The organism is Pseudobutyrivibrio ruminis HUN009 (assembly GCF_000703005.1).
Lineage (GTDB): Bacteria > Bacillota > Clostridia > Lachnospirales > Lachnospiraceae > Pseudobutyrivibrio > Pseudobutyrivibrio ruminis_A.
In genome coordinates this window covers 27,501-258,186 of record NZ_JNLH01000001.1, presented here as the reverse complement: position 1 = coordinate 258,186, position 230,686 = coordinate 27,501, and the positions used below count along the sequence as shown (strand labels likewise).

Annotated in this window: 205 protein-coding genes, 2 tRNA genes and 2 riboswitches (2 of these 209 only partly in view); of the genes, 158 read left to right on the top strand and 49 right to left on the bottom strand. The window is 38.7% G+C overall.

Annotated features, from left to right (window positions below):
• The 5 genes from BO15_RS0101195 to BO15_RS0101175 form a co-directional block, all read left to right on the top strand.
• Positions 1 to 915, top strand: the 3' portion of a protein-coding gene (locus tag BO15_RS0101195; RefSeq protein ID WP_033151696.1) for an ABC transporter permease. 132 nt of this gene lie to the left of the window's left edge; 915 of the gene's 1,047 nt are visible here — the last part of the coding sequence; its start codon lies beyond the left edge, outside the window; the stop codon is at positions 913 to 915.
• The gene (locus BO15_RS0101190; protein WP_033151695.1) at positions 915 to 1,946 is read left to right on the top strand and encodes an ABC transporter permease subunit; all 1,032 of its coding nucleotides are present in this window, start codon (positions 915 to 917) and stop codon (positions 1,944 to 1,946) included. Before BO15_RS0101195 ends, BO15_RS0101190 begins: the two co-directional genes overlap by 1 nt.
• A 151-nt stretch (positions 1,947 to 2,097) precedes the next feature.
• Positions 2,098 to 3,387 (top strand): diguanylate cyclase domain-containing protein, encoded by a 1,290-nt coding sequence (locus tag BO15_RS12960; protein WP_052169699.1) that lies wholly within the window; start codon positions 2,098 to 2,100, stop codon positions 3,385 to 3,387.
• A gap of 522 nt (positions 3,388 to 3,909) precedes the next feature.
• On the top strand, positions 3,910 to 4,272 hold the full coding sequence (locus BO15_RS0101180; RefSeq protein ID WP_033151694.1) for a VOC family protein: 363 nt from the start codon (positions 3,910 to 3,912) through the stop codon (positions 4,270 to 4,272).
• Positions 4,273 to 4,345: 73 nt separating this feature from the next.
• A complete protein-coding gene (locus BO15_RS0101175) occupies positions 4,346 to 5,881 on the top strand; it encodes an amino acid carrier protein (protein WP_330371992.1) in 1,536 nt (511 codons plus the stop codon).
• 79 nt (positions 5,882 to 5,960) lie between these two features.
• On the opposite strand, the gene BO15_RS0101170 is transcribed toward BO15_RS0101175, so the two are convergent.
• Positions 5,961 to 6,698, bottom strand: coding sequence for a hypothetical protein (locus BO15_RS0101170; RefSeq protein ID WP_242843741.1), 738 nt, complete (start codon positions 6,696 to 6,698; stop codon positions 5,961 to 5,963).
• Positions 6,699 to 6,938: 240 nt separating this feature from the next.
• On the opposite strand from BO15_RS0101170, the gene ispE reads away from it, so the two are divergent.
• Genes ispE through BO15_RS0101155 form a run of 3 tightly spaced genes read left to right on the top strand, consistent with a single transcriptional unit; the run spans position 6,939 to position 8,956 of the window.
• Positions 6,939 to 7,814, top strand: coding sequence for a 4-(cytidine 5'-diphospho)-2-C-methyl-D-erythritol kinase (gene ispE, locus BO15_RS0101165; protein ID WP_033151692.1), 876 nt, complete (start codon positions 6,939 to 6,941; stop codon positions 7,812 to 7,814).
• A 36-nt stretch (positions 7,815 to 7,850) separates the two neighbouring features.
• Entirely contained in the window at positions 7,851 to 8,525 is a 675-nt protein-coding gene (locus BO15_RS0101160; RefSeq protein WP_033151691.1) for a GntR family transcriptional regulator, read from the top strand.
• Positions 8,526 to 8,539: 14 nt separating this feature from the next.
• Positions 8,540 to 8,956, top strand: a complete 417-nt coding sequence (locus tag BO15_RS0101155; RefSeq protein ID WP_033151690.1) for a DUF1934 domain-containing protein — start codon at positions 8,540 to 8,542, stop codon at positions 8,954 to 8,956.
• Positions 8,957 to 8,997: 41 nt separating this feature from the next.
• On the opposite strand, the gene thiT is transcribed toward BO15_RS0101155, so the two are convergent.
• Positions 8,998 to 9,564: an energy-coupled thiamine transporter ThiT gene (gene thiT / locus BO15_RS0101150; RefSeq protein ID WP_033151688.1), complete on the bottom strand. Its 567-nt coding sequence runs from the start codon at positions 9,562 to 9,564 to the stop codon at positions 8,998 to 9,000.
• Positions 9,565 to 9,596: 32 nt separating this feature from the next.
• Positions 9,597 to 9,693: riboswitch (TPP riboswitch) on the bottom strand.
• Between the two features lie 126 nt (positions 9,694 to 9,819).
• On the opposite strand from thiT, the gene hflX reads away from it, so the two are divergent.
• The 4 genes from hflX to BO15_RS0101130 all read left to right on the top strand — a co-directional run bounded on the left by hflX (position 9,820) and on the right by BO15_RS0101130 (position 15,975).
• Positions 9,820 to 11,052 carry a GTPase HflX gene (gene hflX, locus BO15_RS0101145; RefSeq protein ID WP_033151687.1) on the top strand — a complete coding sequence of 411 codons (1,233 nt, stop codon included), beginning with the start codon at positions 9,820 to 9,822 and terminating at the stop codon, positions 11,050 to 11,052.
• Between the two features lie 139 nt (positions 11,053 to 11,191).
• Positions 11,192 to 12,811 (top strand): Na/Pi cotransporter family protein, encoded by a 1,620-nt coding sequence (locus BO15_RS0101140; protein ID WP_033151686.1) that lies wholly within the window; start codon positions 11,192 to 11,194, stop codon positions 12,809 to 12,811.
• Positions 12,812 to 13,319: 508 nt separating this feature from the next.
• A riboswitch (FMN riboswitch) is annotated at positions 13,320 to 13,449 on the top strand.
• A gap of 109 nt (positions 13,450 to 13,558) precedes the next feature.
• On the top strand, positions 13,559 to 14,194 hold the full coding sequence (locus tag BO15_RS0101135; protein WP_242843740.1) for an ECF transporter S component: 636 nt from the start codon (positions 13,559 to 13,561) through the stop codon (positions 14,192 to 14,194).
• A gap of 107 nt (positions 14,195 to 14,301) precedes the next feature.
• Positions 14,302 to 15,975, top strand: a complete 1,674-nt coding sequence (locus BO15_RS0101130) for an SGNH/GDSL hydrolase family protein (protein WP_033151684.1) — start codon at positions 14,302 to 14,304, stop codon at positions 15,973 to 15,975.
• A 6-nt stretch (positions 15,976 to 15,981) separates the two neighbouring features.
• Here BO15_RS0101130 and BO15_RS0101125 read toward each other — a convergent pair whose 3' ends face one another.
• Positions 15,982 to 17,655: a GGDEF domain-containing protein gene (locus tag BO15_RS0101125; protein WP_033151683.1), complete on the bottom strand. Its 1,674-nt coding sequence runs from the start codon at positions 17,653 to 17,655 to the stop codon at positions 15,982 to 15,984.
• Between the two features lie 149 nt (positions 17,656 to 17,804).
• On the opposite strand from BO15_RS0101125, the gene BO15_RS0101120 reads away from it, so the two are divergent.
• The 20 genes from BO15_RS0101120 to BO15_RS0101025 all read left to right on the top strand — a co-directional run bounded on the left by BO15_RS0101120 (position 17,805) and on the right by BO15_RS0101025 (position 38,077).
• Positions 17,805 to 19,496 carry a methyl-accepting chemotaxis protein gene (locus tag BO15_RS0101120; protein WP_052169698.1) on the top strand — a complete coding sequence of 564 codons (1,692 nt, stop codon included), beginning with the start codon at positions 17,805 to 17,807 and terminating at the stop codon, positions 19,494 to 19,496.
• Positions 19,497 to 19,677: 181 nt separating this feature from the next.
• Positions 19,678 to 19,902 (top strand): acyl carrier protein, encoded by a 225-nt coding sequence (locus BO15_RS0101115; RefSeq protein ID WP_330371737.1) that lies wholly within the window; start codon positions 19,678 to 19,680, stop codon positions 19,900 to 19,902.
• A gap of 2 nt (positions 19,903 to 19,904) precedes the next feature.
• Complete coding sequence (accB, locus tag BO15_RS0101110; protein WP_033151681.1) at positions 19,905 to 20,351, top strand: acetyl-CoA carboxylase biotin carboxyl carrier protein; 447 nt, start codon at positions 19,905 to 19,907, stop codon at positions 20,349 to 20,351.
• 2 nt (positions 20,352 to 20,353) lie between these two features.
• Positions 20,354 to 21,745, top strand: a complete 1,392-nt coding sequence (gene accC / locus BO15_RS0101105; protein WP_033151680.1) for an acetyl-CoA carboxylase biotin carboxylase subunit — start codon at positions 20,354 to 20,356, stop codon at positions 21,743 to 21,745.
• A complete protein-coding gene (locus BO15_RS0101100) occupies positions 21,742 to 22,512 on the top strand; it encodes an acetyl-CoA carboxylase carboxyltransferase subunit beta (protein WP_052169697.1) in 771 nt (256 codons plus the stop codon). Before accC ends, BO15_RS0101100 begins: the two co-directional genes overlap by 4 nt.
• Positions 22,513 to 22,523: 11 nt before the next feature.
• Entirely contained in the window at positions 22,524 to 23,375 is an 852-nt protein-coding gene (accA, locus tag BO15_RS0101095) for an acetyl-CoA carboxylase carboxyl transferase subunit alpha (protein ID WP_033151679.1), read from the top strand.
• A complete protein-coding gene (locus BO15_RS0101090) occupies positions 23,376 to 24,305 on the top strand; it encodes a beta-ketoacyl-ACP synthase III (protein WP_033151678.1) in 930 nt (309 codons plus the stop codon).
• Positions 24,306 to 24,307: 2 nt separating this feature from the next.
• Positions 24,308 to 25,243, top strand: coding sequence for a nitronate monooxygenase (locus tag BO15_RS0101085; RefSeq protein WP_033151677.1), 936 nt, complete (start codon positions 24,308 to 24,310; stop codon positions 25,241 to 25,243).
• 152 nt (positions 25,244 to 25,395) lie between these two features.
• Complete coding sequence (fabD, locus tag BO15_RS0101080) at positions 25,396 to 26,349, top strand: ACP S-malonyltransferase (RefSeq protein WP_033151676.1); 954 nt, start codon at positions 25,396 to 25,398, stop codon at positions 26,347 to 26,349.
• Positions 26,346 to 27,071, top strand: coding sequence for a 3-oxoacyl-[acyl-carrier-protein] reductase (gene fabG, locus BO15_RS0101075; protein WP_033151675.1), 726 nt, complete (start codon positions 26,346 to 26,348; stop codon positions 27,069 to 27,071). Before fabD ends, fabG begins: the two co-directional genes overlap by 4 nt.
• Before the next feature lie 3 nt (positions 27,072 to 27,074).
• Positions 27,075 to 28,307: a beta-ketoacyl-ACP synthase II gene (gene fabF / locus BO15_RS0101070; protein WP_033151674.1), complete on the top strand. Its 1,233-nt coding sequence runs from the start codon at positions 27,075 to 27,077 to the stop codon at positions 28,305 to 28,307.
• Positions 28,307 to 28,735, top strand: coding sequence for a 3-hydroxyacyl-ACP dehydratase FabZ (gene fabZ, locus BO15_RS0101065; RefSeq protein WP_033151673.1), 429 nt, complete (start codon positions 28,307 to 28,309; stop codon positions 28,733 to 28,735). The genes fabF and fabZ overlap by 1 nt, the downstream gene beginning before the upstream one ends.
• A gap of 53 nt (positions 28,736 to 28,788) precedes the next feature.
• On the top strand, positions 28,789 to 29,253 hold the full coding sequence (locus BO15_RS0101060; protein WP_033151672.1) for a MarR family winged helix-turn-helix transcriptional regulator: 465 nt from the start codon (positions 28,789 to 28,791) through the stop codon (positions 29,251 to 29,253).
• A gap of 378 nt (positions 29,254 to 29,631) precedes the next feature.
• Positions 29,632 to 30,849, top strand: a complete 1,218-nt coding sequence (locus tag BO15_RS0101055; RefSeq protein WP_033151671.1) for an ROK family transcriptional regulator — start codon at positions 29,632 to 29,634, stop codon at positions 30,847 to 30,849.
• A gap of 27 nt (positions 30,850 to 30,876) precedes the next feature.
• Complete coding sequence (gene mmsA, locus BO15_RS0101050) at positions 30,877 to 32,412, top strand: multiple monosaccharide ABC transporter ATP-binding protein (RefSeq protein ID WP_033151670.1); 1,536 nt, start codon at positions 30,877 to 30,879, stop codon at positions 32,410 to 32,412.
• 32 nt (positions 32,413 to 32,444) lie between these two features.
• Positions 32,445 to 33,665, top strand: coding sequence for a sugar ABC transporter permease (locus tag BO15_RS0101045; protein ID WP_033151669.1), 1,221 nt, complete (start codon positions 32,445 to 32,447; stop codon positions 33,663 to 33,665).
• Positions 33,666 to 33,749: 84 nt separating this feature from the next.
• A complete protein-coding gene (locus tag BO15_RS0101040) occupies positions 33,750 to 34,898 on the top strand; it encodes a sugar-binding protein (protein WP_033151668.1) in 1,149 nt (382 codons plus the stop codon).
• 128 nt (positions 34,899 to 35,026) lie between these two features.
• Entirely contained in the window at positions 35,027 to 36,007 is a 981-nt protein-coding gene (locus tag BO15_RS0101035) for a carbohydrate kinase family protein (RefSeq protein ID WP_033151667.1), read from the top strand.
• A gap of 4 nt (positions 36,008 to 36,011) precedes the next feature.
• Positions 36,012 to 36,815: a Cof-type HAD-IIB family hydrolase gene (locus BO15_RS0101030; RefSeq protein WP_033151666.1), complete on the top strand. Its 804-nt coding sequence runs from the start codon at positions 36,012 to 36,014 to the stop codon at positions 36,813 to 36,815.
• Positions 36,816 to 36,838: 23 nt separating this feature from the next.
• Positions 36,839 to 38,077, top strand: a complete 1,239-nt coding sequence (locus tag BO15_RS0101025) for an AGE family epimerase/isomerase (RefSeq protein WP_033151665.1) — start codon at positions 36,839 to 36,841, stop codon at positions 38,075 to 38,077.
• Between the two features lie 1,450 nt (positions 38,078 to 39,527).
• Here the strand turns inward: BO15_RS0101025 and BO15_RS12955 are convergent.
• Both BO15_RS12955 and BO15_RS0101015 read right to left on the bottom strand, forming a co-directional pair.
• Entirely contained in the window at positions 39,528 to 40,106 is a 579-nt protein-coding gene (locus BO15_RS12955; RefSeq protein WP_052169696.1) for a GDSL-type esterase/lipase family protein, read from the bottom strand.
• Positions 40,103 to 40,585 (bottom strand): GNAT family N-acetyltransferase, encoded by a 483-nt coding sequence (locus BO15_RS0101015; RefSeq protein ID WP_033151664.1) that lies wholly within the window; start codon positions 40,583 to 40,585, stop codon positions 40,103 to 40,105. The genes BO15_RS12955 and BO15_RS0101015 overlap by 4 nt, the downstream gene beginning before the upstream one ends.
• Positions 40,586 to 40,774: 189 nt before the next feature.
• Between BO15_RS0101015 and BO15_RS0101010 the strand changes: the two genes are divergently transcribed.
• Positions 40,775 to 41,110 (top strand): hypothetical protein, encoded by a 336-nt coding sequence (locus BO15_RS0101010; RefSeq protein WP_033151663.1) that lies wholly within the window; start codon positions 40,775 to 40,777, stop codon positions 41,108 to 41,110.
• A 44-nt stretch (positions 41,111 to 41,154) separates the two neighbouring features.
• Here the strand turns inward: BO15_RS0101010 and BO15_RS0101005 are convergent, their stop codons facing one another.
• Positions 41,155 to 43,218: a methyl-accepting chemotaxis protein gene (locus BO15_RS0101005; RefSeq protein ID WP_033151662.1), complete on the bottom strand. Its 2,064-nt coding sequence runs from the start codon at positions 43,216 to 43,218 to the stop codon at positions 41,155 to 41,157.
• A gap of 187 nt (positions 43,219 to 43,405) precedes the next feature.
• Here BO15_RS0101005 and BO15_RS0101000 point away from each other — a divergent pair, with 187 nt between their 5' ends.
• Complete coding sequence (locus tag BO15_RS0101000) at positions 43,406 to 45,811, top strand: glycoside hydrolase family 3 protein (protein ID WP_033151660.1); 2,406 nt, start codon at positions 43,406 to 43,408, stop codon at positions 45,809 to 45,811.
• A 48-nt stretch (positions 45,812 to 45,859) separates the two neighbouring features.
• On the opposite strand, the gene BO15_RS0100995 is transcribed toward BO15_RS0101000, so the two are convergent.
• Positions 45,860 to 46,387 (bottom strand): hypothetical protein, encoded by a 528-nt coding sequence (locus tag BO15_RS0100995; protein ID WP_052169695.1) that lies wholly within the window; start codon positions 46,385 to 46,387, stop codon positions 45,860 to 45,862.
• A gap of 35 nt (positions 46,388 to 46,422) precedes the next feature.
• Positions 46,423 to 47,658, bottom strand: a complete 1,236-nt coding sequence (locus tag BO15_RS0100990; RefSeq protein WP_033151659.1) for an immunoglobulin-like domain-containing protein — start codon at positions 47,656 to 47,658, stop codon at positions 46,423 to 46,425.
• 234 nt (positions 47,659 to 47,892) lie between these two features.
• On the opposite strand from BO15_RS0100990, the gene BO15_RS0100985 reads away from it, so the two are divergent.
• The 3 genes from BO15_RS0100985 to BO15_RS0100975 all read left to right on the top strand — a co-directional run bounded on the left by BO15_RS0100985 (position 47,893) and on the right by BO15_RS0100975 (position 50,543).
• Complete coding sequence (locus BO15_RS0100985; protein ID WP_033151658.1) at positions 47,893 to 48,771, top strand: MetQ/NlpA family ABC transporter substrate-binding protein; 879 nt, start codon at positions 47,893 to 47,895, stop codon at positions 48,769 to 48,771.
• Between the two features lie 100 nt (positions 48,772 to 48,871).
• A complete protein-coding gene (locus BO15_RS0100980; RefSeq protein ID WP_033151657.1) occupies positions 48,872 to 49,891 on the top strand; it encodes a methionine ABC transporter ATP-binding protein in 1,020 nt (339 codons plus the stop codon).
• Entirely contained in the window at positions 49,884 to 50,543 is a 660-nt protein-coding gene (locus BO15_RS0100975) for a methionine ABC transporter permease (RefSeq protein WP_033151656.1), read from the top strand. The genes BO15_RS0100980 and BO15_RS0100975 overlap by 8 nt, the downstream gene beginning before the upstream one ends.
• Before the next feature lie 61 nt (positions 50,544 to 50,604).
• Here the strand turns inward: BO15_RS0100975 and BO15_RS0100970 are convergent, their stop codons facing one another.
• Entirely contained in the window at positions 50,605 to 50,937 is a 333-nt protein-coding gene (locus BO15_RS0100970; RefSeq protein WP_033151655.1) for a winged helix-turn-helix transcriptional regulator, read from the bottom strand.
• A gap of 114 nt (positions 50,938 to 51,051) precedes the next feature.
• Between BO15_RS0100970 and BO15_RS0100965 the strand changes: the two genes are divergently transcribed.
• From BO15_RS0100965 to BO15_RS0100950, 4 genes are all read left to right on the top strand, one after another.
• A complete protein-coding gene (locus BO15_RS0100965; RefSeq protein ID WP_033151654.1) occupies positions 51,052 to 51,258 on the top strand; it encodes a 4Fe-4S binding protein in 207 nt (68 codons plus the stop codon).
• Positions 51,251 to 51,838, top strand: a complete 588-nt coding sequence (locus BO15_RS0100960) for a 4Fe-4S binding protein (RefSeq protein ID WP_033151653.1) — start codon at positions 51,251 to 51,253, stop codon at positions 51,836 to 51,838. Before BO15_RS0100965 ends, BO15_RS0100960 begins: the two co-directional genes overlap by 8 nt.
• On the top strand, positions 51,838 to 52,227 hold the full coding sequence (locus tag BO15_RS0100955; protein ID WP_033151652.1) for a C-GCAxxG-C-C family protein: 390 nt from the start codon (positions 51,838 to 51,840) through the stop codon (positions 52,225 to 52,227). The genes BO15_RS0100960 and BO15_RS0100955 overlap by 1 nt, the downstream gene beginning before the upstream one ends.
• Positions 52,228 to 52,295: 68 nt before the next feature.
• Complete coding sequence (locus tag BO15_RS0100950) at positions 52,296 to 53,510, top strand: DNA polymerase Y family protein (RefSeq protein ID WP_033151651.1); 1,215 nt, start codon at positions 52,296 to 52,298, stop codon at positions 53,508 to 53,510.
• Here BO15_RS0100950 and BO15_RS13445 read toward each other — a convergent pair.
• On the bottom strand, positions 53,491 to 54,180 hold the full coding sequence (locus BO15_RS13445; protein ID WP_167541196.1) for a hypothetical protein: 690 nt from the start codon (positions 54,178 to 54,180) through the stop codon (positions 53,491 to 53,493). The genes BO15_RS0100950 and BO15_RS13445 overlap by 20 nt on opposite strands.
• A 135-nt stretch (positions 54,181 to 54,315) precedes the next feature.
• Here BO15_RS13445 and BO15_RS0100940 point away from each other — a divergent pair.
• A tRNA-Gly gene (locus tag BO15_RS0100940) sits at positions 54,316 to 54,388 on the top strand.
• Between the two features lie 131 nt (positions 54,389 to 54,519).
• Here the strand turns inward: BO15_RS0100940 and BO15_RS0100935 are convergent.
• The 4 genes from BO15_RS0100935 to BO15_RS0100920 form a co-directional block, all read right to left on the bottom strand.
• Positions 54,520 to 55,638, bottom strand: coding sequence for a tyrosine-type recombinase/integrase (locus tag BO15_RS0100935; RefSeq protein WP_207641071.1), 1,119 nt, complete (start codon positions 55,636 to 55,638; stop codon positions 54,520 to 54,522).
• A 283-nt stretch (positions 55,639 to 55,921) separates the two neighbouring features.
• Positions 55,922 to 57,295 carry a DNA primase family protein gene (locus BO15_RS0100930; protein WP_242843739.1) on the bottom strand — a complete coding sequence of 458 codons (1,374 nt, stop codon included), beginning with the start codon at positions 57,293 to 57,295 and terminating at the stop codon, positions 55,922 to 55,924.
• Positions 57,228 to 57,860: a CHC2 zinc finger domain-containing protein gene (locus BO15_RS0100925; RefSeq protein WP_033151647.1), complete on the bottom strand. Its 633-nt coding sequence runs from the start codon at positions 57,858 to 57,860 to the stop codon at positions 57,228 to 57,230. The genes BO15_RS0100930 and BO15_RS0100925 overlap by 68 nt, the downstream gene beginning before the upstream one ends.
• Positions 57,860 to 59,119 carry a plasmid recombination protein gene (locus BO15_RS0100920; protein ID WP_033151646.1) on the bottom strand — a complete coding sequence of 420 codons (1,260 nt, stop codon included), beginning with the start codon at positions 59,117 to 59,119 and terminating at the stop codon, positions 57,860 to 57,862. The genes BO15_RS0100925 and BO15_RS0100920 overlap by 1 nt, the downstream gene beginning before the upstream one ends.
• 744 nt (positions 59,120 to 59,863) lie before the next feature.
• Here BO15_RS0100920 and BO15_RS0100910 point away from each other — a divergent pair.
• Genes BO15_RS0100910 through BO15_RS0100885 form a run of 6 tightly spaced genes read left to right on the top strand, consistent with a single transcriptional unit; the run spans position 59,864 to position 64,374 of the window.
• A complete protein-coding gene (locus BO15_RS0100910) occupies positions 59,864 to 60,688 on the top strand; it encodes a helix-turn-helix domain-containing protein (protein WP_052169694.1) in 825 nt (274 codons plus the stop codon).
• Between the two features lie 56 nt (positions 60,689 to 60,744).
• Positions 60,745 to 61,377, top strand: a complete 633-nt coding sequence (locus BO15_RS0100905) for a hypothetical protein (RefSeq protein WP_033151644.1) — start codon at positions 60,745 to 60,747, stop codon at positions 61,375 to 61,377.
• Between the two features lie 22 nt (positions 61,378 to 61,399).
• Positions 61,400 to 62,479, top strand: coding sequence for a zinc ribbon domain-containing protein (locus BO15_RS0100900; RefSeq protein ID WP_033151643.1), 1,080 nt, complete (start codon positions 61,400 to 61,402; stop codon positions 62,477 to 62,479).
• Positions 62,480 to 62,509: 30 nt separating this feature from the next.
• Positions 62,510 to 63,154 carry a zinc-ribbon domain-containing protein gene (locus tag BO15_RS0100895; protein ID WP_033151642.1) on the top strand — a complete coding sequence of 215 codons (645 nt, stop codon included), beginning with the start codon at positions 62,510 to 62,512 and terminating at the stop codon, positions 63,152 to 63,154.
• A gap of 18 nt (positions 63,155 to 63,172) precedes the next feature.
• The gene (locus BO15_RS0100890) at positions 63,173 to 63,667 is read left to right on the top strand and encodes a zinc ribbon domain-containing protein (protein ID WP_033151641.1); all 495 of its coding nucleotides are present in this window, start codon (positions 63,173 to 63,175) and stop codon (positions 63,665 to 63,667) included.
• A gap of 14 nt (positions 63,668 to 63,681) precedes the next feature.
• Positions 63,682 to 64,374 carry a zinc ribbon domain-containing protein gene (locus BO15_RS0100885; protein WP_033151640.1) on the top strand — a complete coding sequence of 231 codons (693 nt, stop codon included), beginning with the start codon at positions 63,682 to 63,684 and terminating at the stop codon, positions 64,372 to 64,374.
• A 923-nt stretch (positions 64,375 to 65,297) separates the two neighbouring features.
• Here the strand turns inward: BO15_RS0100885 and BO15_RS0100880 are convergent.
• Positions 65,298 to 65,642 carry a helix-turn-helix domain-containing protein gene (locus BO15_RS0100880; protein ID WP_033151639.1) on the bottom strand — a complete coding sequence of 115 codons (345 nt, stop codon included), beginning with the start codon at positions 65,640 to 65,642 and terminating at the stop codon, positions 65,298 to 65,300.
• 82 nt (positions 65,643 to 65,724) lie between these two features.
• Here BO15_RS0100880 and BO15_RS0100875 point away from each other — a divergent pair, with 82 nt between their 5' ends.
• The 3 genes from BO15_RS0100875 (at position 65,725) to BO15_RS12950 (ending at position 68,388) form a co-directional block, all read left to right on the top strand.
• The gene (locus tag BO15_RS0100875) at positions 65,725 to 66,420 is read left to right on the top strand and encodes a hypothetical protein (protein WP_033151638.1); all 696 of its coding nucleotides are present in this window, start codon (positions 65,725 to 65,727) and stop codon (positions 66,418 to 66,420) included.
• Positions 66,421 to 66,500: 80 nt separating this feature from the next.
• The gene (locus tag BO15_RS0100870; protein ID WP_033151637.1) at positions 66,501 to 67,607 is read left to right on the top strand and encodes a PDDEXK nuclease domain-containing protein; all 1,107 of its coding nucleotides are present in this window, start codon (positions 66,501 to 66,503) and stop codon (positions 67,605 to 67,607) included.
• Positions 67,608 to 67,761: 154 nt separating this feature from the next.
• Positions 67,762 to 68,388, top strand: coding sequence for a helix-turn-helix domain-containing protein (locus tag BO15_RS12950; RefSeq protein WP_052169693.1), 627 nt, complete (start codon positions 67,762 to 67,764; stop codon positions 68,386 to 68,388).
• Positions 68,389 to 68,430: 42 nt separating this feature from the next.
• Here the strand turns inward: BO15_RS12950 and BO15_RS0100860 are convergent, their stop codons facing one another.
• From BO15_RS0100860 to BO15_RS0100840, 5 genes are all read right to left on the bottom strand, one after another.
• Positions 68,431 to 68,973 (bottom strand): nitroreductase family protein, encoded by a 543-nt coding sequence (locus tag BO15_RS0100860; RefSeq protein WP_033151636.1) that lies wholly within the window; start codon positions 68,971 to 68,973, stop codon positions 68,431 to 68,433.
• A gap of 93 nt (positions 68,974 to 69,066) precedes the next feature.
• The gene (locus tag BO15_RS0100855) at positions 69,067 to 70,071 is read right to left on the bottom strand and encodes a DUF4179 domain-containing protein (RefSeq protein WP_033151635.1); all 1,005 of its coding nucleotides are present in this window, start codon (positions 70,069 to 70,071) and stop codon (positions 69,067 to 69,069) included.
• A complete protein-coding gene (locus tag BO15_RS0100850) occupies positions 70,068 to 70,631 on the bottom strand; it encodes an RNA polymerase sigma factor (RefSeq protein ID WP_033151633.1) in 564 nt (187 codons plus the stop codon). The genes BO15_RS0100855 and BO15_RS0100850 overlap by 4 nt, the downstream gene beginning before the upstream one ends.
• 91 nt (positions 70,632 to 70,722) lie before the next feature.
• Positions 70,723 to 71,544: a peptidoglycan editing factor PgeF gene (gene pgeF, locus BO15_RS0100845; protein WP_033151632.1), complete on the bottom strand. Its 822-nt coding sequence runs from the start codon at positions 71,542 to 71,544 to the stop codon at positions 70,723 to 70,725.
• 16 nt (positions 71,545 to 71,560) lie between these two features.
• Positions 71,561 to 72,100: a PadR family transcriptional regulator gene (locus BO15_RS0100840; RefSeq protein WP_033151631.1), complete on the bottom strand. Its 540-nt coding sequence runs from the start codon at positions 72,098 to 72,100 to the stop codon at positions 71,561 to 71,563.
• Between the two features lie 157 nt (positions 72,101 to 72,257).
• Between BO15_RS0100840 and BO15_RS0100835 the strand changes: the two genes are divergently transcribed.
• From BO15_RS0100835 to BO15_RS0100825, 3 genes are all read left to right on the top strand, one after another.
• Positions 72,258 to 72,806 (top strand): phenolic acid decarboxylase, encoded by a 549-nt coding sequence (locus tag BO15_RS0100835; RefSeq protein ID WP_033151630.1) that lies wholly within the window; start codon positions 72,258 to 72,260, stop codon positions 72,804 to 72,806.
• A 207-nt stretch (positions 72,807 to 73,013) separates the two neighbouring features.
• Positions 73,014 to 73,086 (top strand) — tRNA-Gly (locus tag BO15_RS0100830).
• 383 nt (positions 73,087 to 73,469) lie between these two features.
• Positions 73,470 to 73,895 carry a hypothetical protein gene (locus tag BO15_RS0100825; RefSeq protein WP_033151629.1) on the top strand — a complete coding sequence of 142 codons (426 nt, stop codon included), beginning with the start codon at positions 73,470 to 73,472 and terminating at the stop codon, positions 73,893 to 73,895.
• Between the two features lie 297 nt (positions 73,896 to 74,192).
• Here the strand turns inward: BO15_RS0100825 and BO15_RS0100820 are convergent, their stop codons facing one another.
• Entirely contained in the window at positions 74,193 to 74,438 is a 246-nt protein-coding gene (locus BO15_RS0100820) for a hypothetical protein (RefSeq protein WP_167541195.1), read from the bottom strand.
• 43 nt (positions 74,439 to 74,481) lie between these two features.
• Here BO15_RS0100820 and BO15_RS0100815 point away from each other — a divergent pair, with 43 nt between their 5' ends.
• Positions 74,482 to 75,009, top strand: a complete 528-nt coding sequence (locus tag BO15_RS0100815; protein WP_167541194.1) for a sigma factor — start codon at positions 74,482 to 74,484, stop codon at positions 75,007 to 75,009.
• Positions 75,010 to 75,077: 68 nt separating this feature from the next.
• On the opposite strand, the gene BO15_RS0100810 is transcribed toward BO15_RS0100815, so the two are convergent.
• Complete coding sequence (locus tag BO15_RS0100810) at positions 75,078 to 75,281, bottom strand: hypothetical protein (RefSeq protein WP_033151626.1); 204 nt, start codon at positions 75,279 to 75,281, stop codon at positions 75,078 to 75,080.
• 81 nt (positions 75,282 to 75,362) lie between these two features.
• Here BO15_RS0100810 and BO15_RS0100805 point away from each other — a divergent pair, with 81 nt between their 5' ends.
• The 3 genes from BO15_RS0100805 to BO15_RS0100795 all read left to right on the top strand — a co-directional run bounded on the left by BO15_RS0100805 (position 75,363) and on the right by BO15_RS0100795 (position 78,843).
• Entirely contained in the window at positions 75,363 to 76,880 is a 1,518-nt protein-coding gene (locus BO15_RS0100805) for an MBOAT family O-acyltransferase (protein WP_081828507.1), read from the top strand.
• 17 nt (positions 76,881 to 76,897) lie between these two features.
• Complete coding sequence (locus BO15_RS0100800; protein ID WP_033151624.1) at positions 76,898 to 78,019, top strand: alginate O-acetyltransferase AlgX-related protein; 1,122 nt, start codon at positions 76,898 to 76,900, stop codon at positions 78,017 to 78,019.
• Positions 78,020 to 78,165: 146 nt separating this feature from the next.
• Positions 78,166 to 78,843, top strand: a complete 678-nt coding sequence (locus BO15_RS0100795) for a DUF3800 domain-containing protein (RefSeq protein ID WP_033151623.1) — start codon at positions 78,166 to 78,168, stop codon at positions 78,841 to 78,843.
• Between the two features lie 165 nt (positions 78,844 to 79,008).
• Here the strand turns inward: BO15_RS0100795 and BO15_RS0100790 are convergent, their stop codons facing one another.
• Genes BO15_RS0100790 through BO15_RS0100780 form a run of 3 tightly spaced genes read right to left on the bottom strand, consistent with a single transcriptional unit; the run spans position 79,009 to position 80,934 of the window.
• On the bottom strand, positions 79,009 to 79,965 hold the full coding sequence (locus BO15_RS0100790) for a YARHG domain-containing protein (protein ID WP_033151622.1): 957 nt from the start codon (positions 79,963 to 79,965) through the stop codon (positions 79,009 to 79,011).
• A gap of 29 nt (positions 79,966 to 79,994) precedes the next feature.
• Positions 79,995 to 80,510, bottom strand: a complete 516-nt coding sequence (locus BO15_RS0100785; protein ID WP_033151621.1) for a hypothetical protein — start codon at positions 80,508 to 80,510, stop codon at positions 79,995 to 79,997.
• 1 nt (position 80,511) lies between these two features.
• The gene (locus BO15_RS0100780) at positions 80,512 to 80,934 is read right to left on the bottom strand and encodes a DUF4430 domain-containing protein (RefSeq protein ID WP_033151620.1); all 423 of its coding nucleotides are present in this window, start codon (positions 80,932 to 80,934) and stop codon (positions 80,512 to 80,514) included.
• Between the two features lie 358 nt (positions 80,935 to 81,292).
• Here BO15_RS0100780 and glmS point away from each other — a divergent pair, with 358 nt between their 5' ends.
• Positions 81,293 to 83,110 carry a glutamine--fructose-6-phosphate transaminase (isomerizing) gene (gene glmS / locus BO15_RS0100775; protein ID WP_033151619.1) on the top strand — a complete coding sequence of 606 codons (1,818 nt, stop codon included), beginning with the start codon at positions 81,293 to 81,295 and terminating at the stop codon, positions 83,108 to 83,110.
• Between the two features lie 94 nt (positions 83,111 to 83,204).
• Here the strand turns inward: glmS and BO15_RS0100770 are convergent, their stop codons facing one another.
• The gene (locus BO15_RS0100770) at positions 83,205 to 83,450 is read right to left on the bottom strand and encodes a hypothetical protein (RefSeq protein WP_033151618.1); all 246 of its coding nucleotides are present in this window, start codon (positions 83,448 to 83,450) and stop codon (positions 83,205 to 83,207) included.
• A 239-nt stretch (positions 83,451 to 83,689) separates the two neighbouring features.
• On the opposite strand from BO15_RS0100770, the gene thyA reads away from it, so the two are divergent.
• The 20 genes from thyA (at position 83,690) to BO15_RS0100670 (ending at position 109,349) form a co-directional block, all read left to right on the top strand.
• Entirely contained in the window at positions 83,690 to 84,541 is an 852-nt protein-coding gene (gene thyA / locus BO15_RS0100765; protein WP_033151617.1) for a thymidylate synthase, read from the top strand.
• 103 nt (positions 84,542 to 84,644) lie between these two features.
• A complete protein-coding gene (locus tag BO15_RS0100760) occupies positions 84,645 to 85,130 on the top strand; it encodes a dihydrofolate reductase (protein WP_033151616.1) in 486 nt (161 codons plus the stop codon).
• Between the two features lie 26 nt (positions 85,131 to 85,156).
• Positions 85,157 to 86,848, top strand: a complete 1,692-nt coding sequence (ilvB, locus tag BO15_RS0100755) for a biosynthetic-type acetolactate synthase large subunit (protein ID WP_033151615.1) — start codon at positions 85,157 to 85,159, stop codon at positions 86,846 to 86,848.
• 19 nt (positions 86,849 to 86,867) lie between these two features.
• On the top strand, positions 86,868 to 87,377 hold the full coding sequence (gene ilvN, locus BO15_RS0100750) for an acetolactate synthase small subunit (RefSeq protein ID WP_033151614.1): 510 nt from the start codon (positions 86,868 to 86,870) through the stop codon (positions 87,375 to 87,377).
• A gap of 21 nt (positions 87,378 to 87,398) precedes the next feature.
• On the top strand, positions 87,399 to 88,622 hold the full coding sequence (locus BO15_RS12945; protein ID WP_052169692.1) for a cell wall hydrolase: 1,224 nt from the start codon (positions 87,399 to 87,401) through the stop codon (positions 88,620 to 88,622).
• A 17-nt stretch (positions 88,623 to 88,639) separates the two neighbouring features.
• Positions 88,640 to 89,356, top strand: coding sequence for a purine-nucleoside phosphorylase (deoD, locus tag BO15_RS0100740; RefSeq protein ID WP_033151613.1), 717 nt, complete (start codon positions 88,640 to 88,642; stop codon positions 89,354 to 89,356).
• Positions 89,357 to 89,428: 72 nt separating this feature from the next.
• Complete coding sequence (locus BO15_RS0100735; protein ID WP_033151612.1) at positions 89,429 to 90,952, top strand: response regulator; 1,524 nt, start codon at positions 89,429 to 89,431, stop codon at positions 90,950 to 90,952.
• Between the two features lie 107 nt (positions 90,953 to 91,059).
• A complete protein-coding gene (locus BO15_RS0100730) occupies positions 91,060 to 91,959 on the top strand; it encodes a carbohydrate ABC transporter permease (RefSeq protein ID WP_033151611.1) in 900 nt (299 codons plus the stop codon).
• Positions 91,959 to 92,807 (top strand): carbohydrate ABC transporter permease, encoded by an 849-nt coding sequence (locus BO15_RS0100725; protein ID WP_033151610.1) that lies wholly within the window; start codon positions 91,959 to 91,961, stop codon positions 92,805 to 92,807. The genes BO15_RS0100730 and BO15_RS0100725 overlap by 1 nt, the downstream gene beginning before the upstream one ends.
• Positions 92,808 to 92,818: 11 nt before the next feature.
• Positions 92,819 to 94,822, top strand: coding sequence for a TIM-barrel domain-containing protein (locus BO15_RS0100720; protein WP_033151609.1), 2,004 nt, complete (start codon positions 92,819 to 92,821; stop codon positions 94,820 to 94,822).
• 74 nt (positions 94,823 to 94,896) lie between these two features.
• Entirely contained in the window at positions 94,897 to 96,654 is a 1,758-nt protein-coding gene (locus BO15_RS0100715) for a cache domain-containing sensor histidine kinase (RefSeq protein ID WP_033151608.1), read from the top strand.
• A 106-nt stretch (positions 96,655 to 96,760) separates the two neighbouring features.
• Positions 96,761 to 98,020, top strand: coding sequence for a sugar ABC transporter substrate-binding protein (locus tag BO15_RS0100710; protein WP_052169691.1), 1,260 nt, complete (start codon positions 96,761 to 96,763; stop codon positions 98,018 to 98,020).
• Positions 98,021 to 98,049: 29 nt separating this feature from the next.
• Positions 98,050 to 99,996 carry a glycoside hydrolase family 127 protein gene (locus tag BO15_RS0100705; RefSeq protein ID WP_033151606.1) on the top strand — a complete coding sequence of 649 codons (1,947 nt, stop codon included), beginning with the start codon at positions 98,050 to 98,052 and terminating at the stop codon, positions 99,994 to 99,996.
• A gap of 381 nt (positions 99,997 to 100,377) precedes the next feature.
• Positions 100,378 to 101,580 (top strand): acetyl-CoA C-acetyltransferase, encoded by a 1,203-nt coding sequence (locus tag BO15_RS0100700; protein ID WP_033151605.1) that lies wholly within the window; start codon positions 100,378 to 100,380, stop codon positions 101,578 to 101,580.
• Positions 101,581 to 101,814: 234 nt separating this feature from the next.
• Positions 101,815 to 102,687, top strand: coding sequence for a 3-hydroxyacyl-CoA dehydrogenase family protein (locus BO15_RS0100695; protein ID WP_033151604.1), 873 nt, complete (start codon positions 101,815 to 101,817; stop codon positions 102,685 to 102,687).
• A 205-nt stretch (positions 102,688 to 102,892) separates the two neighbouring features.
• A complete protein-coding gene (locus tag BO15_RS0100690) occupies positions 102,893 to 104,062 on the top strand; it encodes an acyl-CoA dehydrogenase (RefSeq protein WP_033151603.1) in 1,170 nt (389 codons plus the stop codon).
• Between the two features lie 39 nt (positions 104,063 to 104,101).
• Positions 104,102 to 104,884 carry an electron transfer flavoprotein subunit beta/FixA family protein gene (locus BO15_RS0100685; protein ID WP_033151602.1) on the top strand — a complete coding sequence of 261 codons (783 nt, stop codon included), beginning with the start codon at positions 104,102 to 104,104 and terminating at the stop codon, positions 104,882 to 104,884.
• A gap of 18 nt (positions 104,885 to 104,902) precedes the next feature.
• Positions 104,903 to 105,946 carry an electron transfer flavoprotein subunit alpha/FixB family protein gene (locus BO15_RS0100680; protein WP_033151601.1) on the top strand — a complete coding sequence of 348 codons (1,044 nt, stop codon included), beginning with the start codon at positions 104,903 to 104,905 and terminating at the stop codon, positions 105,944 to 105,946.
• A 137-nt stretch (positions 105,947 to 106,083) separates the two neighbouring features.
• On the top strand, positions 106,084 to 107,448 hold the full coding sequence (locus BO15_RS0100675; protein WP_033151600.1) for an MATE family efflux transporter: 1,365 nt from the start codon (positions 106,084 to 106,086) through the stop codon (positions 107,446 to 107,448).
• 146 nt (positions 107,449 to 107,594) lie between these two features.
• A complete protein-coding gene (locus tag BO15_RS0100670; protein WP_052169690.1) occupies positions 107,595 to 109,349 on the top strand; it encodes a glycoside hydrolase family 2 protein in 1,755 nt (584 codons plus the stop codon).
• On the opposite strand, the gene BO15_RS0100665 is transcribed toward BO15_RS0100670, so the two are convergent.
• Both BO15_RS0100665 and BO15_RS0100660 read right to left on the bottom strand, forming a co-directional pair.
• Positions 109,303 to 109,770, bottom strand: a complete 468-nt coding sequence (locus BO15_RS0100665) for a threonine/serine exporter family protein (RefSeq protein ID WP_033151599.1) — start codon at positions 109,768 to 109,770, stop codon at positions 109,303 to 109,305. The two genes, BO15_RS0100670 and BO15_RS0100665, sit on opposite strands and share 47 nt — an antisense overlap.
• Positions 109,770 to 110,546 carry a threonine/serine ThrE exporter family protein gene (locus BO15_RS0100660; RefSeq protein ID WP_033151598.1) on the bottom strand — a complete coding sequence of 259 codons (777 nt, stop codon included), beginning with the start codon at positions 110,544 to 110,546 and terminating at the stop codon, positions 109,770 to 109,772. The genes BO15_RS0100665 and BO15_RS0100660 overlap by 1 nt, the downstream gene beginning before the upstream one ends.
• Before the next feature lie 402 nt (positions 110,547 to 110,948).
• On the opposite strand from BO15_RS0100660, the gene BO15_RS0100655 reads away from it, so the two are divergent.
• The 3 genes from BO15_RS0100655 (at position 110,949) to BO15_RS0100645 (ending at position 113,356) form a co-directional block, all read left to right on the top strand.
• On the top strand, positions 110,949 to 111,809 hold the full coding sequence (locus BO15_RS0100655; protein ID WP_033151597.1) for an Mrp/NBP35 family ATP-binding protein: 861 nt from the start codon (positions 110,949 to 110,951) through the stop codon (positions 111,807 to 111,809).
• A gap of 179 nt (positions 111,810 to 111,988) precedes the next feature.
• Positions 111,989 to 112,510 (top strand): peptidylprolyl isomerase, encoded by a 522-nt coding sequence (locus tag BO15_RS0100650; RefSeq protein WP_033151596.1) that lies wholly within the window; start codon positions 111,989 to 111,991, stop codon positions 112,508 to 112,510.
• Positions 112,511 to 112,600: 90 nt separating this feature from the next.
• Positions 112,601 to 113,356, top strand: coding sequence for a hypothetical protein (locus BO15_RS0100645; RefSeq protein ID WP_167541193.1), 756 nt, complete (start codon positions 112,601 to 112,603; stop codon positions 113,354 to 113,356).
• On the opposite strand, the gene BO15_RS0100640 is transcribed toward BO15_RS0100645, so the two are convergent.
• Positions 113,319 to 114,593, bottom strand: a complete 1,275-nt coding sequence (locus BO15_RS0100640) for an HlyC/CorC family transporter (RefSeq protein ID WP_033151594.1) — start codon at positions 114,591 to 114,593, stop codon at positions 113,319 to 113,321. The two genes, BO15_RS0100645 and BO15_RS0100640, sit on opposite strands and share 38 nt — an antisense overlap.
• A 124-nt stretch (positions 114,594 to 114,717) precedes the next feature.
• Between BO15_RS0100640 and BO15_RS0100635 the strand changes: the two genes are divergently transcribed.
• The 6 genes from BO15_RS0100635 (at position 114,718) to BO15_RS0100610 (ending at position 124,360) form a co-directional block, all read left to right on the top strand.
• Complete coding sequence (locus tag BO15_RS0100635) at positions 114,718 to 115,671, top strand: tetratricopeptide repeat protein (protein ID WP_033154581.1); 954 nt, start codon at positions 114,718 to 114,720, stop codon at positions 115,669 to 115,671.
• 283 nt (positions 115,672 to 115,954) lie between these two features.
• Complete coding sequence (locus tag BO15_RS0100630; RefSeq protein WP_033151593.1) at positions 115,955 to 118,336, top strand: ribonucleoside triphosphate reductase; 2,382 nt, start codon at positions 115,955 to 115,957, stop codon at positions 118,334 to 118,336.
• A gap of 93 nt (positions 118,337 to 118,429) precedes the next feature.
• Positions 118,430 to 120,406: a beta-galactosidase gene (locus BO15_RS0100625; protein WP_052169688.1), complete on the top strand. Its 1,977-nt coding sequence runs from the start codon at positions 118,430 to 118,432 to the stop codon at positions 120,404 to 120,406.
• 105 nt (positions 120,407 to 120,511) lie between these two features.
• On the top strand, positions 120,512 to 122,137 hold the full coding sequence (locus BO15_RS0100620; RefSeq protein ID WP_033151592.1) for an Mbeg1-like protein: 1,626 nt from the start codon (positions 120,512 to 120,514) through the stop codon (positions 122,135 to 122,137).
• Positions 122,138 to 122,255: 118 nt separating this feature from the next.
• Positions 122,256 to 123,140, top strand: a complete 885-nt coding sequence (locus tag BO15_RS0100615) for a DUF3737 family protein (RefSeq protein WP_033151591.1) — start codon at positions 122,256 to 122,258, stop codon at positions 123,138 to 123,140.
• Between the two features lie 47 nt (positions 123,141 to 123,187).
• On the top strand, positions 123,188 to 124,360 hold the full coding sequence (locus tag BO15_RS0100610) for a MalY/PatB family protein (RefSeq protein ID WP_033154579.1): 1,173 nt from the start codon (positions 123,188 to 123,190) through the stop codon (positions 124,358 to 124,360).
• On the opposite strand, the gene BO15_RS0100605 is transcribed toward BO15_RS0100610, so the two are convergent.
• Complete coding sequence (locus tag BO15_RS0100605; RefSeq protein ID WP_033151590.1) at positions 124,346 to 124,918, bottom strand: AAA family ATPase; 573 nt, start codon at positions 124,916 to 124,918, stop codon at positions 124,346 to 124,348. The genes BO15_RS0100610 and BO15_RS0100605 overlap by 15 nt on opposite strands.
• Before the next feature lie 264 nt (positions 124,919 to 125,182).
• On the opposite strand from BO15_RS0100605, the gene BO15_RS0100600 reads away from it, so the two are divergent.
• From BO15_RS0100600 to BO15_RS13800, 8 genes are all read left to right on the top strand, one after another.
• On the top strand, positions 125,183 to 125,491 hold the full coding sequence (locus BO15_RS0100600; protein ID WP_033151589.1) for a hypothetical protein: 309 nt from the start codon (positions 125,183 to 125,185) through the stop codon (positions 125,489 to 125,491).
• An 81-nt stretch (positions 125,492 to 125,572) separates the two neighbouring features.
• Positions 125,573 to 126,580 (top strand): metal ABC transporter substrate-binding protein, encoded by a 1,008-nt coding sequence (locus BO15_RS0100595; RefSeq protein ID WP_033151588.1) that lies wholly within the window; start codon positions 125,573 to 125,575, stop codon positions 126,578 to 126,580.
• Between the two features lie 8 nt (positions 126,581 to 126,588).
• Entirely contained in the window at positions 126,589 to 127,233 is a 645-nt protein-coding gene (locus BO15_RS0100590; RefSeq protein ID WP_033151587.1) for a metal ABC transporter ATP-binding protein, read from the top strand.
• Positions 127,227 to 128,060 carry a metal ABC transporter permease gene (locus BO15_RS0100585; RefSeq protein ID WP_033151586.1) on the top strand — a complete coding sequence of 278 codons (834 nt, stop codon included), beginning with the start codon at positions 127,227 to 127,229 and terminating at the stop codon, positions 128,058 to 128,060. The genes BO15_RS0100590 and BO15_RS0100585 overlap by 7 nt, the downstream gene beginning before the upstream one ends.
• 64 nt (positions 128,061 to 128,124) lie before the next feature.
• Positions 128,125 to 128,520, top strand: a complete 396-nt coding sequence (locus tag BO15_RS0100580; protein WP_033151585.1) for a hypothetical protein — start codon at positions 128,125 to 128,127, stop codon at positions 128,518 to 128,520.
• 289 nt (positions 128,521 to 128,809) lie between these two features.
• A complete protein-coding gene (locus tag BO15_RS13670) occupies positions 128,810 to 128,959 on the top strand; it encodes a hypothetical protein (RefSeq protein WP_167541192.1) in 150 nt (49 codons plus the stop codon).
• A gap of 321 nt (positions 128,960 to 129,280) precedes the next feature.
• Positions 129,281 to 130,591, top strand: a complete 1,311-nt coding sequence (locus BO15_RS13805; RefSeq protein WP_242843738.1) for a diguanylate cyclase domain-containing protein — start codon at positions 129,281 to 129,283, stop codon at positions 130,589 to 130,591.
• A gap of 28 nt (positions 130,592 to 130,619) precedes the next feature.
• Complete coding sequence (locus BO15_RS13800; RefSeq protein ID WP_242843737.1) at positions 130,620 to 131,513, top strand: EAL domain-containing protein; 894 nt, start codon at positions 130,620 to 130,622, stop codon at positions 131,511 to 131,513.
• A gap of 116 nt (positions 131,514 to 131,629) precedes the next feature.
• Here BO15_RS13800 and BO15_RS0100570 read toward each other — a convergent pair whose 3' ends face one another.
• The 3 genes from BO15_RS0100570 to BO15_RS13435 all read right to left on the bottom strand — a co-directional run bounded on the left by BO15_RS0100570 (position 131,630) and on the right by BO15_RS13435 (position 134,149).
• Entirely contained in the window at positions 131,630 to 132,043 is a 414-nt protein-coding gene (locus BO15_RS0100570; protein ID WP_033151584.1) for a HEPN domain-containing protein, read from the bottom strand.
• Positions 132,033 to 132,584 carry a nucleotidyltransferase domain-containing protein gene (locus BO15_RS0100565; RefSeq protein WP_052169687.1) on the bottom strand — a complete coding sequence of 184 codons (552 nt, stop codon included), beginning with the start codon at positions 132,582 to 132,584 and terminating at the stop codon, positions 132,033 to 132,035. The genes BO15_RS0100570 and BO15_RS0100565 overlap by 11 nt, the downstream gene beginning before the upstream one ends.
• A 185-nt stretch (positions 132,585 to 132,769) precedes the next feature.
• Positions 132,770 to 134,149 (bottom strand): helix-turn-helix domain-containing protein, encoded by a 1,380-nt coding sequence (locus BO15_RS13435; protein ID WP_033151583.1) that lies wholly within the window; start codon positions 134,147 to 134,149, stop codon positions 132,770 to 132,772.
• A 202-nt stretch (positions 134,150 to 134,351) separates the two neighbouring features.
• Between BO15_RS13435 and BO15_RS0100555 the strand changes: the two genes are divergently transcribed.
• Positions 134,352 to 135,524, top strand: coding sequence for a hypothetical protein (locus BO15_RS0100555; RefSeq protein WP_033151582.1), 1,173 nt, complete (start codon positions 134,352 to 134,354; stop codon positions 135,522 to 135,524).
• Positions 135,525 to 135,671: 147 nt separating this feature from the next.
• Here BO15_RS0100555 and BO15_RS0100550 read toward each other — a convergent pair whose 3' ends face one another.
• A complete protein-coding gene (locus tag BO15_RS0100550; protein ID WP_033151581.1) occupies positions 135,672 to 136,166 on the bottom strand; it encodes a DUF2798 domain-containing protein in 495 nt (164 codons plus the stop codon).
• A 168-nt stretch (positions 136,167 to 136,334) separates the two neighbouring features.
• Positions 136,335 to 137,546 carry a 6-phosphofructokinase gene (locus BO15_RS0100545; RefSeq protein ID WP_033151580.1) on the bottom strand — a complete coding sequence of 404 codons (1,212 nt, stop codon included), beginning with the start codon at positions 137,544 to 137,546 and terminating at the stop codon, positions 136,335 to 136,337.
• 69 nt (positions 137,547 to 137,615) lie between these two features.
• On the opposite strand from BO15_RS0100545, the gene BO15_RS0100540 reads away from it, so the two are divergent.
• Complete coding sequence (locus BO15_RS0100540) at positions 137,616 to 138,014, top strand: hypothetical protein (RefSeq protein WP_033151579.1); 399 nt, start codon at positions 137,616 to 137,618, stop codon at positions 138,012 to 138,014.
• Between the two features lie 36 nt (positions 138,015 to 138,050).
• Here the strand turns inward: BO15_RS0100540 and BO15_RS13585 are convergent, their stop codons facing one another.
• Positions 138,051 to 138,335, bottom strand: coding sequence for a hypothetical protein (locus BO15_RS13585; protein ID WP_157752290.1), 285 nt, complete (start codon positions 138,333 to 138,335; stop codon positions 138,051 to 138,053).
• Between the two features lie 12 nt (positions 138,336 to 138,347).
• Entirely contained in the window at positions 138,348 to 138,593 is a 246-nt protein-coding gene (locus tag BO15_RS0100535; RefSeq protein ID WP_033151578.1) for a helix-turn-helix transcriptional regulator, read from the bottom strand.
• A 142-nt stretch (positions 138,594 to 138,735) separates the two neighbouring features.
• On the opposite strand from BO15_RS0100535, the gene BO15_RS0100530 reads away from it, so the two are divergent.
• The 9 genes from BO15_RS0100530 to BO15_RS0100490 all read left to right on the top strand — a co-directional run bounded on the left by BO15_RS0100530 (position 138,736) and on the right by BO15_RS0100490 (position 150,111).
• On the top strand, positions 138,736 to 138,942 hold the full coding sequence (locus tag BO15_RS0100530) for a hypothetical protein (protein WP_033151577.1): 207 nt from the start codon (positions 138,736 to 138,738) through the stop codon (positions 138,940 to 138,942).
• A gap of 21 nt (positions 138,943 to 138,963) precedes the next feature.
• Positions 138,964 to 140,295: a glycoside hydrolase family 5 protein gene (locus BO15_RS0100525; protein WP_052169686.1), complete on the top strand. Its 1,332-nt coding sequence runs from the start codon at positions 138,964 to 138,966 to the stop codon at positions 140,293 to 140,295.
• Positions 140,295 to 142,088, top strand: coding sequence for an aminopeptidase P family protein (locus BO15_RS0100520; protein ID WP_033151576.1), 1,794 nt, complete (start codon positions 140,295 to 140,297; stop codon positions 142,086 to 142,088). The genes BO15_RS0100525 and BO15_RS0100520 overlap by 1 nt, the downstream gene beginning before the upstream one ends.
• A 34-nt stretch (positions 142,089 to 142,122) precedes the next feature.
• Positions 142,123 to 144,825, top strand: a complete 2,703-nt coding sequence (polA, locus tag BO15_RS0100515; RefSeq protein ID WP_033151575.1) for a DNA polymerase I — start codon at positions 142,123 to 142,125, stop codon at positions 144,823 to 144,825.
• A 94-nt stretch (positions 144,826 to 144,919) separates the two neighbouring features.
• Complete coding sequence (coaE, locus tag BO15_RS13545) at positions 144,920 to 145,513, top strand: dephospho-CoA kinase (protein WP_033151574.1); 594 nt, start codon at positions 144,920 to 144,922, stop codon at positions 145,511 to 145,513.
• A gap of 21 nt (positions 145,514 to 145,534) precedes the next feature.
• Positions 145,535 to 147,613 (top strand): cell division FtsA domain-containing protein, encoded by a 2,079-nt coding sequence (locus tag BO15_RS0100505; RefSeq protein WP_033151573.1) that lies wholly within the window; start codon positions 145,535 to 145,537, stop codon positions 147,611 to 147,613.
• Between the two features lie 18 nt (positions 147,614 to 147,631).
• Positions 147,632 to 148,432, top strand: a complete 801-nt coding sequence (locus tag BO15_RS0100500) for an MBL fold metallo-hydrolase (protein WP_033151572.1) — start codon at positions 147,632 to 147,634, stop codon at positions 148,430 to 148,432.
• Positions 148,433 to 148,462: 30 nt separating this feature from the next.
• Positions 148,463 to 148,738, top strand: coding sequence for an ACT domain-containing protein (locus BO15_RS0100495; RefSeq protein WP_033151571.1), 276 nt, complete (start codon positions 148,463 to 148,465; stop codon positions 148,736 to 148,738).
• Between the two features lie 8 nt (positions 148,739 to 148,746).
• The gene (locus BO15_RS0100490; RefSeq protein WP_033151570.1) at positions 148,747 to 150,111 is read left to right on the top strand and encodes a PFL family protein; all 1,365 of its coding nucleotides are present in this window, start codon (positions 148,747 to 148,749) and stop codon (positions 150,109 to 150,111) included.
• A gap of 46 nt (positions 150,112 to 150,157) precedes the next feature.
• Here the strand turns inward: BO15_RS0100490 and BO15_RS0100485 are convergent, their stop codons facing one another.
• The 4 genes from BO15_RS0100485 to BO15_RS0100470 form a co-directional block, all read right to left on the bottom strand.
• On the bottom strand, positions 150,158 to 151,132 hold the full coding sequence (locus BO15_RS0100485) for a glycoside hydrolase family 43 protein (protein WP_033151569.1): 975 nt from the start codon (positions 151,130 to 151,132) through the stop codon (positions 150,158 to 150,160).
• Positions 151,133 to 151,142: 10 nt separating this feature from the next.
• Positions 151,143 to 151,970 (bottom strand): carbohydrate ABC transporter permease, encoded by an 828-nt coding sequence (locus BO15_RS0100480; RefSeq protein WP_033151568.1) that lies wholly within the window; start codon positions 151,968 to 151,970, stop codon positions 151,143 to 151,145.
• A gap of 15 nt (positions 151,971 to 151,985) precedes the next feature.
• Positions 151,986 to 152,870, bottom strand: a complete 885-nt coding sequence (locus BO15_RS0100475; protein ID WP_033151567.1) for a carbohydrate ABC transporter permease — start codon at positions 152,868 to 152,870, stop codon at positions 151,986 to 151,988.
• A gap of 105 nt (positions 152,871 to 152,975) precedes the next feature.
• Positions 152,976 to 154,259, bottom strand: coding sequence for an ABC transporter substrate-binding protein (locus BO15_RS0100470; protein ID WP_033151566.1), 1,284 nt, complete (start codon positions 154,257 to 154,259; stop codon positions 152,976 to 152,978).
• Between the two features lie 329 nt (positions 154,260 to 154,588).
• Between BO15_RS0100470 and BO15_RS0100465 the strand changes: the two genes are divergently transcribed.
• From BO15_RS0100465 to BO15_RS0100415, 11 genes are all read left to right on the top strand, one after another.
• Complete coding sequence (locus BO15_RS0100465; RefSeq protein WP_033151565.1) at positions 154,589 to 155,491, top strand: AraC family transcriptional regulator; 903 nt, start codon at positions 154,589 to 154,591, stop codon at positions 155,489 to 155,491.
• 135 nt (positions 155,492 to 155,626) lie between these two features.
• Complete coding sequence (araA, locus tag BO15_RS0100460; protein ID WP_033151564.1) at positions 155,627 to 157,126, top strand: L-arabinose isomerase; 1,500 nt, start codon at positions 155,627 to 155,629, stop codon at positions 157,124 to 157,126.
• Positions 157,127 to 157,245: 119 nt separating this feature from the next.
• A complete protein-coding gene (fsa, locus tag BO15_RS0100455; RefSeq protein ID WP_033151563.1) occupies positions 157,246 to 157,902 on the top strand; it encodes a fructose-6-phosphate aldolase in 657 nt (218 codons plus the stop codon).
• 73 nt (positions 157,903 to 157,975) lie between these two features.
• Positions 157,976 to 159,571, top strand: a complete 1,596-nt coding sequence (locus BO15_RS0100450) for a xylulokinase (protein WP_033151562.1) — start codon at positions 157,976 to 157,978, stop codon at positions 159,569 to 159,571.
• 123 nt (positions 159,572 to 159,694) lie between these two features.
• The gene (locus BO15_RS0100445) at positions 159,695 to 160,390 is read left to right on the top strand and encodes an L-ribulose-5-phosphate 4-epimerase (RefSeq protein WP_033151561.1); all 696 of its coding nucleotides are present in this window, start codon (positions 159,695 to 159,697) and stop codon (positions 160,388 to 160,390) included.
• A 150-nt stretch (positions 160,391 to 160,540) separates the two neighbouring features.
• The gene (locus BO15_RS0100440; protein WP_207641070.1) at positions 160,541 to 160,870 is read left to right on the top strand and encodes a metal-sensing transcriptional repressor; all 330 of its coding nucleotides are present in this window, start codon (positions 160,541 to 160,543) and stop codon (positions 160,868 to 160,870) included.
• 462 nt (positions 160,871 to 161,332) lie between these two features.
• A complete protein-coding gene (locus BO15_RS0100435) occupies positions 161,333 to 163,897 on the top strand; it encodes a heavy metal translocating P-type ATPase (protein WP_033151560.1) in 2,565 nt (854 codons plus the stop codon).
• Between the two features lie 184 nt (positions 163,898 to 164,081).
• A complete protein-coding gene (locus BO15_RS0100430; protein WP_033151559.1) occupies positions 164,082 to 164,522 on the top strand; it encodes an Hsp20/alpha crystallin family protein in 441 nt (146 codons plus the stop codon).
• A gap of 435 nt (positions 164,523 to 164,957) precedes the next feature.
• Positions 164,958 to 165,698, top strand: a complete 741-nt coding sequence (locus BO15_RS0100425) for a hypothetical protein (protein ID WP_033151558.1) — start codon at positions 164,958 to 164,960, stop codon at positions 165,696 to 165,698.
• Positions 165,699 to 165,813: 115 nt separating this feature from the next.
• Complete coding sequence (gene clpB, locus BO15_RS0100420; RefSeq protein WP_033151557.1) at positions 165,814 to 168,393, top strand: ATP-dependent chaperone ClpB; 2,580 nt, start codon at positions 165,814 to 165,816, stop codon at positions 168,391 to 168,393.
• A gap of 21 nt (positions 168,394 to 168,414) precedes the next feature.
• On the top strand, positions 168,415 to 169,311 hold the full coding sequence (locus BO15_RS0100415) for an alpha/beta hydrolase (protein WP_033151556.1): 897 nt from the start codon (positions 168,415 to 168,417) through the stop codon (positions 169,309 to 169,311).
• A gap of 10 nt (positions 169,312 to 169,321) precedes the next feature.
• Here BO15_RS0100415 and BO15_RS0100410 read toward each other — a convergent pair whose 3' ends face one another.
• The gene (locus tag BO15_RS0100410) at positions 169,322 to 170,377 is read right to left on the bottom strand and encodes a LacI family DNA-binding transcriptional regulator (protein WP_033151555.1); all 1,056 of its coding nucleotides are present in this window, start codon (positions 170,375 to 170,377) and stop codon (positions 169,322 to 169,324) included.
• Between the two features lie 229 nt (positions 170,378 to 170,606).
• Here BO15_RS0100410 and BO15_RS0100405 point away from each other — a divergent pair, with 229 nt between their 5' ends.
• Together BO15_RS0100405 and BO15_RS0100400 are read left to right on the top strand one after the other, a co-directional pair.
• Positions 170,607 to 172,103, top strand: coding sequence for a glycoside hydrolase family 32 protein (locus BO15_RS0100405; RefSeq protein WP_033151554.1), 1,497 nt, complete (start codon positions 170,607 to 170,609; stop codon positions 172,101 to 172,103).
• Positions 172,104 to 172,113: 10 nt separating this feature from the next.
• Positions 172,114 to 176,622 carry a hypothetical protein gene (locus BO15_RS0100400; RefSeq protein ID WP_033151553.1) on the top strand — a complete coding sequence of 1,503 codons (4,509 nt, stop codon included), beginning with the start codon at positions 172,114 to 172,116 and terminating at the stop codon, positions 176,620 to 176,622.
• Here the strand turns inward: BO15_RS0100400 and BO15_RS0100395 are convergent.
• The 3 genes from BO15_RS0100395 to BO15_RS0100385 are packed head-to-tail and all read right to left on the bottom strand — an operon-like array spanning position 176,619 to position 178,929.
• A complete protein-coding gene (locus tag BO15_RS0100395; RefSeq protein ID WP_033151552.1) occupies positions 176,619 to 177,236 on the bottom strand; it encodes a hypothetical protein in 618 nt (205 codons plus the stop codon). The two genes, BO15_RS0100400 and BO15_RS0100395, sit on opposite strands and share 4 nt — an antisense overlap.
• Positions 177,220 to 177,858 (bottom strand): YesL family protein, encoded by a 639-nt coding sequence (locus BO15_RS0100390; RefSeq protein WP_033151551.1) that lies wholly within the window; start codon positions 177,856 to 177,858, stop codon positions 177,220 to 177,222. Before BO15_RS0100390 ends, BO15_RS0100395 begins: the two co-directional genes overlap by 17 nt.
• Before the next feature lie 15 nt (positions 177,859 to 177,873).
• Complete coding sequence (locus BO15_RS0100385) at positions 177,874 to 178,929, bottom strand: LacI family DNA-binding transcriptional regulator (RefSeq protein WP_033151550.1); 1,056 nt, start codon at positions 178,927 to 178,929, stop codon at positions 177,874 to 177,876.
• Positions 178,930 to 179,192: 263 nt separating this feature from the next.
• Here BO15_RS0100385 and BO15_RS0100380 point away from each other — a divergent pair, with 263 nt between their 5' ends.
• From BO15_RS0100380 to BO15_RS0100305, 16 genes are all read left to right on the top strand, one after another.
• Positions 179,193 to 180,104, top strand: a complete 912-nt coding sequence (locus tag BO15_RS0100380; protein WP_033151549.1) for an ABC transporter permease — start codon at positions 179,193 to 179,195, stop codon at positions 180,102 to 180,104.
• A gap of 13 nt (positions 180,105 to 180,117) precedes the next feature.
• Positions 180,118 to 181,029 carry a carbohydrate ABC transporter permease gene (locus BO15_RS0100375; RefSeq protein ID WP_033151548.1) on the top strand — a complete coding sequence of 304 codons (912 nt, stop codon included), beginning with the start codon at positions 180,118 to 180,120 and terminating at the stop codon, positions 181,027 to 181,029.
• Between the two features lie 44 nt (positions 181,030 to 181,073).
• The gene (locus tag BO15_RS0100370) at positions 181,074 to 182,732 is read left to right on the top strand and encodes an ABC transporter substrate-binding protein (RefSeq protein ID WP_033151547.1); all 1,659 of its coding nucleotides are present in this window, start codon (positions 181,074 to 181,076) and stop codon (positions 182,730 to 182,732) included.
• A 32-nt stretch (positions 182,733 to 182,764) separates the two neighbouring features.
• Positions 182,765 to 184,291 (top strand): glycoside hydrolase family 32 protein, encoded by a 1,527-nt coding sequence (locus BO15_RS0100365; protein WP_033151546.1) that lies wholly within the window; start codon positions 182,765 to 182,767, stop codon positions 184,289 to 184,291.
• Positions 184,292 to 184,512: 221 nt separating this feature from the next.
• Positions 184,513 to 185,835 (top strand): replication-associated recombination protein A, encoded by a 1,323-nt coding sequence (locus tag BO15_RS0100360; RefSeq protein ID WP_033151545.1) that lies wholly within the window; start codon positions 184,513 to 184,515, stop codon positions 185,833 to 185,835.
• A 22-nt stretch (positions 185,836 to 185,857) separates the two neighbouring features.
• Positions 185,858 to 187,147, top strand: a complete 1,290-nt coding sequence (locus BO15_RS0100355) for an aminotransferase (protein ID WP_033151544.1) — start codon at positions 185,858 to 185,860, stop codon at positions 187,145 to 187,147.
• An 11-nt stretch (positions 187,148 to 187,158) separates the two neighbouring features.
• Positions 187,159 to 187,953 carry a pyrroline-5-carboxylate reductase gene (gene proC, locus BO15_RS0100350; protein WP_033151543.1) on the top strand — a complete coding sequence of 265 codons (795 nt, stop codon included), beginning with the start codon at positions 187,159 to 187,161 and terminating at the stop codon, positions 187,951 to 187,953.
• A 144-nt stretch (positions 187,954 to 188,097) separates the two neighbouring features.
• Positions 188,098 to 188,748: a YesL family protein gene (locus tag BO15_RS0100345; protein ID WP_052169685.1), complete on the top strand. Its 651-nt coding sequence runs from the start codon at positions 188,098 to 188,100 to the stop codon at positions 188,746 to 188,748.
• The gene (locus BO15_RS0100340; protein WP_033151542.1) at positions 188,720 to 190,861 is read left to right on the top strand and encodes a glycoside hydrolase family 3 C-terminal domain-containing protein; all 2,142 of its coding nucleotides are present in this window, start codon (positions 188,720 to 188,722) and stop codon (positions 190,859 to 190,861) included. The genes BO15_RS0100345 and BO15_RS0100340 overlap by 29 nt, the downstream gene beginning before the upstream one ends.
• Positions 190,862 to 190,885: 24 nt before the next feature.
• Complete coding sequence (locus BO15_RS0100335) at positions 190,886 to 192,439, top strand: glycoside hydrolase family 43 protein (RefSeq protein ID WP_033151541.1); 1,554 nt, start codon at positions 190,886 to 190,888, stop codon at positions 192,437 to 192,439.
• Positions 192,440 to 192,450: 11 nt separating this feature from the next.
• Positions 192,451 to 194,037, top strand: a complete 1,587-nt coding sequence (locus BO15_RS0100330; protein WP_033151540.1) for a sensor histidine kinase — start codon at positions 192,451 to 192,453, stop codon at positions 194,035 to 194,037.
• Positions 194,037 to 195,620, top strand: coding sequence for a response regulator transcription factor (locus tag BO15_RS0100325; protein ID WP_033151539.1), 1,584 nt, complete (start codon positions 194,037 to 194,039; stop codon positions 195,618 to 195,620). The genes BO15_RS0100330 and BO15_RS0100325 overlap by 1 nt, the downstream gene beginning before the upstream one ends.
• Before the next feature lie 131 nt (positions 195,621 to 195,751).
• On the top strand, positions 195,752 to 197,422 hold the full coding sequence (locus BO15_RS0100320) for an extracellular solute-binding protein (protein WP_033151538.1): 1,671 nt from the start codon (positions 195,752 to 195,754) through the stop codon (positions 197,420 to 197,422).
• Positions 197,415 to 198,332 carry an ABC transporter permease gene (locus tag BO15_RS0100315; protein ID WP_044936031.1) on the top strand — a complete coding sequence of 306 codons (918 nt, stop codon included), beginning with the start codon at positions 197,415 to 197,417 and terminating at the stop codon, positions 198,330 to 198,332. The genes BO15_RS0100320 and BO15_RS0100315 overlap by 8 nt, the downstream gene beginning before the upstream one ends.
• Before the next feature lie 12 nt (positions 198,333 to 198,344).
• Positions 198,345 to 199,241: a carbohydrate ABC transporter permease gene (locus tag BO15_RS0100310; RefSeq protein WP_033151536.1), complete on the top strand. Its 897-nt coding sequence runs from the start codon at positions 198,345 to 198,347 to the stop codon at positions 199,239 to 199,241.
• Positions 199,242 to 199,248: 7 nt separating this feature from the next.
• On the top strand, positions 199,249 to 200,376 hold the full coding sequence (locus BO15_RS0100305) for a glycosyl hydrolase family 8 (RefSeq protein WP_033151535.1): 1,128 nt from the start codon (positions 199,249 to 199,251) through the stop codon (positions 200,374 to 200,376).
• Between the two features lie 17 nt (positions 200,377 to 200,393).
• On the opposite strand, the gene BO15_RS0100300 is transcribed toward BO15_RS0100305, so the two are convergent.
• Positions 200,394 to 201,620 (bottom strand): helix-turn-helix transcriptional regulator, encoded by a 1,227-nt coding sequence (locus BO15_RS0100300; protein ID WP_033151534.1) that lies wholly within the window; start codon positions 201,618 to 201,620, stop codon positions 200,394 to 200,396.
• Between the two features lie 113 nt (positions 201,621 to 201,733).
• Here BO15_RS0100300 and BO15_RS0100295 point away from each other — a divergent pair, with 113 nt between their 5' ends.
• The 4 genes from BO15_RS0100295 to BO15_RS0100280 are packed head-to-tail and all read left to right on the top strand — an operon-like array spanning position 201,734 to position 207,585.
• Positions 201,734 to 203,026 carry a glycoside hydrolase family 1 protein gene (locus BO15_RS0100295; protein WP_033151533.1) on the top strand — a complete coding sequence of 431 codons (1,293 nt, stop codon included), beginning with the start codon at positions 201,734 to 201,736 and terminating at the stop codon, positions 203,024 to 203,026.
• Between the two features lie 11 nt (positions 203,027 to 203,037).
• Positions 203,038 to 204,498 carry an MFS transporter gene (locus BO15_RS0100290; RefSeq protein WP_033151532.1) on the top strand — a complete coding sequence of 487 codons (1,461 nt, stop codon included), beginning with the start codon at positions 203,038 to 203,040 and terminating at the stop codon, positions 204,496 to 204,498.
• A gap of 5 nt (positions 204,499 to 204,503) precedes the next feature.
• Positions 204,504 to 205,364, top strand: a complete 861-nt coding sequence (locus BO15_RS0100285) for a sugar phosphate isomerase/epimerase family protein (protein WP_033151531.1) — start codon at positions 204,504 to 204,506, stop codon at positions 205,362 to 205,364.
• Entirely contained in the window at positions 205,354 to 207,585 is a 2,232-nt protein-coding gene (locus BO15_RS0100280) for a family 78 glycoside hydrolase catalytic domain (RefSeq protein WP_033151530.1), read from the top strand. Before BO15_RS0100285 ends, BO15_RS0100280 begins: the two co-directional genes overlap by 11 nt.
• 18 nt (positions 207,586 to 207,603) lie before the next feature.
• On the opposite strand, the gene BO15_RS0100275 is transcribed toward BO15_RS0100280, so the two are convergent.
• Positions 207,604 to 208,569 carry an AraC family transcriptional regulator gene (locus tag BO15_RS0100275; RefSeq protein WP_033151529.1) on the bottom strand — a complete coding sequence of 322 codons (966 nt, stop codon included), beginning with the start codon at positions 208,567 to 208,569 and terminating at the stop codon, positions 207,604 to 207,606.
• Positions 208,570 to 208,678: 109 nt separating this feature from the next.
• On the opposite strand from BO15_RS0100275, the gene BO15_RS0100270 reads away from it, so the two are divergent.
• The 7 genes from BO15_RS0100270 to BO15_RS0100240 all read left to right on the top strand — a co-directional run bounded on the left by BO15_RS0100270 (position 208,679) and on the right by BO15_RS0100240 (position 216,987).
• A complete protein-coding gene (locus tag BO15_RS0100270; protein ID WP_033151528.1) occupies positions 208,679 to 210,100 on the top strand; it encodes an arabinose isomerase in 1,422 nt (473 codons plus the stop codon).
• A 13-nt stretch (positions 210,101 to 210,113) separates the two neighbouring features.
• Entirely contained in the window at positions 210,114 to 210,959 is an 846-nt protein-coding gene (gene rhaD / locus BO15_RS0100265; protein ID WP_033151527.1) for a rhamnulose-1-phosphate aldolase, read from the top strand.
• Complete coding sequence (rhaB, locus tag BO15_RS0100260) at positions 210,959 to 212,332, top strand: rhamnulokinase (RefSeq protein ID WP_033151526.1); 1,374 nt, start codon at positions 210,959 to 210,961, stop codon at positions 212,330 to 212,332. The genes rhaD and rhaB overlap by 1 nt, the downstream gene beginning before the upstream one ends.
• A gap of 59 nt (positions 212,333 to 212,391) precedes the next feature.
• Positions 212,392 to 212,943: a TetR/AcrR family transcriptional regulator gene (locus BO15_RS0100255; RefSeq protein ID WP_033151525.1), complete on the top strand. Its 552-nt coding sequence runs from the start codon at positions 212,392 to 212,394 to the stop codon at positions 212,941 to 212,943.
• 156 nt (positions 212,944 to 213,099) lie between these two features.
• The gene (gene fucO / locus BO15_RS0100250; RefSeq protein WP_033151524.1) at positions 213,100 to 214,248 is read left to right on the top strand and encodes a lactaldehyde reductase; all 1,149 of its coding nucleotides are present in this window, start codon (positions 213,100 to 213,102) and stop codon (positions 214,246 to 214,248) included.
• A gap of 185 nt (positions 214,249 to 214,433) precedes the next feature.
• Positions 214,434 to 215,849, top strand: coding sequence for a pyruvate kinase (gene pyk, locus BO15_RS0100245; protein WP_033151523.1), 1,416 nt, complete (start codon positions 214,434 to 214,436; stop codon positions 215,847 to 215,849).
• A gap of 277 nt (positions 215,850 to 216,126) precedes the next feature.
• A complete protein-coding gene (locus BO15_RS0100240; protein WP_052169684.1) occupies positions 216,127 to 216,987 on the top strand; it encodes a L,D-transpeptidase in 861 nt (286 codons plus the stop codon).
• Between the two features lie 42 nt (positions 216,988 to 217,029).
• Here BO15_RS0100240 and BO15_RS0100235 read toward each other — a convergent pair whose 3' ends face one another.
• Positions 217,030 to 217,662, bottom strand: a complete 633-nt coding sequence (locus BO15_RS0100235; protein WP_033151522.1) for an endonuclease III domain-containing protein — start codon at positions 217,660 to 217,662, stop codon at positions 217,030 to 217,032.
• 97 nt (positions 217,663 to 217,759) lie between these two features.
• Here BO15_RS0100235 and pyrE point away from each other — a divergent pair, with 97 nt between their 5' ends.
• From pyrE to BO15_RS0100185, 10 genes are all read left to right on the top strand, one after another.
• The gene (gene pyrE / locus BO15_RS0100230) at positions 217,760 to 218,446 is read left to right on the top strand and encodes an orotate phosphoribosyltransferase (RefSeq protein WP_033151521.1); all 687 of its coding nucleotides are present in this window, start codon (positions 217,760 to 217,762) and stop codon (positions 218,444 to 218,446) included.
• The gene (locus BO15_RS0100225; RefSeq protein WP_033151520.1) at positions 218,447 to 218,785 is read left to right on the top strand and encodes a hypothetical protein; all 339 of its coding nucleotides are present in this window, start codon (positions 218,447 to 218,449) and stop codon (positions 218,783 to 218,785) included.
• A gap of 3 nt (positions 218,786 to 218,788) precedes the next feature.
• Complete coding sequence (locus tag BO15_RS0100220; protein WP_033151519.1) at positions 218,789 to 220,840, top strand: aminopeptidase; 2,052 nt, start codon at positions 218,789 to 218,791, stop codon at positions 220,838 to 220,840.
• A 116-nt stretch (positions 220,841 to 220,956) separates the two neighbouring features.
• Positions 220,957 to 221,460: a 5-(carboxyamino)imidazole ribonucleotide mutase gene (gene purE, locus BO15_RS0100215; protein ID WP_033151518.1), complete on the top strand. Its 504-nt coding sequence runs from the start codon at positions 220,957 to 220,959 to the stop codon at positions 221,458 to 221,460.
• Positions 221,461 to 221,538: 78 nt separating this feature from the next.
• On the top strand, positions 221,539 to 222,564 hold the full coding sequence (gene purM / locus BO15_RS0100210; protein ID WP_033151517.1) for a phosphoribosylformylglycinamidine cyclo-ligase: 1,026 nt from the start codon (positions 221,539 to 221,541) through the stop codon (positions 222,562 to 222,564).
• The gene (purN, locus tag BO15_RS0100205) at positions 222,564 to 223,190 is read left to right on the top strand and encodes a phosphoribosylglycinamide formyltransferase (RefSeq protein WP_033151516.1); all 627 of its coding nucleotides are present in this window, start codon (positions 222,564 to 222,566) and stop codon (positions 223,188 to 223,190) included. The genes purM and purN overlap by 1 nt, the downstream gene beginning before the upstream one ends.
• Before the next feature lie 47 nt (positions 223,191 to 223,237).
• A complete protein-coding gene (purD, locus tag BO15_RS0100200; protein ID WP_033151515.1) occupies positions 223,238 to 224,506 on the top strand; it encodes a phosphoribosylamine--glycine ligase in 1,269 nt (422 codons plus the stop codon).
• Between the two features lie 241 nt (positions 224,507 to 224,747).
• Positions 224,748 to 225,575, top strand: a complete 828-nt coding sequence (gene licT / locus BO15_RS0100195) for a BglG family transcription antiterminator LicT (protein ID WP_033151514.1) — start codon at positions 224,748 to 224,750, stop codon at positions 225,573 to 225,575.
• Positions 225,576 to 225,732: 157 nt separating this feature from the next.
• Entirely contained in the window at positions 225,733 to 227,601 is a 1,869-nt protein-coding gene (locus BO15_RS0100190) for a beta-glucoside-specific PTS transporter subunit IIABC (protein ID WP_033151513.1), read from the top strand.
• Between the two features lie 71 nt (positions 227,602 to 227,672).
• A complete protein-coding gene (locus tag BO15_RS0100185; RefSeq protein WP_033151512.1) occupies positions 227,673 to 229,109 on the top strand; it encodes a glycoside hydrolase family 1 protein in 1,437 nt (478 codons plus the stop codon).
• Positions 229,110 to 229,159: 50 nt separating this feature from the next.
• On the opposite strand, the gene BO15_RS0100180 is transcribed toward BO15_RS0100185, so the two are convergent.
• Complete coding sequence (locus BO15_RS0100180; RefSeq protein ID WP_033151511.1) at positions 229,160 to 230,197, bottom strand: aldo/keto reductase; 1,038 nt, start codon at positions 230,195 to 230,197, stop codon at positions 229,160 to 229,162.
• 131 nt (positions 230,198 to 230,328) lie between these two features.
• On the opposite strand from BO15_RS0100180, the gene BO15_RS0100175 reads away from it, so the two are divergent.
• On the top strand, positions 230,329 to 230,686 hold the beginning of the coding sequence (locus BO15_RS0100175; RefSeq protein WP_033151510.1) for a YitT family protein. 482 nt of this gene lie beyond the right edge of the window; 358 of the gene's 840 nt are visible here — the first part of the coding sequence; its start codon is at positions 230,329 to 230,331; the stop codon falls past the right edge of the window.

Here is a 230,686-nt window from a genome sequence, read left to right as displayed (position 1 = left end):
GGACGTTTAATTGATATTTTGAATCGTGGTTCAGAAATCGCAATTCTTGCAGTAGGACAGACACTTGTAGTTGCAGTTTCTGCAGGTACTGATATTTCCGTTGGTTCAGTAATGTCATTATCAGCATGTAGCTGCTGTATGTTACTTGCAGGATATGGAAACAACTCAGTAAATGAGCTGATGGTTCCAATGGGAGTCGGAATGCTTTTTGGTGTACTTATGGGTGGTGTCTGCGGTGCAATGAACGGTGCCCTGGTATCCAAACTAAAGATACAACCAATGGTTGCAACATTGATTTTATATACGGCGGCACGAGCAATCGGTTTGTTACTTTGCAACAACCAGATTACGTATATACGATATGAGCCTTACAAATATTTAGGTAACTTCCTTCCGGGATGTCCAATACCTACACCAGTATTTGTGGCAGCTTTAGTAATCTTAATTGTAACTATACTTTTGAAAAAGACAGCACTTGGTCTTTATATCCAGTCAGTTGGTATCAACAGCAGAGCAGCTAGAATTTCTGGTATCAACTCAGATGTAATTTGCTTTATTTGCTACCTTGTTTGTGGTATCTGTGCTGGTATCGCAGGTATTGTAGCTTCATCAAGAATCTACTCAGCAGATTCAAACAACATTGGTCTTAACTACGAATTGGATGCCATCCTTGCAGTAGCACTTGGTGGCAACTCACTTGGCGGTGGTAAATTTAACCTTGCTGGTTCAATCATTGGTGCATACACAATCCAGGCAATCACAACAACACTTCTTGCTATGGGTGTTTCAACTGATAAGGCTCCAGTGTTTAAGGCAATCATCGTTATCATAATCGTAGTAGTGCAGGCTCCTGCATTCAAAGCCTACATGGCAGCAAGGAAGGCCCAGAAGGCTCACATAAAGGAGGCAGCATAATGAAGACGAGAAGAAAATTAGATCCAAATACAGTTTTAATATTTATCACAATCGGCCTCTTCATATTTATGTATATTGTAGGCTGCCTGATTTATCAGGATAAAGGTTTTGGAAACTTACAGACATTCCTAAACATCCTTATCAACAATGCTGGTCTTATCTGCGTAACCTGTGGAATGACATGTGTTATGTTGACAGGTGGAATTGATATTTCAGTTGGTTCAGTTATCGCCATGGACTGTATGCTACTTGTTTATGGTATGACAGAATGGCACATGGGTGCTGTTCCAATGGTAATTCTTGTTCTTGTAATTGGCCTTGTATTTGGCGCAGTTCAGGGATTTTTGGTTGGATATCTAGAGATTCAGCCATTCATTGTAACCATGGCAGGAATGTTCTTTGGAAGAGGTATGACAGCAGTTATCTGCTCAGGCCAGATTTCTATTACAGAGGCTGACAACCCAGTATTCTATGCATGGGCAAACTCAAAAATCAATCTTCCAGAGTTCCTTGGAAAGGTTAATAAACATGGTAAGGTAGTTGTTCCTTACATGAGACCAACAGTTGTTATTGCCCTTGTTGTACTTGTACTTATCTTCTTGATGTTAAAGTACACAAAGTTTGGACGTAATCTTTATGCTGTTGGTGGCAACCAGACATCAGCAACAATGATGGGCTTGAATGTTAAAAAGACAAGAATGCTTTCACACATTCTTTCATCATTCCTTTGCTCGATCGGTGGTATTCTCTACTGCTTGAACACAATGTCAGGTTCAGTTAACCAGGCAAAGGGCCTTGAAATGGATGCTATTGCATCAGCCGTTATTGGTGGAACACTTCTTACAGGTGGTGTAGGAAACGTAATCGGTTCACTCTTCGGTGTTCTCATCAACGGTACAATTACAGTACTAGTTAATACAAACGGAAAGCTCCTTTCTAGCTGGGCAAACATAGCAACGGCAGCACTCCTTTGTATTTTCATAATCCTTCAGTCGGTATTTGCCTTAGTTAAGGCACGCCGCAATAAGTAACTTTCTTTTTCTAACAAAATCCTTCAACATGGAAAAGGCGGGTGCGTTCTGTGCCTGCTTTTTTCATGTTTATTCACTGTAATTTCATATTATTTCTCCTGAAAATGAAGTATTATATATTTGACATTGATGTTTTTTAGAGGAGAAAAACATGGTTAAAAGTGATTTTAAAGATAGTTTAAAAAAGCAGATGCTTACAATGACGCTGGTACCAGTAATCTTGCTTACCGTGGCAATTATTGTGACAAGCGTAAGTATTGTAAGAGCGTCAATCACTAATCAAATTAAAGACGAACTTATTCATGATGCAGAATTGATAGGCTTTGTTTTTGATGAATTTTATGTTGGCGATTATAGAATAGAAGAAACAGGCGAAGAAGGGGAAATAGAGATTTATAAGGGCGAACAAAAGCTCAATGGAGAAGACACTCTTATAGCAACCATGTCTGATTTTCTTGATATCGATGTATCTATTTTTATAGAGGACACTAGAATTCTTACAACGCTTCATGATGATGATGGTAACAGTGCTATGGGCACCAAGGCTGCAGCGGTTGTTAAAAATGAAGTTTTGAAAACTGGTGAAAGTGTATTCTATGATAATGTGGTTGTATATGATAAGAAGAGTTTTGCATACTATACAGCCTTAAAGGATGATAAAAATAAAGTCATTGGTATGATTGCTGTATGTCGTTCAGCGGAAGATGTTCAAGAAGAGGTTTTCAAATACGTTCTTCCTATTATTGGCATATGTATTGTGGTAGCAGTCTTCTTTGGATTCATTATGGTTCATGAAGGCAATAAGCTGGCAGGTAGAATTTTTAAAATGGACAAATACATGAACCGCCTTGCAAGTGGAGAATTTGATTTTGAAATGCCACGAGAACTCATAGCAAAAGATGATGAAATAAAGCATCTTGCCACAGATGGAAAACGCATGGCAGGGGCATTGAAAAAGCTTGTAGAATATGATGCTCTTACCGAGTTAAATAATCGTCGCTCCGCTGATAAGAAGCTTGAGGACATCAGAGTGAAGGCAGTAGAAATGGGAAACAAGTACTGCGTATGTATTTCAGATATAGATTTCTTTAAAAAGGTTAATGACACCTATGGACATGAAATGGGTGATGTGATTCTTAAATCAGTAGCAGACAAACTGAAGGCCGGCATGGTTGGCAAAGGTTTTTCAGCCCGCTGGGGTGGCGAGGAGTTCTTGCTTATTTTTGAAAACCGTGAGTTGGATATAGCAAAAAGAGAGCTTTCTATGATTATGGATGAGGTTCGCACTATTTATATTCCAGACACAGATCGTCAAATCACTATGAGCTTTGGCCTTACCGCCCTTGTCCCAGGTGAAACCACAGATGAAACCTTGAAGCGCGCCGATGACAATCTATATGAAGCCAAGGAAACAGGCCGTAATCAGATTATATGTAGGTAGTGATGGGCCTTGTTTAAGTGTAGAATATTGATTTTGGTTATTCACTTTACAGCTTTGACTCAGCTATGGGAGCTTTAGTGGAGTTTTTGGGGAGCTTTAGTGGAGCTTTGTTAAGTGGGAATTATAAAATCCTGGTTTTCACTTAAAATTGGAGAGGTGTGTTAAGTGAAATACGTAATTTTTGAATTATCACTTAAAAAATCAATGCATTTGTCTCAAAGTATTTAGATAAGTTAAGTGAAATGTGTAATGCTGAAAATAAACTTAACAAAAAGTTAAGTGTGAAATGAGACTTTTATTTTTCACTTAAGTGACTAAAGAATTTTAGACAAAAATATAAGTGAAAATAATATTTTCCAAAATAAACTTAACCGGCAGTTAGAGTTTTAAGTGGAAAAGTTTACTTTTATAAATTCACTTAACAATTTGGGGCCAAGTAGGGAAATCAAGTTAAGTGAAATTTTAAAACAAGAAAATAAACTTAACTGCAATATATTAAATGTAAAAAGGGTGCTAGATATTATGAAATTAAGAAACGTACTCATAGTAGTAAAAGACATAGAAGCTTCAAAGAAGTACTATCATGATTTGTTTGGACTGGATATGCTTCTAGATAATGATGGAAATATGATTCTGACAGAAGGCTTGGTTCTTCAGGATGAGAAGATATGGAACAGTTTTATTAATAAGGACATAGTTCATAGAAACAATTCCTGCGAACTATATTTTGAAGAAAGGGATATTGAGGCTTTTATTGAAAAGCTGGAAAAGTTGTATCCTGATACTATATATGTAAATAAGTTAATGACACATAGTTGGGGACAAAAGGTTGTGCGTTTTTATGATCTAGATGGCAATTTGATTGAGGTTGGCACACCAATGTAGATAATTATATACATAGACTTGACTATTGTTGTATAGAGATAAAAAAGATATTATGTAACTATAGGGAGGATAAATGATGGAAACAATTTTAAATATCATTACCACTGTCTGTGGCAAAATACAGGTAGTGTCCGATTTATTCTGGGATTTCCCAACAAATTTTGAGTGGTATGCAAATATACCTATTCTGGGCAACTTTTCACTGGCAATTATTCTTTTGATTGGTTCAGGAATCTATTTTTCAATCAGACTAAAGTTTATTCAGGTCAGAAAGTTTAAGAGAGGAATAGAAGTTTTAAAGACCAGCAAGGCAAAGACTGGTATTTCACCACTTGCTTCTTTCTTCCTTTCAACTGCTATGCGAGTAGGACCTGGAAATATCCTTGGTGTTACAGGAGCTGTTTCAGTAGGCGGTCCTGGCGCACTTCTTTGGATGTGGATTTCTGCATTCTTTGGAATGTCTACAGCATTTGTAGAGTCTACACTTTCTCAGATTTTTAAAGAGAGAAAAGATGATGAATATGTAGGTGGTATGGCCTTCTATGGACGCAGACTTATAAAGAATTCTGCAATAGTTGGTGTTGTATTATCACTTATGTATATTATTTATGCATTGCTTTGCTTCCCAGCACAGGGATTTAACACAGTCTCTGCAATGGGGCAGATAGCAAGTATCGTTAGCGGACAGGAGCTTCCAACCACACATGCTGTATATTGGATTGGCTTTGTAATCGTTATCATTGCAACTATCTCAGTTTCATTTGGTGGAACAAAAAAGATTTCAAAGGTTACTGATGTACTTGTTCCAATCATGGCAATTGTTTATGTGTTAACTGTTGTAATACTTATTGTCATTAACTTTACAAGAATTCCATGGTTCTTCTACGCAGTATTTACAGAGGCTTTCAAGCCAGAAGCAGTTTTTGGCGGAGCATTTGGAATTGCACTTATGCAGGGTGTAAAGCGTGGACTTATGTCTAATGAGGCAGGTCAAGGTACAATAACAATGCCAGCAGCTGCTTCAGATGCAAAGCATCCATGTGACCAGGGCTGTGTTCAGGCAATAGGAGTTTTCCTTGATACAATTGTTATTTGTACACTCACAGGCTTTGTCGTAATCATGGGTCGTGTATGGCTTACAGATGCAGGTGAAGCATGGTTCGAGCTTGGCAAGCTTCCAAAGTATCTTGCCTCAGCAGCAGAGCTTACACCAGGCACAGCATTCAACGTAGTAGTAACCCTTCTTATTTCACTTTGCTTTGGACTTTTTGCATTCACTTGCTTGTTAGGCTTCATGTCCTTCTCAGAAATCTGTGCAAACAGAATCAGCAGAAGCAAGGTGTTTATAAATGTAATTCGTATACTTGATATTATTGTTATCTGCTTTGGTATGCTTACATCAATCGTAGGAATGGACTTAGGTGCCCTTTGGGATTTATCAGATTTTGCAAACATTCTGATTGCATACTGCAACATTCCACTTTTATACATTGGATTTAAGTATGTAAAAAAAGCCCAGATACATTACGAAAAAGGAGATGGCACACCATTCACATCAGATGTTGTTGGCATTGATGTAAAGGTTTGGGATGAGAGAGCTAAACAATAGAATATAATTTATGTAAAAGGTACATTAAAAAAGGCTGGTCATTTTGACCAGCCTTGATTTATTTAATTTTAAGATTGTTTTAGGTCTCTATATATGTAGATGAGCTTACAGTGGAAATGTTTTCCATATATGTGATGGATGTTCCGCCTGTCGATCCTGAGCCTGAATTCGAAGAATTATTGCCTGATTTGTAGGCGCCATTCTTCCACTGCTCAAATTTATCTAATACAGCATCGTAAGTCTTAGAAGAGATGTCTGGTAAATCCTTGCCCCAAGTTCCAGTTGCCTGCTCGTAGCCCTTCTTGAAAGCATCTAAGAGCATGTCAGCCTTTGATGTATCTCCGCCAGAAAGTGCGATAGCAAAATCTACAATTCTATCAGATGTCTGGTTAACTCCCCAGTATCCATCTTCGGAAATATCTTCCTTTGCCTTTGCAATTGTTTCTTCGTCTGCTGTGAATTTACCTTCTGCAAGGAATTTCCACATATCATCCTGAGTAGCAATAGCAAATGTGCTTCCCTGACCATTAATTGTCTTCATAACAATATCTAAAAGATTGTTAATCATCTTTTCCTGGTCAGCTTTCAACTGCTGAATAAGAGCAGTTCTATCTGTCTTTTTGTAGTTGTCTGTTGTTAGTGATTGTTCATCAGATTTTTCATAAACAGCAGCTTCATCAGAAAACTTTGATGCGCTGACTTCCTGTTTTGATGCATTGAATTCAAGTGTTTCTGTAACCGAACCATCAGAATTTGTAGTCTTAGAATAGGTACCTGCTATATTAGAAGATACGCTGTTTAATGTGCTTAACTCCATAATAATAACCTCCTTGTTACTGTGGCCATGAATAAAAAAAACCATATGGAAATCCTTTTCCTATTCTTATTATCGGATGCTAATTGAGAAATATTTATTATTAGATTGTATTTATTTTAATACAAAATTCTTGTAAAAGTGTGGTATCTTTGTTAAAATTTATTAGGATTGAATACAAAGAACAATCAAGTACAAAATACACACAAGTACAAATTTTAATGGAGTAGTAATTTCTTTTCAATGGACAATATAGATCTTAAAGCATTAGCAAAAATAAATATCGGACTTGATGTTACAGGAATCAGGGACGATGGATATCATGAAGTAAGAATGATTATGCAGACAGTCAATCTTTTTGACAAGGTCAGCATTAAGAAGCAGGAGGGGAATGCTGTTACCATGAGCACCAATCTTCGCTTCCTTCCTGTTAACGATGACAATCTTTGCATTAAGGCAGCAAAGCTTCTAATGGAAGAATTTGATATACACACTGGTGTGCATATCAGCCTGGAAAAGCATATCCCTGTTGCGGCAGGCATGGCAGGCGGTTCCACAGATGCAGCGGCTGTAATGTTTGGAATAAATAAACTATTTGATTTGAATCTCAGCAGAAAAGATTTGATGGAGCGAGGCGTGAAAATCGGAGCCGATGTACCATACTGTGTTATGCGCGGTACAGCTTTGGCAGAGGGAATTGGAGAGGTGCTCACACCACTTTCACCAATGGTGAAGTGCCCAGTGCTTATTGCAAAGCCAGGTATTTCAGTTTCTACAAAGCAGGTATATGAATCTTTGGATTCATGCTTTGACAATGTTAAGCATCCAGACATCGATCAGCTGATTTCAGATATTAAAAATCAGGATTTACATGCCATTTGCAACCACATGGGAAATGTACTTGAAGAGGTTACAATTCCACTACATCCAGTTATTGCTGATATAAAGAAAATCATGCTGGATCATGGAGCAGTTGGCGCAATGATGAGTGGTAGTGGTCCTACTGTATTTGGCTTTTTTGAAGACAACAAAACAGCAAAGGCAGCCAAGGAGGCACTTACTGAGAGCAAGCTAGTAAAGCAGCTTTATCTCACAACACTTTTTAACAACAAGTATTAATTAGTTTCACACATGAAATAAGGAGATTTAAACAGAATGACTGAAAATCTTACACTTCAAATGGATGATTATTTACCACTTCGCGATGTGGTGTTTAACACCCTGCGCGAAGCTATTCTTAAGGGCGAACTAAAGCCAGGTGAGAGGCTAATGGAAATGCATTTAGCCACAAAGCTTGGAGTTAGCCGTACACCTATCAGAGAAGCAATTAGAATGCTTGAGCATGAGGGGCTTGCTGTTACTATTCCTCGCAAGGGCGCCCAGGTTGCTAAAATGACAGAAAAAGATTTACAGGATGTACTTGAAGTAAGAGATGCACTTGATGCTCTTGCTGTGGTATGTGCCTGTGAAAGAATGACAGATGCTCAGTTTGTAGAGCTTAAGGAAGCTATGAAAGCATTTGAGGCAGCTACCAGAACTGACGATGTTCGTAAAATTGTGGAGGCTGATGAGGCATTCCATGATGTGATTTATGCAGCAGCTGCAAATCCAAAGCTTGAAAATATCATCAATTCGGCAAGGGAGCAGATGTACAGATATCGTTACGAGTATGTAAAGAATCCATCTGTTTACGCGCAGCTTATATCTGAACATAAATCTATCATTGACGGTTTCGACAGAAGAGATGTAGATTTCCTGAAGGATATAATGCATGTTCATTTGTCAAATCAGATAAATGCTGTTCGTGAATTAATTAGAGAACAAAAATAGATTGGAAATAAATAATGACAGGAACAAAATGTAATATTAAACTTTGCTCCAAGCAAAAGATGGGCCACGAATCAGAGACTACAAATGAGGAGTATGTGGGTTCATTTATTGATAGAGGTAGTAAGCGATACCTTTCCTATAGCCGAGTTATGCCAGAGGGTCAAAAGGTAGATTGTCTAATAAGCTTTGAACACAACAAGCTTACATTGACTCAAAAAGGAGACATTCAATCAAAGCTTGAGTTTACCCCAGGGGCTCGCACTAGAAATGCTTACAATACACCAATGGGCATGATGACTATTGTGGTTCACACAAAGCGTCTTGTAATCGAGCAAAAGGATACCGAAATCAATCTTTTAATTGATTACGATTTGGAAGCCGGTGGGGAACCTATCAATACAGTAATAGAAATTAAAGCAACGTTAGAATAAAAATGCGCCAGGGATTAACCTTGGCGCATTTGTTTTATATATTATTCAGTAGCCATATTTTTAAGTCTGTTCATAACATCTCTTACTGGTGGAATGAAAAGAATGATGAGTGTTACAGCAGCCTCAGCAAAGATGTAGATTGCGTTGTAAGCAAGTGAGTAAGCTAGTGGATTCCATCCTTCCCAAGCCCATTCACCAAAGAATATCCATCCTGAGATTACCGCAAATACGTAGCGTCCTAAAACAGCTGCGATGTAACCTTTGATAAGACCATATTTAGAATCCTTGAAGAATCCAGATAATCCAAGAGCACCAAAGGCGAGTATGTAATCAACAATAACCTGTGCTGGGAAAAGAATGTAAGGATCAACAATGAGGTTTAGCAATCCATAGGCAACACCTGTGATAATTCCAACAATAGGACCAAACCAAAAACCAGGAAGGCATGCAACGAGCATTGAAAGTAATGTAATTGAGCCGCCAGTTGGGAATTTAAATACCTTAATATTAGACAAAACAAAAGCAAGTGCCATAGAAGCAGCACAAAAAGCAAGTTGCTTTGCAGAAAATGTGATTTTTGTTTTTTCGTTAGACATGTGATTAATCATTAAAAAAATCTCCCTTCATACATCAATGCTAGGAGATTCGTCTATCGCTTCCTTACGCTGGTATTATCCAGTTCAAGTATTAAGGGTCGGTGCAAGCACCTCTCAGCATATGCGCCCCTAGCAAAATATTTAATTCGATATAAAAATATCACTTGCGGGGAATATAGTCAATGAGAAAATAACAATTAAATTGCAGTAAATAAAACAACATTGTAGAATGTAACTATAAGAGATTTTGAAAAGATAGGATTTTAAATGGTAAATACAGAAAAGATTATAGAAAGAGTAATACTTGTATCAGTTAATGAAGGGGACGAGGTAGAGGCTAAGGATTCTCTTCATGAGCTTGCAGAGCTTTGTGAAACCGCCGGTGCTCAGGTTGTGGGCGAAATCATGCAGAATCTGGAGCGTAGAAACCCAGGCACATATGTGGGCTCTGGCAAGGTTGAGGAAATCGCAGATTTAATCTGGGAGACAGAGGCTACAGGTATTGTTTGCGATGATGAATTAACACCAGCACAGATGCGCAATCTTGCTGATGCTTTAGATACAAAGGTCATGGATAGAACACTTATTATCCTTGATATTTTTGCTGCCCGTGCAGGTACAGCAGAGGGAAAGATTCAGGTTGAGCTGGCACAGCTTAGATACGAGATGACTCGATTGACTGGCTTTGGCAAAAACATGTCTCGTGTGGGTGGTACTGCAGCAGGTGGCGGTGGTGCTATCGGAACACGTGGCCCTGGTGAGAAAAAGCTGGAGATGGATAAGCGTCTTATTGCAGGTCGCATTACTCAGCTGAAAAAAGAGTTAAATGATGTGGTAAATCATCGTGAGCTTACACGTTCAAAACGCCAGAGAAATGGCGTGCCTGTAGCGGCTATTGTTGGTTACACAAATGCAGGCAAATCATCACTTTTAAATAAACTTACAGATGCAAACATCCTTGAGTGGGATGCTCTTTTTGCGACCCTTGATCCAACCACTCGTGAGCTCCTTTTGGACAATGATCAAAAGATTCTGCTCACAGATACAGTAGGATTCATCAGAAAGCTTCCTCATCATTTGGTGGATGCTTTCAAGAGTACATTGGAAGAAGCTAAATATGCAGATTTCATAATTCATGTGGTGGATGTTAGCAATCCGCAGATGGACCGTCAGATGGAAATCGTATATGAGACTTTGGACAAATTAGGAGTTAGCGACAAACCTGTTCTTACTATTTTTAATAAAGTAGATAAGCTTGAGGATGAGCTGGATTATCACGATTTAAGAGCAGACTACACAGTACATACTTCAATTAAGACAGGAAAAGGCCTGGATAAAGTAAGAGAAATCCTTGCTACTTTGATGCGTGGAAATAAGGAATATATAGAGCGATTGGTGCCTTACACAGAAGCTGGAAGTATTGCAAAGATTAGAGAGACAGGTGAACTTATTTCCGAGGAATATCGTGAAGACGGTATTTTTATCAAGGCTTATATCTGAATTTACACAAATTTTACTTGTATCATAGAAAATACTTAGACAATGGCATTCTAACATGTTATGATTATCAAGGACTAAAAAAAGAAGGATTAAGGATTTTACTTTTCGTGAAGGAAAAGTACGGTAGAAGGAGAAAATAATGACTTTAGCAGAGATATTATCACTTCTTGGTGGAGTGGGTCTATTTCTTTTCGGAATGTCGATTATGTCTACAGGCTTAAAAAACAGCTGTGGAGATAATCTTCAGGTTATTCTAGAGAAGGCTACTACAAACAAATTTGTAGCAGTCATCGTTGGTATAGCTATGACAGTATTGGTTCAGAGTTCATCTGCAACCGATGTTATGGTTATTGGTTTTGTAAATTCAGGTATGATGGCGCTTTCACAGGCCATCGGCGTTATCTTAGGTGCCAATATCGGTACAACAATCACAGCACAGATTACAGCTTTTAATATTGCTACATTTACACCATTCATTTTGTTTATTGGTGCAGTAATGTATCTTTTCATGAAGAGAGATATTGTTAAGCATTTAGGCTCTTTCTTTATGGGATTCGGTATGCTCTTCCAGGGTATCACAATCATGAAAGCATCCATTGCACCACTTGCAAATTCAGTAATGTTTAAGAACTTCCTTGCTGGATTAACAAATCCATTTGTAGCTCTTGTATTTGGTATTGCATTCACAGCATTACTTCAGAGCTCATCATCTGCAACAGTTATCTTCCAGACATTCGTCGTGCAGGGAATATTGGACTACGATGTAGCAGTTTACTTGATTATTGGTGCAGCCATTGGTTCAGTTACACCAAACCTTTTGGCATCCCTTACAGCCAACAGAAACGGCAAGCGTTCAGCTATTTTGAACCTTTTGTTTAATGTAATAAGAGCAATTGTAATTGTAGTTATTATAAATGTAACACCACTTCTGACATGGATTCAGTCTACATCATCTGATCCAGCCCGTCAGATAGCTAACACACATACAATCTTCGCTATTTTAGCAGTTTGTATTATCTTCCCATTCACTGATTACATTATTAAGCTTACATACATGTTTATTCCAAAGCTTCCAGAGGAGACTCGTGCAGCAGAGGACAGACAGCTTGTATTCATGACTCAGGTTAACAATGTGCCACCAAACATGGCTATTCACCAGGCACAGCTTGAGGCAGCCAGAATGGGTGCTATCGCAGCTGAAAACTTTGAAAAAGCTATCGACTGTTTCTTTGACTACTCACCTGAAAAGGTTGAGGATGTAGAGCAGCGAGAGGAAACAGTTAACATCCTCAACCACGCTATTCAGGATGCAATGGTTAAGCTTCAAACTCTGAACCTTACACCAGCCATGCTTCGCCGTATATCTGCAATCACAATTGCAGTTACAGATATTGAGCGTATTTCTGACCATGCTGAAAACATCATCGAGTATGCAACTCGTATGAAGAATAAAAAGACAAAGCTTTCAAAGAAGGCAGCCAAAGAACTTAAGGAAATGGCTGACAACTCTATGGAAGAGGTTGAGCTTGCCATCGATATTTTCACTTCTGAAAACTACGAGAACCTAGACAAGATTGAAAAGCTTGAAAAGAAAGTAGATAAGCAGGAGAAGCAGCTCATCAACCACCACGTAGAGCGTCTCATGGAGAACAAATGCGAACCTGTTGCCGGTGTAATCTTCTCCGACATGGTTACCGACCTGGAGCGATGTGCCGACCACGCCATCAACATCGCCTACGCACTCAAGGAGCACGCGTAGGAAAGGTATGGGGGAGACGGACAATGGAGTTTACATAATCATCTAGTCTTAACTAGTCTTTGTATTATTACTTTTGCTACTACATTCACTAAGTAAAACTAAAAAAGAGATATTTGTATGTATTGGCACCGTGGCACATTCAACATCGTGTTTCAAGTGACCACTGCTGCCGCCATCCTAGCGGCAGCTGCCAATCCATATCAAATATCTCTTTTTGTTTTACTAAGCTCCTTCCAAAGCAAATAGTAATAAATACAAAGCTAGTTTAAGACAGATGATTACTTAGAATAGTGTTTGTCCGTCTCTCCCATACCTAAAAGCGGTAGGGAAATATCTACACTTTCAGGCCACGGGAGGAGCCAACTTGTAGACAGCAAGCTCTACTAATTCTCAAGCGAATAATATATGAGCGGAGAATTCAGTAGGCTTGTAGGCGTAACAAGTTGGCGGTCCCCAAATAGGGGTTGCACTGCGGGGGAAAGTGTAGTATATTGTACTCAATTAAATAGGAAATCTTCAGGGCAAGGTGCGAAAACGGTGGTTTTCAATTCCTGACCGGCGGTAAAGTCCGCGAGCCTTAGGGCCGAACTGGTGAGATTCCAGTACCGACAGTATAGTCTGGATGAAAGAAGAAACGATATAGTAGTTAAGCCCTGAGAGTAATCTCAGGGCTATTATATTGTGTACAATTAATTTTTGGAGACTTCCTAAATTTTAATAATATTTTATTTTTAGGAGGATTGAATTATGGATTCAACACAAATGACAGGACAAGGAGTAGGTAACAAGGTGCAGAGCAGAGTAAATGTAAGGAATATGACAGTGACAGCAATGCTTTCGGCAGCAGCTTTTGTATTGATGTTTTTAGATACTGCTATTCCTCTTATGCCAAACTTTATTAAGCTTGATTTATCTGAGCTTCCAGCGCTCATTGCTTCTTTTGCATTGGGACCAGTATGGGGCGTTATCGTTTGTCTTATTAAGAATCTGCTTCATTTAACAATGACACAGACTGGTGGTGTAGGCGAACTTTCAAACTTCATTTTGGGAGCAAGCTTTGTGCTTCCAGCAGGTTTGATTTATCACAGAAAAAAGACAAAGGGGCGTGCGATTGTAGGAGCTGTTGTTGGTGCTTTGATTATGGGTGCAATTAGCTTCCCATCAAACCTTTTTATTGTTTATCCAGTGTATTACAACTTTATGTCAAAGGAAGCAATCATCGCAGCATATCAGGTAGTTGCTCCATTTGCAAAGATTAGTTCAATTGAGCAGTGCTTGTTATTCTTCAATGTACCATTTACATTTGTAAAGGGCATGATTTCAGCAATCATTACGATTTTAATCTATCAGCCACTTAGACCACTTCTTAAGGGCAATAATTAATAACTAGAAATAGCAATTTATCCCACATTCATCGCAAATTTTGTGTAGATGATGTGGGATTTTTTTTATACCATAAAATAAAAGTAAGGTAAGGAGAGTGGGGGAATATGGTTAAAGCACCAACAGATCCAGAAAAGAACAGGGGATTTTTCTTCACTATGAAGGAAAAAGAGTTTTATGGAAAGAGAACGGAGCTTTATCAGGATGCATGTAGATTGCCAAATAGTGCGGAAGTGACAGGAAACGTGCATGATAAAGAGATGCTAAAGCTTCTTGAAACAGTAGATGGTTTTAAAAAGCTTGTACATAGTATTGGTGTTTCAATTGAAATGGAGGACAAGAACCAATCTATAGATTTTAGATTTCAATTCTATGGCAAAAAGGACCAGTACGGTGGAGGAGCAAATATTTATGCAACCATTCCAGCTGATGGTTCTGAGCAGAGATTGTACTTAAAGGATGTGGAATGGACTGAGGATGACAATGTGCCAGGTCAGATTATTCTTACATCGGAGGATGAAAAGGCTAGAGGCTTTATTACAATGCGTCTGTATTTAAATGACGGTTTTGAGGCGCCGGAGCAGGAGGAGGAATCTCCTGTAGATGTGGATTCAAAAGAGTATAAGGATATGATTTCAAATTCTCTGATGCAGACTGGAAATACGAAGCGCATTGGGAAACTTATCGAAAAAGCGAAAGCCGGCAAGGATGTGACAATTGCCTATATCGGCGGTTCAATCACACAGGGAGCAGGCGCCACTCCTATAAACACAGAGTGTTATGCTTATAAGTCTTTTGTAGGCTTTAAGAAGCTTCTGGGGGATGGGGATAATATTCATTATGTAAAAGCCGGTGTTGGTGGTACTCCATCTGAGCTTGGTATGTTACGATTTGATAGAGATGTTACCAATGATGGAAAGATAAAGCCGGACCTTGTAATCGTTGAATTTGCTGTAAATGATGAAGGGGATGAGACACAGGGCGACTGCTATGAGAGTCTTGTAAGAAAGATTCTTAAGCTTGATTATGAGCCAGCGGTGATTTTGCTGTTCTCTGTATTTGCAGATGATTTCAATCTTCAGGATAGACTAAAGCCAGTGGGAATTAGATATGAATTGCCTATGGTTAGTATGAAGGATTCTGTGGTTCCTCAGTTTTATGATAGAACTAAGAGAATTATTACAAAGAATCAATTCTTCTATGATATGTTCCACCCAACAAATTTGGGACATACAATTATGGCCGATTGTCTCATAAATCTTATGGAGACTATTATGAAAAAGGCTCCAATAGATAAGGAGTATAATCCTGATTTTGAAGCAAAGCCTGCCATTGGTAATTCATTTGATGATGTGATTTTAGTAGATAAAAAAGATAACACAGATTTGCTTACAATCAATCCAGGCGGATTCGTATATACGGATACAGTCCTTCAGTCCGTTGAGCGTGAACTGGATTTGGAACTGACACCAGAGTTTCCATATAACTGGATGTATGATGGCAGCAAAAATACTGATAACGTATTTACGGTAGATGTGGAATGTAAAGCTCTCGTGGTTATCATGAAGGATACTGGCGAAGTGGATGGTGCTATTGCAAAGGCATATGTGGATGGAGAGTTTGTTAGAGACTTAGATCCATATGTAAACAGATGGTGCCACTGCAATCCATTGATACTGGTAAATCAAAAGACTACAGCGGCACATCATGTTGAGATTCGTGTTGAATCAGATGATATTCGAAATAAATTTACAATCCTTGGATTTGGATTAGTGAAATAGTATCAGTTATTGAGGGGACCGGCGGTCAAAACCGGTTTCCTCATAATATTGCTTTTTATCTTCGTACATTCTTTCATCAGAAAGCTTTGCAAGTGTATCTACAGTTGCATAAGGATCTTCTCGTACAGAGGCATATCCCAAAGAAACCGAAATTCCGTCGATATACTTTCCTCTCCAATGTGAAAGGTAATGTTTTAAATTGAAGAGTCTTCTGTTTAATTCTGTCTCGTTTGCAACTAAAAGAACAGCAAACTCATCGCCGCCCATACGGGCAATAGTACATGTGGAAGAGGTGTTGAAGGCGCGGCGCAAACATTCAGCTGTACCTATTAACAATTCGTCACCGGCATCGTGCCCCAAGGTATCGTTTGTGTATTTTAGTCGGTTTACATCCAATGCCAAATAGGTTAAATCCTTAGGTAGCTTGTGCTTTTCATAATCATCAACTATAGCATAGAAATGGCGGCGATTGCCTAGCTTTGTCATTTCATCGGTGTATGCGTAAACTTTTGCCTGGGCAAATTCTTTTTCTTCACGTACATTCAGTCCAATTCGACGGTAAATCAAGCCAACCTGAACCATAATGAAAATCATTAAATCAATGATAACAACAAGTAAGTAGTTGTAATCGATGTGATTTACATATTGAACCATGGCGATACCGGCAAACAAAAGAAAGATAAAATTAGCAACGGCGATACCGGCACTAACTTGGGCTTTCTTCTCATCCTTTACTGTAGTGAATGAGTAGTAGCCTACCATGCCCATTACAAGCAAATCGATGGCGTGAGCTACATATACAACAGTACCCCATTCAATTGTTCCGATGGTGGCAAGAAAACAGCTTATCACGATAGCAAGGGCGATGATGCCATCTATCATGTTATCCACTTTGCCGATTCGCATGAATAATGATCGGGATAATTCAAAGAACATCATCGGCATTAGAATAAAGGCTATTACATTTAATATTGAAAACCCCGTCATATGGCCCCAAATTACAAATGGAACTCGGGTTTCATTAATAATCCATTGGGCAGATATTATGGAAAAAGCACCGGCGTAGAATAATGCTTCAAATGTAAGCTTTCTAATCAAAGCAGTACGTTTTACTATATAGTATCCGGCAACTATCATTTCTAAAACACCGGTTACCGTAAATACAACAAACAAAATGAGTGAAGGAATGTTTTGCTGCATTTGATGGATGCCATATGAAGAGCGAGTGGTGATAAACCCTTCTGTTAACTGGGAGCCGTAGAGCGAATCCTGCAAATCAATAGTTACAGATATATTGTGCCCGCTATACGAGTATTCCAGTGGTATCCAAATCTCCTTCTGGCCAATATTTGTTTTGTGGCCAAAAAGAAGATTATCTCTGGACTCCAGTATGACATCTCCATCTATAGCTACTTCGAAAGAGTCATAATAAGCTCGCAGAACCAGCATCTGATCCCCATAAACTGTGGGAAGTGTATTGGTTATGGTGAATTCTTCATGATTTCCATAAGGGAATGTAATCACTCTACCATTTACCTTCCAATAATCACTGAAATAAACAGTATTCTCACGATATTCATATTTGACTTCGTTAGAATAGCAAAAACCGAAGCCTATGAATAAAAGAAGAATCAATGTATATATGAATGCTCCAAGTCGTCTAATAAATGATAAATCCATAATTTTCGCTCCTTGTGGAGCATTATATCAACAAAAATAGAACTTTTAATGAACATGTTGTGAAAAATCCCATAATGCAAAATCTTTATTTTATAATAGCGTTAAATGGTAACTGTGTAATATTCTACAGTTCAAAGCGGAGGTAAAAAATGGAGGCTAAAAAAGGATTAAAAAGAGACAAGGCTACAATAGCTGGGCAACTCGGTATTTTCTCAGGATTTACAATCCAAATGTTTTTACTTGTAACTGTTATAATGCTGATATTTTTTGGCTTGGTATTTGCAAATATCTATAGCTTCTATAATGTCCAGTTTGTAACAGAGACATACCAGATGGAAATAAGAAAAGATGTCCAAACAATTAACAAGAGACTTCTTTTTGCACTTGCATCTAGCGATTCTGATGTTACTGCAGCGCAGAAAGAGGACTTGGAGGAAAGATTTCCAAAGATTGAAGGTTATTTCTCAACAATTTCTGCAAATTTGAATAACGAGGAATTGGGAAATCGTCTTACAACAAACTGGAAAGCATTTGAAGATGCATCATATGAGATGCTTGATTTGGTGGAAGCAGGCGATGCCGCTGGTGCATTGGAATATTATAATTCCACATTGAATGAAGTTTCAGAGACTCTTGCTGATTCACTTGATGAAACAGGAACACTTGCGGAAAATGCTGCAGCAGGAAAGTATAAAGCTATTCTGCTCATTATTGTCGCTGGGGTAGTTGTACTTGTAGGTGGACTTATAGTTGTAAGCTCAATCAGCAAGAAGAAGGCTAATACACTTATTAGAACTATCGAAAATGATTTGGCAGTACTTGCGAAGGCTACTGAGGAAATCGCAGAAGGCAATGTACATGTAGAAATTGATTATGAAGCTGATAATGAAATTGGCAAGGTTGTAAATGAATTGAGAACTGCCGTAGACTCATTGTCATTCTATATTGATGAAATCGGAAACAAGATGTCTACAATGGCAAATGGCAATTTCAATATTAGCTTTGAGAAGAATTTTGATGGTGATTTCAGAGCAATTCAGACAGCTATCGAGTCATTCTCTCAGCAGATTTCAGATTCTATGACAGAGATTATGGAAGTATCTGATATGGTATCTGATGGAGCAAATCAGATAGCGGGAGCTGGACAGAACCTTGCAGATACAGTTACATCTCAGGCAAATATCGTAGAAGATTTGTCTGTTACTGTTAACAATATTACAGATCAGATTTCAAGCAATTCAACAGATGCAACACAGATTTCCAAGGAAGTTGAAGTGGTTGCACAGAATATCGTTGAAGGAAACCAGAGAATGCAGGATGTTGTTAATGCTATGGATGCAATTTCAGCATCTTCTCAGGAGATTTCAAAGATTATCGATACTATCAATGCTATTGCTGATCAGACAAACCTTCTTTCTCTTAATGCTTCTATTGAGGCTGCAAGAGCAGGTGAGGCTGGTAAGGGATTTGCAGTAGTTGCTACAGAGGTTTCACAGCTTGCAGGTCAGACTGTAGAAGCTGCACAAAACACAGCAGGTCTTATTAATGCATCACTTCAGAGTGTCCAGGAAGGTATTGCTATTGCCAATGATACAGCTGAGAAGCTTAACGGTATGGTTTCTCAGGTTCAGGGTATTGCAGATAAGGTAAAGACTATTGCAGAGGCATCAAATTCACAGGCTGCTTCTGTAAAGGAAATGTCTGCAAACATTAGTGAAATTTCATCAGTTGGCCAGAACAATGCTGCTACATCTGAAGAATCACTTGCACTTAGCTACGAAATGAATGAACACGCTGATTCATTAAAGGGATTAGTTGAACGCTTTGAACTTAAAAAATAAATAGAAATTTAAATTATCAAGGACGCCTTGTAAAAACAAGGCGTCCTTATTTTTTGAGAAAAATTATCTAAAAGATTTTATAGATTTGTGTTGACTTCTAAATTTTTTTAGATATCATAGGTGGTGGTTAAGATAAAAGATTTTAACTAATTTAATCGAGATAAAAGAAAAGGAGAATATTATGTTTGAAACAGTAAAGGAAGTAATTATTGATACACTTAGCTGCGCAGCAGAGAAAGTTACTATGGAGGCAAATCTATTTGATGATCTTGGTGCTGATTCCCTTGATGCAGTAGAGCTTTCTCTTGCAGTTGAAGAAAAAACAGGTATCACAATTGATGAAGATGCAATGGCTGAAATTAAGACAGTTGCAGATATCGTAAATTACTTAGAGGCACATAAATAATCATGGAATTAAAAGATGTAAAAGAACTTTTGAAGGCATTTGATGAAAGCAATAGTTCTTATCTGTCAGTGGAAATAGACAATACAAAAATAAAGCTGAAAAAGTATTCTGAGCAGAAGGTTATTGTGGAGAATGCCACACAGGTATGTGAACAATTATCACCTGCACATAATAATGATAATGTGGATAACGGCCCAGAAATAGAAATCGATGGTGAACAAGTATTGGCACCTTTGGTAGGAGTTTTTTATGCAGCTCCTTCACCAGAAGAGGATGCTTATGTACAGGTAGGGGATACAGTCAAAAAAGGACAGGTTCTCTGCTTAATTGAAGCCATGAAAATGATGAGTGAAATCACCGCACCAAAGGACGGAGTAATCAAAAAAATCTTTGTAAAGAATCAGGATGTGGTGGAGTTTGAACAGCCACTATTCTTAATAGGAGATTAGTTATGTTTAAGCGTATTTTGATTGCTAATCGTGGTGAGATTGCAGTTCGAATAATCAGAGCTTGTATGGAAATGAATATTGAGTCAGTTGCAGTTTATTCAACTGCTGACAAAGATTCTCTTCATGTGAAGCTTGCTACTAAAAGTATTTGTATTGGTCCAGCCCGAGCAGCAGATAGTTACTTGAATATGGATGCTATTATCACTGCTGCTCAGGTTATGGAATGTGATGCTTTACACCCAGGCTTCGGATTCCTTTCAGAGAATTCTGCATTCGTAAGAAAATGCAACGAGGCTGGAATCACATTTATTGGCCCAACAGCTGATGCAATGGATGCCTTGGGAAATAAGGCAGCAGCACGAAAAATGATGATGAAAGCAGGAGTTCCTGTAGTTCCAGGATCTGATGGTCCAGTTGCGGACTACAGCAAACTAGAAAAAATAGCTAAAAAGATTGGCTATCCTGTTTTGATTAAGGCCAGTGCAGGTGGCGGCGGACGTGGAATGCGTCGTGTCTATAAACCGGAGGATTTGAAAAAGCTTTTCGATGAAGCAAAGGCAGAAACAATGGCTTGCTTCAATGACGATGAAATGTATCTGGAAAAGCTGATTGTAAATCCTAGACACATTGAATTCCAAATTTTAGCAGATGAGCACGGTAATGTGATTCATCTAGGGGAGCGCGACTGTTCAATTCAGCGAAAGAATCAGAAGCTGATTGAAGAAAGTCCATGTATGTATATAAACGAAGACTTACGAAAGTCTATGGGAAAGGCGGCAGTTGCTGCGGCAAAAGCAGCCAACTACACAAATGCTGGTACTGTAGAATTCGTCTTGGATGAAAAGAATCATTACTATTTCATCGAGATGAACACAAGAATTCAAGTGGAACATGGCGTTACCGAAGCCGTTACCGGAATTGACCTTATCAAACAACAGATTAGGATAGCTTTTCATGAGCCATTAAAAATTAGGCAGAAGGATGTAAACATCAAAGGCCACGCCATGGAGTGCAGAATAAATGCAGAAGATCCGGCAAAGAATTTTATGGCTAACACAGGCAAAATTACTTTTTTAAATGTGCCTGGAGGACCTGGAGTCAGAGTGGACACACTTTTGTACAACGGATATGAAACCAGTCCATTTTATGATTCCATGATGGCAAAGATAATTGTTCATGCACCTACGCGACTTGAAACAATCAGACGTATGCGAAGAGCTCTTTTAGAGCTTGTTACAGATGGAATCAAAACAAATGGAGATTTTGATTACCTGTTGTTGCATCACCCTGATTTTATAAAGGGAAATTACAATGTTAGCTTTATCGAGGAGCATTTGGATGAAATCCTATCCTGGGATAAAGCTGCATCAGAATATCCAGAGGATAATGAATGATAAGTGCTGTAGATCAAAGAAAAAACAAATTCAATAGATACAAAGATTTGCGCGAAAACCCAACAGATATGTTGGAGCCAGCCATCAAGCCTGTAAAGGAATATGATGTGTGGGACAGACTTAATGACATTGCAGATGAGGGCACCTTTGAAGAGTTCAAGTTCAGCTTTCCTGAAACAAATCCTCTTGAATTTGAGGGATATGTTGAAAAGAAAGAGGCACTGCGAACAGAGATAAATCTTCATGATGCAATCATCGCAGGTACATGTCAGATTGATGGCTACAAGATTGTGATTGCCATAATGAACAAGAAATTTATGATGGCATCCATGGGAATGGAGCTTGGAGAAATAGTTTGCAGATCTGCTGAATATGCAATGAAAAATAAACTACCACTGATAATATTCACAGCAAGCGGTGGAGCCAGAATGCAGGAAGGAATTCTTAGCCTTATGCAAATGGCGAAAACCAGCGCTGTAATCCAAAAGTTCAAAGAAGCTGGTGGATTATATATTACAGTTCTCACTCATCCAACTACAGGTGGCGTCAGCGCAAGCTTTGCTACTTTAGGAGATATTACTTTAGCTGAACCAGGTGCTCTTATCGGGTTTGCAGGGCCACGAGTTATTGAACAGACAATTGGTCAAAAGCTGCCTGAAGGATTCCAGAGAGCGGAATTTTTGGAAGAGCACGGATTTGTGGATCAGATAGTTAAGCGGGAGGATATGAAAAACACTCTTGGAAAGCTGCTGAAGCTTCACAGTTAAGGAGGAATCAGATGAAGGCTATTGATAGAGTTTTAAACGCACGAGATAAAGACAGACCAAAGATTACAGATTATATAGATAATCTGTTTACGGATTTTTTTGAGCAAAAGGGAGATTTTTTAGGTAAGGAAGATGCCAGTATATATGGTGGAATAGCAATGTTTCACGGCAAGCCTGTGACTGTTCTTGGTCATCGCAAGGGACGCACAGCAGAGGAAAATATGACATGTAATTTTGGAATGCCAGGGCCGGAAGGTTACAGAAAAGCATTGCGATTGATGAAGCAGGCAGAAAAGTTTGGCAGGCCAGTTATTACATTTGTGGATACCCCAGGAGCATATCCGGGACTTGAAGCAGAAATGTATGGACAAGCTCAGGCTATTGCAAACAACCTGGCCCAAATGAGTGATATAAAGGTTCCTATCATTACCATAGTTACAGGTGAGGGAAGCAGTGGTGGAGCTCTAGGAATAGCAGTGGCAAACAAGGTTTATATGCTGGAAAATGCCATTTATTCTGTTCTTTCACCAGAAGGTTTTGCATCCATCCTTTGGCACGATAGTTCAAAGAGGGATGAGGCAGCAGAAGTGATGAAGCTTACAGCAAAGGATCTTTTAGAATTTGGTGTAATAGATGGAATCATTTCTGAACGTGGCACTGGTTTCGAGCTTGTGTCAGAAACAGACAATGTTGATAAATACAGCAGATTATATGGAAGAATCGATAAACAAATTTCTTCGGCATTGAAGGAACTAGAGAATAAAAGTGCAGAACAGTTGATTACTCACAGATATGAAAAGTTCAGATATTTCGACAAGGAATATTTGGAGGAAACAACTTCAGAAAGAATGGAAAATGTGTAAATGACTGGAATAAGGATTTTAGGAACAGGAGCCTATGCTCCAAAGAAGCTTGTTAGTAATGATGATTTGGCAAAAATCGTTGAAACAAGTGATGAGTGGATAAAGCAAAGAACTGGCATGAGCGTAAGACATCATGTCACCGGTGATGAGAATCATACATATCTTGCAGAAATGGCTGCTAAGGAAGCTATCGAAAACGCAGGAATTAATAAAGACGAGATTGGCGTAGTTGTTGTTTGCACGGTGTCAGCTGATTATTTTTCTCCTTCAGCTGCATGTTTAATTCAGGGAAGACTTGGGCTGTCAAATGACATTATCGCTATCGATATTGGAGCTGGATGTTCAGGGTTTATTTTTGGAATGGAGACAATCAGAGCCCTTATGATGGCTAGAGATGCCAAGTATGGTCTTTTGATTGGAGCCGAAGTCCTTTCTAAAAAAATGGACATGACAGACAGAAGCACCTGTGTATTATTCGGAGATGGAGCAGCAGCAGTTGTTGTTGAGCCGGCTGATTCGCTATATACATCAGTTATTGGCGTGGATGGTGATGAGGAAATGATTAACATCAAATCTCCAGATGGTTACATTCACATGGATGGTCAGGGTACATACAAATTTGCAGTGGCAACAGTTCCAAAGGTGATTGAGCAGGCAGTTAATAAAGCGAATTTAACCTACGATGAAATTGATTATTTTGTATTGCATCAGGCAAATCTTAGAATCATAGAGTCCATAGCAAAAAAAGTTAATCAGCCAATGGACAAATTCGTAGTAAACATAGATAAATATGGCAACACCTCTGCAGCCAGCGTAGGCCTGGCATTGGATGAGGCTGTCAAAGGCGGAAAGATTAAAAAAGGAGACAAGGTACTGATGTGCGCCTTCGGCGCCGGCCGAACATGGGGCGCCGTGGTACTGCAGTGGTAGATATGAAACTTAGAGATTTAACAGGTACAAAGTATTCAATTATTCAGGGCGGCATGGCGAATATCGCTACAGGCGAGTTTGCCGCGGCGGTTTCTAATGCTGGCGGACTTGGCTTAGTAGCCAGTGGCGGTATGAATGCTGAAGCCTTGAGAGAACAAATAAGAATTTGCAAAAGCAAAACAGATAAGCCATTTGGTGTGAATTTGATGTTGATGAATCCAGACGTGGATAATATCGCCCAGATGCTTATTGAGGAAAAGGTACAGTTCATTACAACAGGCGCAGGCAATCCTGGTAAGTATATGGCTGGTTGGAAAGCAATGGGAGCAAAGGTATTTCCGGTAGTTGCATCTGTTGCTTTGGCAAAAATTATGGTAAGAGCTGGTGCAGATGCCATTATTGCGGAAGGTGGAGAGTCAGGTGGTCATGTAGGTGACATGACAACAATGACATTGCTTCCACAGGTAGTTGCAGCAGTGGATGTACTAGTAATTGCAGCAGGTGGAATTGCATCAGGGGAGCAGATGGCAGCGGCCATGTTGCTTGGTGCATGTGGTGTGCAGATTGGCACATGTCTTCTTGTTTCAGAGGAGTGCCCAATTCACGACAATTACAAGCAGGCTCTTATTAAGGCAAAGGATAATGCAACAACTGTGACTGGAAGATCACAGGGCGCACCAGTTCGTATCATCAAAAACGAAATGGCAAGAGAGTATTTAAAGCTTGAGGCCGAGGGGGCAGACAGAGAGCGACTGGAACAGATTACCCTTGGTGGCCTTCGCAGAGCTGTAGTTGACGGAGATATCCTTCGTGGTTCAGTGATGGCTGGCCAGGTTTGCGGCCAACTCAAAGAGGTCCGTCCCGTAGCAGAGATTTTGGAGGAACTCAACCGTGGTGCCGTAGAAGCACTACAAAATGCTGCCTCCATCGAGCTTTAGAAACAAAAAAGTAATAATTATACAAACTTCAAAATTTAAATGAGCAGATAGTGAACAAGCTATTATAATTCTCAAGCGAAGCTTTCCATGCTGAGCGGAGAATTCATAATGCTTGTTGACGTAATCTGCGGACTAGAGTTGGGAGGATTTAGATGTTAGGTTTTGTTTATGCAGGTCAAGGTTCTCAAAGAGTGGGGATGGGCCAGGATTTTTATGGCAAATACGATAGTTTTAGGGAGACTATAGATAAAGCAACTGAGGTTGTAAGCAAAGTTACTGATATGGATGTAGCGGAGGTCTCATTTAATGGGCCAATTGAGCAGCTTTCGCAGACTGCATATACTCAGCCTGCCATGGTTGCCTTTGCAATTGGAGTAACTAAGCTTCTTAAGGAAGCAGGTATCAATGCTGATTACACATGTGGACTTAGCCTTGGAGAATACTCAGCTTTATATGAGGCTGGTGTTGTAGATGAAGCAACTATCATGGAGCTGATTGCAAAAAGAGGTAAGTATATGGCAGAGGCTTCGCAAGGGCTTAATGTCAAAATGGCTGCTGTTCTTGGAATGGACCGAGAGACAGTATTAGAATGCTGTGAAAAAGCATGTGAAGCAACAGATGGCGAGCGTGTAGTTCAGGCGGCAAACTTTAATTGCCCAGGTCAGATTGTTATATCTGGACATTCAAGTGCTGTGGATATGGCTAGTGCATTCCTTAAGGAGGCAGGAGCGAAAAGGATTCTTCCATTAAAGGTTAGTGGACCATTCCATACAAAGCTTATGAAGCCTGCAGGAGATAAGCTTGCCCAGGAATTTAAATCAGTGGACTTTAAGGCTGAGAAAACAAAGGTTATTTTCAATTGCCTTGGAAGAGAAAAAAATCAGGATGAAGAGGTTGCTAATCTTCTAGAAAAGCAGGTGCAGTCATCTGTTTATATGGAAGATTCAATTAGATATATGGCGGAAGCCGGTGTGGATACTTTTGTGGAAATCGGACCAGGAAAAGCAATAAGTAAGTTTATAACTAAGACTGTTGATAATGCAAAAGTATATTCAATCGATACAGTTGAGGATTTTGAAAACATTGTAAAGGAGCTTGGAGCATGAGTGTAGCACTAGTTACAGGTGGTAGCAGGGGAATAGGCAGAGTTATTGCTGAGCATTTGGCAAAATCTGGTATTAATGTTGCAATTTGCTATTCAGGAAATGAGAACGCAGCACAGGAAACTATTGAAGCCTGCAAAAAGCATGGCGTTCAGGCTATGTATGTCAAGGCAGATGTAAGTAATGCTGATGACGTTACAGAAATGTTTAATCAAATAAAAGAATTGATGGGACCAGTGGAAATCCTTATTAACAATGCAGGAATTACAAGAGATGGTCTCCTCCTAAGAATGAGTGAGGCAGATTATGATGCAGTTCTTGATACAAACCTTAAGGGAACTTTCCTATGCACAAAGGCTGCTATAAAGGACATGATGAAGGCCAGAAGTGGTCGAATTATCAATATCACTTCTATTGTAGGTGTCCAGGGAAATGCTGGACAGGCAAATTATAGCGCAAGTAAAGCAGGTGTTATCGGATTTACGAAGTCAGTTGCTAGAGAATATGGTTCTAAAGGCATTACCGTAAATGCGGTAGCTCCAGGATTTATTCAGACGGCTATGACAGATCAGCTGCCAGACAATGTAAAGGAAGCTTATTTGAAGCAAATTCCTTTGGCAAGATTTGGAACACCAGAGGATGTAGCAGATGTTGTAGATTTTCTGGCATCAGACAAAGCATCTTATATTACAGGACAGGTAATAGAAGTAACTGGAGGAATGTAAAAAATGAAGCGTAGAGTAGTAATTACTGGAATGGGTACAGTAAACCCCCTTGGCAATTCAGTAGAAGATACATGGAAGGCTGTAAAAGAGGGGAAATGCGGTATTGGCCCTATTACACATTTTGATACATCAGAATTAAAAGTTAAGCTTGCCGGCGAGGTTAAGAATTTTGATGCAGCAGAGATTTTAGGTCCTAAGGAATCTAAGCGTATGGATGTTTACACACAGTATGCTTGCGCTGCGGCAAAGGAAGCATTTGCTGATGCTGGAATTGATGTTGAAAATGAAAACATGGACAGATTTGGATGCATCGTTTCATCAGGTATTGGCGGTCTTTCTACCATAGCTACAGAGCACTCAAAGGGTGAGGAAAAAGGCTACAGTAGAATCTCCCCTTATTTCATTCCTATGTCTATCAGCAATATGGCGGCTGGACAGATAGCCATAATGTATGGACTTAAGGGAATGTGCACATCGGTAGTTACTGCATGTGCCAGCTCAAATAATGCTATTGGTGACGCATTCCACAGAATTCGTGATGGATATGAGGATGCTATGCTGTGCGGAGGTGCGGAAGGGGTTGTTATGCCGCTTGCCATTGGTGGCTTCCAGTCTATGAAGGCCCTCTGTACAAGCGAAAATCCTAACCGTGCTTCTATTCCATTTGATAAGGAGCGTCATGGATTTGTTATGGGCGAAGGTGCAGGTATTCTTGTGCTTGAGGAATTAGAACACGCGCAGGCACGTGGAGCAAAAATATATGCTGAGGTAATTGGCTACGGTTCAAACTGCGATGCTTATCATATCACTGCACCAAATCCAGAAGGAGAGGGCGGTGCAAAATGTATGGCTCTTGCGGTAGCCGATGCTGGAATTGAAATGACTGATGTGGATTATATCAATGCTCATGGAACAAGCACAAGCTTAAATGATGCAGGAGAAACTCTTGCTATTAAAAAGGCTTTTGGGGAGCATGCATATAAGCTTATGGTAAGCTCAACAAAATCTATGACAGGACATTTGCTTGGTGCAGCAGGTGCTGTAGAAGGAATTATCACAGCGTTGGCTTTAAAGGATGGTTTTGTTCCGGCGACAATCAATTATCTTGAAAAGGATGAAGCTTGTGATTTGGATTATGTGCCAAATATCGGAAGAAAAGCAGATATAAATGTAGCATTATCAAATGCTCTAGGTTTTGGTGGGCACAATGCATCAATTGTATTTAGGAGGTTTTAATGGAACTTAGCTGTTCAGAAATTCAGGAAATATTACCACATAGATATCCATTTTTGATGGTGGACAAAATCACAGAATGCGAACCCGGGGTATATGCCAAGGGAATCAAATGCGTATCTGCAAATGAGATGCATTTCATGGGGCATTTCCCAGGACATCCAGTTATGCCAGGAGTTCTTATAATAGAAGCATTGGCACAGGTAGGCGCAGTTGCGCTTTTAACAGAAGAGGAAAATAAGGGGAAGCTTGCATTTTTCGGTGGAATCAAGAATGCAAGGTTTAAGCAACAGGTTGAACCAGGTGATGTTTTACAATTGGAATGTAAGCTAACGTCAAGAAAAGGCCCTGTGGGATTTGGGGAAGCTGTGGCTTATGTGAATGAAAAAATTGCCGCTAAAGCAGAAATTTCCTTTGCGTTAGGTGATTAAATTGAGTATGATATTTCTAGAAGTTTTAGATTAAAGAAAGATAGGAGCTAGAAATGTTAGAAGAAGCACTTACAGAGGTTTACACCAAGTTTAAAGTTCACTTTTACCAGGAGATGTTCAAAAAGCTTCATTCCAGAGAAACATCACTTACAATCGTAGAGCTTTTTTGCGTAGAGATTATCTATGTACTTAGAAATCCAACTGTAAAAGAGTTCGCAGAATTTATTGGTATTTCTTCACCAAATGCTGCATATAAGATTGCTTGCTTAATTGATAAGGGGTACATTGAAAAGGTTCAGTCTGAAAAGGATAGAAGAGAGTTCCATCTTCATGTTACAGACAAATACCTTGAGTATTTAAATCTCTCAGAAGGCTATGTTAAGACAGTAGCTGAAAGAGCAGAAGAGCGTTTCACAGAAGAACGCATTGAAACATTAAATGATATCCTTAACGATATGTCAGATTTCCTTATGAAGGAAGTAGATATTCCAAAGTATCGTAGAAGTGAAGAAGAATAATATAAAATAACAGGTCCTTGGCGAAAGCCAAGGACTTTTTTTGTGCCTAAAAATATGCACAGTTGTCTGACCTGTGTTTTGTATGATATGTAGAATCGTTTGATTGGGTTTGATTGCGAATTATCAAAAGTAATCATTTTTTAATTAATAAAGGGTGCATAAATATGTATTTTTGTGATTAGGTTACTGATTATTTTGCTGAAAAGCCTGTAAATATGGGCTTTTGACGTATTTTACGAAAATGAATATTTGAATTTAAGTAAGTTTCACAAAATTGAAAAAGTGGTCCCTAAATCTATTGACCTTATTATGAAACAGCGTTAATGTGTTAACAGTGTTAAGTGATTAACACTTGAAAGCAATTGCGAGGTAATGTTAATGAAAAAAGTCAAAGAAGTTGCAGGCAATAATACAAGCGATTTAACAGAAATGAATCGTTCGGCTATTGTACGAATCCTTCAGCAACGAGAGGTTTGTACCAGAGCAGAGATTGCTAAGATGATGGGCCTTACACAGGCATCTATCACAAAGCTTGTAGCCTATCTGATAGATATGGGTATCGTATCAGAGGTTGGCATTGTGAAGGGAAATGGAAATAGACGTTCCATTGGCCTTCGATTGAATGCCGAAAAGAATCTGGTACTTGGTGTTAAGTTCTCCAGACATGTATTTGCTATCGGAGTTTTCGATATATCCGGAAAGCTTTACACACAAAGCGAAACAGAGTTCAGCCTGGATGAAAATACAGGCAAGGTTCTGACGGCCATGAAAGACCAGATAAGAAAGCTTCTTGATGAATATGAAAATGTAGTAGCCATTGGTCTTGCTCTTCCAGGTCCATATCTTAGAAAAGAAGGACGAATTGCAATGGTCACACGAATGCCAAGCTGGCACAACATCAACTTCATTGATGAGTTCAAAAATGAATTTGATAAGCCAGTATTCATAGAGCAGGATGCCAATGCGGGAGCGTTAGCAGAGTGGTGGTTCGGTGATCATGGAAGACCACTTAGTTCACTTACTTATTTCTTGGTTGGTGAAGGTGTTGGATCGGGAGTAGTTGATCACGACAGTCTTTTACTTGGATATCAGGGAATTGCCAGTGAGGTTGGTCATATCAGCATCGACTTTAACGGAAGCACTTGTGAGTGTGGAAATAAAGGATGCTTGGAGCTTTATTGCTCAACAATGGCACTTTTGAAAAAAGCTGAAAAGGAATTGCCTGAGCTGTTTAAAGAAAAATATGAGAACAGATCAGAGGCTGTTGCAAGAATAGTTGAAGCAGCAAGAAAGGGCAATGAAAAAGCTATTAGGGTTTTACAGGAAATTGCAACATACATTGGATATGGATGCGTAACATTGATAAACGCATACGATCCAGAAATTATAGTTATTGGTGATAGCGTATCGCAAGGAGATGAATTTCTTTTACCAACAATCAAAAAGATTGTAGAGGAAAGAACAATTCCAGAAGTTAGTAGCAAAGTAAGAATAGAGATATCTAGATTAAAAGTAGATCCTACTCTTTACGGTGCAGCGGCAATTGCTACAGACAGGGTTTTAAGAAAACCAAGCGAGTATTTGGCATCAAATTAGGCATCAAATTAGGGAGGTATTTGATATATGGAAAACAATTCTTTTATCCTGCAAATGCAAGGGATTACAAAAGAATTTCCGGGTGTAAAAGCACTTGATGATGTAAACCTCTCAGTGAAAGAAGGCACAATTCATGCAATCTGCGGTGAGAATGGTGCTGGTAAATCTACACTGATGAAGGTTTTATCGGGGGTTTATCCTTATGGCACATATGATGGCGACATCGTTTATATGGGCCAAGTGATGAAATTCAAAAACATCAAGGAATCAGAAAGCGCTGGAATAGCAATTATTCACCAGGAGCTGACAATGATTCCAGAATTGTCCATTACAGAAAACATCTTTATGGGAAATGAAATCATAAAGAAGGGCATGATTGATTGGGCAGAAGAAAAAAGAAGAACCTACGATATTCTTAAAAAAGTAGGTCTTTCAATTAATCCAGATGTGCTAATTAAACACTTAGGTGTTGGTCAGCAGCAGTTGGTAGAAATTGCAAAGGCACTTTCTAAAAACGTAAAGCTTTTAATCTTGGACGAGCCAACATCAGCATTGAATGAGGCTGATTCAGAAAACTTACTTAACCTTATGATTGACCTTAAGAATAAGGGCATCACATGTATCATGATTTCTCACAAGCTAAACGAAATCGCTGCGGTATCAGATGCTGTTACAGTTATTCGAGATGGTCACACCGTAGAAAGCTACGACGTTGAAGCAGGTAAGGTTGATGAAGATAAAATCATCAAAGCAATGGTTGGTCGTTCGATTGAGAATAGATATCCAGAGCACGAACCAAATATTGGAGAAGTTATCTTCGAAGTAAAGGATTGGTGTGTTGAGGATCCAGATGTTGAAGGCAGAATGGTTTGTAAGAATGCAAGCTTCAATGTAAGAGCCGGTGAAATCGTTGGATTCGCAGGACTTATGGGTGCCGGTAGAACAGAGCTTATGCGCTCACTATTCGGTAGAAATTATGGAATTTATAGAGGCGGTTCAATCAAAATCAAAGGCCGCGAGGTAAAGCTCACATCCGTTGAGTCAGCAATAAAGAATGGACTTGCTTATGTTCCAGAGGATAGAAAAAACTTAGGTTTAAATCTTTTGGATTCAATCAGAAAGACAGTTGTTGCAGCTGATTTGGACAAAATCACAAAGCATGGTCTTCTTGATATAAATGATGAAAAGAAAGCAGCAGAAGAGTATCGTAATTCTCTTAAAATCAAGACATCAAATGTAGATGCTGGAGTAACAACACTTTCAGGTGGTAATCAGCAAAAGGTTGTTTTATCAAAGTGGATGTTTACAGAACCAGATATTTTGATTCTTGATGAACCTACAAGAGGTATTGACGTAGGTGCTAAATACGAAATTTACAAATTGATTCATCAGCTTGCAGATGATGGTAAGGCAGTAATCCTGGTGTCATCTGAATTGCCAGAGCTTCTTGGAATGGCAGATAGAATTTACACAATCTTTGAGGGAACCATCACAGGCGAACTTGATAGCAGTGAAGCTAACCAGGAAGGCTTAATGAAGAGGATGACAATTACTTCAAACTAGTATATGGGAATTATGAAAGGATGGAATAAATTATGAAATACTTAAAACAGGTATTAGGCCAGGATTTGCGCCAATACACAATGGTTGTTGCGTTAGCTGCTTTGATTATTATTTTCAACATTATTTCTGGTGGAAGAATGCTTACTTCTTCAAACTTCCAGAATTTGATTTCAGGTAATGCATACGTACTTATTTTAGCTCTCGGTATGTTAATGGTTATCGTTATCGGTCAGATTGATTTGTCAGTCGGTTCCGTAGCTGGTTTCGCAGGAATGGTTATGGCACTTGTTGCTAAGAACTATAACGTTCCTTGGTGGGCAGCAGTTCTTATCGCAATTGCGATAGGTATCTTAGCTGGTGCATGGCACGGTTTCTTCCTTGCACAGCTTGGTATTCCAGGATTCATCACAACACTTGGTGGCATGATGATTTTCCGTGGTGGTGTTATTTGGATTTCTCATTCAATCTCAGTTCCTGCTCCAGAGCAGTTAAAGTGGTTCGGCGCTGGATACTTACCAGAATGGGGACCTACATTCACAGGCATGAATAACTCAACACTTTTACTTGGAATTATTGGTATTGTTTGCTACATAGTAGCTCAGCTTAGAAAGTATAAGCACTCAGGTGATGGCAATGGCACAAAGGATCCACTTTGGGCTGTAATCGTAAGAATCGCTCTTATGACATTACTTATTGGTTACTTTACATGGTTATTTGGTTCAGGACGTGTTGGTACATCATTCCCTGTTCCAGGACTTATCCTACTTTTACTTACAATTGTTTATCACGTCATTACACAGCGTACAAAGTTTGGTCGTCACGTATATGCAGTAGGTGGTAACAAGGCCGCAGCTGCTCTTTCAGGTGTAAATGTTAAAAAGACATACTTCCTTACAATGGTAAACATGTCACTTTTAGCATCAATTGCAGGTATTCTTTTTGTAGGTCGTTCTACAGCAGCTGGTCCTGCTGATGGAACATCATGGGAAATGGATGCAATCGCTTCAGTATTCATCGGTGGTGCTGCAGTATCAGGTGGTGTTGGTACAATTCTTGCAACAATCGTCGGTGGTCTTGTAATGGCAGTTCTTAACAACGGTCTTATGCTTATGGGTGTTGGTGCCGACAAGACACAGGTTATTAAGGGCTTCGTTCTTTTAGCTGCTGTAGCATTTGATGTTTACAACAAGAAGAGCGGAAAGAGCTCAATCATTGGCAGAGTATTTGGGGGAAATAAAAAAGCTGCCAACTAATTTAAGAAGGCTTGCCTGCAGTAATAAACTGCTGGGCCTTACATATTAAGTGCACAATATGTGATTATTTAAGGAGGATGGAAAATGAAAAAAAGAACATTATTGTCAATGGCAATGGTGGCAACTATGACAGTTGCAACATTCGCAGGCTGTGGGGGAAGTAGAGAGGGAACTACAGAAGAAACAGCTACAACAGAAACAGAGGCAACAACAGAAGAGGCTTCAGCTGATACAGCTGCAACAACTGATATGCCTGGTTTCGAAGAGGGAGCAACAATTGGTATTTCTCTTCCATGGCTTGGAACTCAGAACTGGAAAGAAGCTGAGGAGATGTTTACAACACAGCTTGAAGAAGCTGGTTACACTCCACTTGTACAGGCTGCAGATAACAAGGTTACTCAGCAGCAACAGCAGATTGAGTCTATGATTGAGAATGGTGCAAAGGTTATCGTTGTAGGTCCTGTAGATGGTTCACAGCTTGGTTCAGTACTTGAGCAGGCTAAGGAAGCTGGCGTATACGTAATCGGATATGATCGTCTTCTTGAGAACACAACAGGTGTTGATGGTGTAGTTCAGTTCGGTTCTGTAAAGACTGGTGAGCTTCAGGCTCAGGCTCTTTTACAGGGTCTTGAGGAGCAGAAGGGTGAGGCTCCATACAACATCGAGCTTTTCGGTGGTGGTCCTGCTGATCCTAACGCACCAAACTTCTTCAAGGGTGCTATGTCAGTACTTCAGCCAAAGATTGATGATGGAACACTTGTAGTTGTATCTGGTCAGACAGACTTTACACAGTGTGCAACTGTTGATTGGGACAATGCTAAGGCACAGTCAAGAATGGATTCACTTCTTTCAGGATTCTATTCAGACAAGGAAATCGACGGTGTTCTTTGCCCTAACGATGGTATTGCAAGAGCATGTATCACATCATGCGAGAATGCTGGTCAGGATATCCCAGTAGTATCTGGTCTTGATGCTGAGAACGAGTCAGTTGAGTGGGTATGGCAGGGACGTCAGTACTCTACAGTTGCTAAGCCAACAGAAGATCTTGTTGCTAAGACAATCGAAATCATCGATTCACTTCAGGCTGGTAACGGTATGCCTGCTACAGAAGTAACAGCAGACAATGGTGTAATCGAAGTTCCAGTATATGAGCTTCCACCAGTAGTAGTTACAAAGGACAACGAGAAGGAAGTATTCGCAAATGATCCTTCACGTTTAGAGTTATTAAAGTAATTTCTTCTTCATATTCTTTTTTTGATAATTTGTTTAAAGTATAATTAACTCAGAGGTTGTATTTTAAACACTTATAGGGCAGTGACAATCCACTGCCCTTATTAAATGATATTTTAGGAGGTAGTGTTGTGGAAAAGAAAATTGACGTTGTGGCATTGGGAGAACTCCTTATAGATATGACTAACAACGGAGTATCAGAAAATAATAATGACTTGTTTGAGGCAAATCCAGGAGGAGCACCATGTAACGTACTTGCTATGCTTAAACGATTTGGCCACGAAGTTAATTTTATTGGTAAGGTAGGAGATGACATTTTTGGTAGAAAGCTGAAGGCTACACTTGAGGAAGTTGGTATTGGGACAGATAATCTTTTAATGGATAAGGATGTTCGTACTACACTTGCTTTTGTAGAGACTTTCCCAGATGGAGATAGAGATTTCTCATTCTACAGAAACCCAGGAGCAGATATGATGCTCAGAAAGGACGAAGTAGATACAGAGCTAATCAAGAATACAAAAGTTTTCCATTTTGGAACACTTTCAATGACCCACGAATTGCCAAGAGAGGCTACAATTTTTGCTCTTGAAGAGGCAAAGAAAAATGGTGCCATCATCACATTTGATCCAAACCTAAGAGAACCCCTTTGGAACAGCTTGGATGAGGCAAAAGAGCAGATTTTATGTGGCATGAAATACGCTGATTATCTTAAAATATCAGATAATGAAATCCAGTGGCTTACTGGAGAACAGGATTATACAGCAGGTGTGCACAAAATCAGAGAGCAGTTCAATATCCCGCTTATAACTGTTTCTTTGGGCAAGGAAGGAAGCCGTGCATACTATCAGCCAGAAGGCAAGGATGAAATCATCGTAGAGGTTGATTCATTCTTATCACCAGAAACAATCGAAACAACTGGTGCAGGTGATACATTCTGCGGCTGTATAATTCATTATTTATTGGAGTATGGTATATACGAATTAGATGAAAATAGATTAAAGGAAATGCTTACAGTGGCAAACGCTGCAGCATCTCTGATTACAAGAGTTAAAGGCGCACTTAGGGTAATGCCATCATTAGATAAGGTTAATGAATTGGCTAAATCAAGGTGAGATAATGACTTACAAAATTGTGTTCTGTGATGTGGATGGCACATTACTTAATAAAGAACATAGATTATTGGATAGTACCTTAAAGTCCATAAAAGCTTTACAGGAAAAAAATCTGCCATTTGTAATTGTTACCGCCAGGGGACCTTCTGGTATTTATCCAATATTTAAAAGATACAAGTTTGTATGCCCAATGGTTTGTTTTAGTGGAGGCCTTATCATTGATTACAATGGTCAGGTGCTATACTCAAATGGATTTACAAAGGGCACAGCAAAAAAGCTTATAAACTTCATAGAAAAAGAGAATCTTGGCTGTACATGGAATATCTATTCTATGGACAATTGGATCGTCAAAGACCGTGCTGACGAAAGAGTGGCAAGGGAAGAATCTATAGTTGAGGCACAGGCATCAGAAGGCAATGTGGATAGCTTGCCTGAAGGTGCAGAAATAGGAAAAATCCTATGCATGTGCAACCCCGCTCATACTGTAGAAATTGAAAATAGACTAAAAAAAGAATTCCCATGCCTATCTATAGTTCGTTCGTCAGATATTCTTATTGAAATTATGAATAAAAACATTTCTAAAGGAGAAAGTATTGAATTTCTCTGCAAGAAATGGGATATTGATATTAAGGAAACGGTAGCATTCGGAGATCATTTCAATGACCTTGAAATGCTTGAAAAGGTGGGGAAACCTTTCTTGATGGAGAATGCTCCACAGGAGCTAAAAGAACGAATCGGAAATGTTACTTTTAGCAATGATGCTGATGGAATATATCATGGTTTGAAGCAAATAGGACTAGTTGATTAATCGACTAGAAAGGGGGATTTTGCATGGAACGATACGAACTTGATTCAGCTGAAAACAAAGCCTTTGTCAGAGAGATGAGGAATAGTCTGTTGTCATTTGGACACAGATTTCCTTCTCCTGGCGGAGGCTCTTATTATTTAGGAGATGATGGAACTCCTTGGAAGGACCGTCCAAGAGAAACCTGGATTACTAGCCGAATGTGCCATGTCTATAGTTTGGGGGCTATGCTTGGCCACGAGGGAAGTGAAGCCCTTGCAGATGCGGCGTTAAAGGGATTGGCTGGTGAATTGCATGACGATGAACATGGTGGTTGGTATGCAGGACTGACTGCAGATGGAGAGGTGCTTCCAAACAAGCAGTGCTATGCCCACGGTTTCGTGATACTTGCAGCAAGCAGTGCACTTTTGGCAAAGCGGCCGGGAGCAAAGGAACTTCTAGAGGATGCACTAGCTGTCTATGACAAATTCTTTTGGAATGAGGAATTGGGATTATCTGCAGATACCTGGAATACAGAGTTTACAGTCTGCGATGACTACAGAGGCATCAATGCAAATATGCACACCGTAGAAGCATTTCTTGCAGCAGCTGATGCATTGAAAAATGAGAACTATCGCGTTCGCGCAGGCAGGATTATCAATCATGTTGTGAATTGGGCAAGGGAAAACAACTGGAGAATCCCTGAACATTTTACAAGCGATTGGAAGCCTGATTTGCAGTGCAATAAAGATAAGCCAGATGACCAGTTCAAACCATATGGTGCCACACCAGGCCACGGAATTGAATGGGCTAGGCTTATCACGCAATGGGCAGTTTCTACATATGGTAAATACGATAATGAAAATGCAAAGGACTATATCGTAATTGCAGAGAAGCTTTACAACAGAGCTGTAGAAGATGGATGGAATGCAGACGGCGAACCAGGCATTTGCTACACCACCGATTGGAATGGCAAGCCTGTAGTTCACGACAGAATGCACTGGACGCTGGCAGAAGCAATAAATACATCTGCAGTTTTATATCGCGTCACAGGAAATGAAAAATACAAAGAAGATTACGCTGCTTTCATGGAATATTTGGATGAAAAGGTATACGACAAGGCCACTGGCTCTTGGTTCCACCAGCTCGATGAGCACAACAACGTAATCGGAACAGTATGGCCAGGTAAATCCGACATCTACCACGCATTGCAAGCAACTATGATTCCATACAATGACTTGGTGGGAGTGTCCATTGCCAGCGCAGTAGCTAGAGGCAATAGCTAGAGGCTGTAGCTTGAACTTGTAGCTGTGGATATGGGCCATGGCTATGGGCGATGGACTATGGCTATGATTGGGGATATTTGAATTGGCTGATTACTGCCTAGATTCCGAAAATGAATTTAGGCAGTAGTTTTTTGTGGGGGTACTACTGCCTGAGAGCAGAAAATGAAATTAGGCAGTAGAGATTGCAGGGACAACTACTGCTTGAGAGCTGAAAATGAAACTAGGCAGTAGTGATTGTTGGGCCTACTACTGCCTGAGAGCAGAAAATGAAATTAGGCAGTAGTGATTGTGAGGACTACTACTACCTGAGGGCAGAAAATGAAATTAGGCAGTAGAGATTGTGAGGACTACTACTGCCTGAGAGCAGAAAATGAAATTAGGCAGTAGAGATTGTGAGGACTACTACTGCCTGAGGGCAGAAAATGAAATTAGGCAGTAGAGATTGCAGGGACTACTACTGCCTGAGGAAAAAAAATGAAACTAGGTAGTAGCGATTGTTGAGACTACTACTGCTTGAGGGCAAAAAATGAAACTAGGCAGTAGAGATTGTTGAGACTACTACTGCCTGAGGACTGAAAATGAAATTAGGCAGTAGAGATTGTTGAGACTACTACTGCCTGAGCGGCGAAAATGAAATTAGGCAGTAGTGATTGTTGAGACTACTACTGCCTGAAAGCTAAAAATGCAACTAGGCAGTAGTGATTACTGTGACTACTACTGCCTGAGGGCAAAAAATGAAATTAGGCAGTAGAGATTGCTGTTACTACTACTGCCTGAGGGCTAAAAAAGAAACTAGGCAGTAGAGATTGTGAGGACTACTACTGCCTGAAAGTTGAAAATGAAATTAGGCAGTAGTGATTACTGTGACTACTACTGCCTGAGGGCAAAAAATGAAATTAGGCAGTAAAGATTGCAGGGCCTACTACTGCCTGAAAGCTAAAAATGAAACTAGGCAGTAGCGATTACTGTGACTACTACTGCCTGAGGGCTGAAAATGAAACTAGGCAGTAGTGATTATGAGTAATACTACTGCCTGAGGGCTAAAAATGAAAATAGGTAGTAGTGTTGGTTGGAAATTTTACTATCTGGGAGAAAGAAATAAATCTAGATAGTAATGATAGAGCAGATTTTTACTATCTGTAAATAGAATTTGATTACAGGTAGTAAGAAACAGGAGAAATCATACTATACGCCTTGTGGTTTATCATTTTATTAGGAAAATTCAGTGGTAGGGAATAATATAACGATTAAGATGTTAATGTTTGCCACGCTAATAGTCTTTGAGTCATGTTAAAGTGGCGAAATATCTGTGAAAAAGGGATGTTACAGTTGTGAAATTGTGGTCTATTCAAACCCATAAGAAATGCCACCAAGACCATAGAAAAGAACAATATATATTTACAAATAATTTGATTGTCTAGCAAATCATATTTTTATTTACAATCGAACATCACAATATTCTAGATAAAAATTCCAATAGAGATTCGGCAAACTTTTTATGTCCATCAATTGAAAAATGAACTCTGTCGTAACCCATCTCTATATTCCATTTTCCAGCATCGATAGCATTTATGTTATGCTCTTTTGCTAGTTTCATATAGCCTTCATTCATTTTTACGCTGCAGTCATGGTATAGTTCCATTTCAGAATCTGATGCGCTTATGTATGGTGGTGCAATCAGGATAAATCTAGCCAGGCAGTTTTGATTAACATAAGCAAGAATGCTATCAAGTCTTTGAAGTGTAGCGTCTACATCTGGATGATTTGTAAGTAGAATATCATTGGTACCAAGCATCATAACAAAGACATCTTCTTTAGTTAGATTTTGAATGGTTGTTGTGAAATAGCCGTAGCCTAACTCTGGCAACATTCGGCCATTCATGCCTTCCTCGATGACTTCATAGTTATCTTTTAGGGCTGCTTTTATATGAGTAGTCCAGCGAACTTCTGTAGGATATCTACCACCCAAGAAGCCTCTAGGATCATAGCCATATGTATTTGAATCTCCAAACAGAATTAGTTTTTTCATAGAGTTAACCTCATTTGGTACCAGGTAACATTACCGTGAATCGATTCACTTATGCCTTCATTCACAAATCCAAACATAGAATAGTAATGTATGAGTTTATCTTTACAAGTAAGGACGAGGCCTTTACGACCTTGGAATTTAGCATCCGAAATGGCTTGTTTAATAAGTTCTCCCGCAAAGCCTTGTTTTCTATATTCTGGAAGAGTATTTACGCCAAAGATCATTTGCCATGCACCTTCTTCGCTATGCATATTTGCTTTAGCATACATTTCATCGGTAAGGTCAGGCTCATCAGTGCAAAAGCCATCTACGAAAGCTATAAGCTTGTCATCATCAAACATAAGCCAGAAGTGATTGGCATAATGCTCGAGTCTTTCTTTAAATTCATCTATAGTAGCTGCTTCTGCAGGTGGGAAGCATTCGGCTTCAACTGCAGAAATATCTGCTAAATTATCTATAGTTGCAGTTCTAATTATCATTTCATAACTCCATAAGAATTGTATTGGATAGATTGAGAATAGCCATTATTTTCAAAGTTTTCAAGACTATTATCTATAGTTTTTCTACTTGGTTACATATAACACATACTGAAAAAATTGCATGTAGAGTCATTTAAAAAGTCGTGCTAATATATCAAAGCTAATTTTTAGAAATAGAGGTAAAAGTTTTTGATTATAGAGTACGATTTAGATGTAATAAGAAATGAAGAAGAGGAAAACGAGGAGTATTTCTTTGAGGCAGAAGCTTCCAGTTTAGATGAATTAATATCCTTCAGCAGAACTATCAATATTAATGATCCTGATGAGGCGGGGATTGGGGTTTACAAAGATAATGCTTCAGGAAGATATATTGTTCCATTTGTTGCAGATGGACCGGGCTCTCCGTTAAACTTCGGAGAATTTCTCGATGTAAAGTCAGTTGATGAGAAGTATTGGAACATACATGAGGGAAGAAGTTATATAACAAATTTAGGAATGCTTGCGATGATGTCGGTGATAGCATAAATAAAAAAGCTAGGAGCGGTTGCTCCTAGCTTTATCTATACATATTACAGCTCTTCAGCATCAATCTGTTCAAGGACCTTCTGGCTTGCATCAATGGTGAAATGCTGTAAATTGTTATTAATTGTGTCAACAGCATTTGATACTGATGTGGCAGCCATAGCAACCTTTTCACTGGAAGTAGCAACATCTTTGGAAGCTTCTGTGACTTTTTCTACATTTGATGCAATCTCCTGAGTTGATGCTGATTGCTCTTCTGAAACAGAAGCCATATTTGTGGCAACATCGTTAACCTGGCGCATCTGCTCAGCCATATCATTAAGTGTTGTAGATGCTGAGCCAAGCTCTGTAGTGATTTCCAAGAAAGTATCAGCAGCAGAATTGATAGATTCTGCACTGTTGTTGATGAGTTCAGTGTTGGCTTCTGATTTGTTAGAAAGATCTCGAACTCTATCTGACATTTCATGGATGATATCTGCAATTTGATTTGTGGCATCTGCAGAGTTGTTTGCCAATGCACCAATTTCAGTAGCAACAACAGCAAAACCTTTGCCGGCTTCACCAGCTCTAGCAGCTTCAATACTTGCATTTAATGAAAGCAAGTTTGTCTGAGATGAAATGGAATTAATCAAATCAACAATCTGTGTAATCTTTTGAGCAGCGTCATCTACGCTTGCTACAGCGTCAGCCATATCGCTCATAGATGAAACGATGTGGTCCATACCTTCGGCAACGGACTTCATATCCTGCTGTCCAATATCGGCCTTTTCTACAAGGTCACGCATTGTAGTTTCAATCTGTTCTTCTTCAGCTGTAACATCTGCAATTGTTTGAGCAAGTGTTGTTGCATTTTCAGCTACTTCAGTTACAGCATCAGCCATGTTATCGATATTTTCTCTTATTTGATTCATAGATGCTGACTGATTGTTGGCAGCTGTTTCAAGGTTTTCAGCAGTATCTTTGGATGTTTGAGCATCTGAAAGAAGGTTGTGAGAAACAGTCTTAATCTCGTTTAGACTGTCGCGCATTCCGTTAATAAAATCGCCCATAGCGGTATTCATAAACGCGATTTCATCATTACCTGTTGATGAAATATCAATTGTAAAGTCACCATTTGCAATCTTCTCAATATTTTCTGTAAGGGCGGTAACTGGCTTTTTAATCATGTTAGAGAGAACTCTGATCATGACAAATACTACAATAAATACTGCGGCAATAGTAAATACAGCAAGTATAATCATAATCTTATATAAAGTAGCCATTACTTCTGATATTTTTGCGTATGCGATGACCTGCCAGTCGGTTCCATCGACTGTATAAGAAACCATATAGTATCTAGAGCCGCCAGCACGAACCTTTTTTACAACACCATCCTCTTCTTGAAGAAATGCTTCTGTTCCAGTTAAGAAGGAGTTGTCAGGGTTATCTGCTATAGAAGTTCCACATACACTTGTATCTGAATATGTAAGAATCAGCCCCTCGTTGGTAATCATCATGACGCCGCCGGACTGGTATAGTTTAACGCCGTTTAATGTTTCCTGGATGCTTCCCATAAATAAATCGCAGGCAAAGCAGCCTTCACGACCATCTTTCATCTTTACGTGTCTGATAACTGTGGCACAAAGCTCTCCAGTAACTGTATCAAAATAAGGCTTATCGTAATAATAGAACCATGAATTGTCATAGCCCATTGCTTCGATATACCAAGGTTTTTCGGTGATTCCATCCATTTTAAAGGAAGGGTCAGAAGGATAGAAGAATGAACCGTCATTCAATGCCAGATATGCACCTGTAGGAATCATATCGTAGCGACCAACGGTTTGAATTAGGTAATTCATGATTTCTGAATCATCTGCAAAAGATAATTGTTCAACAGAATCTGCAATACCATTGAGATAGTAGAATGTAGAATTTAGCTCTCTATTAACTAAACCAGCATCAGCTGAAACTTCATTTTTTAGCGAAGAATTGATCAAGTCGATTATCATGTTGTAACCGAAACCAGTAGCGATACCTTCAGCTAAAAGCGTACTTACTACAAGCATAAGAGCAAACACAAGTGTTAAACGTTTGCTGATAGCTTTTGGAGCTTGTTTTTTTGTTGCGGACATATTTCATCCTCCATTTCATGAACATAAATGAGCGTTTATAGGGTGAGTATACAATCATGAAATGAAAATACTGTGAAATAATTGTTCTATTTATATGTAACAATCAATTAAAATAAAACACTTTAAAAACTTAATACTTAAGTCTAATATGAGAAGGTAAATATAGTTATTATTGGGAGGTTATATTATGCAAAAATGGTCCAGATTACTATATCAGCCTTCTCTTCCTTTATATGGAGATAGAAGAGTTACAGGCTGCGATGAGCATATTGCATTGTCAAGAAAAGCTGCGGAAGAGGGAATGGTTCTTTTGGAAAATGATGGAATTCTTCCTTTGAAAAAGGAGCAGCCATTGGCATTGTTTGGAAAGGCCAGTGTTGATTACGTAAAAGGTGGCGGTGGCTCAGGTGATGTATATTGTAAATACGTACATAGTCTTTATGATGGCTTGAAGGCTAATGGCGTATCAGTGTATGAACCACTTATTAATTTCTACAGAGATGATTTAAAAAAGCAGTATGAAAATGGCCGCGTGCCAGGAATGACTGCAGAACCAAAGGTCTCAGCAGATTTAGTGAAGGGGGCTACCGCATTTACGGATACAGCTGTGATTTTGATAAATCGTTTTTCAGGCGAAGGCTGGGACAGAAGTGATGTAGAATGCAACAATGAGTACAATCCTTGGGAGACTGAAACAAGCATGCCAAAGATTGCAGGAGAGATTTTCCCAGATGGTGATTTCTACCTCACTAAGGAGGAAAAAGAGCTTGTTGCTACAGTTAAAAAGAACTTTAAAAAGGTAATTGCAGTACTGAATATTGGTGGAGTAATAGACCTTCGTTGGCTTAAAGAAGATGGAATAAATGCAGCACTTTACATGGGCCAGGGTGGTATGGAAGGCGGCGATGCAGCAGCCAAAGTTCTTCTTGGTATGGTAAATCCATCTGGTCGTCTTGTAGATACATTTGCTGGCGAGCTTGAGGATTATCCTTCTACAGCAGGCTTTCATGAGTCCTTTGACTATGTAAATTACAACGAAGATATATATGTAGGATACAGATATTTTCTTACCATTCCAGAAGCAGATAAAAAGATTATTTATCCTTTTGGATATGGATTGAGCTACACTAGCTTTGAAAGCAATATAGTTTCAATGTCTCTTTGTGATGACACATTCTACTTTACAGTAAAGGTTACAAACACAGGAGACAAGCCTGGCAAAAATGTAGTTCAGCTATACTACAGTGCACCACAGGGCAAGCTTTTCAAGCCGGCTAGAGAACTTGGGGATTTCGCAAAGACAAAGTGCCTGGCACCAGGTGAAAGTCAAATTATTTCGCTATCTGTTAGCAAATATCAAATGTCTTCATTTGATGATTTAGGCAAGGTTAAGGATGCAAGCTACGTACTTGAAAAGGGAGAGTACAGATTCTGTCTTGGCAATAATTCAATGGATGTGGCTAAGGTAGATTTGGTTTGGAACAATGAGGGAGACGAAGTTATTCAGGAGCTTTCTCACAAGCTCGCTCCAGTTGAGTTAAAGAAAAGAATGCTTTCAGATGGTACATACGAAGAACTTCCACAGGGACAGCATAAGGATATCAACGAAAGCGTTATTACAAAGATGGAGCCTGGTACAGAGGAAGGTCTTACACCAGTGGTTCGAAGCAGAGAAAGCTACTGCCTGATTAATCCATTTAAAAAGGGAGCACATACTCTTTCAGAAGTTGCCGAAGGCAAGATTACATTAGATGAATTTGTCGACCAGCTCTCGCTAGAAGATTTAATGAATCTGGTAGGCGGACAGCCTAACACAGGTGTGGCAAACACATTTGGATTTGGCAATCTTCCAGAATATGGCGTGCCAAGTGCCATGACTGCAGATGGTCCAGCAGGTGTTAGAATTGCACCAGAGACAGGAATCCTCACTACAGCATTTCCATGTTCAACACTTTTGGCATGCACTTGGAATGAGCATCTTCTTGCAAAGGTAGGAAAAGCAGGCGGTGAGGAGTTAAAAGAAAATAACTTGGCTGTTTGGCTTACTCCTGCAATCAACATTCATCGTAGTCCACTTTGTGGAAGAAACTTTGAGTATTATTCGGAAGACCCAATTGTTGCAGGACGTCTCGCAGCAGCTTTGGTAAATGGTATTCAAAGCAACAATGTTGGTGCATCGGTTAAGCATTTTGCATGTAACAACAAAGAAACAAATAGAAAACACAGTGATTCACGAGTTTCAGAAAGAGCTCTTAGAGAGATTTATCTCAAGGCCTTTGAAATTGTTGTAAAGACCGCAAAGCCATACACAATCATGAGTGCATACAATGCAATCAACGGTGAGCGTGCTTCTGAAAGTCACGATTTGCTTACAGGAATCCTTCGTGATGAGTGGGGATTTGAAGGCATGGTTACATCTGACTGGTGGACAAGAGGCGAGCATTACAAAGAGTCAAATGCAGGCAACGACCTTAAAATGGGAAATGGTTACACTGATAGACTTATGGCCGCTGATGAAAAGGGCGCTCTCGACCATGAGCAGTTAAAGCTTAATGCAAAGCGAATATTAAATACAATTTTGAAGTTCGACTAATTTCGGCCAAGAAAAAAGGACACCTAGTTAAAAAGGTGTCCTTTTGCTTTAATTCTTTAGGCTATCGTATTCGATGGATACGAGGCTGTCACCGTCGAATACAAAGACGAGAGTCATTGTGTCGGTTGTGTATTTCATGGAGCCGGTAGCTTCTTCGGTTGGATTGCCGTAGGCTGCGATGATGTCGTCGCGAGAGCTTGAAAGGTCGATGCCTTCGGCTGTGGCTACATTGTCTGTACGAAGGAGTACGTAGAGGATTAAGTCTGTGTCTCCGTCAGGGTATGTCTGGATTTCAAAGTCGTTGTATTTATAGTTCTTGCCAATACCGTCTGAGGCACAGCTAGGAGATTCGAAGTAAGTGTAGTCATCGCCAAGTGCTTCAACGATAGGTGCTGCATCAGCATCTACTGGAATTGTTGTGCCATTGTATGAAAATACGTAGCCGCTGTTTGATGATTCTGTAGTGGATGTAGTGTTGCTTGATTCGATGACTTTTGTGTCGCTAGAGCCTCCACATGCAACAAGTGAAAGTGCAGTAGTTGCGATTAACGCAAATGCGATAATTTTGTTTTTCATTTTGGTAGTTCTCCTTTATGTAAATTCATTGTTTGTTATTGTATGGTTGGATACTTGCTAGGGTCATAATTGTGCGTGTTGTTGTGGGCGTTTGAGTATTCCCATAGGTCGGCGTCATGCCAATAGAATATTCTTGTGCCATCCAGTTGTAAGTTTGGATCGAAGTGATACCAGCCTTCGCCAATGTCAATTAATAGCCAGTAGTGTCCACGGAAATCACGTATTTTTTCGATTTCCATGTTTTTAATGCCAAGTCTGTTGAGCATGACTTCAGCGGTTTTCTGTTTGACTGTGCAATCGCCGATACGGTTGTGAAGACCTTTATAGGCAGCAGAATAGAGGTCATCTATTCCGGCTGACTCGGAATATTGAATATTGTCAACTACCCAATCAAAAACAGCTTTTGCTTGATCGTATTGTGACATGTCATCTGTAATGATTTCGGCAAGAACTTCGTCAGCCATGGCATTAACATTTTCTTCTGTAGCCTCGGCAATCTTTGCTGAAACGATTTTTACAGTTGTGGTTTCAGTGGTTGTGTTGCCTGCAGAATCGGTGGCGATATATGTCAAATTGTATGTGCCGCGTTTATCTACGTTAACTTCTGAACTGTCAACTTCAAGAGTTGGATTATCATCCAAATCATCGGTTACTTCTACATTCTTTTTATAAGAAACTGTATCGCCCTGGGTGATTTCAATTGGTTCTACGCCTGTAATGACAGGTGGGGTGGAATCCTTTCTAACAGTGCAAGGAATTGTCTCAGTGGTTTGATTGCCAGATGCATCTGTGACAACTATTGTGGCATTGAATGAGCCCTCTGTTGTAAAGTCGTATGTATCAGCAAAATCAATGGTGCAGTTGCTCGCATCGTTTACAGATTCAACTAAATCAGCGGCTGTTGGAATATCAGCTGTGGTGTACATATCGATAGAGTCTGCTGAAAGAGTAACAGTAGGCGCTGTGGTATCCTGCACATGCAAGGTGGAGGTAAAGGAGCGTTCCCTTCCTCTTGAATTCGTACATATGATAGTAAGCTCATAATCACCTGGTACATTTGGATCAAAAACAGAATCATCTGAAAACCTGGCGGAGGTGGTTGGATCCTTTAGAAATTCTGTTACATCGCAATCTGAGGTACCGGCTTCAACAAAAACTTCGGAATATACAAGATCAGATTGGTTTGAAACGTATATTCCAAGGATGATAGCGGTAGTAACAAATAGAATTGCAGGTGTTAGAATAAAAATAATAAATATTTTCTTTTTCATATCATTCTACCTATAAACATATATTTAGTTAAAAAAATTATAGTTCATTTTCCCCTAAAAACAAAGCATTGGAAGAAGAAAATGCTGGTTATAAATAAAATTGATAGCCAGCTATTAAATCTAGGTATAATGAACAGTATTGAAGTAGAGTTTGTGGTGTGTTAAAGTCTCATTCATAAACAAATACGAAACAAAACCCCAATATAAATAATGGGCTTGAAGGAGGAGACAAATATGAAAAACAACTTATTAAAGAAGATTACTAGCGTATCATTAGCAGGTGTTGTATTGGCTGGGGCACTTGTAGGTTGTGGAAGTTCAGATGCAGCAGACACATCATCAGAGGAGACAACAGAAAGCACAGAGGCTACAGAGGATTTAGAGCCAATCACAGTTGCAGCATCAGCTACACCACATGCAGAGATTCTTGAAGCTGCAAAGCCATTACTTGCAGAGCAGGGATATGATTTACAGGTTACAGTATTTGACGATTATGTACAGCCAAACGAGGTTGTAGAGTCAGGGGATTTTGATGCAAACTACTTCCAGCATGTACCTTATCTTGATAGCTTCAACGAGGAGCACGGAACACATCTTGTAGATGCTGGTGATATTCACTATGAGCCATTCGGAATTTACCCTGGCACAAAGTCATCACTTGATGATGTAGAAGATGGTGATGTTGTTGCAATTCCAAACGACACAACAAACGAAGCTAGAGCACTTTTACTTCTTCAGGACAATGGTCTTCTTACATTAAAGGATGGCGTTGGTCTTGAGGCAACAGTTAACGATATCACAGAGAACCCATACAACCTTGAATTCCAGGAGCTTGAGGCTGCTCAGGTAGCACGTGTAGTTGGTGAGGTTGCTTATGTAGTTCTTAATGGTAACTATGCACTTGAGGCAGGCTACTCAGTTGCTAAGGATTCAATCGCATATGAGGCTTCAGATTCAGTTGCAGCTGAGACATATGTAAACATCATCGCTGTATACGAAGGACATGAGAATGATGAAAAGATTCAGGCTCTTGTATCAGTGCTTAAGTCTGATGAAATCAAGAAATTCATCGAGGATACATATGATGGAGCAGTAGTATTCTACGAAAAATAAGTCATATACTTGACCAATATAAAGACAAAGGTTAATCTAAACAAGTGTAGTGTTACTACACTTGTTTTTACTTTTGATTACTAAAAATAAAGGAAAAAATATGAACGAAATTGTTGTAAAAAACCTATCGAAAACCTTCGATCAGTCAGAGACAAAGGTCGATGCGTTAAAAGACATTAATCTTACAATTGAAACAGGTGATATCTATGGAATCATCGGTATGTCAGGCGCAGGTAAAAGTACCCTTGTAAGATGCTTTAACTTTTTAGAGAGACCAACAAGCGGAGAGGTTTGGATTGGAGATAAAAATCTTGGTGCGCTTTCAGAGGCTGAGCTTAGAGCTGAGCGTAGCCAGATTGCTATGATTTTCCAAAGCTTCAATCTTCTTATGCAGAAAAATGTTTTGGATAACATCTGTTTCCCACTTCGTTTGCAGAAGGTTTCAAAAGCAGATGCCAGAAAAAGAGCAAAGGAATTACTTGAAGTAGTAGGCCTTGCCGACAAGGCAAAAGCATATCCAGCTCAGCTTTCAGGTGGTCAGCGTCAGCGTGTGGCTATCGCTAGAGCTCTTGCAAACAATCCTAGAATTCTTCTCTGTGATGAGGCAACATCAGCCCTCGATCCACAGACAACAGCTTCTATTTTAGAGTTGCTTAGAGATATCAATAAAAAGTATGGTATTACAATCGTTGTAATCACTCACCAGATGTCAGTTGTATCTGAAATCTGTAACAAGGTTGCAATCATTGAAAAGGGCCAGGTAGTAGAGAATGGATTAGTAGAGGATGTATTTAATCATCCAAAGTCTAGTGCGGCTAGAGAGCTTATCCTTCGTGGTGATAGCGAAAAGTCTGGTGGCACAGTAGAGACTCTCAATGGCGAAAGAAAGATTCGTATTGTATTTACAGAGAATTCTTCTTTCGAGCCTGTTATTGCAAACATGGTATTAAAATTCCAGACTGCAGTTAACATTCTTCGTGCAGACACAAAGAATGTTGGCGGTTTTGCAAAGGGCGAAATGATTCTTGGACTTCCAGAGGATGAACAGCTTCAGGAGGATATCATTATTTATCTTAAGGAAAGAGGCCTTGAAATTGAGGAGGTGACTGGAGATGTTTGATTCACAGGTTATTAATATGATTTTAGAGGGTATTCGTGATACTCTTTACATGACAATTGTTTCTACTTTAATTGCATATATTTTAGGATTACCACTTGGAATTCTTCTCAAGGTCACAAGCAAGGATGGCCTTAAGCCTAACGTAGTAGTTTATAGAATTTTGGATGTTATATGTAACGTAGTTCGTTCAATACCATTCCTTATTCTTCTTATTTTATTAATTCCATTTACAAGATTTGTTGTTGGAAAGAGCTACGGCTCAACAGCTACAATTGTTCCTCTTGTAGTTTGCGCTGCACCTTATATTGCACGTATGGTAGAGTCTTCTCTTAATGAAGTGGACCCAGGTGTTATTGAGGCTGCAAAGTCAATGGGCGCAAGCAATTGGGATATTGTGTTTAAGGTAATGCTTGTTGAAGCCCGCACATCTCTTATTGTAGGTGCTACTATCACAACTGGAAATATCCTTGGATATTCTGCAATGTCTGGTACAGTTGGTGGTGGCGGACTTGGTGATATCGCCGTTCGCTATGGCTACTACAGATGGCAGACAGATATTATGATTGTCACTGTTATTCTTTTGATTATCTTGTTCCAGATTATTCAAAATGTTGGAATGAAAGTTGCTAGTAATTTAGATAAGAGAAAGTAGTTAGGATATAAACAAATAAAATAAACAGAAGGAGCACTCCGAAAGATTGGAGTGCTCTTTTTTACAGATTTTCCTCTCCCCATTTTTTTAATTGAAGAAGAATAGGTATCATGGACTTGGCTTTGTCAGTGAGAGTGTACTCTACCCTTACTGGCATTTCATCGTACTGAGTGCGATGAACCAATCCATCATTTTCTAATTCTTTTAGAGATTGAGCCAGCATAGTGTTTGTAATCCCAAATACTGAGCGGCGTAAATCTCCATATCTTACAATTTCGTTATTGTCGATGACACATAAGATCATGATTTTCCATTTGCCACCTACAATATTAAGTACTTTCTTTAATCCGCAGCCTTCGCCGGCGATTTCATCACATAATGGTTCTTTTTTCATAGTCAGTTTTTCCTTACTAGGTTAATAAAAATTGCGTACTTGATAAGTTTTTCGTACCACCTATAATAGGCATATCGGTTAAAAAATACAAGTAAAAAGTAAAAGGAAGTTTAAATGGCAAAGAAAAAAGCAAGTGTAAATGTAGCAAGCTGCGTTGCATGCGGTGTTTGTAGGCTGCAGTGCCCGAGGCAAGCTATATCTATCTACAAAGGATGTTATGCCATTGTAGATGAAAATCTATGTGTGGGGTGCGGATTGTGCGCTAAAGCATGTCCTGCAAGTGTTATCGAAGTGAAAGAGAGGGATGTGATAAATGGCTAATAAGAAAAAGCATTGGTACAATTACCTTTGGATTTGGAGCATCATCTATTTCGCACTAGGATTTTTTAATATTTTATTTGCATGGCTAGGATTAATTGATTTTATCCTGCCGCTGATATTTGCAATAGTAGGTGGCAACAAATGGTTCTGCAACAATATGTGTGGAAGAGGGCAGCTGTTTTGGGTATTAGGTAGAAATGTAGGATGTTCCAGAAAGAAACCTGCGCCAAAGTGGCTTTCTTCAAAATGGTTTCGATATGGATTTTTGACATTTTTCATGACTATGTTTGGAACCATGGTATTCCAAACATATCAAGTTTTTGCAGGTGCTGGCACACTAAGAAAAGCTATAAAACTATTTTGGACATTCAAAGTGCCTTGGAAATGGGCCTATTCAGGAAGCGTATTCCCTGATTGGGTGGCTCAGTTTGGATATGGATTTTACAGTCTGATGCTTACATCTACTTTGATTGGACTTATAGTAATGGTACTATATAAAGAAAGAACCTGGTGTACATTTTGCCCTATGGGAACCATGACTCAGGGCGTATGTCAGATAAAAGAAAAAGGAGCAAAGTAATGACAATAGAGGAAAGAGCTGATATAGCTGCTAATTTAAAGGCAACAGGACAGTGCAATTGCACACAGTCTGTACTTAAGGTATTTGAAGATAAAATGGATATTTCTTCAGAGGAGCTTACAAAGCTTGCTGCTGGTTTTGCAGCAGGAATGGGCTGTATGGAGAGCACATGTGGTGCTCTTATTGGAGTTGTCATGGTAGCTGGTATGGCTACTGACGGAAAGGGCACACCTAGATACTCTAAGGAAATCGTAAGCAAGTTTAACGAAAAGTGTGGCGCTACAATCTGCAAGGATTTAAAGGGAATCACAACAGGACAGGTGCTCTGTGAATGCCCTGATTGTGTCAGAAACGCAGTGCTTTCTCTGGGAGAGACTGTGGAGATATAAAAAATAATATAAAACATGTGTTTGCCTCTAGCTTATAATGGTGTAATATAAAGCTAGAGGTTTTTTATATGAGTGATAGATTAATATTTCATATTGATGTTAATAGTGCTTTTGTTTCTTGGTCTGCGGTGGAGATGCTAAAAAATGGCGGGCCTGATTTGCGTGAAGTTCCATCAATAGTTGGTGGCGATCCAGATTCTAGAAGAAGCATTGTAGCGGCAAAATCAATTCCTGCAAAGAAATATGGAATTGTTACTGGGGAGCCTGTTTCCAGTGCTCTTAGAAAATGTCCTAATCTTGTAATTGCTGGCTCCAATTTTGATTGGTATGTAAAATGTTCCAGAGCCTTCAAAGCGATATGCCAGGAATATACACCTACGATGCAATCTTTTTCAATTGATGAAGTATTCTTGGATATGTCTGGTATGAATCTTATTTATCCAGATCCAATTGCTGCAGCTTATGAGATAAAGGATCGAATCTATAAAGAGCTTGGATTTACTGTTAATGTGGGTGTGGCTTCTAATAAATTATGTGCCAAAATGGCTAGCGACTTTGAGAAGCCAAATAAGGTGCACACCCTATTTCAAAATGAAATAGAAAGCAAAATGTGGCCTTTACCAGTGGAGGATTTATTTACATGCGGCAAATCTACATCAGCAAGGCTTAGAAGCTTAGGAATATTTACAATTGGTGAATTGGCGAAATATCCAGTAGAGCAATTGACAATGCTTCTTGGAGAACGTGGGGCTGTGCATTTTCATAATTACGCAAATGGTATAGATGATTCTCCAGTGCTTCAGGAGGCAGAGGATGCAAAGGGATATTCTGCAGAAACAACGGTTGAGGAAGATTTAGTAGATATAGAAAGTATCAACCGTCTGCTTTTGGCTCAGACGGATGTAGTCGCAGCACGTATGAGAGCCGATGAGGGAAAATGTAGATGCATAGGTGTCACATTTAGAAACCTTGATTTTGTAAATAAATCACATCAGAAAAAGCTTCAGGAAGCTACAGATGTAACAGATATTATTTTTGAAACTGCTAAGCAATTAATAAGAGAAAGCTGGCATGGTGAACCTCTTAGACTGTTGGGACTGTCTCTATCAGATATAGAAAGAGATGGATTTGAGCAGATGTCGTTATTTCAGGATGAGAATAAAGAGAAGAGAAAGGCATTGGACTCTACACTGGATTCCATAAGAGGAAAATATGGAAATAGTGCAGTGCAGCGAGCCAGCACCATTGATACTAGTAAAAATATCAACAGACGGAATCAATAACCACTATATTTGAGCAAAACTTGCTTATGATTGAATTGCCTACATATGCAAGATATTCATCATAATCTATATAGAAGATTTGTCCCCAGGATGAAACCTTTATCATTGTATTGTGGATTTGGGTATCGTTATGAATAATAGCTATCGCATTTACGTAGTGACTATTAGTGGATGCGGTAGCTTTATATGTATCATTTGTAGAATCATAGGAATAGAGCGTGATTCTGTGATTATATCGATACAATCCCCAGATAACAGGGATGTTGTTGCCGAGCATTTCTTCCATGGTAGAAAGCATATTTCTGTGCCCATGAATACCATTCCATTTTGCTTTCATTCGAATGAATCTCATGGAATTAATATATCTGCATATTTGAAATGGCAGAATGCCAATGGAAATTGTGCCGAAGAATTCCCTGGTAAACAACTTCGTAAATACGATAGTACTAGAAAAGGTGCGGCAAAGTTGGAGATAATCCTGCTTAGAAATAGAAGTGTTATTCGCAAGATAAAGGCCACAATCGATTGCTGAAATCATACCGCAACCTTGATTGCTAAGGCCTTTAAGGTCAGTATTACTAAGCCATGATTGATTAAAACCACAGCCGATTATTTTGCCATTATCATCTTTGATTTGAACATAGTCTTTGGCTAATTCCATTGCTTTCATATCTATGATTTTAGCATTATAAAAAAATATAAACAATTGTGTAAAAAGTGCTTGACTTATCCTTAGAATTCCTATAGAATAACCATTGTTGTTGAGGAAACAACAGCCTAGTTGGCTGAGATTTGTTTCAAAAATGCGCGAGTGGCTCAGTTGGTGGAGCACCACCTTGCCAAGGTGGGGGTCGCGGGTTCGAGTCCCGTCTCGCGCTCTCTCAGAAAGGCTCACAAATGTTGATTTTATCGCATTTGTGAGTTTTTTATTTTGCAAAACAAGGGGTACAACTGGGGTACATTCGTTGTTTTAGGGCTTATAGCCCTTATTTTTTTACTTATTTTGTCATTATCCAAACATCTCATTCCAACTATCAGTATCAATATCACCAAGTCGTGATACTCTCTTATAGTGGTCTGTTGTAGCTGGATCGGCATGACCTGCCATTCGCTGAATATCAGCTTGCTGCATTCCATTTGCATACATGTTAGTTACTGACCAGAATCTTATCTTGTGGCTAGACATGTAAGGCACATCTGCTCGTTCACATATCCTCATCAAATGATGATTGATAGTGTTTGATACAAGTGGTGCTGCCTTGTAAAGGAATACATACTCTCCAAAGGGATTAGCTCGCCTCTGAGTCTTAAGAACTTCAACAGCCTTATCAGATAAAGGTTGCATACGATTGCCTTCCTTTAGACCTGATTTAGTGTGATTTACACATTCAAAATACTCATGCCCGCTGGAATCCTTCCTTCTGACCATTTCCCTGTGGATATACATTGTTCTGTTTTCAAAATCCACATCTTCCCATTTAAGAGCTCTGATTTCACCAATACGTGTACACGAACAAAACATAAGGATGATAGCTCTTGCAAAAACATCATCTTCGAGCTCAGCCTGAGTGATTATCTTTTCACGCTCTTCATTGGAGTAGACTTTTAATTCATTGTTAACTTCCTTGCAGTGAATGTCTCTGGTGTTGACAGAACGAGCTGCATTGGCAGAAACATAATCATGGTCTACAGCAAAGTCAAAAACATGATTTAATATTGTTTTTGCATTGTTAAGAGTCTTTCTGGAGATTGCTCCATTTGCACAGATAGCCTTGTAATGACTCTTGATTGTTGAAACCTTTACATCACCGATATTCATTGATGCAAGGGCAGAACCATCATAGAATCTAATCCAATCACTTTTATATCTTTCATATGTGAGAATAGACCTATGCCCAAGAAGGGTATCCTGCTTGTATTCCTCAATCCATTGTTCAAAGACTTCTGCAATGGTAAGAATCTTAGTGCCGAAATAGTACTCATAGAGTGCTTCTAAAAGTTCAAAGCGAGTCTTTCTGGCAATCTGTGGATTCTTTGTTTTCCAACGTCCATCGGACAGCTGGCATAACTTGTTGTGATGCACATCTTTTAGTGCTTCTTCGTATTTACGTTCTAGTTTGCATTTCATATCGTTAATCAATGCAGGACTGTCGCCATTAATTGTATAGCTGTTAATCACAGTTCGCAATGATTGAATTTCGGCATCATACATAAGATTCTTGTCGCAACCTCCTTTCTTTCGTATTTTTTTGGCACACTAGGTACATCGTTAGGCACCAATAAGGCACGGTAGAAGAACTGCAATCCCTTTGTTTATCAGTATCTAGGCATATAGGCACCAATTTTCTAAGTTGATACAAAAAAATAAAACAAAAAAATGTATAGTGACTGAAAAGGCTGTGCCTATATGCCTATGAGCCTTTATCATTCTTAAATGGCACATCCTTAAGGGTATGCAGAGCACATATTCCTTTGTAGCCTCTTGATGTTTTGTTGCCTATAGTCGCATTTTTTAGATAGGTAATTCCTAATTTGTTAGCACGCTGCTTTATTTCTCTTGAAAATGAATTTTCTGAGCGTGGCTTTATAAGGTTATCTGCACACCACATGGTGTAGGCTTCATATAAATCTTTAGTGGTGGCTATTGCCTCTGGCGAAAATTCAACATAGCCTTCGGATTCAAAGAAATCCATTATACTGTCTTCATCAATCCTCATTTCGTTTTGATTTTGAATAGTTCTGTCGCTGATTGAAAAATGAAATCCATTATTTACCAGGCGTTTTAGTCCGTCTAGGCACCATAGAGCGATACCTTCTGTTTCCATGGCAAGCTTTTCTGATAAGTTTCTATCATCAGTTCGTCCTACAGGCTTATCTTTAACACGGATTGTTATTTGTCTTCGATAAAATCCATCTGATTTATCATAAAGAGAGCTGAGAGCACCATTGCCAAATACCATGATTCGTACATATAGATAACCCTGATAGCTTTGCTGACTTTTACGTTCCAAATCCATTTTGTCTTCCATTGTTACAATGGCTTTTAATGTTCCAGTATCAGATAGAGCTTCCATCTTCATATCATCGTCAATCATAAGAAGTTTTCCTTCTTGATCTGCAGGGCAGAACCTGTCGTAGGATAGTTTATTAATTCCACAGATGTTCATGTTGTCACCAAGAAGATTTCTGCATACAACACCAACTCTAGATTTTCCTTCACCACCACTTCCTATGAGCATCAGCATGGCCTGGGCTTTTGTTGTAGGAATAAATGTATATCCCATGAATTCCTGAAGTGTCTGTATATCTTCTGGATACAAAAGCTCATCTAAGAACTTTAACCATGTATCAGGTGATTTTGCATTTGGGTTATAGCTGATAGGCAACCTGTTAGAACAAAACTCTTTATCAGGTATAAAGCCACCTTCCAAAAAGAATGTGCCATTTTTGAAATGCACTCTATCAGTGTGTTTAGGAAGCTCATCACACATAGCTTCAAGTCGAAGAGCATCAATTATCTGATTTGCCTTTCGTACTAGCGCAGATTTAACATATGGTTTTAGTTCATCCACAATTTCTTTTTCAAGGCGTTCTTTTTTCATGACACCATCAATGTCATAGAAAAGACCACCAACATATTTAAGCGGATGCTTTGTTATAAACCAATTACAAAAGGCTACTTCATCTATTTTCTTGCCATCAAACCAATTGGCATCATCAGCGGCACTCTCCATGCATGCGGCTAAATCTTTTATCGTTTGCCTTACGTCTTGCGGTATGTTCATTAATTCGTCGCTCAATATCAATCACCTTCTTTCTATAGTCTTGTATTAAAAAAGCTCTGTCCGAAACCTCGCCGTAAAGTAAGATATCTAGCAGATACTCTACATGGCTGATTTCATTCAGAGCTTCGCAAAAATAAGGATGCCATTCTTCTGATTCATCCTTAGGCGCATATTCAATTTTCCATTCTTTTAATAGGTGCAAATAATCTGATAGAACCTTAAAACAGTAATCATTTGCTTCCTTGAAAATCTGCTCATCAGATTTCTTAGGCTTTATATTTTGTGGTGGGTGATGATAACTGCTGTCGTAAGATAGATTAAAATCATCACATATCTTGATGGCTGCATCTTTCAAACCTAACCCAAAGTATGCGGAAACAAAATCAATTGCATCACCCTTAGCTCCACAGGCAAAACAAAAATATCTTTTATCTATTTTCATGCTAGGGTGCTTGTCATTATGAAATGGGCAGAGGCACATATTGTTTCTATTGATATTTATTCCACAAAAGGCAGCTACATCCTTAGCGGATACAGCTGCCTTTGCAACATTAAATACATTCATTATAGTTCTACCTCGCTGATACTATGCTTGTGCTTTTTATCTGGCTTGTTATCGTTAACCTTAGTCTTATGCTGATTTAGTAATGCTATTATGCTTGGCTTAGCCTTATCGTTTATTTCTTTTACTAGTGCTTCTTTCTTTTCAGGAGAGGCTAGAGTTGCTTTAATTCTACTTACAATGTTTTGCTTTGCTTTCTTAATAAGGCTATCTAGTAAATCAAATTGAGCTATGGCAAACTGCTTCGATTTTTTTGGAGCTTTACATTTATCTGAGGAAATCCAATTTCTGAGTTTCTTAATCTGAGTCATTTCTTCAATATTAGATTTTTCTACAATTTCATCTACCAAAACAGTGCATGCTTTTTCGTATGCGATATCAGTAATGTTTTTTACCAGTGTCTCCTCATCAGCAATTTTGTTTTCAAGTTCAGATTGCTTTTCTTTAAGTTTGTCATTATCAAAAAGAAGCTTTCCATTTTCAATAATGAGAGCCTGGTTCTTTAGATTAATCTGGCTATTGATAAATTCGGCTTTTTCTAAATGTTTTCTTCCACCATAAATTGGAACTGCTTCTATTTCTAATCCATTCTTTCTACAACATTCCAAAAATATTTTTCTGCATGCTTCATCATAGCTAACCTTTCTATTGTTGAATTTGTCTCTAGGCTTTGTCTTATCGGGCAATTCAAATCCCATCATTTCTAAAGTCTTATCTTGCACTGGCATGTCAAAACCTTTCTCATTTGGAGAATGAAAAACATGCCTTTCATGAATGTGAGGAGTCTTTTCATCAACATGGAGTCCCCAAGTAAGAGTAGTAACATACTGACCATAACGGTTGTTAATTTCTTGAATAGTCTCAGAAACTATCTTTGCAAGAATTTCATAATCAATTGTTTCTTCCATATTTCCAATTTGATAAATTGTTTCCTCAGGACATCTTTGTCTGTTACTGACAATCTGTTCCATTTCTTTAACTCTGTTCTTGTGTCCAGCTTTAACATGTCTTTCATTTTGATCATCTAGCCAATCAGAAAAATGCAATCTGTAGTAATTGAGTTCCACTTCGTGGAAGTTCATCCAGTTCTTTCCTTTGTCTTTATGAGTGGTAAATCCTTGGAAGCAATTCCAATAAATATTGTAAGGAGTCATTTCAGGATTAATGTCTGGATTATTATCAAGGTCAAATTCTCTATCGTTATGTTTTGGATTAAAAACGCCATAAGAACCAGCCCTTCCATTGTGTCTTGTTGCTCGCATAAAATCTTCCTTTCTAAAAAAATAGTAGTGAATCGTTTGAGGCTTTTGCCCGAAGGACGTCTTCCTCAAAATTCAAGTTTCGACGGGCAATACCCAATACTACCTGTCGATGCTCAACAGGTTATTGGGCGGGGTGTCACCCTCGACCCGACAAAGGAGCGCTGCTCCCTTGACCCTCGTTGAAAATGCATGCATTCATTTTCAATTGCAAAGGCTTGCAGCCTCTGCACACTGCTCCAGAGCAAAGAAATAATGATTATCTTTACAGTGGATAATCATCATTTCTTAGTTCTGGATTTATTGAAAAATCAATTTTGCTTTTTCAATAAAAGAAAGGCAGCTATAAAACTTGCTGCCTTTCAAAACCCTCATACCACTCACTTATTAAAGGGGTACAATTGGGGTACATTCGTTGTTCGTGTCATCTCACCAAATGTTTTCCTGACAGGTAACCTCTGGGTTCTTTAGCCTCGTGGACTGTTTTGGACTGTGTCGTTTTCTTATTCTTGGCTCGCTCCGTTTTCACATTATCGCTTAGCTTTTCCGAAATCGTATTCATTTGGAATGCTCATTCAGTTTTTATGATGTGAGTATGACATTTTTTAAATGGGTTTCCCGTATATCCAGAATGTAGGAATTTTTGTGGATATCAAAAATATTCCATGATTCCGGATAGCCACCATTCTTTCTATAGATATTTAAAACTGTTATACTTTTTTTATAATTGATTGGAGGATTAGCTAAATGAAAACTAAGGTGACACTATCAGAAAGACTGCGAGATTTAAGAGCGGAAAGAAAACTAACTCAGGACGATGTTGCTTCAGCAACAGGAATCTCAAGTTCGTCAATTTCTACATATGAAAGTGATGATACACTTGGTATTCCTCATTTTAATTTGGTAAAGCTAGCAGACTTCTATGGTGTTTCTTTGGATTATCTTTTTGATAAATCGCCCATCAGAGAAAATGTAAATATAGAAATAGCTGAACTAGGTTTAGACTCCGAAACATTGGCTTTGCTGAAAAGTAATAAGTTGAATAATCGTTTGTTAGCTGAATTAATGAAGCACCCAGAGTTTAAAAATCTGTTAGCCGATATAGAGATATACGTAGATGGGAATGCTGGAATACTATTTCAGGCTTTATCAGCCTCTATTAATACTTATAGAGAAGAAATATTACATGATATGCCAAAGGAAAAGGATGATATTGTAAATAGAGTGCTTGAAGTAAGTAAATTCGAGGAAGATTTATATTTCCAGAACAGAATACAGTCCACATTGAAACCCATTTTAGATGATTTGCGCGAATTACATAAAAAGGATGCTGAGACTTCTACCGATGTGTCTTTCAGTAAAATGTTTAAAGAAAAATTGAAAGACATTAATTGCTATGATGAGGACTTGGCTAATACTTTTATTCTGACAACTTGTAAGATTCACGATATTCCTAGGTCAGCACTTACTAAGGAGCAGGAGGACGTGCTAAAAAGCATTATGCTGAAATCTAAGAAATATAAAAATGCTGTTCAAAGTAGAAAGAACTCTAAGAAAAAAAATCACAAATAGTTTTAGAATTAGTGATAGTATAGTTTTAGAAAACATTGATAAAGGAGGGGGTATTTTTGCGAATTACGTATTATTATCGCAATTATCCAGAAAGCAAACGAGCTACTGACTATTCAAGAGATTCTGAACGAGCAGGTACCTACTTGGCAATGTTTGGGGGAACTTTAAGTTTAGGAACTTTAGTTATACTTCTTGTAGTCTTTGCAGGAGAAAGTACATTTTCAGACAAACTTTTTGCTATTGGTAGTTTGCTTTTTATAATTTTGTATTGGTTCTGGGTTATATCAATACGTCCAACCATCATTGAGCATAATATAAGAAAGATACTTGAAGAAGAAAGAATTGTAAAAGAAAAAGCACTATTAGCAGAAAGTATTGATTCTTTTTGTGAAGATAAATATGAGGCTTACCTTTCAAAAATAAGTTTGAAAGGTACATTAATAAAATATAATGCATACACCTCACAAACATGGTTCGCCGATTTCAAATCATTTTTAAGAGGTATACCGTATGAAGATGCTGATGCATTCACATTGGTAATCAATTCAATAGATTTAGTTTCTGATAAAGAAGGACTAAATTGGCATATACACAGGCTTATAGAAATCTTTTCATATGATATTGCAGAGGAAAAGAAGCAAAAAAAGGCTATTAAGGAATTAAAATCAATAAAGAAAATGTTCAAATAATTTTTATATAGGGGTGGGCAAAATGTATTGTAGAAAATGCGGAAGAAAAATACTTGATGACAGTTCTTTCTGCTCTTTCTGTGGGGAGAAAATTTTAAGTATAGATGATAATGTGAATGTGCTAAATACAAATACTCGAAGCAATAATAATCTCTCAAATGAACATCAAATGGAAAATGAAAGTTGCAAAACAACAAATATTATAGATGCTAACAGCAGTAGTGATATCAATAGATTTAAATGTAGTGCATGTGGCAAAGATTGTAACCATGTTGAAGTTGTAGATGGTTTTGATTTTTGCGATGAATGTAAAAATAATTATACTTTACTTCTAGAAACACATTCTGTCATAGCGCAACATTATTTTAATAATATTCACAATGATAATATGCCGTCTAGCTTAAAGCAGAAATTATTACATCTTATGACATCAAGTAATAATAATCTTAATAATAATTCTGGAAGCGGCACAGTTTACTCTCACAATAATAATCCTGGAATAAACACTATTTATACTCAAAATAATATATCAAAAATACACATAAGGATAGCAATTGCAATGCTAATAGGAGTGGTGGTAATTTTCTGTATTGCAGGTATTTCCTCTAATAATGAAGTAAATGAAAAAGCAGCAGCTGACGAAGCATTTGATGCGGAATTAAATGAATATAGCGCATACAATGGCCAGATATTTGTAAAGCCAGGGTATGAAAGAGTATGCCCTTTAACAGTAAAAACATCTGGAACATATGACTATTATGTATATTTGGATTATATTGGAGCTCCAGATTATTCTACTACTAGTAGAGAAACTGATGGCACTTCAAATCATGAAAGTGATATGTCTTTTTATATCAAAGGTGGAGAAACCCTTGATATAGATATTCCAATAGGAAAATATGATTTTTATTATTGTAGTGGAGAAACATTTTACGGGCCAGAAGATAAATTTGGAAGTTCTAGTAGTTATTATAAGGCAGATACAGTGTTTACTTTCTATACTGATGATGAATACTATCAAGGTGCATCCGTGACTTTGTATACGGTAGCAAATGGAAACATGGACACAGATCCTATTGATGCAGCTGATTTCCCAAATTAATGCGCAAATATTTATATAAGGAGATGAATTATGGTATGTAATAACTGCGGAAGTACAATACCTGATGATAGTGTATTTTGCCAAAAGTGTGGAAACACTATCATAAAAAATGATGTAGGTAAAACAAATGCAATTGGAAGAAAAAATGTAATCATCACTTGTATATGTCTAGTGATAATTGCGTTGCTAGTGGGCCTTAACGTTTTTCAATTTATTGTTAACAAAGATAAACTAACTGAGTTTGAAACGCTAAAAGAAACAAATACTTCTTTAGAAGATGAGAATGATGAATTAAATTCTACGATTGCAAATCTGCAAGCAGAACTTGAAAAATGTGAAGCTGACGCTAGTAATTATGATGATTTAATAAATACAATAAAATATTCAACACTTGGGTATGCTTCTAATAATTTTCATACTGATGAAAGCATTATATTGGTAAACAAAAATGATAAAAACTATACATTTAACCTAACTGCATATTGGTCAGATGGAGGAAATGTTTCTATAGATTATGATTCATTCGGACCAGCAGCGTACGTCGATTTTGCTCAAAATTCTTGGAATGAATCTACAAAAATGATTGTTGAACCTATGCATTCTGGAATGACAGTGGTTACCTTTTCTAATGATGTTAATCGGCAAACTTTTGATGTAATAATTATTGTTGAATGATATTAATGAGGTTTCAAAATGAAAAAAACGATTGACATTATATATATTATTTATTTTTCTATTATGTCAGTGTATTACAGTGCAAGGATAATATTGTCGATTATTATTTTCAATAATAATGAAATTGATAGCTATACAGCATTTGTTTCTGTATTCACTTGCATTGTAATGCTTATATTAAATATTCTTCCAATAGTTATGATTTTGATTAATAGAAAATGGTCGTTTATAGTTTTGTTCATCGTGCTTGCGCAATTCATTCTTGGTGATGTGTATGCAATGATAAACCATAGCAGTATAATAACAGGTATTATTAATTTTATTATTTGCAGTATGGGATGCATTCTATACTATCATTATTATCGGGGATTAAGTAGCAAAGACAACAATTTGGCTATTAATCACAGCAATACTATTGTTCGTTACTGTCGAAAATGTGGAGCAGTGCTACCTAATGATAGTTATTTTTGTACACGATGTGGAGAAACCACAGATTTTAATGGAACTAATTAGGGGGAGGGGAATATATGTTGTATTTAATTTGTTTTTTGATTTTTCTAGGATGTCACATTTTGCGTGAGATTATGTTGTATACGTTTGGCATAGCACCAAGTGCAATCTTAGTTACATTCGGAGCATTTGCATTATGTGGCGCATATGCAAAATATTATCACTTAAATAAGCCTGAGAAAAAAATAATAAAGAATACAAAAGACTTTTATGATAATTATCGAATTGCTGGAGTTTCTCACGAGCAATTTGCAATCCTGGTTAAACAATATTCTGAAGTTCTTTCTATAAAAAATGATGATATTTTAAATAATGATAACCTTATTGATTTTGAAGATATTATACAAATTATAATGCAGTATAATCTAACAAATGAACTATTTGAAAAGCTAAAGGAGAATCATCAGAATTATTGTTCCGATGGCGATAGAGTTATCAAGTTAGTAACAGTTACCAGAAAAGTGTTGCAATTGCCTGATACTCCAAAAGGAGAAGCTAATAGTACAGCGTCCCAATCATTTACAGAAGCAATGCATAATGAACAGACTGTTTCTGATATTATTCATAATAAAGAAGCTGCTCCTGTTAAGGGGGAAATGCTTAAGGAAAATAATGAAGAAAAGCTTTTTTGCAGAAAGTGTGGGGCAAAACTTAGATTTGACAGTGTTTTCTGCGATAAATGTGGCACTAAAGTGATAAATCTTAATTAACGAAAAGATTCATAGTTTTTCATTAAATCCATATATTAAATTGTTGTGCCATCTAATTATAAGAAAAACGATTGAAACAATTTATCAATGATGATATATTATAGATAAAGAAAGCACCCACTCCAAAGTGGATGCTCACGAGTTGAAACTATTTAAATGCTCATTAAGAGCACAGCCTCTCCCGTTGGCCGACAGGAGAGGCATTTTTATTTGCGCTTACTATTTCTCTTGTCGAGAAAGTTTAGCAACGCGAGGAGAAAACTACAAGCCGTGAAAGGCAATACTAGGATACCTAGCATTATCATTATGATTTCGTAATCGCTCACTGGCGCCACCTCCCTTCCGTTAGTATCCAATTGTTCAGATACCATATAGGCTCGGGAGACTACCACCCTGTCATGGGTACTTTCAGTACGGTTAAACCGCATAAATAATCTAGCACGAATGTTCTGTTTTTACAATCGAACATGTTAAGTTTCTTGGTACTTTTATAAATACATTATTTACTCAAAATGATGACAAAAATGGATAGTAATAATATAAAGGGGTACAAAAAGGGTACAAATAAAAATGACAGTCCTGCAAACCTCCTTTTTACTAGTGTTTTCGAACACGCCCAATATTCGAGTCCCGTCTCGCGCTCTTTTAGTATAAAAAAATAGGATCATCCATTTATGGGTGATCCTATTTTTTTATACTAAATGAGTACTTTAATCGAGACGGGACGACCTATCTTGATTTCATGAGCTTGCGAAATGAAATCGAGATGTTTCCTTAATCCCGTCGAGCGCGTAGCCCATACGGGCCTCGAAGGTTCGAGGTCTCGCCTGCCGGCTCGGTCGGTGCTTCTGCTTCGCAGAGGTGTCCACCGGACACCCGCACCCCGTCTCGCGCAATTTGACGAGATGTTTCCCTACTTGATTCTATGGCTTAGTTCCTAACATTGTTGCATATGCAAGAATCCTTTTTACTATATTTCGCTCTTTATCTTTGCATTGACTAATTAGCTCGAATAATTCAGGATCAGATGCCTTATATATTGTATAAGATACTGGACTTGGGTCGTCGGTTTGATTGGTCAAATATTCAACCGATGTATGTAGAACATTTGCAATTACATTAATCGTTTGAATTGAAGGAGTTCTTTCTCCTGACTCGTATCTTAAATATGCTGGTTGCGAAAGCTGCATCCTTTTTGCAGCTTCCATTTTTGTAATTCCATTTTTTTCCCTACATTCAATTAATCTTTTTATATTTAGCTCGGCCATCAATAATCCTCCTGAATTTAACATTGATTATACCAATGGAATAATATACAATCAATATACCAATGGTATACAAGGAGGGACGATGAGCAAAACAAATAATAGTTATCATGGTGTCTTTTTAGAAAGTGATTGGCGGCATAGAGTATTGAGTGATGAGAAAATCAAGTTTTTTAGACTGATTACTGATAATTCAATACATGATAAAACATGTAAACTTATACAAAAATATCCTGATAGAGATATTATATGTTTGAATGAATACGATGAAAAGTTATCACAGTGTAAGGCTTGCGCCACCAAAGCATATCTTAGGATTGGAGCTACAGATCCTAAAAACTATAAAAGATATTGTACATTTTTTGATAATACATTTTTAAGCACTAAAGTTCTTAGAGATATATACGTTACTAATAGGATGACTACTTCTATATTTGAAAATACATTGACAATCAAATATAAAGAAGATACTTGGAGAATTATATCTCTTGATAATGATGGAAACGTTCAGCTTAGACATAACAATTATAAAAGACTTACAGATGGTACAAGACAATTTGTAGGGGGATACCATATACAAAATAATTATTGTAAACGAATTAAAATAAGACCGGCATTATCAGTTATAAAAACTTATGATTATAGGGTACACTCTACCAATGACAATATTCTACAAGCTGTTGACACGAATGATAAAATCGCACCAAAACATAGTCCAATAAGTAGAATCTTTACTTGGATTAAGAGCGTTAATAAACGGGTTAAAAGAGCATTGTTCTGATTTACATTCGACAATGAAATAGTCAGTATCGTATTTGCGGTACTGTTTTTTATCGTTACAATAGGAGGGAGCATATAATCATGTCAAAAAATTTATCGGAAGGATTTGAATTACTATTTCAAAAAGCAGGTGCTCTTGTAGAAAGTACAAGAAATGCAGTTGGTTCAGTCGCTAATATGCTGATTGTATATACAAACTATCAAATTGGAAAATATATTGTAGAAGAAGAACAAAATGGTGCTGACAGAGCGGCTTATGGCGCTAAGATAATTGATTCTCTTTCAGAATATTTAACAAATAACTATGGCCGTGGTTTTTCGAGAAGCAATGTGGCGAGTATGCGACAGTTCTACTTGGTATATAAAGAACGTGATTCTCAAATTGTCCAATCTGGAATTGGACAATTACCAGATTTGCAAAATAGTGGAATTGTCCAATCGCCGATTGGACAATTGACAATAAAGGGGAATTGGCCTTTTTTAGTGAGTTGGACTCACTATCAAATACTTATGCGTATAGAAAATGACGATGAACGTACTTTTTATGAGCAAGAAGCATATCGATCTGCTTGGAGTGTTAAGATGCTAAAACGTCAGTACAATTCGAGCTTATATGAGCGAATAGCTCTTAGCAGAGATAAAGAAGATGTGATGCGCTTAGCCAATGAAGGAAATGTTCCATATGAGCCTAAAGATATATTACATACGCCATATGTACTTGAATTTTCCGGTTTAGAAGATAAAGCTGCATATCATGAGAGTGATTTAGAAAATGCAATTTTGAGTAAAATGCAAGACTTTATGCTAGAAATGGGTAAAGGTTTCTTATTTGAAAAAAGACAACGCAGATTTGTATTTAATGAAAAGAATTACTACTTAGATTTAGTTTTGTACAACAGATATTTACAATGCTATGTCCTTATAGATTTTAAGATTGATGAGCTTACTCATCAGGATCTAGGCCAAATGCAGATGTATGTAAACTATTATGATAGGTATGAAAAAACTGAAAATGAGCGTCCAACAATAGGAATATTGATGTGTAAAGAAAGTGATCAAGAGCTTGTAGAATTAACTCTCCCAGAGAATAGTAATATTTACGCCCAAGAATACAAGCTATACTTGCCTGATAAGAAGTTGCTACAAGAGAAGTTGCGTGAATGGGTCGAGGAGGAAGAAAATAAGTAAGTGTAAGCAAGGAGAAAATTCCGTCTCGCGCTTAGGCCCATACGGGGTACAACTGGGGTACTTTAAGGCATGTCACAAATTGTGACGTACAAAATAAGTCAGCTTATATTGTACTTTCAATGCAAAACCTTTAATGTAATCGTAGGAGGTGGGAATGATGAGTATTGGAAGTCGAATCAAGCAAAGGCGCACAGAATTGAATATGAGCCAAGAAGTGCTTGCTGAAAAAATAGGCGTATCACGATCAGCTATTTCAAATTGGGAAATCGAAAGAAATTATCCAGATTTACAGGTAATAGTGTCGCTGTCAGATATATTAGAAATTCCGTTAGACACATTGTTAAAAGGGGATGCAGCAGTGGTAGAAAAAATTTCCACTGACACAGTACAAAGAAAATACCTTAGTAAAAAGCTCAAATTTGCATATATATTTATTGCTATATTAATCGTATTAATGGGATTTGCGCTGCATAAAACAAAGTGGATGGATATATCTTCTGCCAATCAAATAAAAACTTTTCAGTACGATGGGAAAAACTTTATTATTGCAACGGATTTGCCTTTTTACAGAAGTATGGGTGGGTGTGCCATAGATTATTCTAACAATGGGGAAATAATAAATCTAACTTTCAGGTCATATAGGGATTTGTCTATGACTAATGAAGAAGTGTTTATAACTAACGCATACCTATATCCTAATACTACTAAGGTCGCCGTAGTTTACAACAACGAGCCTCTAGTAATGTATAATATTGAGGATATAGACTTGAGTTCAAAATAAAAAATTAAGAGGTCATCCATTTGGATGGCCTCTTTTCGTTAACTATATGAACTTTGCAATATCTTCAATATTCTTGCGAGGTGGCTTCTTAGTAACAGATTCTGATCTGTAACCAACAGCAATGATGCTCATAACCTGCTCGTCCTCTGGAATGCCACAGAAATCAGCAACAACCTTTGCATCTCTTAAGCCCATGATAAGTGTGTCTACACCAAGCTCAACAGCCTTTGCGCAGAGCAACATGTCGTGCAAACCAAGATCATAAGCGCCCCAGCCATTTCCAACTTCGTTGTCGGCCTCTCCTGTAGCTTTGTTAAATCCAGAAACATTCTTTTGGAATGTAGTAACAACGTACGCTGTGGCATCTTTTGTGCTGTTCTGATTAAAATCAGGTAAAACAGTCTCTCTGAATTTGCTTACCTGCTCTGGAGTAGAAATGCAGTAGTATCGAGATGTCTGAGTGTTCTTCCAAGAAGGTGCAGCTGATGCAGCTGATACCATCTCGCGTAGGATTTCCTCAGAAACTTGCTTACCGTTGAATGATCTAACGCTCTGTCTAGCGTCAATAACCTGTTGGAATTCCATAATAATCCTCCTAGTTAAAGTGTCTTTAATTGATATCTGGTTGCAATCAATTGAATTGTATCACAACCACTCTGGAAATCAATGTATTTGGTGCTAATGAAGAGAAATACTAGCAGTATTTCCGTTAATATCTTCTAATTCAATTGATTTTACAGTGCTAGGCTCTATTATGTTATTGAATTCCAAAGAAAAAATAGCGGTGTTATTATCTCCATCAATGCTATTTAGATTATCGTATTCCCTGCAATCAATTACTGTACCGTCATCTAAGGTTAAACTTGTAATATAAGGTACGCGAGGTTTATCCATTGGAGTAGCAAACCAGCTATCTTTTACATCGTCAGTTATAGTGTAGCGAATCTCCGCAGAAATAGGACTGATTTTAAATGAAGTAGCCTCACAATTAAACTCAGGGATAAAGTTGTTTAAATTAATTACAAGAGCATTACTTACTTCTGGAATAGGCAAATCAAATACCCAGGTACCACCCAAACTATTTTCTGAGAAATCACTATTCACAATAGAAAAATCGCTTAATTCTAAGTGTATGGTTTTGCCGGTTAGGGACATTTCAGAATCAATTGAATCTGTTCCATCGATATTAAAGATAAACTCATCATCTCTGATTCCCATGCCGTACCCAAAGCTGTCCCCTTCGTAGCCTTGTATATAAATATCATCTACGTTGATGTCTGGCTCACAGCCTTCGTTTATCTCAACGCCTGAGTATTGCAATGTAAGATTAATCTTATTATCATCGGCAACAATTGCTACTGGAGTAAGCGTGATTCCATTGTCAGTGATGGCATATTTTGAATAATCGTCTTCTTCAGAAAATACTATTGCCTGTCCTTGTTCTGTAAGAGTTTGTTGCTGTTCGTCGGTAGCATTAAAATAGCTGCTGAGTCCATGCCCCCAGAAATGACGTATTGCCGCCGTAGCAGTGATGGTAGTTATGAGTATTAAGCATATGCAAGCTGCCACTGACAACCGTTTATTAAATTTTACAATCTTTTTACTGGACTGATATCTTGCACACTGAGTAATTAAAATGTCATCTACGCCGTTAAATGCTAAAAATAAATTTTCTTTTTTCATGATGCCAAATATCCCTCCTTTACCAAACGTGTTCTGAGCTTTGCTCTCAATCTGCTAAGCATTACTGATACATTGTTCTTTGATATACCATATTTTTTTGATATGGTAGTAATATCATCGGCATAAAAGTATCTACTAAGGAAGATAAACGCTTCCCTTTCAGGAAGGGATCTGACATAATCTGCTATTATATTTTCAAGTTCCTGTCCTAAAATGGATTGCTCTACGCCATTTGAAGCTGGAATACATTCTTCTAGTTCATCAAGAATCTCATGCATGGTACCATTTCCACGCTTTTTGCTACGACTTGCTCTGTATTTATCAAAAGCAAGTTCTCTAGCAATTTTAGCTAAAAAAGCTTTGAAGACTTTGGGCCTTGTAGGTGGGATTTTATCCCAAGTTTTTAAATAGGTATCATTTAAACATTCTTCAACATCTAAATCATCATTAAGAATATTGTTTGCGATTGATTCAAGGTAATTGCCATATTTGACGTCTGTCTCTTCAATGGCTCGTTCGTTACGTTTGAAATAAAGCTCGATTATTTCCTCGTCTTTCATGTGCGTCCCCCTTTTTATTCATTTGTAAGCGCCTTACACTTATATAGCCGTAAAAAAGATGAGATTATTACAGTTTAATAAAAAAGAAAGACTAAAGAGAAATAAAAGCAGCCAGGCTACCTCTATTTGCACCCATGATTCGATGGGAATAAAAAAGCTTAGGATTGCAGCGTGTGCAGTAATTTGTGGTTTCGATGTGGTCTTCAGGAATGCCTGCCTCAAGGAAAACGAGGCGGCAAGCAACCCACAAATCTAGCATGTATTTATCTTTATCATCTGGATTAAAAGTAGATTGGCGGAGTAATTCGGACTTATGCTTCTCACCAAAAGCTTTTATAAATTCATTGGCAACATCTGCACTAACTTCATAGCAATCTTTGCAAATACTTGGTGCGATTCCGCATAGGATATCGCTTCTATTACAGCCAAATTCGGCACACATTTTTTCGATGGTGACCTTGCCAATTTTACCAACTGTTCCACGCCATCCTGAGTGAGAAAGTGCAACCACTTCTTTTACAGGATCGTAGAAAAACAAAGGAACACAGTCAGCATAGAATGTCACAAGTGGCATATCCTTTACATTTGTAATGAGTCCGTCTACATCATCGTAAGGGAGTGGTTTGGTAAGTCCATTTCCCGCATCCTTTTCATCTACTACAATCACATTGGTGGTATGAGTCTGCTTTGACAGGCACATACGGTCAAAATTCATATCTAACGCATTTGCGATACGATGATAGTTTTCACGTACGTTTTCATCGGAATCGCCTCGATTAAATCCTAAATTCAATGAGTCAAATACACCTTCGCTTACACCGCCGATGCGAGTGGAAAAACCATGCTTAACACCGGCTTTCTTGAAAGAGTCGAATGTAAGAAAAGAAACACCATTTTTATTTTCTAAGTTCATATTTAAACCGCCTTAATTATATTTCTGATAGAGCATTGGTGAGCCAATTAACGTATTCTGTTTCGCGAGAAATTGCATGTTCCAAAATTAGATAATGGCCATACTGGGACTCCTTTGATTTTTTATCAGAGAAGAGTAATTCGTACCGTTCATTTAGATGCGCCAATTTAGCTTTATGAAGATGCAATTGTTCGTTTAGCAACTCTGCAAGCCTAGGTTCGTTTTTGTTCTTAATGAAGTAAAGCTTTAGAACAAACTCGTCTTTGTTTACAGAAAGATGATCTTCATATGAATATTGCCATTCGTGGAGTTTCTCTTGGCCTTTTTCTGTAATCGAATAATAAGTTTTTTCTATTTTGTTCCCAAAATATCCAGTCTCCGATTTGATATCTTCATTGGATACTAATCGTTTTAATTCCAGATAAATCTGACTATGTTTAACTGACCAGAATTCACCGATTTCTGTCTCAAATTCTTTCATAAGGTCATAGCCTGTCTTTGGTTTATCTTCAATAAGACCAAGTAATATGTATGGTAATAAATTTTTCTGAGCCATATCTAACCTCTTAACTGTTGACAAATTATAAACATGAGTATAACATAATCACTGCAACAAATACATGTTAATAATTACATGTATGTAATTAAATGATTCTCCCTCATTTTCGACTGCATGTATTTGCTGCAAAATTAAAAAAAGAAGAGGAATTATAATGACAAAGAAAGTATTTAAAGAACTATCAGATTTCATAGGCACTCATTTCATCTATACTTATGATAATGGATGGGAATATGAGTGGTATTGTAAAAATGACCACACATGTTGCTACAGAATTCATGGCGGAATGGTTAAAGGACGTTGGGTTACTGATCAGGAGATTAATCTTTTTAAGATTGCTGATGGCATTTATAAAGTAACTTGGACAGAGCCTACTGGTACTGATGTTGCTCTTGATTTTATGCCAAATGAAGGAAAGATTAATGGAGTTATTTTCTTCCCTAAGTGGGTTCATGAGCATCCAGAAATTACTGTATGCTACCAGAACAAGCACATTGATAGAATGATAGAAGCTCGTGAGAAGTACGATACATATCCAAAGTATGTTGTACCTGAATTCGCTACTATCACATACATTGGAGAAGCTGGAGCCGACAATGACGATGTAATTAATGAGACACCATATGAAGGCATGTGCGATGATATTAGAAATGGTAAATTCTATGATGAGAACTACCACCATGTTTCTCGTAAAGCAGAATAGCAGAAATTAGAATTTTCTGAAAACCGACTGAGATAATACAAGCTTTGCAACTTTATGAAAATGTATTGACTTATAGGTTTTTATCCTATAGAATACATCTTGTTGTTGAGGAAACAACAGCCTAGTTGGCTGAGATTTGTTTCAAAAATGCTTCGCATTTTCTCAACATCACGATTTTCCTTCACAAGTTCGGAAAATCCTGATAATGCGCGAGTGGCTCAGTTGGTGGAGCACCACCTTGCCAAGGTGGGGGTCGCGGGTTCGAGTCCCGTCTCGCGCTCTACGGAAAAGGCTCACAAATGTTGATTTTATCGCATTTGTGAGTTTTTTATTTTGCGATAAAAGGGGTACAACCTAGGGTACATTCTATGTTTACTTGGTGTTGTATCTCTTTTTTGATAATGGGCATTGGTCTAAGGCGGATAATGGATTTTTATTATTCTCCTATCAAGGTAATTACATTGAAGATGACTTGATTGTAAAATTTGATAAAAATGGCAATGTTGTATCAATGAAAGACTATTATACTGAATAAACATACATTGCCGTTTTAAGAATGAATTAGTGAACAATAAGTATGCTCTGTTCTATATGACATTTTGTCATATAGTTGACATCTATAGCACAATTTGTTATATTGATTGTAACAGAGGAGGTGATTATATGAACGAAATAGTAAAAAGCTTTTTGAATTCATCAAAAATACCTGAAACGACTAATCATACAGTTGAAAAAATAATGAATTTTCTTACTGAACCAGAATCTGTTCAGGCAATGATATTAATGTCTGAGCTTGAACAACCTGCATTGTCTGGTGTTGTAAAAAAACTCGAAGAGAATTTCGCATATAGCGATTTCCCACTTCATAGGAATGCACCTGACAAAAATGCTCCTAACCGTAGAAATGTAGGTTGGATGGTTAAATACGTAATGCGTGAGTTTGGATATACACCAATACGAGAGGATTCTGTTCAAACAAGAATTGGAAAATTTTCTAAAGCTAGTCATTTTTCAACAGCTGCAGTATATGAAAAAACTATTGAAAATCCAAATTATATTCTTAAATTGGGAATAGAAAAAAATGAATAGAGATGTGAGATGTAAGATTTGTTTTAACTAAAGTGAAAAGGGTACAAAAGGGGTACAGGTAAAAATGACAGTCCTGCAAACCTCCTTTTTACTAGTGATTGCGAACACACCCAATATTCGAGTCCCGTCTCGCGCTCTTTTAATATAAAAAATGAGGTCATCCAAATGGGTGACCTCATTTTTTGTATTAAAGAGCACTTTACATCGAGACGGGACGACCTATCACGATTTATCGAGCTTGCGATGAGAAATCGTGATGCTTCCTTAATCCCGTCTCGCGCTCGACGTTTAGAGAGTCTAGAATGCTTGATAATTCAAGTGTTCTAGGCTTTCTTTTTTTGCAAATGGAACAATTTTTAGGTGTCCACTAGGTGTTCCCTGAGTGGTAGAACCCATCGCATCAAGTTTTGCTTTCACATCTTCTAGATAATCCTTCTGCGCAAAGCTGTAGTTCAAGTTGGTCTCGATTGAATGTCCAAGCATTGCAGTTCTATCCGCTACAGTTATTTCCATAGGAATTAACACATTTGAATTAAGTGACATACGGAAAGCATGATTGTTTGTTATTGTAAGTTTGGCTGGAAGTATGGAAATTGCTTATGATTTGGACATTAATCATTGGGGTGGCATCTATAAAGAGGATATGATGCAAGAAGGACGAATTGCATTGCTTGGGGCTACTCAGACCTATGATGAAAGTAATGATGCAAAATTTTCTACCTATGCATATACGATTGTTCGTAACGCAATGACGGACTTATGTCGTAAAGGAATTTCACCATATGAAAACAGAATGATTGAAGCTGGGTACACTCAAGAATTTTTTGATGATTACTATGCAAGGGATAAGGATGGGGTACATATATCAGAAACTATTGGTGAAGCTGAATTTGACCCAACTGCAAGACGAGCAGTGCTGAGAGTAATGATTCAAAAAATGCAAAATAGATTAAAAGTCTTGCCACCACGTTTACAACGTTTGCTGGCTTATAGATATGGGTTTGGTATGACAGAATGCAAATCGATCAGTGAAGCAGCAGCTTTTTTTATCTTGACAGAAATTATCTTAAAGCATTTGAAAAGAATGCCTTGGCAGAGCTTAGGGATGGTATGAATGATGGGAAAATTATATAGAAAATTAATAGTATGAAATACTAGGAGCCTTCTTTGAAAGGCTCTTTTTTAATCTTCTATTACACAGTGTTCTATAGCGTATTCAAGGAAAATGCCAATTAACTCATTACGGGTATGTCCTGTTTTTGAAGAAACTGATTCAATTTTAGAAACAGTTTCTTCTTTTATTCTTATAGAAAAGATTTTATAGCCATCATCACCTTTGGGTCTTTTGGGATGAAGTATAAGACTTTCATTATTTGTTGAATCCATAATAACACCTCCATAAACAAGTTTATGTTTTGAAAGGTGTGATAAATATGTTATAGTTTATGTTATATCATATGTTATAAAATGAAGGGAGTAAGAATAAAAATGGGTTTTACGACAACTACATTTCTGTTTATTTTTTTGCCAATATTGTTGGCTTTTTATTTTGTCTTTTATCTCAAAATGAGGAAAAGCGAATCAGTTAATAAGATTGGTAATTTTATCTTAATAATATTCAGTTTTATTTTCTATTCATGGGCACTGGCTATAACGGCTAATATTTTGCTGATTTTCTCTGTGATTGTATGGCTAATTGGTTTGTGGATTGAGCATGCCAGGAGCTCGGAAGTGGTTGTCCCTATGTACAAGAATGGAATTAGAAATGAGAAAACTGTTAAAATTGCAGTGATTCCATTAACAATAGGGCTAGTAACTACAATTGGATTGCTATTTCACTTCAAATATTTTGCAACCATTGCACCGTTAATTTCACAATATGCATATATTGACCCTAATAAATATGCATCTATTACGGTTCCACTTGGTATTTCTTTTATAAGTTTTTCTGTGATTTCATATTATGCAGATATATATTTAGAAAAGGCTTCGGCAGGGAAATTTTCGGATTGTCTGCTATATATTTTCTTTTTTCCGAAAATTATTTCAGGACCCATTGTATTATGGAGAGAGTTTCAAGAACAGCTTAAAGCACGTGATATAAACGCGGATACATTTGTATCTGGAATTAATTTAATAGTAATAGGTTTTGCTAAAAAGGTAATTTTGGCAGATACATTTGGAGCACATGCTGATACGCTAAAAGGACAATGTATTGATACACCTACCGCCTGGTTTGGATGGATTCTATATGCACTGCAAATATATTATGATTTTGCAGGATACTCTGACGCTGCAATAGGGACGGCCAGATTATTTGGTTTTAATATATCAAAGAATTTTGACTTTCCTTACCGTTCAATATCCATAACAGAATTTTGGAGAAGATGGCATATTTCATTAGGAAATTTCTTTAAAAACTATATTTATTTTCCACTTGGCGGAAATAGAAAAGGACAAAGTCGTACATTAGCAAATTTGTTTATAGTGTTCGTTATTACCGGAATATGGCATGGCGCAGGAATGGCTTATATTATCTGGGGAACCTTGCATGGGATATGTGTGGTTATCGAACGTTCCATTAACCATAAACAATGGTATGCAAGTATACCAAATTTTCTTAAATGGGTAGTAACATTTTTTATATCAGCAAGTGCATGGCAATTCTTTAGATATGGTGGGAACGGAATAAGTGCCTTTGCTGCCTTAGGACAATTATTTGGATTGCATAGTTCATACACAAGTGAGGATATTTTGTTTCCGTTAAGATATTACGCTGATAACAAGGTTATAGTTCTTATTTTAATTGGATTTATAGGGGCAACAATATTAGGTGACAAGCGTATTCTTAATCTTTATGAAAAACTGAAAGCTAACAATGTGTTTTATTTATTACAAGAGTTGACATTAATAGTTTTATTTGTTATATCAATCTCCTTTATGGTTAGCTCAAACTATAATCCATTTATTTATTTCCAATTTTAGAAGAAAGGGGTTTGATAATGAAAAAGATTATAAATATTCTTACAATATGTGTGTTTTGTTTGGTGATGGTTATTCCGTTTATTTTTACTAATCGAGATAAAGATGCTGTTTCAGAAACGGATAATAGAGCATTGGCGGATAATCCTATTACGGTTTCTCTTAGCGGAACTCGTTATGCTGATGCAGTTAATAATTACTATAATGATAGAATTGGATTTAGAGCAGATTTAATAGATTTTAATGGAAGAATTGCCTATCAAGTTTTTCATCAATCTCCAGTTGAAAGAGTAATTTTAGGACAAGATGGTTGGTTGTTTTACAGTAGTGAAAAGGCAAGCGATGGTGTTTCGATATCACAATACATGGGTACAAAAAGATATTCTGAAGAAGAATTGCAATTGATTGCAGATAATCTAATAAGAACAAGAGATTATTTAGCTGAAAGAAACTGCGAGTTTGTTTTATATATTGCTCCAAATAAAGAAAGAGTATATTCTGAGTATATGCCAGAAAGTTACCAGAATATAAGGAAATCTGAAACGTGTGGCACAGAACAAATTATAGAATATTTACGTGAGAACACAGATATACGAGTTGTATGGCCATATGAAGATTTGGTATCTTATATGGATGAACATCCTGACGAGCCAGTGTATTTTCATTTAGATACACACTGGAATGAATTGGGCGGTTATATTGGAGCAAAAGCATTATTAGATGAATTAGGAATAGAAATAGAATCTGCTGATGATATTAGTAAATCTGCAAATAAAGCGATTAATCAAGGCGATTTAAGAAATATGATGGCTGTAGACGATTGGCTGTTAATGGAAGAGACAGGATGGCAAATTGATGGATTTCCAGCTAAGAATACAATAATCGAGGAAGAATCCTTTACTGGTCACTGGAGATACTATAACGAAGATAAAGACCCAAGAACATTATTGGTAAATCGTGACTCTTTTACATCTGCAATGAGATTGGAACTAGGGTCTTCATTCAATAATGTTGATTTATGTCACAGAGCATCATATACACCTGATTTAATTGCAGAAGATAATCCAGATATTTTTGTATATGAAACTGTTGAAAGAAGTGTGGATGGATTAAAGGATTTACATCTTATTCCTGAAGAATAAATGAAATAATCACTGATAATGAAGGCATCTTGACATTTGTCCTAAAAATGCTATCATGTAATCAAAGTTGGGAAACCAATGTGGGCTGTTCGAAAGATCTGGGTCCAACCTAATTATGCGGGAAGACTTCCCGCTTTTTTTTTGCTATGAATGAATTAAGTATATTTATTGATGAATCAGGTGATTTTGGAGGATTTCAGAAACATTCGCCTTATTATATTGTTACAGCAGTGTTTCATAATCAGTCTAATAATATCAATCCTGAACTGGAAAAACTGAATAGAGAGCTTAGCAATTTAGGCTATAAGAATCCTATAATTCATACTAGACCACTAATTAGGCGAGAAGATGATTACAGTGAAATGACTCCAAATGAGCGAAGAGCGATTTTTTCAAAGTTATTCTTTTTTGCTAAGAGGTGTGACATCAAATATAAGACTTTTTTATATGCAAAAAAAGAGTTTTCAGATGTATACAAACTACAGGCAAGAATTGCTAAAGATATGTCTCAATTTATGAAGGATAACATGGGATATTTCTATAGTTTTGATAGAGTTATCCTATACTATGACAATGGGCAACATGAATTATCTCGAATTCTAAATATTGTGTTAGCTACAGTCTTACCAGATTATGACACTCGTGAGGCTATGCAAAAAGACTATAGATTATCACAAGTTGCAGATTTATTATGCACATTGGAACAAATGAAGCAGAATCTTGCAAAAGGAATTCATTTATCGAATTCGGAAATGTTGGTATTCCATAATGCGAGACAATTCAAAAAAGATTTTTTAAAACCTTTGAAGGATTTAGAGTTTTAAATCATATCTTAGGTGACCCCTCAGGTGTTTCTTTAGCAAATAGCGGTGCTAGAATCCCCTTTCTATCAGTATTTTTAGATAAGGAATGCAATTCGAGTCCCGTCTCGCGCTCTTTTAATATAAAAAATGAGGTCATCCAAATGGGTGACCTCATTTTTTTATTATTTAGTATGTATCTAACTTTGAAAGCAGTTCCAGATTGTATTTTTCGTATTCATTAAAAACGCTATCATCGAAGTCTGCTGCTTGTACTTCTGGAAGGTACCAGAGTTGTGTGAGGAAAAAATTGTTTAAATCTTCATCTGTAAAAATATAACCATGTCTAGCATAGATTTCATTTTTTGCTAAATGAATGATTACAGGTTCAACATTTTCGAAATCCGATGCTTGATAGTATTGGGTATCTGTATTAAATAGAGGGTAGCAATCTACAGAGATATCAGTGCATTCACGAACTACTTCCTTATATTTTAAGAAATCAGGATAGTACGAAGTCTCATCTTTATAGTGACTTCGTTTATCAAGCTCAGCTAGCAGCTGTTCCTCGGTCCAATCGTCATTATATTTATTTAAAGTAGTATCGCTGGTGGTAGTTTGAGAATCATCGTCCTGCACTTTAATAAGATCATAATGCCCATTAATTCCATAACCTATCACGTTGTCTTCTGACAGGACAAAATCATCCACATCAATAGTAATGGTATTGTCTTTTAATTGAATTAATAGTGTTCCACTATTATCCCAACCATCATCTGTAAATTCATACGTACAAGTTCCATCTATAATGGTTCCAGTGATATTATCTATTTCGGCAAATCTATCATATGAGCTTGTTTGTGTATAGAGAGATGCGTTTGTTATTTTATCGCCTTCTATTTCAATATTAAATTCAGCTCCACTATCTGTTATGCGAGAACCATCAGTAGACCATAAGCCTACATAATCAGAGTAGTCTTCAGTAATAGAGTCTGAACTGGATGACTCATCATTGGCTGGCGCACTAGTAGCATTATCGACTGTGTTTTCTTGTAGTTCCTGTGTGTTGGTTTCTCCACTAGATTGATTGCATGCTGAAAGCAACAATGTGCTAGCAATTATTAATAGAATAAGCTTTCTTTTCATTAATTAAGTCCTCCGATGATGTAAAATAATCAACTAAAATGCAAAAACAGTCTTCTAACTGGAACAAATAAGACCAGCATCAATACAAAGTTGGATATGCAATGTACTAAGTCCCAAGGGATGCCAGCAATCCACCATGGAAATGCTGTGTTTATAGCGGCTGTTAATCCGCCTGAGAATAGCCCGATTCCAAAATATGTTAGTGAGCATAGTGCCCCAAAACATAGTCCGAATATTCCGGAAAAGATTGCCCAGAATATGGGCGATTCTTCTTTCCTGAAAAACCATGCTAATAATACTAGCAGTGGCCATATGTACATATACATTATCCACCAGGTATTCATGCCATAAATGGCACCTTCCACTAGGATAAATGCAGGGACTACTGCAACAATTTTGCGCCCGAAAAAGAGTGTGAACATTATTAGCCAAAACGTTGTAAGTTCCACATTTGGGGCAAAACTAAGAACTGCTTTGCAAACTTCAATTAATGCAATCATCATTCCGATGAGAGCGATATCTTTGGTTGTAAATCTGCTGTCCATATTACTGTGCTAATTCGTAAGTCCATGTATATGTGTCACCATCAACTACTGGCTGCTGGTTAGCACTATATTGACCATATTCTCCGTTAACATATAATGCCCAGTATGCATTGTCTTCGGCGTAGATAGCCTGAGTTCCGTTAATCACTTCTACCATAAGTCCGTAGTCTCCATCCTGACCGCTGAAAGAAAAACTATCATCAGATTCTGCCAACTCATCCATAGCATCCTTTAAATACTCAGCGTCAGTGTGTACATCGTATGTTGTTGATTCTCCGTTATTATCCACAACTTCAATTACAATTGACTTTGCACCTTCAGTAGGCTTTGCGCTGAATTTGTTATAGCAAAGAACAAATATTGCGATTAAAGCAACAAGAGCAACAGCTCCGATTATTATTTTCTTTAAACTTTTCTTTTCCATAAGAATCTCCTTAGTTTTATTGTAGGATATAGTTTAACAGATTGTGCGCTATGAATGAATAGCAATGCCGTCATTTGACACATATTACACTCTATGCTAGAATTCACTCCGTTGTACTTTGATAATTGAATAGAGGTCAAGAAATCCATGTATTTATTCCTCGTTTTAGCGCCATGCACCAGGATGACTGGTTAACGAGGAGGAGGGATTATCGAAAATTCGGCGGGTGCCCTCCCGTGTTGCCTAACGCGAACGCATTAGCAAATATGCAGGTAACTGCAAAACAAAAATAATGCGATAGGTAGTTTTGAACTTTCACAGCATTGCTGTAATACATAGAAAGAATGAGGAATAAAATATGTGTGGAATTATAGGTTTTTTAGGAAATGATGCCTTAGCTAATATATTAGATGGATTAGAGCTTCTTGAGTATAGAGGATATGACAGTGCAGGACTTGCTATCAGACGTAATAATGAAGGCGAGTCAGAGGTGTACAAGTGCCAGGGCAGAGTTAGCGACCTTAGAGGAATTGTTCCTGCTGAAGGTGCTGATTTTAGCTGCGGTATTGGTCATACCAGATGGGCTACTCATGGTGGAGTATGCGATAAGAATGCTCATCCACATCGTTCGGGAAAGGTTACATTAGTTCATAACGGCATTATTGAAAATTATGCTGATTTACGTGAAGAATACGAGCTTGAGGATAAGCTTGTTACTGAGACAGATACTGAGGTTGTTGCAGCTCTTATTGATAAGCTTTATGATGGTGATCCAAAGAAGACAATCAAGAGAGTAATTAAAAAGATTAAGGGTACATTTGCGTTTGTAATCATGTTTGACGATAAGCCAGATACTATCTACGCAGTTAGAAATGTTAGCCCTATCGTAGCTACAACTACTGATGATGCGACTGTATTGTCTTCTGACCCAGCAGCACTTTTCAAGTATTCAAAGGAGTACTTTGTACTTGATGAGAGAATTATTCTTACAGCAAATCGTGACGGCATTTCTTTGGAAGATTTCGATGGTAATCCAGTTGAGCCAAATTACACAAAGGTTGATTGGGATGTTTCTGCTCCAGGAAAGCAGGGCTATCCATATTTCATGGAAAAGGAAATCGATGAGCAGCCAACTTGCATTCGTAGAATCTTAAGCAACTATCTTGTTAATAATGATATTGAATTTGGTTTTGGCGGCACACTTGACGATGCTTTAAAGAACTTCAATCGTATTTGTATTGTTGCCTGTGGAACAGCTTTACATGCAGGTATTATGGGAGCTCAGTTGTTCAAAAAGTGGGCAGGAATAAATGTAGATACTGAAATGGCTTCAGAGTTTATTTATTCTGACACTGTAGTAGGTCCTGATACACTTTTCATTGCAGTTTCTCAGTCAGGTGAAACAATCGATACCTTAGAGGCTCTTAGAAAGGCAAAAGCAGCAGGTGCATTATGTCTTGCAATCTTAAATGTAAGAGGTTCATCAATCTCACGAGTTGCAGACTACACACTTTATACTGATGCAGGCCCAGAGATTGCTGTTGCCAGCACAAAGGCGTATACAACTCAGATGTTGATGTTCTACATGCTTGCTCTTAAGACAGGTCTTGTAAGAGGCACAATCACTGAGGAGTATTTTGAGGAAGCTACTAGCAATCTTAGAAAGATTCCTGATGCTATGGCAGAGGTTATCGGCCAGAAGGATGCAATTCACAAATTGGCAAAAGAAGTAATCACAGCTTCTGATCTTTTTATGATTGGTAGAGGCTTGGATTACACAGTACTTATGGAAGGCGCCTTGAAACTCAAGGAGATTTCTTACATTCATTCAGAAGCATATGCAGCTGGTGAATTAAAGCATGGTCCAATCGCTCTTATATCAGAGGGAACACCAGTTATTGCTGCAGTAACTCAGACACATTTGATTTCAAAAGCGTTGTCAAATGTTAAAGAAATCAGAGCTCGTGGAGCAAACGTTGTGCTTATTGCAAAGAATGAATTAAAGGCTGATTTCTCTGATGAGTATCATGTAATTGGTCTTCCAGATTTAGATGACGAGTATATGTCATTCCCAGAAATCGTTGCTCTTCAGATTTATTCATACTACGTTTCAGCAGATAAGGGACTTGATGTTGATAAGCCAAGAAACCTTGCAAAGGTAGTAACAGTTGAGTAATAGATATTTATATGGAATAAATATGTGGATTTGACCAGAAGTACAACAAAGGTCCATGTCAAAATGACATGGACCTTAAATATTGCATATGAAATTAATTTAAAGTACCAAGATAATCCTGAATAGCTTCAGTTGTGATATCGTAATACTCGTATGTAGCATTTTCTTCGGCTGCTGTTGTAGCCTTTGTATAAATTGAAAAACCAATCCAAACAACAATAGCCAATCCAATAACGGCTACACAAAGGATGCTAAGAGCTTCCTCGATTTTCTTCTTTCTGACAATTGATCTACGATGCTCGCGCTCGTATCTTTTCTTATCTACCTTTTCTTGACTCATTTCTTCTCCTAAACCAAACTGTGATATTTCCAATAGGAACAGCCTGATATTTTACAACTACAAGATATAGTAACGCAATTAGCTTTGATTTTCAAGGAAATTTGGGCAGAATGGGTACGCAACTAAATATTAACTAAAAACAGGAAAAGAACTGTTCAAACCGCAAGATATTGTGGTAGAATTTATACTGAATATATTATAGACATAGTCTAGGTAGTTTTACGAAGGAGATATAAGTTATGAGTAAAGCTGATGTGATTTTTAAAGAAATGTGCCGTGATATCTTAGAGAATGGCACAGATACAAAAGATGAAATTGTGCGCCCTATCTGGGAGGATACTGGCGAAAAGGCATATACAATTAAGCAGTTTGGTGTAGTCAACAAATACGATTTAAGAGAGGAGTTCCCAGCTCTTACTCTTAGAAAGACAGCACTTAAAACAGCTATGGACGAAATTCTTTGGATTTACCAGCGTAAATCAAACAATATCAAGGATTTAAAGGGCCATATTTGGGACCAATGGGCAGATGAAGAAGGCTCAATCGGCACAGCATACGGTTATGTTGTAGGCGAAAAGTTTGAGTTCAAGGGTGAGATGATTGATCAGATGGATTATGTTCTCAAGCAGCTAAAGGAGACACCATATTCCCGTAGAATCATGACAAACCTTTATCAGTTCCATGATTTAGCAACAGGTCACTTGGATCCATGTTGCTACTCAGCTACATATAATGTCACAAAGGATAAGGATTCAGATAAGCTAGTTCTTAATATGGTGCTCAATCAGCGTTCACAGGATGTTCTTGCTGCAAACAACTGGAATGTTTGTCAGTATGCAATCCTTCTAATGATGGTTGCTCAGGTCAACGACATGATTCCAGGTCAGCTTATACATGTCATCGCTGATGCACATATTTACGATAGACACGTGGATGCTATTAAGGAATTACTTAGCCGTCCAGAGCTTCCAGCTCCAAAGGTTCACTTGAACCCGGATGTTAAGAACTTCTACGATTTCACAACTGATGACCTGATCGTGGAAGGCTACGAGGCTGGTGAGCAAATTCGTAATATCCCTATAGCTGTTTGATGAGCAAGTAGTTGACAAGCTCTTAGGTTTCTCAAGCGAGACGTGCTGTCGAGTGGAGAAACTCTAAGGCTTGTAAGCGTAACTTGCGGATTTGGAGGAGATAATGAATTTAATTGTTGCAGTAGATAAGAATTGGGCAATAGGTAAAGACAACAAGCTTCTAGTGAGCATTCCTGATGATATGAAGTTTTTTAGGGAGACCACTACAGGCAAGGTTGTTGTTATGGGCCGAAAGACTCTAGAAAGCTTTCCAAATGGTAAGCCTCTCAAAAATAGAGTAAACATCGTTCTAACAAGAGACCCAAATTACGAAGTGAATGATGCAATCATCGTTCATTCAAAGGAAGAGCTTGATAAAGAACTTAAAAAATATAATCAGGATGATATTTTTGTCATAGGTGGCGAAAGTATCTACCGAATGATGCTAGATGACTGTAAGAGAGCATTTGTTACATATGTTGACTATGCTTACGATGCAGATACATATTTTCCAAATTTGGACGAGCTTTCAGATTGGAAGCTTGCGGAAGAATCAGAGGAGCAAACTTATTACGATATAGAATTTTATTTTAGAACTTATACACGTTAATTGGCACAACTTAAGAGGGTACTAACATGGCATTAAATATTACTGGAAGGAAGTTATTTGTTAAGGCACTTAAAGAAGAAGGCGTAGATACCATTTTCGCTTATCCAGGAGGCATGATTACTGACATCGTGGATGAGCTATACAAAACCGAAGGAATTCGTGTTATTTTAGGCCGTCATGAGCAAGCACTTGTTCATGAGGCGGAAGGTTATGCCCGCGCTACTGGGAAAACTGCGGTCGTCCTAGTCACTTCAGGTCCCGGTGCAACAAATACAATCACCGGTATTGCAGATGCGTACTATGACAGTATACCTATGGTGATTTTTACAGGACAGGTTCCTCTTCATCTTATAGGAAACGATGCGTTCCAAGAGGTAGATATTGTTGGAATGACCCGTTCAATCACCAAATACGGCGTGACAATCAGAGATAGAGAAGATATGGGCCGTCTCATTAAAATGGGATTCCAGGTTGCTTCGACTGGCAAGCCGGGCCCTGTACTTATAGATATTCCAAAGGATATTCAGGTTCAGACTGGTGACCCTGAGTACCCAGAGCATGTTGATATTAGGGGATATCATCCTAATGAAACAGTTCATATTGGCCAGTTAAAAAAAGCTTATCGATTACTTAAATCAGCTAAAAAGCCTTTAATCCTTGCTGGCGGTGGAGTTAGAATCTCTGGAGCAGAACAGGAGCTTCTGGAGTTTGCTACTAAAATGAATGTTCCAGTTACCACTACAGTTATGGGCAAGGGCGTTATGCCTGAGGACCACCAGCTCTTCATTGGTAACTGTGGTATGCATGGCCGTTTTGCTGCCAACAAAGCAGTTACAGAGTGTGATGTGCTGTTCTCAATTGGCACACGATTTAATGATAGAATAACAGGTGAGCTTGATGAATTTGCTCCAAAGGCAAAGATTGTTCATGTAGATATTGCTTCTGCATCTATTTCAAGAAATGTGGTGGTAGATGTACCAGTTACTGCAGATGCTAAAATTGCACTGGAACGTTTGGTAGAATATGCAGAGCCAATGAACACAGCCAAATGGCTTGCTAAGATAAACGAATGGGAGAGTGAACATCCTCTTTCAATGCCTGATACAAAGGTTGGCATTAATCCACAGATTATATGTGAGAAAATCAATCAGGTATTTTTTGATGCAAATATCGTAACAGATGTTGGTCAGCATCAGATGTGGGCAACACAGTTTATCAAATTAAGCGAAGGTCAGGAGTTCATTACATCAGGTGGCCTTGGTACTATGGGATTTGGTTTCCCAGCAGCAATTGGTGCCGCTATTGGCAATCCTAAAAAGCCAGTTGTATTAATTACTGGCGATGGTGGCTTCCAAATGAACATGCAGGAAATGGCCACTGCAATGACTGAGAAGATTCCGGTTATTATATGTATATTTAATAATTCCAACTTGGGTATGGTTCGTCAGATGCAACAGTTATTCTATGGAAAGAGATACGAGATTACAGATCTTTCTGCATCAGATGGAAGTTATTATCCAGACTTTATCAAATGGGCTGAAGGATACAGCTGCAAAGCTATCCGTGTTACTAATCAGGATGATGTATTGTCAGCGCTTGAGACAGCAAGGGCAAATACAGATGGCCCAACAGTTTTGGAATTTATTGTTTCTCCAGACGATTTAGTATTACCAATGGTTAAAAGTGGTACACCACTTAGTGAAATGATTTTGAAGTAGATGTAGAGGGGCTAACAATATGAAGAACAGATGGATTGCATTATATGTAGAAAATCAGGTTGGTGTTTTGGCAAAGGTTTCAGGATTGTTTTCAGCGAAGTCCTACAACCTTCAAACTCTCACTGTTGGTACGACAGAAAGAGACGATGTTTCTAGAATGACTATTTCGGTTAAAGCTGATGATGCCACATTTGAGCAGATTAAAAAACAGCTTAATGCAATGGTTGAGGTCATAAAAGTAATAGATTTGACTACCATGTCAATTCACATGAAAGAAATTCTTTATGCTAGGGTAAACGGGCTCAATAGCGAGTCTAAGACTGAAGCATTTCAAATAGCCAACGTATTCAATCAGGGAGGAAGCGTTAAAATCGTCGATATAGGCGCTGATTCAGTACTCTTTGAGTGTATGTTGACAGAGCGCAAGAACAATGAGATTATAGAACTACTCAAATCACGATTTAAGAAAATTGAAGTCACTCGTGGTGGAGCGGTAGCGGTAGAATCAATCAGCAGTTCTTGCAGATAATATATATTGTAGGAGAAATTAATGAAAAAGCTAAAAGGGAGTTTAGCACTGCTTTTAGTGGTTAGTTTGTGCCTTTGTAGTACATCTGCCAGAGCTTCACAATCAGAAGTAGACCGATTAAAGCAAGAATCGGAAAATGCCTCGCAGGCGGTTGATGATATCAACAATGCCAAGCAACAGGTAGAAGATGCAAAGGGACAGCTTGAGGACCAGGCAGATTCACTTAGTGGACAAATCAGTGATTTAAACACACAGATTACCACCGTTTCAGGTGAAATTTCTGAGACCGAAGAAAACATAGCACTTGTAGAAGCAGATATCGAAACATTGAATGAGCAGCTTGAAACAACACAGGCTTCCTTGGACACACAAAAGGAAGCGATGAAGGCTCGTATTCAATATATGTATGAAAACAAATCTACAAACACGCTAGTTAATTTTTTGGAAAGCGGGTCTATTTCGGAGTTTTTACAACGTCTTGAATATATGGCACAGATTACAGCTTACGATCAGGATGCCATAGAAAAATACGAAGAGACACAGCAGGAATTGGAAGATACAAAGTCTGCTATACAGACAAAGAATGACGAGCTTACAGCATACCAGGATACTCTCCAGAGTAAGAGGTCGGAGCTTGGTACACTTGTAAGCAGCACCACTTCAGCATTAAATACTACAAATTCTCAGATAGAGGTTACAGAGGCTGCTATCGCAGAATTGGAAAAACAGTTAGAGGAAGCTAAAGCATACGAGCAAAAGATTCAGCAGCAATATGAAGCGGCTCAGGTTGCATTGGCTGAAAAGCTTGCTGGTGAAACAGGTGGCTATAGCGGTGGCTATAGCACTACAGATGAGGAAACTCTTCTTCTTGCTGCACTTATTCAGGCAGAGGCGGCAAATCAAGGGGATGCAGGACGTTTGGCAGTTGGTTCAGTTGTTATGAACCGTGTAGCCAGCTCAAAGTTCCCTAACACAGTTTCCGGTGTAATATATGCATCCGGACAGTTTGCACCAGTTACATCTGGGCGTGTGGCCATGATTCTTGCGGAGGGGCCAAATAGTGCATGTCAATATGCTGCGTCACAGGCAATTGCAGGAAATACTAATACAGATGCTTTATTCTTCTGTACTTATTCATATGCTCAGAGCTTGCACGAATCACAGGTAGCGGCTGGGCAATCAGGATTTTTAGATAGAACTTCGGGTACAGTTATAAATGCCCATTATTTCTATAATTATAATTAATAAAGGAGGTTTGTTTTATGGCAACACCACATAATGAAGCGAAAAAAGGGGATTTCGCCAAGACAGTACTTATGCCAGGCGATCCATTACGAGCAAAGTTTGTAGCAGAAAATTTCTTAGAGGATGTAAAATGTGTTAATACAGTTCGTAACTGCCTTGGTTTCACAGGAACATACAAGGGAGTACCAGTATCTGTAATGGCAAGTGGTATGGGTATGCCTTCAATCGGTATCTACTCATACGAGCTTTATGCTTTCTACGATGTAGAAAACATCATCCGTATCGGTTCTGCAGGAAGCTACACAGACAAGCTTAACGTTCTTGATGTAGTTATTTCTGAGAGCGCATATTCAGATAGCACATTTGCTAAGTACACAAATGGCGTAGAGGAGAAGACTCTTTACCCAAGCAAGAAGATCAACGATATCGCTATTGCAAAGGCTAAGGAGCTTGGTATTGATGCAAAGGTTGCAAAAGTACACTCTGCAGATCAGTTCTATACAGCACCAGAAATGGGCGGATGGCAGGCAGTTAAAGAGCGTTGCCAGTGCGATTGTGTAGAGATGGAAAGCTTTGCGCTTTTCAACAATGCAAACATGCTTGGAAAGAACGCAACATGTATGCTTACAATCTCTGATTCTTTCGTTACATCTGAGGAAATCCCAGCTGAGGATCGTCAGAAGTCATTCACAGAGATGATGAAGCTTGCACTTGAGACAGCTATTGCGCTTTAATTTAATATGAGTATTATGAAGTCACTAGTAATAGTGGCTTCATTTTTTACATAGGGTTAGAAGGTATATGTTATGGATATAGTAATCGTTGAGGATGAGATTAGAATCAGGGAAGGAATAGTCAAACTTCTCAGCAAGCTAAATGGGGATTACAAGGTTGTTGGGGAAGCCTCTGATGGTAAAACTGGGTTGGAATTGTGCCAGACAAGAAAGCCTAATTTAGTTATAACGGATATACGAATGCCACAAATGGATGGGCTGGAGATGCTCGTCAATTTGTATGATTCAGGCTCCAATTGTAAGGCCATAGTTCTTAGTGCATACTCGGAATTTGAATATGCCAGAAAGGCAATGAAACTAGGGGTTACAGAGTATCTACTAAAACCTATTTCACTTTTGGATTTTTCAAAAGCTATAGATAATGTATCAATCCAAATGGCTGAGGATTTGCGAAAGAAACCAAAGCAGGTAGGAACGTTGGAACAGATTTTTAGGGACATCATGATTGGGGACATGATGCCGGATGATGATACTGTTTCATATTTAGCAGAAAGATATTCTATAAAGGTTGATCAGAAATTCTTTTTGGTATGTGCATACCTGGGTAATGCATTTGAGGAAAAGGTGAATTCTGGACATAAGTTTTTGAAACAGGCTTTTTCAGGGTATAAAGAAATAAAATATGTTTTGTTGGATTCTGCATTCCATAAAGCTATTTATATGGTGGTTTATGATTATGAAGACGGTCATGACCTGGAAAGATGGATTCAGTCTCAACTTTTAAAACAAATTACAGAAGATATAGTGGTTGGTAGTGAGGAAATACAGGGACTTGAGCTATTGAAGACAGGAATGAGAGAGTTATATCCTTTTATGGATTGGAATATATCTTTTGATGAAGGCATATTGATTTCATATCCTAAAATCACAAATGTTGCGACCACAGTATGTATATATTCAAATCTGCATGAATCTCAAATGAAAACAGCAGTCTTTTCTATGAACCAGGAGAAAATTGAAAAGGCAATAGCCGATTTTCATGAGTTCTTTAATGATGGAAAAGTATACAAGCCACAGGAAATAAAAGAATGTTATGTTAGATTTCTTTGGGCTTTTCTTGAAGTAGGAAAAGAAGCAGGTTGCAAAACGAAATGCGAGATTCAGCGACAGGCTATCTTGGAAAAGATAATGAATGCCAAGACTCGCTCGGAGCTAAGAGATATCTGTCATGATGTAGTTGGGTACTTTGAGTTTGCAGATGAAGAAAAAATGTCCACACATTTGTTGGTTCGAAAGGCGGAAGGCTTTATACATGAATATTACAGCCAGGGCATAACCCTTGATGAGATTGCATCAAGGCTAAATATTACACCGGAATATTTAGGCACTCAGTTTCATAAGGAAACTGGTATGACTTACAGCACCTATATGAAAAACTATAGGATGGCAAAAGCTAAGGAGCTACTTGTAAGTACTTCCTTAAAGCTGTATGAAATAGCTGATAAGGTTGGATATCAGGATCCTAAATATTTTAGTAAGGTTTTTAAAGAAACAACAGGTCAGCTACCAGCTCAATATAGAAGGTCCATGAAATAATTTAATAATGTCATTGGAAAATTCCTCTTTTTTTAGATTTGTCACATTTTTGAAAAATCCTTTACAGGATAAAATGTGGTTACAAACTAATTAAGGAGGATTTTTTTATGAAAAGGGTTAAGGATTTTTTCAGGTATGATAACATCGGTCTTTTGTTTATCCTGCCTGCATTCATTTATATGGCTATTTTTGTAGGCTATCCAATCATAAGTAATATTGGACTAAGTCTTCAGGATGTTTCAGTAAGAAATCTAGCCAACGGTCCTAAAAACTTTATTGGATTGCAAAATTATGTAGAGATATTTGGAGATGAGGTTTTTAGAAAATCACTTGTAAATACGTTGGTGTTTACAGTTGCATGTCTTGTGTTCCAGTTTCTTATAGGTTTCTTTTTGGCATTGTTCTTTAATAAGAGATTTAAATTTGCAAAGCCTGTTAGAGGTCTTCTTATGATTCCTTGGATGATGCCAATGACAGTAACCGCACTTATGTTTAAGTTTATGTTTTCTACAGATGTAGGTATTATCAATTACATTTTAAAAAGCCTGGGAATTATCGATGCTAATATTGAATGGCTTACAACTCCTGGCACGGCAATGGCTGCTGTTGTAATGGCAAATATTTGGATTGGTATTCCATTTAACACCATTCTTCTTTCCACAGGATTGACTACAATTCCACAGGAGCTTTATGAAAGTGCTTCAGTAGATGGAGCAAATAAATTCCAGAAGCTTATCAGTATTACACTACCATTGCTTAGACCAACTATTGAATCTATTTTAGTATTGGGATTTATTTACACATTCAAGGTTTACGATTTGGTTTATGTAATGACAGAAGGCGGACCAGTTAACTCAACACATTTACTATCTACATATTCATATAAGCTGTCATTTGATATGTTCCAGTATAGTAAAGGTTCAGCTGTTGCAAATGTATTGTTTATCATTCTTTTGCTAGTTGGAATGCTTTACATAAAAATTACTATGGAGGGAGAGAAGGAATAATGGAGTCAGAAAAGAGATTAAAAAGAAGAGAAAACATAATTTGCTGCGTACTGTCTATAGTATTGCTGATAATATTGTTGTTCCCTTTGTTTTGGACTTTTATTACATCACTAAAGACTGAGCAGGAAATATTCCAGATACCTCCTACATGGTATCCACATGTATTGAATACAAAATCATATGCAGCTCAAATTGAAACTGGGGATTTCAATATGTTTAAATCCTTTTTCAATAGTTTCATGATTTCTATATGTGCCATGTTTATTGCAGTTGTGTTGGCAGTGCCTGCTTCTTATTCAATTGCAAGATATAGATTTAAGGGAAGAAAGTTTATGCTTTTGTTCTTCTTAGTAAGCCAGATGCTTCCAGTATCAGTATTGCTTACACCAATGTTTATCATGTTTAAGGGTATTCATGTATACAACACATGGGCATCAGCTATTCTTGCAGATGCAACCATTGGTATTCCTTTTTCAGTATTGATTTTGAAGAATTATTTTGCATCAATTCCAGCAGCTTTAGAGGAAGCAGCATATATCGATGGATGCACCAGATTATCAGCATTCTTTAGAATATTGGTTCCAGTAGCAAAGCCTGGTGTAATCGTATGTGCAGTGTTCTCATTCCTTTATGCATGGGGCGATTTAGCTTACGGTATGACATTCATTTTGGATCAGCAGAAGAGACCAATCACTGCCGGAATCTTTAATTTCATGGGACAGTATGGAACAAAATGGAGTTACCTTACCGCATTTGCGATAGTTGCAATTATACCGGTAGTTTTAATCTTTATTTTCATGCAGAAATACATTATCAGTGGTATGACAAATGGCGCCGTTAAGGGTTAATGAGGTGAATAATGTTAGAACAAAATGGAGCATGTCTTAATTATAAGTTTGATAATGAACTGGTTCGAATAGAGCCATGGGGCGAAAACGCAATAAGAGTTAGAGCAACAAAGAATAGTCATTTGCCAGATGAGGATTGGGCTCTTGAAAAGGTAAAGGAAGTCACTCCGGAAATCAAAATAAATAGTAATAATGCAGAGTTTATAAATGGAAAAATCAGGCTAACTATTTCTGCCACCGGCAAAATAGAAATATATAAATTCTCAGGTGAAAAACTGCTAGAAGAATACTCTAGAAATAGGAAAGATATATGTAATCCAAAGTGTAGTGCATTGGAAATAGAGGCTAGAGAATTTGCCCCTATTAAAGGTAGCGATAATTATCATTTGACTATGCGCTTTGAGACAGTCTCTAGGGATGAAAAGCTTTATGGAATGGGACAGTATCAGCAACCATTTCTTAATCTGAGAGGACTTGATTTGGAACTGGCACAAAGAAATTCTCAGGCTAGTGTTCCATTTGTGGTTTCATCCAAAGGTTTTGGCTTTTTATGGAACAATCCAGCTATAGGACGTGCTGTGTTTGGAAACAATATAACAACATTTGAAGCTTATTCAACTAAGGTTTTAGATTATTGGATTGTGGTGGGAGACACACCTGCTGAGATAATGAAAGCCTATGGAACTGTCGCAGGAACTGTTCCAGTGATGCCAGAATTCGGGCTAGGCTTTTGGCAGAGCAAGCTAAGATATCAGACTCAGGATGAGTTGCTTCAGGTTGCTCAGGAGTACAAGAACAGAAATATTCCGCTGGATGTTATTGTGGTTGATTTCTTCCACTGGGACAAGCAAGGTGATTGGAAATTCGATAAGACCTATTGGCCAGACCCAAAGAAAATGATAGAAGAAATAAATGCTATGGGAACGGAGGTTATGGTTTCCATCTGGCCAACGGTATCCTTTGAAAGTGAAAACTATAAGGAAATGCTTGAGAAGGGATTGCTGATAAGAACTGAGCGAGGAATTCGAGTTGGCATGGATTTTCAAGGTGAAACAATACATATCGATACCACAAATCCAGAGGCCAGAAAATTCCTTTGGAATAAGGCAAAAAAGAATTACTACGAAAACGGTGTAAAGATATTCTGGTTGGATGAGGCAGAACCGGAATATACAGTCTATGATTTTGAAAACTACAGATACTATCTTGGAACAGACCTTGAGGTGGGAAATATTTACCCTGTTTGTTATGCTCGTGCTTTCTATGAAGGCATGACAACAGAGGGGAATGACAAGGTAATGAATCTTGCTAGATGTATCTGGGCTGGCGGGCAGAAGTATGGAGCGCTTGTATGGTCTGGCGATATAGCATCAAGCTTTTCTAGCATGAGAAATCAATTGGCGGCAGGCCTTAATATGGGAATGGCAGGAATACCATGGTGGACTACTGATATAGGTGGATTCCATGGTGGTGATCCAAAGTCCCCACAGTTCAGAGAGCTATTTGCCAGATGGTTTGCTTGGGGAGCGTTTTGTCCAGTTATGCGTTTGCATGGAGATAGAGAACCAAGACAACCACAGTATGGTCAAACTGGCGGAGCTACATGCTGTTCGGGAGCAGAAAATGAGATTTGGAGTTATGGAGATGAGGTATATGAAATCTGTAAGAAATATATAAGCATTCGCGAAAAGCTTAAACCGTATATACGGATTATAATGAATGATGCACATGAAAATGGAGCACCATTGATGCGACCATTATTCTATGAGTTTCCAGAGGATTCAGAAAGCTGGAATGTGGAAGATGAGTATATGTTTGGACCAGATATTTTGGTGGCGCCAATTCTATATGAAAACTGCAAAACTAGAAAAGTATACTTGCCAAAGGGCGAGACCTGGTTTGACTATGAGACCAAAAAAAATTACGATGGTGGACAAATAATAGAGGTAGAAAGTCCAGTTGAAATAATACCAATATTTTTCAAAGGAAAAGATAATAATATTCTTGCAGACTAGATTAAGTATCATTAAGATTAAATCAGGAGTTTTTACTCCTGATTTTTTTGAGTAGGGTTTATTGGGGTAATGGGATGAATAAAAAGAAGGCAAGTCTTAGAAGAAGAATAATAAGCGTTTTTATGCTTGTTGCTATAATATCTAGTTTATTTCTTGGCTTTTTCTCATATATGAATATCGCAAATGCGTTACGAGAAAGTGCTAAAAAAAATTCTAATAATACACTCCTACAGGTGGATAATAATATTAATATTTTGCTTGATTCCTATGAGGATGTTTTATATCAAGTATATACAAGCGATGATGTTATCCAGAATATGGATTTAATCAATAATGGAAAGAATTCATCGGTGGCAAAAAACAGCCTTAGACGATATCTGAGAAACCTGGTCAATTCGAAGGATTATATTAGATCCATTACTCTTATTAGTAATACTGGAGAGATAGTGGCCTATGACCAGATGACCAACAAAACATATGAAAATGGCTGGCTTGAAAACTATAGCATGGATAAGGAAAGCTTGTATGCAGAAATCTCTCAGAATGCACTGCTCCATATTTTTTCACCAGAGTATGGCACTACATTTGCCAACGAGGAATATTATTTATTGCACCTTGGTCATAGATTGATTGATTATAAAGATATTCGCCGTGATGTTGGTGTGGTTGTGCTCAGTATAGACGAGCGGATGATTCAGAATAGTTGTGTAACTGGGGAGGAAAGCGGCGATTACATTTTTATAGTAGACGGAAATGGAAAAATAATCAGCTGTGGGGAATATCAGGAATTGATAGGTACAACTGTTGATAATCAATCACCAGATGGATATGCATTGTTTATAAAAGATGTGTTAAATAAAGAAAATTTTGATGTATATCAATACACTGATGAGGCGCTTGGATGGAATATTATTTGTGCAGATAATAATGAGAATCTCGTTGAGGCATTGCACTCACAGTTGCAGCTAATTGTTGTAGTGGAAATAGTTGTATTTTTTCTGATATCACTTATAATCATCGGTCTTACAGACCGTCTGGGCAAATCAGTTGATAGGGTGGTTGAAGGAATGAAATCCGCACAGACTGCCGACTCTCAGGTATATGTGGAAATAGATGATTCTATGCCACTGGAAATTGAAACCATTGCAGTTGGTTTTAATGAGATGATAGAAAAACTTAGGGTTGCAAATTACAGTGAGCGAATTGCTATGATTAAGCAAAAGGAGGCTCAGATAGCAGCTCTTGAAGCTCAGATTAATCCACATTTTCTTTATAACACACTGGATACAATTAATTGGATGGCTATAGATAAAGATGAATACGAAATCAGCAATGCCATTGGTGCCCTTGCCTCTATTTTGAGATATGCCATAAGTGATAGTAATGCAAAAGTTACAGTGGCGGATGAGGTTGAATGGCTGAAAAAATATATCTTCTTGCAGCAGGTTCGATTAAAAAATAAATTTATCTGCAATATAGACATAGCGCCTGAAACTAACGAGCTAACGGTTCATAAACTGCTTTTACAACCATTTATAGAAAATGCAATTATACACGGATTTGAACGTGAACAGGAGGAATGCGTCCTGACTATTACAGCAGTTAAGGATTCTGATCTGGTAATTACAATAGAGGACAATGGAAAAGGTATTGCTCCGGATATTGTGGAAAAGTGTAATTCTCTTCAAATTCTAAACGAAGATACAACCCAGCATATTGGTATGGGAAATGCTATAACCAGAATCAGGATGTATTATGGCGAGCTTGCTGAAGTATTCGTTGAAAGTGTCTTGGGGAATGGATCAAAGATTACAATTACTATACCTGTATAAAACAATTTAGATTATTCCTCTTTTTTTAGAAAAGTTGAGTTTTGGTATATAACATACCCCAATATAATTAAAGCATAATAAAACAAACACTAATTTAGGAGGTGTTATGATGAAAAAGGGGTTTTTAAAATTACTTGCAGCAACAATGAGTTTATCGTTGCTAACTGTTGGATGTGGGGCATCCTCAGATACTGCTTCTAGCGGAGCAGCTGATGGAACTGTTGCAAGTGCAGATGGTGCTGAGGCATCAGGTGATGTAACAATTTGGTACTATTGGGAGACAGAAGGACATCAGAAAGCTTTAAATCATATTATTGAAGAGTTCAATAATCAGCAGGATGATATTACTGTTGAAGCAAAGTATGTTCCATTTGCAGATTTCAAGAAACAGCTTTCAGTAGGAGCTTCTGCGGGAGAGCTTCCTGATATTGTAATTCTTGATAATCCAGATCATGCAGCTTATGCAGCGATGGGTATTTTTGCAGACATTACAGATCGTTTTGATGTAAGCAATTATTATGAGGGACCTGTAAATTCATGTACATTAGATGGAAGATTATATGGTGTTCCATTCGGTAGTAATGATTTGGTCCTTTTCTACAACGAAGATATGCTTGAGGCTGCAGGTTGCGAAGTCCCTACAACTTGGGATGAACTTCTTGAGGTAGCACAGGCTACAACAACAGACAATGTATATGGATTTGCTCATTCAGCGCTTCAGAACGAAGAAGGTACATTTAATTTCCTTCCATGGGTATGGTCAACAGGTGCAACATCTTATGAAATTGATTCGGAAGGTGGCATCAAGGCTTTGGAGTTTGAGAAGAAGCTCGTAGAGTCTGGAGCATTCCCTAAGGAAGCTATTAACTGGACACAGGGTGATACTATGAACCAGTTTATCTCAGGCAACCTTGCTATGATGATTAATGGTACATGGCAGATTCCTACAATGAGAGAAGAAGCTCCAGATTTGAACTGGAATGTAGCTCCTATTCCACAGGATAAGCAGCAGGCATCTGGTCTTGGTGGAGAAAACTACGCGGTAATCGCTGGTGGTAATGAAGAGGCAGCAATTCAGTTTTTACAGTATGCAACAAGTGGCGAAACATGCTTATACATGATGAACGCAATGGGATATATTTCTGCTGATGCAACAATAGCTGAGACACAGTTTGAAGGCGATGAAGTATACCAGGTATTCGTAGATGAAATGAAGTATGCAAATGCAAGAGGACCTCTTCCAGAATGGCCAGACATTTCAGATGCTATTTCACTTGCATTCAACAAAGTTTTAATTGGAGAGGCAGAGCCTGCTGATGCAGCAAAAGAAGCTCAGGCAACAATTGATTCCATTATTGGAAATTAATTAAATAAAGCTAGTCAAAGGGGGATAATATGGCTGACAACATTAGTATTACATCAAAGTTTTGGGGAAGATATCGTGGTCTTGTTAGGAAAGAAATGATTCCTTTTCAGTGGAGCGTTTTAAACGACCAGGCGGATATCGTTATTGAGAAGGAAAGAAACGACGATTCAATCCCAAACGAGAAAAGCCATGCAATTGCTAATTTTAAAATTGCAGCAGGACGAGAAAAAGGGACACATTATGGTTGGACTTTTCAGGACAGTGATGTGTACAAATGGTTGGAGGCCGTAGCCTACTCCCTTAGGGAAAAAATGAATCCTGAGCTTGAAAAAAAGGCTTTGGAAGTAATTGATTTAATAGCTGATGCACAAGAGGATGATGGATATTTGGATACCTACTTTTCGATTCTAGGATTGGATAGTAGATACAAAAGATTAGCAGGCAGCCATGAGCTATATTGTATGGGGCATTTTATTGAGGCTGCAGTGGCTTATCATGATGCTACAGGAAATGAAAAAGTACTTAACGTAGCAAAGAAATGTGCTGATAATATTGATGCGAACTTTGGGCCAGAGGACGGAAAAATTCATGGCTATGATGGACATGAGGAAATCGAAATAGGCTTGCTGAGATTATACAGAGCAACTGAAGAAAAACGCTATTTGAATTTGGCAAAGTACTTCTTGCTTGAAAGAGGAAAGAATCCTCAGTTTTTCAAAGAGCAGGCAAAGGAATACGATGGTCCTAATGCGTTAAATGGAATTGAAAACCTTCCTGACACATATTTCCAAAATCATAAACCAATACTTGAACAGGAAACTGCTGAAGGTCATGCAGTAAGACTGGTATACATGTGTACTGCACTTGCAGATTTAGCTGCAGAAACAGGAGATAAAGAAATCTTCAAAGCATGTAAACGTCTTTGGAAAGATGTAGTAGAAAAGCGAATGTTCATTACCGGAGGCATTGGCTCTACCGTTATAGGAGAGTCATTTACACTTGATTATGATTTGCCAAATGACACTATGTACTGCGAGACTTGCGCGGCAATTGGACTAATTTTCTTTGCAAGACAAATGCTTAGAATAGAGCCAAATAGTGAATATGCAGAAGTTATGGAACGAGCACTGTACAATTGCGCTTTGGCAGGAATGGCACTTGATGGTAAACATTTCTTCTATGTAAACCCTCTGGAAGTTAATCCTAAAAAATCAAAGCTTGATCCTACTAAAAGTCATGTAAAGCCTGTTCGTCCAGCATGGCTTGGATGTGCTTGTTGTCCACCAAACCTTGCAAGAATGATTACATCACTTGATGACTATATCTACACTGTTAAGGAAAACGGAATTCTGCTTAATCAGTATATTGATTCTGAGTCTCACATTAACGTTGGAAACAACTATGTGGAAATAACACAGGAGACTGAGTTCCCTTGGGACGAAACTGTGAAAGTCTCTGTTAAGAATTCAGGGGCTGATAGAATCAGATTTGGAATTAGAATTCCAAGTTGGGCAGATGAAAAGTGTATTATAGTTGATGGAAAAGATGTACCTATAAATGCTGAACAGGGCTATCATTATCTGGATATGGAAGCTAATGGAAAAGCCAGCATGGTTCTAAAGTTTAAAATGTCTGTAAGACGTTATTATTGCAATCCACTTGTATCCGAGAATAATGGCAAGGTTGCAATCGGACGTGGCCCTTTCATCTATTGCATCGAAGGAGTCGATAATGGTGACAATCTAAATAATATTAGTTTGCCTGCTGACAAAAAGCTCGAATATCATTTCGACGAAAAGCTTTTGAATGGTGTAGGGGTTATTGAAGGCGAAGCTGAAAGACTTGTAGTTGATAACGGTAATTTACTCTACTTCACAGAAACAATAAAGAAAGAAAACGCAAAGATTAAGTTTATTCCATATTATGCATGGGCAAATAGAGGCGAAAACGAGATGCAGGTATGGATTAGAGAATAATAGCATGTTCGAATTTATAATAAATTTTCACATGCATAGACACAATTCGGAAACCGCGATTTAAAATTGCGGTTTCCTTTTTAACGAAAATAAGCCATTTCTTGATAATTATTTAACGAGCGGAGTGTGAGAATTGAGCAACTTGATGATGAATATTCTGAAAGTTAGCATATGCACAGTGAAGTATGAAAAAATTCTCATTGAAATGAAATTGGAGTTGTGTTAATATTTTCACAACGACGGAGAGAGATGAGCTCTTTTTTTTTGAAAAGGTTCGTTAAAAAATTAACAGTTCTAAGAGCTGATAATTGTTGAATTTTAACAAAAGAAAGAACTTATCAATACCGAAAACAAATTATTTCTACAAAGGAGAAAGAAAAGATGGGAAAAAAAGTAGTTATTGCTAGCGCATGTAGAACAGCCATTGGTACAATGGGCGGATCACTTAGCAACACTCCAGCAGTAGACTTAGGTGCTATCGTAATTAAAGAGGCAGTTAAGAGAGCTGGAATCAAGCCAGAGGACGTAGAGCACGTATATATGGGATGTGTTATCCAGGCAGGTTTAGGACAGAACGTTGCTCGTCAGGCAGCTATCAAGGCTGGTCTTCCAAACGAGACAACAGCTGTTACTACAAACGTTGTTTGTGGTTCAGGTCTTAACTGTGTAAACCAGGCAGCTCAGATGATTATCGCTGGTGACGCTGATGTTGTTGTAGCTGGTGGTATGGAGAACATGTCACTTGCTCCATTCGCACTTCCAAATGGTCGTTTCGGTTACAGAATGACATGGCCATCAAACAGCCAGGGTGCTTTAGTAGATACAATGGTTAAGGATGCTCTTTGGGATGCATACAATGATTACCACATGATTAAGACAGCTGATAACGTAGCTGAGCAGTGGAAGCTTACAAGAGAAGAGCTTGATGAGTTCGCAGTTAACTCTCAGAACAAGGCTTGCAAGGCTATCGAAACTGGTGCATTCAAGGACGAAATCGTTCCTGTAGAAATCAAGAAGAAGAAAGAAACAGTTATCTTCGATACAGATGAAGGCCCAAGACCAGGCACAACAATGGAAGGTCTTGCTAAGCTTAAGGCTCTTTATCCAAACGGTGTTGTTACAGCTGGTAATGCTTCAGGTATCAACGATGGTGCAGCTGCACTCGTAGTTATGTCTGAGGAGAAGGCTAAGGAACTTGGTGTTAAGCCACTTGCTACATGGGTAGCTGGTGCACTTGGCGGATGCGCTCCAGAAATCATGGGTGTTGGTCCAGTTCCAGCAACAAAGAAGGCTCTTGCTAAGGCAGGTCTTACAATTGATGATCTTGATGTATACGAAGCAAACGAAGCATTCGCTGCTCAGTCAGTAGCAGTTGGTAAGGAGCTTGGCTTCGATCTTAACAAGCTCAATCCAAACGGTGGTGCTATCGCTCTTGGACATCCAGTAGGAGCTTCAGGTGCTCGTATTCTTGTAACATTACTTTACGATATGATTCACAACCCAGAGTACAAGAAGGGTCTTGCTACTCTTTGCATCGGTGGCGGTATGGGTTGCGCTACTATCGTTGAGAAGTACGAAGGCTAATCGTTAAGACAATAAGACTACATTTGAATATTTAATTATTCATTATACTTTAAAAATTTAAGTGAGAGAAAACTTCACAGAGTCGGCGAGCGCGAGCAAGGGGGCACCATGGTAGCACCAGAGGGGTACCCACGCCGGCGGGGAGTTTCTGGTGCTGCCAATGGGGGATGCCTTGCGGGAGCATTGAAACATGAGATAGTTTTCTCGGACTAAAAATACTAGGAGGAATTAAAAATGAAGGTAGGCGTAATTGGCGCAGGTACAATGGGCCAGGGCATTGCTAAGGCATTTGCTATGGTTGATGGTTATGAAGTAGCTCTTTGCGATATTAAGCAGGAGTGGGCAGAAGGCGGAAAGGACAAGATTGCAAAGGGTTATGCAAGACTTGTTGAAAAAGGCAAAATGGAGCAGGCAGCTGTAGATGCTATCTTAGCTAAGATTACTCCAGGTGTTAAGGAAGACCTTTGCAAGGATTGTGACCTCATCGTAGAGGCTGCTTTCGAGAATATGGAAGTTAAGAAGACAACATTTAAGGAGCTTGACGAAATCGCTAAGCCTGAGTGCATCTTCGCTTCTAACACATCATCACTTTCTATCACAGAAATCGGAAATGGTCTTAACCGTCCAATGATCGGTATGCACTTCTTCAATCCTGCAGATAGAATGAAGCTTGTAGAAGTTATCGCTGGTGTTAACACACCTGCTGAGACAGTTGATGCAATCAAGAAGATTGCTGAGGAAATCGGAAAGACTCCTGTACAGGTTAACGAAGCAGCTGGTTTCGTCGTAAACCGTATCCTTATCCCAATGATCAACGAAGCTGCTTTCATCAAGATGGAAGGTGTTTCAGATATCGCTGGTATCGATGCAGCTATGAAGCTTGGTGCTAACCACCCAATGGGACCACTTGAGCTTGGTGATTTCATCGGTCTTGATATTTGCCTTGCAATTATGGACGTTCTTTACAACGAAACAGGTGACAGCAAGTATCGTGCTTGCCCACTCCTTCGTAAGATGGTTCGTGGTGGTAACCTTGGTGTTAAGTCTGGTAAGGGATTCTACGTATACAACGCAGACCGTACTAAGACTGCTGTAGACGCTCAGTAAATCGTAACAAGCCAGATAAGGCTTAGGGTATATATCAAACAGCCACATTGCTCTTAAGCTTGGCAAGCGCGAGCAGGGGATACCGTGCCGAGCGAGGGAGGACCTACGCCGGCGGGAGGACCCTCGCGAAAGTGCGGAGGGTGCCCTGCGGGAGCATGTTGAAATAGGGGCAATGGGGCATAAAAATATTAAGGAGATTCAGATCATGGATTTTACATTAGATAAAAAGCATGAGATGGCTAGACAGTTATTCAGAGATTTCGCTCAGAATGAAGTAAAGCCAGTTGCTCAGGAAATTGATGAGACAGAGTGCTTCCCACGTGAGAACGTTGAGAAGATGATGAAGTATGGCTTCATGGGTATTCCAGTACCAAAGGAGTACGGCGGACAGGGATGTGATGTTCTTACATACATCATGTGCGTAGAGGAGCTTTCAAAGGTTTGCGGTACAACAGGTGTTATCGTTTCAGCACATACATCACTTTGCTGCGATCCTATTCTTACATATGGTACAGAAGAGCAGAAGCAGAAGTACTTAGTTCCACTTGCAAGTGGTAAGAAGCTTGGTGCATTCGCACTTACAGAGCCAGGTGCTGGTACAGATGCTCAGGGTGCTCAGACAAAGGCTGTTGAAGATGGAGATTCTTGGGTACTTAACGGATCTAAGTGCTTCATCACAAACGGTAAAGAAGCTGATATCTACATCGTTATCGCTGTTACAGATATCGTTGAAGATGCTAAGGGACGTAAGTCTAAGAAGTTCTCTGCATTCATCGTAGAGAAGGACACACCAGGATTTACATTCGGTACAAAGGAGAAGAAGATGGGTATCCGTGCTTCTTCTACATACGAGCTTATCTTCCAGGATTGCCGTATTCCAAAGGAGAACCTCCTTGGTACAAGAGGCAAGGGATTTGGTATCGCTATGCACACACTTGATGGTGGACGTATTGGTATCGCTGCACAGGCTCTTGGTATTGGTGAAGGCTCAATCGACGCGACAATTGATTTCGTAAAGGAGAGAAAGCAGTTTGGTCGTCCAATCGCTGCATTCCAGAATACATCATTCCAGCTTGCTGACATGAAGGCTCGTATGGATGCTGCTAAGTATCTTGTTTACAAGGCTGCTTGCACAAAGGATCAGTATGCCATTGATCACAAGACAAGCTACTCTGTAGAAGCTGCTGAGGCTAAGCTTTTCGCTGCTGAGGCTGCTATGGCTGTTACTACAAAGGCTGTTCAGCTCCACGGTGGTTACGGTTATACAAGAGAGTACGATGTTGAGCGCATGATGCGTGATGCAAAGATTACAGAAATTTATGAGGGAACATCTGAGGTTCAGAGAATGGTTATCTCTGGCTCAATGCTCAAATAATTTTGATTAGTAGCATTTAAGTTAAAGGAGATTAAATACATGAATATCGTAGTATGTATTAAACAGGTTCCTGATACAAAGGGCGGCGTTAAGTTTAACCCAGATGGAACTCTTGATAGAGCAGCTATGCTCGCAATTATGAATCCTGATGACAAGGCAGGCCTTGAGGCTGCTCTTCGTATCAAGGATGAGACAGGCGCAAAGGTTACAGTTCTTACAATGGGACTTCCTAAGGCAGATGATATGCTTCGTGAAGCTCTTGCTATGGGTGCTGATGAAGCAGTACTTGTTACAGATAGACGCCTTGGTGGCGCTGATACTTGGGCTACATCTTCAACAGTTGCAGCTGCAGTAAAGAAACTTGATTATGATCTTATCATCACAGGTCGTCAGGCTATCGATGGTGATACAGCTCAGGTTGGTCCACAGATCGCTGAGCACCTTGGTCTTCCAGTTATCTCTTATGCAGAGGATATTAAGGTTGAAGGAAACAGCGTAATCGTTAAGCGTCAGTATGAAGACAGATATCATGAGATTAAGGCTCAGATGCCATGTCTTATCACAGCTCTTTCAGAGCTTAACGAGCCACGTTATATGACTCCAGGCGGAATCTTCGATGCTTTCGATAAGGAAGTAACAGTATGGGGCCGTGATGATCTTACAGATCTTGATGATGCAAACATCGGTCTTGCTGGTTCTCCAACAAAGATTGCAAAGGCTTCTGATAAGGTTCGTAAGGGTGCAGGCGAGAAGGTTGCACTTGATCCTAAGGAGTCAGTAGAATATATCGTTGGCAAGCTTAAAGAAAAGCATGTAATTTAATAAGAGGAGGCAAATATAATGTCATTAGAAGAATACAAGGGCGTAGCTATATTCGCTCAGCAGGTTGATAATAAACTTAGCTCAATTGCCTTCGAACTTATCGGCAAGGCACATGAGCTTGCAGCAGATTTAGGAACAGATGTAACAGCAGTAGTACTTGGTTCAGGCATTGCTAACCTTGCAGATGAGCTTGGTGAGTACGGTGCAGACAAGGTTGTTGTTATTGATGATCCAGCACTTGAAACATATCGTACAGAGCCATATGCACAGGCTCTTACAGCTTATATTAATGAGTACAAGCCAGAGATTATGCTCGTTGGTGCAACAGCTATCGGTCGTGATCTTGGTCCTACAGTTTCAGCTAGAGTAAAGACAGGTCTTACAGCTGACTGTACATCACTTGAGATTGGTGATTTCCCACTTCAGGCTAGAGAAGGTCAGGAGCAGAAGCACAATCAGCTTCTTATGACTCGTCCAGCATTCGGTGGAAACACAATCGCTACAATCGCATGCCCAGACAACCGTCCACAGATGGCTACAGTTCGTCCAGGTGTTATGCAGAAGCTTGAGAAGCAGGCAGGCCGCAAGGCAGAAGTTATCAACTTCAAGCCAGAGCTTAAGGAAAACAATAGATTCGTTGAGATTCTTAACGTAGTAAAGAACGTTGCAACAACAGTAGATATCATGGATGCAAAGATCCTTGTATCTGGTGGTCGTGGAGTTGGTTCTCCAGAGAACTTCAAGCTCCTTGATGATCTTGCAGAGGTTCTTGGTGGTACAGTATCTTGCTCACGTGCAGTAGTAGATGCTGGATGGAAGCCAAAGGATCTTCAGGTTGGTCAGACAGGTAAGACTGTTCGTCCAAACGTTTACTTTGCAATTGGTATCTCTGGTGCTATCCAGCATACAGCAGGTATGGAAGAGTCAGATATCATCATCGCTATCAACAAAGATGAGACAGCTCCTATCTTTGACGTAGCTGATTATGGTATCGTTGGAGATCTTAACAAGATCGTTCCAGCTCTTACAGAAGCACTCAAGGCTGAGATCGCTTCAAAATAATTCCTTTAAGGGCAATATCTATTCTTTTAGAAGTATAGATTTTTCCTATAATTTCTTTCTTTAATTTTATGAGGGCAAGTCCACATGGGCTTGCCCTCAAGCTTTTATTTTGCAAGGTAAAGTGCTAAAATCATCCTATGAATAATTCAAAAAAAATCGATATGACCCATGGTCCCCTCTTGGGCAAATTAATTATCTTTACAATACCTATTATTTTGTCAGGTGTCTTGCAACTTCTTTTTAATGCAGCTGATGTAATAGTAGTGGGTCGTTTTGCCGGCGAAGCAAGCCTTGCAGCAGTTGGTTCTACAGGTTCCCTTATAAATTTAATGACTAACTTGTTTATTGGTATGTCCGTTGGTGCAAATGTATGCGCAGCTCAGTTTTATGGCGCAAATCACCATGACGACGTTAAAAAGACAGTTCATACAAGCACTGCTTTTTCATTGATTTGTGGCGTATTTCTTGTATTTGTTGGATTGTTTTTGGCCAGACCTATACTTGAGATAATGGGGTCACCTGAAGATGTTATTGGCTTGGCAGCCTTGTATGTTCGTATATATTTCATTGCGATGCCAGCTATCATGCTGTACAACTTCCTGGCAGCAATTCTTAGGGCAGCAGGAGATACTACTCATCCTCTTGTTTTCCTTAGTATTGCCGGTGTTGTTAATGTTATTTTAAATCTTATTCTGGTTATTTGTTTCAATATGGGTGTTGCAGGAGTTGCTATTGCTACTGCCACATCTAGCTATATCTCTTGTTTTCTATTAGTTGGCTTCTTTATGAAGCAAGAAGATGCATTACGACTTGAGTTTTCTAAGATTAAAATAGATAAGAGAATATTAAATCGTATTATAAGAATTGGATTACCTGCTGGAATTCAGGGAACTGTCTTCTCTCTGTCTAATGTTGTTATTCAGTCGGCAATCAATTCATTTGGTACTGCGGTAATAGCTGGATCGTCAGCTGCTGCCAGCATCGAAGGTTTCGTGTATGTTTCTATGAACTCAGTTTCACAGACGACAGTTACATTCGTTGGTCAAAACTACGGAGCTGGAGATGAGCATCGTGTTAAGAAGGTAATATTTGAGACACTTGGAATTGTAATGGTTGTTGGTCTTGCTTTGGGCAATTTAGCATACCATTTTGCAACACCATTGCTTGGTATCTACACAGACAGTGCAGATGCTATAGCGGCCGGAACACTGCGTCTTTTCTGGGTTTGTTGTCCGTACTTCCTTTGTGGAGTCATGGATACACTAACAGGTGGGCTGAGAGGATTGGGACGTTCTACAGTTCCTATGATAGTGTCGTTGTTGGGGGCATGTGCAACCAGATTAATCTGGATTGCCACATATTTCCGTGTTCATCATACACAATCAGTACTGTTTTTCTCATACCCAGGAAGCTGGCTGTTGACACTTAGCGTCCACAGCATCTGCCTCGTGTTGGTATATCGCGCCTGGGTAAAGCGCAAAGCATCTGAGGTGCGAATTTAAATCGTGAATTAATAAACGTTAAGCGGTAAAAGCTAAACACTAAGTGAGCCTGTAGCTAACAAGCTATGATAATTCTAAAGCGAGAAATGCTCGAGCGTAGAATTATCATGCTTGTGAGCGTGACAGGCGGATTATGGGGGTTAGTTATGTATTGGAAAGAAATGCTTGGAGCTATTGCTAAGCCTAGTAAAGATTCAAAGACATATGAGTTGAGCACGGATTACAAGTTTGAGGGCTTGTTAGAATATCCACGTCCTCAGCTTCAGCGAAAATCTTATATTAACTTAAATGGTCAGTGGGACTATCGAATAATAAACGGAAAGGGACAGGTATGCAGTTCAGGCAGTATACTTGTTCCTTTTTCACCAGAAACTAAGCTTTCTGGTACAGATATGCACATGCTTCTTCCAGAGGAAACACTGGAATATACAAAGGTATTTGAAATAGACAAGGTGAAAAGGTCTAAGCATTTGCTACTTCATTTCGGAGCGGTAGATCAGGTGGCCCATGTGTCTTTAAATGGCATTAATTTAGGCTCTCATGAAGGTGGCTTTACTTCTTTTACCTTTGATATCACAGATTATGTTGTAGAGGGAAATAACGAGCTTAAGGTAAAGGTTAGGGACTATACAGATAGAATTGGATATGCCAGAGGAAAACAATGTATTGAGCCATCAGGCATGTGGTATACAGCACAAAGCGGCATATGGCAGACAGTATGGATGGAATGGGTCCCAGATGCTTTTGTAACAGATTTAAAGCTTAATCCTGACATTGATGGGAACAAGCTTAAAATGATAATAAAGGTGTCTGAAATGAAGGGACACCTAGATATCACATCATCAAATCAGGATTTAATAAAAGAATATAGGGTTGATAAAATCAAGGATGATAAGCTTTATGTTACCGTGGACCTTAATCATTATCAACTGTGGTCGCCAGAAGAACCTGTTCTGTATTTTTTAAATATAAACTATGGCAAGGATAGCTTTTCTACATACTTTGCAATGAGGCACTTTGGTGTAGATAGGGATGAGAAGGGGATACCTCGTCTTACACTGAATCATAAGCCATATTTTATGAATGGAATATTAGATCAGGGGTACTATCCTGAGAGTCTCATGACACCTCCTTCAGATGCTGCCATGATAAACGATATTGAGACTATCAAATCGTTGGGCTTCAACATGATTCGTAAACATTGCAAGATTGAACCAATGCGCTGGTATTTCCATTGTGACAGGCTAGGAATGATAGTTTGGCAGGACATTGTAAATGGTGGAACTAAATACGATATGAATATGATTTGCAATATTCCTACAGTGGTACGACCATTTGGTAATGCCAAAGATAAAAACAGACTTTTCCTTAGATTTACTGGAAGAAACACTGAAAAATCTAAGGAAGTATGGTTCAAAGAATGCAAGGAAATGATGCATCAGCTTTATAATGTGCCTTCATTAGGCCAGTGGTGCCTATTTAATGAGGGATGGGGGCAGTTTGATGCTGCAGGTTGCCTTGATTTTGCCAAAGAAATCGATGATACAAGGCCAATTGATGCAGCTTCCGGCTGGTTCCATGAAGGTTGTGGAGATGTATTCTCTGAACATGTTTATTTTGAAGAATTAAAGGTAAAGCGAAATAGAAGACCTTATGTTATCTCTGAATATGGTGGATATTCTCTTAAAGTGGGTACTCACGTGAAGAGAGACGCTGTTTATGGATACAAAAAATATCAACAGCAACATGAGTTGCAGAATGCTTATGATGAGCTTATGGCAAAAATAAAGTCCCTCCAGGAAGAGGGACTAAGTGCTGCTGTATTTACTCAAGCTACTGACATCGAAGATGAGGTTAATGGCTTGATGACTTATGACAGGAAGGTGCAAAAACTGTATTAAACCAGCTTTGAGGGAAGGCCATACCAAAGATGATTCCCATTACGATTGCGCCTGCAGTTTTGATAGTGGATAACCCGTAAGAACCAAAGGTTTCCATGTTGTTCATAATTAAATAATAAGAAGTATAGTAGATTCCGGCACCAGGTACCAGTGGAAAAATTCCCGCTATAAGGTACACGGTGACGGGATTTTTTCTTTTTACAGCCAGTGAACGCGAAAACAGTGTAAGGAACAAAGAACCTACCATATTGCCAAGTGTTGGTGCTCCAAGGATGGATGATATTAGTGAATAGGAAATCCATCCGATTGCACCGGAAATTCCACAGTACACAAGCTCTGACTTTGGTGCGGAAAAAATCATTGCAAAGGCTAAGGTGGCCACCATAGCTACTATAAATTGAATAATGTAATCAGCTATCATTAGATGTAAGCACCTCCTCCTATAAAATGAGCAAAGGTGATAACAACACCAACTCCTACAGCAATACAGAAGGCTGTAAGAAGGGCGTCTATAAGTCGAATAGAGCCGGACAAGTAGTCACTGTTGATAAAATCACGAATGCTGTTAGTAAGAGGGATACCTGGTACTAATGGCATGATTGCACCGATGATTATTTTGTCGTAGTGAACAGGAAGCCCTACTGCATAAAAGAGAATAGCAGTGAGGGATATAACCATACTTGCTAGTACGTTGGTAATTGTTTTGGAATTACCCATGCGAGCCTCGAAGTAAAGGAATAATCTAAGGACCGCACCAACTATGCATGCGATTAAAGCATCTAAAACGGTTCCTCCATATAAATAGGAAAATCCACCGCATCCAATGGCAGTGGCAATTATTAACATTGGGAAATTGTAAGATGGAATTCGTTTACATTCTTCCAGCTTAACCCATGCTTCATCTAGTGTAATCTCTTTTGAACAGACTTCACGGCATAAAGCATTCAGCCCAGCGATACGTCCTAGGTGAGTTGGATACATAGGCACATGTCTGATCATTGAGCTGGCGTGCTCTGTAACCTCATCTGCACTTGCGAATATTCCGTTGCTCAATACGTACACATCACAGTCTGTAATATCATATGAATTTAAAATGGCGAGGACACTGTCCTCGACCCTGTAGACCTCTGCTCCATTTCTAAGAAGAATGTCTCCTAGTTCCACAGCAAAGGATAACACTTTTTTTGTATCTGACATTGTTGCTCCCTAAAATAAAAATTCTACATTGATTATCCATTATTAACAGAAGTTTTTCAACCAAATGTGTAGTTATTTACAATTGTGGATAACTTTTGGGGAAAACTTTGTTTGTTGAAATGTGTATCACTAAAACGTTATCACTGATAAAATCAACGTTTGTTGGTATTTTAGTTGAGTGCAATGTGTGGATAAATATGTTAATAACATGGAAAATAGAAGTTATCCTCAACTGAAAAAAATCGATTGTGGAAATTGTGGATAAGTCAACTTTCTAGTTGGCACGTAAATCAACAAGAAATTATTTATTAATGTTTTCTTAAATAAACCTATGAGTTGTAGGGCATTTGGGGGATTTATGATATAATGTTTGACGTATTACAGAAATTAGGAGGTCTAATAATGGCAGAGAAAGAAACATGTGCTTCAGCTAGTTCTTGTAGCAGAGGCTCTTGTGAGGGCTGTCCTTCTGCAGAGGCAGCAAAAAAGGGTGTTAGAAATACAGCATTTTTAGAACAACAAAATAAGAATTCTAATATAAAGCATGTTATCGGAGTTGTATCTGGTAAGGGAGGAGTTGGTAAGTCATTAGTTACTTCATCTCTTGCAGGAGTAATGGCACGTGCAGGCTACAAAGTTGGTATTCTTGATGCGGATATTACAGGCCCATCTATTCCAAAGATGTTTGGTGTACACGGCCCAGCAATGGCCAACGATGATGGTACATTCCCAGAGGTTGCAGAGGATGGAACAAAAATCATGTCTATCAACCTTATGCTCGAGGATGAGGAAGCTCCAGTTATCTGGAGAGGTCCAGTTATTGCAGGCGTTGTAAAGCAGTTCTGGACAGACACACAGTGGGGCGATGTGGATTATCTATTTGTAGATATGCCACCTGGAACAGGTGATGTTCCTCTTACATGCTTCCAGTCACTTCCTGTAGACGGAATTGTTATCGTAACAAGCCCACAGGAATTAGTACAGATGATTGTTAAGAAGGCATACAACATGGCAGATATGATGCACATTCCAGTGCTTGGCCTTGTTGAAAACTATTCATATATTGCCTGCCCAGATTGTGGAAAGAAAATCGAAATCTTCGGCGAAAGCCACATTGATGAAGTGGCAGCAGGCCTTAATATTCCAGTACTTGGCAAGATGCCACTAGATAGAGCCTTCGCAACAGCTGCAGATGCAGGACGCATCTTCGATATGCCGAATAACTACCTTGAAGGGGCACAACAAGTAATTGAGTCTTTATAAAACTAAAATCCAGCTGTTACTTTAACAAGCATTATGATTTCTTCGTTCGACAACACGTCTCACTTAAGAAATATAATAGCTTGTTAAAGACAGCTTCACTTAGTAATGTTAAAACTAAAATAAATTATTGGCAAAACCGTTGCGTTATAGGCGTAAACGGTGGATAAGGAGAATTAATTATGGCACAGAATCCAGTAGTTACAATTGAAATGGAAAATGGCGATATCATGAAGGCTGAGCTTTATCCTGAAATTGCTCCAAACACAGTTAATAACTTTATTAGCTTGATTAACCATAACTTCTATGATGGAGTTATCTTCCACAGAGTTATCAAGGGCTTTATGCTTCAGGGTGGAGATCCAGACGGAACAGGTATGGGTGGCCCAGGATACTCTATCGATGGCGAATTTACAAGCAATGGCTTTAAGAATGATTTAAAGCACGAGCCAGGTGTACTTTCAATGGCTCGTACAATGATGCCAAACTCAGCAGGCAGTCAGTTCTTTATTATGCACAAGAATAGTCCACATCTTGATGGCGACTATGCTGCATTTGGTAAGATTATCGAGGGTATGGATGTTGTTAACAAGATTGCTGAGACTGAGACAGACTGGTCAGACAGACCTGTTAACGAGCAGAAGATGAAGAAGGTTACAGTAGAGACTTTCGGAGTTGAGTATCCAGAACCGGAAACACATTAATCTTGATTTGTTCAAAGAATCGTGATATTATAGCGACACGCGTTTTGCGTGTCGCTTTTTCATTTATTTCATTCATATCCCAATAATATTATGGAACTTAATAATTTAAGGCTTTGTTTTGCCTTATGGATAGGTGTAGAGGCTATTTCTATACTTGCGGCCATTTGCCATAAACATAGTAGCAACAAGGCTTTTCGCATGAAACAGTTGTATTTCAATAGAATGCTTTATTTAATGGAAAGAAAGGTGCCATGGGAGAGCTTGCTACAAGAATGCTACATGAATACAACGTCCTGCAAACCATTGCAAAGGCTCTTGTTTAAGGCTATGAGCCTTCAGAATCCTAATAGCGGATTCAGATTTATGACTAAAGCTTTGTATTGCGAACCCATCAGACGTCTAAATGGGTATTTGGCGCATAGCAAGGAGAGAAAAGCCACCAAAGATACCATTGAGTATTTTCAAGATCAATTGGAATTGTGGATAACTTCTAGAAAAAAACTGCAAGAACATTTAAATACTAACAGGCTTATCTACATAATTGAAAAGACAATTTTTATGATTGCAAATTTGGCGTTATATTTCAGAAGTAGACTAAATATTACCCTGTTTATATTTATTGTTGTTAATACAATTGGAGTAGTTTTGTTCATTGTTCTGGATTATGAATGTGTTGTTGTAGATGAGAAATTCCGTGACAGAAAACTTGCAAGAAATGATGCCGTAGAAAAAAAGACCCTAAAACCAGCACGTAGAATGAAAGAAATCTTTCAAACTGTAGCTAGTCTGGGTCTAATAATCAATGTAACTATGCTTGTGGAGCAGTATCTTGATAAGGTAATTTGATTCTAAGCTTAGTGATACGCTTCTTATCAACTGCAAGCACACGTACTATGGTGCCATTTTCTGATACGTAGGTTTCACCGGCGTTTGGAAAATGATCAAAGGCTCCAACTATGTATCCACCGATGGTATCATAGTCCTCGCTTGTAAAGCCAAGCGGAATTATATTGCATAAATCTTCAAGATTCATTGAACCGAGAACCTGGTATTCTCTATCGTTTAGGCGTACGATTGGGTCTTCCTCGTCCTCATCATACTCATCACGAATCTCGCCAACAATTTCTTCCAACAGATCTTCCATAGTAATCATGCCGGATAAATCACCGTATTCATCCAACACTATGGAAACTGTTGTAGATTCTTCTCGCATCTCATCAAAAAGATCAGATACGTTTTTCATTTCATAAGTAAAGTAAACATCACGAAGGTAGTTTCTTACCGAGAAGTCATCGCCAGGCACAAGTCCAAGGAAATCCTTCATATTTACTATGCCGATAATCTTTTCACTGTCTGGTTCGCAAACGGGAAGTCGTGTAAACATGTCTTCCTTGAATACTGATATTAAATCATTGTAAGAAATATCAGCATCAACCATGGTCATATCGATACGTGGAATCATAACTTCCTTTGCGCAAGCATCGGAGAAGTCGAACACCTTGTGAATCATGGTTCGTTCATCACCTTCAATTTCACCGCTTTGATGGCTGGCATCTACCATTATCCTGAGCTCATCCTCGGTGATAGTATCATCTTTGAAATCTGGATCGATTCCAAAAAGTTTTATACAGAGGCCGGCCAGGAAGTTTATGATTATAATAACTGGTGTGAGCAGCCACATCAGTCCACTGATTGCAGGTGCAAATAGAAGACTGAGAGATGTGGAATTGATGGTTGCTATAGATTTTGGAGTGATTTCTCCAAATATCAATATTAATAATGTAAGAATACCAGTAGCTATTCCTGCTCCAACGCTGCCAAATATGTCTATTGCAAGGGTTGTTGCAAGGGAAGAGGCTGACAGGTTCACAATGTTATTTCCTATTAATATTGCCGATAGCATTTTTTTAGGTCGAGTGACAACATTTAAAACTCTGGCTGCCTTTTTATTGCCATCGTCTGCCATGGTTTTCAGTTTGATTTTATTTACTGTTGTCAGTGCCGTTTCTGCCGATGAAAAGAATGCGGAAAGGACTAACAATAATAAGAGAATTATCAGTCTAATTAACAGGTGTGTATCCAATAATGTATGCTCCTTTTACCCAAAATATTATTTCGTCAGTTAATAACTAGAATTATACATTTGGTAAAAAGTTGTTGCAAGGATAACCTACCCAAAGGACTTCATCTTTGCTAAAATGGATGCTATGAGAAAAAGAATTCTATGTGCAATACTAACTTTAATAATGACAGCATCCTTTGTAGGATGTGGTAAATATAGCCAGTCTGAAATCGACCTGAGAGACCAGGGAATTGAACAGATGGATGCAGGCAACTACGAAGAAGCCATCACCCTTTTTGACCAGGCACTTGCTAAATCTATTGGTAAGGTTACTGATTTGGAAATAGATATAAACTATTACAAAGCGGCGGCTCAGTTTTCTGCAGGTTCATTTGATGATGCAGTAAAGACTTATACCTACCTTATTAAATATGATGGAGATAATTACGAAGCATATTTCCTTAGAGGAAGCATTTATGCTACAGAGGGTGAAATCGGAGAAGCTATCACAGATTATGATGCTGCTGTAGCAATCGATGAAAAGAACTATCTATTATATATACAGATTTATGAAAACCTTAATTCTTTAGGCTACACAGATCAGGGATTAGTTTATTTAAACAACGCTTTGGATGTATCTGATAAATCTGCCAATGGCAAATACTACAAGGGCAGAATATACTACATGCTTGGCCAAACCACAGAGGCACAGGAATACCTACAGGCAGCAGTTGATAAAGATATAATAGAAGCAAAGCTTTACTTAGCAAAGCTATATCAGGATGCTGGGGACTATGATTCAGCACAGACTCTACTGGAAGAGTATGCTGCATCTGATGAGGTTACCAGCAGCGCACTTGCGGCACTAGGCGATATAGAGATGACAAATGGCAATTATGAAAATGCCTTGGGATACTATCAGGCAGGGTTGAGTCTGGATTCAATAGACAATATGTCTGAACTTATGAAGGGACAGGTTGCAGCACTTGAAAAGCTGGAAAGATACTCAGAAGCTAAGGATGTGTTGACACAATATCTTGAGAGCTATCCAAATGATGAAGCGGCATCAAAAGAGTTAATATTCTTGGAGACAAGATAAAATAGGTAAAATGGGCACACTATATATGGTGTGTCCATTTTGTGTTAAAATACCAAATATTGTGTGTGTTGAAACGTGATTCTACTTAGAAAATAATCAAATTATTGGAAACAATTTAGGTAATTATGACGAAAAACACAATATCTAGTCTTTTTAAATTGAATATCACCCTATATTTTGATAACATATAAACAAGTCGAAAGTGCCTTTAAAGAAGGTGAAGGGGGAGTCCTTTTTTTGACATTATAAGGATACTAGAGAAAGGAATATTTGGTGAGTAGAATTGTTTGATGTTGTAAAAAGAGATGGACAAGTCGCAGAATTCAATTTAGGCAAAATTAACGATGCGATTGCAAAGGCTTTTGAAGCTACTGGAAAGGAATACAACGACGATATTATCGGATTATTGTCGCTTAGAGTATCGGCTGATTTCCAGAACAAAATTAAAGAAAGCAAGATCTCGGTGGAGGATATTCAGGACTCAGTAGAAAGCGTACTTGAGCAGACTGGATATACAGATGTTGCTAAGGCATATATTCTTTACAGAAAACAGCGCGAAAAGATGCGTAATATGAAGTCTACAGTTCTCGATTACAAGAACGTTGTAGATAGCTATGTTAAGGTTGAGGACTGGAGAGTTAAGGAGAATTCCACAGTTACATATTCTGTCGGTGGTCTTATTCTTTCAAACTCTGGTGCAATCACAGCTAATTATTGGCTTTCAGAGATTTATGATGAGGAAATTGCACAGGCACACCGCAATGCAGATATCCACATTCATGATCTTTCAATGCTTACAGGTTATTGTGCAGGTTGGTCACTTAAGCAGCTTATTCAGGAGGGCTTAGGTGGAATCACAGGAAAGATTACATCTGCTCCAGCAAAGCACCTTTCAGTACTTTGCAACCAGATGGTAAACTTCCTTGGTATTATGCAGAATGAGTGGGCTGGTGCTCAGGCATTCTCATCATTTGATACATATCTTGCACCATTTGTTAAGGCTGATAACCTTTCATATCAGGAAGTTAAAAAGTGCCTTGAAGCATTTATATACGGTGTAAACACTCCATCACGTTGGGGTACACAGGCACCATTCTCAAATATCACTCTTGATTGGACAGTACCAAACGACTTGGCAGAGCTTCCAGCTATCGTTGGTGGTAAAGAGCAGGATTTCAAGTATAAGGACTGCAAGAAGGAAATGGACATGGTTAACAAGGCATTCCTTGAAATCATGATCGAAGGCGATGCTAACGGTCGTGGATTCCAGTATCCAATCCCTACATACTCTATCACTCGTGATTTTGATTGGTCTGACACAGAAAACAACAGGCTATTATTCGAAATGACTGCAAAGTATGGTACTCCATACTTCAGCAACTACATTAATTCCGATATGGAGCCAAGCGATGTTCGTTCTATGTGCTGCCGTCTTCGTCTTGATCTTCGTGAGCTTCGCAAGAAGTCAGGTGGATTCTTTGGTTCAGGCGAGAGCACAGGTTCTGTAGGTGTAGTTACAATCAATCTTCCTCGTATTGCATACCAGGCAAAGGATGAGGCAGATTTCTATGCTAGATTAGACAAGCTTATGGATATCAGCGCGCGTTCACTTAAGATTAAGCGTGGCGTTATCACAAAGCTTCTTGATGAGGGATTATACCCATACACAAAGAGATACCTTGGAACTTTCAACAACCACTTCTCTACAATCGGTCTTATCGGTATGAACGAAGTAGGTCTTAATGCAAACTGGCTTCGTGCAGATATGACTAGCAAGAAGACACAGGAGTTTGCAAAGGATGTCCTTAATCACATGCGTGAGCGTCTTTCTGATTATCAAGAGATGTACGGCGACCTTTACAACCTTGAGGCTACACCAGCTGAGTCTACAACATACCGCTTTGCAAAGCATGATAGAGAGCAGTTCCCAGATATCATTACAGCAGGTAAAGAAGGCGACACACCATTCTATACAAACAGCTCACACATGCCAGTAGAGTACACATCAGACATCTTTGATGCTCTTGATGTTCAGGATGAGCTCCAGACACTTTATACATCTGGAACAGTATTCCATGCATTTATTGGTGAGAAGCTTCCTACATGGGAATCAGCAGCAAATCTTGTACGTAAGATTGCTGAAAACTACAAGCTTCCATACTACACATTGTCTCCAACATACTCAGTATGTAAGGATCATGGCTACATCGCTGGTGAGCACTACACATGCCCACACTGTGGCAAGACAGCAGAGGTTTACAGCCGTATCACTGGTTACTATCGTCCAGTACAGAACTGGAACGAAGGAAAGGCTCAGGAGTACAAGAACCGTAAGCTTTACGATATTGCAGGTTCTATATGCCGCCGTGCCGGAGAAAAGCAGGCAGCAAAGGCTGAAAAGCCTGAAATCAACCTTGAGGTAGTTTCAGAGGAGCCAACAACAGGTGTTAAATACCTCTTCACTACAAAAACATGTCCAAACTGCGCTAGAGCAAAGGAAATCCTTGAGGATGAGGATTACATCCTTGTAGATGCTGAGGAACAGGTTGATATGACAAAGAAATATGGTGTTATGCAGGCACCTACTCTTGTAGTAGTTAACGGCGATGATGTTAAGCGCTATGCTAACGCAAGCAACATCCAGAAATATGTAGATGAAAACTAAACAAAGATTTTAAAATGAAAAATACTCTTATGGCAAGCCATAAGAGTATTTTTTTGTTATCATAGGAGTAGTTTAAATATTGGGAGAAGGAAAATGGAATACGGGTTTAAAGAGTACAAGAAGGCCGAGATAAAACGTAATCATCTCAACTTAGGGCAGGTTAGAGCAGATGGAAGTAGCTATCAGGTAAATAGCTTGTACCTTGAGAAGGATGGCAAGCCTTGGATTGGAATAATGGGGGAGTTTCACTTTGTGCGCTATCCTCGGAGTGACTGGGGGATGGAGCTGGCCAAGATGAAGGCTGGTGGAATTACAACGGTGGCTTTCTATGTGTTTTGGATATATCACGAGGAGATAGAAGGGCAGTATGATTTTACTGGAGATCGGGACTTATGGTATTTCGTGGAGCTTTGCGACAAGCTGGGGCTTACTGTGATGCTAAGGATTGGGCCATGGGCCCATGGAGAGGTTAGAAATGGTGGTTTCCCTGATTGGCTTTTGAAAAAGGGATTCAAGCTGAGAACAAATGACGCTGGATATTTGGAATGTGTCAGAGGCTGGTATTCAAAGATTTATGAGCAAGTGCAGGGGCTTTTCTTCAAAGACGGTGGCCCTATTATAGGTATTCAGATTGAAAATGAGCTTGTAGATCAGTGCGAACACTTAGGAAAGCTCAAGGAAATAGCTATTTCAATTGGTTTTGATGTGCCTATTTGGACTGTGACAGGATGGGATAGATTGTACGGAGCAAAGTTTCCAGTAAAGGAATTTCTGCCAGTGTTTGGCGCATATGTGGATGCTCCATGGCTAGATCATACAAAGCCGCTTCCTCCATCACATCACTTCACATTTAATACCATCAGAAATGATGCTGCCATAGGTGTAGATTTGATTAATGAAACAGATGACGAGGGCTGGAGACTTCCATATGAGGATTATCCATTTGCTACTTGCGAGCTGGGCAGTGGACTTCCTACTTCGTATATACGTAGGCCATATGTGGCGCCAATGGATGCCTATGCACTTAGTTTGGTAAAGCTTGGCTGTGGTAATAACTTGGTGGGCTATTACATGTACCATGGCGGCACTAACAAGCTAGGCAAGCTTTCCACATTGCATGAAAGCAAGGCTACGGGATATCCTAATGATTATGCTATCTTGAACTACGATTTCATGACTTGCATTGGTCAGTATGGCCAGGTCAGGAATCAATACAGACTATGCAATCTGCTTCATATGTTTATAAATGATTTTGGCGATATTTTGGCACCAATGGAGCATGTAGGAAGTCAGACTTTTGTGGAAGCTGATGATGCAGATAGCCTTAGATATGCTATGCGTACTGATGGACATAGTGGTTTCGTATTTATTAATCATCACCAAAGAAGCTTGAAGCTTAACGATGTAAAGAATGTGGTAATAGATACTGGAAGCGTAAAATTCCCTCAGTTTGACGTGCAGGGTGATGTGGCATTTATTCTGCCTTTCAATTTATCATTTGCAAAACACAACATTGAATATGCTACTGCTCAATTATTGTGCAAGTATGATAATATATTGTTCTTTGCAGCAGTGCCTGGGGTAAAGCCTGAGTATTCTGTGGATGGAAAGATTTTTGAAGTCATGGATTCAACCCACATTGCAACTACACAAATAGGAGATGTGACCATCGTTACAATACCATGGGAGGTTGCGCTATATTTGCGAAAAGTGGATGGAAAAGTCTTTATTGAAAGAAAAATCGGCAAGGAAACATGCCACACAAAGTTGGCCATTGAGGACAGTATTTATATTCCGGAGCTAGATTATCCAGAAGAGTTTTCAGTATGTGGTGGAAAAAAGCTTCTATGCAAAAAGCTATCTGTGGATAGTCCAGATGGACTCGTTTCTATTAATATGGAATTCGATGTGGCGCAGATTATTGCAGATGGAAAGTTGGTGGCTGACTGTTATTACTATGGCAAGCCATGGGAGGTGCCTACATCACTTATCTATGGTAAAGAAACATACATGGTTTACACACCAGTGAATAAGGAAATTTATATGGATTTTAATGAAAGCCTGAGGTAACAAAAAGTTTTCAAAAATTTAATATTTGCTTTATTGTATTTGGGAAAAGTAATAGTTACTATTTTTATAGTGACTATTATTTTTTTATAATCTGTGGAGCATAATATGGATAACGTAATTGATTATATAAAATGGTACAAAGACTATTCATTTCAGGAAAAGCCACTTACAGAGGTGGACAATTTTATTCTTTGCAAGCTTGCATATCTGATACTAGAGGATGTAAAGCTTGATAAGCCAAGAGCATTTAGGGATGTTGTCTATGAAGTAATGGCAAAGACTGGAATTCAGGGAACATTTTATGGTAGAGAAGAAATCGTTACTCTAGCTGCCGATTCTAAAAGATACGGAGAAATGCTTTTAGTTAAGCATGAGGACGTATTGGATGAATCAATATCAGCCCAGTTTTCAGCTATGACCTTTGATTTGACAGATGAAATCAGATTCGTAGCATACCGAGGCACAGATGATACCATGGCAGGCTGGAAGGAAGATTTCATGATAAGCTTCACTGAAACTGAGGCACAGAAGAAAGCCTTAGCTTATCTTGAAGAATCCTTCTATGAAGAGCACCAGGTAATAGTGGCAGGTCACAGCAAAGGTGCCAATCTTGCACTCTATGCTTCTACACATATTTCAGACGAATATCAAAAGTGGATTAAGCATGTATATTTAGATGACGGGCCAGGACTTTGCCCAGAAGTATGCGATAAATCATGTGTTTCGAAGATAAAGGATAAAGCAACCCGATATGTTCCAGAGTATTCCATCTTTGGACAGCTGTTTGAGGAGCACGATATCCCACAGGTAATTGTAAAGAGCACAAATGAAGGTGTCATGCAGCATGACCCTACATCCTGGGCTGTAGATCATGGAAATGCTTTTATTAGCGAAAGCTTTGATCCAGGATGTGTATTTATAAATCAGGTACTTAATCAGTGGATTGAAAGTGTTAATAACACTAAACGTACAAGCTTTGTTAACGACCTGTTTAATGCCATTGATAAGGCTGGAATTAAAACGACTAGTCAGGTGGTGGCAAAGGGGCCTTTTGCCATAGAAAAGATTATGATAGAGCTATTGGCACTTGATAAACAGACTGTAAAGACCTTTATGAAGCTGCCAATTACAGCTGCGTTAGATAAAGCACCAGATGAAAAGAAAGCCAAAAAGATTAAGGAAGAAATTAAAAAGAAGGATTGGCTTCCTTATTTGGGGATGATTCTGTGCAGTGTAGTTTTATTTATCATTCCAGAATACATTTTACAGACTGCCATTAGCTTGGCTTTGTTTGCAGTAATAGTGTTTGAGGTAGGGGTTACTATCAGGCACCTATACAAGGCAAAATGGAATCTGCAGGAAGAATCTGCAAGAGTATATATATGTCTTGGAATGGTTGGTGTATACGCTATGCTTCTTGTAAAAGAAGATGCCATTTTCTTGATAGGTAGTGCAGTAATTGGCGTATCATTTTTAGCTTGGGCCTACCGCAATGCCATTGCTTTTAGAAATCTCTGTGAGAGAACGGAAAAGAAGGAGAGACGTGGTGAAAAGATAAAGCTTATTGCCGAAATTTCTCTACTTATCATATTGGGAGGCTTCATTTTAGTAGCGCCAAAGGATACTTTGGGATGGTATATGGTATTTCTTGGAATTGTGTTACTTACCGACGGAATTATCAATCTTATAATGATATTTAACAGAATTTTAACATCAAGGCGCGCTATTTAATTTTACAAAATCAAATTTAGATGTTAGAATATATGTCGTGAATAAAATTGAAAACATACCTTGACCTAAAGTTAACTTTAGGAAGTATTATAAGTATGAATTCGGAGGTTATAGTAATATGAAGGAATATAGACAGGAATTTTTCAAGGGCGAGAGAGCCCTTTATGCAGCTGAGGATGCTGTTATTTACGACTCTATCTTTGATGAGGGAGAGTCACCATTAAAGGAAAGCAAAAATATAGAGGTATACCACTCTCAGTTTAAGTGGAAGTATCCAATTTGGTATTCAAACAATGTAAAGGTAGAAAACTGTAACTGGTTCGAGATGGCTCGTTCTGGTGTATGGTACACAAACAATATCGAAATCAAGAATTCTCTTATCACAGCTCCAAAGAATTTCAGAAGATGTGATGGAGTTACACTTAATAATGTAGATCTTACAAATGCAGAAGAAACATTCTGGATGTGTAAGAACATCAATCTTAAGGATGTTACAGCAAAGGGACATTACTTTGCTATGAACTCTGAGAACATCGAAATTGATAATCTCAGACTTGATGGTAACTATTCATTTGATGGTGGCAAGAATATCACTATCAGAAATTCAGTTATCCTTTCAAAGGATGCATTCTGGAATACAGAGAATGTTACTGTATATGATTCATACATTTGTGGTGAGTACCTTGGATGGAATGCTAAGAATCTTACATTTGTAAATTGTACTATCGAGAGTCTCCAGGGACTTTGCTACATAGACAATCTTACAATGAAAAACTGTAAGCTTATCAATACTACACTTTCATTCGAGTATGCAAAAAATATCGATGCAGAGATTACAAACAAGATTGACAGTGTATTTAACCCAATCAGCGGTACAATTTCAGCACCTGAAATTGAGACTTTGATTGTTGAGAAGGATATGGTTGATCCTGAAAAGACTATTATAAAATGCCAGGCAGTAGGCAAAAAGGAAGAAATCGTAGAGTGGAGAATTCATAATTAAAATCGAGCATAGCGAAGATTTTGAATATGACAGGGTTTAGGACAATTATGGGAAAGTATAATTTTGATTTAGACATAAACAGACGCGGTACAGATTCCATGAAATGGGACGTGAAGGAAAATGAGCTTCCTATGTGGGTAGCAGACATGGACTTTCAGACCGCCCCAGAAATAATAGAGGCACTTGAGCAGCGCGTTGCTCACGGTGTGTTTGGATACACTGATGTGGACGATGACTGGTATCAGGCCTACATTTCATGGTGGGACCGTCGCCATGGTCTTAAAATAGAAAAAGACTGGCTGATGTTTTGTACAGGAGTAATTCCTGCACTTTCATCAATTGTGCGTAAGCTTACTACTCCAAACGAAAAGGTTATTATCCAGACTCCAGTTTACAATATCTTTTTCAACAGTATTGTAAATAATGGATGCAGAGTATTAGAGAATCCTTTGAAATATGAAAACGGCGTATATTCAATGGACTTCGAAGACCTTGAAGAGAAAATGTCTGATCCTCAGGCTAGCCTTATGGTACTTTGTAACCCACACAATCCAGTCAGTAAGATTTGGTCAAAGGAAGATTTGGCCAAGGTTGGCGAGCTTGCAAAGAAGTACGGTGTAATTGTAGTCTCAGATGAGATTCACTGTGATTTAGTTGCACCAGGCAAGGAGTATGTGCCGTTTGCTTCAGTGTCAGAAACCTGCAAAGATATCAGCATCACTTGCATCGCACCTACAAAGACATTCAGCATCCCGGGAATTCAGACAGCTGCTATTTTTGTTCCAAACAAGTTTCTTCGACATAAGGCATGGAGAGGAATCAATACAGACGAAGTTGCAGAGCCAAATGTTTTTGCAGCTCATGCAGCAGTTGCAGCTTTTACAAAGGGTGAGCAGTGGCTTGATGAACTAAGAGAGTATCTTTTTGAAAACAGACGTATCGTGGAGGATTATGTGGATGCCAACATTCCACAGCTTCATGTGGTACGTGGAGATGCCACATATCTTTTGTGGATTGATGTTTCAACTTTAAATATTTCCAGCGATAAGCTTGCTGTGTTCATTAGAAAAGAAACAGGTCTTTACCTATCAGCTGGTACAGCTTATGGTGGCACAGGTGCCAATTTCCTTCGTATGAATGTGGCATGCACAAAGGCCACCCTACAGGATGGCCTTGATAGATTAAAATGTGGAATTGATGCATATTTAAAACTTAACTAATGCTTCAAGCATTGCAACACAGGCTTCTTCATCTAGTTCACTAACATTGAGAACTATATCGAAGTAGTCTGTGGAGCCCCATTTATATCCTGAATGTGTGGTAAAGAATTTCTCACGTTTTTTGTCAAAACGTTTCATAACTTCTTCAGCTTTGTCAGCTTCAATGTTTTCCACGTTAATTGCACGTTTCATACGGTAAGCATCGTCTGCTGTAATGAAAACCTTAAGGCATTTTTTGTCATTTAGTATTTCACTTGCACAGCGACCAACAAAAACACAGCCAGGCTTTTCAGCAGCTTCTTTAATGATTTCTACTTCGGTATTGTAGATTTTTTCTTCCATGGATGTGTTATCTGTTCCCGATGCCTTGAAAAGGGCCTTTACTGGTGTTTGTTCATCCATTCCGGAAACCTGATCATAAGGAAGTCCCATTCGCTTGCAAGTCTCAACAACAACCCCTCGATCGTAAAGCTGATATCCAAGCTTCTTTGCAAGCTTATCTGCAATCTCATGACCACCACTACCATATTTACGTTCTATTGCTACGTAGTCGTACATAAAAGAGCCTCCTCTCATTTAATTCTAGTTTTCGCTCAAAAAATCCTATTAGTATAATATCATAAAACTTCACTAGTTGTGTGAATATTCTAACAACTAATTCTTTGATTTGAACAGCTACTCATATGTCAAGAAATAATAACAAAATTTTTAGTTTGATTTTTGGCTTTTAATGTGGAGTTTTACAAATTGACAAAGTATCTAGTAATAAGTATCATGACAGTGATATTTGGTTAGAGTTATCTAATTAGGAAAGGGGCAATCATGAAAAACAGCAATTTTCAAAGTATCATAATTGCAACAGTAGCTATAGCAGCTGCATTATTTATGATGTTCTTTTCTAATATTTATATTTCTGAGCACGTATCACATCACTGTGAAGACAGCAATCACTGTCCTGTTTGTTCTATTTTGGAACAATGCGAGAACGCTCTCAAAACATTCGGTACAGGCTTGATAGTTGCTGCGGTAGTCCTATTCATACATAAGCTTTTAATTGAAGCTTTCCAGGGTTATTCTTTTGAGTCTATTCAGGCTACATTAATTTCCCAAAAGGTAAGACTAGATTCTTAAAGATTATTGTCATTTTATCTGCATTTTGAAACAATGCAGGTCTTGTTTTGATATAATTTTTTAAGAATGGAGATAATAAAAATGAAAACTAATAAAATAATTGCTTTTCTTGCAGCTACAACACTTGGCGTTTCAGCTTTTACAGGATGTGGTGCAAGCACAGACAATAATTCATCAGTGGATAATACAAATTCAGATAATACGATTTCTGTAGTGACCACTATTTTCCCAGAATATGATTGGGTAAGAGAAATCGTTGGAGACAACGACAATGTTGAAATCACAATGCTTCTTGATAACGGTGTAGATCTTCACAACTATCAGCCTACAGCAGATGATATTATGAAAATTGCTACATGCGATGTATTTGTATATGTAGGCGGAGAATCGGACGAGTGGGTTGAAGATGCGCTTTCAGAGGCTACCAATAAAGACATGCAGGTTGTAAATCTTCTTGAATCTCTTGGAGAATCTGTAAAGGAAGAGGAAGTTGTAGAGGGAATGATGGCCGAGGAAGAAACTGAGGCTGAAGAAGGCGAAGAGGAAGAGGTTGAGTACGACGAGCATGTATGGCTTTCTTTGAAGAACGCACAGGTACTTGTGGATGCCATTGAACAGGCCATCGCAACAGTAGATGCGGATAACGCAGATACTTATGCTGCCAATGCATCAGCTTACAATGCTGAGCTTGCTACACTTGACGAAAAGTATCAGGCTACAATTGATGAAGCTTCAGTAAAAACAGTTCTCTTTGGTGACCGCTTCCCATTTAGATACTTAGTAGATGATTACGGTCTTGATTATTACGCAGCATTTGTTGGATGTTCAGCAGAGACAGAGGCCAGCTTTGAAACTATCACTTTCCTTGCAGGAAAGGTTGATGAGCTTAATCTTAATACCGTATTTACGATAGAAAACTCAGATCAGAAAATTGCGCAGACTATTATTGAAAATACATCAGCAAATGATGCGCAGATTCTTGCACTTGATTCGATGCAGTCTACCACATCAGACGACGTGGCAGCCGGCGTTACATATCTTTCCGTTATGGAGGGAAATTTGGATGTACTTAGCCAGGGGCTAAAGTAGGAGGTTACATGGCACTTTTAACAGCAAAGGATTTATGCGTTGGCTATGAAGGTCAGGCAGTTCTTTCGAATATTAATTTTGAGATTAATGCAGGAGATTACTTCTGTATTATTGGGGAGAATGGCTCAGGAAAGTCCACAATGATGAAGACTATGTTAGGACTTCAAAGTCCTATTTCCGGTAGCATTGAGTTTGGGGATGGTCTTATTCAAAATGAAATCGGCTATTTGCCACAGCAGTCGGTGGTTCAAAGAGATTTTCCGGCTTCAGTATTTGAGATTGTCCTTTCTGGCTGTCAGAATAGCCTTAAGAAAAGATTTTTCTACACCAAGGAGCATAAAGCCTTGGCTATGGAAAATATCAAAAGAATGGGCATTGAAGATTTAAAGGACAGATGCTATAGAGAGCTTTCAGGAGGACAGCAACAGCGTGTACTTCTTGCTAGAGCTTTATGTGCAACAAAGCGAGTACTGCTTTTAGATGAGCCAGTAGCTGGTCTTGATCCTATTGTTACAGAGGAAATGTATCAGCTTATAAAGCAGCTTAACGATGAGGGGCTTACAATTATCATGATTAGTCACGACATGGTTGCTGTAAAAGACTACGCAACTCGTATTTTAAATGTTAATGATATGGAGGGGATGTCATGTTAGATAAACTTATTTTGTATATGGGATTCCCATTCGTAAGATATGCGTTAATCGTAGGCGTGCTTATCGCACTATGTTCATCTCTTCTTGGAGTTACACTTGTTCTTAAAAGATATTCATTTATTGGAGATGGATTATCACACGTAGCATTTGGCGCACTTGCCATAGCAACCGTTCTTCAGCTTACAAACAAGATGATTATCGTGCTTCCGCTGACAATTCTGTTTGCTATTCTTTTGCTAAGAAAGGGCCAAAACGCAAAAATCAAAGGCGATGCAGCAATAGCTATGCTTTCAGTAGGAGCACTTGCATTTGGTTACTTGATTATGAATCTGTTCCCTACATCTTCTAATATATCCGGAGATGTTTGTTCTACACTTTTTGGCTCAACATCTATCCTTACACTTACAAAGGCTGATGTATGGGCTTGTGGAATCCTTGCTGTTATAGTGATTTTGATTTTCATATTGTTTTACAACAGGATTTTTGCAGTTACATTTGATGAGAACTTTGCCAATGCGGTAGGCACAAAGGTAAATCTTTACAATCTGCTTATTGCCACAGTAATTGCTGTAATAATCGTTCTTGCAATGAATTTGGTAGGCTCATTACTTATATCTGCTTTGGTAATATTTCCTGCATTGTCGGCTATGAGCATTTTGAAGAGTTTTAAAAGTGTAACAATCTTTTCGGCAGTATCATCAATGATTTGTGCCTTTGCAGGGATTCTTATTTCTATACTTGCAGGCACACCAGTAGGCTCCACAATTGTGGCGGTAGATTGCATTCTATTTGGAGCATGTTATTTGATTGGAAGAATTAAAGGATAATTGTGCATCTTTAAATTGTGGCTAAATTGTGATAAAATGACTGAAGTTTTTGAGGAATAAGGAAATGGGTAATAGATTTACAATAGAGGCCCCAGATCAGGAGACTATCCAGGCTGCTAAAGAGGCTCAAAAGAAAATTCAAGATAAAGCCAGCATGATTATGGATATTTACACCTTTCAGGCAAAGGTTAAGAGTGGTGAAATCAGCGATGATAAGGGTATTGCAGAGCTTATCATTAACGGTTCGGTTTCAAACTATCATATCCATATAAACAGACGATGTGTTACAAAGTCTGACGGCACACTTATCACATACACTGGCATCATGAAGATGTACAAGCCAGAGGAACTTAAAATCAAATACACAAAGCGCCCAAAGAAAATGATGAGCTTGGCACAGTACAAGCAAATGATTAAAGAAAGAAAAACGCGACAAAAAAATGCGGGCATGAACTTATAATAATTCCAGTTTGTAAAAAAATGAGCCTCTGTCATACAAAATGATAGAGGCTCTTCTTAATTATAATCTCAAATTCACAGCTTTTGCTGAATATATTTTGCAGCTATTTCTATTTAACCCTAAAAAAATCAATTAGTGAAAACGATTAAGCAGAATTCACAATTTGTTCACATTTCAGCAATGGACAAACAATGGATTTGGTACTATCATTAAAGACGTTCGGTTGTTAACAAATTGCGCTGTGGCGCAAACAACAAGCATTAAAATACGCCAAGGGGAGGCATGAGAAATGGCGATAGGTGAAATCATTATATGCACAGGTCCAGAGGATCTTTTTAGGAGAGCTGAAGAGCTTCAGCAAAAGGGAGTTAAGACAGTATTTGTAGCGAGAAATACTATTAAAATTGTTGGAGTTATGACAGCGCAGAAGGCTAGCTAGTAGTTAGTTTAATATAAGGATTTGGGGAGTAAGATATGGGAATCTAGTTCCTATATATCAGCATGTAGATAAAGAGGATGCTGCAAGACGAAGCAAAGCTTGCAGCATCCTCTCTTTTTTCTTTCAACAGTAATTATATCCGAAAACCTTTCAATCTTTTCTTCAATTCTTCATTGGACGAATTAATCAGCCTGGTAATTAACAAAGTATTCATAAATATTTGCTACACTTATATAGATACGGTATATAGTGGGTGAATTGTTTGGAACCATGTAAAACCTACTTATTAAATAATGTTAATTTTACAAGGGTTGGTTTAATATGAAGACATTTCCAAAAATTAATATAATAGTGCTTTTACTTATTTCATTAATGATTGCTTCCATGTTTAATGGGGCAGTTTTGGCTACAGATTTGTCCGATAAGGAAACCATAATAGTTGGTGTACCTTCAGATAGATGCCCTCTTTTTTATACTGATGATTCGTCTAAAAATATTGTAGGTATTGGAATTGATTTAATGAGTCTTGCGGCAGAAAATGCTGGTTATAATGTAAATTTTAAGATCATAGAAGAATCATCACTTAAAGACGCACTAGACAACCCTAATTATGATTTGGTAATGCCTTTTGGCAGTTCTATAAAAAGTACCTCAGGACAACCTTCAATCATATCAGATAATCTTATGACAACACCTTTCACGCTTGTCACTTTGAGTAGCGGTTACATTCAATCTTTAGAACAAATAAAGGTTGGAATGCTACAATCAATGGCAGGTGTTGCTGATACTGTTCACACTTTGTATCCAAGTATGAATCTTGTTTTGTATGAAACTATGCCTGATTGTGTGAATGCTCTTCGAAAAGGTGATGTTGACGCATTACTTTACAACTCTTATGTATGGAGTTATGTGCTTCAAAAACCATCATATTCAGATTTAGAAGTTCAACCAACAACAATGTTCTCAATGGATTTTAGAGTTGGTGCTGTTGATACCCCAAAAAGTCAGGAGCTAATAAACCAGATTAATTTGGGCATTTCTAAGATTAATGATAATCAACGTCAGGCGATTATATTGGATTATACATCTCGGCGTCTGTATAAAAATGATTTCTTTGATTACTTATATATCTATGGCAATCTAATCATTATATTTGGATTATTATTGGTTTTTATTATTCTTCATTTCGTTTCAAAACAATATGCAATAAGAAAAGAGCAAGATGAGCAAATCCGCCAATTAATTGAGTATGATGCTCTTACTGGAACCTTAAGTCTTGATGGTTTCCGTAAAAAAGTTAAAACGCTATTAAGGGAGAACCCAACTTTAACGTATTTAATATCTTATAACAATATTAAAAACTTTAAATTTATAAACGATAAAATGGGTATGAATTCAGGTGATGAACTTTTAGTTTTCTGGGCTGATAAAACAATGAATTACCTGTCTGAAAAAGAAGCTGTTGCAAGAATAGGGGCTGATCATTTTGCAGTTTTAGCTCTAGTTCCAGATGACAATAATCTTTTCAATCAAGAAAAGACTGTATTTGAACCTGTAAAAAAACTATTATATAAATCAGGGTATCGACTATACAGTCCAGTTATGCAGTGGTGTATACGTTCTAACAAGTGATGATTACTCAGATATTAATGTTGATAAGATGTTGGATTATGCCCATTTAGCAGAAAAGAAAGCTCACAATTCTGTCTCAGGTGGGGGATATGAAATATACAATACTGACCAATGGGAAAAAGGTAAAATGGTTGCCGACATCTGTGGTCATTTTTCAACAGCCGTAAAGAATAATGAAATACAAGTATGGTACCAACCACAAGTTAATTATAAGACAGGCAAAATAGTTGGTGCCGAGGCATTGTGCCGTTGGAAGCATGAAAAGTTAGGCTGGATAAGTCCTGGCATATTTATACCTATGCTGGAACAGGCAGGGCTTATTTATGATTTAGATTGCTTAATATGGGATAAAGTATGTCAAGACCTCCATAGATGGAATGAAAAGGGTATCCAACATTCCATTTCGATAAACTTATCACGTTATGACATTGAAAAAAATAACAACATTGCGGACTATTTCAACAATCTGGTACGAAAGTATGATATCGCACCGTCGCAGCTAAGGATTGAAATTACTGAAAGCGCATATGTTGAAGATACTGAGCTTCTACTAAAAACAACTACTGACCTTCAAAAATATGGTTTTATTGTTGAAATGGATGATTTTGGTAGTGGCTATTCTTCATTAAATATGCTTAAAGAGGTTCCTGTTGACGGAATAAAGCTAGATTACATCTTTTTAAAGGACGAGAAGAACAAAGAAAAAAGCAAAATCATTATTAACTATATAATCAAAATGCTTTTGCAGCTTAAATTCAACTTTATTGCTGAAGGTGTCGAAACCAAAGAACAGGCTCAATTTCTTTTAAATATAGATTGCGAACGAATGCAAGGATATTATTTTTATAAACCTATGCCTGTAACTGATTTTGAATTATTAGATTTCGATGACATAAATAATAAAACCGCCAATAGAGCGTAGGCAACAGCGACCGTGTTGGCTCTGTAGATTTATAAGATTTGTAATAATAAAATAAGCCCTAAACCGAAGAATTCGTTCATGAATATCCTTGGTCTAGAGCTTTTTTTTACTGAATTTTAGACTAACACACCATTTGCTTTCAAATAAATAGATACCTTATCTAAAATGATTCTAGCATGCTGTACCTGCTCCTCACATTCAGCTTTATTCGCAATGTAAAAATCATCATAATCAGAAGCTTCACGGATTCTTCCCATACCTCTGAACAACTTCATATCCTCTAATGAAAAATACTGAGAAGGCTTATGTATGAACTCCATGTTAAAAACTGCCAGTATACCATTGTGAGTCTCGCTATTCTTTTCTATTGTAGACAGTACAGCCTTAATCGCTTGCTCCGCACTATAAAAGGCTCTATTATTTGCAGATTTATAATCTTCCTCTTTTAGAAGTATATTCGCTGTTCTAAGCAATTCCTCAGCGCGTTCATATCGTACTTTTGCTAAATTATTTCTATCTTCAACGTTCATATAACACTACTCCGTCCTTTTTTATATTCATAAAATATGGATACCAGCTAACTTTTTCATCAAATTCACTTTTTGGAAGACATACAAAATTAACAATGGCCATTGTATCTGACTCAATTTCCACTGCTATATCATCAATGGCTGAATCATATTGCTTCACAGACTCTCTATCACTATCTGTAAGAATCGCCACATCAACATCAGAATCATTTGTAAAGTCACCTCTTGCACAAGATCCATATAGTATTATTTCTTTACAATCATCCTGTAAAACTTTAGGGATTTTCTTTACAATCATCTTTTTTACTCTCTCAAGAGTATATTCAAGACTGTATTTACTGTACTCTTCTATTAGTCCATCTTTAACCAACTTCTCTTCAATAGCTTCCTTTATAAAAGTTGATGTTGGTTTTCCAGAGCGCTTTATAGCAGGAGCGATACGTCTTTCGTAGTCATCTTTAATCCAATTAAGCGCTATTCGTTTTTGACTGTTTTTAAAGTATTTGAGGTTAGTCTCTTTAAGACTCTCTGTATAAGCCATAATCCACCTCCATATCTATGTACATAGATATTAACATGTTTATCATTTATAGTCAATCCCACCACCTAATTGTTGATATTCAGCCATATAGAGCTCTAACGGTTGGGTACAAAAGGCTATAAGCACAAAGAGACTAACCTCATTTGGATTAGTCTCAATGTTAGATTACTACACCGAAAGGTGTGTTACTTGTTAAGTCGATTTTCTGTGTTATAGAGTTTTATAAGTTCATTTCTGTTTTTGCAGTTGGTCTTCTTCATTAGATTCTTTACATGAAACTTTACTGTTGATTCTGTAATATACAGATTTGCTGCAATTTCTTTGTTAGCATTACCAGATAGTAATTCATCAAGAATCTGTACTTCCCTTGAGGATAGCTGATATTTGTCAATAAAAACTCCATGATAATCAATCTCTTCATTTGAACGAGTATTCACTCCATAAAACTGTGTGAAGGGTATTGCAAACAGTACGATTGTTACGGCAAACAAAATGGAAATAACAACAAGCAAAAGTGCATTGTTGTTTGCCAGCAAAAACCTGAATTGCATGCCTATTGGTTCGCCAACGCGACCTATAAAAAGACCAATTGAAGCTAAATAGTACTTGTCATTTTCCTTTGCAATATCTAAAAAGATTACGGTTCGACATACAGAGATGAAACCAATAAACACATAAGCAAGCACCCAAGTCACATAAACACCTGTAGTATTGTCATGCATAATTGGTAATGCGAATGCAAAAGATAATGCCACAAGGCAAAGGATGAATCCCAGCCCACGTCTTTTATCATTAAGGATACCTGCAATAACCAAGCTTAGTGTGTAAAACAACCTCATAGCCTCCACACTTATATGGAAGGAAGAGATATCGCTGCTAGGTTGGAAAAATCCCAGTCCGTTAACAATACTTGCGAACAGTAGGGCAGAAAATATAATTAAAATGTAATTTTTGCCAAATGGGCTGGTAACTTTATAAGTAGAAGATTGCTCCACAAGTCTGGTTGTGTTTATGTAAGAATGCAAGGTCAGCACATATAGGACAGTAGCGCCAATACTTATCAATGCATATAAATACAGGCATTGTATACTGGTAATAAAGCTATAATCTTTGTCGAAAAAGTAAAGAATATAGGAAAAGACACAGCTTAGGGCTATACCAGCACCAAAGGTGAGACCATAGTTATTTTTATCAACAATATCTACTATTATTGCCACATACCATGCGTATAGCAGACCTATCGCTATATTCATCAGCAATCCTGTTAACTCAATACCATCCCTGAACTGGGGAATGATTGTTACAACAGTGAGCAGGAAATTGACAGCAATAAGGATGGAGAATTCGATTATTTTAGATGGCTTTTCCTTGACGAAATACGCGTATCCGCAGAATAATAGAATACCCAGTGCCTGGAAAATCTTTCCTAAAAATTGTCCAATAAAATCAACATAATTTCCATCGTTGCATTGGTCCAAAATATAGAACCAGGATAGGTACTGTGAGCTGTTTAAAAAGAACAATATTCCTATTAAAATACTTGTAAATGCAATCTTTTTTCTCATGAAATAATTCTAGCACTTTCTAATTGGGATAGGTAAAGAAATATTGAATTTGTGGGCTTCTGTTCTGATACCTATACTAAAACTATCCCCCAGAATCACGGATTATTCGCAGTTTTTTCACTAATTCCATCTATGCTAACAGTCAACTCATTCGTAGCAAAATCTTTGCATCAAGGCAAAGATGGAAAGGAGAAGACAGTCTATGAATAGAAAAAATGTTTTGGGGTTTGCAATGGCGATTGCCATGGTGGCAATGTTAGCATTTTCTGGGTTTGAGGTTAGTGCAGCTGGTTTGACACAGGCACAGTTTCCAGAACTTGTTCATTATGGAACAATCACTGATGAGGATGCTCAGATATTAAAGAGCTTCTTTGATCTTGAATACTACAAGGAGCAAAATCCTGATGTAGTTGAACAATACGGAGATAGCTATGAAGCCCTCTTTAATCATTTCTGTACTAAGGGCGTGTTTGAAGGAAGAACAGGTAGCGCAGACTTCGACCCTGCGGCATACGCTAGTGCATATGGTGATTTGAAAGCTCAGTTTGGTACTGATATTTTAAGCTACTATAGACACTATGCAACGGAAGGTAAAGCCGTCGGCAGAAATATCACAACAATTGCAGCTTGCGCAGAAGCTGGCATTACAGTAATCGGCCTTGCTAACGATTCTATAGTAATCACTCCTGATGTATATAGAGTTGCTGTTTATCTAGGAACAAATGATTACGGGGCTGTAAGACAGTCTATCGCAATCGCAGAGCAGAGGGCAGCAGCCACAGGTGGTTCAGTCGTTATAGTTGCAGATGATGCAGCTGGTGGGGGATCAGCATTAGATGGATTGGAAAAAGTGGGTACAATTACTGCTGGTAATGGTTTACATATTGGAATTTATGTAGGACAGAACCTTCAGTCGTATGGTGCATGGCAATTGGATGGAGATACACTAGCAGCTATAACACTTATATCTAGTACTGATGGTTATGTTGCTGTAAAGGATGGGAATGATAAATTAGATTTAAACTATCGAATAGCTTCTATACCTGTTAGTGCATGGTCTGCAGAAAATACAAGCTCAACTTTAGAAGATACAACAGCCGACATTTATATTACAACAGGTGCTGAGACAAAGACAGACTACGATATACAACCAAATTCGCGAGAAACAAATGGTGTAGAAACTACTGTAACTTCTGAATATATTAGCACACCTTCCCCTGTTGTTGCAGATGAAAATGGAACTACAAGTACAGAATATACTGTAGGATTTGGTTTTGTTGAATCTTCCGCAGAAAGTGTTACTGTTAATGTAGCTATAGAAGGTGACGATGGATTAACAATATCTGATACATATACCTTTGAAGCAGCAGAATAATAATTATTTATAGAAAAATCTAGCCCTAAATAGCGGCATGTAAAAAAAGAGAACAGCCACAACCCCACATGCTGCGACTCAAAAGCAAGAACAAAAAGAGCTGCCACATTTTAAATGTGACAGCTCTTATCTTATGCCCTATAAATCTTACGCAGCCTCAACAGCTTCGCTTTCATAAGAAGTTTCTACTTTCTTCTCACGGAAAATAGTTCTAAAGATAAGTCTTACAAATGGTCCACAATAGAACAACTGATAAAGAAGTGCCATTGGGAAGTTCATAGCCCATGTCTGAATCCATGTTCCAAATGTGTGAGTGTCCTTGAAAAGAATAGTAGCTACAAGGCTCATTGTTGGGCACATGATGCAGCAAATGCAAATTGAGATAGCGTATGTAATGAACTGAGGTCTGTCAGTAGGTTTCATTACAGAAAATGCAAGGGCACGTGCAAGCTTACCAACGATGAAAAACTCAAGAATGAATGCGATAGGCACCATTATAGGAAGCTCATGGAGTGCTAAAAGGAATGTCTGACCTGTTACTCCACCTGTGTTTAATGCAACGTTGTAAACCACCATTCCGTAAACCATAACAGTGGCCATAATTATAGTTAATACTACGTCTTGAAATTTGTTTTTAGGCATAATAAATCCTCCTTCTGATAATGAATAATACATAAAATTACATGTGTTGTTCGTTATCATCCGGAGGATGTGTCGTTTCCAATTAAACCATATTATCTTTTGTTGCGTCAGCAATGATAACATGATTTTCAACAAAATGTAAGTGTTAATTTTGTGAAATGTGCAAAATTATCTTGTTACGTAAACAGGTAGGCCGTTTTCGTATTCAAGCTCAGGCTCCCCAATTACTAGAGGCTTGAGGTATTCTAACATTTCATCTGTAACCCAGTTGTGGCTTTCATTAATCCATTCCTGAGGAACTTCCTTTGCTTCGTTTGCAATATCGTGGATAGTCGCATAGCTGTAGTCTACAGTGTATGGTGCGTTACTTGTGCGGTTAAGAACTACCATTGCACCTGTTACACCTTCTTCCGCATACTGCACTCCGTGCTTACCAAGCTCTACAGATTCTTTTAAATCAGTAAGTGAGCTCATATGAGCAGCAGCTCTTTGTAAAACGTTTACTTCTATTGAACGAACCTTTACGCCAAGTCTATCCTTTACAATATATTCAAGAGTCTTGCCAGCACCTGAAAGCTGTGCGTGACCAAAGTTGTCTAATTGGCCTGTAGATGCAGAGATATATTCACCATTAGCATCACGAATTCCCTCGGATACAGCTACAACTATATTTGTCTTTTCCTTTAAAAGACGAGATAAATCGTTTACAAATACCTCTGTGTTAAATGGAACCTCTGGAAGATAGATTAAATCTGGTCCGCAGCAGCAGTTATTTCTTGCAAGAGATGTGGCGGCTGTAAGCCATCCAGCATCTCGTCCCATTACTTCTATAATAGTAACACTAGGAGAGTTGTAGATTTTAGCGTCGTAAATAACCTCCATAGTGGTGGTAGCAATGTATTTTGCAGCTGAGCCAAAACCAGGAGTATGATCTGTTACACACAAATCGTTGTCTACAGTCTTTGGCACACCGATAAATCTAATAGGAGATTCTATTGATTTTGCATATGCTGAAAGCTTGTCTACAGTATCCATGGAGTCGTTTCCACCGATGTAGAAAAATGCTTCGATATCATATTTTTTAAATTGCTGAAATAGGGTATTATAGATAGGGTCGTTTGAAGTGACGCTTGGAAGCTTGAAACGACATGAGCCAAGGTACATGGCTGGAGTAACTTTAAGTTTTTTTAGAAAATTGGAATCAGATTTTATTGTTTCGGTTAAGTCGATGATGTTGTCATCCTTAATGCCGATAATTCCGTTGATGGAACCGTAAATCTTGTCGTATTTAGAAGACAAGGCTCCCTCGATGACGCCAGCAAGACTGGCATTGATTGCCACAGTTGGTCCGCCCGACTGTGCGACGATGATGTTTCCCATTTGATTACCTCCCGAACGTATGCTTATAATTAAGCTTCTAGGGATTATTCTAACATAAGGAGAGATACTATGAACACCTTTTTATACGCTATTTTGGATTTTATTAACGACATGCACACATATCTTCTTTCTCTGAATGATGCATATGAGGCAAATTTCACAGATAAAGAGCTACATTTCCTTGTGATTGGCGCAATTGGCATGGCTATGATTTTTGTTGTTCAGCCACTTTTCTCACTTTTGGCCAAAACAGGTCACGTGCTTGTAATAAGTTGGATATACGTATTTACGTTAATCCTTCTTCTTACCTTCGCCATCGAAATCGAGCAAAAGATTACAGGCTCAGGCGCTATGGAGTTTGAAGATATCGTGTTTGGCGTGTGGGGCTTTATGCTGATGTTCTTGATATATGCCCTGATACGAGGAATTATAATAGGTATATATAAATTAATAAGAAATAGAGATTAAAAAAGTGCCAGGTTTTTAAAAGACCTGGCACTCATTTTATATGATGTTTAGTAAGAGTCTGTTGTAGTCACGGTCTTCTAGAAGATTAAGGACACGGCGGGCTCTTGAATATTGTGTACGACTAATTGAAATAACACAGACGTTTCTGGCTCCATTGTAAGATCTGCGCTTGAAGAATGGCACTCGGTGCCAATTCTTTGAAAAGGGTACTGATTCATGAAGAAGTAGATTAGAAGTACGATTTGATACTATTCTGTTTGTGATTTCGCATAAGACAACGTCTTTATCAATGTTTTTGGCAAGCTTTGGTTTCTTTCTCATAACAATTTCCTATCAATCCAAGTGTATGTTTATTTCTTTACCCATAGAATTTGCAACCTTCACTAGAAAATCCAATGAGGGATTGTATTTGCCGCTTTCCATGCGGGAGATATTTGATTTTTTCGTGCCGGCCATATCAGCTAGAACCTCCTGCGTGAGATGCAGGGATTTGCGTGCGTCCTTAAGCTGTTTTGCAATGGAACGCCGGGCTGCTATGGCTTGAGATGAAATGATTCCATCTGAATATCTTTCCTTCATTAGCTACCCACCAATTCGATACTATAATGTTATCATATATGATAACAGACTACAACGAGTTTCACAACAAAAACATTCTTTTTTAAAAGGGGAGAATGTACTATAATCTTAAGAAGAATGTTTTATAGAAAAGAGGTTATGTATGTACGATTTAACAGGAAAAACAATTGTAGAAATAAAAGAATATGTAAACTCACTTAGCAATGAGGAGTTAGATAAGTTTATCGAAGAAGTAGATTTTGCTGATTACGATTTTGACCTTGAGGCTACAGATCTTTTAACCAGTTCACGCCTCTATGATTATATTCAGTATGCTCACAATGGAGAGGCTGCTGTAACTTTCGACTAAATTAAAAATAAGGAGAATGGTATGGTTTCAAAAAAGCAGAAATTCAGAACAGTATTGTTAATAATAATTCTTGCGATAGCAATTATCGCTGGAGTATTTGGAGTAAGCTATGCCAAGGGCAGTGTGGTATTTCCTTGGGAAGTAACTGAAAAGCAGGAAGAGGAGCCGCAGGTTGCTGAGGAGCAGGAAGCTGAAAAGGTTAAGGAGGCTACTGCTAAAGAGGAAGCACTTGAAAAAGAGGTAGAAAAGGTAGAAGAGCCAGAAGAGCCAGAAGAAGAGACTACTGAGGAAGTGGAAGAAGAACCACAGACTACAGCAGCTACTACAGGTGTTTCACTTGATTATTATGGAGCCCTTCATGTAGAGGACGGCAAGCTTGTAGATGAATCAGGCGATGTAGCAGTGCTTACAGGTGTTAGCTCACATGGTCTTAGCTGGTATCCTGAATATGTCACACCAGAGACTATCGAATCTCTTAGAAATAACTGGGGAATCAATGTTATCCGCCTTGCTATGTACACAAGCGATTACAATGGCTATTGCGTGGCAGGAGAGGATGTTCAAAATACATTAAAGGACAACATCGATGCTGCAGTTGAAGCTGCAACAGAAAACGATATGTATGTCATCATCGATTGGCATATCTTAAATGATAGCAATCCAAATGAATACAAAGCACAGGCTATTCAGTTCTTTGGAGAGATGGTTCGTAAATACGAAGACAACGAAAATGTTATCTACGAGATTTGCAATGAGCCAAACGGTGACACTACATGGGAAGATATCTGTGCTTATGCGGATGAAGTAATTCCTGTAATCAGAAATGTGGATAGTGATGCAGTGATTTTAGTCGGTACTCCAAACTGGTCTAGTGATCTTGATTCAGTTGTGGAAGCTCCACTTGATTATGACAACATCATGTACACATATCATTTCTATGCAGGCACACACAAATCCAGCGCTAGAAACACACTTACAGACGCTTTAGATGCAGGCCTTCCAGTATTCATTTCTGAGTATGGCTTTGTTTCAGCTGATGGCGATGGTTCTGTTGATACAAAGGAAGCTGCTAAATGGCAGGATATTATTGATGAGTATCAGCTTTCAACTTGCATTTGGAATCTTTCAAATAAGGCAGAGGGTTCTGCTTTGATTAGTTCAGATTGCAACAAGACAGCTGACTGGGAGGAAGAGGAGCTTTCTGAACAAGGCCAGTATTTCGTCAATATGCTTCAATCAATAGATACAAGCAAGCAGGATGATGAAGAAATCTCTGATGAAACATCAGAAGACATAAATGAAAAAGAGCAAAAGCTCAAGCAAGAAAAAAGTAATATGGAGAAAAAGAGATAATGACAACAAATGAGAAAATCGCAAAACTTAGAGAATTAATGAATGAGAGAGGAATCGATCTTTACCTGATTCCAACAGATGACTTCCATTCATCAGAATATGTAGGAGAGCACTTTAAGGCTCGTAGCTTTATGACAGGCTTTACAGGCTCAGCAGGAACAGCTGTTATCACAAAGACAGAGGCACATCTTTGGACAGATGGACGTTACTTTGTACAGGCTGCAAAACAGATTGCAGGCTCAGAGGTTATCCTTGAAAAAATGGGTGAGCCAAAGGTTCCAGAGGTAGAAGAATTTATCGAGAAGAACTTCCCTGAGGGAGGATGTCTCGGATTTGATGGCAGATGCGTATCAGCAAAGAATGCTGCTAAGTATTTTGATATTGCTCAGGACAAGGGTGGTGAACTTGCTACAACAGAGGATTTAGTTGATATTATCTGGGAAGACAGACCAGAGCTTCCAAAGGCTACAACATGGGTACTTGAGGATGAGTTCTCAGGTGAGAGCATGCAGGCAAAGATTTACCGCATCCGCGAAAAGATGAAAAAGAAAAAGGCAGATGCACACTTAGTAACAAGCCTTTATGATATTGCATATATCCTTAATCTTAGAGGAAATGATATTGCAAACGTACCAGTTTTCCTTTCATTCCTTCTTATTACAGATGATAGCGTAATCTTATTTACAGACACAACAAATTGGCCAGAGGAGGCTATGAGATACCTCAACGACAACAGCGTAAAGCTTTATCCATATGATATGGTTTATCACTATATGCAGAGCGCTGATATGGCTAACAGACGTATCCTTCTTGATCAGGAAATCGTTAACTACAACATCGTTAAGGCATTAAAGGGCTCAGCAAAGATTATCGATGGCAAGAACCCTTCAGAGCTTATGCGTGCAGTTAAGAACGAGACAGAAATCAAGAACACAAGATTAGCTCACATCAAAGATGGTGTAGCTTGCACAAAGACTATCAAATACATCAAAGAAAACATTACAAAGGAGCCAATGACAGAAATCACAGCTTCAGACTACTTCGAGGCTAGACGTCGTGAACAGGAGCACTTTGTAGATTTATCATTTAATACAATTTCAGCATATGGTCCAAACGCTGCAATGATGCACTACAGCGCTAAGCCAGGCTCAGAAGCAACACTTAAGCCAGAAGGATTCCTTCTTGTTGATTCAGGAGCCCACTACCTTGAAGGTACTACAGATATCACTAGAACAATCGCTCTTGGTGAGCTTACACAGCAGATGAAGGAGTACTACACAGTAGTTCTTCGTTGTCACTTAAGACTTATGGCTGCAAACTTCCCTAAGGGAGTTACAGGAGCAAACCTTGATGTACTTTCACGTGGTCCAGTTTGGGATATGGGGCTTGATTACCGTTGTGGTACAGGTCACGGTGTTGGTCACATCCTCAATGTTCACGAGGGACCAAACAACTTCCGTTGGAGAGTTCCACAGGGCAAGAACGCTGCAGAGCTTCAGCCAGGAATGATCACAACTGACGAACCAGGCCTTTACATTGAAGACGGCTTCGGTATCAGAATTGAAAATGAGCTTCTTTGCGTAGCTGGTGAGACAACAGAGTACGGTGATTTCCGTCACTTTGAGTCGCTTACAGTTTGCCCAATCGATCTTGATCCAGTTATCCCAGAGATGATGACAGAGGCAGAAAAGAAGACTCTTAACGAATATCACGCATTCGTTCGTGAAACACTTAAGCCATACCTAACCGACGAGGAATATGCATGGCTGGAGAAAGAAACTCATGAAGTATAAATAGCTAGTAGTTAACTAGCGAGAGGATAATGTAATGAAATTATTATTGATTGACGGTCATAGCATTGCCAATCGTGCATTCTATGGTGTTCCAGATCTTACAAATAGTCAGGGGGAGCATACAGGAGCCATTTTTGGCTTCCTGAATATGATGCTCAAGTTTATCGACGACGAAAAGCCTGACAACTTTGCTGTTGCATTTGATGTTTCAGCTCCAACGTTCCGCCACAAAATGTATGATGCATACAAAGGCACTAGAAAGCCAATGCTTCCAGAGCTTAAGGAGCAGATTCCTCGTATTCAGGAAATGCTTAAAGCTATGGGTGTGCCTGTAATCACATTAGAGGGATGGGAAGCAGATGATATTCTTGGAACTCTTTCTAGAATTGGTGAGGAAAAAGGATTCGATGTAACTATCGTTTCCGGAGATAGAGATCTTCTTCAGCTTGCTACAGACAAAGTTAAGATTTCAATTCCAAAGACAAAAAAAGGTGGCACTGAAATCGAGCAGTATTATGCCGCTGATGTTAAGGAAGCTTATGGTGTTACACCAAAGCAGTTTATAGATGTTAAGGCACTTCAGGGTGATGCTAGCGATAATATTCCAGGTGTTGAAGGCGTTGGTCCAAAGACAGCTGAAAAGTGGATTGCTCAGTATGGCTCAATCGAAGAGTGCCATGCCCATGTGGATGAAATGAAAAAGGGGAAAGTCCTAGATAATTTCATTGCTCAGTGGGATATTGCAGTATTATCAAAGGAGCTTGCTACTATCAATGTACATGCTCCAATCGAGCTTGAGGAAGGCTCTACAAAGCTTGAAAACCTTTTCACAGAGGAGGCATATCTTCTCTGCAAGCGTTACGAGCTCAAAAAGCTTCTCCCAAGATTCGAAAACACAGACACTTCAAAGGTACAAGACACCACATCGGAGACATTTAAGCACATCTCTGACTTGTCAGATGTGGAAAACTTCTTTGCAGGTTTAAGCAAAAGTGGAAAAGACTTTATCGGCGCAAGCATTATGGCAGGTGCAGATAAATCAATTAAGGGTGTAGCCCTTTCTGTAGGTGATGAGACTGTTTATGTTGATTGCGCAGGCTTTATTACTCCTGATTATTTAGGACACAAGCTTGTAGAAATCAGCAAGGCGGGCGTGAAGCTTTGCTTCTGGGATTTAAAAAATGCAATGCACATCATCTATCAGCTTTTCTCTGCAGAGGAAAAAGCGCAGGTAGATGCAAATGGTGGAAAGGCTGAAATATTCCCAACTGCCTGCGATGTTGCAGTTGCAGCATATCTTTTAAATCCAACTAAAAATGCCTACACAGCAGACGATGTGGCAAGCGAGATGCTTGGTGTAATCATCCCTGCAGTGGCAGATTTATTTGGCAAGAAAAAGCTTGAGGCAGCCTTAGAAGATGATTCAGAGCTTGAGCATATTACAACCTATGCTTGCTACAATGCATATGTAGCTTACGCTTCATTCGAAAAGGTTATTTCTGAAATAAAAGAACAGGGAATGCTTCATATCTACGAGGATATTGAGCTTCCTTTAGTTTATACATTGTTTGATATGGAAATAGCAGGTATTGCAATGGACGCTGAGGCTCTATCAGCATATGGAAGCAAGCTTGCAGTGCGTATCACAGAGCTTGAAAAGAGCGTTTATGAGCAGGCTGGTGAGGAGTTCAATATCAATTCTCCTAAGCAGCTTGGTGTGATTTTGTTTGAAAAACTTGGAATCCAGGGCGGTAAGAAGACCAAAACAGGTTATTCTACAGCAGCAGATATTCTTGAAGAGCTTGCTCCAGCAAATCCTATCATTAATGATATTTTGGAATATAGACAGCTTGCAAAGCTTAAGAGTACATATGCAGATGGCCTTGCAAATTGCTTAGATTCAGACGGCAGAATTCGTTCTACATTTATGCAGACAGTTACAGCTACAGGACGAATCAGCTCTACTGAGCCAAACCTTCAAAACATCCCAGTTAGAATGGAGCTTGGCCGTGAAATCCGCAAGGTGTTCTATCCAAAGGATGGCTGCGTATTCATTGACGCTGACTATTCTCAGATAGAGCTTCGAGTATTAGCTCATATGTCTGGGGACGAAAATCTTATCGGTGCATTCAAGGCTGGACAGGATATTCACCGCTCAACAGCATCTTTGGTGTTCAACACACCATTCGACGAGGTTACAGATATTCAGCGCCGCAGCGCTAAGGCTGTAAACTTTGGAATAGTTTATGGAATCAGTGCATTTGGCCTTGCAAAGGACATCGGAGTTGGCAGAAAAGAAGCTCAGGAATATATCGATAATTATTTTGTTGCATATCCAAAGATGCATGAATTCTTAGAGGGATTAAAGGCTGAGGGCAATGAAAAGGGCTATGTTACTACTATGTACGGCAGACGTCGTCCTATCCCAGAGCTTAAATCTTCAAACTTTATGACAAGACAGTTTGGTGAGAGAGTAGCTATGAATTCCCCAATTCAGGGTACAGCTGCAGATATCATCAAAATTGCTATGGTAAATGTTCATGACAGATTATTAAAAGAGAATCTCAAATCAAAGCTATTGCTTCAGGTTCATGATGAGCTCCTTATTGAGACATTCAAGGACGAGCAGGCACAGGTTGAAAAGCTTGTTGCAGAAGAGATGGAGCATGCGGCTTCACTGGCAGTTGATTTGGAAATCGATATGAAAACTGGAATGAATTGGGCAGAGGCACATTAAAAGCAAATTTTTCTGAAAGAAAAGTTTGCCACAACACAGCCTTGCCGAAGGCAATTTTAGATGGCTGTGTTTTCCCGTGGACAGGAGATAAGCTATGTATTTTATAGGCATTACAGGGGGCATCGGTGCTGGAAAAAGCACGGTGCTCTCTTTACTAGAGGAAAACTTTAATTGTAAGGTCTTACTGGCAGATTTGGTTGCTGCGGATTTAATGAGACCAGGAAAAGAATGCTTTGATAAGGTGGTGGCATTGCCATGGCCAGAAAGCATTTTAGACCCTCAGGGTGAAATTGACAGACCTAAGATGGCAAAGTTTATGTTTGCTGACAACAGTCTTCGCGAGGCGGTAAATGGAATAGTACATCCAGCAGTACAAACAGAAGTACTAAATCAAGTGGAAGCTGAGAAAGAAAAGCACAATATAGAGTATTTTTTCTTTGAAGCTGCATTGCTCATAGAATGCGGTTATGGTAAACTTGTGGATGAGATGTGGTATATCTATGCAAGCCAGGAAGTAAGGGAAAAACGCCTTATGGAGACTCGCGGATATTCCAAAGAACGAATCGCAAAAACAATCAGTACACAACGCAGTGAGGAGAGCTTCAGAGCTCACTGCAACAGAATCATAGACAACAGTGGCACAAAGGAGCAAACACTTGCTCAGTTGCGCCAGATTATTCACGAATAATTCCCGAGGAGAGTAACTTATATGGAGAAGAAAGATATTGTATTTGGACTTGATATTGGTACCAGAAATGTCATTGGTACAGTAGGATATCTTGATGGCGATGAATTTCATGTTATCGCTCAAAATCTTAAAGAACACGATACCAGAGCCATGCTTGACGGTCAGATTCACGATATCGGTCGAGTAGGTGCTACATGCGATGAGGTGAAAAAAGACCTTGAAGCACAGACAGGTCTTGCATTATCAGAAGTATGTATCGCTGCCGCTGGTCGTGTGCTTCGTACAATCACTACTCACGTAGAGATGGAATTCCCAGAGGAAACAGTTGTTACCGGAGAGGACTTACATACACTTGATATGATGGGTATCGAGCAGGCTGGTAAGGAAATCAAAGGCGACGAGGACAATAAATACAAGTTCTTCTGTGTAGGTTATTCTACTGTTAAATATTACTTAAACGGAGATGTTTTCACATCCCTTGAGGACCACAAGGCCGATACAATCGGAGAGGACATCATCGTAACATTCCTTCCAGAGGATGTAGTTGATGGTCTTTATTCAGCAGTTGGCAAGGCAGATCTTTCAGTTGCCAACCTTACATTGGAGCCTATTGCAGCTATCAATGTTGCAATCCCACAGAGCTTCAGAATGCTTAATATCGCCCTTATCGATGTTGGTGCAGGTACATCCGATATCTGTGTCACCAGAGACGGCAGCATCATCGCATATGGCATGATTCCTATGGCTGGTGATGAGCTTACAGAGGTATTGGTTCATGAATACCTTGTAGATTTTGCTACAGCAGAGCAAATTAAGCGCGCTTCAACCGAAGGCGGAGAAATCACATACGAGGATATTATGGGCCTTAGCCATACCATCAAATCAGAGGATGTTTGGAAGCTTACAGAGCCGGTTATGAAGAAGATAGCTTCCGAGGTTGCAGAAAAGATTAAGGAGCTTAATGGAGGTAAATCTGTATCTGCAGCATTTGTTGTTGGCGGTGGTGGAAAAATCCACGGCTTTACAGAAGCTCTTGCAGCAGACCTGAAAATCGTCCCTGAGCGTGTTGCTCTTCGTGGCGAGGAAGTAATGAAAAACATTGTATTCGAGCAGGAGGATATAGCAAAGGATTCACTTCTTGTTACACCAATCGGTATCTGCTTGAATTACTACGAGACAAAGAACAACTTCATTATGATTCACTTCAATGGTGAGATGATGAAGCTTTATGATAATGGACAACTTACAATTGTAGATGCAGCTATGCAGGCAGGCTTCTCTGCTGATCAGCTGTTCCCAAGACGTGGCCGTGAAATCAACTTCACAGTCAACGGTGTATCACGTATGATTCGTGGTACAGAGGGCGAATCCGCAGTTGTTACAATGAATGGCAAATCAGTTGGAATCAACACACCACTTGAGTTTAACGCAGATGTTACAGTAGTTCCTTCTACTGTTGGCGAAGGTGGACGTGGTACAATTGCTGATTTAGCAGAGTTTACTACAGAATACCTTTATTTCAATGTTTGTGGGCATAGAGTTAAGTGCCCAAAGTTTGTTGAGGTTAATGGTTCTATGGAACCACCTACATATTCAGTTAAGGATGGAGATGTTATCGAGACTCGACCATTCTACACAGTTGGCCAATTGGCAGAGTTTATGGATGTTACAATCGATGACAGATATGAAATCCTTGTAAACAACCGTCCGTCTACCAAGGAATCCCTTGTATATGAAAACTTTGCAATCGAATGGACAACTACAAATCAAATTGCCTACAGAGCAGATTATATTGTTGATGAATCAGAGGGTATGCCAGAGGATTATGAAGCTCCAGCAGCACCTGATACACCAGCAGAGGATGCTCGTACAAGAATGAAAATCGAAACCGTTGAAATCCCTATCAAGGTCAATGGCAAGGACATGGTCTTGGCAGGTAAAAGGGATTACATCTTTGTAGATGTATACAATCTCATCAATTTCGACCCAAGCACAGGTGGCGGTAGACAGCTCATCACAAAGGTTAATGGACAGCCATGCGGCTACGCCAAGGATCTTAACGCTGGCGATGAAGTCGAAATTAGATGGAGCGAAAGTTAGTAAGGAAGTATTTTAGTAATGGATTTTTTTAGTATTGCAAGTGGTAGCAGCGGTAATTGCATTTGCGTGGGTGACAGCAGCACCCACGTAATGATTGACGCTGGTATTTCTGGAAAACGCATAGAAGCAGGTATGAATCAGTACGATTACACCACAGCCGATATGGCTGGTCTTCTTGTGACCCACGAACATTCAGACCATGTTTCTGGTCTCGGTGTTGTTTCTCGTAAATATCACATTCCAATTTATGCTACAGCTGGTACCATCAGAGCAATACGTTCTATGAAGAGCCTTGGGGCTATCGATGACACTCTTTTTCATGTTATCAAGCCCAATGAGGACTTCGTCTTAGGTAGTCTTAAAATTCACCCATTCCACATCAGCCATGACGCGGCTGATCCAGTTGCATATCGTATAGAAAATGATAAATCTAAGGTTGCAGTCTGCACTGACTTAGGGTATTATGACAGCAATATTGTGGAGAATTTAACAGGCCTTGATGCTATGCTATTAGAGGCCAATCACGATATCCACATGCTAGAAGTTGGGTCATACCCATATCATTTAAAACAAAGAATTCTTGGAAATTATGGTCATCTGTCAAATGAAACCAGCGGTAAGCTTTTAAGCAAGGTTTTAAATGACAACATTAAACACGTATTTTTAGGGCATTTAAGCCATGAAAATAATTATCCAGATTTAGCTTACGAGACTGTCCGACTCGAAGTTACCATGGATGAAACCACTCCATACAAGGGAAATGATTTCAATATCACAGTTGCAAGTCGCAGCGAGGTTTCCCAATTGGTGGTTATATAACTAGTAGATAATGGACTATAGGAGGAAAAGATGGAGAATAAGGTTATTATTACTGTAGTTGGCAAAGATACAGTAGGTATTATTGCACGTATTTGTACTTATCTGGCAGAGAGCGGTGTTAATGTGTTGGATATTACTCAAACTATAGTTCAAGGCTTCTTCAATATGATGATGATTGTAGATATCAATTCAAGCTCACGTGCTTTTGACGATATTCAGTGTGATTTGGAAAAGCTTGGAGATGAAATTGGAGTTCAGATTAAAGCTCAGAAGGAAGACATCTTCAACGCAATGCACAGATTATAGGAGGGAATATGGTTAATCTACAGGAAGTACTTGAGACAAACAAAATGGTTGAGGAGCAGACCCTCGACGTTCGTACTATTACTATTGGTATCAGTCTCTTAGAATGCATAGATTCAGATTTAGATAAGCTTAATGAAAAGGTTTACAACCGTATCACTACAGTTGCAAAGAATCTTGATAAGGTTGCAAAGGAAATTGAAAGTGATTACGGCATTCCTATTGTTAATAGACGTATTTCTGTTACACCAATAGCTTTAATCGGCGGTGCAGCTTGCAAGAAGCCAGAGGACTTCGTTACTTTGGCACACACAATGGACAAGGCCGCAGCAGCAGTTGGTGCAAATCTTATCGGTGGTTACTCAGCTCTTGTTTCAAAGGGAATGACAACAGCTGATGAATTACTTATTCGTTCAATTCCACAGGCTCTTTGCGAAACAGAAAGAGTTTGTAGCTCAGTTAATTTAGCTTCCACAAAAACTGGTATTAATATGGATGCTGTCAGACTTATGGGAGATATTCTTCTTCAGGTGGCTGACCGTTCAAAGGACAGAGATTCAGTTGATTGTATGAAGCTTGTAGTATTCTGCAACGCTCCTGATGACAACCCATTCATGGCAGGCGCTTTCCACGGCGTAACAGAAGCAGATGCTATTATCAACGTAGGTGTTTCTGGCCCTGGTGTAGTTAAAAAGGCTCTTGAGCAGGTTAGAGGTGAAAGCTTCGAGGTTCTCTGCGAGACAATCAAAAAGACTGCATTCAAGGTTACACGTGTTGGTCAGCTTGTAGCACAGGAAGCAAGCAAGCGTCTTAACATTCCATTTGGAATCATCGATTTATCACTTGCTCCAACACCAGCTATTGGCGATTCTGTAGCAGATATTCTTTGCGAAATCGGTCTTGAGTATGCAGGCGCACCTGGTACAACAGCAGCTCTTGCTATGCTTAATGATCAGGTTAAGAAGGGCGGCGTAATGGCAAGCTCATACGTAGGAGGCCTTTCCGGTGCCTTTATTCCTGTTTCAGAGGATCAGGGTATGATTAACTCAGTAGAGGCAGGTGCAATCACTCTAGAGAAGCTTGAGGCCATGACATGCGTATGTTCTGTAGGTCTTGATATGATTGCAATTCCTGGTGATACTCCAGCCACAACAATCTCAGGTATGATTGCTGATGAAATGGCTCTTGGTATGGTAAATCAAAAGACAACAGCAGCTCGTCTTATTCCTGTAATCGGAAAGGGCGTAGGCGATACAGTAGAGTTTGGTGGTCTCTTTGGATATGCTCCAATCATGCCAGTTAATAAATTCTCATGTGCTGATTTTGTAAATCGTCAGGGAAGAATCCCAGCACCTATTCATTCGTTTAAAAACTAAAAGAAGATACAAAAAGCTCCTAGCGGTATTGCTAGGAGTTTTTTGATTAATTATATTGAGGAGTTATTGTCTGGATAGTGCCGTCTGCGTTGTAGGTAAGTTCGCAGTATTTTACGCAACGGCGATGGTTGATTCCTTTTGAATACTCACAATCATGATAGAAGAGATACCATTTATCATGATACTCAACAATTGAATGGTGAGTTGTCCAACCGATAACAGGCTCAAGAATTTTGCCTGCATATTTAAATGGTCCAAGTGGATTATCACCGATGGCGTAAGCAATGGTATGTGTTGTGCCTGTAGAGTAAGAGAAGTAGTATTTACCATTGTATTTATGCATCCAAGGACCTTCGAAGTATCTACGGTCTTCATCTCCAGCTAAAAGAGGCTTGCCGTTTTCATCAAGGATTACAACATCAGCAGGAGTAGAAGCGAAGCCTTCCATATCATCGGTCATTACAGCAACCTTTGGACATACAGCTGGTTCATTTTTCTCGGGCTCTGTTCCGTTCGGATTAAAGCTGCCTTCTCTGTATTTTTCAAGCTGGCCGCCCCAAAGACCGCCAAAGTAGATATAAACCTTTCCATCGTCATCGATGAAAGAACATGGATCGATGCTAAAACTTCCAGGAATTGGCTCTTTTCTTGGAGTAAATGGGCCTTCTGGATTCTTGCTTTCTGCAATTCCAAGTTTAAATATTCCATCCTTATCCCTTGCTGGGAAAACTAAATAGTAAGTATCGTTTTTGTAAACTACATCAGGTGCCCAAAGCTGTTCCTTAACCCAAGGAATCTGGTCTTGGTGTAGAACTTCGCCGTGATCTATAACCTCATCGCTTTTGTCATCCATTGACAGGATATGATAATCACGCATCTGGTATTCATCACCATTGTCGTTGTCTTCACCATCATGAGGAATATCATGGGATGGATAAATATAAATTCTGTCGTTGAAAACATGTGCAGATGGATCTGCTGTAAAAATGTGTGTCACTAGGGGTGTGTTTTGTTTTTTCATTTTGTCTCCTTTAGCCCTTAACTGCACCAGCGGTCAATCCATCAACAATTTGGTTAGAGAATGCACAGTACACAATTATTGTAGGAACGATAGCGATAATGATTGCAGCAAACATCTGGGAATAATTAGTATTATATGGTCCTACGAATTTAGAAAGTGAAACTGGCAAGGTTTTCTTCAAATCATCTGATATAAATACCATAGCTAAAAGAAGTTCGTTCCAGTTTGCAATGAAAGTCATAAGACCTGTTACAAATAAGCCAGTCTTTCCAAGTGGAAGACAAACCTTAAAGAAAATCTGGTAAATAGTAGCACCATCGATACAAGCACTTTCAATAAGTTCATTTGGCATACCTTCGAAGAAGCCAACCATGATGAAGATAGTAACTGGAAGTGCAAATGTAAGGTATGGCAATATCAAACCGGTTAGGCTGTTTGTAAGATGAACCTTTGCAAAACGAGTGAACAAAGGAATCATTACACAGTGAACAGGAATCATCATTCCAAGAAGGAAATATGTAAGTGAAAGCTTTGCGAATTTCCAACGGAGTCTAGCGATTCCAAAAGCAGCCATTGAACCGATAATCATGCTTAATGCCAGTGTGATTACACAGACAATGAAAGAGTTTAATGTGGCAATGCCAAGTTTTCCAGCTGTCCAGGCAAATGTAAAGTTTTCAAAGGTAGGAGCCTGTGGCAAAGCAAATGGTGCTGTAAATATTTCTGCATTTGTTTTAAAAGATACGTTAAATACCCAAAGAAGTGGTGCAAGATAAAGCACAGCCATGAGTACTAAAAATATATAAATTATAATTTTAGGAATTGATATTTTTTTCATTACTAAACCCTCCTATTACATTTCGTACTGCTCGGTTTTTACAACTTTATTAATGAAAGCTGTTACAAGCAGACACAGGATTAGTAAGAGTACACCGATGGCACTTGCATAACCGTATTTAAAGTATTTGAAGCCTTGCTGATAAAGATGTGTTGCGAGAACTTCAGTTTTGTGGTTTGGTCCGCCTTCAGTCATGTTGAAGATCAAATCAAAGAACTTTAATGAACCAATAGCATTAAGTGACATTGCGGTTGCAACCATAGGTCTGATGAGGGGGAGTGTGATGTAACGAAAACTTTTGACCTTGTTGCATCCGTCAATGTAACTAGCCTCGTAAAGAGACTTGCTAATGCCTGATATCTGGGCCATGTAAAGCATCATAGATTGACCAACATATTGCCAAAGGGCTACGAAAGCGATTACCCACATAGGAAGGATTATGAATCCGTTTATATCCATGAGCCACAGAGGGCCTTCGATACCAAACTTTGCAAGTAATTGGTTGATACCAAGCTTAGGACTGAAGATAAACATCCACAAAAGTCCTAATGCTGCAGAAGAAAGAACGCATGGTAAATATATGATGTTTTTAAATACGTTTCTTCCTTTGTCTATATTTGTGAGAAGGGCTGCAAGAAACAGACCCATAATAAGCTGTGTTACACAAGAGAAGATAAGAAAGAACAATGAGTTCTTTAATGCAATTGCTAAAGTCTTATCTTGTAAAAGATTTTTATAATTCTCAAGTCCTATGAATTTAGGAGGAGTGAGTGCATTGTAGTCACAGAATGAATAATAGATTGACTGACAAATAGGTATAAATAGAACAAATGTAAAAAGTATAAATGCTGGCGCCATAAAGATGAATATGGCTTTTTTATTTCTTAATAGTTTATCCATAACAATATCCTTATTAATTAGTTAGTCTGAATTGGTTTCTTTTTTAAAATTGGGGCACATTAAAGTGCCCCAAAAAGAATGAGATTATGAAGAAGAAGTTAGTTTTTATCTACAGTTTGCCTCGTAATATTCTTCCATGTCTGTAGCTGCCTCAGCAGGGGTTATTTCGCCAAGGAATACAGAAACCATTGTGTCATCGAAGTGAGAACCTGTCTCAGTTGTAGGCATTGACTCGTTGTAGAAACCGAATGTTCCCTTTGCATTTGAGAATACATCCATAACGTATGCAAGCTGTGCAGGAGCCTTAGATGCATCGTATTCAACGTTTGTTACAGGAATCTTTCCACCAACTTCTGCTGTGTACTTCTGAGCTGTGTCGTCTGTGAAGTACTTCATAAGAGCAGCACAAGCTTCTGGATGCTCTGTTGTTGAGCTCATAGCAAGTGAATCAGACTTAGCAATTAATCTGTCGCAACCTGGGAACTGGAATACACCACACTTAGACTCGAAGTCTGGGTTTGAACCATTGATCTGTGCAATTGCCCATGAACCCTGGATAAGGATAGCAGCTTCTTCGTTGTAGAAGTTTGCTGTAGCTACATCATTTGTATCACCAGCAGCTGTTGGCTGGAAGTACTTAGAAAGTTCAACAAGCTTTGTTGCAGCTGACTCGAGCTTTCCATCTTCCCAAGAAGCACTACCGTCTGCAAGAGCTGCAAGGTCAACACCTTCCTCTTCGCAAAGGTAACCAGCTACCATTGAAAGGCACCATGCTGTACCAGCTGAGATTGAGATTGGTGTGTAACCTGCTGACTGAAGCTTGTCACATGCTGCAAGCATTTCATCCCAGTTTGTAGGAACTTCTACACCAGCTTCTTCAAACATTTCTGTGTTGTAGAAGCAGCAAGCTGCAGCTGTGTTAAGAGGTACTGCGTAAATCTTTCCATCATATGTCTGCTGTGTAAATACAGCGTCGCTTGTGAATGTATCTTTCCAGCCATCCTGTGCAAGATAATCATCAAGTGGAGCAGCAACTCCTGGCTCTACATAATCTGTAAGGTTAGGACCAGGGCTGACAATAAATACATCAGGTGTATCGCCTGCAGCTACAAGAGCGTTTAACTTTGCGTAATACTCTTCAAGGTTTGTTGTAACTACATTTACGTGATACTGTCCTTCGTAATCTGCGTTGAATCTGTCGATAACATCTTTGTAACCAAGAGAGATAAGATCCTCAGTTGCATTTAAGTCATCCCAGAACATCCAAGTGATTTCCTCTACTCCATCAGCAGATGTTGATGAGCTAGAGCTTCCTGACTGGCCACAACCTGCAAATAAAGAAGCGACCATCATTGTTGATAAGATTGCTGATAATAATTTTTTTCTCATACCTTTCTCCTTTTTTTCTTAGATAGCAGTTTGTTATAAAAACCCCAAATAAACTGCTTCGTTGTTGTTAACCTAAATGTAGCACACAGATTATTCACATTCTTATAAATTGTTGTTTCTTGATTATCAAATCTTGCCATAGTGGTACGGCACTCTATCGGTGATTTGTATATGATTTCCGAAAGGCTATGACGCAAAATATGCATTATGCACAAAATGAGAGAAATATAAATTGAATTTGATAAAAAATGTCTTGATTTTTTTGACAATTAGAGCAAAAATTGAAAACAAGAATTATTGCTAATTGTTGCTATAGGGGGAATTTACAAATGATAGAGACTTTAGATGGCATATTTGAGACTGTCCATTATAAGCAAAGCACCACGCTAAAGCTTTATGATAATAGAGAATACGAGGATTATCCAAAGCATTGGCATCCTGCTATTGAAATAGTAATGCCAGTGGAAAATGGATATACAATGCTGTTTTCAAATTCAGAAGTGTATTTAAGGGAGAAGGACATCTGCATTATATGTCCTGGATGCGTTCATGCTATAAAGGCACCTGAAACCGGTCGTAGAATCATCTTTCAACCAAATACTACATATCTGAGATTTCTTAGAGAATTCGAGGTTTTAATCTCATTTATGTCACCATATGCAATCATCACGCCAGAGGAATATCCAAGCATTCATGAGCAGCTTGTAAAGATGCTGATAGAAATAAAAGAGGAGTATATGGCAGGCACATCTTTTTCAGAACTTAGTATATATAGTAAGATTTTGGAAATGTTTAAGCTGATAGGACGAAACTATTCAAGCAAGTCCAACAAAACAAACGACACCAGTATTTCTTCAAAGGAGGATTATGCCAACAAGTTTGTGGAAATCTGTGATTATATAGACAGCCATTGTTCAGAAGATTTGAAGCTGGATGAGGTTGCAGATATGAGCGGCTTTAGTAAATTTTATTTTGAAAGACTATTCAAGCAGTTTACAGGTACTAGCTTCTATAAATACGTTAATCAAAAGCGTATTGCTAAGGCATCAGAGCTTTTGATTGAACCGGGAAATTCTGTTACTGATGTAGCACTTAACTGCGGATTTATGTCTATTTCTTCTTTTATTAGAATGTTTAAGCTTCAAAAGGGATGCACTCCTACAGAGTTTAAAAGCATGTATTGGAGCCTTGAAATTGAAAGAAATGGAGAAAAAGCAGAACTTGTACAGTAATTATACAACTTGTACACTCCTTATAAACGGCTAAAATATAATATTTTAAATCAAAGAAATACAACTTGTGCCGACCGCTGGACAAGTTGTATTTTATTTATATACGGTAAACGTTTTAGGAGGAGGGTAAATCTTATGAAAACACAGCTTAACTACAAGTTTTGGTTCTGCACAGGTTCTCAGGATTTATATGGAGACGAGTGCTTAGAGCACGTTGCAGCACACTCAAAGGAGATTGTTGAGACTTTAAACAAGTCGGGACGTCTTCCTTTTGAGGTAGTATGGAAACCTACAATGATTACAAACGAGGTAATCAGACGCACATTTAATGAGGCAAACAATGATCCAACATGTGCAGGTGTAATCACATGGATGCACACATTCTCGCCTGCAAAGTCTTGGATCCTTGGACATCAGGAATACAGAAAGCCACTTTGCCATCTTCACACACAGTACAATCGTGAGATTCCATACGCAACAATGGATATGGATTTCATGAATGAGAATCAGGCAGCTCACGGTGATAGAGAGTATGCTCATATTCTTTCAAGAATGGGTATCGAGAGAAAGACAATTGTTGGCTATTGGCAGGATGCTGAGGTTCAGGACAAGCTTGCTTCTTGGATGCGTACAGCAGTTGGTGTTGTTGAATCTAGCCACATTCGTGTAATGAGAGTAGCTGACAACATGAGGAATGTTGCAGTAACTGAAGGTGATAAGGTAGAAGCTCAGCTTAAGTTCGGATGGGAAGTTGATGCTTACCCTGTAAATGAAATTGCTGAGGCAGTTGCAGCTGTTTCTCAGTCTGATACAAATGCTCTTGTTGATGAGTATTACAGCAAATATGATATCTGCCTTGAAGGTAGAGACCCAGAGGAATTCAAAAAGCACGTTGCAGTTCAGGCACAGATTGAACTTGGCTTTGAAAGATTCCTTGAGGAGAAGAACTATCAGGCCATCGTTACACACTTTGGTGATCTTGGTTCTCTCAAACAGCTTCCAGGTCTTGCAATCCAGAGACTTATGGAAAAGGGATATGGCTTTGGCGCAGAAGGTGACTGGAAGGTTGCTGCCATGGTTCGTCTTATGAAGATTATGACAACAGGTATGAAGGATGCTAAGGGAACTTCAATGCTTGAGGATTACACATACAATCTTGTAAAGGGCAAGGAAGGAATTATCCAGGCTCACATGCTTGAGGTTTGCCCAACACTTGCTGATGGTCCTATTCAGATTAAGGTTCAGCCTCTTTCAATGGGTGATAGAGAGGATCCAGCTCGTCTTGTATTCCAGTCAAAGGAAGGCAAGGGTATTGCTACATCTCTTATCGACCTTGGAAATAGATTCCGTCTTATCATTCAAGATGTTGATTGCAAGAAGGTTGAAAAGCCACTTCCAAAGCTTCCAACAGCTATCAACTTCTGGACACCACAACCAGATTTCTACACAGGTACAGAAGCTTGGTTACTTGCAGGCGGTGCACACCATACAGCATTCTCTTATGATTTGACAGCAGAGCAGATGGGCGACTGGGCTGCAGCAATGGGAATCGAAGCTGTTTACATTGATAAGGATACAAAGATTCGTGATTTCAAGCGTGATCTTGCACTTGGAAATCTTGTATACGGTAAATAAATTGCCATTAGAAAGTCATAAATTTGATTGAAGGCAAAGGTTAAAAGCATTAAACTTTTAGTAGTTAAAAACTAGAAGAAATTGGCAAAATTGCCAGCACAGAAAGAAGGAGAAATAAAATGAAGTTATTTGTTGACACTGGAAAAATTGAGGACATTAAGAAGGCTAACGATCTTGGAGTAATCTGTGGAGTTACTACAAACCCATCATTGATTGCTAAGGAAGGTGGACGTAGCCAGGAAGAAATCCTTAAGGAAATCGCATCTATCGTAGACGGACCTATCTCAGGTGAGGTTAAGGCAACAACTGTTGATGCAGAAGGTATGATTAAAGAGGGCCGTGAGATTGCAGCAATGCATCCAAACATGGTAGTAAAGATTCCTATGACTGCAGAAGGACTTAAGGCTGTAAAGGTTCTTTCAGCTGAGGGCATCAAGACAAACGTTACATTAATCTTTTCTGCAAACCAGGCAATTCTTGCAGCTAATGCAGGTGCTTCTTATGTATCTCCATTCCTTGGAAGATTGGATGATATCAACATGCCAGGTATCGACCTTATCCGCGACATCGCAGAAATCTTTGATATATATGGATATGATACAGAAATCATCGCTGCATCAGTTCGTAACCCAATCCACGTTACAGACTGCGCTCTTGCAGGTGCTGACATTGCAACAGTACCATACAAGGTAATCGAGCAGATGATTAATCATCCACTTACAACTGCTGGCATCGAGAAATTCCAGAAGGACTACATCGCGGTATTCGGAGAGTAATTTTTTTCATAAAGTATGAATAGCTGGTAGGCTTGTAGCCGTAACCAGCGAGATATATTGGGGGAATTTACACATGAATATTAATGAGATAATTGCTGAGGGCAAGAAGACAGCCCTTGGTATTGAGTTTGGCTCTACACGAATCAAAGCTGTTCTCGTTGATGAGGAGAATAAGGTTTTGGCTCAGGGGGATCATGAATGGGAGAACCATTTAGATAATGGTATCTGGACATATCCTCTTGATGAAGTGTGGGCTGGACTTCAGGATTGCTATGCAAAGCTTAAAAAAGACGTAAATGATAAATACGATGTTAAGCTTACAAAGATTGGTGCCATCGGATTTTCAGCTATGATGCATGGTTATCTTGCATTCGATAAGAATGACAATCTTTTGGTTCCATTTAGAACATGGAGAAATACTATCACAGGTGAGGCTGCAGCAGAGCTTAGCAAAGAGCTCAACTTCAACATGCCTCAGCGCTGGAGTATTTCACATTATTATCAGTGCATCCTAAACAAGGAGCCACATGTAAAAGATGTCGCATACTTCATGACACTTGCTTGCTATGTTCATTTCAAGATGACAGGCAAGAAGGTAGCAGGTGTTGGTGAAGCATCTGGTATGTTCCCTATTGATTCAAAGACATGCCAGTATGACACAGCAATGCTTGAAAAGTTCAACAAGCTTGCAGCTGCCCATGGTGTTACTACAAAGGTAGAGGATTTAATGCCAGCTGTTTTAGTTGCAGGTGACGATGCAGGAACTCTTACAGAGGAAGGTGCAAAGCTTCTTGACCCTACAGGAGAGCTTGAGCCAGGCTGCCCACTTGCTCCACCAGAAGGTGATGCAGGTACAGGTATGGTTGCAACAAACGCAGTTTCAGCAGGTACAGGAAACGTTTCTGCTGGTACATCAGTATTCTCTATGGTAGTTTTGGACAAGCCATTATCAAAGCCTTATGAGGAAATCGATATGGTTACAACTCCTACTGGTGAGGCAGTTGCAATGGTTCACTGCAACAACTGTACGTCTGATTTAAATGCGTGGGTTGGAATATTCAAAGAGTTCGCAGATGCGTTTGGAATGGATGTTTCAATGAACGATATTTACGGCACACTTTATCGCAAGGCACTTACAGAAGATGCAAATTGCGGTGGCGTTGTTTCTTTCAACTACTTCGGTGGCGAGCCTGTTGTTAATGTAAACGAAGGCCGTCCAATGGTAGTTAGACAACCAGATGCCAAGTTTAGTCTTGCAAACTTCATGCGCTCAAATCTTTACGGCGCACTTGGAGTATTAAAGATTGGAAACGATATTCTTCTTAAGGAAGAGCATGTGAAGGTAAAGTCTATCACTGGTCACGGCGGATTTTTTAAGACAAAGGGTGTTGGTCAGTCTGTTCTTGCAGCAGCGCTCAATGCTCCTATCACTGTAATGGCTACAGCAGGCGAAGGTGGTGCCTGGGGTATGGCTGTTCTTGCTAATTATCTTCTTCGTGAGGACAAGAGCAAGAAGTTACAGGATTATCTTGATGAAAAGGTATTTGCAGGTCAGGAATCTACAACAATGGAGCCAGATGCTGATATGGTAAAGGGCTACGATGAGTGGATGGTTGACTACCGCAAGGCACTTAAGGCTGAGGCATGCGCCGTGGAGTCGTGGCGATAAACTGAGTTTAATTATTCAATGAGCTGGTAGTCAGCAAGCTCTTAGAACTCTCAAGTGAAACATATGTTGAACGGAGAGTTACTAAGGCTTGTAGACGTGACCAGCGGACTAGGGGTATAGAATATGTTAGAAGAATTAAAAAAGCAGGTTTATGAGGCTAATATGGAGTTGCCAAAGCGTGGGCTTGTTACTTATACTTGGGGCAATGTTTCTGGAATCGACAGAGAGTCTGGAATATTTGCAATTAAGCCATCAGGTGTAGAATACGATGAGCTTAAGCCTGAGGATATGGTACTTGTAAACCTTGATGGAGAGGTTGTAGAAGGAAAGTACAAGCCAAGCTCAGATACAGCTACTCATGTTGAGCTTTATAAAAAGTATGAAAATATAGGAGGCGTAGTTCATACACATTCTACATACGCAGTAGCTTGGGCACAGGCAGGAAGAGATATTCCTTTGTATGGAACAACTCACGCAGATTATTTCTGTGGACCTATCCCATGCACTAGAAATCTCACTCCAGAAGAAATCGATGAGGCATACGAAGTAAATACTGGAAAGGTAATCATCGAGACATTCGAAGAGCGAGGCGTTAACACAAAGTACGTGCCAGGCGTTATCTGCAAGAACCACGGCCCATTTACATGGGGCAAGGATGCAGACCAGGCAGTATATAATGCAGTAGTGCTCGAAGAAGTAGCAAAGATGGCACTCTTCACAGAGCAGGTTAACCCAAAGGTTGAGCCAGCTCCAGATTGCATCAGAGATAAACACTTCTATCGTAAGCACGGAGCAAATGCTTATTACGGACAGAACTAAATAAAAATAATGTTGGGACCGCATTGCCAGTAGGTGATGTGGTCTTTTTTTCGTTGCATAAAATTTAATTGTTGACAAATACCCTATGGGGGTATATTATCGTCTTAACGAGGAAGATACCCCTCGGGGGTATATAAAGGAGCGATAATCATGGGAAATAAGGACGAATTAATAGAGGAAACTTGCGAATGCTGTTGCTCTGGCAAGCACAAAAGTCGCGAGGATAAAGAATTTAAGGATTTGATGAATCGTCTCAAAAGAATTGAGGGGCAGGTTCGCGGAGTGGAAAGCATGCTTGAGAAGGATGCGTATTGTACAGATATTCTCATGCAGGTTTCTGCCATCACATCAGCTCTCAATAGCTTCAATAAGGTATTGCTTGCAAATCATGTAAAGACATGCGTTGCAGACAACATCCGCAATGGCGACGAAGAGGTGGTAGACGAGCTTGTTGCGGTTCTACAAAAGCTTATGAAGTAAGCACCGGAAGGAAGCTTCGATGTAACTTATTGTTTAGGTGATTATCGGCATATTTTGTTAAGTTAAAAATGAAGCAAGAAATATTACACTTAAAAAATGAGAAACCTGTTAAGTGAATATAAGAAAAACAGAAATAAACTTAAAACTAATTAAAAAGATTTAAGTATGATTAAGTTTATTAGCAAGATTATGATATTCACTTAACAATTTATGTAAATATGTAAGTTTATTTTGTTTATTTCAGAATAGACTTAAGAAATTCAAAAAGTAGAAGTATAATTTTAAGTTTTTTCTTGTAAATCATAGATTCACTTAATAGGAGTTTATAGTTTTAAGTGTGATCTATTAAATTTTGAAATTCACTTAACTTTTATCTGGTTTATATATAAGTGAATCTGAAATATTGATAATAAAACTTAACACAATAGAAAAACACAATTAGATTTGGAAGGAAGTGATATATTGGAACAATATAATGTGACAGGCATGAGCTGCGCGGCATGTCAGGCTAGGGTGGAAAAAGCTGTATCCGCAGTTCCTGGTGTGGACAGTTGTGCAGTTAGTCTTCTAACGAATTCAATGGGAGTTGAGGGAAATGCAGACTCTGCTGAAATCATAAAGGCTATCGAGAATGCAGGCTATGGTGCCAGCTTAAAGGTAGATGGTTCTACAGGAGCAAGTGCTTCAGTGCCAAATTATGATAATGAGCTTGCTGATACAGAGACTCCAAAGATTAGAAATAGATTAATCGCTTCAGTGATACTACTGATCCCTCTCATGTATGTGTCTATGGGGCACATGCTTTGGGATTGGCCTCTGCCAGGTTTTCTGGATGGAAATCATATCGCTATGGGATTGTATGAAATGCTTCTTACAATCGCGATTATGATTATCAATCAAAAGTTTTTTGTCAGCGGATTTAGAGGGCTCATGCATGGTGCACCTAATATGGACACTCTTGTGGCCCTTGGCGCCACAGCATCCTTTGGATACAGTGTATTTGCTTTATTTGCAATGACATCAGCTATGGTTGCTGGCAATATGGACAAAGTCATGGAATACATGATGGAGTTCTATTTTGAATCAGCGGCTATGATTCTTACACTGATTACAGTTGGTAAGTTACTGGAATCTATTTCAAAGGGAAGAACCACCAATGCCCTAAAGGATTTGATGAAGCTTGCTGCCAAGACAGCAGTTGTATTAAAGGATGGAGTAGAGACAGAAGTCCCTATCGAACAGGTCAAAATAGGAGATAGATTTGTTGTAAAACCTGGTGACAATATCCCGGTGGATGGAATCGTTGTAGATGGAAGTAGTGCAGTTAATGAATCTGCCCTTACAGGTGAAAGTATTCCTGTTGATAAGACAGTAGGTGATTCGGTTTCGGCTGCCACAAGCAATGAAAGCGGCTACATGGTATGCGAAGCCACTAGAGTTGGTAAAGATACAACACTTTCTCAGATTATCCAGATGGTTAGTGATGCAGCAGCTACAAAGGCGCCAATTGCTAAAATCGCAGATAAGGTATCAGGCGTGTTTGTTCCAACAGTTATCGTAATTGCGATAATCACATTTATTGCGTGGATGCTTGTTGGTCAGCCTGTGGGCTATGCTCTTGCTAGAGCAATTTCTGTCCTTGTAATCAGTTGCCCATGTGCCCTTGGCCTTGCTACACCTGTTGCCATTATGGTAGGAAATGGCATGGGAGCCAAGAATGGCATCATGTTCAAGACAGCTGTATCTCTTGAAGAAACAGGAAAGGTTCAGATTGTCGCCCTTGATAAAACAGGTACAATCACAAAAGGTGAACCAAAGGTGGTTGGTATCTTTGAAGCCGAGGATGTGGATGATGTGGATCTTCTTCGAGTTGCCTTCGCAGTAGAGAATAAATCAGAGCATCCGCTAGCTAAAGCTATTGTAGAAAATGGCCTGGAAAATGGTATGGAGCCAGCTGAGGTTACAGACTTTAAGGTTCTATCTGGAAATGGAATCACAGCTATTTTGGATGGAGAGGAAGTCTACGGAGGAAACCTTGACCTTATAAAACAGCATGTGACTGTTAGTAAAGAAATAATTGAGCTTGCAGATAGACTAGCGGAAAAAGGCGAGACACCATTATTCTTTACAAAGAATGGCAAGTATCTCGGAATCATTTCTGTTGCAGACGTTATTAAGGAAGATTCTGCAGAAGCAATAGAACATTTGAAAAACTTGGGCATCCACGTGGTAATGCTTACTGGTGACAATGAAAAGACTGCAGCAGCCATAGCAACGGAGGCAGGTGTGGATGAAGTTGTAGCAGGAGTAAAGCCAGAGGGCAAAGAGGAAGTAATCCGAGCATTGCAGCAGTACGGCAAGGTTGCTATGGTAGGCGATGGAATCAATGATGCGCCAGCACTTACCAGCGCAGATATGGGAATTGCCATTGGTGCAGGTACAGATGTTGCTATCGATGCAGCAGATGTAGTTCTTATGAAGAGCAGACTTTCAGATGTTGCAGCAGCAATCAGACTCAGCCGCGCAACATTAAGAAATATTCATGAGAATCTATTCTGGGCATTCTTTTACAATGTTATTGGAATACCACTTGCAGCAGGCGCATACATACATGCATTCGGCTGGACTTTGAATCCAATGTTTGGTGCAGCAGCTATGAGCTTATCAAGCTTCTGCGTTGTAACAAATGCGCTTAGATTGAATCTATTCAAGATGCATGAACATGGCAGGGATAGAGCAATCAAGAATTCACTTGGTCATGAAAAATTATTAGTTAATAGCCAGTACTTATTAGATGGAGAAATAAAGGAGGACAAATCAACAATGGAAATTACAGTAAAAGGAATGATGTGCGCTCACTGCGAAGCACACGTAAAGGAAGCCCTTGAGAAAATCAACGGAGTAGAAGAGGCTACAGCAAATCACGAGGCAAATCTTGTTACACTTAAGACTTCAGATGATGTTGCTGAGGCAGATCTTAAGGCTGCTGTTGAAGGCGCAGGCTACGAATTCGTAGGCATTAAATAGTAATGCAAATGTCTGACAAATTATAAACAAAATATTAAATAATTATAAATTATTAGCACTCGTGCTTGACGAGTGCTAATTTTAGAGTTATAACATAATCACAAAGAGGAACAAAAGAAGTTCTTCTTTAACCACATTAACAATCAGGCTCAAAGAAGCCCGTAAATAAAAGGAGGTAAGTATTATGTTAATGCCTAGTATTTTATCAAATGATTTTATGGATGATTTCTTTGGAGTACCACGTGTCACAGGATTTGGAAGAAATTTCGATAATGACTTCTCAAGAATGATGACAACAGATGTTAAAGAAACCGAAAATGGTTATCAAGTAGATATGAATCTTCCAGGATTCTCAAAGGAAGATATTAAAGCCGAGTTGAAAGATGGATATCTTACAATCAAAGCTGAAACAAATCAGAACAACGACAGTCAGGACGAAGATGGCAACTACATCCGTCGCGAGCGCTACACAGGCTCTTGCAGCAGAAGCTTCTATGTAGGTGATAACATCACACAGGAAGATATTCATGCAGCATACAAAGATGGAGTTCTTACCCTAAGTGTACCTAAGAAGGAAGAAATTCCTCAGAAAGATGAAACAAAATACATAGCTATTGAAGGATAACTTGTATTAACACAAGCTCAAATCCCTAGTGTGGCTTAACTTTTTCGAAGGCTACTACCTAAACTAGTTTATCCTAGTTTAGGTAGTAGTCTTTTTTGTGTTTTGGTATAGTTTAGTGCTAAATACTTTTGCAAGATAAAGAGTAATCGACTTGGCGATAAGAATGTCGTCTAGTTACGCCACACTGCCCTTGAAAACTACTGCCTATTTCTTATTTTTTATTCTAGGCAGTAGTCCCCCAGCGCAGACCAGAGGCTTTGCCACTTATGAGGTGGCCTAGCATTAGCTGTATTAAGCATTAGAGCATAATCAACTTGTATAAACCCCAATATTTAATTTTAGTATAATTTAATAAAACTGCTACAAGGTCTAGTATTACTATATACAGATGACACTATATGTGCTATTATGCTGTAAAAGGGGAGATTATAATTTATGGAAACAACAGATATTTTATTTAGAACGCATTTAAATTATCAAATTGAAGCTAATAGCGATGAGGAGCAAGTTCGGCAAGTTACGCGGGACGAAATCGAAAACATTGACCTACATCGCTGTACTTTCTCTGACTTCAAAACTTTTCTTACTTACATTCGAGACAATTACCCAGATTATTATTTTAGTGATGCTGCTATTGAGGCGGTTAAGCCAACAGGCTTTGATGAAAATGAAAAATATGATTTTGTATCTTTAACGGACTATGCAAAGCACACGGCAATCACTATTGGTAATATGACATTATTTAATGAACTGCAAAAGCTGGCTAGTGCTATAGAACTTAGCAATATAAATCAATACGATTTTGATCCTCAGCCACCAGTATACGAAGAATTAGGTAGCTGTGTAGTCGGTGGAGCCAATATTGATGCATATAAACTGACTGCATATTTCCATGAAAGTAGCACAAAAGAAAGGCCAATTGTTGCAGTTCGTTCATATTCCATTGGTACAAAAACATATTTGCTTAATCCGGATATTATCGATATTCATTCTATTTATAAGCCTAATGCCACATTAATGGAGGCATTTGCTTACATGTGTTATGAAGACTATCGTCAGCATCGTACATCGCAATCTTTTGATAGACTTCTAATTAGTGGGGATGTAGATGTAGAAAGTTTGGAAGATATGTATTCCAACCACTATGATTTACGCGTATACGATAGAACTAATTGATAAGCTGTTCCACAAATTCTTAAATAATTATTAATTATTAGCACTCGGACTTGTCGAGTGCTAATTTTTGTGTTAGAACATAATTACAAGATAAATAACGGGTGGAGGTGAGATTATGAACATCCAAAAATTTACACAAAAATCAATCGAAGCAATTAATGCATGCGAAAAAATAGCCATGGATTATGGCAATCAGGAGATAGAGCAGGAGCATTTGCTGATGGCGCTGTTACGCCAGGAGAATGGATTGATTCCATCATTGATTAGCAAGATGAACATCGATGTGGAACAATTCAAAAATGCTGTAGATGCAGCACTTCAAGCCAGAGTAAAGGTGCAGGGTGGTGAACTTCGAGTAGGTCAGCATCTCAATTATGTTCTTACTTATGCTGAGGACGAAGCTAAATCAATGCGTGATAGCTACGTTTCTGTTGAGCATTTGATGCTTGCCATGATTAAAAAGCCAAGCACACCTATTAAGAATATTTTCAAGGCATTCAATATTACAAGGGATTCATTCCTTGCAGTGCTTGCAACTGTCAGAGGAAACCAAACCGTAAATACGGATAATCCAGAAGCAACCTATGACACACTTGAAAAATATGGATACGATTTGGTAGAAAGAGCTAGAGAAAATAAGCTTGATCCTGTAATCGGTCGTGATGAAGAAATCAGAAATGTCATCAGAATCCTTAGCCGTAAGACAAAGAACAATCCAGTTCTTATAGGTGAGCCTGGTGTTGGTAAAACAGCAGTTGTAGAGGGCTTGGCTCAGCGTATTGTTAGAGGCGATGTGCCTGAAGCACTTAAAAACAAAAAGGTATTTTCACTAGAGATTGGCTCAATGATCGCAGGTGCCAAATATCAAGGTGAGTTTGAGGAAAGACTGAAGGCTGTTCTTGATGAGATAAAAAACTCAGATGGCGAAATCATCTTATTTATAGATGAGCTTCACACAATCATCGGTGCTGGTAAAAATGGTAATGGCGGTCTCGATGCAGGAAATATGTTAAAGCCAATGCTTGCTCGTGGCGAGCTCCACTGTATCGGTGCCACAACCCTTGATGAATACCGTGAGTACATTGAAAAGGATGCTGCTCTTGAAAGACGTTTCCAGCCTGTAATGGTTGACGAGCCAACAGTTGAAGACACAATCTCTATTCTTAGAGGACTTAAGGAGCGCTACGAAGTATTCCATGGAGTAAAGATTACCGATGGCGCATTAGTTAGTGCAGCAACACTTTCTAATAGATACATCTCTGATAGATTCCTTCCAGATAAGGCTATCGATCTTGTAGATGAGGCTTGTGCACTTATTAAGACAGAGCTTGATTCCATGCCAGCTGAAATGGATGAGATGAATCGAAGAGTTATGCAGTTGGAAATCGAGGAGGCTGCTCTTAAGAAAGAGACAGATAGATTATCGCAGGAGCGACTTGCAGATTTACAAAAAGAATTGTCAGAGCTTCGTGACGAATACAACACAAAGAAGGCTGCATGGGACAACGAGAAAAAGCTTGTTGAGGATGTGGCAAAAATCAAAGAAGAGCTTGATGATGTGCAGGGCCAGATAAAGGTTGCACAGCAGAAATACGATTTGGAAGAGGCTGCAAAGCTTCAGTATGGTAGACTTCCAGAGCTTGAGGCGCGACTTGCAGAAGCAGAAGAAAAGCTTAAAGCTAGGGATACAGGCCTGGTTCATGAAAATGTTTCAGAGGAAGAAATAGCAAGAATCATTTCAAGATGGACAGGTATTCCTGTAGCAAAGCTTAATGAAACAGAACGCAGCAAGACTCTTCATCTTGATGAGGAATTGCACAAACGAGTTATGGGACAGGATGAGGCTGTAAAGCTTGTGTCAGAAGCTATAATTCGTTCAAAGGCAGGAATAAAGGATCCAAGTAAGCCAATCGGTTCTTTCCTTTTCCTTGGACCTACAGGTGTTGGTAAAACAGAGCTTGCAAAGACATTAGCTCAGGCACTATTTGACGATGAAAACGCCATGGTTCGTCTTGATATGTCGGAGTACATGGAAAAATTTAGCGTCAGCAGACTTATAGGAGCACCTCCAGGATATGTAGGATATGACGAGGGCGGTCAGCTTACTGAGGCAGTTCGCCGTAAGCCATATTCGGTAGTACTTTTTGATGAAGTAGAAAAAGCGCATCCAGATGTATTCAATGTTTTATTGCAGGTACTTGATGATGGTCGAATCACCGATTCACAAGGCCGTACAGTTGATTTCAAAAATACAATTATTATTTTAACCAGCAATATCGGTTCTCAGTATTTGCTTGAAGGAATCGACGAGACTACTGGCGAAATCACCCAAGCGACAAATGATTTGGTAATGAATGATTTGAGAAATTCATTCAGACCGGAGTTTTTAAATCGACTGGACGAAATCATCATGTTCAAGCCACTTACAAAGAGCAATATTGGTGGAATAGTAGATTTGATTATGGCTGAGTTGAATGGTAGACTTGAAGACAGACAGCTAAAGATCGAACTTACTCCAGCAGCAAAGCAGTTCGTCATTGATCAGGGCTATGACCCAGTATATGGTGCTCGTCCTCTTCGTAGATACATTCAGAAAAATGTGGAGACTATGGCAGCTAAAATCATACTTGCAGGAGATATAAGTGAGGGCTCAACAATCACAATTGATTCAGATGGAACCAAGCTGTTTAGTTAAGACACAGGAGGATAATGCATTATGTCATTTCAAACTTTCATGTTTAAGTATATGGCAGCAAAGGGGGACAAAAAGAGGGATTCTACATTGACAATACCAGATGATATTCAACTTGAAACAAACATCAACTACCTTGGAAACAATGATAAATATAATCTTTTAGATGTTTATTTCAAGAAGGGCACAAATGAAACTCAACCTACAATTGTTAGCATCCATGGTGGTGGATATATCTACGGCACAAAGGAGATTTACAAACACTATTGTGTATATCTTGCAGGCCTTGGGTTCACAGTTGTTAATTTCAACTACCATTTGGCACCAAAAGCTAAGTTTCCATCTCAGCTTAATGAAATCAATCAGGTAATGCAGTGGATTGTGAAAAATGCCACTCAGTACAATATTGATATTAACAATGTATTCTTAGTGGGCGATTCTGCTGGAGCGCAGATGTGTAGCCAATATGCAGCTATCTTTACAAATCCAGAGTATGAAAAGCTATTTCCTTTTAGCACACCACAGGAAATAAATGTAAAGGCCATTGCACTCAATTGTGGCATGTACAAATTTGGCCTTGAAGCAGGTGGAAAGGGAAATGAAAAATTTACTCAGGACCTGTACAACATGTACGTTGGCAGAGACGATGATGAAGTAAAGAAACAGCTTGATGTGTTAGGTCAGATTACTGAAAACTTTCCACCAGCATATGTTATGACATCCTACTATGATTTCCTGAAAGCTAATGCAGAGCCTATGTACAATTTTCTTAAGGACAAGGGAATTGATACAGAATGGAAGCTGTATGGAGAGGAAGGTCAGGAATACATGGGACATGTGTGCCATGTAAATATGAATCTTGAAGAGGCAAAACAAATCAACCAGGATGAGGCTGCTTTCTTCAAAAAATATATAAAATAAAGGATTCCACTTATTTAGTGGAATCCCTGTATATAACATCAGTTTCGATGTATGTTTTCTTATATGGCATAAGAGGATTTGCAATTCTAGAAAGAAGAATTTCTGCAGCTGTGTAACCCATAGAACTGCTATGGATTTTAACGGTTGTGAGGCTTGGCTCTAAAAGGGCTGCCTCAGGGGCATCATCAAAGCCACACACCTTTACATCTGCAGGAGCATCCTTGCCTAATAATCTAAGAGCCTTTAAAACCGACATTGCCAAGAAGTCGTTTGCACAGAAAAACAAATCTGGCATGGTTTTAAGGGCTTTTATTTTTTCGCTAAGCCATAAAACATCTGAATATGGACAACTGTCATCCTCTAATATGCAGTTTGCTGTATCTATATTAATTCCTCTATCTGCAAGAACAGACACGTATGCTTGCCATCTCTCAAAGAATGATTGGCAGTGGAAACGATCACCTACGAAAGAGATATTCTTGCAGTCTTTTTTTATCAGAGTATCAAGCATGTGATAAGAGCTTGATAGATTTTCCATATACAAGACGTCGGCATTGATATCGCAGCGATGGGATATAGGGCTATCTATGAATAGAAGAGGTATGTTTTGTTTACACAAGAACTCGCTGTACTTTTCGGAAAAAAGCTCTATACATAGAATGCCGGCAATATTATCAATGTTAAGATTGCTAGGAAAACATAGATTGTCTATTTCATAATCTCTGATAATGTTGATGGTTAATTTGTAACCAAGGCTATCGATTTTGTGCTGGAATGCTTCTAAAAGCTTGGTTCCAGAGTGAGAGTAGCCAGGGAAGGAATGTGTAAATAGTGCAATTTCAGTTTTTCCATCTGAAGCAGGTACATTTGCACTCACTGTACCATTGTACATTGCTCTTGAATCAGGCATACTAAATTGCTTATATCCCATTGAAATGGCAGTTTGGCATATCTGATTTCTTGTTTCTTCTGAAACATTTCCTGTATTATTAAGGGCTCTTGAAACAGTGTTTCGTGACAATCCAAGAGCGTCTGCAATTTCTTGTAAAGTAACCCTTTTACTCATAATAGTCTCCTAAATTTAATCTAATATCAATCATACTTGAAGGTGATAAATGTGTCAATTGTAACATTTTGAAATAGTCTAGTATGTAATTTCCAACAAAATGAATGGTGCATTTGATTACATTTGCACAAAAATATATTACTTTTGCAAAGTATCATTGATTTATATGCACCATGAATGTAAAATTTATGGTGCAAGATATAGTGCAAATGCACCTTAGGGAGGTAATATGAGAAAAGCAGCGGTAGTGATTTTGGCCGGTATCATGGGTTTAAACATGGTAGGATGTGGCAATCAAACAGTAGAGGCAGAGGAAGAGAAGTACCTGGGAGAAGAATATGATAATTATGAGTTGTTTCCAGCTTCGGTAGAAGGATTTATTGGAGATACAATGCCTTTTTATGATGATGGAAAATATAATGTTTTCTATTTGGCTGATCAACGAAATGGAAAACAGGGTTATCATCCATGGGCTTTGATTCAGACCAGCAATTTTACAGAGTATGATGACAAGGGTGTGGTGATTAATTATGGAGATACTGTCGAAAGTCAGGATATTGCACTTGGTACAGGAAGCGTAATCAAGGATGACAAAGGAATCTATCATGCCTTTTACACAGGCCATAATGACACATATGAACCCAAGGAAGCTGTGATGCATGCAACAAGTTCGGATTTGGAAAACTGGGAAAAGATTCCATCAGATACATTTACAGGTGCGGGCAAGTACTCTACAGACGATTTCAGAGATCCATATGTTTATTATTCGGCTGATGACAAATGCTATGAGATGCTTGTAACCACCCGTTTTGATAATAAGGGAGTTATCGTAAAATACACATCCCAAGATTTGAGTAAATGGACTGACGGGGGAGTCTTTTTTGAGAATGACTTGGGAACCGATTCAAATATGGAGTGTCCATCTCTTCTTCAATATAAAGGAAAATACTATTTAGCATTTTCTGATCAGTGGCCAAACAGAGTTGTTCACTATCGTGTAGCAGATTCATTGGATGGACCATTTGAAAAGCCTGAAAGAGATACATTTGATTGCAATGGTTTCTACGCAGGAAGATTAGAGACAGATGGTGAGAATCTTTATGTAGTTGGCTGGAATGGAACAAAGAAGGAACACCAGGATACTGGAGAGTATGACTGGGGTGGAAATATGGTCACTCATTTCTTAAATCAAAATGCTGATGGAACATTATCACCAGTATTGAACCCAGAGATTAATAAGAAGCTGATACACGAACTTGATTTGGAACCACTGAAAATGACAGAGACAGTGAAAGCAGACGATACAACCTATGCCTTTAGCGGCGACAAATACGAAATGGTTGGCTTTAAGAATCTGATGGGAAGCTACCTGTTAAAGGCAGATATCAAGGATTTTGACGCTGATGGTATGTTTGGCTTTTGCTTTAATACAAACACTGAAAATGTAGGCAATCTGAATATCATTTTCAACGGGGCAAATAATAGAATCGAGTTTTACAACGGCAGCAACATAATGGAAATAAGCGCTCAATCCTATGTTGATTTTGATTTGTCAAAGGAGAAAGAGCTGCACATATCAATGGTGATCTCTGATGGAGTTGTTTGCATGTATGTAAATGATGAGCTTGCCTTTACAACTCGCATGTATTTATCACAGGGAATGGAATGGGGAATTTTCTCAGTAAATTCCAATGTGGTATTCGAAAATATGAGCATTAGTAAGTAGGAGGAGAATAATGTTAAAAAAGGGTTTTAGCAAGGTGCTTCAGGCTATCTTGGCTCACAAGGTGAAAACGGCGCTGATTGCATCTGGGGCCACGGCAGCTATAGCGGTCACTGCGGTGGTTATGACAAATCATCCTATGGAAATTAAGGATGAAGTGATAGCTTTAGGAGGCGGTTGGCCAGATTCATTCTTTTCAGACGAATATGTAGAGCCTGAGTTTGTGGATGATCCAGGTAGAACAAATAATGCCTTTAATGTGGCAGACTTTGGTGAGCAGGGAAACAACGGCTGGTTTTATAGATACGGTTCAGCTTTGGACCCTGTAAAGTCTAGAAGACTTGAGTCTTATGATGGAGAAAAGTATTTTCAGCTTGGAAAAACAGGTATGGAAATCAAATCAAACTTCATCCACACTGCAGAAGGAATAGCACCAATTCTTGAGTGGAGAGCGGCAGATACCGGTAAGGTAAATGTACAGCTGACTTACGTAAAGAATGCTAACAAGGACAAAAATCCTTCTTATCCAGATGGTGTCACGCTTTATGTGTACAAGGGCGATGAAGCAATTGGCAGATACGAAGTAGATGTAAGCACAGATAAGGAAGAGGTTGTAGAGGAAACAATCAAGGATTTATCTGTGGAAGAATTGGAGAGCCTATACTTTATCGTTGACCCAAATATGAACAATGCATTTGATGGTGGTTCACTTTATGTTGCTATCAACGATGTAAACTCTAAAGGGCCAACTGCTTCAGTAGATACCACAAGAGAGAATAATAATGCAAATTCTCAGGAGGATTTTGGGAAGCAGGGAAATAATGGTTGGACGTATCTTTACGGCAAAAGTGTAAAGGATGCCAAGCTTGTTTCCACAGAAAAAGATGGAGCATACATGAATGTTACATCTCCAAATCTTACAATTAGCCAGTATTTCATCCATCCAGCTATAAATGACGAGGCTATGCTTTGCTGGCAGCCAGCTGTAGATGGCAAGATTGAGGTTAGAGGAAAGTACACCAAGTTTGAGCAAAACGATGGTGATCCAACATGGCCTGATGGTGTAGTTGTATCTGTTTACAAGAAGGGTGAAAAACTATTCAACAAGAAGGTAGCTGCTCCAGCAAAGGGAGAAAATGCTATTTCCTTCAGAGAGCAGGACTTAGAGGTAACAACAGAAGATAAGCTATATTTTGTGGTTGATGCAGGAATCAACTCATCATATGACGGTGGATGCTTCGATATCAACATCATTGATAGAACAGGAGCAACTACAGAAGCAGATGTTCAGATAGATGAATCGGAGACAAGACAGAACTTTGCAGATGTAAAATATGATTTCGGCGAGCAGGGCAAAAACGGATGGTTCTATCAGGATGGATTTGGTGATGAGCCAACTGGTTCATATAACATGCAAAACTTCGAAACTGAAGAAGACAGATATTTTGATAGCAGCTATTTGGAAATCAAGCGTGATTTTGTAAACACAGGAAAGGGCAAATCTGCAGTAATTAAGTGGAAGGTTGCCCAGACTGGTGATATCAAAATCGATGCAGCTTATACAAAGTTCAAAAACGAAGATAAGAATCCAAGCTGGCCTGATGGTACTAGAGTAACAATCTATCACAATGATGAAGTTTTAGTTCAGGAAGAGTTTGAAGCTGACACTAAAAAAGAGATTACAAAGTCATTGAACGTAGAAAAAGTGTCTGTTAAAAAAGATGACTTCATCACAATGGTTGTAAACGGTAAGGATAACAACGCCTATGATGGAGGAAGCTATGAGTTTTCAATAAAGGGATTATCACCTCTTACAGGTAAGACTCATAAGGATGTTACTTCTACAGGCGGTTCTAGAACAAATAACGCTTCAATGCAGGAAGACTTCGGAAAGCAGGGAAGTAATGGCTGGGTATTCCAGTCAGGATATTATCTTGATCCTGATTTTGCAGTAAATGTTGAAACTTACAAAGAGAATGATAAGTACACAACTAACGACGGAATTGAAATAAAGAGAGATTACATCATGCCAGCCAATAAAGGCAGATCGGCAAATGTAAAATGGGTTGCAGCTCAGACTGGTCCCGTAGATATTTCATTGACTTATACAAAGCTAAAAAATGAGGATGCAAATCCTGATTGGCCAGATGGTGTAACGGTATATTTAAAGAAGAACAATGAAATTCTTAAAAAGCAGGATTTCGAACCTCTTACAGACAGAGAAGTTACAAAGGATTTGTCAGTTGAAGGGGTAAATGTAAAAGCAGGAGATTGCCTGACACTTATGGTAGATGGCAAGGAAAATACAGCCTACGACGGTGGTAATTTCACATTTGTAATTGAAGATGCAGATTTAAAAACTGTTGATATGGTAAATAACAGTGGTAGCAACTATGCTAATCTTGCTTTAGATTTTGGTGAGCAGGGCAACAATGGTTGGTATTACTGGGAAGGCAAGAGCATAGATAAGGCTGAGGTTCTTCGTCAGAAGACAGATGATGGCACTGGCTACACTTCTAGAAAGCTTAAAGGTTTAGAGGTTAAAAAGGACTTCGTTCAGCCTCGACTCAATGCCCATGCAATGTACAAGTGGGTTGTTGCTGTGGATGGTGAAATTGATATAACTGGAGCCTATGTGAAGTTTGGTCACGAGGACCCTAATGCAACCTGGCCAGATGGAACAACCGTCACCATCTATAGGAATGGCAAAGATATTTTTGATGAAACATGTTCTTGTCCACGAGGAGAGGACCGAAGCAACAAGATTGATATCAATATTTCAAAGTTAAGTGTAAAAGCTGGAGAAGTCATCACTTTTGACATTGGTTGCAATAAGAATAATGCATGGGATGGCGGTCGCCTTGAAATTGATATTGAAGACGCCAATGCAACAAAGGTTGGTGTTGGTAATAAAGAGAGAACAAACAATACTGTTCTTGGTGCTATTGACTCTATTGAGCAAGGTACGGATGGATGGTGGTTCTTAGACGGAACATCTCTGAAAGATGCAAAGGTTCTTCATTACATGAATGATGATAAAACTGCTTATCTTTCAGGTAAAAATGAAGGTCTTGAAATAAAGAAGGATTATGTACATCCAGGTAAAAATGGAGCAGCTATTTATCAGTGGGTAGCTTATTCAGATGGTAAAATTGATATTTTAGGTGATTACGTAAAGTTTGGTCAGAATGATTCAAATCCAAGCTATCCAGATGGTACAAAGATTCAAATTTACATAAATGATAAGCTTTTAACTGAGCAGGATGTTGCAGTATTTGCAGGTGATGGAAATGATAACAAAATCGATTTCATGTTCACAAAGCAGGATATTCATAGAGGCGATAAAGTATCATTTGTAATCTCAGCAAAGGGAAATAATGCATATGATGCTGGAAAGCTTTCGGTAAGTATATACGAAGCAAATTCAGAGTCAACTGGCAGAACAAATAATACAAATCTTAAGAATGCATTTGGCGAGCAGGGCTCAGATGGATGGTATTATGGAATGTGTGACTGGGATGGCAAGAACTTTGAATTGCTTGAAATGGACGCAGAGAACAACAGATATTACAACAATGGTAAGCCAGAGCTTAAGGCAGATTTTGTTGAACCAGGAAATGGTAAGAATGCTGCATACAAATGGGTTGCAGGTGAAACAGGAAAGATTAAGGTAACAGGAAAATATACTAAGTTTGTTAGTAGCAATGATCCTGCAGCAGATGGCGTAGTTATCAGAATCTTTATCAATGGAGAGGAAAAGAAGTTTATTGGTGTTCAAGGCAATTTCTCAAGTGAAGTAACTAGGGATATCAATGAAGAATATGTTGTTCATGAGGGAGATGAAATCGTATTTGCGGTAAACCCTGAGGGCAATGACAGCTACGATGGTGGACGTCTTGAAATTACGATTTCTGATGGAACAGGAAATGATGATGAACCAGAGACTCCGGACACTCCAGATGATCCTGCTGAGCCAGAAAATCCTGGTGAAAATACAGACCCAGAACCTTCAGATGATCCAGCAACAGATGGCAGAACAAATAATACTAGCCTAGCATCTGCATTTGGAGAGCAGGGTTCGGATGGATGGTACTACGGAATGTGCGACTGGGATGGAGCTAACTTCAGCGAGTTAAGCTATGATTCAGGAGCAAACAGATACTTTAACGATGGTAAGCCAGAGCTTAAATCGGATTTTGTAGAGCCAGGAAATGGCAGAAATGCAGCTTACAAATGGGTAGTAGCACAAGATGGAACAATCAATATTTCAGGAAGCTATGTGAAGTTTGCAAATAGTGAAGATGAAAATGCTACAGGAACCTGCATGAGAATCAGAGTAAACGGACAGGAGATATACTTTGAAAATCAAACAGCTGGAAACTTTGATTCAGAAAGAGAAGCTACATTTGATAAAACAATAGATGTAAAGAAAGGCGATGTAATACTATTTGCCATAGATCCAGAAGGCAACGATGCCTGGGATGGTGGCAGATTAGTGGTTAATATTAAATCAGTGGATTAGTTGATTGATGACAGGTAATCGGAAACCTCTGGGGAAACCTCCTCAGAGGCAACGATGCCAACATAAAGATGTTCAGAAAAACCTGCTTGAACAAATAAATTAGAGTAAGATAAATCAATGGCATAAGGAACTTGGCCTTCATCCTCTAGATAATAGTTTTCTAATTTGTTTGCGAGAGCAGGATTCTTTGACTCTAAATAATCCTTTGGATTTGTAAGATATCCGGCATTGTTAGCCATTTCGATTCCGTAGCTATCAGCAACAATAATATCAAGCTTGCCCGCGCTAATGGCAGACATAAGCTTCATAGAGGATGCATAGGCATACTCTAAATTGTCACTTGCTGGATCTTCAGTGATAAGTAGATTTGTATAGTTGGAAATGTTAAGACCTGATTCTTCATCGATAGATTTTAGCATGCTATCATCAGTGGCAATGTTTACATAGGCCACATATAAATCTATGTCATGATTCTTATGAACAGTTCTTATGATAGAAAAAAGAATACAAATAATAGCTGCAGTGACTATTATGTGGATTTTGTAGTAATCCATGATGTACTGCAGCTTTTGTTTTTTGTTTAATTGTGAAAATGTTTTAATTCTGTTCTTCATAGTTCTCAGTGCTTTGTAGCTCGCATTGAATCAAAATATTTTTCATTAGCATGGAATTAATAAGTGCACATGTGCCAACACCCAGGATGATACATGGTGTGCAAACGTAATATACGATGTATCCCATAATTAGAAATACGCCAAACATTATGACGGTGCAAAAAATAAAACGCATACCAAGCATAATGGAGTTTTTAAACAGGTTGATTATCGTATTTTCGAAGTGCGCATGTAAAGGATAAATCCATAGCAGAACTATCGTATATGCGATAGAGGCTATGATAAGCACTGCGCTAATTAACGTCCAAAGCTTTGAAGTAAAACAAAGATGATAAAGAATGTATCCATCTGTGAGGATGATGCATCCTAGCAATGTCATAATCAATCCGATAATAGTGCTTTTCTTAAAATCATCCTTAAAAGCTTTAAAGAAAGCCTTGGTAATATAGCCCTCTTCATCTTTTACTATCTTTTGACAGCAGTAGTACAAAGCTGTTGTAGATGCTCCGATTGTGACAATTGGTATACAGCAAATAAACCAAAGTATGTTTAGCCAAACGCTGTACACAATCTTGGTAAGAAAGGTCAGAACCGGACCATCGTAGTTTAATAAATTTCTCATAAAATCTCCTACTAATTAATCTCTAGTAGATTCCCTATAAATAAGGTTTGTCTCGGTATAAACAGTGCGATAGTTTAAATCAGGCTGTTCTATACGAGATACCAAAAGATTGGCAGCAGTAAAGCCCATAATCTGTGAGTGAATGTGACAGGTGGTTAAGGCTGGTGTCATAACCTTTGATTCTGCTGAATCATCGAAGCCTGCAATCATAACATCCTTTGGATATGAAAGACCCATAACCTTGAGGCAGTTGATTATGTCTATTGCAATGAAATCGTTGGTGCAGATAAACAATTCTGGAAGCTCATCAAGTGCTGAAATGACTTTAAATAGATTGGCAAAATATTCTGGGCCATGTGGATGAATATCTGTAAGACAGAACTTTTCATCTATTGGAAGTCCATTTAAATACATTGCATTTCTAAAAGCCATATATCGTTCAAAGAAAGAGCGGCAGTGATTAGCCTGGCCAACGAAACCAATTTTTTTAACACCGCGTTCTTTCATATTAGAAATCAAGTTAAAGAAGCCCGCTGAATTATCCATCATAAGCACATCTGCTTCAAGCTGATTGCTGTAGCTTTCAACTGGTGCATCCACAAATAGCATTGGGATGCCAAGGCTGCAAAGCATTTCACAGTATTTTTGATTGAACATTTCTACACATATGATGCCCTTTGTGCGTTCTCTGTTAAAGCTAACTGGTAGAACCATATCAGCAATATTGGCAGGAGTAACACGGTGCATCAACATGCTATATCCCAAATCTGTAATTTCATGCTGGAATTTGTCTAACATAGTAGAAGCGAAATGGGAGTTATCCAAAAAGCTTCCTGTAAAAAGAGCTATTTCACCAGTGTGCTCTGGTTTCTTTACTATGCTTCCTCCGAAGATATCGGAAACAGAATTTGCATATGAAAACTGTTTGTACCCCATTTCAACAGCTTTTGCTAATACCTTTTCGCGTGTGGCATCGGCGAGAATGCCAGTGTTATTGATTGCCTTTGATACGGTGTTTCTTGAAACACCAAGAGCATCGGCAATATCTTGAATCGTAACTTTGTTTGCCATTATATTCTCCTATTTATTTAATGTAAAAATCCGCTGTAGGATTTATTGTCTAAATCCGTTGATAAAATTATAAAATGTAAAAATATATTTGTCAAATGTAAAAATTGAGATGGTTCATTTTTACAAAAAGAAAAGTAGAGTATTGTAATAATGTTACAAATAAACAAAATCGCATTGACACAAATGTAAAAAATGGTATAGTAAATTCATACACAAGTTGTGCAAACGCACACAAATGTTTTGGGTGTATATGAGGAGGATAAATGGAAAAGGAAGGCAAATTTCACAATACGATTACGTATGTGACACATCATTGGAGACTATATGTTTTCTTCTTGGGACCAGCGCTTTTACTTACAATCATTTTTAAGTATTTGCCAATGGGTGGTATTTTGATTGCATTTGAAAAGTACAGTCCTTTCAAAGGCTTCTTCGGAAGTGAATGGGTTGGGTTTGAATATTTTCAGCAGTTCCTATCATCCCCAGATTTCATGTCATATCTGGTTAATACATTAAAGCTTAGTGTATTTGGATTGTTATGGGGATTCCCAGTTCCAATCATTCTTGCACTTCTTCTTAACAGAATAGAAAGCAGCAAGATCAAACAAAAGATTCAGCTTGTTTTATACATGCCAAACTTCATATCAGTAATTGTACTTTGCGGTATGGTAAGAATTCTTCTTTCAGTAACAGGACCAGTTAATATGTTGTTCCATACAACAATCAACTTCCTTACACTTCCAGAAGCGTTCAGACCTATTTACATTATAAGTGGTATTTGGCAGGGTGCTGGTTGGGCATCAATCATGTACACAGCATCACTTGCAAATGCCAGCCAGGAATTAAAGGAAGCAGCTCAGATTGACGGAGCAAACATCTTCCAGCAGATAAAGGCAGTTGAGTGGCCTGCTATTAAAGATATGGTAATCATCCAGTTCATTTTACAGGCTGGTAACATAATGAGCATTGGTTTTGAAAAGGCATATGCTTTACAGACAGACTTGAACTTAGGTGCTTCAGAAATCATTGCTACTTACGTATACAAAAAAGGTTTGTTGGATGGAAACTACAGTTATTCAACAGCGGTTGGTTTGTTCAACACAGTCATCAACTTAATCCTACTTTTATCAGTAAACAAAGTTGTTGAGAAAATGAACGACGGCCAGGGCCTGTAATTGGGAGGATACGATGGAGAATAAGAAAAAGAAGAAAAGTACATTTGCCAAGTATTCAGCTGGTGATAAAACATTCTTATTAGTTGGATATGTACTTTTAGGGTTATTTGTATTGGCCATAATCGTGCCAATGGTATATATAGTGATTGCTTCTTTTATGGATCCAATTACATTGCAAAACCAAGGAATCACATTTGACTTAGATAAATGGACATTAACAGCATATGAAAGAGTTATTTCCAATTCACAGATTTGGGTAGGCTTTAGAAATGCAGTAATTTATTCGTTGTTGTTTACCTTCCTATCAGTCGCTATAACAATGCTTTGTGCCTACCCAATGTCATTAGATGACTTCAAAGGGAAAAAGTTTTTCAACGTTATTTTTATGATAACAATGTTCTTCGGCGGTGGATTGATTCCTACATATTTGTTAATCAGCAACCTTGGTCTTCTTGATAGCATGTGGGCAGTAATTCTTCCAGGAGCTTTCTCAGTATGGAACATGATTATTGCACGTACATATTATAAAGGAATTCCAGGAGAGCTTAGAGAAGCAGCAGAAGTTGATGGAGCAAATGAGCTCACATTATTCTTCAAGATTTTACTTCCAGTATGTACACCAGTTATTGCGGTGCTTTGCTTATGGCAGTTCGTTGGAATGTGGAACAGCTACTTCGATGCAATGATTTATTTAAACACAGCTTCAAAGCAGCCATTACAGTTGGTGCTTAGAGCTATTCTGATTCAGAATCAGCCAGATGCAGGAATGATTGCAGATATGCAGTCAACAGCAGAAAGAGCAAGACTTGCAGAGTTATTAAAATACTCAACAATCATCATTTCAAGTTTGCCACTTTTAGTTATGTATCCATTCTTCCAGAAGTATTTCGATGCTGGAATTATGGTTGGCTCAGTTAAGGGATAAATAGTAGCGTGTAGCTATTATATATATTAAATGGAGGAGATAAAATGAAGAAAAATGTAAAGAGATTCGCAGCAGCCGCTCTTGCTATGACTATGGCAGTGACAGCATTCACAGGCTGTGGATCAAAGGGTAACAGCGCAAGCAACGCAGACAAGGTAGATGTATCAAATCTATCATTTCCTTTGGATGAGAAGGTAACAATCACAGGTATGATTAGCTACCCAACGGGAACAGAGGAGGAGCCAAACAATCGTACAATCTTCAAGAGACTTGAGGATGACACAAACGTACATGTTGAATGGACAGCCATTTCATCAGATCAGTGGGGCGATAAGATTTCATTGAATATGGCAAATGTAAACACACTTACAGATTTCGTATTCAATGCAGGCTTCAGTGATAGTGATCTTTTAAGATATGCTGATCAGGGCGTTATCATTCCAGTAGAGGATTACATTGATGAGTATATGCCAAACTTAAGCACTGTTTTCGAGAAGTATCCAGAATACCGTACAATGTGCGAAGATGAAGATGGTCACATCTGGGCATTACCATGGATTGAGCAGCTTGGTTCAGAAAAGACTGCTATTCAGACAGTTGGTAACAACATGACATTCATCAACCAGAAGTGGTTAGATTTCCTTGGACTTGAAACACCTACAACAGTAGATGAATTTGAGCAGGTACTTTTAGCTTTCCAGGAGCATTCAAGTGAGCTTCAGAAAGAGTTCAATATTGATGGCGATATCATTCCTATGTCATGCATCGTAAATGATCAGGATCCAAACCTTTTGATTAATGGTTTTGGTGATGGTATCGGTGATGTAGATATGGGTCAGCATATTGCAGTAAATGATGACGGAAAAGTTGTATGTACTGCAACTACAGATGGCTTCAGAGATGGTGTAGAATGGTTACATAAGCTTTACAGCGAAGGCTTAATCGATCCAGAGTGCTTCACACAGGATTGGTCGACATACGTTGCAAAGGGTAAATCACACAGATACGGTGTATGCTTCTCATGGGATGTTGCAAACATCGACAACATTCAGGACTATGTACCACTTGCAGCTCTTAAGGCAGATACAGTAAGCGTTACTCCACAGAACGGTTCATTCACTTCTGGTTTTGATAGAGGACGTTGCGTAGTAACAAGTGTTTGTTCAAACCCTGCATTAGTATGTGCTTGGTTAGATCAGATGTATGATCCATTCCAGTCTCCACAGAACAACTGGGGTACATACGGCGAGGATGATGATTTCGATATCTTCGAGCTTAGCGAGAATGCAAACGGCGAGCCAATGCTTAAGCATGCAGCTTTAGGTGATGCTTCACCTGTTGAGGTTCGTGAGGCTGAGTGCGTAGGTGGACCACTTGCAGTATTAGATGAGTACTATGATGTATACGTAACTTGCCCAGATGATGCCCAGTATCGTCTTGATTGGATTAAGGACTACTACACAGATGATATGCACTGCAAGTATGTATATCCAAAGGTATTTATGTCTGCTGATGATACAGAAAAGCTTTCAGCTATCCAGACAGATTTAGTATCTTACTTAAATTCAAGCAAGGCTGAGTTTATCAGAGATGGTATTACAGATGCTACATGGCAGTCATACCTTGATCAGGTTGATAGCTATGGCTTAGATCAATATTTGGAAATATATCAGAAATACTTTGATGATTTCTATGCTAATTAAGAAATAAAACACGGAAGGAATTAGAAATACCAATGAGCAGTCAAACACTTAGAGAGGCGAGAAAATACGAGGAGGTCTATGAGAAATTAATACCTGAGGAGAATAGACCGAAGTTTCATTTATCGCCTAGGGTTGGTTGGATGAATGACCCTAATGGATTAAGTTATTATGGAGGGAAGTATCATTTATTCTACCAATATCATCCATATGATGCACACTGGGGTCCAATGCATTGGGGCCATGCCACAAGTACTGATTTGCTTCATTGGGAGTTTCTTCCAGTTGCTTTGGCTCCAGATGAGTTCTATGACAAGGATGGGGTCTTCTCAGGAAGTGCCATTACTCTAGAGGATGGCAGACATCTTCTTATCTATACTGGCGTTATGAAAAGAACAGCTGAAAATGGTCAGATGAAAGAGTTCCAGACACAGTGTATAGCAGTCGGTGATGGATTAGATTACGAGAAATACGAAAACAATCCTGTTATTAATTCAGACCTTATCCCTGAAGGGTCAAGCAAAACAGATTTTAGAGATCCAAAGATTTGGAAAAAAGAAGATGGCAGCTACAGATGTTTAGTTGCCAACAGAGCACCAGATGGAAGTGGACATTTACTTCTATTTAAGAGTGCAGATTGCATTCACTGGGAGTTCGAGAAAATATTTGCAAAGAATGAGCGCAGATATGGTCTTATGTGGGAATGTCCAGACTTCTTTGAATTAGAAGGCAAAGGTGTTCTTTTAACAAGTCCACAGGATATGCTTCCTGAAGGATTTGAATTCCACAACGGCAATGGTAACCTTTGCATAATTGGTGATTTCGATTCTGCAACAGATACATTTACAGAAGAAAATGTCCAGGCAGTTGATTACGGAATTGATTTCTACGCTATGCAGACAATTCTCACAGAAGATGGCAGAAGAGTCATGATTGGCTGGATGCAGAACTGGGATACAACAGGAGCTCACGATGGTTCAGAACCATGGTTCGGCCAGATGTCACTTCCAAGAGAGCTTTCTATCAGAGATGGTAGATTATGCCAGTGGCCAATTAAAGAAGTGGAAGATATGCGTTCTAATAAAGTAGAGTATCGTAATTACGATATTATTGCTACAAAGAACATCAAGGACAGTGATAGCGAAAGCGTTGCAGGTGGTGTTTCATTAGAAGGCATTAATGGCAGATGTTTAGATTTAGAATTAGAAGTTAAGCCTAAGGATATTCAGGCTATGTATGACAGATTTGTTATCTCAATTGCAGCAGATGACAAGTATCATACGGATATCGTTCTTCGTCCAAAGGAAAACATTGCAAAGATTGACAGAAAGTTTTCTGGTTCAAGACGTGCAATAGTGCATCAGCGTAGAGCTCATATTCCATGGAAGAGCGAGACAATCAAGCTTAGAATTGTAATGGATAGATACAGCATGGAAGTATTCTTCGAGGATGGAATGTACGTTATGACAGCATCGCTTCCAACTGATGTATCTTGCGATGGCATCTATTTCAACACAAATGAGGATGCAGTTATCAACATTACAAAATACGATCTAAACTAAAGTGATTATTGCCACCGACGGACAAATGTCCGCCCTACGGAAATTTTTTATTGTAATACTGAAAAAATTATAGTATAGTATCAAGAGCGATTACTTTAGTTTAGTAAAGTGACCTCTTGATACTTTTTTTGTGTAGATTTGAATGTGAAAACTCTATCCTATACAGAACAAATGTGCTATTATGAATGCGTAGAATAGTATCAAGATAAGGAAGGTTTTACATGGATCTATTTGATTACATGAGACAGGAAGCAAAGAAAAAGGAATCGCCTCTTGCCGCTAGGCTTCGTCCTACCACACTTGATGAAGTGGTTGGGCAGCAGCACATCATTGGCAAGGACAAGCTCCTTTACAGAGCTATAAAGGCGGATAAGCTTTCTTCTATTATATTTTATGGACCACCTGGTACAGGTAAGACCACACTTGCACAGGTAATCGCCCACACCACATCTGCAGAGTTTACTTCCATCAATGCCACCACCTCCGGTAAAAAGGACATGGAGGCAGTTGTTGAGGGAGCCAAACAGACGCTTGGTGCATACGGCAAAAAAACAATTCTATTTATCGATGAGATTCACAGATTCAATAAGGGCCAGCAGGATTATCTGCTTCCATTTGTTGAGGATGGCACCATCATTCTTATAGGAGCCACCACTGAGAATCCATATTTCGAGGTTAACGGAGCTTTGCTTTCCCGTTCTATTATTTTCGAATTAAAGCCTCTTGATATAGAGGATATCAAAATCCTCATCAACAGAGCTTTGACAGATTCAGAAAAGGGACTTGGAAGCTACGATGCTGTTATTGATGATGATGCTTTAGAGTTTTTGGCAGACATTGCCAATGGCGATGCCAGAAGCGCTCTTACAGCTATTGAGCTAGGCGTTCTCACCACAGACAGATCCGACGATGGAAAAATCCACATCACCATAGATGTTGCCAGTGAATGCATTCAGCGTAGAGTTATCAAATACGACAAAGATGGCGATAATCATTACGACACCATCTCTGCTTTTATAAAGAGTATGAGAGGCTCAGATCCAGATGCGGCTGTCTATTATTTGGCTCGAATGCTTTACGCAGGAGAGGATCCCAAATTCATTGCAAGACGTATATGTATTTGTGCATCAGAGGATGTAGGAAATGCTGATCCTCAGGCACTGGTAGTTGCTACCAGCGCATTCCTTGCAACAGAACGAATCGGTATGCCAGAGTGTCAGATTATTCTTTCTCACGCTGCTACATACGTAGCATGTGCACCTAAATCAAATTCAGCCTACGGAGCTATTGATTTAGCCATGCAGGAAGTGAGAAACAACCACACGCGACCAATTCCAACACATCTGCAGGATGCACACTATAAGTCTGCTGGAAAGCTAGGACATGGCATAGGTTATGAATATGCTCACGATTATCCAAACCATTTCTCACACCAGAGATATCTTCCAGAGGGACTTGAAAGGGGAGATTTTTACAAACCAGGAAATCTCGGTTATGAACAAGTTATTAATGAGTACTTAGATAAAGTACGAAATAATAAATAAAGTAAATGAAAGAGGACCAACAATGAAAAAGTACAGTGAAATGTCACCCGAAGAACTTGAAGCAGAGAAGGAGATACTTAGAAAAGAGTATGTTGCTTGGCAGGCAAAGGGCTTAAAGCTTGATATGAGCCGTGGTAAGCCATCCGTAGAGCAGCTTAATCTTTCTATGCCACTTTTCGATATCCTTGATGGAAAGTCTCTTATGAAATGCATGAATGGTGTTGAGACTAGAAATTACGGACAGCTTGAAGGCATCGTAGAAGCTCAGCATCTTATGGCAGAAATCATGGATTGCCAGCCAGAGCAGGTAATCGTATGCGGCAACTCATCATTAAACATCATGTTTGATACAGTTGCTCGTGGATACATGTTTGGCTTTGACGGCTGCACACCATGGTGCAAGCTTGAGAGAGTTAAATGGCTTTGCCCAGTTCCTGGTTATGACAGACATTTTGCTATTACACAGCATTTTGGTTTTGATATGATAAACATCCCTATGAATGAGGATGGTCCTGATATGGATGTTATTGAGGGACTTGTTGCAGCAGATGACACAATCAAGGGTATCTGGTGTGTTCCGAAGTACTCAAATCCTCAGGGTATTGTATACTCAGACGAAGTTGTTAGACGTATGGCAAATCTTAAGCCAGCAGCAAAGGACTTCAGAGTATTCTGGGATAACGCATATGCGGTACATCACTTATACAAAGAAAAGAGCAAGATTTTAAATATTCTTCACGAGTGTGAAGAAGCAGACAATCCAAATCTTGTATTTGAGTTTGCTTCTACTTCAAAAATCACTTTTGCAGGCGGTGGAATTGCAGCAATCGCATGCAACCACAACAACCGTGAGGAGCTCAAGAAGACACTTACAGTTCAGACAATTGGTTTCGACAAAATCAACATGCTTCGTCATGCTAGATATTTTCAGGATGTTGAATCAGTATCTAAGCACATGGAAAGACATGCAAAAATCCTTCGTCCTAAGTTTGAGCTTGTAATCAAGACAATGGAAGAGGATTTAACAGGCCCAGGTTGTGGTTCATGGATTTCACCAAAGGGTGGATACTTCATTACATTTGAGGCTCCAAAGGGAACAGCTACTCGTATCGTAGATTTAGCAGCAGAGGCAGGCGTTAAGCTTACTCCAGCTGGTGCACCATTCCCATACCACATGGACCCAGGCGATTCAATCATCAGATTTGCTCCATCTCTTCCACCAATCGAGGAATTAGAGAAAGCAGCAAAAATCTTTACAGTATGTGCTCGTATAGCATATCTTGAAAAGCTTATTTTGGCTAAGGCTGAATAGGAGGTTTCTTTATGAAGATAGGTTTTATTGGAACAGGTAACATGGGCAGTGCCATGATGGGAGGCATCATTTCCTCAGGCATGGTAGAAGCTACAGATGTTATGGCTACAGATATTTTCCAGGCTGCACTTGATAGAATAAGTGAGGAGTTCGGCGTACACACAAGCACTAATAACAGAGATGCAGTAGACTTTGCAGATATCATCTTTCTTGCTGTAAAGCCTCAGTTTTTGGCAAAGGTTGTAGATGGCATCAAGGATATGGATTTCAGTGATAAGCTTGTTGTTAGTATTGCAGCAGGACAGTCATTGGAGCGACTTACAGGTATGTTTGGCAAGGAGCTGAAGCTCATCCGTGTAATGCCAAATACTCCAGCTCTTGTTGGGGAAGGCATGAGCGCTCTTAGCCCTAATGAGCTTGTTTCAGAGGATGAAGCAGCCACTGTATTAAAGCTTTTTGAAGCATTTGGACAGGCAGAAATTATTCCAGAGCGTCTTCAGGATGCAGTTGTTGGAATCAGCGGTTCTTCACCAGCCTATGTTTATATGTTTATCGAAGCACTTGCTGATGGAGCAGTTGCAGAAGGAATGCCTCGTACACAAGCATACAAGTTTGCAGCGCAGGCAGTTCTTGGTTCAGCCAAAATGGTTCTTGAAACTGGCGAGCATCCAGGAGTTCTCAAGGATGCAGTTTGCTCTCCAGGTGGCACTACAATCGAGGCTGTTGCAGCTCTTGAAGCAGCAGGATTCAGAAGTGCAGTTATCGAAGCTGAGCGTATCTGTATCGAAAAATCAAGGGATTTATAATTAAGTAAAAAATCTTACATTAAAGGCACAAAAAGTAAGGGCCACAATATTTTTTATAATGATAATATGTAACTATTCAGGATAATCTGAGGTATATCAGATTGGACTGAATAGTTATTTTTTTGCAAAAAAGGAGAGATTGTTATGAATATCCTAAGACCGGACAGCGAGGTAATGGAATTTCTAGGAAAGGCAACGGATTTAATTATATTAAACCTACTTTGTGTTCTATGTTCTATACCAATAATCACTATTGGTGCGTCTTTTACTGCTAAATATTATGTTTCCATGAAGATTGCTAAGGGAGAAGAAACAAGTGCAGTAAAAAGTTTCTTTAAGTCATTCTGTTTGAATTTCAAACAAATAACTCCAGTTTGGATGGTAGAGCTATTAGTACTTTTAGTTTTAGCTTTTGACTGGTACAACCTTTTCTTTGGAATGGCACAGTCAATGCCTGTTCCTATGAGAGTGGTATTAGCAGTTATTACATTTTTAGTTTGGTCAATTATATATTGTATGTTTCCTTTCATGGCAAGATTTCAGACCACAACAAAGGATTTAGTAAAAGCATCTATCGTTATGGCAATACTAAATATCCCAAGAATGGTGCTGATTTTTATAGTAACTTTTTTACCATATATTATTTGTGCATGGTACATCCAGTGGGGGCTGGCAATTTGGATACTTACTACTACAGTCTCTCTTTACTACATCAGTAAGGAGTTTGACACTCAGCTAGAAATGATAACAAAAGGAGAAGATGAAAATGAATCAAGAAACAATGAAGCGTGCTAAAGAATTAGTGTCGCAAATGACTATGGAAGAAAAGACTAGTCAGATGCTATATCATGCCGCAGCAATAGATAGGCTAGGAATACCAGCGTATTGTTGGTGGAATGAGGCTTTGCATGGGGTGGCCAGAGCTGGAGATGCAACAGTTTTTCCTCAGGCAATTGGACTGGGAGCTACATTTGATGAGGCGCTAGTGGAAAAAATTGGTGATGCTACTTCTACAGAAGGTCGAGCAAAATACAACCAGTTCATCAAGCATGGTGATAGAGATATTTATAAGGGACTTACATATTGGGCACCTAATGTAAATATTTTCCGTGACCCTAGATGGGGCAGAGGTCACGAAACATATGGTGAGGATCCATATCTTACAGGTCAGCTTGGCATGGCTTTTGTACGAGGTTTGCAGGGACCAGACCTTGATAATCCAAAGGCAGCTGCTTGTGCAAAGCATTTTGCAGTTCATTCCGGACCGGAGGCAGACAGACATCATTTTGATGCTAGGGTTTCTGATCAGGATTTGTACGATACTTATCTTTACGCCTTTAAGAGACTTGTGAAGGATGCCAAGGTAGAGTCTGTTATGGGAGCCTACAATCGTGTAAACGGTGAGCCAGCCTGTGGTAGCAAACGCTTACTAAAGGATATTCTAAGGGATGATTGGGGCTTTGAAGGACATGTGGTTTCTGACTGTTGGGCTATCAGGGATTTCCACGAAAACCATAAGGTAACAGGTTGCGAAGTGGAATCTGCAGCATTGGCTGTGAATAACGGCTGTGATTTGAACTGCGGATGCGTATATGAAAAGCTTATTTACGCATATAAAGCTGGACTTGTTTCAGAGGAGACAATTAACACAGCTGTTGAAAGATTGATAGAACTTCGATTACGCTTAGGAACTCTTCCTGAAAGAAAAAGTAAATATGATGATATTCCATATGAAGTGGTGGAATGCAAAGAGCATAAGGATTTAGCCAATGAAGCAGCAAAGGAAAGCTTTGTTTTATTAAAGAATGATGGCATCTTGCCACTGAATAAAGACAAGTTAAAGACCATAGGAGTTATTGGTCCTAATTCAAACTCAAGAATAGCTCTTGTGGGAAATTATGAAGGAATCTCATCTGAATATATCACTCCACTTGAGGGAATCCAAAGATTTGTTGGAGATGATGTAAGAGTATTCCATGCAGATGGAACTCATCTTTGGAAGGATAGAATGCATGTGCTTAGCGAAGCAAGAGATGATTTTGCAGAAGCTATGGCAGTTGCAGAGCACTCAGATGTTGTGGTTATGTGCTTAGGCTTAGACTCCACAATCGAAGGTGAAGAAGGTGACGCTGGAAACGAGTTTGGTAGTGGTGACAAAAAGGGACTTAAGCTTCCAGGCTTACAGCAGGAATTACTTGAAAAAATAACTGCAGTAGGAAAGCCAGTTGTGCTTCTTCTTTTATCTGGTTCGGCGCTTGATTTATCATGGGCACAGGAAAACGTAAATGCGATAATGCAGTGCTGGTATCCTGGAGCAAGAGGTGGAAAAGCTATTGCACAGGTGTTGTTCGGACAGGATAGCCCAAGCGGAAAGCTTCCTGTTACATTCTACGCATCTGACAAGGATTTACCTGATTTCAAAGATTACTCTATGGATAATAGAACTTATAGATATTTTAAGGGAACACCACTTTATCCATTTGGATATGGATTGGGGTATTCCAAAATCAAATGCGAAAATGCTTCTATTAATAAGATTTCAGGAAACATGGATGAGCACTTTACAGTGACAATTGATGTGGCAAACCAGGGAAGCATGAATCAAAAAGAAGTGGTTCAGGTATACATTAAGGATGTGGAAGCGTCAACAAGAGTTCCATTGTGGTCTTTGAGAAAAGCTAAGAGAGTAGTCCTTACACCAGGCGAGACAAAAACAGTTTCATTTGAGCTTAATCCAAGGGATTTTGCAATCATCGATGAAAAGGGAAATGCCATTGTGGAGCCAGGAAAGTTCAAGATAGCTATTGGAACTAGCCAGCCTGATGCAAGAAGCGAAGAGCTTACAGGAAATAAATGTGATGTATTTGAAATAGATTTGAAAGGTGAAACTATTCAGGTTGAATACTAGGATAGTTCGTTAAGGGAGAAGATAATGACAATTGCTAATAATCCAATTTTAAAGGGCTTTTATCCAGACCCATCAATATGCAGAGTGGGTGATGATTTTTATATTGTATGTTCAAGCTTTGTATATTTCCCAGGAGTGCCAATTTTCCACAGCAAGGATTTGGCACATTGGGAGCAGATAGGTCATGTACTTGATAGAGAAAGCCAGCTGCCATTACATGGTGAAATCTCTAGGGGAATTTTTGCTCCAACAATTAGAGAGCACAAAGGCACATTTTACATGATTACAACAAATGTTGATGCTGGAGGAAACTTTTTAGTAACAGCTAAGGACCCAGCAGGGCCATGGTCAGAACCTTACTATCTTGGAGATAAGGAGTGCCCAGGTATTGATCCATCCTTATTCTTTGACGATGATGACCGTTGCTATTATGTTGGCACCAGACCAAATCCAGAAGGTGTTAAATACAATGGAGATTGGGAAATCTGGGTGCAGGAGCTTGATTTAGATTCTATGAAGCTTGTTGGCCCATCTATGGCTATCTGGAAGGGAGCTGTTAAGGATGTTATTTGGCCAGAGGGACCGCATCTTTACAAGAAGGATGGTTATTACTATTTGATTCATGCAGAAGGTGGCACAGGTCCAGAGCATGCCATATCAGTTGCCAGATCAAAGGAGCTTTTCAAATGGTTTGAAGGTTGCCCAAGAAATCCAATATTCACACATAGAAATCTGGGCAAGAACTATCCTGTTATCTATGCAGGACATGGAGATTTAGTAGATGATAAAGACGGAAATTACTATATTGTAATGCTTGCATCAAGACAGTGTAAGAACCATTGCAGTATGGGGAGAGAAACATTCCTTGCCAAGGTGACTTGGGAAGATGGATGGCCTGTTATCAACCCAGGTATTGGAAAGCTAACAGACCAGATTGAGCTTCCATTTGAGGAATACAGATTCAACCAGGAAAATTCCTATACAGATATTATTCATTTTGACGGTAAAGAATTGGACGATAGATTAGTTGGAATAGAAAGAAGAAGTGAGAATTTCTATTCTCTTACAGAAAAGCCAGGATTCCTTACTCTCTACACTCGCCCAGAAAGAATAGAGGATATTTGCAATCCTTCTTATTTGGGAATTCGCCAAAAGGATTATTCATTTGCTGTTAGCTGTGGAGTTGATTTCACCCCTAAGAGCGATAAAGAGTGTGGCGGCCTTGTGTTGTTCCAAAACCATGAGAATCATTTGGTTATGGAAATTGTAAAAGGCGAGAATGGAAAGCAATTCCGTGTGAGAACTGTCATTTCTGGAAAAGAAGAGGTCATAAAATCCATACCAGTTTCAGATGGATTGGTTGAAATTGGAATAAAGGCAAAGGAACAGAAGTGCCAGATTTATATTGTTGATGAAAATGGCCAGTTGCCTGTGAAGGAAGATGTTGATTTGATTCCATACACAACAGAGGAAGCAGGGGGATTTGTTGGCTGCACAGTTGGTATGTACACTTCATCCAATGGTGCTGATTCGGATAACAGATGTAGCTTTAAATGGATTAGTCATACAAAGAATTAAGGGCATGATATATGAAAAGGTTTTTTAATAAGCTTGAAATAAAAAGGAAGATGGCCCTTTTGTACATCCTTTGTGTAGTGCTTCCAATTATCATTTCAGATGGTTTTGTTTTCAAGTCCATTTATAATTCAGAAAAATCTTCAATTCTTCATCAGATGGAAAATGAAGCAAATGCCATCAATTACACTTTCTTTAATCAGGTAGACGAGGCTGCGAAGTTGGGAAATGCTTTATACAGCAGCCTCTACGTACATAGGTTTTTACATAAGGAATACTCATCAAATCTTGAGTATTACAATGCATACCAAACATTCTTTGATGACACACTTTTAAAGCTTGTAACAGGTCAGTCTGGTATGGAATATCGTATTTATTTGGACAACAATACCATCACAAATGGAGCGGAATTTCAGAAGATTACCAAGGCTATTGGAACAGACTGGTATGACTATATTTTGACATCCCATTTGAACAAGGGACTTTATTTTGGAATGACAAAACAGCCAACAGGAGCCCTGCAAAGGACGATTTATTATTTTCAGCGACTGAACTATTACAAGTATAATTCGCCCAATATCTTGCTGATAAAGATAGATTATTCAAAGTGTGTTGATGATATAGAGAATCTGAATTATCCATATAAAGCATATATATGTGACGATACTAGAGTGTTAATGTCCAATGGAAAATATAGTAATGTAAGCAAGGAATATGCTAACAAGACGCTGTTAGAGAATATTGCATATTCTCAGGAGTGTGAAGTTTACGGACAAAAACTGGAAATCAAAATAAAAGATACTAATTACAGTTTTATTGATTTGTTCAGAAAACGATGGTATCAGCTATTATTTTTGATTGTAATAAATATTGCATTGCCGGTGTTTGTAAGCAGCCTGATGCACACCAATTTGAAAAACAGATTGCGAGAGCAGGAAGCAGTGGTAGCTAGAAAGAATGCAGAGCTAATAGCCCTTCATAGCCAAATAAATCCACACTTTTTGTTCAATGCACTTGAGAGCATTCGGATGCATTCGCTTCTTAAAAAGGAAGAGGAAACAGCTAAAATGGTGGAGCATTTAGCAAAGCTACAACGACAATATACTGAATGGAACGATGACATAATAGCAATTGAAAACGAGTTGAATTTTGTAGAGGCATATTTGCAACTTCAAAAATACAGATTTGGGGATAGGCTTTCTTTTGAAATAGATATTGAGGATGAATGCAGAAAACTGTTGATACCAAAGCTGACCCTTGTAACATTTGTGGAAAATGCAGTTGTTCACGGTATTGAAAGTAAAACCACACCGGGATGGATTTTTGTTCGTATATACGTTAAAGGCGAAAATGTAATTATAGAAATAGAGGATACAGGAAGCGGAATTCCAGAAGATATAGCAAATGAACTGCTGGAGAATATGCGTAATGCCGATATTTCTATGCTAAAGGAGAAAGGTAGAGTTGGAATTGTAAATGCATGCGTAAGATTAAAGATGATATCAGAAGATGATGTTATGTTTGATATGGAGTCGGAAATAGGTACAGGAACTCTATTCCAAATTACAATACCAATGATGTATTTAAAGGGGATGATTTAATGTTAAAAGTTTTGCTAGTGGACGATGAGCCGTTCATATTACAAGGTCTAAAGGTATTAGTTGACTGGGAAGCTGAAGGCTATGAAATCTTCACTGCTGTAAACGGAAAAGAGGCTCTTGATTTCATAAAGAAACAGCCAGTCGATCTTGTTATTGCAGACATTAAAATGCCACTAATGGATGGAATCGAACTTTTAAAGGAAGTTCGAAAGCTAAATGATGAGATATACTATGTGATTCTTAGCGGATATGCGGAGTTTGGATACGCCCAGGAAGCATTAAAGCATGGATGTGTAGAGTATATTTTAAAGCCTGTGGAAAGGGAGCAATTACTTACTATTCTTAGAAAAATTGCCGATTTGAACAAGGAAAAAATCATTGAGATTCAGGATAAGGCAAAGAAGGATAAGGCTTATCTTGATAGAAATATTATGTCCCTTCTTAGAGGGAAATACGATAAGACAAATATTGAATGCATATCAGATAAAATCAATGTGGATGAGGATATGTGTTATGTAGAGGTGCAGTTGGATGTTGCTACCTTATCAGAGGATTATTCAGATGAAGAAAAGAAGGAACAGCTGAATAAGCTTTACATGGCGGCAGATGAATTTCTTAAGAACGATTTTGCATTATGCATAATGGATGTTTCTGACAGCGAGAAAACCTACGATATAGGCTTTATCTATACAGACTCAATGGGGCAAAAACTACAGCTTACCACTGAGGAATATTTGAAACGATTCTATGATTATCTTATCGTAAATACGAATCTAGAAATTACGATGTTAGTAGGCAAAAATGTCTCTGGTATTAGGAATATTTCAAAATCATATGGTACAGCCAATATGCTTCGTTCTCTCCAGGGATTTAGAGAAAAGAAAAATATTTATTATTACGAAGATGAATACAAAATCACTGATACAGGCATACTTATTTGTAAGAAACAGCTAGACAACCTTATAGAGGCAATCGAAGGTGGGGAACATGTCGAAATAAGAAAAAGAGTGGATGAGTTTTATCAGGAAATGAAAAACACTGGTGTTACAGAATCTACCATGAATCTTAATATAAATTACCTTCTGTTTCAGCTGATACATCTTGCAAGCGAGCTGGATAACGAAGTCAATCAGGAGGAAATCCTTAGAATGATTTTGGAAAGTACCTCAGAAGAGGGAATTAGACGAGGTGGCCGGACTCATCTTTGCAAAATGGCCTATGCTTATGGAGATTACATAACTCAGCTTCGTAAAAACGTATCCAAGGGTGTGCTTGGTCAGATAGAAGATGAAATCAAAAGAAATTATGCCAGCAATTTAACCCTCAGAGAGTTAAGCGAAAAGTATTATATAAATTCAGCATATTTAGGTCAGGTTTTCAGGAAAAAATATGGTTGTTCATTTAAGGATTATCTTAATGAGCAGCGTCTAAATGAAGCTGCAAAGCTACTTCGTAAAAGCGATATGAAAATATACGAAGTAGCTGAAATGGTGGGCTACAAGGATGTTGATTACTTTGTAAACAAGTTTATTGAGGCAAAGGGGTGTACCCCTACAAAGTATAAAAAGAATATGGCCGTCTAAAATTTGAGGGGGAGAAATGTAAAGTTTCTCCCCCTTTTATCTATAGTTTCTCGGATGTTTTCAATTGTGATTTTTCCTAAAATAATACCATAAAAGAGGGAGAAAGGTTCCCGAATAAAAGGAGGGTTTATATGAAAAAAAGAGTAGTAAGCGCATTATTAATTACTACAATGCTTACCTCTATGTTAGCTGGATGCGGCAAAACAGCTGGACATGGCGGAGCAGTTAACGAAGATGGAATCAAAGAATTTACAGCATTCTTTGCAGTTCCAGGTACAGAAATTAATGATGACAATGAGGTTCAGCAGCTTATCGCTGAAAAGACAGGTTGCAAGGTAAAAGAGACTTGGCTTACAGGACAGACAGCTGAGGAGGCTGTAGGAACATTTATTGCTGGTGGCGAGTATCCAGATTTTATTGATGGTGGTAATGGTTCTGTTCAGTTATATGAAGCTGGAGCATTAGTTGCACTTGATGATTATATTGACAAATATCCAAATATTAAGGAATTCTTCACAGATCAGGAGTGGGATGCTATTCGACAGGATGATGGACATATTTACTGGATTCCACAGTTCACAAACATCTATGGAGAAGAAAGAGAATGTACACAAAACGGTGAGGCTTTTTGGATTCAGACAAGAGTGCTTGAGTGGGCAGGATATCCAGAAGTTCGCACAATGGATCAGTACTTTGATTTAATTGAAGCATACAACGAAGCTAATCCAACAATGGAAGATGGTACAGAGAATATTCCTTACACAATCCTTTGCGATGACTGGAGATACTTCTGTTTGGAAAATGCACCACAGTTCCTTGATGGTTATCCAAATGATGGTTCTGTAATCGTAGACCCAGAAACACAAAAGATTATCGATTACAATACAACTGATACAGCTGTTAAGTACTTCAAGAAGTTAAATGAAGAGTACAAGAAGGGAATCGTAGACCAGGAGTCATTCACACAGACATATGATGAGTACATCGCAAAGCTTTCTACAGGTCGTGTTCTTGGCATGATTGACCAGTGGTGGGATTTTGCATATAACGCAGAAGATGCTATTAAGTCAGCAGGTCTTGATAAGCAGGGATGTCAATACGTTCCTCTACCAATAACTATTGATGAAAGCATTACAAATCAGTGGCACAATTCAGGCGGAGAATTGAACGTTTCTTCAGGTCTTGCAATTACAACTAGCTGCGAAGATGTTGAAGGCGCACTTCAGTTTGTAAATGATCTTTTGGGACAGGAAGTACATGACCTTAGATTCTGGGGTGTAGAAGGTGTAGATTACGTTGTAGGTGATGATGGTATGTTCTCTCGTACACAGGAAATGAGAAACAATGCGTCAGATACAGCATACAAGGCATCACATTTATGCTCATATTCATATTTCCCACAGTGGGTAGGCACTAGCCGTGATGGAAAGAATGCTATGAGACCTGATGGTCAGGAAGATGAGTTCTATGATGGACTTTCAGATTCTGTAAAAAATTGTTTTGCAGCATATGGTGTGAAGACATATGTAGAGATGCTTGGTACATCTCCAGCACCAGGACCATGGTATCCAATGTACACATTCTCAAATTCAATGACAACATCAACACCAGGTGGTACAGCATGGACACTTATGGGTGAGACAAAACACCAGTATCTTCCAAAGGTTGTAATGGCTGACGATTTCGATGCCGCTTGGGATGAGTACATGGAAGCATACAATGCATGTCATCCAGAGGATTTCCTCTCTGAGATGCAGACAGAGCTTGATAGAAGAATAGAAGAGGCTGCTAAGTATGAATAAAAAATCAATTAGCCTAACACAATTAAAACATCAAAAGGTACTTTTGATATGGGCTGCAGTAATAGTTGTATATGGAGTTGTATTCTATTATCTACCTCTTGCAGGATGGGTAATGGCATTTCAGGATTACAAACCAGTAACTGGACTATTGCATTCCAAGTTTATAGGCTTTGATAAATTTATTCGCTTGTTCTCTGATGTCACATTTTTAAGAGTAATTAGAAATACCCTTGCAATGGGTGTTATCAACTTGGCTGTAACATTTTTCATGGCAATCTTATTTGCAATCTTGCTAAATGAGATTGCCTGCCAAGGTGGCAAAAAGGTTGTTCAAACAATTTCTTACCTTCCACATTTCCTTTCTTGGATTATTGTTACAGGAATTCTTCATGATGCACTTTCAGGAACAGGAATTATTAATCAGTTGCTTTTAAACTTTAATTTAGTGGAACAGCCAATCAACTTTTTTGCCCACGAAAAATATTTCTGGCCTATCGTTGCATTTGCAAATGTATGGAAGGAAACAGGATGGAACGCCATTATCTATTTGGCAGCAATCACAGCTATTGATCCTTCTTTGTATGAGGCTGCAGCAATCGACGGAGCTGGAAGATGGGCGAAAATAAAGCATGTTACTTTGCCAGGAATTAAACCTACAATCATGATTTTACTTCTGATGAATATCGGAAATGTATTGAATGCAGGCTTTGAAATTCAGTACTTACTTGGAAATGGTCTTGTTGTAAATGTATCTCAGACAATCGATATATACGTATTGAAATGGGGCATCAGCCAGGGCGATTATGCAATCGGTACTGCAGCAGGTATTTTCAAGAGTGTAGTAAGTATAGTGTTGATTGTAATTTGTAATCGAATTGCAAAACGACACGGCGAAGAAAGATTATTCTAAGGGGGCTAGGCAATGAATAAGAAAAAGAGAAAGAAGATTTCTGGTGCCGATTTGGCCTTTAGAATATTCAATACAATTTTCATGATTGCTTTCGTAGTAATCACTCTTTATCCAGTATTGAATACGTTAGCAATTTCTTTGAATGACGGTACTGATGCATTAAGAGGTGGAATTTATTTATGGCCACGTGAATTTACTTGGAAGAATTACACCACAGTACTTCAGAAAGATAATCTGATTACAGGTGCATTTATCACTGTTGCAAGAACAATTATTGGAACATTTTTAGCTTTAGTATCAAATGCGATTTTAGCGTTTATTGTAAGTAGAAAAGATTTTATATTTGCCAAACAAGTATCCTTATTTTGGGTAATAACAATGTATGTTAATGGCGGACTTATTCCAACCTTTCTCCTATACAAGTCACTTGGCTTAACTAACAGTTTTGCAGTCTATGTAATACCAGGAATGATTTCTGCTTTTAACATGCTTGTTATTAGAACCTACATGAAGGGTATTCCAGATAGTTTGGAAGAGTCGGCACAGTTGGACGGAGCGGGCTATACAACAATTTTCCTAAAGATAATATCACCTCTGTGCAAGCCTGTTTACGCAACTGTCGCTCTTTTCGTAGCTGTTGGTCAGTGGAACTCTTGGTTCGATGCAATGCTTTATAACAGAATGAGTGATGACTTAACAACATTGCAGTACGAATTAATGAAACTCCTTTCTTCTGTAACCAACCAAAGCTCGTCTGCTGAGTCTATGAAGAATTCTAACGGCTCCGTAACTCCAACATCCGTTAGAGCAGCAGCGACAATTATCACAATGCTTCCTATAATTTGCATTTATCCATTCCTTCAGAAATACTTCGTAACTGGACTAACACTTGGAGGCGTAAAGGAATAAAGGCATCATGAGAAATGTATTTTTAGAAATAGGAAAAACAAGTGAAGAAATAAATGCCAGAGTAGAAGAGACATTTAATGAAATTTTCTATGGCAATGACAAATTCTATTACACAACTGATGATCAGACTATGGGGTATCTTGTTGATACAGGAAACAACGACACCAGAACTGAAGGCATTTCATATGGCATGATGATTTGCGTTCAGATGGATAAGAAGAAGGAGTTTGATCAGCTTTGGAACTGGGCCATGACAAACATGCATTTAAACCAGGGAGAAAACAAAGGATATTTCACCTGGTCTATAGGGACTAATGGCGAAAAGTTTTCTGATGGCCCAGCTCCAGATGGTGAAGAATTTTTCGCTATGGCTCTTATTTTTGCAAGCCATAGATGGGGAGATGGGACTGGAATATATAACTATAGCCAGATGGCGAAGGAACTCCTGAAAACTTGTATTCATCACGAAGAGCTTTATGGTGGTCACAACATGTGGAGTGATGATGGCTTAATCAAGTTTGTTCCAGGTTTAGAGTTTACAGATCCATCATATCATCTGCCTCATTTTTATGAGTTGTTTGCCGAAAACTGTTATCCAGAGGATAAGGCGTTTTGGAAGAAGGCGGCTCAGGCTAGCAGGGATTTCCTTAAGATAGCCTGTCATCCATCAACTGGACTTTCTCCAGAGTATAGTTTTTACGACGGAACACCATATCCCGATGATGGAAATTTTGGTGGTAGACATGATTGGTTTTACAGTGATGCCTACAGAACTATTGCAAATATCGGCTTGAATTATGAATGGGCAAAAGATGATACGGAAGACAAAGACTTTTTACAGTGGAGTAGAAATACAGCAAACAATCTACAAAACTTCTTCTACACACTGCCAGAAGACAACAACCGTGGAATCTATGCAATAGACGGCACCCCTATTGAAGGCAAAGCACTTCATCCAGTGGGACTCACTGCTACAATTGCTCAGGCAAGCTTAGCTTCTGACAATCAGTGGAGCCTCAAAGCAGTAGAAGATTTTTGGAACACTCCACTTAGAACAGGCGATAGAAGATATTACGACAATTGTCTTTACATGTTTGCTATGCTGGCACTAAGTGGAAATTATAAAATGTGGTAAAAAAGACCCAGCTTACACTAGGTGTGAGCTGGGTTATCTATGTTTTTATTATTCCTGTACTCCAATGGGGTACAGGAATATTTTTCTTTAAATAATTTCGAGTAATAGCTTTGGTTTGAAAAGCTAAAAAAATCTGATATTTCTTCTATAGTTGCATTTGAATAAAGCAACAATTGAGTGCTTCTTTGTAGTTTTATGTTATTAATGTAATCAGGAATAGCAACCCCAACCTCTTTTCTAAAACATTTAGAAAGCCAACGCTCGGAAACATTGCATATTTCTGATAGTACAGATAAGTTTAGTTTTTTCTGTACATGAGAATTTATATAAGACACACAATTGGAAATCATAGGTGAATAACCTTTCTCAACTGTGGCATGGTTATTTACAACTTCTGAGATGGCGGCAATAAGTTCTACATAATAAGGTCTCACATCAAAATAAGTTGGCGCTGAGTCAACTCTCTGACATATTATTTCAGCAATCACATTTACAGCATCTTCTCCAACACCACTACGGATTGCTTCCTGACAAATCTTGTTGGCGACTACCATAAAAACATATTTTGTTTGGCGATCGTGATCCAAGGACATTTTCGTAAAGGAATACTGATTTGGTTCTGAAAACTTTTTAAATAAGTCTTCCATGACTGGAATTCCATCCATGGCGAAGTAAGAGTATAAGTCGTTATTAATGGATTCAGGGCTACTGTAATTCTTATCCTCGGTTTCAAGATTATTAACTTCTAGAAGAGATTGGAGATTTTGTAAAGGCTCATTCGATGCAATTATTTCATCAACTAAAATATTAGATTTGTCCAGCTCTTTGGCAGTGTTTATAAAGTAAGCTAAACAAAGTGCATTTTTTAATTCTTCTATGGAAATAAGCTTGCTTTGTTTTATGTTTAGCTTAATTGCTTCCTTGTCCTTGCTATATGGCTTTCCAAAGAAAAAGTGATTTATAAATTCATCACTATGTTCTTGAGGCAAACAGGGACCAAGAATTAAAAAACTATAATCGGATAGCTTTGAAATGGCAATAAAAATAGATGGTTCTTCAATGATGATTAGTGGGGTATTTATATCGTGTCCTTCATTATTAAATCTTGAGACTACATATTTCATCAAACTAGGCATAGGTATGTCTGGAATGAAATAAGAGATTTCGGTGTGAGTATTGTATATGCAAAATGGAATATTGATGGTAGATTGCAATGATTCTAATAACTGTAATCTGTGGGACATATGTATTCTTCCTGTTCAGTGTACTAATTTAATAAAATATGTACAATTTTATTATTTCTATATATTTCTGTCAAATATAATAAATCCATAAAACAAAAGGGGGATAGGTATTTATGCTATTTAAAAAAGATTTTATGTTAGGTGCAGCAACAGCGGCTCATCAGGTAGAAGGAAACAATGTAGGTAGTGATTATTGGATTATGGAGAATCTTGAACATTCTGTTTTTGTAGAAAAATCTGGATTAGCCGTAGATCATTACAACAGATATGAAGAAGATATCGACTTGTTAAAGCGAGCAGGGCTTAATGCATATAGATTTTCCATTGAATGGGCAAGGATTGAGCCTCTAGAAGGTCAGTGGAATGAAAAGGAAATGGAGCACTATATTAAGGTGATTGACTACTGTCTTGCAAACGGAATTGAACCGGTAGTTACCTATCATCATTTCTCGTCACCAGCATGGCTAATAACTAAGGGTGGCTGGGAATCTCCAGAAGTGGTGAATTATTTTGAGAGATATGCAAGATATGTAACAGAACATGTTGCAGGTAAAGTTAAATATGTATGCACAATTAATGAAGCAAATATGCGTCTTCAGATGGCCTTTTTAATTAAGGATATTACGGAAAGAATGTCTAAGCAGTCAGAAATTCAAAATCAGGAAGGCTCAGTACAGGTTGGAGTAAATCTTTCTCAGAATCAATCACAGATGATGATGTCTATGATGGAAACAGCAAAAGCATTTAATATAGATGATCCTAGAAAGGTAGCAAATTTCGTTTCACAAGCTAGTGAAGAAGGAGATTTGCTTGTAATGAAAGCCCATAATGCTGCACGAAATGCAATTAAATCAGTTGATCCTAGTATACAGGTTGGATTGACTCTTTCTCTTCATGACATCCAATGTGTAGATGGTGGGGAAGAGAACGCAAAGAAAGCATGGGATGATGAATTCACACACTATCTTCCATATATTGAAAAGGACGATTTCCTTGGAGTTCAGTGTTATACAAGAAAGATATTTGACGAAAATGGTGCAAATTCTTCGCTTGAAACAGGGACTAAAACACAGATGGGCTATGAGGATTATCCTGCAGGAATAGTAAATGTTGTTAGAAGATGTGCTGAAGAATTCAAAGGCACTATTATCGTTACTGAAAATGGAATAGCAACATCGGATGATGAAAGAAGATGTGAGTTTATAAAAGAAGCATTGACAGGACTTAATGATTGCATTACCGAGGGCATTAAATTAAAGGGCTATTTTGCATGGTCATTATTAGATAATTTTGAGTGGCAAAAGGGCTTTTCAATGACCTTTGGATTAATATCAGTTGACAGAAATACAATGGAAAGAACACCAAAAAAGAGTCTTAAAGTTCTTGGCAGCTTTATGGAAAAGTAGTGAGGTTTATAATGACAGAAAATTTAACATCTAACGTAGAAAAAAAGAATATCTATAGAAAAGCAAAAAACTGGCAAATAGCACTTACCACAATAAATTCAGGTGGAGCAATGTGTTTTTATATGCTTTTAACCTATGCTAGTTATGTGGCAAATGTTGGTTATGGAATTGCAACTGCACTTGTTGGTTTTTTGTTGACAGCGACAAGAATATTTGATGGGTTCATTAATCCATTTATAGCAATGTTAATAGATAAGACTATGACAAAATATGGAAAAATTCGTTTATTCTTGCTGGCAGGTTGGGGTTTAGAAAGTTTGGCAATCTTTATGCTCTATATATGGTGCTCAGGAAAAGGCCATGGAATTATTTTATTTACTGTGATGTATTTAATATATATTGTGGGATACACAATGAACAATGTTGCAGGTATGATAGCTGGACCTGTTATGACAAATGATCCAAACCAAAGACCAATCGTTGGTGTGTGGGGAACGGTATATAATTATTTCGCACCAATGATAATGACTGTATTTTTTACTGTTGTCTTACTCCCTAGATACAATAATGAATATACAGTAGAGATGCTTGCAGCATGTGCGACAGTGACAATTGTTATATCATTCGTATTTACGATACTTGCTTGTATTGGTATATCAGAGGCTGATAAGCCAGAAAACTTTGGAACAGATAGCCAGGGCGCAAGCGAAAAGGTAAAAGTAAAAGATATGATAAAGCTGTTGAAATCAAACAAGGCTTTGCAGATGTACATTGTAGCAGGAGCTACTGATAAGCTTGCACAGCAGACTGCTAGTCAATCTATTATTACCACAATGCTATTTGGTATATTGATTGGAAATATGCAATTATCAACAATACTGAATGTAGTTGCAATGCTACCTTCAATTGCTTTTGCAATTTTTGGAGCAAAATATGCAGGTAAACATGGTAGCAAAGAAGCTCTTTATTTTTGGTCAGGAATTTGTATGGCGTTTTCCATATTATTGGCAGCATTTATGTATATTGTTGATATGAGAAAAGTGACTGTTGAAATACTTCCAACTGCCGTATTTTTTGTAATTACATTATTAGTTAATGGCGCAAAGATGTGTGTAACAACAGCTACATCTTCTATGAGCGGAGATGTGATTGATTATGAAATGGCTCGTTCAGGAAAATATATGCCTGCAGTTGTTACAGGAACATACAATTTCTTTGATCGTATTCTTTCATCCCTTGGTGCAGTTTTGGCAACTACACTTATAGCTTTAATTGGCTATACATCAACAATGCCACAGCCAACAGATACACCAAGTCTTGCAATTAAAAATATGACAATATTCATATATATTGGATTACCATTTATTGGCTGGATTTGTAATCTATTTGCAATGAAGCTTTCTCCTATATCTAAAGAAGAAATGGTAAGGATTCAGAAAAAGATAGCAGAACAGAAAGCGAAAGTGAAATAAGAGTAATGAATAATTTAGCTGTGCAACAGATAATGCTTGGATCTGTATGTAAAGATGAAAAGACAACATTAAAAGCCTTGAAACGAATTAAGCAGGCTGGTTATGATGGAATAGAATTGAATCTATTTATGATTGAGAGTACACCATTTATAGTTCGATTACTTACAAAAATGGCAGGTATGCCGGTTGGTAAGGGGGCCAATATATATTGGCCCGATATGCTAAAGGAAAGTAGACTTAAAGCTACTAGTCTTCATGCCGATTTAGGAAGTTTGGAAAAAAGAATTGATGAAGTTATTTCAAAGGCGAGAGAATTAGACACAAACAAAATAGTAATAACTGGAATGTACAGATTTGATTATGGTAATTATGATGATGTAAAGTCTTTAGCAAAAAGATTGGACAAAGTAGGTGCGAGACTACATGAATCAGATTTGCAATTACTATATCACAACCATAATGTGGAATTTTTGAAGGTTGATAATAAATATACGGCATATGAAATGATACTTAAGGATACGGATCCTGATTTGGTTAAGGTAGAATTTGATTCATATTGGCCTGCAGAAGCTGGTGTTGATTTTATTCCATTGATGGAACAACTGGGTGAGCGATTGGTTCTTTATCACATTAACGATAGAGGGACAAGATTAAAAAAAGTTCCAATTACTCCAATTCTTAAATCAGATTCAATAGAGTTAGGGTATGGTAATATGCCATTAAAAAGGATTCTTGGCTTGGACTGTATAAAAAACGTTGATGCAATTATTCTTGAGAGCCATAGAAATTGGGTCAACAATAATCCCATTGAATCTTTGGAGAAAAGTATAGCATTTTTGCAGGAGAATTATTCTAATGAACATTAGCGGAATACTAAAATCGAACTTAGTACATTGGATAGAACCAGAAAAGAAAATTGATACAGAAAAAAGACAAAGACCAAAGTGGGTGGAAAAGTCTTTTGATGTAAAAACTATAAATGGTAACGAGGAACTATTTATCACAGCCCATGGATGCTATGAGGCATACATTAATAATCATAGAGTAGGAGACTTTGTTTTTGCTCCAGGCACATCTGAATACGAAAAGGAACTATATGTTCAAAGGTATAACGTTGCAGGTCTTTTGAGGAAAGGTAAAAATACTATTAAGGTATTGCTTGGAGATGGTTGGTATCGAAGTGCAGCAGGTGTTACTGGCGCAAGAAATCTTTTTGGAACCCATATAGGGCTTTTGGCATGGATTTCTTCGGAAGATACTATTATTGTGAAGACTGATAATACATGGGAGACTTATCCTCATTCTGAAATTGTGTCTGCGGATATGTGTCAGGGAGAAGTAATTGATTGTTCTAAAACCGTACAAGAAAACAAATCACATGTATACGAGAAGAACTATTCCTTTAACAATCTAATATTTACTGATAATCCTCATATTGTTGAAAAGGAAAGATTTAAGGGAAAGCAAATAAAAACTCCATCTGGAAAAACGGTCATAGATTTTGGTCAAAATATTGCAGGATATGTTCAGATGACATTTAATGCAAAGTCTGGTCAAAAAATCATATTGACTCATGGTGAAACTCTAGATGAAAATGATGAGTTTACTATTGAAAATTTTCAACCTGGAGAACGTCACAAAGAAGGTGGTATTTTTCAAAGAATTGAGTATACAGCTCATGATGGCAAAAATACTTACAAGCCTCATTTTTCTATCTTTGGATTCAGATATTGCTTGATAGAAACAGATATTTCGTTAGAGGACGCAGAATTTGAGGCAATAGCTGTGTATTCAGATATGGAAGAAACAGCAAGCTTTGAGTCAAGCAATGAAAAGCTCAATACTTTGTTCAAAAATGCAATGTGGAGCATGAAGGGAAATTTCTGCGATATACCAACGGATTGTCCGACTAGAGAAAGAGCAGGTTGGACTGGTGACGCGGGGATTTTCGTGAATACTGGTCTATATTTAATGGATTGTAGACGAATTTATGAAAAATGGCTGGCAAGTTGCAGAGCAAATCAATATAAATCTGGAGCTGTTAGAAATATCGTACCAAGAAACAATGAGGAAAGTTTCTTTGGAAAGCTTTTATCTGCATCTGCTGGATGGGGAGATGCAATTATTATTGTTACACACACTTTGTATAAGAGATATGGTGAGCAGTCGATTATTCGTGAAAACTATGAGGCAATGAAAAAGTGGCTCATGTTTCTCAGAAAAAGAGCTAAAAAAGGCTGTATAAAAAAACTTCTTAGCGGCAGTTTAGACAGTTTTTATGATGTTACATCAGGACTTGATTATGGAGAATGGGCTGAACCAGATATAGAATTTGCAAGTGGAGTAGATATGAAAGGTAAGAGTGGAGTCGCAACTGCTTATTTAAGCTACTCTGCGAGGCTCTTAGCTGAAATGGCGGATATCATTGGAAAGCATGAAGATGCAAAAGAATTTTTGAAGATAAGCCAAGGAGCAAAAAAAGCATATCAGCATCGTTTTATTTCAAATGGTATTATTGAGTCAGATCGACAAAAGGATTATGTAAGGCCGATTGCATTTGGCCTTTTAGAAGAGAAGGACATAAGTGCCAATGCTAAAAAACTAAATGCCTTAGTTGAAAAGATGGATTTTCATTTAAATACAGGCTTTTTATCGACACCTTTTTTATGCAAAGTGCTTGCCGATAACGGTTATGTAGAAACTGCTTACAAGCTACTTTTGCAGGAAACAAAACCAAGTTGGCTATATGAGGTAAATCAAGGCGCTACAACCGTTTGGGAAACATGGGATGGAAAAGCATCTCAAAACCATTACAGCTACGGAGCAATTTGTGAATGGTTGATAGAGGGTGTTTGTGGTCTACGATACACATTTGATGAACTAGTATTAAAGCCACTACCAAGTAAACAGTTACAATTCGCGAAGGTCTCTTATAAATCTGAAAAAGGAGTCATAAAAGTAGGCTGGCACTATGAGGGTGATAAATGTCTTTATAGTGTAAATTTGCCTGATGGTTTATCTGGAAAATTGATAAAGCCTAATGGTGAAGAGGTAATAGTTCAAGGAAGCTATATTTGTGAATTATAATAGGTTAAAAAATCTGTCTTATCGCCATGATCTAATTCTATATTCTTTAGGCGATAGACCATATTTGGCTTCGAAGATTCTGTAGAAATATGCAGAGTTTTCGTAGCCAATTTTTTTTATGATTTTTTCTGTTGTAAGGGTTGTGCTTTCTAACAGGTATGCTGATTCCTGAAGTCTTCGTTGTTGGAGAAGCTGCTTGAAATTTAGTCCGGTATTTTGTTTCAAAAGGCGGCTTAGATAGGCTATTGAATACCCTGTTAGCTGAGCCAGTTCATCCAGTGTGCCATTGTCAAAATGGGTATCAATGTATTCAAGGGCTTGAATTGTGATTGAGTTACTGCTCCGGCTCATATCAGTTAAAGTGTCTGATGATAGAGTACAAAGATTCATCAGAAGCAAATCCATTGTGGACATAGCGATAGTGTTCATATCATTTTTGTGATATGTGAGAGTCCAGATCAGATTTTCAATTAGATTCTCTACTGGAAGGATTCCAGCAGCGTGGTAAAGCAGATAGTCGTTGTAATTCTTTTTGTCTGAAAGAGATGTGACTATGAAATCTCTTAAAATATCGTTTCTATCATAGAAAATTTGGGTTCGGGAAAAGAACTCTGGCAGGATGATGAAATTTATCGCAATATCATCCTTTCCACATGGCTCAATATCGTGTCTGGCATGTCTATTCAAAAGTAATATATCACCCGCATGTAGAGTTAAAGTTTCGCCATCCACAAAATGAGTTGTCAGTTGTCCCTTTAGCATACAAACCATTTCTATATAGTTGTGTCTATGTGTAGGGAAATATGCAAATCTGGTGTGAGGCCTAATGTCGATTAGCTTGCCTTGGGCCAGTAGTTTCCCCGAATCTACAACAAATTCATCCTCAGAGGTATACAGCTCTTTTCTAATGTTTGTATCCCCCTCAAGAATCATTTTCTCCTCGTCTGTTATTCGATTTAGAAGTTCATAAATATCATTTCTCATAATGTCAAATAAGGTTCCAAAATATACAATCTGCTGTTCTAGTTACATCAATAAAATCATTATATTATAGGCTTAAATAAAGAGCAAATAAAGTTCTAGGAGGATTAAGATGTTAGTAGAAACAAAAGCAAGAGTGGGTGTGTTTTCTATCGCCCTTGGCGCATATTTACCACAGTTTCCATCGTTGGTACCAGAATTTGAAAAGCAGTTTGAGGATTTTAAAAAGTCAATTCCGGACACTGTAGAAATAATCGATGGTGGCGTAGTTACTACAAAGGAGCAGTCTCAGGCTGCAGGGGATAAGTTTAGAGCAGCAGATGTAGATTTAGTTTTCATGCAGCTTCTTACATATGCTACAAGCTACAACATGCTTCCAGCAGTAAAGGATTTGGATGTTCCTGTAGTCCTTGTAAATGTTCAGAAGCTTAAGGCACTTGATTACGATACAGCAGGTACAGCAGAGTGGCTTGGAGAAGCCTATGCTTGCGGTGCAGTTGGTGAAATGGTGGCAGATCTTAATCGCTATGGTAAGCGTAGCGCTGTAATTACAGGTGTTGTAGAAGGTGGAGATGAAAATGTCGCAAGAGAAATAAATGAGTGGTGTCTTGCAGCAAATTGTCGACGTCGTTTTAGAGATACAAACATTGCCCAGATTGGAAGACCATATCCTGGCATGATGGATTTATATATCGATGAGTCAAATCTCTACAGAAGAATGGGGCTTTACACAAAGCAGTTTGACTGGGAAAAGATTTGGGCTATTGCAGATGAAATTACAGACGAGGCCGTTATTAAAGCAAAGGCTGAGGACATCTTAGATACATTCGACATTGTTGGTGGTGGCGATGTAGATAAAGTATGGGAAATGGCAAAGTATGTTGTTGCCTTCGAACAATGGGTTAAGGACGAGCAGCTTGGTCTCGTAGCATCTCACTATGACGGATTTGCAAAGGGAATCGCTGGCAAGGTGGACAGCCTTCTTATCCCAGCCTTCTCTATGCTTATAAAGCAGGGAACAGCTTGTGCTGTTGAAGGAGATATGAAGGTTGCTATGGCAATGAGCATTTTGAAGACTATCTCTGGAACAGGTCAGCTGGCAGAAATGTACACTATCGATTTCAACGATGATGTGACTCTTATTGGACATTCAGGTTCTGGTGATGCAGCCATCTCTCAGGCCAAGAAGCCAACTATGAAGATGATGGATGTGTTCCACGGCAAGACAGGCGGCGGATATCTTACACAGTTCTATCCACCTACAGGACCTATCACTTATCTTGGCATCACACAGGATGGCGAGGGTCATTTCAAATTTGTTGTTGCCGAAGGCGTCAACGAGGAAGGTAAGATTCTTCAGAACGGTGACACAATGATGCGTACAAGATTCAGCTGCAGCGCTGCAGAGTTTGTAACCAGATGGAGCGAGACTGGCCCAACACATCATTTTGGTGCAGCAGTGGGTCATCATATTGAAACAATCAAAAAAGTTGCAAAGGTATTTAACGTACCAGTTGAAGTAGTAGTTAGATAAAGGAGAAATAGAAATGAAAGTATTAGAAGCAAAGTTTGTAGAAGGTTTTATGAGAATGGCAAATGACGGCTGGGAGCAGGGCTGGCATGAGCGCAATGGCGGAAACCTTTCTTATAGAATCAAGCCTGAGGAAGTAGATAGCGTAAAGGAAGAGTTCGTAGCAGGGGATTGGAGAGAAATCGGAACAGAAGTTAAGGATTTAGCAGGAGAGTATTTCCTTGTTACAGGCTCTGGAAAGTATTTCAGAAATGTAGTTATCGATCCAACTGATTCTATCGGAATCATTGAAGTAGATGAGACTGGTAGCAAATACAGAATCGTATGGGGATTTGTAAATGGCGGCAGACCAACATCAGAACTTCCATCACACCTTATGAACCTTGAGGTTTGCAAGAAGAGAAATGCAGAGATTCGCGTGGTATATCATTGCCATCCAACAAATGTTATTGCACTTACATATGTGCTTCCGCTTGAGGATGAAATCTTCACAAGAGAAATTTGGGAGATGGCAACAGAATGTCCAATCGTATTCTCTCAGGGAATCGGCGTAGTACCATGGATGGTTCCAGGCGGAAGAGATATTGCAGTTGCAACATCTGAAATCATGGCAACAAAGGATGTAGCTGTTTGGGCTCATCATGGTATGTTTGTATGCGGTACTGATTTTGATATTGCATTTGGTCTCATGCATACAGTTGAAAAGGCTGCTGAGGTACTTGTAAAGGTTCTTTCTATGACAAACAAGAAGCGTCAGACAATCCAGCCAGATGAGTTTAGAGCATTAAATGCACCATTTGGTGTTCAGATTAATGAAGAATGCTTATACGAAAAGAAGAGCGATATTATTGGAGAAAGATAATGACAAATTATTATTTAGCGGTAGATATTGGGGCATCTTCGGGTAGGCATATGCTTGCCCATCTTGAAGAGGGCAAAGTTGTTTTAGAGGAAATCCATCGATTTTCCAATGGAATGATTGAGGTGGATGGTCATAAGAGATGGGACATTGAGGAGCTCTTTAGACAGATGATTATTGGCTTAAAGAAATGTAAGGAGCTTGGAAAAATCCCGACCTCAATGGGCATTGACACCTGGGCAGTGGACTATGTTCTTTTAGATGAAAATGATAATGTGGTTAGACCATGCTTTGGATATCGCGATAGCAGAACAGCTGGAATGGACGAAGAGGTTTATAAAATAATTCCTGAGGATAAGCTGTATGAGCGCACTGGAATTCAAAAGGCTATCTTTAACACAATTTATCAACTTATGGCAGATAAAAAGGCGGGCTATCTTAAGGATGCGAAAAGCTTTTTGATGGTACCAGATTATCTCCATTATCTACTGACAGGCGTTAAATCAAATGAGTATACCAATTGTTCTACAACCCAGCTCCTTAATCCTGATACAAAAGAGTGGGACTATGAGCTTATTGAGATGCTTGGTTTCAATAAGGATTTATTTGGTGAGATTAAGCAGCCTGGTACATTCATTGGCGCATTTTCAGATTCAGTAAAGGCAGAAGTGGGATTCGACTGCAAAGTTGTACTTCCACCTACTCACGACACTGCCTCAGCTGTATTTGCAGTTCCAAACACATCTGACAATGTACTTTATATTTCATCTGGTACATGGTCCCTTTTAGGTAGTGAGAACATGGAAGCCATCTGCACAAAAGAGGCAATGGAAGCCAACTTCACCAACGAAGGTGGCTACGATGGTAGATTCCGTTTCCTTAAAAACATCATGGGACTTTGGATGATTCAGTCTGTAAGAAATGAGCTGATTGCAGCAGGGCAGGAGTATTCTTTTGCTGAGCTTTGTAATCTGGCAGAACAGGCGAAGATAGATGCTTTTGTGGATGCTAACGATGATTGCTTCCTTGCGCCGAAGTCTATGATAGAAGCAGTGAAGGAATACTGTAGAAGTCATGGCCAGGATGAACCTCAAACACCGGGAGAGCTTGCAAAGGTAATTTATCAGTCACTTGCAATCTGCTACAGAAAGGCCTGCAAAGAGGTTGAGGCTATCACTGGTAAGCACTTTGACACCATTAACGTAGTCGGTGGAGGCTCAAAAGCTGGCTACTTGAATAAACTCACAGCAGAAACCACAGGAAAAAATGTGATAGCTGGCCCATCAGAAGCTACAGCCCTTGGCAACATCGGTGCCCAGATGGTATCTGCTGGTGAAGTGGCTGGGCTTAAGGCGTTTAGAAAGCTATTGGCATAAGTACATATATAATTGTAAAACATCCATCGGTCATTTAAAATGATTGCGGGAGGTTTTTTATGAAATCAGACATCAAATACAAGCTGGCAGAAGCTATGAAAGCCTGCATGAAAACTACATCAGTGGAAAACATCACTGTCAAACAGATAGTGGATGTGTGTGGTGTTTCAAGACAAAGTTTCTATCGCAACTTTATCGACAAATATGACCTGATTAACTGGTATTTTGATTGCCTATTGGAACAATCCTTCAAGGAAATGGGGCAGGGCGAAACTATTCGTGAAGGTCTTATTAAAAAGTTTGCATACATAAAGCAGGAGAGATTATTCTTTACGGCTGGATTTAAGGGAGATGACCAGAACAATCTCAAGGACCATGACTTTATCATGATTTACGAGTTTTATTGTGATTTGATAAGAGAGAAGACTGGTGATAATCTTGATAAACATATGAGAAAGCTGCTGGAAATGTATTGCCAGGCATCTATCTACATGACTGTACAGTGGCTTATGAAAGGTATGAAGGAGTCTGAAGAAGAGCTGGCTGATTTGATGATAGATGCAATGCCAGATATGTTACACAAGCTATTCAAAGAAATAGATTTGGTTTAGAAAGCCTTTATTTTAGCTATTTGTGAATTTTATAAAAATGTTACACATACGTATATCTGTAACTTATATTGACACACTCTATGATGATAAAATATCAATCGTAGGGTGTGTTATTTTTTTAACACAATGTTTGTTACAAAAAAGGAGTGTATTGTTATGGCTAACAGAATTTCTTTAAATCCAACATCTTATCATGGTGCTGGTGCAATCCAGGAAGTAGTAAATGAGATTAAGGCTCATGGCTTCAAGAAAGCATTTGTTGCTTCAGATCCAGATCTTATTAAATTTGGAGTGACAGCTAAGGTTACAGACTTACTTGATGGAGCAGGTATTCCTTATGGTGTATACTCAGATATCAAACCAAATCCAACAATCGAAAATGTAAAGAACGGTGTTGAAGCATTTAAGACTTCTGGTGCAGATTGCATCGTTGCTATCGGTGGCGGATCATCGATGGATACATCAAAGGCAATTGGTATCATTATCACAAATCCAGAGTTTGCAGATGTTCGTTCGCTTGAAGGTGTTGCACCTACAAAGAATCCATGTGTACCTATTATTGCAGTTCCAACAACAGCAGGTACAGCAGCAGAGGTTACAATCAATTACGTTATTACAGACGTTGAAAAGGAAAGAAAGTTTGTATGTGTAGATACAAATGATATGCCAATCGTTGCAGTTGTTGACCCTGATATGATGTCATCTATGCCAAAGGGACTTACAGCCGCTACAGGTATGGATGCTCTTACACATGCAATTGAAGGATATACAACAAAGGCAGCTTGGGAGATGACAGATATGTTCCATCTTGAGGCTATTCGTCTTATTTCAAAGAATCTTCGTGATGCTGTTGAAAATAAAAAGGAAGGCCGCGAGGGTATGGCACTTGGTCAGTACATTGCAGGTATGGGCTTCTCAAATGTTGGTCTTGGAATTGACCATGCAATGGCTCACACACTTTCAGCACACTACGACACACCACACGGTGTAGCATGTGCAATGTTCCTTCCTATTTCTATGGAATTCAACCGCGAGTATACTGGGGAGAGACTTCGCGAGGTTGCTAGAGCTATGGGGGTAGAAGGTGTTGATAACATGACACAGGATGAGTACCGTGACGCAGCTATTGCAGCTGTTAAGAAGCTTTCTGAGGATGTTGGTATTCCAAAGACTCTTGATAAGATTAAGGAAGAGGATTTAGACCAGCTTGCAACAGATGCTCTTAATGATGCTTGCTATCCAGGAAATCCTCGTGAGGCTACAAAGGAGCAGGTAATTGATATGTTCCGTATGCTCATGGCATAAAATATGAATAAATAGTTAAAGATAAGTGTTCTGTGATTATTAGTTTCACAGGACACTTTTTTAATATATAATAAGGAATGATTAGGATAAATGTTTACTTAAAATTTAATTAATGCTATTATAGATAGGATTTTTTTATTTTTTAGGTTAACTAAGTTTTAGTCTAAATAGAGGAGTTTTGTAGAATGAGAAAGACAAAGATTATTTGTACAATCGGACCAGCCAGCATGAATGAGGAAACTCTTACAGCTATGGCAAAGGCCGGAATGAACGTAGCAAGAATGAACTTCTCCCATGGTGACCATGAGGAGCAGGGCATGAAGATGGATTTAGTTAAGAAAGTCCGCAAGAAGCTTAACATGCCAATCGCCATCTTACTTGACACAAAGGGACCAGAGTACCGTATCAAAACATTTAAGGACGGCTCTGTTACAGTTAACGAAGGTGACACATTCATCTTCACTACAGACGATGTTGAAGGTGATCAGACTAGAGTATCAGTTACTCACAAGAACCTTCACAAGGATCTTAACGTAGGTGATGTACTTTCAGTTTGCAACGGTATCGTATTCTTCGAGGTTACAGAAATCAAAGGCCACGATGTTATTACAAAGTGTACAGCCGGCGGTACTATGAGCAACAAGAAGTCAATGAGCTTCCCTAACAAGGTTATGTCAGGCCCATACCTTTCAGAGCAGGACAAGAAGGATATTCTTTTTGGTCTTGAGAACGACATTGATTTCATCGCTGCATCATTTGTTTCAACAAAGCAGGATATGATCGAGCTTAGAACATTCCTTGATGAGAATGGTGGTAAGGATGTAGAGGTTATCGCTAAGATCGAGAACCAGCCAGGTGTTGATAACGTAGATGAGATTCTTGAAATTGCAAATGGTATCATGGTTGCTCGTGGTGACCTTGGTGTTGAAATCCCATTTGTAAATCTTCCAGCAGTTCAGAAGCAGCTTATCACAAGAGCTCGTGAGCTTGGTAAGAGAGTTGTTACAGCTACAGAGATGCTTGAGTCTATGATTACAAATCCACGTCCTACACGTGCTGAAATCTCTGACGTTGCTAACGCTGTATATGATGGAACTTCTGCAATCATGCTTTCAGGCGAGTCAGCTCAGGGTAAATTCCCAGTACAGGCTGTTGCTACAATGGCAGAAATCGCTGAGACTACAGAGAACGACATCAACTACAACGGTCGTTTCCACAAGGATGACATCGCAATCGCTTCTATTCCAGATGCTGTTTGTCACTCTACATGTTCAATGGCTATCGACGTTGAGGCAAAGGCTATCGTTGCTTGCACAATGTCAGGTTACACAGCAAAGCGTGTTAGCCGTTTCCGTTGTCCAGTAGATGTAATCGCTATGACTACAGACAAAAAGGTTTGGAGAAAGCTTGCACTTAGCTGGGGTGTTACACCAGTTCTCGTTGATAAGTTCACATCACTTGATGTTATGTTCTATCATGCAGTTGGACGTGCTAAGCAGATGCTCAACCTTAAGAGCGGAGACCGCGTAGTTCTTACTGGCGGCCCAATCGATGGCAATGTAGGTAACACAAATACAATTAAGGTAGAGAGTATTCAGTAAGATTTGAGAATTCACAGACAATTCACAACTTTTACACGACTTGAACAAAGTTTTCAGTTAATATATACTCATCTCGAGAGAGATACAATTTTTTCATAACATTATTCTCCCTTTTGAAAGAGACGCTCCGCTGGCGTCTCTTTCACATTTTATAAGCTTTTATTTGTTATAAATATCCCAAATTTTCGAAAATTTCATAAAAGAATAATAATAGGACTTGATTTGTTTAAAAAAACTTCATATAATCCTCAAGTATATTTTTTTAGAGAGGTTTTATATGTTTTTCAAACACAAAAAAAGTTTTATTGCAATCGCGCTTGTTTTATCTTTATTCTTTAGTATTAGTAGTACTTCTATTGAAGCTAAAGCAGCTACTCCATATGCTTTATATGTAAATCGTGTGGCAAACGTTGTTACTGTAATGTCGCTTGATGCCCAAGGACAGTACACTATACCGGTAAAGGCTTATTTATGCTCAGTTGGAGCAAATATTGAGGACACTCCAACAGGAGTTTTTGCTACATCTGATTATTATGAGTGGAGACAGCTTTTTGGAAATAGTTATGGTCGATATGCCATCAGATTTAATGGACATATTCTTTTCCATTCAGTTCCATATGCAGCGCCTACTGTTAACTCCCTTAGAGGAAATGCATTTAATATGTTAGGTCAGGGAGCATCTCAGGGATGTGTTCGCATGGCAGTTGGAGATTTAAAGTGGATTTATGATAATTGCAAGGCAGGTACACCTGTAATTGTTTATGATGATGCAACAAATCCTGGCCCCCTTGGTAGACCAGCATCTGTCAAGCTTGATGTAAATGCAGGCCTTATTGGTTATGATCCTACAGAAGAGGCAGCTTACAATCCATGGATGACACTTGTGCCTACACAGTACTTGAAGCAGGATTCAGGAGATGGAATTATTCATGGATATGTTGGAATGGATGCGGAAGCTCTTGAACAATATATTGGTGCTAGATATAGCGATGGAAGAGAAATTGAGAAGTGGAATTATTCGATTCAAATAAATGGAAACTATAATCCTAATGTTTCAGGAACTTATGTTGTTTGGATTAAGGTTGCTGATAACAGAGGATATACATCAGTTGAAAAACAATATACTATTCAGTTATAAAAAAGAAGCTTTGTTACAATCTTGTAGCAAAGCTTCTTTATATTATATACGTTTTTTGCAAATATCTTCGAGACAGCATCTGTCACAGTAAGGAGCTGTCCTGGCAGTGCAAACGGCGCGACCATGATCCACAAGTCTATGGCATAAATCATTTCCTAATTCTGGCGGAATTATTTTTCTAAGGGCCATTTCTACTTTGGTAGGATCCTTTTCATTATCTACAAGTCCGATTCTGTTGGATAATCTAATTGCATGTGTGTCAGTAACAATTGCTGGTTTGCCAAACACATCTCCGAGAATGAGATTTGCCGATTTTCTGCCAACTCCAGGTAAAGCTAAAAGCTCTTCCATAGTGTCTGGAACCTTGGAATCATATGTGTCTCGAAGCATTCGCATGCAGGCAACGATATCCTTTGCCTTTGATTTGCCTAGGCCGCATGGACGAACAATTGCCTCTACTTCGTTTACATCAGCATTTGCTAATGAATCAATGGTAGGAAACTTTTCATATAGATGAGGAACTATTTCATTGACCCTGGCATCTGTGCACTGGGCTGCAAGTCGCACTGAAACTAAAAGCTTCCAGGCGTCATCGTAATCCAGAGTGCAGTCACTAGTGGGATATTCTTTTTCTAATCGTTCAATTACTAATAAAGCAAGTTCTTTTTTTCTCATGGACTTATTCTAACATATAATTGAAATGAATGGCTGTGTATGTTACAATCTGAGAGGTTTTTGAAAAATATTTGGGTTTTCGATAGGAGATTAATGTATGGAAAGCTACAAGTCACAATTTATAGAGTTTATGGTGGAGTCTGACGTCCTCAAATTCGGTGATTTTACATTGAAGAGCGGGCGTAAGTCTCCTTTTTTTATGAATGCAGGCGCCTACGTTACAGGTAGCCAGCTTATGCGCCTTGGCGAGTATTATGCAAAGGCAATTCATGATGCTTACGGTGAGGATTTTGATGTTCTTTTTGGACCAGCCTACAAAGGCATTCCTCTTGCTGTTATCACAGCTGAAGCATTTTACAAGCTATATGGCAAAGAAATCAAATATTGCAGCAACCGTAAAGAAGAAAAGGATCATGGAGCAGACATGGGCTCACTTCTTGGCTACAAGATTTCCGATGGCGATAGAGTCGTTATGATTGAGGATGTTACAACATCTGGAAAGAGCATGGAAGAAACAGTTCCAATTGTTAGAGCACAGGGCGATGTTACAATTGTTGGTCTTATGGTTTCTTTAAATCGTCAGGAAGTTGGTCTTTCAGGAGATAAAACAAAGACAGCCCTTGATGAAGTCGCAGAAACATACGGTTTCAAGACAGGTGCTATTGTTACAATGGATGAGGTTGTTGAGCACCTTTATAACAGAGAGTGCCAGGGTAAGGTTGTCATTGACGACGATATGAAGGCACGCATCGATGCATATTATAAGGAATATGGAGTTCAGTAAATGGCACGTAGTCGTTTTCACAGACGAAGCTCTTACGGCAATCAATTAAAAGCATTGCCAATGGAGGCTATGTATTCAGCAGGAGTTTCGTTAGTTTCGTTAATTATATATGGTGGTATTATTGCCGCCTCTGTTTACATGTCAGGTGAGACACCTCGCTGGCTTGGTGGTGGTCTTGGTACTTTAGGCTTTCTTGTCGCTTTTGGAGCATTTGTTTATAATGTTGGACAAATGAAGACTAAGACGGAGCTTAAATACAGAATTATATGCCTAGCTATCAGCTCAGTTATTATGATAGTTTGGATAGCAACACTTATTATCGGATTGATTAGAGGTTAGTATATGAGCAGCACTTTTTACAAAGAATTTGATGATATAATGGAACGCTTTGAGCTTGCTACAGAGCGTATATCTCAGATAAAAGAAGATAAAGAATTACCTGAAAATCTTCAGGCATATTTTAATCAGGTAGCTGAATTCGTCATGATGGTTCTTCCTATCATGAATAAGGCTATCGAAGGAACACTTGCACAGCGTACTCTTGAGCAGTGTCAGGCAGACAACAAAACTATTTTTTCTATTTATGAAGAAAGCAATTACGAGAATAGCTTTTTGTGTCCAACATATGCAGTAGAAAAGCTTGGCGAAGAAGTGGGCGGGCCTCTTTCGGCAGCATTCTATTCTATTACAAGCATTATAGAGGCTGCATTTGCTGGAAGAGTAGATAAGTTTACAATCTATTGTGAGCTTCTTCTTCAGCTCTATGGAGAATGCCAGATTGAGGACGAGGATAAATATCGTCGCGAGAGCATTTTAAATGCACTTTACTCATTTAAGCACGATTATTGCCAGATGTTCCTTTCAGAACAGATTATATCAATGGTTGATCCTGAGTATGATTTCTACACAAGAATCATTATGGAGGATGATCTTTCAGATGATAGATATATGTACAAGTATGGTATGTATATCGGGCCAAACGAGCTTGGTATAGCGGCTCATTTGCGTAGCCTTCCTCACGAGGATGTTGTAGCTATGGCTCAGACTTACGTTCAGGGCTATATCAAAGGCTTTGAGGTGACTGGCAAGGATATCTCTATTAAAGATACAGTTTGTGTTAATGCTCCAGTTGGATTCGAGCTTATGACTCGCGAAGCAATTCGTCTCTTTGACGAAGCAGGTCTTGCTGCTACTGTTAGATTTGGTGGTACATCATCTCGTAACCTTTTCTCAAGCGTTCCTAACAAGCAGTGCGAGTACGATCACAAGGATGACAGAGCTTACTACTGGGATAAGGGCATGGCAGACAGATTCCTTGAGGTTCAGAAGAACACTCTTGAGAAGCACAAAGAGCTTGCTGCAGTATATGGTGGGCCAGCTGTTATCGAGACATTTGGAGAAGTTCCATTTGAGCCAGCTAATAGAGCGGAGAATGCAGCGTATTCAGACAAGCAAAACGAGCTTAATGTTTATTATGCAAGCCAGAATGGTCAGATAAATAATCAATACATCAAGGGAGAGGAACGAAGCTTCACAATTATTGCTTACCCTATTCCTGAAATCGGCAAGGATTTCAATGAAATCTTTAATGAGACAGTTGCTGTTAACACAATGGATTACGAGTTATACAAAAACATCCAGCAGCACATCATCGACGTATTAGATCAGGGTGAAAAGGTTCACGTTACAGGCCGTGGAGAAAATCACACTGATATTACAGTAAAGCTTCATCATTTAGATGACCCTGCACACCAGACTAATTTCGAAAACTGCGTTGCAGATGTTAATATCCCAGTTGGTGAGGTATTCACAAGCCCAGAGCTTGAAGGAACAAATGGTGTTCTTCATGTAACTCAGGTATATCTTAATGAGCTTGGATATCGCAATCTTGAAATGAAGTTTGAGGATGGCAAGATTGTTTCATATACATGTAGCAATTTTGACACTGAAGAAGAAAATAAAAAATATATATACGACAATGTTCTGCATAAGCATGACACTCTTCCAATGGGAGAGTTTGCTATCGGAACAAATACCAGAGCTTTTGTGATGGGACAGAAATATTCCATTGCAGATAAGCTTCCAATCCTTATAGCAGAAAAAACAGGTCCACATTTTGCAGTAGGTGATACATGCTATTCTCACGCCGAGGATGTACCTATGTACAATCCAGACGGCAAGGAATGTATCGCAAGAGACAATTCTTGCTCACTACTTCGCAAGACGGACTTTTCGAAGGCATATTTCAATTGCCACACAGATATTACAATTCCTTACTATGAGTTAGGAGATATCACAGTTATTACAGCTGATGGCCGTGAGCTTCCTATCATTCGTGAAGGGCGCTTCGTCGTTCCAGGTACGGAAGAACTCAATAAGGCATTAGACATGTAAAAATAGCAAGTAGTCAACAAGCTCTTAGATTTCACAAGCGAGACATTCTAGTCGAGTGGAGAGATACTAAGGATTGTAGATGTAACTTGCGAGATATAAACTAGGAGGATAATGGAATGGCAAAGGTAAGTATAGTTATGGGTAGCGACAGCGATATGCCAGTAATGGCAAAGGCTGTAGAGGTACTCGAGAAATTTGGTGTAGATTACGAGATGAGAATTATCTCAGCACATCGTGAGCCAGATGTTTTCTTTGAGTATGCAAAGGGCGCAAAAGATAGAGGCGTTCAGGTTATTATTGCTGGAGCAGGCAAGGCAGCACATTTGCCTGGTATGTGTGCAGCTTTATTCGAAGGGCCTGTTGTTGGTATCCCAATGAAGACTAGCGACCTTGGAGGTGTAGATTCACTCTATTCCATTGTTCAGATGCCTACAGGTGTACCTGTAGCTACAGTTGCCATCAATGGCGGCGCAAATGCTGGTATACTTGCAGTTAAAATGCTTGCTATGGCAGACTCTGCCCTTGCAAGCAAACTCCACGATTTTATCGTAGAGCAGAAAGAATCAGTTGAGAAAAAAGACGGGCAGCTTCAGGCTGACGGTTATAAAGTATTTTTGTAGATATGTAGAAGGAAACTCTTTTTATTAAGGGTTTCCTTTTATTTATAAAATTTTGAACAAGAAACAAAGGAGAGAAACATGGATTACAAGAGTTCAGGAGTAGATATCGAGGCAGGATATGAGTCAGTGGAGCTCATGAAAAAGTTTGTGAAGGGCACTATGAGACCAGAAGTACTTGGCGGACTTGGCGGTTTTTCTGGAGCATTTGATTTGAGTGCTATCAAGAACATGGATGAGCCAGTGCTTTTATCTGGTACAGACGGTTGTGGAACAAAGGTTAAGCTTGCATTCCTTATGGATAAGCATGACACAATCGGTATTGATGCAGTTGCAATGTGTGTTAATGATGTTGCATGTGCAGGTGGAGAGCCACTTTTCTTCCTTGATTATATTGCATGCGGAAAGAACATCCCTGAAAAGATTGCTACAATCGTTAGCGGTGTAGCAGAGGGATGCAAGCAGTCTGGCTGCGCCCTTGTAGGTGGTGAAACAGCAGAGCACCCAGGTCTTATGCCTGAGGAGGAGTACGATCTTGCTGGTTTTGCAGTAGGTATTGTAGATAAAAAGGATATTATTACAGGTGAAACACTAAAGGATGGAGATGTACTTATTGGTATGGCTTCAACAGGTGTTCATTCAAATGGTTTCTCTCTTGTTCGTAAGATTTTCGATATGACAAAGGAAAGTCTTGATACATATTACGATGAGCTTGGTACAACTCTTGGTGAGGCTTTAATTGCTCCAACACGTATTTATGTTAAAGCTCTCAAGGCTGTTAAGGATGCAGGTGTTAGAGTAAAGGCCTGCTCACATATTACAGGTGGTGGTTTCTATGAAAATATTCCACGTATGCTTCCAGAAGGAAAGCGCGCTGTAGTAGAGAAGGATTCTTATGAAGTTCCAGCAATCTTCAAGCTTATGGCTAAGAAGGGCAATGTTTCTGAGCAGATGATGTACAACACATACAACATGGGACTTGGTATGATTGTAGCTGTTGACCCAGCTGACGTTGATAAGACAATGGAAGCTATGCGCTCTGCTGGGGACACACCATATGTTGTTGGTAAGATTGTTGACGGAGAAAAGGGAGTAGATTTAGTTTAATGAGAATAGCAGTTTGCGTATCTGGAGGTGGCACAAACCTCCAGGCAATCATTGATAAGATTAACTCAGGCGAGATTCACAATACTGAAATAGCTGTTGTTATATCTAACAATAAAAATGCATATGCTTTAGAGCGTGCTGCAAAGGCGGGAATCGAAGGGGTTTGTATTTCGCCTAAGGATTATGAGAGTCGAGAAGCATTTAATAAGTCTTTTTTGGAGAAATTAAATTCATATAATGTAGATTTGGTTGTATTGGCGGGTTTTTTAGTAGTGATACCGGAGGAAATGATTCGCCAGTATCGAAACCGAATCATTAACATTCACCCATCTTTAATTCCAAGTTTTTGCGGTACAGGTTTTTATGGATTAAAGGTTCATGAAGGGGTTCTTGAACGTGGTGTAAAAGTCACTGGAGCAACATGCCACTTTGTGGATGAAGGGACAGATACTGGCCCTATCATCTTGCAAAAGGCTGTAGATGTAATGGAGGATGATACTCCAGAAACACTTCAGCGCCGAGTAATGGAGCAGGCTGAGTGGATAATTATGCCACGCGCAATCGATTTAATTGCCCGCGGATGTGTATCTGTGGTGGACGGAAAAACAAAAATAATAGAGAAGTAAGATGTTTAGACGAGCTGGTAGGTAATAGCTATAGGAGGATATAGTTTATGAAGGTTTTAATAGTAGGTAGTGGCGGAAGAGAGCATGCAATTGCGCTTGCTGTTTCTAGAAGCTCTAAGGTAGATAAAATTTACTGTGCGCCAGGAAATGCAGGTATTTCTGAACTTGCAGAGTGCGTAGATATTAAGGCTATGGAGTTTGATAAGCTTGTAGCTTTTGCAAAGGAAAACGCTATTGATTTGACAATCATCGGTATGGATGACCCACTTGTAGGTGGTGTTGTAGATAAGTTTGAGGAAGCTGGACTTCGCTGCTTTGGCCCTAGAAAGAATGCTGCTATTCTTGAAGGCTCAAAGGCTTTCTCAAAGGACTTAATGAAAAAATATAATATTCCAACAGCAGGTTATGAAAACTTCACAGATCCTGATGCAGCTTTAAAATATCTTGAGACTTGTAAATATCCAATCGTACTTAAGGCTGATGGACTTGCTCTTGGTAAGGGTGTTCTTATTTGCGAAACACATGAGGACGCAGTTGCAGGTGTTGCAGAAATCATGCAGGACAAGAAATTCGGAGATGCTGGTAACACAATGGTAGTGGAGGAATTTATGACAGGCCGCGAGGTTTCTGTACTTTCATTTGTCGATGGAAATACCGTTAAAATTATGTCTTCAGCCCAGGACCACAAGCGTGCAGGAGATGGGGATACAGGCCTTAACACAGGCGGAATGGGTAATTTCTCTCCATCACCATTCTTTACAAAAGAAATCGAGGATTTCTGCCAAAAGAATATTTTCCAGCCTACAGTTGATGCTATGAAAGCTGAGGGAAGAGAATTTAAGGGCGTTATCTTCTTTGGATTAATGCTTACAGAAGAAGGCCCTAAGGTACTTGAGTACAATGCTAGATTTGGCGATCCAGAGGCCCAGGTTGTCCTTCCTCGTCTTCAGAATGATATCATTGATGTGATGGAAGCTTGCATTGATGGAAAGCTTGATCAGATTGATCTTAAGTTTTCGGATGAGGCTGCAGTATGTGTAGTTCTTGCGTCAGATGGATATCCTGTAAAATACGAAAAGGGATTCCCTATCACGGGCTTCGAAAAGTTCAATAACAAGGATTACTATTGCTTCCATGCTGGAACAGCAAAAAATGACAAGGGCGAAATCGTTACAAACGGTGGTCGAGTGCTTGGAATCACAGCTCTTGGTAAAGATTTAGTTGAGGCTAGGGCAAAAGCATACGAGGCAACAGAGTGGATCAATTTTGAAAATAAATATATGAGACACGACATTGCGAACGCCATCCTTAAATAAAATTGTGTTTTAATTGTGAATTTGTACAAAAAGGCAAAAGCACTTTTTTGCAAAACTCCAAAATTTGTTTGCAGCTCTTTACAGGAGAGGGATTTCCATGTAAAGTAGTTGCATAACAAATTTCGGATTGTTACTGTTCGATGTTCGTACAGGCAAGACTGAATCATATCCCGGGGTCGGGTTTCTGACTTTTATTTTGGTGGGGTAGGTTCGGTCATTTTTTGTTTATAAGAGAGTATTTATGAAAATTAAAAAAGTTCTTAACAACAATGCTGCATTGGCGTCAGATGAAAACGGAAATGAAATAATATATACAGGCTGTGGAATTTGTTTCCAAAAACGTCCAGGAGATGAGCTTGATGAAAGCAAAATCGAAAAGACCTTTGTTATGGAAAAGGCAAATGAGCAGTTCTTAAAACTGGTTTCTGAGTTGCCATATGAACAGATTCAGGTTGCAGATGAAATCATCAGATACGCATCAGACAATCTTGGTAAAAGACTTTGCAATAACATATATATCACTCTTACAGATCATTTGGGATTTGCTATAGAACGAAGCAAAAGCGGTACATTTTTAAAAAACAAGCTTTTGTGGGAAATAAAAACATACTATAAAGTTGAATACAACCTAGGATGTCATGCCCTTGAAATTATTAAGGACAAGCTTGGTGTTGACCTTCCAGAAGATGAAGCAGGCTTCTTTGCACTTCATATCGTAAATGCGGAATTAGATGGAAACATCCATCACACTATGGAAGCTCCAGAAATCATCGATGACATCATCAGCATAGTTAAATATACATACAAAAGAGATTTGGATGAGGATTCCTTCTCATATGAAAGATTCATCACTCATCTGAAATATTTCTTACAGAGGGCTGAGCGTAATGCATATTACGAACCTCAGGATCCAGGAATCTTCGAAATTATTATGGAGAGATTCCCAGAGGCATACAATTGTGCCACACGTATTAAAAGCTACATGGAATCAAAATATCCAGAAAAGCTTACAGACGAAGAAATGTTGTACCTTACAGTACACATTGCTCGAATAACAGATAGAGATTAACCAGGGATGGTTACGGCGTTAGAGTCGGCTAGACCCGTACGATAATCATATAGTCAATCAGGCTATAGCTTTGTCGTGCGGGTTTTTTTTATTAGGTAATATTCAGTCCAGTGCGCAGGGGCTGTATAGTATATAAGAGAAAAAGGAGAAACAAATTATGGCAAGCAAATATGATGGCTTGGCTCGCATCATTATCCAGAATGTGGGCGGAAAAGACAACATTCAAAGTATTACACATTGTGTAACAAGACTCAGATTTTCACTTAAAGACGAAAGCAAAGCAAACACAGACATTTTAAAAGAGACAGACGGAATCGTTACAGTAATTCAGTCTGGTGGTCAGTACATGGTAGTTATTGGAAATCATGTACCACAGGTATTCGACGCAGTTATCAGCGTAGGACATCTTGAAAGCAAATCTGCATTAGCAGGTGGAAATGAAATCGAATCAACAGGAAAGCAAAATCCTTTCAATGCATTTATTAGCATCATTACTAGTGTGTTCACACCATTCCTCGGAGTGCTCTGTGCATGCGGTATTTTAAAGGGTGTACTTGCACTTCTTACAGCAATTGGGGTTATGTCTGCAGCAGGCGGAACATACAACTTCCTTTACTCACTTGGCGACGCAGCATTTTATTTCTTACCACCAATTCTTGGTATGACAGCAGCAAAGAAGTTCAAACTTCCAGAGATGGAAGGTTTACTTATTGGTCTTGCTATGGTTTACCCATACTTGACAGGCGGAGATTATGATATTTCAAACTTATTTGGAATTCCAGTTTCAATGCCACCTTCAGGAAACTATACATCATCAGTTATTCCTGTAATCCTTGCAGTAGCATTTGCTGCATGGTTTGAAAACAAGTGTGTTAAGAAAATTGTTCCAGATACAATCAAGCTATTTGGTGTTCCACTTATCACATTGTTTGTTACATTCGTATTAACAATCTTTATCATCGGACCAGTTGCTTCTGCAATTGCTAACGTACTTGCATTGTTCTTCAATACATTAAATGCATTAAGCCCAATCCTTATGGGTGCAGTTGTTGGTTTCTTCTGGCAGATACTTGTTATGTTTGGTCTTCACTGGTCACTTGTACCAATCGCATTATCAAACCTTACAACATCAGGTGAGGATATCATTCTTGTAGCTATGCTTGGTACAACATTTGCTCAGACAGGTGCTGTTCTTGGTATCTGGCTCAAGACAAAAGATAAAAAGATTAAGTCACTTGCGCCAGCTGCATTTGTTTCAGGACTTGCAGGTGTTACTGAGCCAGCTATTTATGGTCTTACACTTCCAAAGAAGGCTCCATTCTTCCGTACATGCGTTATCGCAGGTGTTGCAGGTGCAGTTCTTTGCACAATGGGCGTAAAGGCTTACCAGATGGCAGGTATGGGTGTATTTGCTTATCCAGCATATGTTAACACTTCTACAAATGACACAAGAGGTATGATTATTTCAATCGTTGTTACTTTAGCTTGTGTAGTTGCGGGATTCCTTTCAGAGCTTATTTTCTACAAGGATGACGCTCCTGCAAAGAAGGAAGTAAAGGTTGAAGGTTCATCACAGGCTGAGACACTTGTAGCTCCAATCAAAGGTGAATTAAAGCAGTTATCAGATATTGCTGATGCAGCATTCTCTTCAGGTGCAATGGGCAAGGGTATTGCAATTGCTCCATCAGAAGGAAAGGTATATGCTCCAGCAGATGGTACAATTACAGCATTCTTTGCAACAGGTCATGCAATTGGCCTTACAACAGACAAGGGTGCAGAAATTATTATCCATGTAGGTATGGACACTGTTAAGCTTGAGGGTAAAGGCTTTGAACCAAAGGTTAAGCAGGGAGATAAGGTAAAGAAGGGTGACCTTTTATTAGAATTTGATATTGATTATATTACTTCAGAAGGATACTCTGTTGATACACCAGTTATCATTACAAATACACCAAAGTATGATGACGTTATTCCTACAGATGCTGCTTCAGTTGCAGTAGGTGATACACTTATTACACTTTTATAGTTATATAGTTTTGGGTTGAAGGATTAACTTCAACCCAGCTTATGAAATATTTTAGAAAGCGAGGCTTTAAAATGAGTACATTTAGAGAAGATTTCTTATGGGGAGGCGCAGTAGCCGCAAACCAGTTTGAGGGGGCATGGGACGTAGATGGAAAAGGAGCATCCGTGTCAGATATGTGCACAAATGGAAGCCACACAACTCCAAAGCGTGTAACTACAAAAATTGAAGAGGGGACTCTCTATCCTTCACATGAGGCAATAGACTTTTATCATCACTATGAAGAAGATATTGCACTCTTTGCTGAAATGGGATTTAAGGTGTTCCGTACATCAATTAACTGGACAAGAATTTTCCCTACAGGAATGGAATCAGAGCCAAACGAGGCAGGTCTTGCTTTTTATGACAAGGTTTTTGATTGCTGCAAAAAGTATGGTATTGAGCCACTTGTTACTATTTCTCACTATGAGTTGCCATATGCTTTTGTTGAGAAATACAACGGATGGGAGGGCAGAGAGCTTATCGAGTACTTTATGAATTATTGCAAGGCTATCTTTGCAAGATATAAGGGAAAGGTAAAGTATTGGCTAACTTTCAACGAAATCAATGCAGGTACAATGCCACTTGGCGCAGTTTTATCAACAGGTACAATCAAAGGATATTCGGGTCCTGTAACAGAGGTTCCAAATAAGCCACAGGAGAGATTCCAGGCACTTCATCATCAGTTTGTTGCATCAGCACTTGCTGTTAAGTACGCTCATGACAACTATCCTGAGTATAAGTTAGGCAACATGATTTGCTTCGTTACATCATACCCAGCAACATGTAATCCTGCTGATATCATCGCAAATCAGGAGCATATGAGAGAAGTTAACTGGTATTGTTCGGATGTTCAGGTTCGTGGTGAATATCCTGCATACGCAAAGAGCATTTGGGATAAGCATGGCATCACAATCAAAATGGAACCAGGCGATGCAGAAATTCTTAAGCAAGGTACTGTTGACTTCTATACATTTAGCTACTACATGTCTAATGTAATTAGTGGCAATCCAGAAGCAAATAAGGGCGAAGGAAACCTTATTTCAGGTGGCAAGAACCCATACCTTGAATCATCGGATTGGGGATGGCAGATTGACCCACAGGGACTTAGATATTCTCTTAATGAAATCTATGATAGATATCGTATACCTCTTATGGTTGTTGAAAATGGACTTGGAGCAAAGGACGAAATCGAGGCTGATGGTTCAATAAATGACGACTATAGAATTGATTACCTCAGAAAGCATATTTCAGAAATGAAAAAGGCAGTAGAGGATGGTGTAGATTTGATGGGCTACACACCTTGGGGATGTATTGATTTAGTTAGCGCATCAACAGGTGAGATGGCAAAGAGATATGGTTTCATTTATGTAGAGAAATACGATGATGGAACAGGCACTCTTGCTCGTAGAAAGAAGAAATCTTTTGATTGGTACAAGAATGTTATTTCATCAAATGGTGAGAATCTTTAATACATGTGTTTAATAAAAGGCAGTCTAGCATAGCTAGGCTGCCTTTTCTGTTATTGCACTTTTCGGTTTCCTGCAAGTACCTCGTGATAGTCTTCTAGGTTCTTTCTTAAAAGTGTTGGAATTTGCAATTCGTATGGACAATGTGTCATGCATTTTCCACATTCAATACAATCATTTATCTTTTCCATTTCTGCCTGCCAGTACTCATTTAGCCAACTCTCACTAGGAGCACGTCTAAGCATGAGAGACATACGATTACACTGGTTAATCTGAATTCCAACAGTACAAGGCATACAATAACCACAGCCTCTGCAGAAGTCACCCATAAGTTCTTTTCGCTCTTTTTCAATGAAAGCTTTTAACTCTTCATCCATGGTAGGAGTGCTATCCATAAATGCCAGCCATTCATCTAATTCAGATTCGCGCTGAATACCCCAAATTGGAACTGCACCATCGAATTGAGAAATAAATGCCATTGCTGCCTTTGAGTTGGTTATAAGACCGCCGGCAAGCCCCTTCATGGAAATAAATCCCATTTCGTGTTTATTGCAAAGAAGGATTAACTCAACTTCCTTTTCTGTAGCAAGGTAACTCATGGGATACTGTAGGGTTTCATATAAACCTGATTCGATGATTTCTTTTGCAACTCCTAGCTTATGAGCTGTGCCGCCAATATGCTTGATTTTGCCTAATCGTTTTGCTTCCTCTAGACACTCGTATAATCCGGTGCCATCTCCTGGTTTATAGCATTGTGGCATCATGTGTAATTGATATATATCAATATAATCTGTCTTTAGGTTTGTCAGAGAAGTATCTAAATCTTTCCAGAATTCTTCAGGAGTTTTTGCTGCTGTTTTTGTGGCAATAATAATATCTTCACGTTTGATGTAGCCAGTTCCAAATGCCTCGCCTAATTTGATTTCGCTGTCGCTGTAAGCTCTTGCAGTGTCAAAGAATCGCATACCACCGTCGTAAGCTTTTCTAAGAATTCTAACTGCTTCTTCAATACTAACACGTTGAATAGGCAATGCACCAAATCCATTTTGAGGAACTTTTATGCCAGTTTTTCCTAAAATGATATCTTTCATTTTGAAATCCTCCTATTACGTATTTAATTGTTGCTGATATTTTATCATGTAGGGGAGAATAAAGTCTATTTTTCTTAAAGATGTGGTAATATCATAAATATATAATATGGAGAGGAATACGGGGAGCATACATGAATACACACAAAAAATCGGATATATTATCATACATATTAATAGTAATTGGAGCCATTATGGCCAGCTTTTCAGTCGCATTAATTTTGCTTCCAAATGATGCTATCGACTATGGAACTGCAGGTGTGGCAATTATTATAAGTAAGCAAACAGGATTGCCTCTTGCACCATGTGTATTTGGCGTCTTTATACCATTTATTATTGCGGGCTATATTGTGTTAGGTAGAAGCTTTACAATCAAAGCGACAATGGGCTCTATCGCATATACGTTAGGTATTAGATTTTTTGAGGGCATTCCTTTTGAATTGAACACAGAACACTTTTTAGCAGTGGCATTTGGTGGAGCAATTTTGGGGG

Excerpts from the sequence above, each read along its gene's own strand:
- BO15_RS0101190 (WP_033151695.1), top strand. The coding sequence starts at position 915 with ATGAAGACGAGAAGAAAATTAGATCCAAATACAGTTTTAATATTTATC.
- BO15_RS12960 (WP_052169699.1), top strand. The coding sequence starts at position 2,098 with ATGGTTAAAAGTGATTTTAAAGATAGTTTAAAAAAGCAGATGCTTACA.
- BO15_RS0101180 (WP_033151694.1), top strand. The coding sequence starts at position 3,910 with ATGAAATTAAGAAACGTACTCATAGTAGTAAAAGACATAGAAGCTTCA.
- BO15_RS0101175 (WP_330371992.1), top strand. The coding sequence starts at position 4,346 with ATGATGGAAACAATTTTAAATATCATTACCACTGTCTGTGGCAAAATA.
- BO15_RS0101170 (WP_242843741.1), bottom strand. The coding sequence starts at position 6,698 with ATGGAGTTAAGCACATTAAACAGCGTATCTTCTAATATAGCAGGTACC.
- ispE (WP_033151692.1), top strand. The coding sequence starts at position 6,939 with ATGGACAATATAGATCTTAAAGCATTAGCAAAAATAAATATCGGACTT.
- BO15_RS0101160 (WP_033151691.1), top strand. The coding sequence starts at position 7,851 with ATGACTGAAAATCTTACACTTCAAATGGATGATTATTTACCACTTCGC.
- BO15_RS0101155 (WP_033151690.1), top strand. The coding sequence starts at position 8,540 with ATGACAGGAACAAAATGTAATATTAAACTTTGCTCCAAGCAAAAGATG.
- thiT (WP_033151688.1), bottom strand. The coding sequence starts at position 9,564 with ATGATTAATCACATGTCTAACGAAAAAACAAAAATCACATTTTCTGCA.
- hflX (WP_033151687.1), top strand. The coding sequence starts at position 9,820 with ATGGTAAATACAGAAAAGATTATAGAAAGAGTAATACTTGTATCAGTT.
- BO15_RS0101140 (WP_033151686.1), top strand. The coding sequence starts at position 11,192 with ATGACTTTAGCAGAGATATTATCACTTCTTGGTGGAGTGGGTCTATTT.
- BO15_RS0101135 (WP_242843740.1), top strand. The coding sequence starts at position 13,559 with ATGGATTCAACACAAATGACAGGACAAGGAGTAGGTAACAAGGTGCAG.
- BO15_RS0101130 (WP_033151684.1), top strand. The coding sequence starts at position 14,302 with ATGGTTAAAGCACCAACAGATCCAGAAAAGAACAGGGGATTTTTCTTC.
- BO15_RS0101125 (WP_033151683.1), bottom strand. The coding sequence starts at position 17,655 with ATGGATTTATCATTTATTAGACGACTTGGAGCATTCATATATACATTG.
- BO15_RS0101120 (WP_052169698.1), top strand. The coding sequence starts at position 17,805 with ATGGAGGCTAAAAAAGGATTAAAAAGAGACAAGGCTACAATAGCTGGG.
- BO15_RS0101115 (WP_330371737.1), top strand. The coding sequence starts at position 19,678 with ATGTTTGAAACAGTAAAGGAAGTAATTATTGATACACTTAGCTGCGCA.
- accB (WP_033151681.1), top strand. The coding sequence starts at position 19,905 with ATGGAATTAAAAGATGTAAAAGAACTTTTGAAGGCATTTGATGAAAGC.
- accC (WP_033151680.1), top strand. The coding sequence starts at position 20,354 with ATGTTTAAGCGTATTTTGATTGCTAATCGTGGTGAGATTGCAGTTCGA.
- BO15_RS0101100 (WP_052169697.1), top strand. The coding sequence starts at position 21,742 with ATGATAAGTGCTGTAGATCAAAGAAAAAACAAATTCAATAGATACAAA.
- accA (WP_033151679.1), top strand. The coding sequence starts at position 22,524 with ATGAAGGCTATTGATAGAGTTTTAAACGCACGAGATAAAGACAGACCA.
- BO15_RS0101090 (WP_033151678.1), top strand. The coding sequence starts at position 23,376 with ATGACTGGAATAAGGATTTTAGGAACAGGAGCCTATGCTCCAAAGAAG.
- BO15_RS0101085 (WP_033151677.1), top strand. The coding sequence starts at position 24,308 with ATGAAACTTAGAGATTTAACAGGTACAAAGTATTCAATTATTCAGGGC.
- fabD (WP_033151676.1), top strand. The coding sequence starts at position 25,396 with ATGTTAGGTTTTGTTTATGCAGGTCAAGGTTCTCAAAGAGTGGGGATG.
- fabG (WP_033151675.1), top strand. The coding sequence starts at position 26,346 with ATGAGTGTAGCACTAGTTACAGGTGGTAGCAGGGGAATAGGCAGAGTT.
- fabF (WP_033151674.1), top strand. The coding sequence starts at position 27,075 with ATGAAGCGTAGAGTAGTAATTACTGGAATGGGTACAGTAAACCCCCTT.
- fabZ (WP_033151673.1), top strand. The coding sequence starts at position 28,307 with ATGGAACTTAGCTGTTCAGAAATTCAGGAAATATTACCACATAGATAT.
- BO15_RS0101060 (WP_033151672.1), top strand. The coding sequence starts at position 28,789 with ATGTTAGAAGAAGCACTTACAGAGGTTTACACCAAGTTTAAAGTTCAC.
- BO15_RS0101055 (WP_033151671.1), top strand. The coding sequence starts at position 29,632 with ATGAAAAAAGTCAAAGAAGTTGCAGGCAATAATACAAGCGATTTAACA.
- mmsA (WP_033151670.1), top strand. The coding sequence starts at position 30,877 with ATGGAAAACAATTCTTTTATCCTGCAAATGCAAGGGATTACAAAAGAA.
- BO15_RS0101045 (WP_033151669.1), top strand. The coding sequence starts at position 32,445 with ATGAAATACTTAAAACAGGTATTAGGCCAGGATTTGCGCCAATACACA.
- BO15_RS0101040 (WP_033151668.1), top strand. The coding sequence starts at position 33,750 with ATGAAAAAAAGAACATTATTGTCAATGGCAATGGTGGCAACTATGACA.
- BO15_RS0101030 (WP_033151666.1), top strand. The coding sequence starts at position 36,012 with ATGACTTACAAAATTGTGTTCTGTGATGTGGATGGCACATTACTTAAT.
- BO15_RS0101025 (WP_033151665.1), top strand. The coding sequence starts at position 36,839 with ATGGAACGATACGAACTTGATTCAGCTGAAAACAAAGCCTTTGTCAGA.
- BO15_RS12955 (WP_052169696.1), bottom strand. The coding sequence starts at position 40,106 with ATGAAAAAACTAATTCTGTTTGGAGATTCAAATACATATGGCTATGAT.
- BO15_RS0101015 (WP_033151664.1), bottom strand. The coding sequence starts at position 40,585 with ATGATAATTAGAACTGCAACTATAGATAATTTAGCAGATATTTCTGCA.
- BO15_RS0101005 (WP_033151662.1), bottom strand. The coding sequence starts at position 43,218 with ATGTCCGCAACAAAAAAACAAGCTCCAAAAGCTATCAGCAAACGTTTA.
- BO15_RS0101000 (WP_033151660.1), top strand. The coding sequence starts at position 43,406 with ATGCAAAAATGGTCCAGATTACTATATCAGCCTTCTCTTCCTTTATAT.
- BO15_RS0100995 (WP_052169695.1), bottom strand. The coding sequence starts at position 46,387 with ATGAAAAACAAAATTATCGCATTTGCGTTAATCGCAACTACTGCACTT.
- BO15_RS0100990 (WP_033151659.1), bottom strand. The coding sequence starts at position 47,658 with ATGAAAAAGAAAATATTTATTATTTTTATTCTAACACCTGCAATTCTA.
- BO15_RS0100985 (WP_033151658.1), top strand. The coding sequence starts at position 47,893 with ATGAAAAACAACTTATTAAAGAAGATTACTAGCGTATCATTAGCAGGT.
- BO15_RS0100980 (WP_033151657.1), top strand. The coding sequence starts at position 48,872 with ATGAACGAAATTGTTGTAAAAAACCTATCGAAAACCTTCGATCAGTCA.
- BO15_RS0100975 (WP_033151656.1), top strand. The coding sequence starts at position 49,884 with ATGTTTGATTCACAGGTTATTAATATGATTTTAGAGGGTATTCGTGAT.
- BO15_RS0100970 (WP_033151655.1), bottom strand. The coding sequence starts at position 50,937 with ATGAAAAAAGAACCATTATGTGATGAAATCGCCGGCGAAGGCTGCGGA.
- BO15_RS0100965 (WP_033151654.1), top strand. The coding sequence starts at position 51,052 with ATGGCAAAGAAAAAAGCAAGTGTAAATGTAGCAAGCTGCGTTGCATGC.
- BO15_RS0100960 (WP_033151653.1), top strand. The coding sequence starts at position 51,251 with ATGGCTAATAAGAAAAAGCATTGGTACAATTACCTTTGGATTTGGAGC.
- BO15_RS0100955 (WP_033151652.1), top strand. The coding sequence starts at position 51,838 with ATGACAATAGAGGAAAGAGCTGATATAGCTGCTAATTTAAAGGCAACA.
- BO15_RS0100950 (WP_033151651.1), top strand. The coding sequence starts at position 52,296 with ATGAGTGATAGATTAATATTTCATATTGATGTTAATAGTGCTTTTGTT.
- BO15_RS13445 (WP_167541196.1), bottom strand. The coding sequence starts at position 54,180 with ATGAAAGCAATGGAATTAGCCAAAGACTATGTTCAAATCAAAGATGAT.
- BO15_RS0100935 (WP_207641071.1), bottom strand. The coding sequence starts at position 55,638 with ATGAAATGCAAACTAGAACGTAAATACGAAGAAGCACTAAAAGATGTG.
- BO15_RS0100930 (WP_242843739.1), bottom strand. The coding sequence starts at position 57,295 with ATGAACATACCGCAAGACGTAAGGCAAACGATAAAAGATTTAGCCGCA.
- BO15_RS0100925 (WP_033151647.1), bottom strand. The coding sequence starts at position 57,860 with ATGAATGTATTTAATGTTGCAAAGGCAGCTGTATCCGCTAAGGATGTA.
- BO15_RS0100920 (WP_033151646.1), bottom strand. The coding sequence starts at position 59,119 with ATGCGAGCAACAAGACACAATGGAAGGGCTGGTTCTTATGGCGTTTTT.
- BO15_RS0100910 (WP_052169694.1), top strand. The coding sequence starts at position 59,864 with ATGAAAACTAAGGTGACACTATCAGAAAGACTGCGAGATTTAAGAGCG.
- BO15_RS0100900 (WP_033151643.1), top strand. The coding sequence starts at position 61,400 with ATGTATTGTAGAAAATGCGGAAGAAAAATACTTGATGACAGTTCTTTC.
- BO15_RS0100895 (WP_033151642.1), top strand. The coding sequence starts at position 62,510 with ATGGTATGTAATAACTGCGGAAGTACAATACCTGATGATAGTGTATTT.
- BO15_RS0100890 (WP_033151641.1), top strand. The coding sequence starts at position 63,173 with ATGAAAAAAACGATTGACATTATATATATTATTTATTTTTCTATTATG.
- BO15_RS0100885 (WP_033151640.1), top strand. The coding sequence starts at position 63,682 with ATGTTGTATTTAATTTGTTTTTTGATTTTTCTAGGATGTCACATTTTG.
- BO15_RS0100880 (WP_033151639.1), bottom strand. The coding sequence starts at position 65,642 with ATGGCCGAGCTAAATATAAAAAGATTAATTGAATGTAGGGAAAAAAAT.
- BO15_RS0100875 (WP_033151638.1), top strand. The coding sequence starts at position 65,725 with ATGAGCAAAACAAATAATAGTTATCATGGTGTCTTTTTAGAAAGTGAT.
- BO15_RS0100870 (WP_033151637.1), top strand. The coding sequence starts at position 66,501 with ATGTCAAAAAATTTATCGGAAGGATTTGAATTACTATTTCAAAAAGCA.
- BO15_RS12950 (WP_052169693.1), top strand. The coding sequence starts at position 67,762 with ATGATGAGTATTGGAAGTCGAATCAAGCAAAGGCGCACAGAATTGAAT.
- BO15_RS0100860 (WP_033151636.1), bottom strand. The coding sequence starts at position 68,973 with ATGGAATTCCAACAGGTTATTGACGCTAGACAGAGCGTTAGATCATTC.
- BO15_RS0100855 (WP_033151635.1), bottom strand. The coding sequence starts at position 70,071 with ATGAAAAAAGAAAATTTATTTTTAGCATTTAACGGCGTAGATGACATT.
- BO15_RS0100850 (WP_033151633.1), bottom strand. The coding sequence starts at position 70,631 with ATGAAAGACGAGGAAATAATCGAGCTTTATTTCAAACGTAACGAACGA.
- pgeF (WP_033151632.1), bottom strand. The coding sequence starts at position 71,544 with ATGAACTTAGAAAATAAAAATGGTGTTTCTTTTCTTACATTCGACTCT.
- BO15_RS0100840 (WP_033151631.1), bottom strand. The coding sequence starts at position 72,100 with ATGGCTCAGAAAAATTTATTACCATACATATTACTTGGTCTTATTGAA.
- BO15_RS0100835 (WP_033151630.1), top strand. The coding sequence starts at position 72,258 with ATGACAAAGAAAGTATTTAAAGAACTATCAGATTTCATAGGCACTCAT.
- BO15_RS0100825 (WP_033151629.1), top strand. The coding sequence starts at position 73,470 with ATGAACGAAATAGTAAAAAGCTTTTTGAATTCATCAAAAATACCTGAA.
- BO15_RS0100820 (WP_167541195.1), bottom strand. The coding sequence starts at position 74,438 with ATGTCACTTAATTCAAATGTGTTAATTCCTATGGAAATAACTGTAGCG.
- BO15_RS0100815 (WP_167541194.1), top strand. The coding sequence starts at position 74,482 with ATGGAAATTGCTTATGATTTGGACATTAATCATTGGGGTGGCATCTAT.
- BO15_RS0100810 (WP_033151626.1), bottom strand. The coding sequence starts at position 75,281 with ATGGATTCAACAAATAATGAAAGTCTTATACTTCATCCCAAAAGACCC.
- BO15_RS0100805 (WP_081828507.1), top strand. The coding sequence starts at position 75,363 with ATGAAGGGAGTAAGAATAAAAATGGGTTTTACGACAACTACATTTCTG.
- BO15_RS0100800 (WP_033151624.1), top strand. The coding sequence starts at position 76,898 with ATGAAAAAGATTATAAATATTCTTACAATATGTGTGTTTTGTTTGGTG.
- BO15_RS0100795 (WP_033151623.1), top strand. The coding sequence starts at position 78,166 with ATGAATGAATTAAGTATATTTATTGATGAATCAGGTGATTTTGGAGGA.
- BO15_RS0100790 (WP_033151622.1), bottom strand. The coding sequence starts at position 79,965 with ATGAAAAGAAAGCTTATTCTATTAATAATTGCTAGCACATTGTTGCTT.
- BO15_RS0100785 (WP_033151621.1), bottom strand. The coding sequence starts at position 80,510 with ATGGACAGCAGATTTACAACCAAAGATATCGCTCTCATCGGAATGATG.
- BO15_RS0100780 (WP_033151620.1), bottom strand. The coding sequence starts at position 80,934 with ATGGAAAAGAAAAGTTTAAAGAAAATAATAATCGGAGCTGTTGCTCTT.
- glmS (WP_033151619.1), top strand. The coding sequence starts at position 81,293 with ATGTGTGGAATTATAGGTTTTTTAGGAAATGATGCCTTAGCTAATATA.
- BO15_RS0100770 (WP_033151618.1), bottom strand. The coding sequence starts at position 83,450 with ATGAGTCAAGAAAAGGTAGATAAGAAAAGATACGAGCGCGAGCATCGT.
- thyA (WP_033151617.1), top strand. The coding sequence starts at position 83,690 with ATGAGTAAAGCTGATGTGATTTTTAAAGAAATGTGCCGTGATATCTTA.
- BO15_RS0100760 (WP_033151616.1), top strand. The coding sequence starts at position 84,645 with ATGAATTTAATTGTTGCAGTAGATAAGAATTGGGCAATAGGTAAAGAC.
- ilvB (WP_033151615.1), top strand. The coding sequence starts at position 85,157 with ATGGCATTAAATATTACTGGAAGGAAGTTATTTGTTAAGGCACTTAAA.
- ilvN (WP_033151614.1), top strand. The coding sequence starts at position 86,868 with ATGAAGAACAGATGGATTGCATTATATGTAGAAAATCAGGTTGGTGTT.
- BO15_RS12945 (WP_052169692.1), top strand. The coding sequence starts at position 87,399 with ATGAAAAAGCTAAAAGGGAGTTTAGCACTGCTTTTAGTGGTTAGTTTG.
- deoD (WP_033151613.1), top strand. The coding sequence starts at position 88,640 with ATGGCAACACCACATAATGAAGCGAAAAAAGGGGATTTCGCCAAGACA.
- BO15_RS0100735 (WP_033151612.1), top strand. The coding sequence starts at position 89,429 with ATGGATATAGTAATCGTTGAGGATGAGATTAGAATCAGGGAAGGAATA.
- BO15_RS0100730 (WP_033151611.1), top strand. The coding sequence starts at position 91,060 with ATGAAAAGGGTTAAGGATTTTTTCAGGTATGATAACATCGGTCTTTTG.
- BO15_RS0100725 (WP_033151610.1), top strand. The coding sequence starts at position 91,959 with ATGGAGTCAGAAAAGAGATTAAAAAGAAGAGAAAACATAATTTGCTGC.
- BO15_RS0100720 (WP_033151609.1), top strand. The coding sequence starts at position 92,819 with ATGTTAGAACAAAATGGAGCATGTCTTAATTATAAGTTTGATAATGAA.
- BO15_RS0100715 (WP_033151608.1), top strand. The coding sequence starts at position 94,897 with ATGAATAAAAAGAAGGCAAGTCTTAGAAGAAGAATAATAAGCGTTTTT.
- BO15_RS0100710 (WP_052169691.1), top strand. The coding sequence starts at position 96,761 with ATGATGAAAAAGGGGTTTTTAAAATTACTTGCAGCAACAATGAGTTTA.
- BO15_RS0100705 (WP_033151606.1), top strand. The coding sequence starts at position 98,050 with ATGGCTGACAACATTAGTATTACATCAAAGTTTTGGGGAAGATATCGT.
- BO15_RS0100700 (WP_033151605.1), top strand. The coding sequence starts at position 100,378 with ATGGGAAAAAAAGTAGTTATTGCTAGCGCATGTAGAACAGCCATTGGT.
- BO15_RS0100695 (WP_033151604.1), top strand. The coding sequence starts at position 101,815 with ATGAAGGTAGGCGTAATTGGCGCAGGTACAATGGGCCAGGGCATTGCT.
- BO15_RS0100690 (WP_033151603.1), top strand. The coding sequence starts at position 102,893 with ATGGATTTTACATTAGATAAAAAGCATGAGATGGCTAGACAGTTATTC.
- BO15_RS0100685 (WP_033151602.1), top strand. The coding sequence starts at position 104,102 with ATGAATATCGTAGTATGTATTAAACAGGTTCCTGATACAAAGGGCGGC.
- BO15_RS0100680 (WP_033151601.1), top strand. The coding sequence starts at position 104,903 with ATGTCATTAGAAGAATACAAGGGCGTAGCTATATTCGCTCAGCAGGTT.
- BO15_RS0100675 (WP_033151600.1), top strand. The coding sequence starts at position 106,084 with ATGAATAATTCAAAAAAAATCGATATGACCCATGGTCCCCTCTTGGGC.
- BO15_RS0100670 (WP_052169690.1), top strand. The coding sequence starts at position 107,595 with ATGTATTGGAAAGAAATGCTTGGAGCTATTGCTAAGCCTAGTAAAGAT.
- BO15_RS0100665 (WP_033151599.1), bottom strand. The coding sequence starts at position 109,770 with ATGATAGCTGATTACATTATTCAATTTATAGTAGCTATGGTGGCCACC.
- BO15_RS0100660 (WP_033151598.1), bottom strand. The coding sequence starts at position 110,546 with ATGTCAGATACAAAAAAAGTGTTATCCTTTGCTGTGGAACTAGGAGAC.
- BO15_RS0100655 (WP_033151597.1), top strand. The coding sequence starts at position 110,949 with ATGGCAGAGAAAGAAACATGTGCTTCAGCTAGTTCTTGTAGCAGAGGC.
- BO15_RS0100650 (WP_033151596.1), top strand. The coding sequence starts at position 111,989 with ATGGCACAGAATCCAGTAGTTACAATTGAAATGGAAAATGGCGATATC.
- BO15_RS0100645 (WP_167541193.1), top strand. The coding sequence starts at position 112,601 with ATGGAACTTAATAATTTAAGGCTTTGTTTTGCCTTATGGATAGGTGTA.
- BO15_RS0100635 (WP_033154581.1), top strand. The coding sequence starts at position 114,718 with ATGAGAAAAAGAATTCTATGTGCAATACTAACTTTAATAATGACAGCA.
- BO15_RS0100625 (WP_052169688.1), top strand. The coding sequence starts at position 118,430 with ATGGAATACGGGTTTAAAGAGTACAAGAAGGCCGAGATAAAACGTAAT.
- BO15_RS0100620 (WP_033151592.1), top strand. The coding sequence starts at position 120,512 with ATGGATAACGTAATTGATTATATAAAATGGTACAAAGACTATTCATTT.
- BO15_RS0100615 (WP_033151591.1), top strand. The coding sequence starts at position 122,256 with ATGAAGGAATATAGACAGGAATTTTTCAAGGGCGAGAGAGCCCTTTAT.
- BO15_RS0100610 (WP_033154579.1), top strand. The coding sequence starts at position 123,188 with ATGGGAAAGTATAATTTTGATTTAGACATAAACAGACGCGGTACAGAT.
- BO15_RS0100605 (WP_033151590.1), bottom strand. The coding sequence starts at position 124,918 with ATGTACGACTACGTAGCAATAGAACGTAAATATGGTAGTGGTGGTCAT.
- BO15_RS0100600 (WP_033151589.1), top strand. The coding sequence starts at position 125,183 with ATGAAAAACAGCAATTTTCAAAGTATCATAATTGCAACAGTAGCTATA.
- BO15_RS0100595 (WP_033151588.1), top strand. The coding sequence starts at position 125,573 with ATGAAAACTAATAAAATAATTGCTTTTCTTGCAGCTACAACACTTGGC.
- BO15_RS0100590 (WP_033151587.1), top strand. The coding sequence starts at position 126,589 with ATGGCACTTTTAACAGCAAAGGATTTATGCGTTGGCTATGAAGGTCAG.
- BO15_RS0100585 (WP_033151586.1), top strand. The coding sequence starts at position 127,227 with ATGTTAGATAAACTTATTTTGTATATGGGATTCCCATTCGTAAGATAT.
- BO15_RS0100580 (WP_033151585.1), top strand. The coding sequence starts at position 128,125 with ATGGGTAATAGATTTACAATAGAGGCCCCAGATCAGGAGACTATCCAG.
- BO15_RS13670 (WP_167541192.1), top strand. The coding sequence starts at position 128,810 with ATGGCGATAGGTGAAATCATTATATGCACAGGTCCAGAGGATCTTTTT.
- BO15_RS13805 (WP_242843738.1), top strand. The coding sequence starts at position 129,281 with ATGAAGACATTTCCAAAAATTAATATAATAGTGCTTTTACTTATTTCA.
- BO15_RS13800 (WP_242843737.1), top strand. The coding sequence starts at position 130,620 with ATGTTGGATTATGCCCATTTAGCAGAAAAGAAAGCTCACAATTCTGTC.
- BO15_RS0100570 (WP_033151584.1), bottom strand. The coding sequence starts at position 132,043 with ATGAACGTTGAAGATAGAAATAATTTAGCAAAAGTACGATATGAACGC.
- BO15_RS0100565 (WP_052169687.1), bottom strand. The coding sequence starts at position 132,584 with ATGGCTTATACAGAGAGTCTTAAAGAGACTAACCTCAAATACTTTAAA.
- BO15_RS13435 (WP_033151583.1), bottom strand. The coding sequence starts at position 134,149 with ATGAGAAAAAAGATTGCATTTACAAGTATTTTAATAGGAATATTGTTC.
- BO15_RS0100555 (WP_033151582.1), top strand. The coding sequence starts at position 134,352 with ATGAATAGAAAAAATGTTTTGGGGTTTGCAATGGCGATTGCCATGGTG.
- BO15_RS0100550 (WP_033151581.1), bottom strand. The coding sequence starts at position 136,166 with ATGCCTAAAAACAAATTTCAAGACGTAGTATTAACTATAATTATGGCC.
- BO15_RS0100545 (WP_033151580.1), bottom strand. The coding sequence starts at position 137,546 with ATGGGAAACATCATCGTCGCACAGTCGGGCGGACCAACTGTGGCAATC.
- BO15_RS0100540 (WP_033151579.1), top strand. The coding sequence starts at position 137,616 with ATGAACACCTTTTTATACGCTATTTTGGATTTTATTAACGACATGCAC.
- BO15_RS13585 (WP_157752290.1), bottom strand. The coding sequence starts at position 138,335 with ATGAGAAAGAAACCAAAGCTTGCCAAAAACATTGATAAAGACGTTGTC.
- BO15_RS0100535 (WP_033151578.1), bottom strand. The coding sequence starts at position 138,593 with ATGAAGGAAAGATATTCAGATGGAATCATTTCATCTCAAGCCATAGCA.
- BO15_RS0100530 (WP_033151577.1), top strand. The coding sequence starts at position 138,736 with ATGTACGATTTAACAGGAAAAACAATTGTAGAAATAAAAGAATATGTA.
- BO15_RS0100525 (WP_052169686.1), top strand. The coding sequence starts at position 138,964 with ATGGTTTCAAAAAAGCAGAAATTCAGAACAGTATTGTTAATAATAATT.
- BO15_RS0100520 (WP_033151576.1), top strand. The coding sequence starts at position 140,295 with ATGACAACAAATGAGAAAATCGCAAAACTTAGAGAATTAATGAATGAG.
- polA (WP_033151575.1), top strand. The coding sequence starts at position 142,123 with ATGAAATTATTATTGATTGACGGTCATAGCATTGCCAATCGTGCATTC.
- coaE (WP_033151574.1), top strand. The coding sequence starts at position 144,920 with ATGTATTTTATAGGCATTACAGGGGGCATCGGTGCTGGAAAAAGCACG.
- BO15_RS0100505 (WP_033151573.1), top strand. The coding sequence starts at position 145,535 with ATGGAGAAGAAAGATATTGTATTTGGACTTGATATTGGTACCAGAAAT.
- BO15_RS0100500 (WP_033151572.1), top strand. The coding sequence starts at position 147,632 with ATGGATTTTTTTAGTATTGCAAGTGGTAGCAGCGGTAATTGCATTTGC.
- BO15_RS0100495 (WP_033151571.1), top strand. The coding sequence starts at position 148,463 with ATGGAGAATAAGGTTATTATTACTGTAGTTGGCAAAGATACAGTAGGT.
- BO15_RS0100490 (WP_033151570.1), top strand. The coding sequence starts at position 148,747 with ATGGTTAATCTACAGGAAGTACTTGAGACAAACAAAATGGTTGAGGAG.
- BO15_RS0100485 (WP_033151569.1), bottom strand. The coding sequence starts at position 151,132 with ATGAAAAAACAAAACACACCCCTAGTGACACACATTTTTACAGCAGAT.
- BO15_RS0100480 (WP_033151568.1), bottom strand. The coding sequence starts at position 151,970 with ATGAAAAAAATATCAATTCCTAAAATTATAATTTATATATTTTTAGTA.
- BO15_RS0100475 (WP_033151567.1), bottom strand. The coding sequence starts at position 152,870 with ATGGATAAACTATTAAGAAATAAAAAAGCCATATTCATCTTTATGGCG.
- BO15_RS0100470 (WP_033151566.1), bottom strand. The coding sequence starts at position 154,259 with ATGAGAAAAAAATTATTATCAGCAATCTTATCAACAATGATGGTCGCT.
- BO15_RS0100465 (WP_033151565.1), top strand. The coding sequence starts at position 154,589 with ATGATAGAGACTTTAGATGGCATATTTGAGACTGTCCATTATAAGCAA.
- araA (WP_033151564.1), top strand. The coding sequence starts at position 155,627 with ATGAAAACACAGCTTAACTACAAGTTTTGGTTCTGCACAGGTTCTCAG.
- fsa (WP_033151563.1), top strand. The coding sequence starts at position 157,246 with ATGAAGTTATTTGTTGACACTGGAAAAATTGAGGACATTAAGAAGGCT.
- BO15_RS0100450 (WP_033151562.1), top strand. The coding sequence starts at position 157,976 with ATGAATATTAATGAGATAATTGCTGAGGGCAAGAAGACAGCCCTTGGT.
- BO15_RS0100445 (WP_033151561.1), top strand. The coding sequence starts at position 159,695 with ATGTTAGAAGAATTAAAAAAGCAGGTTTATGAGGCTAATATGGAGTTG.
- BO15_RS0100440 (WP_207641070.1), top strand. The coding sequence starts at position 160,541 with ATGGGAAATAAGGACGAATTAATAGAGGAAACTTGCGAATGCTGTTGC.
- BO15_RS0100430 (WP_033151559.1), top strand. The coding sequence starts at position 164,082 with ATGTTAATGCCTAGTATTTTATCAAATGATTTTATGGATGATTTCTTT.
- BO15_RS0100425 (WP_033151558.1), top strand. The coding sequence starts at position 164,958 with ATGGAAACAACAGATATTTTATTTAGAACGCATTTAAATTATCAAATT.
- clpB (WP_033151557.1), top strand. The coding sequence starts at position 165,814 with ATGAACATCCAAAAATTTACACAAAAATCAATCGAAGCAATTAATGCA.
- BO15_RS0100415 (WP_033151556.1), top strand. The coding sequence starts at position 168,415 with ATGTCATTTCAAACTTTCATGTTTAAGTATATGGCAGCAAAGGGGGAC.
- BO15_RS0100410 (WP_033151555.1), bottom strand. The coding sequence starts at position 170,377 with ATGAGTAAAAGGGTTACTTTACAAGAAATTGCAGACGCTCTTGGATTG.
- BO15_RS0100405 (WP_033151554.1), top strand. The coding sequence starts at position 170,607 with ATGAGAAAAGCAGCGGTAGTGATTTTGGCCGGTATCATGGGTTTAAAC.
- BO15_RS0100400 (WP_033151553.1), top strand. The coding sequence starts at position 172,114 with ATGTTAAAAAAGGGTTTTAGCAAGGTGCTTCAGGCTATCTTGGCTCAC.
- BO15_RS0100395 (WP_033151552.1), bottom strand. The coding sequence starts at position 177,236 with ATGAAGAACAGAATTAAAACATTTTCACAATTAAACAAAAAACAAAAG.
- BO15_RS0100390 (WP_033151551.1), bottom strand. The coding sequence starts at position 177,858 with ATGAGAAATTTATTAAACTACGATGGTCCGGTTCTGACCTTTCTTACC.
- BO15_RS0100385 (WP_033151550.1), bottom strand. The coding sequence starts at position 178,929 with ATGGCAAACAAAGTTACGATTCAAGATATTGCCGATGCTCTTGGTGTT.
- BO15_RS0100380 (WP_033151549.1), top strand. The coding sequence starts at position 179,193 with ATGGAAAAGGAAGGCAAATTTCACAATACGATTACGTATGTGACACAT.
- BO15_RS0100375 (WP_033151548.1), top strand. The coding sequence starts at position 180,118 with ATGGAGAATAAGAAAAAGAAGAAAAGTACATTTGCCAAGTATTCAGCT.
- BO15_RS0100370 (WP_033151547.1), top strand. The coding sequence starts at position 181,074 with ATGAAGAAAAATGTAAAGAGATTCGCAGCAGCCGCTCTTGCTATGACT.
- BO15_RS0100365 (WP_033151546.1), top strand. The coding sequence starts at position 182,765 with ATGAGCAGTCAAACACTTAGAGAGGCGAGAAAATACGAGGAGGTCTAT.
- BO15_RS0100360 (WP_033151545.1), top strand. The coding sequence starts at position 184,513 with ATGGATCTATTTGATTACATGAGACAGGAAGCAAAGAAAAAGGAATCG.
- BO15_RS0100355 (WP_033151544.1), top strand. The coding sequence starts at position 185,858 with ATGAAAAAGTACAGTGAAATGTCACCCGAAGAACTTGAAGCAGAGAAG.
- proC (WP_033151543.1), top strand. The coding sequence starts at position 187,159 with ATGAAGATAGGTTTTATTGGAACAGGTAACATGGGCAGTGCCATGATG.
- BO15_RS0100345 (WP_052169685.1), top strand. The coding sequence starts at position 188,098 with ATGAATATCCTAAGACCGGACAGCGAGGTAATGGAATTTCTAGGAAAG.
- BO15_RS0100340 (WP_033151542.1), top strand. The coding sequence starts at position 188,720 with ATGAATCAAGAAACAATGAAGCGTGCTAAAGAATTAGTGTCGCAAATG.
- BO15_RS0100335 (WP_033151541.1), top strand. The coding sequence starts at position 190,886 with ATGACAATTGCTAATAATCCAATTTTAAAGGGCTTTTATCCAGACCCA.
- BO15_RS0100330 (WP_033151540.1), top strand. The coding sequence starts at position 192,451 with ATGAAAAGGTTTTTTAATAAGCTTGAAATAAAAAGGAAGATGGCCCTT.
- BO15_RS0100325 (WP_033151539.1), top strand. The coding sequence starts at position 194,037 with ATGTTAAAAGTTTTGCTAGTGGACGATGAGCCGTTCATATTACAAGGT.
- BO15_RS0100320 (WP_033151538.1), top strand. The coding sequence starts at position 195,752 with ATGAAAAAAAGAGTAGTAAGCGCATTATTAATTACTACAATGCTTACC.
- BO15_RS0100315 (WP_044936031.1), top strand. The coding sequence starts at position 197,415 with ATGAATAAAAAATCAATTAGCCTAACACAATTAAAACATCAAAAGGTA.
- BO15_RS0100310 (WP_033151536.1), top strand. The coding sequence starts at position 198,345 with ATGAATAAGAAAAAGAGAAAGAAGATTTCTGGTGCCGATTTGGCCTTT.
- BO15_RS0100305 (WP_033151535.1), top strand. The coding sequence starts at position 199,249 with ATGAGAAATGTATTTTTAGAAATAGGAAAAACAAGTGAAGAAATAAAT.
- BO15_RS0100300 (WP_033151534.1), bottom strand. The coding sequence starts at position 201,620 with ATGTCCCACAGATTACAGTTATTAGAATCATTGCAATCTACCATCAAT.
- BO15_RS0100295 (WP_033151533.1), top strand. The coding sequence starts at position 201,734 with ATGCTATTTAAAAAAGATTTTATGTTAGGTGCAGCAACAGCGGCTCAT.
- BO15_RS0100290 (WP_033151532.1), top strand. The coding sequence starts at position 203,038 with ATGACAGAAAATTTAACATCTAACGTAGAAAAAAAGAATATCTATAGA.
- BO15_RS0100285 (WP_033151531.1), top strand. The coding sequence starts at position 204,504 with ATGAATAATTTAGCTGTGCAACAGATAATGCTTGGATCTGTATGTAAA.
- BO15_RS0100280 (WP_033151530.1), top strand. The coding sequence starts at position 205,354 with ATGAACATTAGCGGAATACTAAAATCGAACTTAGTACATTGGATAGAA.
- BO15_RS0100275 (WP_033151529.1), bottom strand. The coding sequence starts at position 208,569 with ATGAGAAATGATATTTATGAACTTCTAAATCGAATAACAGACGAGGAG.
- BO15_RS0100270 (WP_033151528.1), top strand. The coding sequence starts at position 208,679 with ATGTTAGTAGAAACAAAAGCAAGAGTGGGTGTGTTTTCTATCGCCCTT.
- rhaD (WP_033151527.1), top strand. The coding sequence starts at position 210,114 with ATGAAAGTATTAGAAGCAAAGTTTGTAGAAGGTTTTATGAGAATGGCA.
- rhaB (WP_033151526.1), top strand. The coding sequence starts at position 210,959 with ATGACAAATTATTATTTAGCGGTAGATATTGGGGCATCTTCGGGTAGG.
- BO15_RS0100255 (WP_033151525.1), top strand. The coding sequence starts at position 212,392 with ATGAAATCAGACATCAAATACAAGCTGGCAGAAGCTATGAAAGCCTGC.
- fucO (WP_033151524.1), top strand. The coding sequence starts at position 213,100 with ATGGCTAACAGAATTTCTTTAAATCCAACATCTTATCATGGTGCTGGT.
- pyk (WP_033151523.1), top strand. The coding sequence starts at position 214,434 with ATGAGAAAGACAAAGATTATTTGTACAATCGGACCAGCCAGCATGAAT.
- BO15_RS0100240 (WP_052169684.1), top strand. The coding sequence starts at position 216,127 with ATGTTTTTCAAACACAAAAAAAGTTTTATTGCAATCGCGCTTGTTTTA.
- BO15_RS0100235 (WP_033151522.1), bottom strand. The coding sequence starts at position 217,662 with ATGAGAAAAAAAGAACTTGCTTTATTAGTAATTGAACGATTAGAAAAA.
- pyrE (WP_033151521.1), top strand. The coding sequence starts at position 217,760 with ATGGAAAGCTACAAGTCACAATTTATAGAGTTTATGGTGGAGTCTGAC.
- BO15_RS0100225 (WP_033151520.1), top strand. The coding sequence starts at position 218,447 with ATGGCACGTAGTCGTTTTCACAGACGAAGCTCTTACGGCAATCAATTA.
- BO15_RS0100220 (WP_033151519.1), top strand. The coding sequence starts at position 218,789 with ATGAGCAGCACTTTTTACAAAGAATTTGATGATATAATGGAACGCTTT.
- purE (WP_033151518.1), top strand. The coding sequence starts at position 220,957 with ATGGCAAAGGTAAGTATAGTTATGGGTAGCGACAGCGATATGCCAGTA.
- purM (WP_033151517.1), top strand. The coding sequence starts at position 221,539 with ATGGATTACAAGAGTTCAGGAGTAGATATCGAGGCAGGATATGAGTCA.
- purN (WP_033151516.1), top strand. The coding sequence starts at position 222,564 with ATGAGAATAGCAGTTTGCGTATCTGGAGGTGGCACAAACCTCCAGGCA.
- purD (WP_033151515.1), top strand. The coding sequence starts at position 223,238 with ATGAAGGTTTTAATAGTAGGTAGTGGCGGAAGAGAGCATGCAATTGCG.
- licT (WP_033151514.1), top strand. The coding sequence starts at position 224,748 with ATGAAAATTAAAAAAGTTCTTAACAACAATGCTGCATTGGCGTCAGAT.
- BO15_RS0100190 (WP_033151513.1), top strand. The coding sequence starts at position 225,733 with ATGGCAAGCAAATATGATGGCTTGGCTCGCATCATTATCCAGAATGTG.
- BO15_RS0100185 (WP_033151512.1), top strand. The coding sequence starts at position 227,673 with ATGAGTACATTTAGAGAAGATTTCTTATGGGGAGGCGCAGTAGCCGCA.
- BO15_RS0100180 (WP_033151511.1), bottom strand. The coding sequence starts at position 230,197 with ATGAAAGATATCATTTTAGGAAAAACTGGCATAAAAGTTCCTCAAAAT.